The organism is Polaromonas sp. YR568, from assembly GCF_900116715.1.
GTDB lineage: Bacteria > Pseudomonadota > Gammaproteobacteria > Burkholderiales > Burkholderiaceae_C > Polaromonas.
Genome location: NZ_FPBM01000010.1, coordinates 1 through 220,476, shown reverse-complemented (window position 1 = coordinate 220,476; position 220,476 = coordinate 1). Strand labels below are relative to the sequence as shown.

Below are 220,476 nucleotides of genomic sequence, written 5' to 3'. Positions count from 1 at the left end.
GGGACGCAGACAGTAGGGTCGCCTTTTCTTTGCTTACTTTCTTTTGGCGAAGCAAAAGAAAGTGAGTTGCCGCCGGGCAACCCCCGGCCAGCAAGCCTCAAAAGAGCGCACACCGCCGAAGCAAGATCCGAAACCTAAGCCGGCCCCTCATAGCCAAGGGCATTAAGAAACTCCCTCCGCCACCAATGCACATCATGCTCACGAATGTGCTTAAGCAACTTCTGGTGCCGAGCCTGCCGCTCCTCCAGCGGCATCTGCAAAGCCCGCTGTATGGTGTCCGCCGTGCCGTCAATATCGTAGGGGTTCACCAGCAGCGCATCTTCAAGCTGCTCAGCGGCACCAGCAAATCGCGACAGCACCAGCACGCCCGGGTCGGCCGGGTCTTGCGCGGCGATAAATTCTTTGGCCACCAAATTCATGCCGTCACGCAGCGGTGTGACCAGCGCAACCCGCGCCACACGGTACAAACCCGGCAGGCGTTTGCGTGCCACATTGCGGTGGATGTAGCGAATCGGCATCCAGTCGAGCTCACCAAAATTGCCATTCGTGGCGCCGCAAAGGCTTTCCAGCTCCTGCAGCAAATCGGTATACGTGCCCATGTCTTCCCGGCTGGGCGAGGCGATCTGGATCAGGGTGGCGCTGCGTATGTTTTCCGGGTACTTGGTCAGCAGCTTTTCAAACGATTTCAGGCGTTGCGGCAGGCCCTTGGAGTAGTCGAGCCGCTCTACGCCCAGCAGCAGCTTGCGGCGTGAATACTCTTCCTTCATGCGCTCGTACATGTCGCGGGCGTCCTGCGCATGCGTGAGTGCGGCGAACTCGTCCACGTCGATACCGATAGGAAAGGCGCCGGCCCGCACCGTGCGGTGAAAGGCCCGGAAGCGGTTTCCGCCCAGCGCCACGGCGCCGGCTTCGGCCTGCACATAGCGTGAAAAGTGCAGCAAATCGTTTTCACTTTGAAAGCCCACCAGGTCATAGGCAAACAGCGCGCGCATCAGCCACTCGTGCTGCGGAATGGCGGCAAGCACCTGTTGCGGCGGCAGCGGAATGTGCAGGAAAAAACCGATGCGGTTGTTGCAGCCCATGGCGCGCAGCTCAGCCGCCATCGGAATCAGGTGGTAGTCATGAATCCAGATGATGTCGTCAGGCTTGAGCAGCGGCATCAGCTTGTGCGCAAACAGCCGGTTGACGCGCCGGTAGGCTTCGATGAAACCCGCGTCGAAACGCGCCAGGTCCAGCCGGTAGTGAAACACCGGCCAGAGTACGCCGTTGCTGTAACCCAGGTAATAGCCCGCGTGGTCTTCTGTCGAAAGGTCTACCGTGGCCAGCGTGACGTTTCCAGCCTGCTGCACATGCAGCTCGCCTTCGCCGGGCGCGCCACCTTCGACGACCGTGCCGCTCCAGCCGAACCAGAGGCCGCCGGTGGTGCTTAATGCGTCGCCCAGCGCAACGGCCAGCCCTCCGGCCGCAGCTTTACGCGGATCTGCGACGCGATTCGAAACGACGACAAGCCGGCTCATACCCTGCTTTCCCAGGGAGCCGACAAGCGGACGGCGGCGTTAATGATGCCGACCATCGAATACGTCTGCGGAAAATTGCCCCACATCTCGCCGGTCACGGGGTGCGTGTCTTCCGACAGCAGGCCCACATGGTTGCGCGCGGCCAGCATGGTGTTGAAGATCTCGCGGGCCTGCTCCTTGCGGCCAATGCGGGCCAGCGCGTCGATGCGCCAGAAGGTGCAGATATTGAAGGCCGTCTCGGGTTTTCCGAAATCGTCGGGTGCTTCGTAGCGGCGCATGTAGGGGCCGTCACAGAGGTGGGTTTCCAGCGCGTCCACGGTGGCGATAAAACGCGGGTCTTTCGGGTCGATAAAACCCACTTCAATCATCAAAAGCACGCTGGCGTCCAGGTCGCGCCCGCCAAAGCTTTCGGCAAAGGCCTGGCGTTCTTCGCTCCAGGACTCGCGCAGGATGCGCTCCTGCATCACCGCCGCATGGCCGTGCCAGTAGTCGGCCCTGTCCTGCAGTTTGAGCGTCAGCGCTATCTTGGCCAGGCGGTCGCAGGCGGCCCAGCACATCAGGGCTGACGAGGTGTGGATGCGCGCGCGGGTGCGCAGCTCCCACATGCCTGCGTCGGGCTTGTCGTAGTTGCGCACCGCCTGCTCGCCGACGTCTTCAAGCCGCTTGAACTCGGCAGCGCCCGCGCGGTGCAGCAGCCGGTGGTCGTGAAAGGCCTGGGCCGCGCCCAGCACCACATTGCCATACACGTCGTGCTGGAAGTGCTCTTGTGCCTGGTTGCCCACGCGCACCGGGCCCATGCCGCGGTAGCCGCCCAGGTGCACCATGATGGACTCGGGCAGTTCGCGTTCCAGGCCTATGCCGTACAGCGGCTGGATGTGCCCGCCCTTGGATTGCACCACCACATTGGCAAGCCAACGCAGGTAGTCTTCCATGGTGCCGACTTCCGACAGGCTGTTGAGCGCGCGCACCACAAAAAAGGCGTCACGCAGCCAGCAATAGCGGTAGTCCCAGTTGCGCTGGCTGCCCGGCGCTTCCGGAATGCTGGTGGTCATGGCGGCGACGATGGCGCCGGTGTCTTCAAAAAGCGAGAGCTTGAGCGTGATGGCCGCACGTATCACGGCCTCTTGCCACTCCAGCGGAATGTGCAGGCGCTGGCTCCACTTCCTCCAGTAGGAAATGGTTTCCTGCTCAAAGAGGCGCGCTGTGTCGGCAATGCCATCGGGCAGTGATTCGTCGGCGCCCAGCAAAAAATTGTGCTCACGCGTCAGCACAAAGGGCTGCTTTGACAACAGATGCGAAATCGACACATCGGTGTTCAGGCGCAGTGTCAGCTCGTCGCCGACATAGCGCACGTGGTTGCTGCCCTGGGTAATCACCGGCTTGCGCCGGCCCCAGTCAAAGCGCACGTCCAGCACCACACGAACGCGCGGCGCGCCGTGAATGGGCTTGATGCGGCGCACTATCGTCATGGGTCTGAAAAAGCGCGAGCGGCTGAAAAAGCGCGGCGCGAAGTCGGTGATTTCTATGCCCTGGCCGTGCTTGTCAAACAGCTGTGTGCGCAGCACTGCGGTATTGGGTTCGTACCACTGTTTGGCCTCGGCGAAATCCTCGATTTCGATGGCGAAGGCGCTGGACTGCAAATCCTGGGCGCCGGGTATCGTCGCGTCGTCCGGCGCGGATTGCGCAGGTTGAGGCTCCAGCAAGGCATTGAACACCGGGTCGCCGTCAAAGCGCGGCAGGCAGCACCAGACAATGCGGCCGCGTGCGTCGACCAGTGCGCTGAATCCGCAGTTGCCGATCACGCCCATCGCCAAGGATGGCTGGGCGGAGGGCGCGAAGTGAAGGGAGTCGGCGGCGACGCTCATGAGTGGGCTCCGTGTGGGGCGGGTGAAAGGGACTCACTCAAGGCATCACCCAGCCACTGCCGCAGCGCGGCCGGCGAGGCGCAGCGAAAGCGAGCCAGCGTGGCGCCTTCGCCCACCTTGATGCCTTCACCGCCCATGAACTGCACGGCCGAGAACCCGGCCTCGTCGGTGGTGTCGTCACCGGCAAACAGCGGGACGCGGCCGGCGAACGGCGGCTCGGCCATGAAGGCCGCTATCGCCGTGCCTTTGCTGACGCCTGAAGGTTTGACCTCAAACACAAATTTCCCGCGCAGCAATTCCACACCAGGCGTGTTGGCGGCGGCCTCCTGCATGACCTGAAGGCAAAGCGCTTCCAGATCCGGTGCATGGCGGTAGTGCAGCGCGACAGCAGCGGACTTGACTTCCACGCGCAGGCCCGGGTGGTGCACCATCAGCTCGGCGGCGCGGCGCGCCACCTCTTGCAGGTCGGGTGCGGCCAGGCTGACGGCGATGCCTCCTGCCGCGCGGCGTTGCGCGCCGTGCTCGGCCGCCGCGGGAAGCCGCAGCGGCGCGAGAAAGCCGTCAATGTCGGTAAGCGTGCGGCCCGACACGATTGCCAGCGCGCCGCCCAGTTGCGTAGAAAGCCTCGCCAGCGCCGGCACCAGGCCGGCTACCAGTTGTACAGCCTCGGGTTGAGGCGCCAGGTCGACAAGCGTGCCGTCAAAGTCCAGAAAGAGCGCGTTATGTGCTCCGATGGCCGGCAGATCCAGAAGAGGCGTCGAGGCCGGTGTGTTCGCTGAAGCGGCTGCAGCCGCAGGCGGTGCCAAGGGTTGTGATGGGGATGAATGCATCGCTTCTCACCTTAGCAGGGCCTCCTTCAAATGGCTGTAGGCCGGTTTCGCTTTTTCATGGGGCGGTTTGCGGCAATTGCCCTGTGTCGGTGATGGCCGCTTGCACCGCGTTGACGCGCGCCCTGTGAATCGCCTCGCCAATCTGCTGGCCGCCGCGCCCGGCGGCCTGTGCCTCCATCGCCAGCTGATGGGTGTCCACCGCCTGGGCAGCGGCCAGCACCGCCAGCAGGCGGGTGCGCTGGGGGTAGGGCGAATCCTGCAGGCCCAGGCGGCCACGCGCGTCGCACTCACAGGCCAGCAGCACCTCGGCAAAGCGCTGCGGCTTGCGAAAGGCATCGCAGCGCTCGAGCAGGCGCACCAGCGACGCTGCGTTCAGGCTTTCGCTGCGGTGAATGTTGCCGTGCTCGCGCGCCACCACGTCGGCCATTTCGCGGCACTCCACCGGTACGCGCAGGCGTTCGCACACGTCTTTCAGCAATTGGGCGCTGCGCGCTTCATGGCCGATATGCCGCGGCAGCACATCGGCTGCCGTCGCGCCCTTGCCCAGGTCGTGGCACAGGCAGGCAAAGCGCATGGCCAATGAGCCTTCAAGCTGCGCCGACATGTCCAGCACCATCATCAGGTGGACACCGGTATCGACTTCGGGGTGGTGGGCCGCAGGCTGGGGCACGCCCCACAGGCACGCCACTTCAGGCAGCAGTTTTTGCAGCGCGCCGCTTTCGCGCAGCACCTCGAACATGCGTGAGGGGGTGTCCTCCATCAGCCCGCGTGCAAGCTCCTGCCACACGCGCTCGGCCACCAGCGCATCCACTTCACCCTCGGCCACCATCGCCTGCATCAGCGCCATGGTTTCGGGGGCAACGGAAAAATCCGGAAAGCGGGCAGAAAAACGGGCCAGGCGCAGGATGCGCACCGGGTCTTCGCGGAAGGCGCCGGTCACATGGCGAAGCACTTTGTCGCGAAGGTCTTTTTGCCCGTCAAAGGGATCGATCAGGGCGGAAAAATCCGGTTCAAAGGCGGTGTCAAACCCGGTCTTGGCGCTTTGGGTTTTTGAAGGCGCCGCAATCGCGTTGATGGTCAGGTCGCGTCGCGCCAGATCCTGCTCCAGCGTCACGTCGGGCTCGGCATGCACCGCAAAGCCGCGGTAGCCGCGTGCGGTCTTGCGTTCGGTGCGGGCCAGCGCATACTCTTCGCGGGTCTCGGGGTGCAGGAAGACGGGGAAGTCCTTGCCCACAGGCAGGTAGCCCCGGGCGACCAGCGCCTCGGGTGTCGCGCCCACGACCACCCAGTCGTGGTCTTGCACAGGCAAGCCCAGCAAGGCATCGCGCACCGCGCCACCGACCATGAATATTTCCATTCAGGCAGTTTAGCGGCTCGGGCTTTGCCTGTGGATAGGCGGTCCCCTGCAGGAACTCAGGAAAACACGGGCCGGAAGAAGCTGCGCTCGTAGCTGATGATGCAGCCCGTGGTTTCGGCGTACTTGAACGCCGCCAGGCAGTCCTGGTCGGCGAAAGAGTTCTGGCGGTAGGTCTCGTACGCGGCCAGGCTGTCAAAGGTGAACAGGGCCAGCGCAATGTTGTTGGCGCCTTCGCTGGGCATGAAATAACCGTGGTGCGTGCCGCCGAATTTCTCGACCAGGGGGATCCAGAGCTTGCCGTAGTGCTCGAACTCCTTGAGTTTGGCGGTGTTGAGCACGTAGCGCAAGTAGATGGTGACCATGAAAGGGCTCCTGATCAGCGGATCAACGCTTGGTGCGGTAAGGCTCTTCGAACTCGCGGAAGTCGTTTTCCTCCAGCGCGTCGTCGATCCAGGCCTTGACGCCGGGCAGGGCGGCAACGCGCTGGATATAAGCGCTGATTTCTGCCGGCACCGGCAGGGCGTAACGGCTCAGGCGCATGCACACGGGTGCGAAAAAGGCGTCGGCAATGCCGAATTCGCCAAACAGCATGGGGCCTTTGTGCTGGTGCAGCAGCTCGGTCCACATCTCGACCAGACGTTGCACGTCGGCGCGCACAGCCGATTTATCGCGCCAGATCAACTGGCCCATGTCGGAGAGGTCGGCCTCGATGTTCATGGGGCAGGCCGAACGCAGGGCGCTGAACCCGCTGTGCATCTCGGCGCACACGCTGCGCGCCCGGGCACGTGCCTTCACGTCCTGGGGCCAGAGTTTTTTGTCAGGAAAGCGCTCGGCCACGTACTCGGCAATCGCCAGCGTGTCCCACACCACAAAACCGTCGTCGTCCAGCGCCGGCACCCGGCCGGTCGGGTTCACGCTGCCGATTTTTTCCTTGAAGCTCGAATTGGCGTCGAACGAGTCAAAGCGAAGCTTGACCTCTTCAAACGGAATACCGGCCTGCTTGAGTAGCACCCAGGGGCGCATGGACCAGGAAGAGTAGTTTTTATTACCGATGTAGAGCTTGAGCATGGTGTGCCTGTTCTGCTGGTGCTGAGAGAAGAAGTCAAAGTGAAACGACTTGCGATCCTACCGCCGGACGAAATCGGGATTGATGCTTAAAAATCGCAAAATTGATGCTGCGCACAAGGATGGCCGCGAAAACCTGCCGGCTCGATGCGCGTCATTCCTGGCTTGCCCTGAGTGAGCATGATGCTGGATGAGAATCAGGCTACAGTCAATTGCTCATTTGTGCTGTGGCCCCCTTACGATCAATCCGCGAAATTAACCCATGATTCTGACCAAATTACTGCGCTCCCTGGCTGAGGGTTTGTTTCGTGGCCGCCGCTTGAGGGCACAGCCACCGGCGGCCGGTGCGCAGCGGTTTTTGCCGAAACACTCGGCAGCGGAGATGGACCGGACGCCCAATTTTTTCTACCCCGTGTTTTGGGGGACGGATGACAACAATGCCGTTACGGAAAGCCTGGAGTCGGTCACCAAAAGACTGACGCCTGGTTACCACTTTGCGGACAATTTGCTGACCTGGGGGCGCAACTTGTCCATGTTTGACGACGCTCCGTTTGTGGCTGCGTGGAAAGCAAACGCCGAAAGCCCGTCTGACCAGGCCATTGTGTGGCGGCGTTATGTGCTTGCCTGTGCGGCCTATCACTGCATGCAACTGGAAGGCGACTTCGTCGAATGCGGCGCCTACACCGGTGTGGGCATCAAAACAGTCGTTGATTACCTGGGAGGCCAGGCTTTTCCAAAAACCTTTTGGGGTTACGACGTGTTTGAACACGACGACACCATGCTTAACCACGCCGGGCCCGAACACGGCAAAGACCTTTACCAGCGGGTGTGCGAAAAGTTTGCGTCATATCCGCAGATCCGCATCATGAAAGGGCGAATCCCGCAGGTGTTCGCGGACGGCTGCCCGGACCGGATTGCTTACCTGCACGTCGATTTGAACCAGGCGCCTGCGGAGATTGCTTCGCTGGAGTACTTGTTTGACCGGATGGTTCCGGGCGGTATCCTGATACTCGACGACTATGAATGGTCGGGCGTCTACCGGGAGCAGAAACTCGCGGAAGACCTGTGGTTCGAGGACCGCAAATACCGTGTGATGCCGCTTCCCACCGGCCAGGGGCTGGTGATCAAGCGATAGCCGGTCTTTTAAAACCGGCCCGCTGTTTTACGTTTGGCCGTCAGCCCGCTGCGCAAACCCTGCGCCCCCAGGTAGGACGGCCCCACCGCATCCAGCGCGGCAGGGTGAATGCCCAGCGCCTGCAGCCCCGGCAGCTTGCCGGTTGCGACGTTGTCGGTGGCCATGGCGTCCAGGTTGTCGCGGCTGAGCAGGGGCTCGCCGGGGGCCAGCTCCATGAGGCCGGCTTGCAGGCGGGCCAGCGCTGACGGCAGCGCGATCACCGGCCGGCCCTTGCCGCCGTTGATGCCGGCATAACTGCCTGCCAGCGTGACCAGCTGGCGCAGAGTGAAGACGTCGGGTCCGCAGACTTCGTAAATCTGGCCAGAGGTGTCGGCGTCTTGCAGGCAATGGATGATGGCATCGGCCACGTCCTCGACCCACACGGGCTGAAAACGCGCGTCGGCGGCAGCGAGCGGCACCACCGGAAACATCTGCTGCAGGCGCGCAAAGGTATTGAGGAACTTGTCTTCGGCGCCAAAAATCACGCTGGGGCGCAGCACGGTCACATCCAGCCCGGTGCTGAGCAGGACGGCCTCGCCGCGCGCCTTGCTGCGCTGGTACATCGATGCCGAGCTGGTTGAAGCACCCAGTGCGCTGATGTGGACGATGCGCCGCAGGCCGCTGGCTTCGCAGGCACGCGCCAGCGCCAGGGGCAGTTGCACATGGGCTTTTTCAAATTTGGCCTCATTGCCTTGCAGGATGGCAACCAGGTTGACCACGGCGTCGTGGCCGGCCAGCAGCGGCGTCAGCGCGGCGCTGTCGTGGATGTCGGCCTCGATCACGTCGACCAGCGGCAGCATTTGCAGATGCCGGGCGTTGTCGCGCCGGCGGGTGACGACGGTAACGCGGCATTGGAGACGCGCGAGTTTTTCACAGACATGGCGGCCGACAAAGCCGGTGCCGCCCAGGAGAAGGATTTTGTTCATAGACCGCTAATTTAGCGCGCTTCGGCGGCTTTTGCCGTGTTTTACGGCGAGGTTCCTGTCTTGCAGGCCATTTTGGGCTTCTAAGCAAGCAGGGTGGGCGTAAGCAGCTATCAAATAAGTAGCGATCATGAGCGCCGGGCGGGCGCGCGGTTTCGCCTTTGGCCTACACGGCAGCACCGGTTGCATTCCCATAATGAACTTATGAACATCTTTGAAGCATTGCGAACCAGCCACGACACCCAGCGCTCCCTGGCCGACCACCTGATCAAGACACAGGGCGACAGCAAGGAAAGGGACACGCTGTTCAAGGAACTCAAGCGCGAACTGGCAGCCCACGCGGCTGCCGAGGAGCGCTTTTTTTATGTGCCGCTGATCGCGCATGACATGACACAAGAGCCCTCACGGCACGGCATTGCCGAGCACCACCAGATGGACAAGCTGGTTGAAACGCTGGAGGAAACCGATTTCAGCTCACCGGCCTGGCTGGCCGCGGCCAAAGAGCTGCACCACAAGATCCATCACCACCTCAAAGACGAGGAGCAGGGGGTGTTTCAGCTGGCGGGCAAGGTGCTGACTGAAGCCGAGAAGCTGTCGCTGGCCAAGGGTTACGAAGGCGAGTTTGTCTCGCAGCGCACCAAGGACTGAGCCGGCTTAGCGCTTATTGTCCGGTTTGTCGGCGTCCGCCAGCAGCGGCTCGGGCTTTTCCAGAAAACGCACAAGGCGCGGCACCAGAGACAGGATGCCAAGCGCCAGCAGGGTGCTGAGCACCGCAGTGCTTTCACGCCCCATGCCGGCGGCCACGCCAATGGCCGCCGTCAGCCAGATACCGGCAGCGGTGGTCAAGCCCTTGACCTGCTCTTCGTCGGGGTGGCCCTTCATGTGACCTTTGAGGATGGTGCCCGCGCCCAGGAAGCCGATACCGGCAATGACGCCCTGGATCACCCGGCTCAAGTCGGCGGTGATCATGCCGGATTGCTGTGACACCAGCACAAACATCGCGGAGCCCATGGCCACCAGCATGTGCGTGCGCACACCCGCGGCCTTGCCTTTTTGCTCACGCTCTATGCCCAGCAGGCCACCGAGCAAGGCGGCCAGTATCAGGCGAAGCATGACACGGGTGGCCTGCTCGGCATCCGGCAGATCCGAGAACTCCGAAGCGATGGTTTCACCGACTTGCTGCCACCAACTGGACGCCATGCGGACTCCTTTTCACGTGTTCAATTGAATGTACCGTGTTCGGTGTACGGCGTCACTGGAAAGCCCTGTCCGTTTTCAGGGATAGATCTTCTCGCTGCGCTTGAGCATCTCAAAAAACTTTGCCAGCCGGCGCTCGCGTGTTTCGCTCCTCTTGGCGGTTTGCAGCCTGAACAAAATCGCAAAGCGGTTGCGGGAGTCCAGCGACTCGAAGAAGGTTTTGGCCTTGACGCTTTTTTTGAGCAAGGCCGCCAGGTCGTCCGGGACCGTCATCTTGCTCTGTGCGTCATAGGCCGCATCCCAGCGGCCGTCCGCCTTCGCGCGTTCCACTTCGGCCAGGCCTGCCGGTTGCATGTCGCCGGACTCGATCAGCGCCAGCGCCTTGGCGCAGTTGACTTTGGACCAGGTGCTGCGGGCGCGGCGCGGGGTGAACTTCTGCAGAAAGTACTGTTCGTCCATAGAGTTTCTCTGGCCATCTATCCAGCCGTAGCAGAGTGCGGCCTCCAGTGCTTCGGCATGGGTGATGGAGGCCAGGCCTGAATCCTTCTTGGCGATCTGCAGCCAGAGGCCGGCACTGCTCGTGTGGTGCTTGGCCAGCCACTTGGTGAAGGCCTGGGTGTCTTTGCAGCGCACGGTGGGAAGCGCGGGCGCGGGCGTCTTGGTGGCGGTTTTGGCAGAGGTAGGCATGGCGCATTCTGCGTGATGCACGGGACTCACCGCAAGCCATTCCTGGCATAAAAAAACCACCCGAAGGTGGTTTTGGTGAAGGGGCGGTGGCTTGCCTCACTTATTGTGTGATGTAGTCAGACACCACTTTCCAGCGCGCATCCTGCAGCACCGACAGACGCGACTGGTTGTTGCCCAGGCGTTTTTGTGGGCCGAACTTGCCTTCAGAGCTGCCGAAGATGTCGGGCGGGTAGACCATGGTGTCCATGGCTTTGATGAAGCTGTCTGTGGTCAGATTGGCACCGGCTTTCTGCGATGCGCGCAGGAAGCTGTCGATCACCGTGTAGCCGTAGACAGAGAACACCGTCGGGTCTTCATTGAAGGCCGTCTTGTACTTGTTGGCCCAGAAGCGGATGGGCTGCGAGGCCTCGTCCAGATAGGGGTTTTGCACCGTCATGGTGGCGTAGAGCCCGTCCATGGCCTTGCCGCCCAGCTTGTGGATCAGGTCGGTGTACGCCGCGCTGGAGCCCAGGAAGACCGGGTTGTAGCCCAGCTTGCGGGCGGTGCCGATGCCGCCAATGGTTTCGCGGATGATGGTGCCCAGTACCACCAGGTCGCACTCGGAGGCCTTGAGTTTGGCGATCTGCGACGAGAAGTCCGTTGCGCCGCGCTTGAAGGATGTTTTCTCGACCATGGTCATGCCTATGGTCTTGAGGCCGTCATCGGCGCCGCGCTGCACCTCCAGGCCGAACTCGTCGTCCTGGTACATCGAGCAGACCTTCTTGGCGTTCTTTTCTTTCACCAGCTTGGGCACGGCCGATTTCATCTGGTCGTAGTAGGTGGCGGCAAAGGAGTACTTGAGCTTGTGAAAGGGCTCATACATTTCACGCGCGGCCGTCACCGGGAAGAAGTTGATGACGTTTTTCTCGAACTGCACCGGCATGGCGGCCAGGTTTTGCGCCGTGCCCAGGTGGCCGACCATGGCGAAAATCTTGTCCTGGTTCACCAGCTTTTGTGCCGCCAGCACTGCCTTCTTGGGGTCGTAGCCCGAGTCTTCGACGATCAGCTTGACCTTGCGGCCGTTGATGCCGCCCTGCTCATTGAGTTCATTGACGCGCAGCATCATGCCGTTGCGTATCTGCTTGCCGAAGCCCGCGAGCGGGCCCGACAGGTCCTGGATGGAGCCCAGCGTGATCTCGGTTTTGCTGACACCCTGGCTTTGCGCCTGCGCTGTGGCAGCCGACAAGGCGGCTGCGCAGGCCAGCGCGCAAAGGGCGGCGGTTGACTTCAGTTTCATGGTTTTGTCTCCTGTAAAGGTTCTTGGCTCTTATTCACTTGATGCACGGGGCTCAGTACATGGCCTCTATTTGCGGGGCATATTTTTGTTCTACGAGTTTGCGCTTGAGCTTCATGGTCGGCGTGAGCTCTTCGTCTTCCGCCGTGAGCTGCGTGTCGAGCAGGAAGAATTTCTTGATCTGCTCGACCCGCGCAAACTTCTTGTTGACCCGGTCGATCTCCGACTGAATCAATTCTTGCACTTCGGTTGCCCGCGTCAAGCTGGCGTAATTACTGAAGGGTATGTCCGCATCCTGGGCGAATTTCTCGACGTTTTCCTGGTCGATCATGATGATGACCGTGAGGTAGGCACGCCTGTCGCCGATGACCACGGCGTCGGTGATGTAGGGCGAGAACTTGAGCTCGTTTTCCAGCTCGCTGGGCGTCACGTTCTTGCCGCCGGCGGTGATGATGATGTCCTTCATCCGGTCGGTGATACGGAAAAACCCTTGCTCGTCCATCACGCCCACGTCGCCGGTGTGCAGCCAGCCCTCGGCGTCCAATGCTTCGGCGGTTTTCTCAGGCTGGTTCAGGTAGCCCATAAAGACATTGGTGCCGCGCACCAGAATCTCGCCCGTGGCCGGGTCCAGGCGCATCTCGTTGTAGCCGGCCGCCGGGCCGATGGAGCCGGGCCTCATGCAACTGGCCGGCACGCCGCTGGCGGCGCCGCAGGTTTCCGTCATGCCCCAGACCTCCAGCATGGGAACGCCCAGCGCCATGTACCACTTCACCAGGTCCGGAGAAATCGGCGCCGCGCCTGTAACGCAAAAACGCGCCTTGTGAATGCCGATCAGCTTGCGCGTATTGTTCAGTGCCAGCCAGCGCGCCAGCGTGAACTGGGCCTTGAGCGCGCCGTTGACCCGCCGGCCCTCGAGTACGGTGTCGGCGATGCGCATGCCTACGCCTATGCCCCAGGCGTAGGCCACCTGTTGCAGCCAGCTGGCCTCTTTCAGCGCAATCATCACGCCGGAATAAAACTTCTCCCACACGCGAGGCACGGCGGTGAACACCGTGGGCGCAATCTCGCGCACGTTCTCAGGAATGGTCTCGGGGTTCTCGACAAAGTTGAGCTTGGCGCCGGCGTACATCGCAAAATATTCACCGCCCATGCGCTCGGCGATATGGCACAGCGGCAAAAAGCACATGCGCTCGTCATCTTCGTTTTGCGCCACCAGCGTGTTGTAGCCACGCGCGGTAAACACCAGGCCGCGCTGGCTGTGCATCGCGCCCTTGGGTTTGCCGGTGGTGCCTGAGGTGTAGACCAGGATGGCCAGGTCTTCAGGTTTGCACGCGGCTGCGCTGTCTTTCACCGCATCGGGGTGGTCGGCCAGGTAGCTGCGTCCCAGTGCGCGCAGCTCGGCCAGGCCCATCACGCCGGGGTCGTTGAGGTCGCGCAGGCCTTCGGTGTCGAACACAATGATTTTTCGCAGCAGCGGCAACTGCGGTCGCACTTCCAGCGCCTTGTCGAGCTGCTCGTCGTCTTCGGCAAACAGCACGGTGGTGCGCGAGTCTTCGCAGAGATAGTGCACTTGAGATGCGGCATCGGTGGGGTAGATGCCGCTGCAGACGCCGCCGCAGCTCAGCACCGCCAGGTCGGCCAGCACCCACTCGATCACGGTGTTGGAAAGGATGGAGGCGCACTCGCCGCGCGCAAAACCGAGGCTTAGCAGGCCAGCGGCGATCTCGCGCACCGCGTCGCCGGTTTGCGTCCAGGTCCAGCTGCGCCAGATGCCCAGCTTTTTCTGCCGCATCCAGGTTTTATGGCTGCGCTTTTCCACCGCATTCCAGAACACGGCGGGAATGGTGTCGCCCGGCATGACGATGGCATGCTCGGGCTGGATATGAGAAAGATCCCAGAGATTGCTCATACAGTCACCGCCACGTCTTCTTTTTCTTCCACCTGCGTTCGCCGCGCACGCCGTCTTCTTTCATCCCCAGGTAGAACTCCTTGATGTCGTCCTTCTCGCGCAGGCGGGCGCAGGTATCTTCCATCACGATGCGGCCGTTTTCCAGCACATAGCCGTAGTCGGATGCATTGAGCGCCATATTGGCGTTCTGCTCGACCAGCAGGATGGTGGTGCCGCGTTCGCGGTTGATGCGCACCACGATTTCAAAAATCTCTTTGGTGAGTTTGGGCGACAGGCCCAGGCTGGGCTCGTCGAGCAGGATGAGGTCGGGCGAGGCCATGAGCGCACGCGAGATTGCCAGCATCTGCTGCTGCCCACCCGACAGCAGCCCGGCGTCCTGCAAGGCGCGCTCTTTGAGGATGGGGAAGTAGCCGTACACCGCTTCCATATCGAGCGCCACGCCGTCGCGGTCCTTGCGGGTGTAGGCGCCCATCAGCAGGTTGTCGCGCACACTCAGCAGCGGAAACACTTCGCGGCCTTCAGGCACATGGCTCAGGCCCTGCTGCACGATGAGGGCCGGGTCTTGCGCCGTGATGTCCTGGCCCTTGAACTCAATGGAGCCCTTGCGCGGATCGAGGATGCCCGAGATGGTTTTGAGGATGGTGGACTTGCCCGCACCGTTGGAGCCCAGCACGGTGGCGATCTCGCTGCGCCGTACCTGCAGGCTGACACCGCGAATCGCCTTGATCGGGCCGTAGGAGCTCTCGACGTTGAGGAGCTTCAGGACGGGCTGGTCGCTGACGGGTGGTGGGGCGGCGCTCATGCTGCCCTCCGCAAAGAAGTGACCTCATCCACAGAGCCCAGGTAGGCCTCGATCACGCCCGGGTCGTTCTGCACCTCACGCGGCGTGCCCACCGCCAGCACCTCGCCCTGGTTCATGGCCAGCACACGGTCGGACACGCGGGAGACGAGGGACATGTCATGCTCGACCATCAGCACCGTGATGCCGAGCTCGTGCTGGATATCCTGAATCCAGAAAGCCATGTCGCCGGTCTCTTCCACATTGAGGCCTGAAGACGGCTCGTCAAGCAGCAGCAGCTGGGGCTCGGTGCACAGCGCCCGCGCCAGCTCCACCACCTTGCGCACGCCATAGGGCAGGCCGGCCACCATGGAGTCGCGGTGGTGTTGCAGGTCGAGAAAGTCGATTACCTGCTCGGCTTTTTCGCGTGCCAGCAACTCGGCCTCGCGCGCCTTGGCGGTAAAAAACAGGTCGTGCAGCAAGCCGGTCTGCCGGTGCGTATGCCGGCCAATCAGCAGGTTGTGCAGCACGGTGGCGTGCTCAAACAGCTCAATGTTCTGAAAGGTGCGCGCAATGCCTAGCGAGGCGATTTTGTGCGGCGGCTGGTGGGTGAGTTTCTCGCCGCGGTATTCAATCTCGCCGGTGGTAGGTGTGTAGATGCGGCTGATCAGGTTGAACACCGTGGTCTTGCCCGCGCCGTTGGGGCCTATCAGCGTGAAGACTTCGCCCTGCTTGACGTCAAAGCTCACGTTGTTGACCGCCAGCACGCCGCCGAAGCGCACGCTGAGGTTTTTGGCGGAAAGGAGTGTCGTGCTCATTTCAGGCGATCTGACTTCTGGAATGATTTCTGCCGCTTGAACAGGCCCTTGCGATAGAAGGGAAAGAGCTGCAGGTAGGTGCGAATCTTCAGCCAGCGGCCGTAAAGACCCAGCGGCTCAAACAGCACAAAGGCAATCAGGACAATGCCGTAAACCGCCGCCTGCAAACCCGGCGCCTGGCCTATGGTGGCGGGCAGGTAGTCTTTGGTCAGGCCAATGACCTGCGGCATGGAGATCAAAAAGATGGCGCCCAGGAAAGCGCCGTGCACCGAGCCCACGCCGCCGATCACGATCATCAGCAGCAGGTCGATGGACTGCAGGATGTTGAACTGGTCGGGCGAGATGAATTGCAGCTTGTGCGCATAGAGGGCGCCGGCCACACCGGCCAGCGCGGCCGACAGCGCGAACGACAGCGTCTTGTAGCGCGCCAGGTGAATGCCCATGCTCTGCGCCGAAATTTCGGAATCACGAATCGCCACAAAAGCCCGGCCCGTGGGTGAGCGCAGCAGGTTGAGAATGCCCAGCGTGGCCGCCACCGTGATGATGAGGCAAAGGAAATAAAACGACTCGCCGTCGTCCAGCTTCCAGCCGAACATGTCGGGCACCTTGATGTGGATACCGGCGTTGCCGCCGGTGACACTTTCCCAGCGCGCAAACACTTCTTCCACAATGAAACCGAAGGACAGCGTGGCCATGCCGAGGTAAATGCCCTTCACCCGCAGCGCGGGCAGGCCGACGACCAGGCCGACAGCCGCCGACAAGCCGGCTGCGCAGGCGAGGGCGATCGGGAAAGGCAAACCGGCATTAGTGAGTACGGCCTGCGTGTACGCACCCACGCCGAGGAAAGCCGCATGCCCCAAAGAGAAGAGGCCGGTAAAACCTGCCAGCAGCATCAGGCCCAGCCCGGCGATGGAATAAATCATCACAAAGGTGAGTTGCGCCAGCCAGTACTCGGGAAAGATCCAGGGCGCCGCGAGCAGCAACAACATCAGCGCGCCGTACCAGAACACATGGCCTGCATGCTTCGCAAGCTTGATGTCTTGCCCGTAATCAGTTTTAAAAATGAAGCGCATCGCGGCTCAGACCTTTTTGCGCAGTTTTTCGCCGAACAGGCCGCTGGGCTTGACCATCAGCATGATGAGCACCACCACATAGGCGGCGATGTCCTTGAAGCCGTCGGGCAAATAAAAACCCGAGAACGATTCGACAAGGCCGATGATCAGGCCGCCTACAATCGCGCCGGGCAGGCTGCTGAAGCCGCCCACCACCGCAGCCGGAAAAGCCTTGAGCCCGATAAAACCCATGTTGGCGTGCACAAAGGTGATGGGTGCGAGCAGCAGGCCGGCAATTGCCGCCACGGCGGAAGCCAGGCCCCACACCAGGCCGTTGAGCCGCTTGACCGGAATGCCCATGTAGTAAGCAGCCAGCTGGTTCTGCGACGACGCCTGCATGGCGATGCCCAGCTTGCTGTACTTGAACATCGCAAACAGGATGAGGCACAGCACCGCGGTGGTGACGATGATGGCGACCTGCTCGACGTTGATGACCAGCGTGCCCAGGTTCCAGATCTGGTCTTTGTAGGGTACGGGTAGCACATAGGTTTCGGTGCCTATGCCGGGGATCATGGTGATGAGGCCGCGCGCCGTGTAGCCCACGCCGATGGTGAGCATCACGATGGAAAACGCGGGCTGGCCGAGGATGGGGCGTATCACCAGGCGCTCCAGCACCATGCCGAAGAGCGCCATGCCTGCAATCGCGCTGAGCACCGCCAGCCAGAAAGGAAAACCCAGCAAGGTCATGCAGGCCAGGCCGCCGAACGCGCCCAGCATCATCAGCTCGCCCTGCGCGAAACTGACTGTCTCGGTGGCCTTGTAGATGAGCACAAAGCCCAACGCGATCAGCCCGTAGATGCAGCCTTGAGCAATACCGCTGATGAGCAGCTGCAGAAATTGCAAATCGCGTCTCCCTTGTAGTTGGCTTTAGTTATAGCTGTCACCTACAGGTCTGTCGCTAGGGGTTGTTCCGAATACGTGTCGCATTCGCGATCAAGCGTAATCCCTAGATGCAAGGAAATGTTCGTATAGGGGCGGGCCTGGGTTTCTACGGTGACGCGTGGGAGCCTGTGGCCGCGAGCATTGAGCGCGGCGGTGTGCACTACATCGCCAGCGATCATCTTGCCGAATTGACGCTGGCGATCTTGCAGAAGGATCGACAGCGCGATCCTGCACTGGGCTATGCGCGCGACGTGATCCCCATGCTGATGAAGTTGTGGCCGTTGATGCAGGCGCGTGGCGTGAAGTTCATCTGCAACGCGGGCGGGCTCAATCCTGCCGGCGCCGGCGCCGCCTTGCGCGCGGCGTTCGCGGCCAAAGGCTGGAAGGCGCGTATCGCGGTGGTCACTGGTGACGAAATGTTGCCGCAGCTCGCGGCCATCGCACCACCGCATATGTTCAACGGCCAGGCGTTTGAGTCTGTACGTGAGCGTATGGTCTTTGCCAACGCCTATGTGGGCGCGCGGCCCATCGTCTCGGCGTTGCAGCAGGGCGCTGACATTGTGGTGACGGGGCGTGTTGCCGATGCAGCGCTGTTTCTGGCGCCGCTGGTGCATGAGTTCCGCTGGAAGCTGGAAGACGCGCAATCACCGGTAGAACTGGACCGGCTGGCGCAAGGCCTGGGGGTAGGGCATTTGCTTGAATGTTCAGGTCAGGGCAGCGGCGGCAACTTCGGTAGCCAGGAGGCGTGGAAGGCGATTCCTGATCTTGCGCACATCGGCTATCCGATCGCGGAGGTGAGTGAAGACGGCACGGCGCTGATCACGAAGGCGCCTGGCACGGGCGGCCGTATCAACTTTGACACCGTGCGCCAGCAACTTTTATACGAAGTGCACGACCCGATGCACTATGCCTCGCCCGACGTGGTGATGGATCTGTCGGCGGTGCGGCTTGAAGACCTGGGCAACGATGCCGTGCGCATGACAGGCGTACGCGGCCACGCGCGGCCCGCGCAGCTCAAAGTGGTGGGCGGGTTCAGTGACGGCTACAAGGCCGAAGTCACCTGGGGTTTTAGCTGGCCTGATGCACACGCCAAAGCGCTGGCGGCGATAGAGATGGTGAAGGCGCAGCTGGCCGACAAGCGCATGGCGCATGACGAACTGTTCGTCGAATTTCCGGGGCTCAACTCGGCGCACGGCCCGCTCGCGCCGCTGCCAGCACCCGGGGTGCTGGCGGAGCTCAATGAAGTCTGGGTGCGCCTGGTGATCAGGACGCAGGACAAGGCGGTGGCTGACGGCTTCGGCCGGCTCTTTCCGTGGATGGCCCTGAGCGGGCCGGCTTATACCTGCGGCTTTCATGGCCTGAACAACAGCAGCGAGCTGCTGGGCATCTGGCCTGCATTGATAGACCGGCAACCGGTCGAGGCGGCGCTGCGTGTGGAGGTGTTGCAATCATGAAATTGCAACTCGTGAAACTCGCGCATGCGCGCAGCGGCGACAAGGCCGACTGGGTGGACTTCGGCCTCTTTGCCTGGAACGAGGCAGGCTACCGGTTGATTGAGCGCGAGGTGACGGCCGAACGCGTGCAGGCGCACTTTGCGCCCTGGCTGCCTGGCCAGGTCACCTGCTGGCGCCTGCCGAATATTCTGGCGCTCAAGCTCGTGCTGCAGGGCGCGCTGCAAGGTGGCGGTGCGCGCAACCTGCGCATGGACAACCTGGGCAAGGCCATGGCGGCGGCCCTGTTGCGCATGGAGATCGAGGTGAGTGCCGAGGAACTGGCCGAAGCCGTCGCCGCGCCGCGTGTAGGCTGGTGGCCGGCGTAAAGACGCGCATCACATTGGAGATGCCATGACGATTCACATCGACAAAGACCAGCACGTCACGGTGATCACGCTGGACCGGCCCGACGTGCGCAACGCAGTCGACGCCGGTACGGCGAGCGCATTGCACGCCGCTTTCATCGCCTTTGACGACGATCCTGAAGCGCGCGTGGCGGTGTTCCATGGCGCGCATGGCCACTTCTGCGCGGGCTGGGACTTGCAGGCCGGCGCCCGCATGGAGGCCGAAACACCCGGTGGTGGCAGCCAGGTGCTGGGCCAGCTGGATTTCTCACCCACAGACACGAGGCCGCTGGGGCCCATGGGCCCGTCGCGGCTGCTGCTGTCCAAGCCGGTGATCGCGGCCGTCAGCGGCGCGGCGGTGGCTGGCGGCATGGAGTTGGCGCTGTGGTGCGACATGCGTGTGATGGAGGAGGACGCCTACTTCGGCGTCTACTGCCGCCGCTTTGGCGTGCCGCTGATTGATGGCGGCACGGTGCGCCTGCCGCGCCTGGTGGGCATGGGCCACGCGATGGATCTGATTTTGACGGGGCGCAAAGTCGAATCAACTGAGGCGCTGCAGATGGGGCTGGCCAACCGCGTGGTGCCTACTGGTGGTGCGCGTGACGCCGCGGTGGCGCTGGCGCACCAGCTCAGCCGCTTTCCGCAGGCCACCATGCTGGCCGACCGCATGAGTGCCTACCGGCAATGGGATCTGGGGTGGGAGGACGCGCTGCACCAGGAGTGGGAGCGCGGCAAGCAGCGCCTGCCGGATGCTTTTGCCGGTGCGGCGCGCTTTGCGGGCGGGCAGGGCCGCCACGGGGAGTTTTGAGTGAATCCGGCTGTAGCCCAGGAATGATGTGCGCAAGCTGCTACTAAATCAATAGTGAAGCAGCATCGGCATCAAAGTACTCAGTTCTTGGCAATCTTGCGCGGCTTGCCGAAATCGTCGATCGCCACATAGGTCAGGCTGGCTTCGGTCACCTTGATATAGCGGCCCTGCGCGCGAAAGCGTTCGGCATACACCTCGACCTGCACGGTAATCGAGGTGGTGCCAATGCGGGTAAGGCTGGAGAAAAACGAGAGGATGTCGCCGACGCGCACCGGCTGCTTGAAGATGAACTGGTTGACGGCCACCGTGGCCAGACGCCCATCGACATGGCGGGCCGGCACCACGGAGCCGGCCAGATCGACCTGCGCCATGACCCAGCCGCCGAAGATGTCGCCGTTGGCGTTGCAGTCAGCCGGCATGGGGATGACCTTGAGCACCAGCTCCTTGTCGGTGGGCAACTGGACGTTCAGGGCGTCCTCGGCGTGAATGTCCGTATGGGTGCTTGATTCGGTAGACATAGGCACAATCTCAAAAGGTCAGATTACAACAACTCCACGATTGTCCCTCATGCGCTCCCGAGCCTCCGCTGCCGATTCTTCCCTTGCCGTTCCCGCCGCTGTGCCGGTGCCGGGCGCCGGCAAGGCGCCGGCGCTCCAGCGCTCTGACTGGGACACCCTCAAACGCCTGTTTCCCTACCTGTGGGAGTACAAATGGCGTGTGGTGGCGGCGCTGGCCTTCATGGTGGGCGCCAAGATGGCCAACGTGGGCGTGCCACTCCTGCTGAAGAACCTGGTCGACGCCATGAACTTCAAGCCGAGCGATGCACAGGCGGTGCTGGTGGTGCCGGTGGCGCTGCTGCTCGCTTACGGCCTGCTGCGCCTGTCGACCACGCTGTTCGCCGAGTTGCGCGAGCTCGTCTTTGCCAAGGCCACCGAGGGCGCGGCGCGGCGGATTTCGCTGGAGGTGTTTCGCCACCTGCATGCACTCAGCCTGCGTTTTCACCTGGAGCGGCAAACCGGCGGCATGACGCGCGACATCGAGCGCGGCACGCGCGGCGTGCATTCGCTGATCTCGTACTCGCTCTACAGCATCATCCCGACGCTGATCGAGGTGACGCTGGTGCTCACCTTGCTGGCGGTGAAGTTTGACGTCTGGTTTGCCGGCATCACCGGCATCGCACTGGTGTTTTACATCTTCTTCACCGTCACAGTGACGGAATGGCGCACACAGTTTCGCAAGACCATGAACGAGCTGGACTCGTCGGCGCACAGCCGCGCGATCGATTCACTGCTGAACTATGAGACCGTCAAGTACTTCAACAACGAAGAGTTTGAAGCCGCCCGCTACGACGAGAACCTGCTGCGCTACCGCCGCGCCGCCATCAAGAGCCAGAACACGCTGAGCCTGCTCAACACCGGCCAGCAGCTCATCATTGCCGTCGCGCTGGTGGCCATGCTGTGGCGGGCTACGCAGGGCGTGGTTGACGGCCACATGACGCTGGGCGACCTGGTGATGGTCAACGCTTTCATGATCCAGCTCTACATCCCGCTGGGTTTTCTGGGTGTGATCTACCGCGAGATCAAACAAAGCCTGACCGACCTCGAAAAAATGTTCACGCTGATGGAAAAAGAGCGTGAGATTGCCGACCAGCCGGGCGCGCAGCCCATCGTGATTGGCGACTCGCCGGCGGTGCGTTTTGAAAACGTCAACTTCGCCTACGACCCGTCGCGGCCGATTCTGCACAACGTGAGTTTTGAAATCCCGCCGGGCAAGACTGTCGCGGTGGTGGGTTCGTCGGGTGCGGGCAAGTCCACGCTGGCGCGCCTGCTTTACCGTTTTTACGACGTCAGCAACCACGCCGAAGGCGGGCGCATCACCATAGGCGGGCAGGACATCAAGCAGGTGACGCAGTCCAGCGTGCGCCAGTCCATCGGCATCGTGCCGCAAGACACCGTGCTCTTTAACGACACGATTGAATACAACATTGCCTACGGCAAGCCGGGCGCCACGCATGCCGAGGTCGAAGAAGCCGCGCGCTCGGCGCGCATCCACAGCTTTATCGCCTCCACGCCCACGGGCTACCAGACCATGGTGGGCGAGCGCGGCCTGAAGCTCTCGGGCGGCGAAAAGCAGCGCGTGGCAATTGCCCGCACCTTGCTGAAAAACCCGCCGGTGGTGATTTTTGACGAAGCCACCTCGGCGCTGGACTCGGCCAATGAGCGCGCCATCCAGACCGAACTGCGCGCCGCCGCGCAGAACAAGACCACGCTGGTGATCGCGCACCGCCTCTCTACCGTGGTCGATGCGCATGAGATCCTGGTGATGGACGCCGGGCGCATCGTGGAGCGCGGCACGCATGCGCAGTTGCTGGCGATGGAAGGCGCCTATGCGCGCATGTGGGCGCTGCAGCAGAGTTCTGCAGAGGCCTGACAGGGGCACCGCCCGCATCCTGGCGCCAGTGTCCACGCCCGCCAGACTGCGGCGGCCATGGGATTCCCCGTAGGCCAAAAGGCCGCACGGACTCGCATAATCGAGGACCTAGCGGCCACGGTTGACCGCTTGATTGCCTTTTGGAGCCTGCATGAGCATTCACGTCAGTGACTTTGAATACCGCCGCTGCGGAGTTGAAAGCGCTACACGCCCGATTGAGCCGCCCTGGCGTACGCTGGCGGCGTTGCTTCTCCTTGCAGGCAGGTGCCTGCTGCCTCGTCGCGCCTTGCCAGCGCACACCATGACGGCCCACTCGGGCGCGTTCAACCGGGGTCGCTAGGTCATGGAAACCAAATGGCTGGAAGATTTTGTGAGCCTGGCTGAAACCCGCAGTTTCAGTCGCTCCGCCCAATTGCGTCATGTCACCCAGCCGGCGTTCTCCCGGCGCATCCAGGCGCTGGAAGCCTGGGCCGGCACCGATCTGGTGGACCGCAGCTCTTACCCGACGCGCCTGACGCCCGCCGGGGAAACCCTGTACAGCCAGTCGCTGGAGATGTTGCAAGGCCTGCAGTCGACCCGCGCCATGCTGCGCGGCCATACCTCGGCCGGGCAAGACGTTATCGAGTTTGCGGTGCCGCACACGCTGGCCTTTACCTTCTTCCCGGCCTGGGTCAGCAGCCTGCGCGAGAAGTTCGGCCCGATCAAAAGCCGGTTGATTGCCCTCAACGTGCATGACGCGGTGCTGCGTCTTGTCGAGGGCAGCTGCGACCTGCTGATTGCCTATCACCACGACTCCCAGCCCTTCCAGCTGGACCCGGACCGCTATGAAATGGTGTCGCTGGGCCAGGAATTGCTGGCGCCTTTTGTGCGGGCCAATTCCGCGGGCGAGCCCGAGTACATGTTGCCGGGGCGGGCGGGCCAGCCCTTGCCCTATCTGGGCTATGCACCCGGCGCCTACCTGGGCCGCATGGTGGACATGATCCTCAAGCAGTCGAGTACGGCCATCCACCTGGACCGGGTGTACGAAACCGACATGGCCGAGGGCCTCAAAGCCATGGCGCTGGAAGGCCACGGCATTGCGTTTTTACCGCTCAGCGCCGTCAAGAAGGAGTTGCGGGCCAAAAAGCTGGTCAGCGCCGGCGGCAACCTGGAGATGACCATGGACGTGCGCGTGTACCGCGAACGGCCCACCTCCAAAGAGTCTGCCAAGGGTCATGCCCAGGCTTTGTGGACCTACCTGCAGTCGCAGGCAGGCGGCAAGGACAAAGCCGACAAAACCGAAAAAGGCGGCGGGCGCACGGGCCTGCTGGGTAGCGCGCGGTAGGTGTGATGCCGGCGTGAAAGCGGGGCCGGGCGGGGCATTGCGCTGCGGCAGATCGCTTGCTGGTCAGGCCTTTGACAGGGTGACTAGTAGTAACCCTAAGTGGTTATAAGAAAAATGCATAGAAGATCGATGAAACAGCATTGGTGTTTTCAGACCTGCAAACATACAGTTCGTCACATTCAAATTTTGATGGTTGCCTGTGCCCCCTGATTCACCTTCCTCTTCCGGCGCGCCCGCCTCAGCCACTGTGGCGGCAACCCGTACCGAGCACGACTTTCTTGGCGAAAAGCAGATACCCGCCGCGGCGTACTGGGGAGTGCATACGGCGCGGGCGGTGGAGAACTTTCCCATCTCCGGCACCCGCATCTCGGCCATGCCCGATCTCATCCGCGCGCTCGGCTTTGTCAAAAAGGCCGCTGCGCGCGCCAACCAGCAACTGGGCGCGCTGGACGCCAAACGCGCCGCCGTCATCACGGCCGCCTGTGACGACCTGATTGCCGGCAAACACCATGCTGAATTTGTGGTCGACGTGATCCAGGGCGGCGCCGGTACGTCCACCAACATGAATGCCAACGAGGTCATCGCCAACCTCGCACTCGAAAAAATGGGCCTTGAAAAAGGCCGCTACGACGCGCTGCACCCCAACGACCACGTCAACGCCTCGCAAAGCACCAACGATGTCTATCCTACGGCCGTGCGCATCGCCTTGTGGTTTGCCATAGAGCGCCTGCTGGCGTCCATGGCCATCCTGCGCACCGGCTTTGAAGCCAAGGCGCATGAGTTCAGGGACATCCTGAAAATCGGCCGCACGCAGCTGCAGGACGCCGTACCCATGACGCTGGGCCAGGAGTTCCTGACCTATGCGGTGATGATCGGCGAAGACGAAGCCCGCCTGCGTGAAGCGCGCGCGCTGATCCAGGAAATCAACCTGGGCGCCACCGCGATCGGCACCGGCATCAATGCGCCGGCCGACTACGCCGACATGGCCTGCCGCTACCTGGCGGAAGAAAGCGGCATCCCGGTCGAAAAAGCCGTCAACCTGATTGAAGCTACTCAGGACACCGGCGCGTTTGTGCAGCTCTCGGGCGTGCTCAAGCGCGTGGCCACCAAGCTCAGCAAGATCTGCAACGACCTGCGCCTGCTCTCCAGCGGCCCGCAGGCCGGCTTCGGTGATATCCGCCTGCCGCCGCGTCAGGCCGGCTCGTCCATCATGCCCGGCAAGGTGAATCCGGTGATTCCCGAAGTGATGAACCAGGTCGCCTTTGAGGTGATCGGCAACGACATGACCGTGACCATGGCGTCCGAAGCCGGGCAATTGCAGCTCAACGCCTTTGAGCCCATCATGGGATGGAGCCTTTTCAAGAGCATCGAGCACCTGAGCCAGGCGTGCCTGACGCTGCAGGCCAATTGTGTGGCCGGCATCGAGGCCAACCGTGAACTGCTGGCCAAGCGGGTGCGCGAATCGGTCACGCTGGTCACCGCGCTCAACCCCATCATCGGTTACGAAAAAGCGGCGCTGATCGCCAAGACGGCCATTGCCACTGGCGCGCCGATTGCCGAGATCGCCGAATCGCTGGGCATCATGACGCAGGCGGAAGTTGAAGCGCTGCTGGTGCCCGACAAGCTGACGCAGCCCTTGCGGCTGGTGGTGTGATCACTCTTCTGGCACAAAGGCTGCTTACATCCAATCCATTACATCTGCCGTATAGTCTCGGACTTTTATGTGCACCATGTTGGAGAACCCTGAAACCGCAGCACCGCGGCGGTTTTGTCCGGACTCTCCCTTCATGCCGTCCACTTTCAGTTCAATTCCCCGTTTTTAGAGGCCGGGTAAACCTAGGCGTAGCCCGGGTACCATCTCTCTAGAATAGTTTGCTAACCGTTTCATTCATTACAGGAGATTCCATGAAACTCAAGCTTGTCGCTCTGTCCGTCGCTTTGCTCGCCACCGGCGCTGCATTTGCCGATACCCTTTCCAAAGTCAAGGCTTCCGGCGTTGTCACCATGGGCGTTCGCGACTCCTCCGGCGCGCTGTCTTACACCTTGGGTGACGGCAAGTACGCCGGCTACCACGTTGAAATCTGCCAGCGCATTCTGGCCAGCCTCGAGAAGGCCGCCGAGCGCAAGCTGGAAATCAAATACCAGCCCGTGACCTCGCAAAACCGCATTCCCCTCGTGCAAAACGGCACGGTCGACATCGAGTGCGGCTCCACCACCAACAACGCGACCCGCCAGAAGGATGTGGCTTTCGTTGTGACCACCTATGTGGAAGAAATCCGCATGGCTGTGAAGGCTAACTCCGGCATCACCTCCGTGGCCCAGCTCAACGGCAAGACCGTGGCGACCACCACCGGCACCACGTCCGTGCAGCACCTGCGCAAGAACAAGCGCGCCACCGGCATCGAGTTCAAGGAAATCTTCGGCAAGGACCACTCCGACGCCTTCCTGCTGCTCGAATCGGGCCGCGCTGACGCATTCGTCATGGACGGCTCCATCCTGGCCGGCAACATCGCCACCGCCAAGAAGCCTTCGGACTTCAAGATCGTGGGTGAAGTGCTGAACGTCGAACCCATCGCCATCATGATCCGCAAGGACGACCCTCTGATGAAGCGCCTGGCCGATGACACCGTCAAGGGCCTGATCAAGTCCGGCGAGATGAACAAGCTCTGGAACAAGTGGTTCCTGCAGCCCATCCCACCGAAGAACACCAAGGTCGGCCTGGCACTGAGCGCCAGCACCAAAGCCGCCTGGGACGCTCCGAACGACAAGCCTATGGAAGAGTACGTCCAGAAGTAATTCTGGTCCGGTAAAAGTGAAAAACCCCGCCGGCCGCCTTGCTCTGGCGGGGTTTCTCGTTTACCGTGGAATGGGACAACAAGATAACAACCATTTGCTGGAGCCGTGATGACTTGGGATTGGCAGGTATTTTTAAATGATGACGGTAGCGGTCGCACCTACCTGCAGTGGATGTTTGACGCCTGGGGCTGGACGCTGTCCGTCGCAGGCGCGTCATGGGTGATCGCCATGCTGTGCGGCGCGCTCATCGGCACGCTGCGCACCTTGCCCAACAGCCCGTGGCTGGTGCGTTTTGCCAATGCCTGGGTCGAGCTGTTCCGCAACGTTCCCCTGCTGGTCCAGATTTTCATCTGGTACTTTGTGGTCCCCAAGGTTTTCCCCGCCATGAAGGAGCTTCCGAGCTTCATCCTGGTGGTGTTCGCACTCGGCTTCTTTACCTCGGCGCGTATTGCCGAGCAGGTCAGGGCCGGTGTCCAGGCGCTGCCGCGCGGCCAGCGTTATGCCGGCATGGCCATGGGTTTCACCACCCTGCAGACCTACCGCTATGTGATTTTGCCGATGGCTTTTCGCATCATCATTCCACCGCTGACCAGCGAGTCGATGAATCTCTTGAAGAATTCCTCCGTCGCTTTTGCGGTGTCTATCGCCGAGCTCACCATGTTTGCCATGCAGGCGCAGGAAGAGACCTCGCGCGGCATTGAAATTTACCTGGCAGTGACGGCGCTTTATGCGTTGTCCGCCTTCGCGGTCAACCGGGTCATGGCCTTTGTTGAGAAGAAGGTCCAGATCCCCGGCTTCGTTGTAGCCGGCTCAACGGGCGGAGGGCACTGACATGCTTGGACTCGACATGAGCTTCCTGAACTGGGAGATGATTTCCCAGTTCGTGGTCAAGGGCTTTATCTTCAGCATAGAGCTCACCATCATCGCCACCATTGGCGGCATTATTTTCGGCACCATACTGGCGCTGATGCGGCTGTCGGGCAAAAAATTCCTGACGGTTCCCGCGACCATCTACGTCAACGGCATGCGTTCCGTGCCGCTGGTCATGGTGATCCTGTGGTTCTTCCTGCTGGTGCCGGCGTCGTTCTACACGACCTTCGGCAGCTGGGGCGCCAACTACCGCGCGGAGATCTCCGCCATCATCACCTTCGTGGCTTTTGAAGCGGCCTACTTCAGCGAGATCATGCGCGCGGGCATCCAGTCCATCTCGCGCGGCCAGGTCAACGCCGGGCGTGCGCTCGGCATGACCTACTCGCAGAACATGAAGCTGATCATCCTGCCGCAGGCTTTTCGCAACATGGTGCCGATTTTGCTGACCCAGACCATCATCCTGTTTCAGGATACATCGCTGGTTTACGCCATCGGCGCCTATGACCTGCTCAAGGGCTTCAGCACCGCCGGCAAGATTTACGGCCGCCCTGAAGAGGCCTACCTGCTGGCCGCCGTGGTTTATTTCGTGATCTGCTTCGGGCTGTCCTACATGGTCAAGCGCCTGAACACCAGAATCGCCATCATTCGCTGAGGCTGCCGCTTTCAGGGCACACGAATCTCAAAGAGAACACTGGAGAAGAAGATGATTGAGTTGAAAGAAGTTTCCAAATGGTACGGTGAAGTGCAGGTTCTCAATAACTGCACCACCAGCATCAAGAAGGGTGAAGTTGTTGTGGTCTGCGGCCCTTCGGGCTCGGGCAAATCAACCCTCATCAAGACCATCAACGCGCTGGAGCCTTTCCAGAAGGGCCAGATTTTTGTCGACGGCAAGGCCGTGCATGACCCCAAGACCGACCTGCCCAAGCTGCGCAGCCGCGTCGGCATGGTGTTCCAGAATTTCGAGCTGTTCCCGCACCTGAGCGTGACCGAGAACCTGACGCTGGCGCAGGTCAAGGTGCTGAACCGCAAACCTGATGAAGCCAAGAAGCACGGCCTGAAGTACCTGGACCGCGTGGGCCTGATGGCGCACAAGGACAAGTTCCCAGGCCAGCTGTCGGGCGGCCAGCAGCAGCGCGTGGCGATTGCCCGCGCGCTCAGCATGGACCCGATTGCCATGCTGTTTGACGAACCGACTTCCGCGCTCGACCCCGAAATGGTCGGTGAAGTGCTGGACTGCATGATGGGCCTGGCCGTTGAAGGCATGACCATGATGGTGGTGACCCATGAAATGGGCTTTGCCCGCAAGGTCGGCAGCCGCGTAATCTTTATGGACGTCGGCGGCAAGATCCTGGAAGACTGCTCAAAAGACGAGTTCTTCAATCACCCGGAAAACCGCCAGGCGCGTACCAAGGACTTCCTCAACAAGATCCTGTCGCACTGAGCGATGCCGGCTTTAGACCATGAACAGGTTCTTACGGCCGGCGCTCATTGTTCATGCCTGCCACGCTCATGACCACCCTGCACCTCGCAACGCCTCTGGCCACTGCCGTTTACGCAGTGCCGGCGGGCGTGCGGGCCTGTGCAGCCCACCAGGTGGACTATGCGCTTCAGTGGCCGCATCAGCCGGTGGCACATTCCTGAGCCCGGCGATCGCCTTTCCCCTTCTTCTTTCCTAGCGCTACCTCCAGATCGTCGGGCCCCACCACAGCGTGGCTTGCCCGGTAAGCCTGTTCCGGGCATTTGATCCAGGAGTTTTCCATGTTTGCTTTCGCCTCTCAGCCGCGCACGATGACTGAGCTTGACCATGTGCGCATTTCCAAGCTGCTGCGCCGGCCTCCTGCCGGGGTTTCGGTGGAATCCAGCGCCATTGAAGATGTGATCAATGGGGCAGAGCTGGTGTCCTCGCATGAGGTGTCGCCGCAAGTCGTCACCATGTATTCGCAAGTGCTGATTGCCGACACCCGGACCGGCGAGCAACGCAAGCTCATCTTGTGCTACCCGCATGATGCCGAGCCTGCCGCGGGCTCGGTGTCGGTGCTGTCGCCCGTCGGAGCGGCCCTGTTGGGGCTTTCGGTCGGTCAAGTGGCGCACTGGGCGGGTCCCCAGGGGGCCAGGGCATCGGCGCAAATCCGGGCTGTGCTGTTCCAGCCCGAAGAAAGCGGCGATTACCTGCTTTAAGCTGCGCAATTGCCGGCAGAAGCCGCCCGCGCCATGCAAATTGCCGATGTCTGCGGGAGTGCGGCGGGCGTCTTTGCAGGCCCGGGCGGTGCGACAATTCAGGCTATGACTTCAGCCACCAGCACCCCCGCTTCGACCCCGAGCACCACCCTGACGATCACCCGCCCCGACGACTGGCACCTGCATGTGCGCGACGGCGAAGCCCTGCACACCGTCGTGCCCCATACGGCCGCGCAATTCGGCCGGGCCATCATCATGCCCAACCTGCGCCCGCCGGTGACCACCGCCGCTCAGGCTGTCGCCTACCGCGAACGCATCCAGGCCGCTGTGCCGGCCGGCGTGAAATTCGAGCCGCTGATGACGCTCTACCTCACCGACAACCTGCCGCCCGACGAGATTGCCCGCGCCAAAGACGCCGGCGTGGTTGCGGCCAAGCTCTACCCGGCCGGCGCCACCACCAACAGCGACGCCGGCGTGACCGACCTGCGCAAGACCTACAAGACGCTGGAGGCCATGCAAAAAGCTGGCATGCTTTTGCTGGTGCATGGTGAAGTGACTTCATCCGACATCGACCTGTTCGACCGGGAGGCGGTGTTTATCGACACCCAGATGATTCCGCTGCGCCGCGACTTCCCCGAGCTCAAGATCGTCTTCGAGCACATCACCACCCGTGAAGCCGCCCACTACGTGCGTGACGCCGGCAAGTTCACCGGCGCGACCGTCACGGCGCACCATCTGCTCTACAACCGCAACGCAATCTTCACCGGAGGCATCCGCCCGCACTACTACTGCCTGCCGGTGCTCAAGCGCGAAACCCATCGCCTGGCACTCGTTGAAGCCGCCACCAGCGGCAACAACCGCTTCTTCCTCGGCACCGACAGCGCGCCGCACCCGGCCCACCTGAAAGAACACGCCACTGGCTGCGCGGGTTGCTACACCGCACACGCCGCCATGGAGCTCTACGCCGAAGCCTTTGATACGGCAGGCGCGCTGGACAAGCTCGAAGCCTTTGCCAGCTTCAACGGCGCCGACTTTTACGGCCTGCCGCGCAACACCGGCAGCATCACGCTCAAGAAGGAAAGCTGGCATCCACCCGAAAGTTACGCCTTCGGCGAGGCTGAACTCAAGCCGTTGCGCTCGGGTGAAAACCTGCCCTGGAGACTCGTATGAAAGTTGCCAAGCAGGACGAATACAAGATAGCGTTGCTTATTGATGCTGACAATGCACCGGCAGCAAAGATTGAAGCTATTTTGAGTGAACTTTCCACATTGGGAGTAACTCATGTTCGTCGTGCTTACGGCAATTGGACCAAGGAAGGTCTCAAAGGTTGGGCAGACAAGCTGCACGAGCACGCTATTCGGCCAATTCAGCAATTTGATCTCATCAAGAAAAAGAATGCTACGGACATTGCAATGACTGTTGATGCGTTGGAGTTGCTGTATATCGATCAGCCCGACGCGTTCGCAATCGCTTCTTCTGATTGCGACTTCACACCTCTGGTCATGCACCTTCGTGCCAAAGGTGCTGCAGTTTTCGGTTTTGGCAATAAAGATACTCCTCCGCCTTTTGTCAATGCCTGTTCGTTGTTTCTCTACGTTGAAAATCTTGGAGAAGAGGTCGATAGCGCTGCCGAGCCGAACGCAAAGACAGCGGGTCATTTGCGTACTTCTCCTGCGGAACTCAAGCAGAACACTGCGCTTATTTTGCTTCTTAGGAATTCGATCAAGGCTGCGTCAGATGAGGATGGCTGGGCGCGTGTGAGCGAGGTCGGGCATCAGGTTCGGAACCAATCATCGGATCATTTTCGTAACTATGGATATTCAAGCTGGACCAAGCTGTTCAAGGTCATCGACCTATTTGAACTGCAAGGTGAAGGATCCAATAACGTTGCGGTGCGCGATAAGCGCCTGAACAAAGCGGCGCGAGGCTAACCTTGGGTAAAGCGCCTGAAGCCCACCTGCCGCGCATCGATTGGGATCGCCCCTGGCTGCAAGCCTGGCGCGAACCCGGCCAGCGTGTGGCCTGCGCGGTCGGCGCCGGTGTGGCGCTGCACCAGGCCCTCAATGCCGTGCAGCCTGCGCCGGTGTGCTTTGCGCCCCAGTGCAGTTTGCCTTCGGGTGAGGCTTACGAAAGCTTCATCGCCCGAACCCGCCTGTGCCCGACGCGGGAGGGTTCGCATGATTTCTTCAACGGCTTGTGCTGGATGCGTTTTCCGCAAACCAAGTGCAAGCTCAACCAGCTGCAGGATGCCGAAATTGCAGCCGCTGGCATCGCCCCCGTGCGCGGGCCGGTGCGCGACGCGCTGACGGTATTTGACGAAAACGCCGCCTTCCTCTCGGCGCCGCAGCCGCTGTGGGACGCGCTCATCGCCCGCGACTGGCACAGCCTTTTCATCACGCACAGGGCGTTGTGGCAAGAGGCGCAGCTTGTGCTCTTCGGCCACGCCCTGCTTGAAAAGCTGCTTCAACCCCGAAAACCCATCACAGCCCACGTCTACCTTGCGCAACCGGCCATGACTTCAATCGCGGAGCTGGATGCCTGGGTGGCGGCCGATCTGAGCGCTGCCAGGCTGGCTACCAAGCCTTTTGCACCTTTGCCGGTGCTGGGCGTCCCCGGCTGGTGGCCGGAGAACGAGAACTTTTCCTTTTATGATGACTCTCTTGTATTCAGGCCGCCGCAGCTGTCATAAGCTGTCATAAATAACAGATAAAAATCAGCCGCCTGTATTCAAGTCCCGCTTGAACGGGGCCCGAAGGCCCTCATATCCTGCGCAAGGCGGGCTTTTTCACCGACCCCCACGGAGAACCCATGAAACGTATTTTTCTGTTTGTTTTGACCAACATTGCCGTCGTGGCGGTGCTGGGCATCGTTGCCAGCCTGTTTGGCGTCAACCGCTTCCTCACTGCCAATGGGCTGAACCTGACGGCTTTGCTCGGCTTTGCGCTGATCATGGGCTTTGGCGGCGCCATCATCTCGCTGCTGATCAGCAAACCGGTCGCCAAATGGAGCGCCGGCGTTCGCGTCATCAATGAAGCCCAGAACGCCGACGAAGCCTGGATTGTCGAGACCGTGCGCAAGCTGGCCGACAAGGCACAAATCGGTATGCCCGAAGTCGGCATCTTTGAAGGCGCGCCCAATGCGTTTGCCACCGGCGCCTTCAAGAACTCGTCGCTGGTGGCGGTGTCTACCGGCCTGCTGCAAGGCATGACCAAGGAAGAGATCGAGGCCGTACTGGGCCACGAGATCGCCCACATCGCCAACGGCGACATGGTCACCATGACGCTGATCCAGGGTGTGATGAATACCTTTGTGGTCTTCCTCTCGCGTGTGATCGGTTATGCCGTCGACAGCTTCCTGCGCCGCGGCAGCGACAACAACTCCGGCCCCGGCATCGGTTACTACGTCAGCACCATCGTGCTGGACATCGTGCTCGGCTTTGCCGCCGCTATCGTGGTGGCCTGGTTCTCGCGCCAGCGTGAGTTCCGCGCCGACGCGGGCGCTGCCCAGCTGATGGGCCGCCGTCAGCCCATGATGAATGCGCTGGCCCGCCTGGGCGGCATGCAGCCCGGCGAGCTGCCCAAGGCGGTTGAAGCCATGGGCATTACCGGCAGCATCGGCAAGCTGTTTGCCACGCACCCGCCGATTGAAGAGCGCATCGCTGCGCTGCAAAACAGCCAGGCTTAAGCATCCAAGGGCGCCCCGCACGGGGCGCCTTTTTTTTCAGGGTTTCTTCACGGTTTCTTCACAGGAGCGCAGGCATGAAAAGCTGGATCAGGCAGAACCGCAATTTTCTGGTGTTTCTCTTGTTGTTCGGCCTGTTCCGCACCGCCATTGCGGACTGGAATCCCATCCCCTCAGGCTCCATGCGGCCCAACCTGCTCGAAGGTGACGTGGTCTTTGTCAACCGGCTGGCCTACAACGTCAAAATCCCCCTGACCGACACGGTGCTGGCGCGCACCGCTGATCCGCACCGCGGCGACATCGTCACCTTCTCCTCGCCGCTGGATGGCGTGCGCCTTATCAAGCGGCTGGTGGCGCTGCCGGGCGATGTGGTGCAGATGCGGGGCAAGGTGCTCACCATCAACGGGCAGGCCGCGCAGTATGAGGCGCTGGACACGGTGCTGGAGCCGGCCGGCCCGGTGGGCGTGCTGGTGGCTACGCATGTGAAAGAAACCACCGCCCAGGAGCAGCACCAGATCCAGTGGCTGGCGGGCGTAACGGCCAAGGACGACTGGGGTCCGATCACAATTCCCCAGGACCAGTTCCTGATGCTGGGTGACAACCGCGACAACAGCGCCGATTCGCGCTACATAGGGCTGGTGCCGCGTCAGCTGCTGATAGGCCGGGCCGAGCGCATCCTGGTGTCGGCCGACATCCTCGAGAAGTGGCAGCCGCGCTTCGAGCGTTTCGGCCGCTCGCTTTACTGATTTAGCGGGTCTGGCCGGCCCGCTCCAGGGCGCTGGCGACGTCTGCCGGGGCCATGCCGTACATCTCGGCGAACTGCTCTACCGTTTTGCCGCTGGCTTTAAATGCCCGTACCAGCGCTTCGCGTTTGGCGGCTTTTGCGGCCAGTTCGGCAAAGGCCTCATCCAGCAGAGTGGTTGCCACCTCATCCTGCGTGCGGATGCGCTCTGCATAGTCTTCGCGGCTCAGTCCCGACGCTTCGATGGCTTCCATCAGGCGTACACGGACATAGGGGCGCAGATCTTCCTTGGAGCGCGCCTGGCGGCGGCGGAACACTTCCATGATGGCGTGGTGCACATGCTCGGGCGCCACCGGCTCCACCGGTTCACCCTGCAGGTTGTGGCGCGGGTGGCCGGCGGCCACGGATTCAAGGTAGCGTGTCGAGCGCGCATGCAGCCCGAGCGCAACCTTCAGCTCATCCTTTTTGAAAGCTTCGGGGTGCGCCGCCAGCAAATCCTGGAAAGCGCCCAGCTTGAGCGGCAGGAAATGCGCGCCGAACAGCTTTGGGTAAAGCTCAAACAGTTTTTCCAGCACCGGATGCACTTCGCGCGTGCGCTGCGGCTGGCCCTGGGGCCGGTTGCGCTGCGGGTTTCGAGGGCGTTTGGCGGCGGATGCAGGAGCGGATACGGGTGTGGTGGTTTCGGTCATTGTGGGGGGATTGAAATGGTGGGTGTCTTGGGAATTCAGGCGCAACGCACTTGCGCTCAGCGCGGCCTGAACATGCGAAAAAGGTTGTCCGGCGTCACGGCGAAGTAATCGGCCGGGCCGCCGCCGCGAAGAATCGGTTCGGCGGCCGCTGTGTCGTAGATGCCGTCTTTGAGCAAATGCCGGGCGATGTACACGCCGACGACTTCACCGAGTATCAGCCATGTGGGCACTGCCACACCGTCGGCGCCTTGCAGTTGCAGGATCTGCGTCAGCCGGCATTCAAACGACACCGGGCTTTCTTTAACGCGCGGCACGGCGATGCGCTGGGAGGCGACAGGCGTGAGGCCCGCGAGCTCGAATTCGTTGACCTCAGGCGGCACCATCGCGCAAGAGCGGTTCATCGCCTCAGCCAGCGGCCGGGTCGCCAGGTTCCAGCCGAACTCGCCGGTCTCCTGGATGTTGTGCAGGCTGTCTTTGGCGCCAATGCTGGCAAAGCCGATGATGGGCGGCGTGTAGTTAAAGGCGTTGAAAAAACTGTAGGGCGCCAGGTTGAGTTGGCCCTTGGCGTCCTGCGAAGAAATCCAGCCGATAGGCCGCGGCCCCACCATGGCATTGAAGGGATCGTGCGGCAGGCCGTGGCCTTTGGCCGGCTCGTAAAAATGGAAATCCTGGTCCATCACGCGGCCATCCGCTGCGCTTCAGCGCTCTGCAGCACGCTGCGCGCCAGCGCTTCGGCCACCCGGATGCCGTCCACGCCGGCCGACAAAATGCCGCCGGCGTAACTCGCGCCTTCGCCCGCAGGGTAAAGGCCGCGCACATTGATGCTTTGCAGGTCTTCGCCGCGGCTGATCTTGATGGGGGAAGACGTGCGCGTTTCCACGCCGGTCAGCACCGCGTCATGGGTGTCAAAACCCTTGATCTTTTTGCCGAACACCGGAAAGGCTTCGCGCATGGCTTCAATGGCATAAACGGGCAGGGCAGACGACAGATCGCCAATCGCCACGCCAGGCTTGTAGGAGGGCTCTATGCTGCCCAGCGCCGTTGAAGGTCGCCCCGCGACAAAGTCACCCACCAGCTGCGCGGGCGCTTCATAAGTGCTGCCGCCCAGCACAAAGGCATGCGACTCGAGCTGGCGCTGCAAGGCGATGCCGGCAAGCGCGTCGCCTTTGTCATGCCCCGGGTAGTCGCGCGGGTCAATGCCCACCACGATGCCGGCGTTGGCATTGCGTTCGTTGCGTGAGTACTGGCTCATGCCGTTGGTCACCACGCGGCCTGGCTCTGAGGTGGCGGCCACCACCGTGCCGCCCGGGCACATGCAAAAGCTGTAGACCGAGCGGCCGTTGCTCGCGTGGTGCACCAGCTTGTACTCGGCCGCGCCCAGTGAGGGGTGGCCGGCGTGGCGGCCCCAGCGCGCCCGGTCGATGATGCCCTGCGGGTGCTCCACCCGAAAGCCGATGGAAAAGGGTTTTGCCTCGATGTGCACGCCGCGCTCATACAGCATGGCAAAGGTGTCGCGCGAGCTGTGGCCCAGCGCCATCACCACCTGGTCGGCGCGCATTTCGTGGCTCTGGCCTGTGGCCTGGTCCAGCACGGTCAGGCCGCGCAGCTGTTTGCCTTCGGGGCCGTCTTCGATCAGCACGTCGGTCACGCGCTGCTCGAAGCGGATCTCGCCGCCCAGGGCGATGATCTGCTCGCGCATGTTCTCAACCACCTTCACCAGCTTGAAGGTGCCGATGTGCGGATGCGCCTCAAACAGGATGTCGGCGGGCGCGCCGGCTTTGACGAATTCGTTCATCACCTTGCGGCCCAGGTGGCGCGGGTCCTTGATCTGGCTGTAGAGCTTGCCGTCGGAAAAGGTGCCGGCGCCGCCTTCACCGAACTGCACGTTCGACTCGGGGTTGAGCACCTTTTTGCGCCACAGCCCCCAGGTGTCTTTGGTGCGTTCGCGCACGGTCTTGCCACGCTCCAGCACGATGGGCCTGAAACCCATTTGCGCCAGCACCAGCGCCGCAAAAATGCCGCAGGGGCCGAAACCGACCACCACGGGCCGCAGCGGCAGGTTGGTGGGGGCTGTGCCCACCGGGTGGTAGGCCATGTCGGGCGTGGGCAGGATGTGGGGATTGCCGGAAAACTTCGCCAGCAGCGCGTTTTCCTGGCCGGCGTCGGCCAGTGTGACATCGACGATGTAGACCTTGAGCAGGTCCGCCTTGCGGGCGTCGAAGCTGCGTTTGTGGATATGGACGTTCTGCAGGGCGGCCGTGGCGACGCCCAGTGTCTTGGCCACCAGGGCGGGGAGGGCGTCTTCCGCGTGGTCCAGCGGAAGTTTGAGTTCGGTCAGGCGAATCATGGCTAAGGGGGGCTCGTGTTGATCAAGCAGCCTGCATTTTAAAGGGAGCCTCGTCACGGCGAGGTCGTGGCGGATAATAGGCCCCGTGAAGCCTGCCAGACCGCCGCTGGTGCAATCTGGGAAACCAGGCACTGGAGGAACGTCCGGACTGCACAGGACAGCGTAGGAGGTAACACCTCTCCACCGTGAGGTGAGGATCAGAGCAACAGAGACGAGTCGGCCTTGGGGCAACCCCGGGCCGGGTGAAACGGGCAATCTCTACGCGCAGCAATACCAAGTAGGCCAACGTTGATGTGGTTCCGCAGAGTTGGCGGGTAGGTAGCATTGAGCCGTGGGGGCGACCTCCGGCCCAGATTAATGGCGGTCACACGGGTAACCGAAAGGGAGCCCGCGCACAGAATCCGGCTTATCGGCGGGCTTCACACTTTATTTAGCGCTTTTGGCTCAGGCGTGCTTTTGGCGCATTCGTTGCCAGAGTTGCAGGGCCAGAAAGCCCACGATCAGCACATTGGCGAGCAGCACCGCCGCATTGATCAGGGTGGTGCGATGCACCAGATGCGCCACTTCCAGCGGGATATACAAAGCGCCTGACAGTGCGCCCAGCCATTCGGCCCAGGTTTTCCCTCTCCACAAGCCCCAGGCTTCCGCAAAGCGCACGCCGATATAGGCCAGCGCCACTGGCGCGAGCGTGCGCAGGTTGATTGCGCTCAGCAGGTCGGCATAGTGCAGCAGGATGGCCGGGTAGGGCAGGGCCGGGTCGAGGTGAAAGCGCCACAGCAGCGCCACGGCCAGTTGGTGGATGTCGTGGTGCAGCAGGCCCAGCAGCCCAATGCCGGCCGCGAGCGCGGCCAGGCCTTTGATGGCTTCAAAGAGGGCGATGGCGTGCAGGGCGCGGCGGTGGGCGCTGGGCTCACCGCCGGCTGCTTCAGAGGCGCCGCCCGTGTGCGGGGCGGGTTTTACGGGCATGCGGGCGCCGCAGTCAAAAAAGGCCGCGCCGCCCGGTCATGCCGTGTTTACTTCGAGGCAGCAGGTGCGGGGGCAGCAGCGGCGGCTGCCGGCGGTGCGCCGAAGTACTTGGTGTAGATGGTGTTGTAGGTGCCGTCGGTCTTGATGTCGGCCAGGCCCTTGTTCAGTTTTTCCAGCAGCTCGGTGTTGCCCTTCTTCACGGCCAGGCCGTACTGCTCGGAAACAAAGCTGGCGTCGCTGACGGTCTTGAACTTGGCGTCGCTGTTGTTATTGACGTAATGCACCACCACGCCGTTGTCGGCCACCACGGCGTCCACGCCGCCGGCTTCGAGTTCTTTCAGCGCCAGGGGCGTCGACTCAAAGCGCTTGATGTTGGCGCTGTCCTTGCCTTGCAGTTTGGACACCACTTCATCGCCGGTGGTGCCGTTCTGCACGCCGACCTTGAGTTTTTTCAGGTCGTTGAACTTGGCGATTTTCGAGTCCTTCTTCACGGCGATCAGCTGCTGCGCGTCAAAGTAGGGCGTCGAGAAATCCATGGTCTGCTTGCGCTCGCCGGTGATGGTGATGGACGAGACCAGCAGGTCGCGGTCGCCTTGGGCGAGCGTGTTGAAGATGCCTTCCCATGGCGTGTTCACAAACTTCACTTCGATGCCGGCCTTCTGGGCCACGGCCTTCACGACGTCGATGTCAAAGCCGACGATCTCGCCTTTTTCGTTTTGCGATTCAAAAGGTGCGTAAGCGGCGTCGGTGCCCACCAGGTAAACCTTGGCGGCCGGTGCGGGCGCGGAGGCTGCGGGTGCCGGTGCGCTGGCAGCAGGTGCTGGCGGCTCGGTCTTGCTGCAGGCGGCCAGGACGATGCCGGCGACCAGGGTGCCGGCGGTTTGCAGGAAACGTCGCGTGGTGATGGAGTTAAAAGACATGAAGTCCCTCGAAAAAAGGTTGAAATGATGGGTGATGCCCGTCAGGCTGTGCGATCAGGCACGGCCCCCGGCATACGAACAAAAAGTATAAACCTCAGCCCCTGGAGCCGACAGCCCCTTGCAGTAGCCTTGGCGACCGTTGCGGGGCCTTAAGGCCGAAGAAGCAGGTAGATACCCTTACGTACGGTGCAAGGTTTAGCAACTTTCACGCCACAGCGATGGGGCTAATGAGTGCTAATGGGGGACTAACAGGGGGAGCTAATGGGCCAGGCCCAGTTCCCGCACGCGGTCCACATGCGCCAGCAGTGAACGCAAGGCCAGCGGCCAAAGCTGCTGCGGCGTGTCGTCATACGCCAGCGGTAACCAGTCGTTCAGTGAGCCTTCCGGCCGGGCTTTCATGGCTGCCACCACCTTGGCCTCGCGTTTAAGCCGGTGCGCCTTGAGCTGCGCAATCGCGATTTTGGCCTCGCCCAGCACGTAGCCGTGTGCCGGCAGGATGAATTCAATGCCGTGCGCATCGCAGGCGGCCGACAGCGCGTCCAGCGAGTCGAGGTAGGGCGTCATCGCGCCGTCGGGCGGATTCACCACGGTGGTGCTGCCGTTGAGGATGTGGTCGCCGGAGAACAGCAGGCCGTCTTCCAGCAGCACCAGGCACAGATGGTTGGCGGCATGGCCCGGCGTCAGGATCACCATCAAAGTGTGCTGAAGCCCGGATCCGGTGAGCGTCAGCAGCTCCTGATTTGATAGCGAACGGTCCGGCGTGAAAGCGGAGTCGGGCCGCGCCGTGGCGGCCGAAGGCAGGCCCAGGATGGGCGGGCGCTGCGCGCACAGTGCCTGCAGCGGCCTGGCGCCGGGCGAGTGGTCGGGGTGGGAGTGGGTGCAGACGATGGCCTCGATGCGCCCGCCCGTGGCGTCGTAAAGGCGCTGGATATGCGCCGCATCGTCGGGCCCCGGGTCGATCACGATGTAGCCGCTGGTCTCGTCGCCGACGAGGTAGCTGTTGGTGCCCGGCCCGGTCATCATGCCGGGGTTGGGGGCGGTCAGGCGCTTCACGTTTTTGAGCAGTGGCACCGGGTGGGCGGTCTGCCAGTCCAGTGCGTGCACGATCTGCCCGTCGGGGCTGGTCAGCGCCAGTTCGCCATAGGGGGCTTCGTGCTCCATGTAGCGTGCTTCCTCGCCCGCCAGCAGCCCGGTGCGCGGGCAGGACGTCCACAGCGGCACTTCAGACGCGCAGGCCGCCAGCACCGAGTCGACGCTGGGGTAGCGCTGCAGCCGCTCAAGCGTGCGTATGGTGGGGAAGATGATAAAAAAGCCGCCCGCCGCGTGCCGCGCCAGCGCATCGGCCGGCCGCACCCAGACAGGCTCGAACTGCTCGGCCTCGTCAGCCACCGGGCTTTGGCCCTCAGGCATGCGCGCCACCAGAAAGGGCACGTCAAAGCGACGCGACAGGTCGCGATCGGCGATCCAGTGCGCCAGCACAAACACTTCGTCACCCGCCAGGGTGAGGCCGCGTTCCTTGCACTGCGCGGCAAACGGCGCCTTGCGGTCCAGCGAGGCGATGTCGGCGGTGGTGGCATAGCTGCCGTCCGCGTGGCGCGCCAGCAGCACGCCCAGCTCTTCAAAACTCTCGCGGATGGCGGCGATGGCCTGGGTCAGGTGCAAATCGCCTTGCGTGGCGCGCCGGGTCGACTGGCCGTGCGCCAGTGCGTCCGCTGCATCGATGCCGCCGCCGGGGAAGACGTAGGCGCCTGGTGCGAAGCTTGCCGCCGGGGAGCGGCGTGTCATCAGCACTTCAATGCCTTGGGGGCTGTCGCGCAGCAGGAGCACGGTGGCTGCGGGGCGGAGGGGGGCGGGGTCGCGGTGGGGGTGGAGTTGTTGGGAGGGGCGGGGCATTTTTGGATTATGGCTTTTGGGGCCGGGTCTTGCTCCGGCTGGGCGCCTGTGCCCTTTGCTGAGGCGGCTGGCCGGGGTCGCTCGGCGGCAAGTCGATTTTTCTGAGATCGCTGGCCGGGTCTCGCCCCGGCGGGCGAGGCACTTTTCTTTGCTTCGCCAAAGAAAAGTACCCAAAAGAAAGGCGACCCTACTGTCTGCGTCCCTTCGCTTCGCTACGGGCAGCCTGTGGTGCTCGGTCCAGACGGGGTCAAAAACAACTCGCTTCGCTCAAACAAGTTTTTGCCCTTATCCGTCTGGACCTCCGCTCCTCGGCGCAGACAGAAGGGGCAATCGGGGGCGGGAGCGGGAACCTAATACCGAACAGCCGAATGGGGCTGGTAAAGCCCGCCGATAATCCCTTGATGCGAATCCGATTTACCAAAATGCAAGGTGCGGGCAATGACTTTGTCATGCTCGACGAAACCAAAAAATCGCTGGGCCTGACTACCGCGCAATACCGTTTCCTGGCCGACCGCCATTTCGGCGTCGGCGCGGACCAGATCCTCACGGTGCGGCCGGCGCCTGAGGCTGGCATCGACTTTGAGTACGTGATCCACAACGCGGATGGCGGCGAGGTGGAGCAGTGCGGCAATGGCGCGCGCTGTTTTGTGCGTTTTGTGCGGGAGCAGGGGCTCACGACCAAGGATGTGGTGCGTGTCAAGACGCTGAGCGGCGTTATTGAGCCGCGCATGCAGGCCGATGGGCGTGTGACGGTGGATATGGGCGCGCCGGTGTTTGAGCCGGTGCGCATTCCTTTTGACGCTACTGGCCTTGTGCCTGTGAAAGAAGGTCCTTGGGAGAAGTGGCCGCTGGCGCTGGCGGGCCAAGCTGCGGCGCCCTTCATTGCCGCGCTGTCGATGGGCAACCCGCACGCGGTGCAGCTGGTGGCCGATGTGGACACGGCGCCGGTGCTGGAAACCGGCCCGCTGATTGAAAACCATGTGCGCTTTCCGCGCCGGGTAAACGCCGGCTTTATGCAGGTGGTCTCGCGCGGGCAAATCCGCCTTCGGGTGTATGAACGCGGCGTGGGCGAAACCCTGGCCTGCGGCACGGGCGCCTGTGCGGCGGTGGTGGCAGGCATACGCTGGGGCCTGCTGGATGCGCGGGTCGACGTGATGACGCGTGGCGGCCAGCTCACGATTGAATGGCCGGGGCAGCTGGATGCGCCTGTCATGATGACGGGGCCGGCGACCACCGTGTTCGAGTCCGAGATTGAAATTCCAGACACGGTCTAAACGTTTTTCGACGAAAGCGGATGTAACGCGGGCAAAGGATGACTTTGAGCCCGCCACAAAACTAGGGACAATACCGGCATGAACCCAACTGAACATCCCATCACCGAAGACGACATCGCCAATTTCCTGGCCAATACGCCCGACTTCTTCGAGCGCCACGCCGAGCTGCTGGCTTCGGTGCAGCTGTCCAGCGGCCACGGCAACCGCGCCGTCAGCCTTCAGGAGCGCCAGGCGCTCATGCTGCGCGAAAAGATCAAAGGGCTGGAGACGCGGATGGTCGACATGATCCGCCACGGCCAGGACAACGTGGCGATTGCCGACAAGATGCAGCGCTGGACGCGCAAGCTGCTGCAGGCGGCGCAGGCGCGCGACCTGCCGGGCGCCATTGTCGAAGGCATCACCACCGAATTCCTGATCCCGCAGGCTGCCATCAAGGTCTGGGACGTGAACGGCATTTTTTCCGACGAAAGCTTTGCCACCGACGTGAGCGAAGACGCCAAGACCTTTGCGTCTTCGCTGGGTGCGCCTTACTGCGGCGTCAATTCCGGCTTTGAGGCGGTCAACTGGCTGCCTGAGCCTGCTGTCGCGCTGTCGATGGCGCTGATCCCGCTGCGCGGCGCGGAAGGCGCTGAAGTCGGCGGCCTGCTGGTGTTGGCTTCGCCTGACCCCGAACGCTTTCACAGCGGCATGGGCACCGATTTCCTCGAACGCCTGGGCGAGCTGGCCGGCGCGGCGCTGACGCGTCTGCGGCCCCAGCAGGCTACCGCCCGGTAAGTAGCTCTGCCGTCATGACGCAAAAATCGCCTCTTGCGTCCGGACCAGGCGGCGTTGACGCCGCCTCGCCACCCTTGCCGCCTTCCCATCCGCTGGTCGAGCGTTACCTGGAGCATGTGCGCGTCGAAAAGCGCCTGGCCCAGCGCACGGTCGAGCTCTATGCACTCGATTTGCAAAAACTGGAGGCCAACGCGCGCCAGGCGAATGTCGAACTCACGGCGGTGCAAAACATGCACATGCGGCGCTGGGTCGCGCAAATGCACGGCGCCGGCCGCAGCGGGCGCGGCATCGCGCTCATCCTGTCGGGCTGGCGGGGCTTTTACACCTGGCTGGGCCGTGAGGGCCTCGTCAATGGCAACCCGGTGCAGGACGTGCGCGCGCCCAAGGCCGCCAAGCCTTTGCCCAAGGCCTTGAGCGTGGACGAAGCCGTGCAGCTGGCCGCCTACCAGCCCGACGCGGCGCAGGGCGACCCGCTGCTGGCGCTGCGCGACCAGTGCATCACGGAACTGCTGTATGGCTGCGGCCTGCGTATCGGCGAGCTGGTGGGCCTGGATGTGCAGGCCGGCGCCCAGGCGCGCGGCTGGATCGATGTGGATGCGGCTGAGGCCTATGTGCTGGGCAAGGGCTCCAAGCGGCGCAGCGTGCCGGTGGGTGGCGCGGCATTGCGCTCGCTGCAGCAGTGGCTGGCCGCGCGCGCCCAGTGGGCGCGTGAAGACCCGGCGCTCTTTATCAACCAGCGCGGCACGCGCCTGACGCCCCAGCACATCCGCGTGCGGCTGAAGCAGCGCTCACTGCAGGCCGGGCTGGCCACGCCGGTGCATCCGCACATGCTGCGCCATTCATTTGCCAGCCATGTGCTGCAGTCCAGCGGTGACTTGCGCGCCGTGCAGGAGCTGCTGGGCCACGCCAACATCACCACCACACAGGTCTATACGCGGCTGGACTTCCAGCACCTGGCCAAGGTGTATGACGCGGCCCATCCGCGGGCGCTGTCCAAAGCGCCCGCCCGTGCCGCTACGCCGATTACGGTCGAAGCCGAAGCCGAAGCAAAAGCGCCGGCAAAACAAAAAAACTGAATCCGGCTGACCGGTTTTAGAGCGGCCGGGGGCCCAGCCGCGAGCGCCGGGGCGGTCTTGGCGGCGGCGCTTCGCCCAGCATGAATACCGCGCGTTTGCTGTCGGCGGGCGCCGACGCCAGGCGTTCCTCGAGTTGCGTCAGCAACCCTTGCGCATTGGAGCCGTTGTGGGGCACCAGCGCATAGGCCACATGCACCTGCGCCACGCAGTCCACATGCAGGCCCTTGTAGGGCATGAGGCAGCGCGCCACGATGCGCGGCCCGAGCGTGCCGGCGTCTTCGGCGCTGAAAGGGCCTTCCACCAGCATGCCAAAGCGCCGCTCAGAGAGGCGCGCGGCGCTGTCGATCTCCCGTGCGGTCGACAACAGGCGCTCGGCCACGCGCAGCGGCAGCTCGTCGGCGGCCTTGCGCCCGAAGTCGCGCTGGATCTGCTCGGTGTTGACCAGGTCGATGATCATCACCGCGCTTTGGTGGCGCAGCCGTTCGGAGCGCGCGATCATGCGGAACAGGCGCTCGGCGAACACATGGCCGTTGATCAGGCCGGTCGCCGGGTCTACCCGGTCCAGGCCCTGGATACGCCGGGTGTTTTCGCGCCGGTGCTGGCTGCGCAGCATCAGCACCAGCATCACGATAGGCAGGTGCAGCGCCACGGCCAGCTGCATGCCGTGCTGCGTCAGGAAACCGATGGGCACCAGCTCGGCGTTGCGCGCCAGTGTCCAGCCGGCGGCAATCAGCACGGGCACATAAGCCAGCATCAGCCAGGGCGCAAAGCGGTCGCCGCGCCGCCAGGCCCAGCCCAGCACCAGCATGCCGCTGAATTGCAGCAGCAGCATGATGGGGATGAACACGTCCATCCGCGACGCCGCGGGAATCACCGCCAGCACAACGGCGGTGAGGGCACCCAGCACGGCCTGGCCCACCATAAGCCAATGCAGGCGCCGCGAACGCTCGTACAGGGACGTCGCCGCGGAAATAAACAGCAGCGTGGCCGACATCGTCAGCATCGGCAGCACCGAGGTGGAGACGTCGCTCCACTCCGGCCAGGCGGGCCACAGGTGCAGCCCCGCGATGCCGGTGACGGTGGCCTGCGTCAGACCCAGCAAGGTCACGCACAGGGCATAAAAGCCGTAAGCGGTATCACGCAGAGAGACGGCGCCCAGCGCGGAAATCAGCGCGGCCAGGCCGGTCAGGCCGAAGAAGATGCCCAGGATCAGCGAGACGCGCTGCTCCGAATAGCTCAGCCGGCTTTCGCTGATGAACTGCAGCGGGACGCTGAAGGCGTGGCCGTTTTCAAGCCGCAGCAAATATTTGGTCGGCACTTCGGCCGACAGTGCGATGGGCAGCAGGGGGTGGCGGTGCGGCACCGGCCACTTGTTGACCGCGACCAGGTCGCCGGCGCGCTGCTCGTTCCACTGGCCCGCGCCGTCGAGTGTGTACAGCGAGGCCCTGTCGATGGAAGGGTAGGGCACTTCCAGGTACCAGCGCTCGGCGTCAGGCGCGGGTGGCACGTTAAAGCGCACCCACATAGCCTGCCCGCTGGTGACCGGGTAGATGGCTTCACCGCGTGTCGGCTTCCAGGGGATGCTTTCCGTGCCGGCGACCTGCTCGGGCGTGAACCGGCCAGTGTTATCTATCCAGTAGTCGCCCCAGTCCTGCAAGGCTACCGGCTGGATGCGGGTGTCCAGGTCGAGCACAGTGCGCGAGCGTGCATCCAGGCTTGTCACGGCCAGCAGCGAGCCCACCAGCAGGCTCATGGCCAGGCCCAGCAGCAAAGTCCGTGCGGCGGCAGGCCGGCGAATGCCGCTGCCTGCAAGGCGCGCCGTTCGCTGGAATTTCCCCAACTGCCGTGAAATGTACGTAAAAATCATTAACCCACGATTGTCGCAAACTTTCGCAAACATGACATTCCCCAGTTTTGGGGACGTGGCGCAGGTGATTCCGGCCGGGCGGGGCGCTACAGCCCAGCCGCGACAATAGCGCCATGAAAATAATTCGATTGCGGGACGGCAAAGAGCGTTCCTTGCTGCGGCGCCACCCCTGGATTTTTGACGGCGCCATCGCCAAAGGCGGGGGCGATGCCGGCGAAACGGTGCGGGTCGAAAGCCATGCCGGCCAGTTCCTGGGCTGGGCGGCCTTCAGCCCGGCCTCCAAGATCCGGGCGCGGGTGTGGAGCTTTGACGAGGCCCAGCGCATCGACGCGGCCTTCTTTTCGGCGCGCATTGCCCAGGCGCTGAAGGCCCGCGAGCGGTTTGAGATCCAGAGCGACGGCCGGCGGCTGATCCACGGCGAATCCGACGGCCTGCCGGGTCTGGTGGTGGACCAGTACGGCGACACGCTGGTGGCGCAGTTCTCCAGCTGCGGCGCGGAGAAGTGGAAGGGCGTGATCGTCGATGCCTTGCTGGCACAGACCGGCCTCACACGTCTTTATGAGCGCTCCGATGCGAGTTCGCGGGCGCTCGAGGGCCTGCCGGAAGTCACCGGATGGCTTAAAGGTTCGGGCGAGACCGGCATCACCATCACCGAACACGACTGGAAACTCAGCCTGGACATTGCCGAGGGCCATAAAACCGGCTTCTATCTGGACCAGCGCGACAGCCGCGCCCGGTTTGCCGCCTATGCACGGCGCCTGAAGTTCCAGAACGTGCTCAATTGCTATTGCTACACGGGCGGCTTTACCGTGGCGGCGCTGGCCGGCGGGGCGGGGCATGTGACCTCGATCGACTCGTCCGGCCCTGCGATTGAGCGGGCCCGGGCCAATGTGGCACTCAACGGCTTTGACGCCGGCCGCACCACCATGCTGGACGCCGACGTGAATGCCTCGCTGCGCCAGTACCAGAAGGAAGGCCGCAGCTTCGACGCCATCGTGCTGGACCCGCCCAAGTTTGCGCCCACTGTCACGCATGCCGACCGCGCCGCGCGGGCCTACAAGGACATCAATCGCCTGGCGCTGTCCATCCTGTCGCCCGGCGGGGTTTTGTTCACTTATTCGTGCTCGGGCGGCATCAGCGCCGACCTCTTCCACAAGATCGTCGCGTCGGCCGGCATCGATGCCGGTGTGGACGCCTTTATCTCCGAGCGCATGGGCGGCGCGCCCGACCACCCCATGACGGTGGCCTTCCCCGAGGGTGAATACCTCAAGGGGCTGGTGCTGGTGAAGCGGGTAGGCGGCTGAGGCGTCGCGCAGGGGGCTTGACAGCGTCTGTAAAGTGACTGTTGGCTGAATTGGTATTCGCCGGGTCTTGTCCGCAGGGCTTGAAGCCACCGCTAAACTCCCCAGCTTGGGTGCTGGCAGCCCCGCTGCCGGCGCCGCACGCCTTTCCTGCAATTTCCCGTTTTTAGGTAACACCATGAGCTTGATTCCCGTCACCATACTCACCGGCTTTCTGGGCTCCGGCAAGACCACGCTGCTCAAGCGCGTGCTGACTGAAGCCCACGGCCAGAAGATCGCCGTGATCGAAAACGAATTCGGCGAAGAAAACATCGACAACGAAATCCTGGTGAACGACACCGAGGAAAACATCATCCAGATGAACAACGGCTGCATTTGCTGCTCGATCCGCGAGGACCTGCGCGAAACGCTGCAGCTGCTGGCCGCCAAAAAGCGCAAGGGCCTGCTCGACTTCGAGCGCGTGGTGATCGAAACCACCGGCCTGGCCGACCCGGGCCCGGTGGCGCAGACCTTCTTCATGGACGAGGAAATTGCCGAGCAATACCTGCTGGACTCCATCCTGACGCTGGTCGACGCCAAACATGCCGCCAACCAGCTCAACGACCGCCAGGAGGCGCGCCGCCAGGTGGGCTTTGCCGACCAGATCTTCATCAGCAAATCAGACCTGGTGGCCAAGGACGAAGTCGACGCGCTGATGCACCGCCTCAAGCACATGAACCCGCGCGCGCCGCAAAGCACCGTGCACTTCGGCGAAGTCGCCATCAAGGACGTGTTCGACCTGCGCGGCTTCAACCTCAATGCCAAGCTGGACATCGACCCCGATTTCCTCAAGGAAGACGACCACGCCGGGCACGACCATGACCATGTGCACGGCGAGCATTGCGACCACCCCTCACACGCACACGATGCCAAGGATGGGCATGAGGGCCATGGCCACCATCACCACCACGACGATGACGTCAAGAGTTTTGTCTTCAGGTCCGACAAGGCTTTCAGCCCCGCCAAGCTCGAGGATTTCCTGGGCGCGGTGGTCAACATCTACGGCCCGCGCATGCTGCGCTACAAGGGCGTGCTGAACATGGAGGGCACCGACCGCAAGGTGATCTTCCAGGGCGTGCACCAGCTCATGGGCAGCGACCTCGGGCCCGCCTGGGCCGAGGGCGAGAAGAAAAACAGCAAGATGGTCTTCATCGGTATCGATTTGCCCAAAGATATTTTCTTGCAGGGTCTGGAGCAATGCCTGGTTTGAGGTAGGCTGTTCGCCTGTAGCCTATAAAAGGCGGAGGGCCCCATGTTTGTCTCGATTCTCCAACGATTTGTTTGCCGGGTAATACAGCTGGCTGGCGAGCCGCTACAATCGCGCGCCGACCAAAATACCCGAAAAATCGAATCGGGAGACCCGTCCAGCAGAAAACCGGCTAAAAAGCGGTTTATGTCACTTGAAAATCACTTTGTTGGGGTTTTCATGACTGGCGTGCGGCAGACAAACCAGGAAATCTGGCAACAGGAAGGGCCGAACCGTACAGCCGCGGTTTGGCCAGGAAGCCGCCTCAGGGCCCTGAAAGTGGTTCCGGGGCAGCTTTCCAGAGGAGACACATTGTGAAAGCCCAAGCAAAGAAGACCAAGCCGGCCGCCAAGGCCCCCGCCAAACCGGTTGCCAAAGCAGCCGCGAAGGCCAAGCCAGCGCCCAAGGCGGCAGCCAAGACAGTGAAAAAACCTGCCAAACCCGTTGCCAAAGCCAAGCCTGCCGCGAAAGCCGCACCAGCCAAAAAGCCCGCAGCCGCCAAGAAAACCGCTGCCAAGCCAGTGCCGTCAAAAGCCAAGGCCGTCGCCAAACCCGTCAAGCCTGTGCCCAAAACGCCGTCAAAGCCTTCCGCCAAACCCGCAGCAAAAGCTGTTGCCAAGCCAGCCGCCAAGCCCGCTGCCAAAGCACCAGTCAAGGCGCCCGCCAAACCTGTCGTCAAAGTTGCCGCACCTGTGGCCGCTCCGGCGCCGGCGCCCGCCCCCCTCAAGGGCGGACTGGTGGCTCCGCCTCCCCTGAAGCCCGGCCGGCGCAGTTCCGCCCGGGTGGCCACTCAATCACCCCCTCCCGCACCCATGGTGCCAACCCATGCGCCTGACGCAGCCAAAGCCAGTTACTCCACAATGACCGAACGCGTGATCGCGCCGCCACCCCAGGCGGCGGCCAAAAAAGACCCCAAGCTTGCCAACAACTGGAAGACCAAATCCGCCGAGCAGCTCACCGACGACGAAGTCAAGGCCATGCCCGACTCCGAGTACATGAACGAAAAGCAGCTCGCGTTCTTTCGCCACAAGCTGTCGGTGCTCAAGCAGGACATCCACAACAGTGCCGGCGAAACCACCGAACACCTGCGTGAAGACACCGTCGTGGTGCCCGATCCGGCGGACCGCGCCACGATCGAAGAAGAGCACGCCCTTGAACTGCGCACCCGTGACCGGGAACGCAAGCTGCTCAAGAAGATCGAACAGTCGATTGCCCGCATTGATTCCGGCGACTACGGCTACTGCGACGAAACCGGCGAACCCATCGGCGTGGGCCGGCTGATTGCCCGCCCCACGGCCAATTTGTCCCTGGAAGCGCAGCAGCGCCGGGAGCTCAAGCAAAAAATGTTTGGCGATTGACGCCAGGTTTCCGGTTAAAAGAAGTTCAGTCTTAGTCGCGCGCCACCATGTCCAAAGAAGATACCGCTTCAGGCCTGCTCTCCAAGATGGTCAAGTTCGTCCGGAATCCGGCCACGAACTGGGCCGACCTGGACGCTGCGCCCACAGACCGCGACGAAGCCATGAGCAAGCAATTGCTCAAGGAAATGATAGAGCGCAAGCGGCAAAATGATTTTGTGCGCAAGCGTGAATTCGACATGCTGCGCAAGATGCGCAAGCGCGAAGCCATGGTGGGCGTGGGGCAAGACCCCGGCGGCAGGCCTTCTTTCTTCCAGAGCAGCATGCCTTCGAAGCCCGATGACCGGGCCACCACGCTCAAGAAGATCGACGAGATCGAAGCGCAGATGTCCATGCAGTGGTGGAAGACCAAGAATGGCGGCGACGTCGACAGCTCGACCCCGCCCTCCATGCCGCATGGCCGGAGCACCGCTTCGGTCCATGCCCCGTTGCTGGACAACGCGCTGCCGGCCGCATACCGGCCCACAGCGCCGGCAGGGCTGCAATCGGCCGCGGCCAAGGCGGCCCAACCGCCGTCTGCGCCTATGACGCAGAGTGATCCCTTGCCGACTGAGCCGGACTCTTTGTCCATCGCACTGGCGGAAGCCCGGGGCGGCGGCTTTGCGGCCAAACCTCCTGCGCCCCCTGTCAGCAGCCCGCCAAGCGTCCCGTCGGCGCAGGACAGCAGCGCATCCGGCTTTTCCGCCTCCAAATTCAACGCGGTCGACGTCGAAGAAGTTGCGCACGACGCCGAACTGGAAGAAGCCGCCATTCGCTTTGCCAACGGTGATGACGCCGGCGCTGAAGCCGGTTTGCTGGAAATCCTCGCACCGGGCGCTGCACGTACGGACCATGCGGAGACCTGGCTGACGCTCTTTGATCTTTACCGCGCCACCGCCCAGCAAGACAAATTCGAAACCGCCGCCATCCAGTTCGTCGAGCGTTTTGACCGGTCGGCGCCGCAGTGGTTCTCCATGCCCGACATGGTGAAACTGCTCAGCACGCCGGAGGGCAAGGTTGCCGCCGGCAACGGTCCTGCCGCCGACTGGATATGCCCCTCGGTGCTGGGCATCCAGACGGTGGCGGCCCTCAAGGCGGCGATTGCCAAGGCGCCCATGCCCTGGCGCCTGGACTGGAAGAACCTCAAGAGCATTGAGCCGGCCGCCCTCGAGCCGCTGAGCAAGGTATTCAGCGGCTGGGCGGCGCAGCCTGTTCAACTGCGTTTCCTGGGTGATCCGCAACTGCAGAAGGTGCTGGAAACCGCCACGCCGTCGGGCAACCGCGATACCGACCAGAACTGGTGGAAGCTGCGCATGGAAGCCCTGCGCGTGACACACCGCCCTGACGATTTCGAGCTGGCCGCGCTCGACTTTTGTGTGACCTACGAAGTCTCGCCCCCGGCCTGGGACAGCGCGCGCTGCGAATACAAACCGCTGGATGCGCAAGGGGGTGCTGTCTCCGGCCAGACCATCATTGGCGATGTGTATCGCGACTCCACGCCGTCCAGCCTCAGCGCCATCGAGGGCGACACCCAGATGGACGCCATGAGCTCGCAAATGAGCAACATGCTGTCTGTGGAGCTGTCCGGGCAAATCCAGGGCGACGCGATTGCGGTACTCGACAAACTGGAAGTCAAGCTGATGGGCGCCGACATGATGCTCATCTCCTGCTCCAAGCTGATCCGGGTCGATTTTTCCGCCGCAGGAACGCTTTTGAACTGGGTGTCTGCCCGTGAGGCCGAAAACAGGGCCGTCCAGTTCTCCGACGTCAACCGCCTGGTTGCCGCCTTCTTCAATGTGATCGGCATTACCGAACACGCAAGGGTGCTGGTTCGCGTCGACTGAGGTCTGCGCCTTCCTCTCCTCTCCTCTCTTCCTCTTTTCTCTTCTCCCCCTCGCTTCACTTTGACGGCACTGCCGGCCCGGCTCTTCGAGCTGTATCGCCTGCGGTGCCTGTAGCGCCTCCAGCATCCGGATGCAGTCCGCCTCTCGCGGCAGCGCCATTCACCAGCCCCTGTACTGCCTCAGGCTGTTGCTATATTTTTTATAGCCCTCATCCGTTGGATGGCAGCTCATCGTTCGCAACCGCGACGGAAATAGTCACCTCTTTGAAGCAATGCATCGGGCGCTTCACCCTATTGGGTTAAAGCAATACTTTCACTGCATCTGCTAAGTGCTTAATTTAGAACGATATTTAATTATTGGTCTGCATCCACAGACGCTTCTAAGTCCTTGATTTCATTGAAAAAATTTGTTTCAAATCCCTTGTTTGCAAATGGTTTCCTGCTAAAGTGGGAAGAAGTGCAATTTAGTGGTGAAAAGTGTTCTCTAAAGGTTTGTAGCAGTGTTTCAAGGCGCTTCATCGTTAGTTCTCGATACCAAGGGGCGGCTCTCTGTGCCGACCCGGCATCGTGACGTCCTGAGCGCGACGGCTTCCAGCCAACTCACCATCACAAAACATCCACACGGATGCCTCATGATTTTCCCTCGCAACGAGTGGGAGAAATTTCGTGACCGCATCGCCTCGCTGCCGATGCAGGCCCAATGGTGGAAGCGGATTTTCCTGGGCAATGCCATGGACGTGGACATGGATGCCACCGGCCGCGTGCTGGTGTCGCCCGAGCTGCGCGCGGCCGCGGGCATCAGCAAAGAAACGGTGCTGCTGGGCATGGGCAGCTATTTCGAGCTCTGGGATGCCGCCACCTACGCGGCCCAGGAGGCCGAACAGATGAAGGGCGAGATGCCCGATGTCTTCAGAGACTTTTCGTTCTGAAAGAAGACGGTGAACGGCACATGGATACACCGCACCGTCCTGTTGAACGAAGCCATAGAGGCGCTTCTTGTCAACCCGGACGGCCACTACGTCGACGCGACCTTCGGGCGCGGCGGGCATTCGCGCCTTCTGCTGTCGCAGCTGTCGGCCCAGGGGCGCCTGACGGCCTTCGACAAAGACCTGGACGCCATCGCCGAGGCGCAAACCATTACCGACCCGCGGTTTTCCATTCGCCACGAGGGCTTCATGCACCTGGGGCAGTTGCCCGCCGCGAGCGCGGCCGGCGTGCTGATGGACCTGGGCGTGAGTTCGCCGCAGATCGACAACCCGGTGCGCGGTTTTTCTTTTCGGCAAGAGGGGCCTCTGGACATGCGCATGGACACCACGCGTGGCCAGAGCGTGGCCGAGTGGCTGGTGGATGCATCCATAGAAACCATGGCGGAGGTGATTCGTGAATATGGCGAAGAACGGTTTGCTCAACAGATTGCAAAGGCGATTGATCGTCGCCGACAGGAACGGGGCCCTCTTCGAACCACCGCTGAGCTGGCCGAAGTCGTGGCTGGCGCGGTCAAAACCCGCGAGCCGGGCAAGGACCCTGCAACGCGCACATTTCAGGCTCTTCGGATTTTCATCAACGCCGAGCTTGAAGAGTTGCAACAGGCGCTAGCCGCGTCACTGAAAGTTCTCCAACCGGGAGGCCGTCTGGTGGTGATCAGTTTTCATTCGCTCGAAGACCGCATCGTCAAACAATTCATCGCCGCACATTCGCGCGAGGTGTTCGACCGCCGCGCGCCTTTCGCCGAACCCAAGGCCATGCAGCTCAAGGCCCTTGGCCGCACCAAGCCCAGCGAAGAAGAAGTAGACGGCAACCCGCGCTCGCGCAGCGCCGTGATGCGGGTGGCCGAGCGCACAGAGGTGGCTGCATGAGAGCCGGAGCGTCGCCATGGCAAGGCTGAACCTTGTGCTGCTGCTCGCCGTGCTGGCCAGCGCGCTTTACCTCGTGCGCACCCAGTACGAGTCGCGCCGCCTGTACGTCGAGCTTGAAAAAGCGACGGCCGAGGCCCGGAAAATCGAAATGGACAACGAGCGCCTGCAAGTGGAAAAGCGCGCGCAGGCCACGCCCTTGAAGGTCGAAAAGCTGGCCAAAGAAAAACTGCAGATGCGCACGGTGACGCCGGCCATCACGCAATACGTGACCTACAAGGACGAGCCTGCAGCGGCCGCGCCGGCACCCGGAGGCGCCAAGCCATGAGCCGCAGCGTTCTCTACTCGTCCAGCCCTTTGCTGGCCAGCAAGACGCCCGTCTGGCGCAGCAAATTCATCGTGGCGGGCGTGGCGCTGGCTTTTGCCGGGCTGGCCGGCCGCGCGGCCTATATCCAGATCTTTGGCAATGATTTTTTCCAGCGCCAGGGTGAGGTGCGTTTTGCGCGCACGCTGGAGTTGCCCGCCAATCGCGGCCGCATCCTGGACCGCAACGGCCTGATCCTCGCGTCCAGCGTGCCGGCGCCCAGCATCTGGGCCATTCCCGAAGACGTTGAGGCCAGCAAGGCGCAACTGGCCGAGCTGGCCCGGCTGCTGGAAATGCCCCTGGCCGATCTCAACAAAAAACTCGGCGAAGAAGACAAGACCTTTGTCTGGATCAAGCGCCAGGTCGACGAGCCTGTGGCGCAAAAAATCCACGCGCTCGGCATCAAGGGCATCTATCAGCGCAAGGAATACAAACGCCAGTACCCTGAAGGTGAAACGGTGGCCCATGTGGTGGGCTTCACCAATGTCGAGGACCGCGGCCAGGAAGGCATAGAGCTGACCTTTAACAAGGACCTGGCGGGCAAGGCCGGTTCGCGCCGCGTGATCAAGGACCGCCTGGGCCGTGTGGTCGAAGATGTCGGCGAGCAGGTGCATCCTGTCGAAGGCAAAGATATTCAGCTGAGCATCGACAGCAAGGTGCAGTTCTTCGCGTACCAGAAGCTGCGCGACGCGGTCATCGCACGCAAGGCCAAGGCCGGCAGCGTTGTGGTGCTGGACTCCACGACCGGCGAAGTGCTGGCGCTGGTGAACTACCCGAGTTACGTGCCCGACAAGCGGAAAAACCTGACCGGTGAGCAACTGCGCAACCGTGCACTGACCGACACCTTCGAGCCCGGCTCCACGATGAAGCCGATCACGGTCGCCATGGCGCTGGAGGCCGGACGCATCAAGCCGCAAACCATCATCGAAACCGGGCCAGGCCGCTACAACATCGGCGGCTTCACCATCAGCGATACCCATAACTACGGCACGCTGACGGTGGAAGGTGTCATCCAGAAATCCAGCAACGTCGGCGCACTGAAGATTGCGCAAAAGATGAGCCCGCAGGAAATGTGGGAGACCTATATGGCGCTGGGCTACGGGCAGAAACCGCAGATCCAGTTTCCCGGCGCCGTCACCGGGCGCGTCCGGCCATGGAAGACATGGCGTCCCGTTGAGCAGGCGACGATGGCTTACGGCTACGGCTTGTCGGCCTCGCTGTTCCAGATGGCGCACTCCTACACCGCGTTCGCGCATGATGGCCGGATCATCCCCGCCACCATGCTCAAGAGCAGCGAGCCCGCCGTGGGCGTGCAAGTCTTTTCTGCCGAGAACGCGCATGCCGTTCGCAAGATGCTGCAGATGGCGGCGGCTCCGGGCGGCACCGGCCCGCTGGCGCAGACAGTGGGCTACTCGGTAGGCGGCAAGTCGGGCACGGCGCACAAGCAGGTGGGCAAAGGATATGCCACCAACAAATACCGCGCATGGTTTACCGGCATGGCGCCCATCGAGGCGCCGCGCATCATCGTCGGCGTGATGATCGACGAGCCCAGCGACGGCAACTACTTCGGCGGCGTGGCCGCCGCGCCTGTTTTCAGCGAAGTGGTGCAGCAGACCCTGCGCATGATGGGTGTGCAGCCCGACATGAGCGTCAAGCCGCAAATCACCACCAAGGCTGTGGAGGAGTCGTTTTGAGCACGCAACTCCACACCCCTGAGCAAGCTGCCGTCTGGCTGCGCGAGCGCGTGACCGGCGGTCTCTGGACGGACAGCCGCAAAGTGGCAAAGGGCGACGGCTTCATCGCCTGGCCCGGCGCGGCGACGGACGGCCGCAAGTTTGTAGGTACTGCGCTGGCTGCCGGCGCCAAGGCCTGCCTGGTTGAGCAGGACGGTGCGGCGGCCTACGACTTGCGGGACGAGAAAGTCGCCGAATACGCCGGCCTCAAGGCCGCGACCGGGCCTATTGCGGCTGCCTACTTCGAGCAGCCAAGCCGGCAGCTGCGGATTTCCGCCGTCACTGGCACCAATGGCAAAACCTCCACCGCCTGGTGGCTGGCGCAGGCCCTGGGCCGCCTCGGGCGCAAATGCGGACTGATCGGAACCCTGGGCATCGGTGAGCCCGGCGCCATGGTGTCCAACGGCCTGACAACACCCGACCCGGTGCTGTTGCAGCAGGAGTTGCGGCGCTTTGCCGACGAAGGTTTTGCCGCCTGTGCGCTGGAGGCTTCGTCCATCGGCGTAGTGGAGCATCGCCTGGATGCGACGGCCATTGAAGTCGCCATCTTTACCAATTTCACCCAGGACCATCTCGACTACCACGCCTCCATGGAGGACTACTGGCAGGCCAAGGCGGCGCTGTTTGGCTGGCCCGGCCTCAAGGCTGCGGTCATCAATATCGACGATGCCAAGGGTGCTGAACTGAACGAGTCACTCGCGAATAGCGGGCTGGATCTCTGGACGGTGTCCTGTGTTGAGCCCGCGCGCTTGCAGGCGCGCGACATTGAACACGGCGCAGATGCCGTGAGTTTTGACGTCGTGGAAGGCGCTGAGCGCCACACGGTTCGCGCACAGGTGGTGGGCCAGTACAACGTCTCCAATCTGCTCGGCGTGCTGGCCGCGCTTCGCGCCATGGATGTGCCTCTGGCCGATGCGGTGGGCGCCTGCGCGGGGTTACTCCCGGTTCCGGGCCGCGCCGAGACGCTGGCCGTGCCGGGCCAGCCTCTGGTGGTGATTGACTACGCCCACACACCGGATGCTCTGGAAAAGGTTTTGCTGGCGTTGCGGCCCACGGCGTCGCGGCGCGGCGGCCAGCTCTGGTGCGTATTTGGCTGCGGGGGCGATAGAGACGCGACCAAGCGCCCGCTGATGGCCGCGGTGGCTGAAAAGAATGCCGACCAGGTGGTGGTGACCAGCGACAACCCGCGCAGCGAGAACCCCCTGGCCATCATTTGCCAGGTGTTGCTGGGGCTGAGCCACAGGGATGCCGTCCATGTGCAGGCTGACCGGGCGGCAGCGATTGCGCACGCCTTGAGCCTGGCCCGGCCGGATGACGTGGTCTTGCTCGCGGGCAAGGGCCACGAGAGTTTTCAGGAAGTGGCCGGCGTGAAGCTGCCGTTTTCCGACCATGCCCACGCGCAAGCGGCGCTTGAAGCTGCCGCAGCCGCAGCGGGACAAAGCCCACAAGGGGCCTCGGCATGATGAACCTGCAACAAGCCCTGAATTGGCTGCCCTCTGCCCGCCTGGTGGGCGATGGCAAGGTGAAGGCTTTGCGAGTCAATACCGACACGCGCAGCCTGCAGGCGGGTGATTTGTTTGTGGCGCTCAAGGGTGAGCGCTTCGACGCCCACGAATTTCTGGCGCAGGCCAAGGCGCAGGGCGCCGTGGCGGCCATTGCGCACCATGGGCTGGCTGAGGCCGGCTTGCCGGGCCTGGAAGTGCCCGATACACGCCTGGCGCTGGGGAAACTCGCCGCCGGCTGGCGATCGCAATTTCAACTGCCCCTCGTGGCAGTAACGGGCAGCAACGGAAAAACCACCGTCACCCAGATGATCGCGGCCATCCTGCGCGCCTGGAAAGCCGACAAGGCGTTTTCAACCGAAGGCAACCTCAACAACGACATTGGTGTGCCGTTGACGCTGCTGCGCCTGTCGGCAGCGCATGAGGCCGGTGTCGTTGAGCTTGGCATGAACCATCCCGGCGAGATTGCCTACCTGGCTGAACTTGCGAAACCGACCGTCGCACTGGTGAACAACGCGCAGCGCGAGCACCTGGAGTTCATGGCCACAGTGGAAGCCGTCGCTCGCGAAAACGGTTCGGTGTTCCAGTCGCTGGATGCGGCCGGCACGGCGGTCTTTCCTGCCGACGACGACTACACGCCTCTCTGGCGGAGCCTGGTGGGCTCACGCAAGGTGCTCACATTTGCGCTTGCAGGCCCTGCAGACGTCACCGGCACGGCGCAATGGAGTGATGGCTGCTGGAAGGTAGCGGCTGCCACGCCGGCCGGCGCGACGGAGTTCTCGCTGCACATCGCCGGCCGGCACAACGTCAAAAACGCCTTGGCCGCCACGGCCTGCGCGCTGGCGGCGGGTGTGCCTCTGGCTGCCATTTCTGCGGGCTTGTCGGCTTTTGTGCCGGTCAAAGGCCGTTCGCGCGCCATCGCCGTGGCGCTGCCCGGCCGGGTGCTGACGCTGGTGGACGACACCTACAACGCCAATCCTGACTCCATGCACGCCGCGCTGGAGGTGCTTGCCGAACTGCCCGGGCCGCGCCTGATGGTGATGGGCGACATGGGCGAGGTGGGTGACCAGGGGCCGCAGTTCCATGACGAAGCCGGGCGGCATGCACGCGCCCTGGGCATTGAAAAACTTTTCACCTTGGGTGAACAGTCGAAAAACGCGGCGGCGGGCTTTGGCCAGGCGCAGGTTTTCGGCGACGTGGACGCGCTCATCGCTGCCGCGCTGGCCGAACTCTCCCACACCGGCAGTGTGCTGGTGAAGGGCTCACGCTTCATGAAGATGGAACGTGTGGTGCAAGCCATCACCGCGCACGCGCAAGATCAAACACAACAACATCAAAATCAAAAGGAAGAGCCTCATGCTGCTTAGTCTGGCCCAGTGGCTCCAGTCGATCTCCCCCGAATTCGGTTTCTTTCGGGTGTTCCAGTATTTGACCTTCCGCGCCGTCATGGCCGCGCTGACGGCGCTGCTGATTGGCCTGCTGGCCGGGCCGTTTGTGATTCGCCGGCTCATCTCGCTCAAGATCGGCCAGCCTATCCGCCAATACGCCATGCAAACGCATTTGAGCAAGAGCGGCACGCCCACCATGGGCGGTGTGCTGATTCTGCTGGCCATCGGCATCTCCACGCTGCTGTGGTTTGACCTGTCCAACCGTTTTGTCTGGATTGTGCTGATCGTGACGCTGGGCTTCGGCGCCATCGGCTGGGCGGACGACTGGCGCAAGGTCGTGCTCAAGGATCCGGAAGGCATGCGTTCGCGCGAAAAATATATGTGGCAGTCCATCATCGGCCTGGTCGCGGCGCTCTACCTGGTGTTCAGCATCTCCGAGAGCTCCAACATGCGTGTCCTGGAGCTGTTCTTCAGCTGGGTGCAATCCGGTTTTGACGTGGACTTGCCGCCCAAAGCGGGTTTGCTGGTTCCTTTCGTGAAAGAAGTCAGCTACCCCCTGGGCGTTTTCGGCTTTGTGATCCTGACTTACCTCGTGATCGTGGGCTCCAGCAATGCCGTCAACCTGACGGACGGCCTGGATGGCCTGGCCATCATGCCGGTGGTGATGGTGGGCTCTGCCCTCGGCGTGTTTGCCTATGTCACCGGCAGTTCGGTTTACTCCAAATACCTGCTCTTCCCGCACATTCCCGGCTCGGGCGAGTTGCTGATCTTCTGCTCGGCCATGGCCGGGGCGGGCCTGGCCTTTCTCTGGTTCAACACGCATCCGGCGCAGGTGTTCATGGGCGACGTGGGCGCATTGGCGCTGGGCGCCGCGCTGGGCACCATTGCGGTCATCGTGCGCCAGGAAATCGTGCTGGCCATCATGGGCGGCATCTTTGTCGTCGAGGCACTCTCCGTGATGATGCAGGTGGCCTGGTTCAAGTACACCAAGAAGCGGTTTGGTGAAGGGCGCCGCCTTTTCAAAATGGCGCCGCTGCACCACCATTTTGAGAAAAACGGCTGGAAGGAAACGCAGGTAGTTGTGCGTTTCTGGATCATCACGATGCTGCTTTGCCTTATCGGCCTTTCAACCTTGAAGCTCAGGTAACAAGGCATGCGGCATTTACAAGACCAAACCGTATTGATTCTGGGCCTGGGTGCGTCCGGCCTGGCCATGGCGCGTTGGTGCGTGCGCCACGGCGCTTCAGTCACGGTTGCCGACACGCGTGAGGCGCCTTCGCTGCTTCCCACGCTGCGGCAGGAGCTGCCCGGGGTGACATTCATAGCCGGCGCTTTCACGCCGGAGCTGGTGCAAGGCACGGCGGTGCGCGCTGTTTACCGCTCGCCGGGGCTGGCGCCCGCGGTGATCGCTCCTGTGGTCGATGCCGCGCGCGAGATCGGCTTGCCGGTCGGCGGTGAGCTTGATCTGTTCGCCAGAGCGCTCGCCGATCTTCGCGATGTTTCTGCCGCGGAGGCCGTTGAAGAAGCGCCTGAAACCGGGGCGCCTCTCGCCATCCCCGAAGCCGCGTCTGAGGCACCGCAACCCGATGCACTCGATGCACCCGATGTGCCGGGTGAAACGGAATCATCGGATGCGCTGGCCGCGGCCGAAGCGCTTGAGGATGAAACCAGCGTGCCGGTCAGCGCTTCTGACGATACGCAAGCAGCGCAAGGTGCGGCGGACAACGCCCCAGAGAGCGCGCCAGTTACTCTTGAGGAAGCCGGTGAGGGCGTTGCCACTCCCGAACTGCTCGGTCTTGTGCCGCCCGAAAAACCAGCCGGTTACCGGCCCGAGGTGCTGGCCATCACCGGCACCAACGGCAAAACCACGGTGACCTCGCTGCTGGGCCAACTGGTGCAGCGCGCCGGGAAGACCGTCGCCGTCGCGGGCAACATCGGCCCCACACTGCTGGACACACTGTCGGCCCACATGGACGCCGAAACCCTGCCACAGGTCTGGGTGCTGGAGCTGTCGAGCTTCCAGCTCGCCGACGTGCAGGGCTTTGAACCGACGGCCGCCGTGGTGCTCAACATCACGCAAGACCACCTCGACTGGCACGGCGACATGGATGCCTACGTCGCGGCGAAAGCCAAAGTCTTTGGCAGCAGCACCTTCATGCTGCTCAATCGTGACGATGAGCGTGTGATGGCCATGCTGCCGCCGCCTGTCAAAGTGCGTCTGAAGCCGCCGCAAGTCCGTCCCCACGCCACCTTCGGCGCGGGCGAACCGCAACGCCCCGGCGACTACGGCATTGAAACCGTCAACGGCATGACCTGGCTGGTACGTGCGGCCGAGGCCGATGAAACCATCAAACGCCGCAAGGACGAAGAAGTGGAGCTGCATGTGCAGCGGCTCATGCCTATCGAGGCTTTGCGCATACGCGGGCGGCACAACGCCACCAATGCGCTGGCAGCGCTGGGCCTGGCCGTAGCTGCGGGCTGCAACCTGGCCCCCATGCTGCACGGCCTGCGCGAATACCGCGGCGAGCCGCACCGCGTCGAGTCGGTGGCCATCATCAATGATGTCGAGTACTTCGACGACAGCAAGGGCACCAATGTGGGCGCAACGGTGGCCGCGCTGACGGGGTTGGGCCTGGAGCGCAAGCTGGTGCTCATTCTCGGCGGCGAAGGCAAGGGGCAGGATTTCTCACCGCTGGCCGACCCTGTGCAGCGCCATGTCCGTGCTGTGGTGCTGATAGGGCGTGACGCGCCCCTCATCAAGGAAGCCTTGCCGCGCAATATTCCGATGTTCGATGCGGCATCCATGGAAGAAGCAGTCGCTCTGGCGGCGCAGCAGGCGACCACCGGCGATGCCGTGCTGATGTCGCCAGCCTGCGCCAGCTTTGACATGTTCGACAACTACGAGCACCGCGCCCGTGTCTTTTGTGACGCAGTGCAGGCGCTGGCCCGGGAACAGGGAGCCGTGCTGTGACAGCCGTTGCACGCATCTCTGGCTGGTTCTCCGGCTTCGGCAAGGCCGCGGCGGATGTGCTGCCCGTGCGGCTGGGCGGGCAGAGCGTGTCCCGAACGCTGGCCAAGCCGCCCGTGCGCATGGCCGGTTTTGACCAGGCGCTGCTCTGGGTCACGGTGGCCTTGTTGATGTGGGGCCTGGTGATGGTGTACTCGGCCTCCGTCGCCATGCCCGACAACCCGAAATTCGCGCGCTATGCGCACACGCATTTCCTGATGCGTCACATACTTTCGCTAGTCGTGGCTTTCATCGTCGCGGTTCTGGCGTTTCAGGTGCCGCTGGCCACCTGGGAAAAGCTGGCGCCGTGGCTGTTTGTCATCTCGCTGCTGTTGTTGATCCTCGTGCTGGTGCCCTTTATCGGCAAGGGCGTCAATGGCGCCCGCCGCTGGATATCGCTGGGCATCATGAACTTTCAGCCCTCGGAGCTGGCGAAGTTTGCGGTGCTGCTTTACGCCGCCGACTACATGGTGCGCAAGATGGAAGTGAAGGAACGCTTCTTCCGCGCCGTCATGCCCATGGCGATTGCGATTGCCATCGTGGGTCTCTTGCTGCTGGCCGAGCCCGACATGGGCGCCTTCATGGTGATCTCGGTCATCGCCATGGGCATCCTCTTTCTGGGCGGCGTCAATGCCCGCATGTTTTTTGTGATTGCCACCGTGGTGGTGGTCGCCTTCGGCTTGATGGTGATGCTCAGCGAATGGCGGCGCGAGCGGATCTTTGCTTACCTCGATCCCTGGAGCGACAAATACTCCATGGGCAAGGGTTACCAGCTGTCGCATTCGCTGATCGCTTTCGGGCGCGGCGAAATCTTTGGCGTGGGCCTGGGCGGCAGCATTGAAAAGCTGCACTGGCTGCCTGAAGCGCACACCGATTTCCTGATGGCCGTGATCGGCGAAGAGTTCGGCCTGCTGGGCGTGCTCACGGTGATTGGCCTCTTCATGTGGATGACGCGCCGCATCATGCACATCGGCCGCCAGTCCATCGCGCTGGACCGGCTCTTTGCCGGCCTGGTGGCGCAGGGTGTCGGCATCTGGATGGGTTTCCAGACCTTTATCAACATCGGCGTGAACCTGGGCGCTTTGCCGACCAAGGGGCTGACTTTGCCGCTAATGAGTTACGGCGGTTCGGCCATCTTGATGAACCTGATCGCTTTGGCTGTCGTGCTGCGGATTGACTACGAGAACCGTCTGCTGATGAGAGGGGGGCGCGCATGAGCAAGCAGCACTGCGCTCTCGTGATGGCCGGCGGAACGGGCGGCCACATCTTCCCGGGCCTGGCCGTGGCCGAGGCCCTGCGTGAACGCGGCTGGCGCGTGCACTGGCTGGGCGGGCTTGGCAGCACCCAGCGTCCCAGTATGGAAAGCCAGCTGGTGCCTCCGCGCGGTTTTCCGTTCGAGCACATCGAATTTTCCGGTGTACGCGGCAAGGGCCCAGCCACGCTGGTGTTCCTGCCGCTGCGTCTGCTCAAGGCCTTCTGGCAGAGCATCCAGGTGGTGCGCCGCGTCAAGCCCGACGTGGTGGTGGGCCTGGGCGGCTACATCAGCTTTCCTGCGGGGATGATGAGCGTGCTGCTGGGCAAGCCACTGGTGCTGCATGAACAGAACTCGGTGGCGGGCATGGTCAACAAGGTGCTGGCGGGCGTGGCCGACCGCGTCTTCACCGCTTTCCCGAATGTGTTCCGCAAGGCCGAGTGGGTGGGCAACCCCTTGCGCCCGGCATTCCTGCGCCAGCCCGGCCCTGCTGAACGTTTTGCGGGCCGCACCGGCCCGCTGAAGTTGCTGGTGGTCGGTGGCAGCCTGGGCGCTCGCGGGCTGAACGATCTTGTGCCCAAGGCCCTGGCCTTGATTCCTGAAGGCGAGCGCCCGCAGGTTACTCACCAAAGCGGCGCCCAGCAGATTGACGAGCTGCGCGCCAACTACGCCGCAGCCGGCGTAACGGCCGAACTCACGCCCTTTATTGAAGACACCGCGCAGGCCTTTGCCGATGCCGACATGATCATCTGCCGCGCCGGCGCCAGCACCGTGACTGAAATCGCAGCGGTTGGCGCCGCGGCGCTGTTCGTGCCTTTTCCGGCTGCGGTCGACGATCACCAGACCGCCAATGCGAAGTTCCTGGTGGACCAGGGCGGCGGCTGGCTCATCCAGCAGCGTGACCTGGCGCCTGAACAGCTCGCTTCAATGCTACAAAAAACAGAGCGGCCTGCGCTCATCCAATGCGGTCTGCAGGCCAAAACAATGCAAAAAACAGATGCGACGGCCCGCGTAGTGGCCGCTTGCGAGGAACTGGCGACATGAAACACGCCATCAAAAACATCCACTTCATCGGCCTGGGCGGCTCCGGCATGTCCGGCATTGCCGAGGTGCTGCACAACCTGGGCTACGTGATCTCCGGCTCCGACCTGTCGGACAGCGCCACGCTGCGGCGCCTGGCCAAGCTCGGCATCAAGACCTTCGTCGGCCATGCGGCAAGCAACCTGGCCGCCGTCGATGCGGTGGTGACCTCCACCGCCGTGCAGGCCGATAACCCCGAGGTGCTGGCGGCGCGCGAAAAGCGCATTCCGGTGGTGCCGCGCGCACTGATGCTGGCCGAGCTGATGCGCCTGAAGCAGGGCATTGCCATTGCAGGGACGCACGGCAAGACCACGACGACCAGCCTGGTGGCCAGCGTGCTGGCCGAAGGCGGGCTGGACCCGACCTTTGTGATTGGCGGGCGGCTCAACAGTGCCGGCGCCAACGCCAAGCTGGGCTCGGGTGACTACATCGTGGTGGAAGCCGACGAGTCGGATGCTTCCTTCCTCAATCTTCTGCCCGTGATGGCGGTTGTCACCAATATCGACGCCGACCACATGGAAACCTACGGCCACGACTTCGGCAACCTCAAGAAGGCTTTTGTCGACTTCCTGCACCGCATGCCTTTCTACGGCACAGCCATTCTGTGTACCGACGACCCGGCTGTGCGCGAGATCGTGCCGCAAGTGTCCTGCCCCATCACCAGCTACGGCTTTAACGAAGGCGCGCAGGTGCGCGCCGTCAATGTGCGGCCAGTGGGCGCGCAAATGCATTTCACGGCGCAACGCCGCAATGGCGTCACCTTGCCCGACATGGAAGTGGTGCTCAACCTCGCCGGCGAGCACAACGTGCTCAATGCGCTCTCGGCCATTGCGATTGCCGTCGAACTCAATGTGCCCGACGCCGCGGTGCAAAAAGCCCTGGCCGAATTCCGCGGCGTGGGCCGGCGCTTCCAGAGTTATGGCGACCTGCCGGCCAAAGGCGGCGGTCACTTCACTGTGATCGAAGACTACGGCCACCACCCGGTTGAGATGGCCGCCACCCTGGCAGCCGCGCGCGGCGCATTCCCCGGCCGCCGGCTGGTGCTGGCCTTCCAGCCGCATCGCTACACCCGCACGCGCGACTGCTTTGAAGACTTCGTCAAGGTGATCGGCAACGCCGACGCGGTGCTGCTGTCGGAGGTGTATGCCGCCGGCGAAGCGCCTATCGTGGCTGCCGACGGCCGTTCGCTGGCGCGCGCACTGCGTGTGGCCGGCAAGGTGGAGCCCGTCTTTGTGGACGAAATCGACACCATGCCGCAGGCCATCCTGGACAACGCGCTGGCCGGTGATGTCGTGATGTGCATGGGGGCAGGGTCGATTGGCCAGGTGCCCGCCAGAGTCGTTGAAATGCTGGAGCCCGCAGGGACCCGAACATGAAAGAGAACACCGTGAACTTTGGAAAAGTCGCCGTTCTGATGGGCGGCATGTCGGCCGAGCGCGAGGTCTCGCTGATGTCGGGCAGCGGCGTGCTGAAGGCATTGCGCTCGCGCGGCGTGGACGCCCATGCCTTTGATCCGGCCGAGCGCGACCTGAGCGAGCTGAAAAAAGACGGGTTTGAGCGCTGCTTTATCGCACTGCACGGGCGGTTCGGCGAGGACGGCACGGTGCAGGGCGCGCTCGAGTTGCTGGGCATTCCTTACACCGGCTCGGGCGTCATGGCCTCCAGCATGGCCATCGACAAGGTCATGACCAAACGGGTGATGATTTCCGAAGGCCTGCCGACGCCGCAATACCGCCTGCTGCGCCGCGGTGCTTATGGCGCTGCCGATATCGCGGCTCTGCCGGATGCGCTGGGCCTGCCGCTCATCGTCAAGCCGGCGCGCGAAGGCTCGTCCATCGGGCTGACCAAGGTGACTGAGCGCTCCGGCATGGCCGAAGCCGTGGCGCAGGCCGAAAAGCTCGATGCTGACGTCTTGTGCGAACAATTCATCAGCGGCGACGAGGTGACCTGCCCGGTGCTGGGCACAGGCGCCGAGGCGCGCGCGCTGCCCGTCATCCGCATCGTGGCGCCCGACGGCAACTACGACTACCAGAACAAATACTTCACCGACAGCACGCAGTACCTGGTGCCTTGCGGTTTGCCGGAAGGCGAAGAGGCCGCCATCCAGCAACTGGTGCTTGATACCTTTCGCATCCTCAATTGCCGCGGCTGGGGCCGTGCCGACGTGATGATCGACAAGGTCACGCGCAAGCCCTATCTGCTGGAGCTCAACACCTCGCCCGGCATGACCAGCCATTCGCTGGTGCCCATGTCCGCCCGCGCGGCCGGCATCTCGTATGAAGACCTTTGTGTGCAGGTGTTGCAGACGGCTTCGCTGGATCACCAGAAGCACGGAGGAGGCGCCACTTGAGCCGAACCATGCCCCTGTCAACGCCCATGCCGCTGGACGTCAAGCTCATGAACACCTTCTCGGTGGTTCTGGGCCTGGCGTTTGCCGCCATGCTCGTGGCCCTGGGCGTGGCATGGCTGATGCGGCAGTCCCTGTTCAACCTGAGCGCGATCCGCGTGCAGGGCGACCTGATTCACAACAACGCGGTGACCTTGCGCGCCAACGTGGCGCCCCGGCTGGCGGGCAACTTCTTCACGGTCGACCTGGCCGCCACGCGCGCGGTGTTCGAGTCGGTGCCCTGGGTGCGCCGGGCGCTGGTGCAGCGCGAATTCCCCAACCGCCTCAAGGTCGTGCTGCAGGAGCACAAGCCGGTGGCCTTCTGGGGCTCCGAAGGCGATGCCCGGCTGGTCAACAGCTTTGGCGAGGTGTTCGAAGCCAATCAGGGTGATGTGGAAGCCGAAGACCTGCCAATGCTCAATGGCCCGCCCGGTCAGGCGCCGCTGGTGCTGCAGGCCTACCAGGTGCTCTCGCCGCTGTTTGACGAGACGGATTCGACACTGGTGCAGCTTCAGTTGAGCGGCCAGGGCAGCTGGCGCGCCCAGCTGGACAGCGGCGCCCTGCTTGAACTGGGGCATGGCTCCGTCGATGAAATACAGACGCGCACGCGCCGCTTTCTTGCCACGCTGACGCAGGTGTCGGCCCGGTATGGGCGCGAGCTGGAGTCAGCCGACCTGCGTTACGGCAACGGGTATGCAGTCAAGCTCAAGGGCGTCACCACGGGAAATCCCGCTGACAAAGACGACGGAAAGAAAAAAAGGTAAATAGATATGGCCAAGGAATACAAAGATCTGGTGGTCGGGCTGGACATCGGAACCAGCAAGGTCATGGCGGTGGTGGCCGAGGTCATGCCGGGCGGCGAGCTCAAGCTGGCAGGCCTGGGCATTGCGGCGAGCAACGGCTTGAAGCGCGGCGTGGTCGTCAACATCGACGCCACGGTGCAAAGCATCCAGCAGGCCCTGAAAGAGGCCGAGCTGATGGCCGACTGCAAGATCGCCCGTGTCTACACCGGCATCACCGGCAGCCACATCCGCGGCATCAACTCCAGCGGCATGGTGGCGGTGAAAGACAAGGAAGTCACGCAAGCCGACGTGGCGCGGGTCATCGAAACCGCCAAGGCCATCAATATCTCGACCGACCAGCGTCTCTTGCTGGTGGAGCCGCAGGAGTTTGTCATCGACGGGCAGGATGTGCGCGAACCCATCGGCATGAGCGGCATCCGCCTGGAAGCCAAGGTGCACATCGTGACCGGGGCACAAAGCGCGGCCGAAAACATCATCAAGTGCGTGCGCCGCTGCGGGCTGGAAGTCGACCAGTTGATGCTGAACCCGCTGGCTTCCAGCCTCTCGGTGCTGACGCAGGACGAGCAGGAGCTCGGTGTGGCGCTGGTGGATATCGGCGCCGGCACCACCGACGTTGCCATCTTCACGGGCGGCGCCATCCGGCACACGGCGGTGATCCCGATTGCCGGCGACCTCATCACCAGCGACATCGCCATGGCGCTGCGCACGCCCACCAAAGACGCCGAAGACATCAAGGTGGAGAGCGGTTATGCCAAGCAGTTGCTGGCCGACCCGGATACCCAGGTGGAAGTCCCGGGCCTGGGTGACCGCGGCCCGCGCATGCTGAGCAAGCAGGCCCTGGCCGGCGTGATCGAACCGCGCATTGAAGAGATTTTCTCGCTGGTCCAGCAGGTGATCCGCGAGTCGGGTTACGAAGAAGTGTTGTCCTCGGGCATCGTCATCACCGGTGGCAGCGCTGTCATGCCGGGCATGGTGGAGCTTGGCGAAGACATCTTCCTCAAACCGGTGCGGCGCGGCATACCGCGTTACTCGAGCGCGCTGTCCGACATGGTGGCCCAGGCGAGAGCCGCCACCGTCATGGGCCTGCTCGAAGAGGCCCGGCTGGCGCGCATGCGGGGCTACAAGGTGTCGCAAAAGGCGGGCAGCGTGCACAACGCATTCGGCCGTGTCAAAGACTGGTTTGTGGGGAACTTCTGATGAAAACCTATTCCACTTTTATCGGCAGGCCTTCGCGTTGCATGCATTCCGGCGGGGCGGATCCCCCTGCATGAGAAAGCCATGTCAACCATAAATACAAATTTCCGATTATTGGCAACTGCAGTTTATTGATTAGGAGGCTCCCAATGAGCATCGAAATGATTGAAATCGAAGAATTCAACCAGGGCACACAGATCAAGGTGATCGGTGTGGGCGGCGGTGGCGGCAACGCCGTCGGGCACATGATCGAATGCGGCGTGCAAGGCGTCGAGTTCATCTGCGCCAACACCGACGCACAGGCGCTCAGCCGCGGCAGCGCGCACAAGACCATCCAGCTGGGCAACAGCGGCCTGGGCGCGGGCAGCAAGCCCGACAAGGGCCGTGACGCGGCCGAACTGGCGGCGGACGACATTCGCAGCGCCATCGACGGCGCGCACATGCTGTTTATCACCGCCGGCATGGGCGGCGGCACGGGCACCGGTGCTGCGCCTGTGATCGCGCGCATCGCCAAAGAGATGGGCATCCTGACGGTCGGCGTGGTGACCAAGCCTTTCGAGTTCGAAGGCGGCCGCCGCATGACCAACGCCGACCTGGGCCTGGCCGAGCTCGAAGCCAACGTCGACTCGCTGATCGTGGTGCTGAACGAGAAGCTGCTCGAAGTGCTGGGCGACGACGTCACGCAGGACGAAGCTTTCGCGCATGCCAACGACGTGCTGAAAAACGCCGTGGGCGGCATTGCCGAAATCATCAATGTTCCCGGCCATGTGAACGTCGACTTTGAAGACGTGCGCACCGTGATGGGTGAACCCGGCAAGGCCATGATGGGCACGGCCAAGGCCAACGGCCCTGACCGCGCGCGCATCGCCGCTGAGCAGGCCGTGGCCTGCCCGCTGCTGGAAGGCATCGACCTGTCAGGCGCCAAGGGCGTGCTGGTGCTGATCTCGGCAGCCAAGGGTTCGCTCAAGCTGAGCGAATCCAAGCTGGCGATGAACACCATCCGCGCTTATGCATCGCCTGATGCGCATGTGATCTACGGCACGGCCTATGACGACGAGCTGGGCGACGACATCCGCGTGACCGTGGTTGCGACCGGTCTGTCCCGCCAGGGCGTGCGCCGCCATGCGCCGCCGCTGCAGGTGCTGCGCACCGGTACTGACAACGTGCCGTTTAATGTGCCTACGCTGAATGCAACGGCCGGTGCTACGGGTGCGACACAGATGAGCACGGGCTCGGCGCAGCCGGATTATGGAAATATGGCAGTGCCTAGTGTTTGGCGTACGAACCGGACGCAGGCGGCTGCGAAGGTGGATGCGCTTGCGTCGGGAGGAATGGACGACTTTGAGATACCAGCATTCCTCCGCAAACAAGCCGACTAACGATTAATGGGTGTAAAGCTACTGCGCGACCCGATCTTGCGTTTGCGGTGCTCGCCGTACCTTAGTACGGCTCCGCTCCTCGACGCAACCTCGGGGCGCTCGCTACGCTTTCCATCCCATTAATCGCGTTTGGGTAGTGGGCCGGGCGCTCGTTGCTGGTGCCCCAATGCACTCTGCCTATGCCCGGCATTGCTATCCCCTACCCTTGAAATGGCCTTGCGCCGCCTAAAATAGACACCATGCTTGCCCAAAGAACGCTTAAATCACTGACCAAGGCCGTGGGCGTGGGCCTGCACAGTGGGCAGCGGGTGGAGTTGACTTTGCGGCCTGCTGCGCCGGACACGGGGATTGTGTTTCGCCGTGTGGATTTGCCGCAGCCGGTGGATATCGTGATCTCTGCGCAGGCGGTGACGGATACGCGGCTGGCGTCGACGATTTCCAGCGGCAGTGCCAAGGTGCATACCGTTGAGCATCTGATGTCGGCCTGTGCGGGCCTGGGCATCGACAACCTGTATGTCGACATCACGGCCGAAGAAGTGCCGATTCTGGATGGTTCGGCTTCGTCGTTTGTGTTTTTGCTGCAGTCGGCAGGCATTGCGCTGCAGGTTGCGCCCAAGCGTTTTATCCGGGTGATCAAGCCGGTGGAAGTGCGCGAAGGCGAGGGCGCCAACACCAAGTGGGCTCGCTTGAGTCCTTACGAAGGCTACAAGCTCAGCTTTGAAATTGATTTCGACCACCCGGCAGTGGACTCCACCGGCCAGCGTGTGGAGTTCGACATGGGCTCGGGCGCCTATACGCGTGACATCGCGCGGGCCCGTACCTTCGGCTTCACCAAAGACGTGGAAATGATGCGCGCCAACGGCCTGGCCCTGGGCGGCGGGCTGGACAACGCTATCGTGATGGACGACTACAAGGTGCTCAACAGCGACGGCCTGCGCTACAACGACGAGTTCGTGAAGCACAAGATCCTCGACGCCATGGGCGACCTGTATTTGATCGGCAAGCCGCTGCTGGCCGCGTACGGCGCATTCCGCTCCGGCCACGCGATGAACAACAAGCTGCTGCGCGAACTGCTGGCGCACAAGGACGCCTACGAGGTCGTCACTTTTGAAGACGAGAAAAAAGCGCCACAGGGCTTTGCCACTCTGGCGCGCGCCTGGTAGCCGGGCAGGCTTCTTCAATGCTGCTGTTTCGCTGGCTCATCCTGCTTTTCCTGCTGGCGGCCGTGGTGTCGTTCATGTTTTACGCCGGCACCGGCCAGGTGCGCTTCAAACGCTACGGACTCACCATCCTCAAGTGGACGCTGATCGCGGCGTTTGGATTTTTCGCGGTGCTGATTCTCGAGCGCATTGCCTAGCGGCTGCGCCCACCCCGGTAATTTCCCGTTATCTGCGCACCCGTGCCACTGGCCTGCGCCAGCCGCGCCATGGCGCTGCCTACATGGGCGTGGGTAATGGCCAGCCCTAGCGCGTCGGCCGCATCCTTGCCGGGCAGTGACGGCAACTTCAACAGCCGCATCACCATTTCCTGCACCTCGGCCTTGCCGGCCTTGCCGTAGCCAGCCACGGCCTTCTTGAGCTGCAGGGCGGTGTATTCAGCCACCGACAGTTCGCGTGAAACCAGTGCGGTGATGCAAGCCCCGCGCGCCTGACCCAGCAGCAAAGTGGCTTGCGGGTTGACGTTGACAAATATGATCTCGACCGAGGCCGCATCGGGCTGGTAGCGTTCGACCACCTCGCACACACCTTCAAAAAGCACCTTGAGCCGGCCGGGCAGGTCGGCGCGTTCCAGGTGCGTGGTCTTGATGGTGCCGCTGGCCACGTAACGAAGGTGCTGGCCGTCCACATCTACCACGCCGAAGCCGGAAGTCTGCAGGCCGGGGTCTATGCCTAGGATGCGCATGGCAATAGGGACGGAAGAGGCCTAAAGGCCGAAGTACCAGCGGACCGAATGGAAGAAGATCGGTGCGCCGAAGCACAGCGCGTCCACCCGGTCCAGCAGCCCGCTGGCGCCGGTGACGCCCACGCCGCGTTTGCCCCAGTTGGGAATGCCGCGGTCGCGCTTGAGTGCCTTCATCACCAGGTGGCCCAGCGAGCCCGACACGCAGGCGATAAAGGCCATGGCCACTGCCTGCGCGGGCTTGAAGGGCGTCAGGCCCGCCAGCAGGCCGCCCAGCAGGCTGGCCACCACCACGGCAATCAGCCAGCTGGTCCAGTTAAAGCTCTTGCTCACATTGGGCGCACTCGGCGGGCGCTGCAGCTTGCGGCCCACCAGGTACTCCACAATCATGCAGCTTTGCACCACAAACACCAGAAAGAACACCAAAAAGGCGTTCTTGCCCTCGTAGTTGGGAAATTTCAGCAGCATCAGCGCGGGCACATGGCTCATGCCGTAGACGCAGACCATGATGCCCCACTGCAGCTTGGCGTTGCGCTCCAGAAAGCGCTGCGGGTCGTCGGCCAGCGCGCTGACCACCGGGATCGCCAGGAACACATACACCGGGATGAACACGGTGATGAGGTCAAAGCGCCGCGTGATGACCAGCGCGAACTGCACCGGCAGCACCACAAAGAAGGCCAGCACCAGACTGCGGTGGTCGCCCTGTCGTGTGGGTGAGAGCGTGATGAACTCGCGCAGCGCAAAAAACGCCACCAGTCCGAACAGCACCGTGGCCACGGTTTCGCCCAGCGTCCAGCCGATCCAGAACACGGTGGACATCAGCCACGAGGTGCGCAGCAGGCCGTTGAACTCCTTGAGTTTCTGGGTGTGCAGGTCGTCCTCGTGCGTGTCTTTGAGCGACATCACAAAGGCGGCCACGCTGATGAGCGTCAGCACGCCGAACACCAGCACAAAGAGCAGGCCGACCTGCTGCGAGGGGGAAAGGTTGCGCAAAAAGGTGTTCATCAGGATTCCCGCAGCTCCATCACCGCCTGGCGCGCGCGCGTCAGGAATTCGCCCCGGTCTTCACCGGGGGCCAGCGAAATCGGCGCACCGAAGGTGACTGAGCACAGGATGGGCACCGGCACGACTTCGCCCTTGGGCATGACGCGCTGCACGTTGTTGATCCAGGCCGGCACCAGCACCACATGCGGAAACTTGAGCGCCAGGTTGTAAAGGCCGGCCTTGAACTTTTGCGGCTCTTCCTGGTTGCCGCGCGTGCCTTCCGGGAACAGGATGATGGAGTCGCCGTTGGTCAGTGCCTCGATCAGCGGCTCCAGCGGGTCCTGGTCGCCGGTCTTGGCGCGGTCCACATAGATGGCGTTGAAGACCGCCGTGGTGATCCACTGCTTGAACGGCGTCTTGGTCCAATAATCCTTGGCCGCGATGGGGCGGGTGATGCTGCGCAACTCTTCAGGCAGCGCCGCCCACATCAGCACCAGGTCGGCATGGCTTTGGTGGTTGGCGAAGTAGATGCGCTGCTCGGCTTTGGGCGGGCAACCCTGCCAGCGGGCCTGGGCGCCGGTCAGTGTCCGGATCAGCCCCAGCAGGAAAAGGCTCATTATTTTGGCAAGCATGGCGCCGATGATACGTTCCCGCCGTGACTGTCTGGCGCGAATCGAGCTATTCTGGTACACAGCAAGGTACGCCTGTCTTTAATACTTCTGTTTGTTGTTCATGCTGAAATTTCATACCTCCACTTTTTCTGCCATGTCCCCGCGTGGGGCGTCTTTGTCCCGCTGGCTGGCCGGCGGTGCATGTCTGGTGCTTTCATGCGCCGCCTGGGGCCAGTTCCAGGTCCACGGGCGTTTCTCGGCCTCCACACTGGACCCAGGCTGGACGCCGGGCGGGGCAGTGGCGCTGACAGCGCCTGTTGCCGATGCCGAAGGCGCCGGCTGGCTCCGGCTTACGGGCAATGTCGGCCGTGCGCAGGGCAATGTGCGGTACACCGCCGCCAGTTTCAGCGCGCAGGGCGGCGTGACACTCGCTTTCAGCTATGCCTCATGGGGCGGCGGTGCGCCGGGCGCCGACGGCATCACGGTGTTTCTGTATGACGCCACGCAAAACATGGCGGGTGCGCTGCCGGGCGGCGGCCTGGGTTACTGCAAGGGCGCGGGCGGCTACCTGGCGCTGGCGCTGGACGAGTACGGCAATTTCTCCAGCCCGGCAGACAACTGCGCGGGCGGCGGCGGCCCCGGCGGCGCGCCGCAGGCGCTGGTGCTGCGCGGCCCGGTGGCTGCCGGCAACCCCTTCATTGCCCATGTAGCCGTGCCCGGCAATGTCGACCAGGCCACAGCCACCGCGCGCCCGGTGGCGCGCCAGGTCGTGATGACCCTCTCGCCCAAGGCGGCGGGCCCGGGCTACACCATCAATGTTGATATGCGTGACGGCGCGGCCGGCCCTTACCGGCGCCTGGTGACCAATGCAGACTTTCCCTATGCCGCGCCTGCCGCGTTGAGTGTGGGCGTGGCCGGCAGCACCGGCGGCGCCAAGAATGTGCATGAGGTGCGGGATCTGATGGTGACCGGCAACGCGGCGAACCCGCCTGTGGTCAACCAGGTATTCACGCCGGCGGCGGTTGCGCCCGGCGCACCCAGCGCGCTGGAGATGCATTTTGGCGCCACCGGCGCTCGCGGCGCCATCTTGAGCGCACCGTTCACGCAAACCTTGCCAGCAGGCCTTGTGGTCGCCACGCCGCTCAGCCTGAGTGGCAGTTGCCTGGGCGCCGTCAATGCGGCGCCGGGCGGCAACACGGTGACTGTCGATGCCGGCATGGCCATACGCAATGGCGGGTGCTCGGTGATCGTCAAGGTCCGCGCGGCGCAGGCCGGCAACTACACCACCGCCGCGCCGCCGGGCAGCCTGCAAACCGACATCGGCCGCAATACGGTGCCGGGGTCGGCTTCGCTGGTGGTCAAGCGCTAAGGGAGCTCTACGCCGCCCATGCGGGCCACGATGGTGCTGGCGCGCGAGGCCAGGTAGCCTGAGCCGGGCCGCGTTTCAAAGTACTTGGGCCGGGGCAACATCACGGCCAGGCGCGCGGCCTCATAGGCGCTGAGCTTGGCCGCGGGCTTGCGGTAGTAGTGCTGGGCCGCGGCCTCCGCGCCGAAGATGCCTTCGCCCCATTCCACGCTGTTGAGGTAAATCTCCAGGATGCGTTCCTTGCTCAGCAGGGCTTCCAGCAGCAGGGTCAGCACCAGCTCCTGGCCTTTGCGCAGCAAGGTGCGCTCGCCCGACAAGAAAAGGTTTTTGGCCAGCTGCTGCGTGATGGTGGAGCCGCCCACGATCTTTACCGGCTTGGCCGGCGCTGCCGCCGCTTTGGCCGGGGCCAGCCGGCTGGCCGACTGCGCGGCGCGTTGCTCGGCCTTGGCGTTTTTGTCCCAGGCTTTTTCCAGCGCTTCCATGTCCACGCCGTCATGCTCGGCAAAGCTGGCGTCTTCAGATGCGATGACGGCGCGCTTGAGGTAGGCCGGCAGCTCGCTGTAAGGCACCCACTGCTGACGCCATTTCAGCGAGCCGGTGTTGCGCGTGATCAGGTAGGCCTCAGAACGCTGGAAGGCGGTGGACTCCGGGTTCACCACGGCCATCATGGCGATGCGCGCCACAAAAAACAGTTGCAGCGCCAGGCCCGCGATCAGCCCGAGGCCCAGCAAGCGGAGCAGTGCTTTCATGATGCGCGCACCTTCATTCGCTTATCGGCCTTACCCGAACTGCGCCCGCATTTCCCGCAGCACCTGCGCCGAAGGCGGGCGCACCTTGCGCCACAGCTCAAAGGCCTCGGCGGCTTGTTCCACCAGCATGCCCAGGCCGTCGCGCGGCGTGGCGCCGTGGTCTTTGGCCCAGGCCATAAAGCCGGCTGCGGCAGGGCCGTACATCATGTCGCAGGCCAGGGCGCCGGGCTTGAGCACGCTGGCCGCCACCGGCACATCGGCGCCCGCCAGGCTGCTGGCGCTGGCGTTTATGACGACATCAAAATTGCCCTGTAGCCCTTGTAAATCGTGTGTAAGCAGCTCTGTTTTTTGTAGCAAGGCCTGCATGGATGGATGCGCCTTGTGGCTGTCGGCCAGCGCGTCGGCCTTGGCCCGCGTGCGGTTGACGAGCACCAGCCGGCGCGGCCCGGCCGCCAGCAGCGGCCCCAGGGCGCCTGCGCCCGCGCCGCCCGCGCCTATCAGCAGCACATCGCGCCCGGCCAGGGCGACGCCGGCATTGTGCTGGATGTCGTTCACCAGGCCCACGCCGTCGGTGTTGTCGGCATGGACGATGCCGCCGTCCAGCCGCAGCGTGTTGACGGCCCGGGCCAGTTGCGCCCGGTCGGTCAGGGTCGTTGCAGCCTCAAAGGCGTCAAGCTTGAAAGGCACGGTGACGTTGCAGCCTTTAACGCCGTCTTGCACCAGCCGTGCCAGGGTGGCAGCAAAGGCCTCCAGCGGCACCAGCAGGCGCTCGTACTGCAGCGGCTGGCCGGTCAGCTCGGCAAAGCGCGCGTGGATGAATGGTGACTTGCTGTGCGCAATCGGGTTGCCCAGGACGTAATACTGATCCATGGCAATGTCAGCGGCTGGTGAGTTTGGTCTCAAGCGTGTCGTCGCGCGTGAACTTGAAGCGCGACACAACAACAATCTGGTCGGCCCGGCGGCGCATGGCATCGTTGAACTTGCCGAAAGGCCCGGTGCCGCGCACGATGCTTTGCGCGCGCCGGTCCAGCGTCAGGTTGCCCGAGGTCTGCACGACCTCGGTGTCGATCACGCTGCCGTCGAAATTCACGGTGACGACCATGGTCAGCTCGCCATACAGTTTTTTGCCGGCCTGCTCGGGGAAGTTCACCGTGCCCTTGTCTTCGATCTTGCGGCGCAGCTCGTCGTAGTAGACCGCGTAGACCTCTTCGCGCGTGGCCGGGCTGATGTAGCGCTTCTTGGGGCGCGCATTTTCTTCGTTGATGCGGCGCTCGATCTCGGCCAGGATCTTGATCAGCTGCTTGCGCTTTTCTTCACGCTCGGCCTGCGCCGGGTTGTTGGCGGGTTGTGTCAGGTCGGGCGGCGGCATGGAGGCCAGCTGCTTTTTGATGCTGGCCAGCAGCTGGGTTTGCTGCTCCTGCAGCGACTCGACTTTGCGCTGTGCGTCTTCGGTGGCGTCGCCCAGCTCCATCAGGGCCGATGGCGGCAGAGGCGAGGTGGCCCGGCCTTTTTCCGCCTCACCGCCGCCGGCGAGGGACGCCTGTGCGATGGCCTTGGCGAAGTCGGGCTTTTCGTTGGATTTGGCGTTGACCAGGATCACTTCCAGCGGCGTGTCCTGGAACACGCGGTTAAAACGCTCCGGGTCGACAAAACGCACCGTCAGCAACACCACATGAAAGGCGATGGAAGCGCCGAGAGCGATTTGCAGTGTGCTGGGTGATTTCACAGAAGGAGATTATCGGCGTTTCTGCATGCGTTTCGGTGTCAACCCGCCACCGGAGCCGCCGCAGCGGCGTCGGTTTGTGGCTCGTTAACATCGACTGCAATCGAGATCGGCCCTGCGGCCATCTCGGATTCGCCGTCTTCTTCGCCCAACGGGTCGGGCGACTCATCGATTTCCACATCCAGCCGATCGATCACCGTGCCCGAAATATCCAGCGTGATCTCGTCGATCTCGCCCAGCTTCACACGCACTTTCGCGCCGCGCGGCAGGCCTTGCGCGCCCACGGCCGGCAGCACCAGCGGCAGCTCGTCGGCGCGCACCAGGTTGTCCTTGAAGGACGTGGCCGTGAGTTCGGTGATGTTGTTTTGCTGCAGGTATTTCAGCGTCCAGTAGCGCTCTATGCCGGCCTGAAAACCGTTGTAGGCGCTGTAGGCCGCATCAAAGCCCGAGATGATGGAAAACAGCTCGGCGTCTTTGGGCTTGAAAGGGGCGGCCAGCGCGGCCGTGCGGCCGTGGCGGGCGCAGGCAATGATCTGCCACTGGTTGACCAGGTCGGTGTAGCGGCGCAGCGGCGAGGTGCTCCAGGCGTAACTTTTCACGCCTATGCCTGCATGCGGCAGGGCCTTGGTGCCCATGCGCACCTTCACGCCGGGCGCCAGGCTCGCCTGGCTGCGGTAAATGCCGGGCACACCGTGCTCGGCCAGCCACTGGCCCCAGGTGCTGTTGGCCAGAATCATGGCCTCGGCCACGATCAAATCCAGCGGCGCACCGCGCTGGCGGGTGCTGATGCTGACCGTCTCGTTGCCCTGGGGCTCGCCGCCCGTGGGGTTATCGAGGCGGAAGTTGTAGTCGGGCCGGTTGAAATTCTCGGGTTTGCCGCGCACGATTTCGCGCTGTGCCTTCAGATGTTTGGCCAGCCGGTGCAAGAAGGTCAGCTCCACGCCCCATTGCACGTCGGTGGGCGGGCTGCTCTGTGCGGCTTCAAAGAAGGCTTCGGTGAAGGTGCTGTCCAGCACATCGTGGCGCAGGTTGCTCACGATGGGCACCTGCTCCAGCCGGGTCACGCTTTCCTTGATCTCCAGCGTGGCTTCGTCCAGCGTGAGGTAGAGCGACAGGGCGGGGCAGTTGCGGCCTTCCTGCAGCGTGTAGCTTTTGACGATGTCGTCCGGCAGCATGGTCAGCTTGTAGCCGGGCATATAGACGGTGGAAAGCCGCGCGCGGCCCACGGTGTCAATCGGGCTGCCGGGCAGTACGGCCAGGCCCGGCGCGGCGATGTGGATGCCCAGGGTGATGGTGCCACTGCCCAAACCTTGCACGGAGAGTGCATCGTCGATTTCGGTGGTGGCCGAGTCGTCGATGGAAAACGCTTTCACATCGGCCAGCGGCAACTCGTCTTTGACTTCAGGCGCCTGCAAGGCCGGAAAGCCCGTGCCCTTGGGGAAGTTCTCAAACAAAAAGCGCTTCCAGTGAAACTGGTAGGGCGAAGCAATGGCGCCGGCTTTTTGCAGCAAGTCCAGCGGCGCGGTGTGCGTGGCGCGCGAGGCCTCGACCACGGCCTTGTACTCGGCGCTGTTCTTGTCGGGCTTGAAGAGGATTTTGTAAAGCTGCTCGCGCACCGGCGCCGGGCATTCGCCGCGGCCCAGTTCTTCGGCCCAGGCGGTGATCTGCGCCGCGATCTGTTTTTTCTTCTCGATGGCGGCCAGCGCCTGCTGCAGGATTTCGGCCGGCGCCTTTTTGAAGCGGCCCTTGCCGGCGCGGCGGAAATAATGCGGCGCGTCGTACAGGCGAAAGAGGGCGGCGGCCTGCTGTTCCAGCGAGGCAGCCTTGCCGTCGGCGCTGAAATAGTCGCGCGCCAGGTCGGCAAAACCGAATTCCTCTTCGCTGGCAAATTCCCAGGCCAGGTCCAGCTCGATGTCCTGGCTCAGTTTTTGGCCCGCAGCCACCATGTCGGCGGGCGAGGGTTTTTCAAATCTCAGCAGGGCGTTGACGCCCTTGACCTTCACGCGCTTGCCCGAGTCGAGCTCGACCTGCAGCGATGCGTCGCTCTCGGACAAAATGCGGCCGGCCAGGAACTTGCCGGCTTCTTCAAACAATACAAACAAAACGGGATCCCTTTGGCGTCTTTGATGACTTGGGACTAGTGTAATCAGCCCCGGTTTCGGGGGAGGCTTCAGGCCAAAGCGAGAAAGTCCAGGATTTCAGGCACGTGGGTATCAAAGTCGCTCAGCGCATGGTCGCCGCCTTCCAGCAGCCGGATGCGGGCGCCCGCATAACGTGCCGTCATTTCCCGCCAGTCCAGCACTTCGTCGCCCTTGGCGATGACGGCCAGGTAATTGCCGGGTGTTTTCAGTGGCCCGGCGTGCTGTGACCTGAGCTCGTCGACAAAGCGCGGTTCAAAGAAAAAATGCTCGCTCGGGTTGTGCCAGGCGGTTTGTTCGCCAATGTACTTCGCCAGGTCGCGCGCCGGTTCCACCGCCGGGTTGAGCAGCACCGCCTTGCAACCGGTGCGCTCGGCCACCGCGGTGGCGTAAAAGCCGCCCAGAGACGAGCCGATCACCGCCATGCTTTGGTAGCCGGCCTGCTGCGGCCAGCCCGCGATCCCATCAAAGACCATTTCCAGCGCGGCCTGGGGTGATGCCGGCAGTTGCGGACACCACCATTGCACGGCGGGGTGGCGCTCTTGCACCAGGGCCGCCATCTTGCGGGACTTGACGGATTGGGGTGAAGACCGGAAGCCGTGCAGGTAAAGCAGGTGGGTGGTGCGCATGGCGTCATGTTAGACGGGTGGACCCTGCCCCCTGCCAGCCGGGCTGTCGGATAATCAGGCCATGTCCGCCGTTTTCGACAAACCTTCCCTCTACCAGCGCACGCTGCCCATGCTGCAGGGTTTTGACGGGCTGCTGGCGTTTGCCGTCTTCCTGCTGGCTTGCGCGGGCCTCCTGATCATGTATTCGTCCGGCTATGACCACGGCACCCGTTTTGTCGACCACGGCCGCAACATGCTGATCGCCGGGGCCATCATGTTTGTGGTGGCGCAGGTCCCGCCGCAGCGCCTGATGGCCTTTGCCGTGCCGCTGTATATCGCCGGCGTCACCTTGCTGGTCGCGGTGGCGGTTTTCGGCATCACCAAAAAGGGCGCAAAGCGCTGGCTGAATGTGGGCGTGGTCATCCAGCCCAGCGAAATCCTCAAGATCGCCATGCCGCTGATGCTGGCCTGGTGGTTCCAGAAACGCGAAGGCCAGCTGCGCCCGCTGGACTTTCTGGCTGCCGGCTTGCTGCTCATCATCCCGGTCGGGTTGATCATGAAGCAGCCTGATCTCGGCACCTCCTTGCTGGTGCTGGCCGCGGGCCTGGCGGTGATCTTTTTTGCCGGCCTGAGCTGGAAGCTGATCCTGCCGCCCGCCTTGCTGGGGCTGATCGGTGTGTTCCTGATCGTCTGGTATGAGCCGCTGCTGTGCGCCGACGGTATGCGCTGGCCAGTCTTGCACGACTACCAGCAGCAGCGCATCTGCACGCTGCTCGACCCGTCGCGCGACCCGCTGGGCAAGGGTTTTCACATCATCCAGGGCATGATCGCCATCGGCTCGGGCGGTATTACCGGCAAGGGCTTTATGGCCGGCACCCAGACGCACCTGGAGTTCATCCCCGAGCGCACCACCGACTTCATCTTCGCGGCCTATTCCGAAGAGTTCGGCCTCTTGGGCAATCTGCTGCTGATCGCCGGTTTCATCTTCCTCATCCTGCGCGGGCTGGCGATTGCGCTGGAGGCTTCGACGCTGTTTGCGCGCCTGCTGGCCGGCGCGCTGACCATGATTTTTTTCACCTACGCCTTTGTCAATATGGGCATGGTCAGCGGCATCCTGCCGGTGGTGGGCGTGCCCCTGCCTTTCATCAGCTACGGCGGCACCGCCATGGTCACACTGGGGCTGGCCATAGGCATGCTGATGTCGATCGCCAAGGCCAAGCGGCTGGTGCAGTCCTGAACGGAACCTTGGCGTGAACCCCCAGCTCGTGACAGTCATTGGGGCGGGCAATATGGGCGGCGGCATGGCCGCCAACTTGTTGAGCCAGGGCTGGGCGGTACAGGTCTGCGATATCGATGCGGACAAGGTCGCCGACATGGTGGCGCTGGGCGCTACGGCCATCGACTCCCCGGCCGAAGCTGCCGCCGATTCGCTGGCTTTCATCATCTGCGTGGTGGACGCCGTGCAAACCGAAGATGTGCTGTTTGACGGCCAGGGCCTGACCCGCATGCTGCAACCCGGCCATGCCGTGATGCTGTGCCCCACGATTTCCCCGCAAGACGTCGAATCTTTCGCCAGCCGCCTGGCTGCGCGCGGTGTGCACACGCTGGACGCGCCTATGTCGGGCGGGCCTGCGCGGGCCCGCGACGGCTCCATGAGCCTGATGCTGGCTTGCGCGGACGAGGTGTATGCGCAGCAGGCAGCACTGCTGCAGGCCCTGTCAGTCAAGGTCTTCCGCATCAGCCAGAAGCCCGGGGACGGCGCCCGCACCAAGCTGGTCAACAACCTGCTGGCCGGCATCAACCTGGTGGGCGCCGCCGAGGCACTGGCGCTGGCCGGGCGGCTGGGGCTGGACCTCAGCACCACGCTGGACGTGATCGAGCAGTCCAGCGGGCAAAGCTGGATAGGCTCGGACCGCCTGCGCCGCGCAATTGCCGGCGACTACGCCCCGCGCGCGCATGTGACCCTGCTCGAAAAAGACACCCGGCTGGCCATGGAGGCGGCCCGCGCAGCGGGGTTTGACGGCCCGCTGGGCCTGCGCGCCAGCCAGGTGTTTGCCGACGCGCACCAGGCCGGGCTGGCCGGTGAGGATGACGCGGCCCTCTTTAAGCATCTCAAGCACCTGGCCGGTAAATCCTGAGCCTGGCCGGCAATGCCCATGGGGCATGTCAGGCGGCGCAGACTGCCTACAATGGCCCAATGACCTCACTTCGCTCCACCCCCGCCTCCGCCTCCAACAAGTCCACGGCCTCATCGACGGCCAAGCCGACGGCGGCGTCCACATCCGGGCGGCTGGAGATCGCTGAAAAGCTGCTGCTGGCGCCGTTTGGCCTCACGCAGGCGCATTTGGGCCGTGCATTGGGCGAAATCACCTCGCACGGCGCCGATGACGCCGACCTTTACTTCCAGTACACCCGCAGCGAAGGCTGGAGCCTGGAAGAGGGCATCGTGAAAACCGGCTCCTTCAGCATCGACCAGGGTGTGGGTGTGCGCGCCGTGAGCGGCGAAAAAACCGCCTTTGCCTATTCCGACGACATTTCCGAAGCCTCGCTGCTCGACGCGGCGCGCACTGTGCGCAGCATTGCTGCCGGCGGCAAGTCGGCCCGCGTGAAGACGCCGGCCCGCAAGATTGCCGGCAGCCGTTCGCTCTACGAGGGGCTGGACCCGATCGCCACGCTGGACAGCACCGCCAAAGTCAAGCTGCTCGAAAAAGTTGAAAAACTCGCCAAGGCCAAAGACCCGCGCATCGTGCAAGTGATGGCCGGGCTGGCCAGTGAGTACGACGTGGTGATGGTGGTGCGCGCCGACGGCACGCTGGCCGCCGATGTGCGCCCGCTGGTGCGCCTGAGCGTGACGGTGATTGCCGAGCAAAAGGGCCGCCGTGAAGTCGGCTCGGGCGGCGGCGGCGGACGTTTTGGCCTGGCCTACTTTGACGACGCGCAGATCGCCGAATATGTGAACGACGCGGTGAAAGCCGCGCTGACCAACCTGGACGCGCGCCCCGCACCGGCCGGCGAAATGACGGTGGTGCTGGGTTCGGGCTGGCCCGGCATCTTGCTGCACGAAGCCATCGGCCACGGCCTGGAAGGCGACTTCAACCGCAAAGGCTCCAGCGCGTTCTCCGGCAAGATCGGCCAGCGCGTCGCAGCCAAGGGCGTGACGGTGCTGGACGACGGCACGATTGCCGACCGCCGCGGCTCGCTCAATGTGGACGACGAGGGCCACGCCAGCCAGCGCAATGTGCTGATTGAAGACGGCATTCTGAAAGGCTATATCCAGGATTCGCTCAATGCGCGCCTGATGAAGGTCAAGCCCACCGGCAACGGCCGCCGCGAAAGCTACGCCCATGTGCCCATGCCGCGCATGACCAACACCTATATGCTGGGCGGCGACAAGCAGCCTGAAGAAATCGTGGCCAGCATCAAAAAGGGCCTGTACGCCACCAACTTCGGCGGCGGCCAGGTCGACATTACTTCCGGCAAGTTCGTGTTCTCGGCCAGCGAGGCCTTTTGGGTTGAAAACGGCAAGATCCTGTACCCCGTCAAGGGCGCGACGATTGTCGGCAACGGCCCCGACGCGCTGACCCGCGTCACCATGATGGGCAATGACATGGCGCTGGACAGCGGCGTGGGCACCTGCGGCAAGGAAGGCCAGAGCGTGCCGGTGGGCGTCGGCCAGCCGACGCTGCGCATCGACGGCCTGACGGTGGGCGGAACGGCCTGATCCGGGTCTGAATTGCCTACTTTTTGACCTGTGCTACATTTCAGCTTATGAATTCCGCCAAGTTTTATTTTGGTTACTTTTGGTTCTCAAGCGCTTCCGGCGGTAGAGAGATCAAGGCGTGACCCGATAAAACGCACCGATTCTCCAAAAACCGCCGGCCCTCCGGCGGTTTTTTTTTGCGTGTCCCGATTGTTGATGTTTGAACGAATCCTGAATTGAACGATATCTAGAAAAGGAAACCAGCGATGAATGCCAAAGCCACCTCCGCCAGCGACAACTGGTATGCGACCGTCGAAAAGACCAGCCAGACCGACGACGAACGCATCAAGGACATCACCGTGCTACCCCCTCCCGAGCATCTCATCCGCTTTTTCCCGATCCGCGGCACCGCCGTCGAGACGCTGATCAGCAAAACCCGCAAGGGCATCCACAACATCATCCAGGGCAAAGACGACCGCCTGCTCGTCGTCATCGGCCCGTGCTCCATCCATGACCCGATGGCCGCGCTGGAATACGCACGCAAACTGGTCGACCAGCGCAAGAAGTACGAAGGCACGCTGGAAATCGTGATGCGCGTCTACTTCGAAAAGCCCCGCACCACCGTCGGCTGGAAAGGCCTGATCAACGACCCCTACCTCGATGAAACCTTCCGCATCGACGAAGGCCTGCGCATTGCGCGCCAGCTGCTGATCGACATCAACCGCCTGGGCCTGCCCGCCGGCAGCGAGTTCCTTGACGTGATTTCGCCGCAGTACATCGGCGACCTGATTTCCTGGGGCGCCATCGGCGCGCGCACGACCGAAAGCCAGGTGCACCGCGAGTTGGCTTCGGGCCTGTCGGCGCCCATCGGCTTCAAGAACGGCACCGACGGCAACATCCGCATCGCGACTGACGCCATCCAGGCGGCGGCGCGCGGCCACCATTTTTTGTCGGTGCACAAAAACGGCCAGGTCGCCATCGTGCAGACCAACGGCAACAAGGACTGCCACGTCATTCTGCGCGGCGGCAAGGCGCCCAACTACGACGCGGCCAGCGTCGCGGCGGCCTGCAAGGAGCTCGAGGCCTCCAAGCTGCCGGCCACGCTGATGGTGGACTGCAGCCACGCCAACAGCTCCAAGCAGCATGAAAAGCAGGTTGAAGTGGCCCGCGATATCGCCGGTCAGGTGGCGGGCGGCTCGCGCCATGTATTCGGCCTGATGGTGGAAAGCCACCTCAACCCCGGCGCGCAGAAATTCACCCCCGGCAAGGACGACTCGAAAGCGCTGGAATACGGCAAAAGCATCACCGACGCCTGCCTGGGCTGGAACGACTCGCTGGATGTGCTGGAAATTCTGTCGGCTGCCGTGCTCAAGCGCCGCGCCGCCAAATAAGAAAAAAGAAAAGAACCGTCAGCCGCTTGCGGGTTTGTGCGAATAGCCGCCAGACCCGCAAGTCGCCGACCATGGGCTCTTGACCAGGAGCCCATCATGCGCAGCGAAGTCAGTGTGACCTTCAAGGGCATCGCGCCCATCCGCCTGGACCTCAACGAAGTGCAACCCATGCCGCACGATGTGGCACGCTGGTGGCTGGACGACCAGTTCACCCAAATGGGTTGCGAGCCGCTGCGGCCCACTGGCAAGTTGCTGACTGCCGACAAGGTGGTCGTGGTGGCCCAGGCAGCCGGCCCGGCGAAGTTTGCCGAGGCCAAATGGGCTCAGGAGTTTGCCCGGGCGTCCAGCGCTGCGCTGGGTAAGCCTGTGGTGCATGTGGATGTCACAACGCTCAGCATCAGTTTCTGAATCGCAGTTTTTGCAAGCCATTAAGGCCTGCAAGCCGCGTGGGTAGAGCGTAAGCAGCTCCTGAATTAATAGCGGGCCAATTACCGACCAGCCGGGGCTTCCCCTCAGGACTTCAGCGCCGCAAGCAACTTCGCGTGAATTCCGCCAAAGCCGCCATTGCTCATGCACAGCAAATGATCGCCCGGCCGCGCCGCGGCCAGCACCTGCTCAATCAGCTGCTCGATGGTGCCGGCCACCTGCGCCCGGTCACCCATGGGCGCCAGCGCGGCGCGCGCATCCCAGTCCAGCCCGCCGGCGTGGCAAAAGGCCAGGTCGGCCTGCTCCAGGCTCCAGGGCAACTGGGCCGTCATGGCGCCCAGTTTCATGGTGTTGCTGCGCGGCTCGAAGATCGCCAGGATGCGTTCGCTACCCTTGCCGGCGGCGGTGAGCTGCCGGCGCAGGCCGTCCACCGTGGTGTGGATGGCCGTCGGGTGATGGGCGAAATCGTCATACACCGTGATGTTGCCGCTGGCGCGCGCCACCACGCCGCGCACTTCCATGCGGCGCTTGACGTTCTGGAACGAGGCCAGCGCCTGGGCGGCGGCTTCGGGCGCGACGCCCACATGTTCGGCCGCGGCAATGGCGGCCAGCGCATTGAGCTGGTTGTGCACGCCGCTGATACCCCACTGCACATGGGCCACGGCCTGCCCGGCCTTGAGCACCTGGAAGTCGTGTGGCTCGCCCTGGGCGGTAAAGCCGTCTTTATTCAGCAGGCCGCCGCCAAAAAGCATCTGCTCACTCCAGCAGCCCTTGGCCAGCACGCGCTGCAGGCTGGCTTCGGCCGCGTTGACGACCACGCGGCCGTGTGAGGGCACAGTGCGCACCAGGTGATGGAACTGCCGCTCTATGGCCGCCAGGTCGTCAAAGATGTCGGCGTGGTCGAATTCGAGGTTGTTCAGGATGGCGGTGCGCGGGCGGTAGTGCACAAACTTGCTGCGCTTGTCGAAAAACGCGGTGTCGTACTCGTCGGCCTCAATCACAAAGGTGTTGCCGTCGCCCAGCCGGGCCGACACGCCGAAGTTCAGCGGCACACCGCCGACCAGAAAACCCGGCTTGAGCCCCGCATGCTCCAGGATCCAGGTCAGCATGGCGGTGGTGGTGGTTTTGCCGTGCGTGCCAGCCACGGCCAGTACATGGCGCGGGCCGGTGGCGTGGTGCGTCGGGTGGTGCAACACATGGCCCGACAGCCATTGCGGGCCGCTGGTGTAGGGCTTGCCGCTGTTGAGGATGGCTTCCATCAGCGGGTATCTTGGGCTGCCGTCCGGCTGGCGGGCGCGGGACACCACATTGCCGACCACAAACGCATCGGGCTCAAACGCCATCTGGTCGGCGCCGTAACCCTCTATCAGCTCAATTCCCAGGCCGCGGAGCTGGTCGCTCATGGGCGGGTAGACGCCGGTGTCGCAACCCGTGACTTTGTGTCCCGCCTCCCGCGCCAGGGCGGCCAGGCCACCCATGAAAGTGCCGCAGATTCCCAGAATATGTATGTGCATGGGCCTGTATTCTAGGCAGGGCTTTTTGGCGGCCAGCCGCCACCGGGATGGCCGGTGCGGGCCGTCGGTGAACTTTCAGGGCCTGCGCGACCCTAACCGGGGCACAATCGCTTCGCCTCCCCCGTATATCTTCTGGCCCCCGGGGCCTGCCGACCTTGACCCCTCACACACTCAAATCCGAAATCGCCGCCACGGCCGCCGCAATGGTCGTGGAAGAAGGGCTGGAATACGGCCCGGCCAAGCGCCGCGCCGTCAAGCAGATGGCGCTGCCCGCGCGTACCGAGCTGCCCGGCAATGACGAGTTGGAAGACGCCGTGCGTGAATACATCGCGCTGTTTTGCGCCGACACCCAGCCGGCCGAGCTGGCCGCCCTGCGCGAGCTGGCGCTGGTCTGGATGGAGCGGCTGGCGCAGTTTCGGCCCTATCTGGGCGGGGCGGTCTGGCACGGCACGGCCACCCGGCTGTCCGATATCTATATCCAGCTCTTTTGCGACGACCCCAAATCGGCCGAAATCGCGCTGATTGAACACAATGTGGACTACGAGCCGCGCACCGTCACTGGTTTTACCGGCGACAGCGTGGAAGCGCTCAGTTTGCGAAGTGTGTGCAAACCTCTGAACGAAACCGTTGGCGTGCACCTGATGGTTTACGACCACGACGACCTGCGCGGCGCCCTCAAGCCCGACGCCAAGGGGCGCAGCCCCCGAGGCGATCTGGCTGCCGTGCAAAAATTGCTGTCCACCCAACCCGGAGCTTGAGAACACGTGAACCGCAGAAACATGATTTATGGCGGAGCAGCCGCTTTGGCGGGCCTGGCCGGCGCCGGCGCTGCCTGGTGGAAATTCCAGCCCCATCAGGTAGATGAGAAGATCGTGGCGCCGGCCCCCGGCGCTGCAACTGGCAACGCGACCGACGCGTTCTGGAGCCTGAACTTCGACACGCCGGACGGCAAAAACCTGTCCATGAGCAGCTTTCGCGGCAAGCTCCTGCTGGTCAATTTCTGGGCGACCTGGTGCCCGCCCTGCGTCGAAGAGCTGCCTTTGCTGGATTACTTCTTCCAGGAAAACCGCGACAAAAACATCCAGGTTGTGGGCTTGGCGGTCGATCAGCCCAGCAAAGTGCGTGAGTGGCTGCAGACCAAGCCGCTGCATTTCCCGGTCGGCATGGCCGGCCTGGGCGGCACGGAGCTCAGCAAGTCGCTGGGCAACCTGGCCGGCAGCCTGCCTTTTACAGCGGTGTTCAGCGCCACCGGCGAGCTGCTTCACCGCAAGATCGGCCAGGTCAAACCTGAAGAGCTGGCGCTTTGGGCCAAGCTCAAGTAGGGTTTGATTCTGTTTTGATCTAAATGACGGGAACGCGCGTCGACTTGCATCGAACGGCCGTGGTATGTTCGTTTATTGATGGGCAAGCAGGTCGCCGGTAGGGGCTTGGGGAGGCCTCCGGCTTGATGTACACTCTGCGCTCTCACAGGCTCAGCCGCCCCGGTTGACGCCTGCAGTAATTAACTGATACGTGCTTTAGGGCACAAAAGCAGGAAGTAAATGAAAAAAGAAGGGAGATCGGTACAGGCAATGCGCTCGGCCGGTTTTCAGGCTTTTATTCAGACGCTGCGCTGAAATCCTCGCGCCAGCATCTACCGTCGTTGGAGAGAACCCATGGATTTAAGAAAACTCAAGACCCTGATCGACCTCGTTTCGGAGTCCAACGTGTCTGAACTGGAGATCACCGAAGCCGAAGGCAAGGTGCGTATCGTCAAATCCAGCGGCGCCCCGCTCGTGATGCAGCAGCCGGTTGCCATGGTAGCAGCTCCCGCTGCGGCCCCTGCGGCCGGCGCCCCCGCCGCCCCGGTGGCCGAGGCAGCCCCCGCCGCACCGGCCGGTCACTCCGTCAAGTCGCCCATGGTGGGCACCTTCTACCGCTCCGCCAGCCCCGGCGCCAAGCCTTTTGTCGAGCTGGGCAGCGTCGTCAAGGAAGGCGAGACCATCTGCATCATTGAGGCCATGAAGATCCTCAACGAGATCGAAGCCGACAAATCCGGCACGGTCACCAAGATTCTTTCGGAAAACGGCCAGGCTGTTGAATACGGCCAACCCCTCTTCATCATTGAGTAAGCGGGCGCTTCGCCCCCTTGTTCAAACCAGGCTTACCGACGCATGTTCAAGAAAATACTGATCGCCAACCGCGGAGAGATCGCCTTGCGCATCCAGCGCGCCTGCCGCGAGCTCGGCGTCAAGGCCGTGATGGTCTATTCCGAGGCTGACCGCGAAGCGAAATACATCAAGCTGGCCGACGAGTCGGTCTGCATCGGCCCCGCGCCCTCCAAAGACAGCTACCTCAACATGCCGGCCATCATCTCGGCGGCCGAGGTGACCGACGCGGAAGCAATCCACCCCGGCTACGGCTTCCTGAGCGAAAACGCCGACTTTGCCGAGCGGGTGGAAAAAAGCGGCTTCAAGTTCATCGGCCCCACGCCCGAATCCATCCGCATCATGGGCGACAAGGTTTCGGCCAAGCAGACCATGATCAAGGCCGGCGTGCCCTGCGTGCCCGGCTCGGAAGGCGCGCTACCTGACGACCCGGTCTTCATCAAGCGCACCGCCAAGCAGATCGGCTACCCCGTCATCATCAAGGCGGCCGGCGGCGGCGGCGGGCGCGGCATGCGCGTGGTGCACACCGAGGCGGCCCTGCTGCATGCGGTGCAGACCACCAAGGCTGAAGCCGGCGCGGCTTTCGGCAACCCCGAGGTCTACATGGAGAAATTCCTGCAGAACCCGCGGCACATTGAAATCCAGATCCTGGCCGACCAGCATAAAAATGCGGTCTGGCTGGGCGAGCGCGACTGCTCCATGCAGCGGCGCCACCAGAAAGTCATTGAAGAAGCGCCGGCGCCCGGCATTCCGCGCAAGTTGATCGAGCGCATCGGCGAGCGCTGCGTGGCCGCCGTCAAGAAGATCGGCTACCGCGGTGCGGGCACCTTTGAGTTTCTCTATGAAAACGGCGAGTTCTACTTCATCGAGATGAACACCCGCGTGCAGGTGGAGCACCCCGTCACCGAGTGGATTACCGGCGTGGACATCGTGCGCACCCAGATCATGGTGGCGGCGGGTGAAAAGCTGCCTTTCGCCCAGCGTGACATCGAGCTCAAGGGCCATTCCATCGAATGCCGCATCAACGCGGAAGACCCCTACAAGTTCGTTCCCTCGCCGGGCCGCATCACGACCTGGCACACGCCGGGCGGGCCGGGTGTGCGGGTGGACTCGCACATTTACGCCAATTACTTTGTGCCGCCCAACTACGACTCCATGATCGGCAAGATCATCGTGCACGGCGATACGCGTGAGCAAGCGCTGGCCCGCATGAGCACGGCGCTGGCCGAGACGGTGGTTGAAGGCATCAACACCAACATCCCGCTGCACCGCGAGCTCATGGTGGATGCCAAGTTCATGGATGGCGGGACGAATATTCATTACCTCGAAGAGTGGCTGTCAAAGCGTGAACGCTGAGCGGTCCCTGGGCGCGCGATGAGTATGTTTGAACTGATCCTGCTGGCCCCCGTCGACGAAGTCGAAATCCTGAGCGAGGCGCTGGATGCGCTGGATGCGCTCAGCGTGTCGGTGGAAGACGCCGATGCACAGACGCCGGCCGAGCAGGCGCTGTTTGGCGAGCCGGACATGCCGCCGCCCAAGGCAGGCTGGGAGCGTTCTCGCATCGTGTCGCTGTTTGCCACTGAAGCCCTGGCGCGTGACGCGGCTGGAGTGCTGGCGGCGCAAGACTTTTTCGCGGGCTGCCGGGTGGTGGCGATTCAGCCGGTGCCTGAGCAGGACTGGGTGCGCCTGACGCAATCGCAGTTCGAGCCGGTCGAGATCACCCCTGAATTCTGGATCGTGCCGACCTGGCATGAGCCGCCCGCTGAGGCCAAACAACTGATCCGGCTGGACCCGGGCCTCGCGTTTGGCACGGGCACGCACCCGACCACGCGCATGTGCCTTCGCTGGATTGCCGGCCAGGGCAGTGCCGGTAAAAGCCTGGGCCGTGTCCTGGACTACGGCTGCGGCTCGGGCATCCTGGCCATTGGTGCGGCGAAGTTTGGCGCGCTGGACATCGATGCTGTCGATATTGACCCGGCGGCCGTCGAATCGACACGCGCCAATGCCGAAGCCAATCATGTGGCCCTCAAGGCCGGCCTGCCCGAGAAGGCCGCCGGCAAGTACCAGACGGTACTCGCCAACATCCTGGCCACGCCGCTGAAAGTGCTGGCGCCGCTGCTGTGCGCGCATGTCGAAAAAGGCGGGCACCTGGTGCTGGCCGGCATTCTTGAGCGCCAGGCTGAAGAGCTCAAGGAGGCCTATGCGCCGTACTGCCAGCTTACGGTGCATGACGCGCAAGAGGGCTGGATCCTGATGACCGCCCGGTTCTGAGCCGGCACCGGCCGTCGCGCATGACGGTCCTTGGGCCGCCGGCAGCGGTTGCGGCCCCTACAATACAGCGCTAAATGAGCCTGATTACGCGCTGCCCCGCTTGCGGCACGATGTTCAAAGTCGTGACCGATCAACTCAAAGTCTCGCAGGGCTGGGTGCGATGCGGGCATTGCGCCGAAGTCTTCGACGCCTCGGTCCATTTGCTGCCGCGCGACATGTCGGCTATGGCCGCTTCACTTCCTTCGATTGCCGACACGCAACCGCAGCCGCTGCCGGAGCCCGAGCTTCCTGCCGCCAGACAAGCCACCGCCGATACGGAACCGGCAAGTCTCCACCCCGATGACTGGGCGCCCGCCCGCTCATTTGCCGACAGGGCGCCGCTGCGGCCGTCCAGGCCCGGGCCCGCAGAAGCCCAGGACAGCGCCGCCGACTTTGACCCCGGCCGCTGGAAGCGGGCGCAACAGGAGCGCCAGCTGGACCCGGCGGAGCTGGATGATGATGACGACTCGTTGCCCCCGATGCCACCGCCCCGGCAGCCGGTCGTGGTGCGCCCCGCCATCGAAGACGATTCCAGTTTCCTTTTTTCAGATGTGGACTCCGGCATGCCGGACTCGCGGGTGGAGCACGATGTCTCTTTTGTGCGGGACGCGCGGCGCAAGGCGTTCTGGAAGAAGCCGGCGACACGCTGGTCGCTGGCCTTGCTGTCTTTGCTGCTGTTGGCCGCCCTGGTGGTGCAATGGGGCGTTCAGCAAAGGGACACCCTCGCTGCGCTGGAGCCGCGCCTGGTGCCGGCGCTTCAGGCGATTTGCGGCCCGCTGAAATGCGAGATACGCGCGCCCCGGCATATCGAATCGCTGGTGATCGACAGCTCCACCTTCAACCGGCTCGGGCCCGACGCCTACCGGCTCAGTTTTACCCTCAAGAACACCGGCGTGGTCGTTCTGGAAATGCCCTCGCTGGAAGTCACATTGACCGACACCCAGGATCAGGCCGTGGTGCGCCGCATCCTCACGCCGGCGCAGTTTGGCGCCAAAACCTCCACGCTGGCCGCGCAGTCGGAGCTGGCAGGCCTGGTCATCATGAAAGTCTCCGGCGATGCGGGCGCACCGGCGCCTTCCTCGGCCTCTTCTTCTCCTGCCACGCCCGGCGGCTCCCTGCGGGTTGCGGGCTACCGCGTCCTGGCTTTTTATCCCTGATTGAAACGAGAAAACTGAATGTCTGCTGTTATCTGTGGCTCCCTGGCGTTTGACACCATCATGACCTTTGAGGGGCGTTTTTCCGAGCAGATCCTGCCCGACCAGTTGCACATCCTCAATGTGTCTTTTCTCGTGCCCGCCCTGCGCCGCGAATTCGGCGGCTGCGCCGGCAACATCGCCTACAGCCTGCGCCAGCTAGGCGGCCAACCGCTGCCCATGGCCACGGTCGGCACCGACGGCGCCGAATATGTGGAGCGCATGAAGACCCTGGGCGTCAGCACCGAGTTTGTCCACCAGGTGAGCGACACCTACACCGCGCAGGCCATGATCATGACCGACCGCGACAACAACCAGATCACGGCTTTTCACCCCGGCGCGATGATGCAGGCCCACGTGACCCGCATCGAGGCGCGCAGCGACATCAAGCTGGGCATCATTGCCCCCGACGGGCGCGATGCGATGCTGCAGCATGCCGAGCAGTTCAAGGCGGCCGGCATTCCTTTCGTGTTCGATCCGGGCCAGGGCCTGCCCATGTTTGACGGCAAGGACCTGGCGCATTTTGTCGAGCTGGCGACCTGGGTGACCGTCAATGACTACGAAGCCAAGATGCTCTGCGAGCGCACGGGGCTGTCTTGCGCCGAGCTGTCGCGCAAGGTCGAGGGTCTGGTGGTGACGCTGGGCGCCGAGGGCTGCGAAGTCTGGGTGGGTGGCGAGAAAACCCTGGTGCCGCCTGTGAAGGCCACAGAGGTGGTCGACCCGACCGGTTGCGGCGACGCCTTTCGCGGTGCGCTGCTGTTCGGCCTGGAGCAGGGCTGGTCGCTGGAACGTTGCGCCGCGCTGGGCAACCGGGTGGGCGCACTGAAGATCGCCACGCGCGGTGGCCAGAATTACACGCTGACGGCCGCGCAAATCGCGGGCTAAGCGCCACTTCGCTACTCGCCGCTTGTCAGTCAGGTGGGCAGGTCGTCCTTGCCCGCTGCTGCCCTCACCAATTCATCCCAACTGGCCCGGCTCGCTGCGGCTGCTGCCACACGCAGCTGCTTGCGCCTGGAGGTTTCCCCGCGCGCCAGCGTGACGGCTTGCTGTGGAATACCCAGACAGCCGGCCAGCCATTTCACCAGCGCCTGGTTGGCCTTGCCGTCCACCGGCGGTGCCTGCAGCCGCAAGCGCAACGCCAGCTCGCCGGTTTCGCCATGCAGGCCCACGGCCTGGGTTTTGGCCGCGTTCGGCACCACGTGTATGTCCAGCAGGACGTCGCCGTTCTTGTCCAGCCGCATGAAGGGCAGGGCGGGCAGCTCTGGGGGCGTGTTCATGGCGGCGGCAAGCGGTTGAGGGGAAGGGGATAAGGATGGTCGGCCGGATACCGGAAACGGAACAGGCATGAAAAAAGCCCGACACCTTTCGATATCGGGCTCCAAGCAGAAATACCTTACTGCTTACGGCTTGCTGGCTGTTGGAAACGGCCAGGCAGCTTGCGGGTTCAGAGTTGTCTGAGCCGCAGGGGCAGCCGCTACAGCGGGTGCTTTGGCAGCAGGTTTTTTCGCGGCTTTCTTCGCAGCGGGCTTTTTCGCTGCTTTCTTGGCGGCAGGCTTTTTCGCAGCGGCTTTCTTGGCCGCTGGTTTCTTCGCTACCTTTTTCGCGGCCTTCTTGGCTGCTGGCTTCTTAGCTGCGGCTTTCTTCGCCGCTGGCTTCTTGGCCGCTACCTTCTTGGCTGCTGGCTTTTTCGCTGGCGATTTTTTCGCAGCTGGCTTCTTAGCCGCTACTTTTTTCGCTGGAGCTTTTTTAGCCGGAGCTTTTTTCGCTGCTGCTTTTTTCGCAGGAGCCTTCTTGGCCGCTACCTTCTTGGCAGGGGCCTTCTTTGGAGCAGCTTTTTTAGCCGCAGTTTTTTTCGCAGTTGCCATAGTTTTCTCCTTGATCACGTTGCAAAGAGCACTTCACGGTTGGAGTACGTAAAGCGATTCACGGCGTTGGGCCCCGGATAAACCGGTCCCAGCGCCGCGAACACAGGAGCAAAGCCCAACGCGCACTTCTGTGGTGCTGTCATTGGTCATTGCAATTCTTAAAATCATTGTTCGGGCGTTTTTCAATCAATCCCAGGAAAGGGCACCACCGGACTGGTACTCGATCACACGGGTTTCAAAGAAGTTGCGCTCTTTCTTCAGGTCGATCATTTCGCTCATCCACGGGAACGGATTCTCCTCGTTGGGGAAGAGAGTTTCAAGTCCGATCTGCGTGGCGCGGCGATTGGCAATGTAGCGGAGGTAGCCTTTGAACATGGAGGCATTGAGGCCGAGCACGCCGCGCGGCATGGTGTCTTCGGCGTAGCGGTATTCCAGTTCGACGGCTTTCATGAACAAGGCCTTGATCTCGGCCTTGAACTCTGCGGTCCAGAGATGGGGGTTTTCCAGCTTCAGCTGGTTGATCAGGTCGATGCCGAAATTGCAGTGCATCGACTCGTCGCGCAGGATGTACTGGTATTGCTCGGCGGCGCCGGTCATCTTGTTCTGGCGGCCCAGGGCAAGAATTTGCGTGAAGCCCACATAGAAGAACAAGCCCTCCATCAGGCAGGCGAACACGATCAGCGACTTGAGCAGGGTCTGGTCGGCTTCGGGCGTACCGGTCTTGAAGTGGGGGTTGGAGATGACTTCAATGAAAGGGATCAGGAACTGGTCCTTGTCCTTGATGGACTGGACTTCGTTGTAGGCGTTGAAGATCTCGGCTTCGTCCAGGCCCAGCGACTCGGTGATGTACTGATAGGCGTGGGTGTGGATGGCTTCTTCAAAAGCCTGGCGCAGCAGGAACTGGCGGCACTCGGGCGCCGTGATGTGGCGGTAAGTGCCCAGCACGATGTTGTTGGCGGCCAGCGAATCGGCCGTCACAAAGAAACCTAGGTTGCGCTTGACCAGGCGGCGCTCGTCTTCGGTCAGGCCGTTGGGGTCTTTCCAGAGCGCGATGTCGCGCGTCATGTTCACTTCCTGCGGCATCCAGTGGTTGGCGCAGGTGGCGAGGTATTTCTCCCAGGCCCATTTGTATTTGAAGGGCACCAGCTGGTTGACGTCGGTCTGGCCGTTGATGATGCGCTTGTCGGAGGCCTTGACGCGTTGCGCCTTGGCGGGCTCTGCTGCAGCAGAAGGGGTAGAAGAGATTGCAGCGGGTGCAGGTGTGAACGCGCCGTCGTTGAGCATGCGCACTTGCGCTTGGGGTTGCTCGGCAGTGTTCAAAGAAAGAGGCGGAAGTTCCATCGAGCGGCCTTCGGGCGTGCCGCTGTTATGAGATGTTTGCAACGATGGTTTGACTTCTTCGTCCCAGGTCAACATAGAGGTTTCCAATACTTTGGGATTATGAAAGCAGCGATACAAAATGAAAAGTGTTCATTCACATCGCTACAAAATTGTGTTGCTCATATACATCGAATCGCGCGGCCGGGTGACCGCGCGACCCGGTGTTTTTTTATTGGCAAGCCTCGCATCCCGGGTCATCGATCGCGCAGAACTTGATGTCGGTCGCAGGCGTTGCATTCATCTGCGCTTGCGCCGCGGCAGCTGCCGCTTCGAGTGCGCTCATGCCGCTGCTTGCCGGTGCGGGGCCCGATGAAACCGAGTTCATCTTGCCGGCGGTCACGGTCGATTTCTCGGCGTGCGTCGCGCTCTGCGTGCGCAGGTAGTAGGTGGTCTTCAGGCCGCGCAACCAGGCCAGCTTGTAGGTGTCGTCAAGCTTCTTGCCCGAGGCGCCTGCCATATAGATATTGAGCGACTGTGCCTGGTCGATCCACTTCTGGCGTCGCGCCGCGGCTTCGACAATCCAGGAAGTCTCAATCTCAAACGCCGTGGCGTACAGCGCCTTGACGTCTTGCGGCACACGATCGATGGGGCGCAGCGATCCGTCGAAGTGCTTCAGGTCCACCACCATCACGTCGTCCCACAGGTTCAGGCGCTTGAGGTCGCGTACCAGGTAGTGGTTGATGACCGTGAATTCGCCGGACAGGTTGGACTTGACCGAGAGGTTGCCGAAGCAGGGCTCGATGCAGGCGTCCACGCCGATGATGTTGGAAATGGTGGCCGTTGGGGCGATGGCGACGCAGTTGGAGTTGCGCATGCCGTCCTGGGCGATCTTCTTGCGCAGGGCTTCCCAATCCAGCGTGGCGGAACGGTCGACTTCGACGTAGCCGCCGCGCTGCTCGGCCAGCATGTCCAGCGTGTCCAGGGGCAGGACGCCCTTGTCCCAGAGCGAGCCCTTGTAGCTGGCGTACTTGCCGCGCTCTTTGGCCAGCTCGGTGGAGGCCCAGTAGGCGTGGTAGCAGACGGCTTCCATGGACTTGTCGGCGAACTCGACGGCTTCCTGCGATGCGTAGGGCACGCGCAGCTCATACAGGCAGTCCTGGAAGCCCATGATGCCCAGGCCCACGGGGCGATGGCGCATGTTGGAGTCGCGGGCCTTCTTGACGGCGTAGTAGTTGATGTCGATCACGTTGTCCAGCATGCGCATGGCCGTGGTGATGGTTTTCTTGAGCTTCTCGTGGTCGACCGCACCGTCCTTCAAATGCTGGACGAGGTTGACCGAGCCGAGGTTGCAGACGGCAGTTTCGGTGTCGCTGGTGTTGAGCGTGATCTCGGTGCACAGGTTGGACGAGTGCACAACGCCGGTGTGCTGCTGCGGCGAGCGCACGTTGCAGGCATCCTTGAAGGTGATCCAGGGATGGCCGGTTTCAAACAGCATCGACAGCATCTTGCGCCACATATCGGTGGCCTGCAGCTTGCGGGACGGCTTGATCTCGCCGCGCTCGGCCTTGGCTTCGTAGGCGGTGTAGATCTTTTCGAAGTCCTTGCCGAACTTGTCGTGCAGGTCCGGGGTGTCTGAAGGCGAGAACAGCGTCCAGGTGCCCTTTTCCATCACGCGGCGCATGAAGAGGTCGGGGATCCAGTTGGCGGTGTTCATGTCGTGCGTGCGGCGGCGGTCGTCGCCGGTGTTCTTGCGCAGTTCCAGGAACTCTTCAATATCCAGGTGCCAGGTTTCCAGGTAGGCGCAGACGGCGCCCTTGCGCTTGCCGCCCTGGTTGACCGCCACTGCCGTGTCGTTGACGACTTTGAGGAAAGGCACGACGCCTTGCGATTCGCCGTTGGTGCCCTTGATATGGGCGCCCAGGGCGCGCACGGGCGTCCAGTCATTGCCCAGGCCGCCGGCAAATTTGGACAGCAGGGCGTTTTCCTTGATGGCGTCGTAGATGCCGCCCAGGTCGTCGGCGACGGTGGTCAGGTAGCAGGACGACAGCTGCGAGCGCAGCGTGCCGGCGTTGAACAGGGTGGGCGTGCTCGACATGAAGTCGAAGGACGACAGGATTTCGTAGAACTCGATCGCGCGCTCTTCGCGGTTGATTTCGTTGAGCGACAGGCCCATGGCCACGCGCATGAAGAAAGCCTGTGGCAGCTCGATGCGCTGCTTGCGCACGTGCAGGAAGTAGCGGTCAAACAGGGTCTGCAGGCCGAGGTAGTCGAACTTCAGGTCGCGCTCGGGCTTGAGCGCGGCGCCCAGGCGGGCCAGGTCGAACTGCTGCAGCTTTTCGTCCAGCAGCTCGTTTTGCACGCCCTTGGCGATGAACTGGGGGAAGTATTCGGCATAGCGGACGGCCATGTCGGCCTGGTTGACTTCTTCACCCAGCACTTCGCGGCGGATGGTGTGCATCAGCAGGCGCGCGGTGGCGTAGGTGTAGTCGGGGTCTTTTTCGATCAGCGTGCGCGCTGCCAGGATGGACGCCTTGTAGACCTCGTCGATGGGAACGCCGTCGTACAGGTTGCGCATGGTTTCGGCAACGATGGGGTCGGGTTTGACGTCGGCGCCCAGGTTGGCGCAGGACGCTTCAATCAGGGCCTGCAGGTTGCGCACGTCGAGCGCGACGCGGTTGCCGCGGTCGGTCACATGGATCAGGGGCGCTGCGGGCGTGGCGGTTTGCGGCTGGCGTGCGCGCTCTTGCGTGCGCTTTTCGCGGTACAGCACGTAGGCGCGGGCGATTTCGTGGTGGCCGCCGCGCATCAGGCCGAGTTCGACCTGGTCCTGCACGTCTTCTATATGAAAGGTGCCGCCGCCTGGGCGCGAACGCATCAGGGCGCGGATGACCGCCTGGGTCAGGCCGTCCACCGTTTCGCGGACGCTGGCCGATGCGGCGCCTTGCGTGCCGTGAACGGCCAGGAAGGCCTTCATCATGGCCACGGCAATCTTGTTGGGCTCAAAGGGCACCACGCCGCCATTGCGGCGAATGATCTGGTAATGGGCGAGGGGGTTGGATTGCGCGTTGGTGTCGACTGCTGCGGGATTGCCTGCCAGAACGCCGGACGTTGCTGGCACCGCGTGTTGTGCTGTTTGCATGAGTTCCTCTTTGTTTTATGACTGTCTGACGTGCTGTCCGGGGCATCCCTGTCTGCCGGGGTTGTTCAAGGGCAATGAACGGTTCCCTGCGGCGCGGAGCCCGAATTACGTCAAAACTGAATTAGGGCTTAGACACTATACCTAGGGTACTAAGGGAATACAAGCCACTACAGGTAGTGTATCGCTCTCTGAATTCGCTGTTACGTTTTGTGGCTTTTTCTGCCGCATTTTGCGCACCCGGATTGAGCATAGGACGACGCGTTGATCTTCGCCAAATGCCTCGTGAAATCACGCTTGCGCACCATGGGCAAAGCACTGGCGCGGCTTGGCGCAGGCTTTGGGCCGGCGGCACCGGCAGGTATTGGTGCGGTAAAAATTCCCAAAATTTTTGCGCCGCAAAACGCACCTCGATGGTGTGGCGCGCGGCAGTGGGCCGCTCAAATCATTTCGGGAAAACACCTAGCGGCGAAGCAAGCGCGTCTTGCAGCAAAGGCCAATCGAAGCCCGGGCCCGGATCCAGCTTGCGGCCCGGTGCAATGTGCTCATGCCCCGCAATGTGCGCGATGGGGTAGGCCTGAAAAAGCGAGGCGCACAGCCCGGTCAGGGTTTCGTATTGGGCTGCTTCAAAGAGGCCTCCTTCGAGGCCTTCGAGCTCAATGCCGATTGAGTCGTCATTGCAATTGCTGCGCCCGCGGTAGCTGGACTCACCGGCATGCCATGCCCGGTCATCGCAGCCCACAAACTGCCACAAGGCGCCGGTGCGGGCGATGAAGAAATGCGACGAAACCTGCAGGCCCCGAATGCCCTGGAAGTAGCTATGCGCGTCCCAATCGAGTTCATTGGTAAAGAGTCGCTGGACATTGCCGTTGCCGAATTCACCGGGCGGCAGGCTGATGGAGTGGATGACGACCAGATCGATTTGCGCGCCTTCGGGGCGTGGGCCGAAGTTGGGCGAGGCCAGTGCCCGGGCATAGCGGTACCAGCCCTTGTGCCACAAAGGCTGGGAGGGCGGGGAGGCGGGCGCGCCGCCGGCGTCAGGCCGCGTCATCGGCGGCGCCCTGTCCATCGTCAGCGTCGTCGCTGCCCGGGGTCGCGATGTTCAGGCGTGCAATCCGGTAGCGTATCTGGCGAAGGCTCAGGCCCAGCCTGGAGGCCGCCGCAGTGCGGTTGAAGCCGGTTTCCAGCAACACCTTGGTGAGGATGCTGCGTTCCTGCCTGTCCAGGTAATCCTGCAGGTTCTCCGGAACCGCGACGTCCTCCTCAACCGGCGCATCGAAGTGCAATTCACTGCCGTCGCCCAGCGCCACGGCCCGGTGCAGGGTGTTTTCGAGCTCGCGCACATTGCCGTTGAAGGGCCGGGCGCGCAACTGCTCCATCACGGCGTCGGTCAGCTCGGGCATGGCAAAGCCGGACTCCTGGCAGATTCTGGACAGCAGGGCGTTGCACAGCGCGGGGAGGTCTTCGCGCCGTTCGCGCAGCGGCGGCACGAGAATTTCGATCACGTTGAGCCGGTAATACAAATCCTGGCGGAAGGTCCCTTGCGCCACTTCGGTGGCCAGGTCCTTGTGGGTCGCGCTGACGATGCGCACGTCGACGGCATCTTCCTGGGGTGACCCGAGCGGGCGCACCGTGCGCTCCTGGATGGCCCGCAGCAACTTCGATTGCATGGCCAGCGGCAGGTCGCCGATCTCATCGAGAAACAGGGTGCCGCCCTTGGCGGCCTGGAAGTAGCCCTGCCGGTCTTGTGACGAGCCGGTGTAGGCACCTTTGCGTGCGCCGAAAAATTCTGCTTCGAGAAGATTTTCCGGAATCGCACTGCAGTTGACCGCCACAAAGGGGCCTGCCGCCCGGTGGCTGCAGCCGTGCACCGCGCGCGCGACCAGTTCCTTGCCGGTGCCAGACTCTCCCTGAATCAGGATAGGCGCCATGCTGCCGGCCACTTTGACGATGCGCGATTTCACCGCACGCATGACCGGCGACTCGCCGACCAGCTTTTTCAGAATCAAAGGGGCGTCAGCAGCCACGGGCAGGGGGATCGCCAGGGGCGCAATGCCCGAGTCCGGCGGCGGGCTGCGGTCTGCCTTGGCAGCCGGCACGGGGTGTTTTGTGCCCTGTATGGCCGATGCGACCACGCTGCGGAATTGCTTGAGGTCCACCGGCTTGGTGAGGTAGTCAAAGGCGCCGGCTTTGAGGGCTTCCACCGCATTTTCGGCAGAACCATGTGCAGTGATGACTACGCAGCGCTCCGGCCTTTGCTGGGCCACCAGGTCACGCAGCAATTCAAGTCCCAGGCCGTCCGGCAGCCGCATGTCGGTGATGACTGCGTCGAAGCGGTTCTCGCTGAGCTGTTGGCGGGCCTGCAGCAGGTCACCGGCGGCCTCCACCCGGTAGCCTTCCCTGAGCAGGGTCAGCTCATACAGCGTCCGCAGGTCCGGTTCGTCGTCAATGACGAGGATGCGGGCTTGCTGGGGGGCAGGGGTTTGCGTGCTCATGTCAGGTGGGCATTGTGGCAAAAGACGGCGAGCGCGTGCTGGAGGCCTGCGCCGTGGGCTTGAACATCACAAAAAACTCGTTGCCGTCGATGCCCGCGCGCTGCACGCGCTGGTAGCCGATCAGCGCGCCGTAGCGCTCGCACAGTTCCCTGCATATATAGAGGCCCAGCCCGCTGGAGCGGCTTTCCGACGAGAAAAACGGCTCGAACAAATGCGTCTGCACGGTCTGCTCCAGCGGTTGCCCGTCGCTCCAGACCGAGAGGAAAGCCTGCCCGGCGGGCACGAACTGCGTACTCACTTCAATCGCCCGGGGGGACGCCGTGGCATAGCGCAAGGCGTTGTCCAGCAAATTGATCATCAGGCGCCGCAAGTGCTCGGGCTCAAAGCACACGACCGCATTGCCCGAGCCCACCGCGATGCCCAGGCGGTTGGAGGCCGCGGTTTGCGTGGCCCAGTCAGCGGCGATTTTCTGGACGGTTTCATCCAGCGCCAGGGTGGTCGTTTCCGTCAAGGGCAGCTGCGCCTGCGCCCTGGAGATATTGAGCACCTCGTCGACAATCCTGGCCAGGCGCTGTGCGTTTTGGCTGACCATGGCCGTGAGCTGGCGGTGGGCCGGATCCTGCAGGTCTTCTTCGAGGAGCGCGTTGGCCTGCGAGATGGCCGCCAGCGGATTGCGGATCTCATGGGCCACGGCCGCCGACATGCGGCCCATGGCGGCCATCTTCTCGGTCCGCACCCGCGCTTCCATTTCGCGCAGGTCTTCAAGAAACATCACGCACAGGCTCTCGTGTGTGCCGTTTTGCGAGGCGGCCAGCCGTGTGCGCACATGCAGCCGCCGCGGCGGGCTGTCCGGATATTCCAGGCTGACTTCGGCTTCCTGGGGCAACTGCGCACTGAAAGTGCGGTGCGTCAATTCGGCCAGGGGCTGCCATGCGGACTCGGTCGCCAGGATAAAAGGCGCGGTGCGCGAGGATTCACCGGCGGTCAGCAGCCGCCTGGAGGCCGGGTTGGCCGAGCGGACGATGCCATTGATATCAACCACCAGCACACCGTCGGCCAATGCCTCGATGACCAGCTCATTGACCTGCGTCTGCATGCGCGCAGCCGACTGGCTGCGTTTTGCCGATTGCTCTTCCCGCGCCAGGCGCAGGGCAAGGTGATTGGCCAGCAGGGCCACCAGGAAGAAACCGGAGCCACTGAGCCCCGCCTGCAAAAAGCGCGCGCTGGCGTCGCCCGCCTGCTGCAGCGAGCTCGACCATGCGTCGGCCAGCAGCAGCAGCGTCACGCTGGCTGCGGTTCCGAAAGCCAGCAAAATCGGCCCGAGGATGGACGACAGCAGCACCGGCAGCGCAAACAGCGGGGTGTAGTTGATGCCGCTCGACTGCAGGACATTGAGCATCGAGAACGTGACAACGTCCACGCCGATGGTCAGCACCCATTGCGCGTCGAAGGTGCTGCCCGGCGGCCGGGGTCTGGCCCACAGCCGCACGCTCAGTGTGGCGCACAGGTAGGCAACGCAGATCCCGATAGACCAGCCGTGGGTGATGTTGCCCAGCACGTAGATGACGGCTTGCAGGCTCAGCAGCACCGCTGCAATCGCAACACGCGCCGTCATGAACACATGCCACAGGCGGCCGAAAGCGCCCGGTTCGGCGATGAGGTCCCAGCCGCCCGGGCCTTTGTCGGTGCCCGCCTCAAACCAGTGGGATGGCGTACTCATTCAGTGGCCTGGCGGCGGTGGGCGTGGCTGCAATAAATGCCCTTATCGCCGATCAGCGCTTCGGATTTCGGCAGATGCAGGCCGCAGACCGCGCAGGCCACCATTTCGGTGACGGCGCTTGCGGATTTGGGCGGCGCCGGCGCACGTGCGGGCGCGGCGTCGTTTCTTTCCTTCTCGCGGTTGTGCCGCCAGAGCCAGAACACCACCAGCACCAGGGCCGCGACCAGGAGGTACTTCATGCCCGCCTCAAGATGACTTCAAGCACGAAGCGCGAACCCGCATAGCCCAGCAGCAAGAGGCCGGAGCCCAGGTACAGCACGTTCACCGCCTTGCGGCCGCGCCAGCCCAGGCGCGCGCGGCCTATCAGCAGGCCGGCGAAGGTCAGCCAGGCCAGCACCGAGAACACGGTTTTGTGGTTCCACTTCCAGGCCAGCCCCGGTCCATACAGTGTTTCGGCGAACAGCCAGCCCACAAACAGCGTGGCCGACAGCAATACAAACCCGGCTTCCACGAAACGGAAGGTGAGGCGCTCCAGCGTGAGCAGCGGCACGCCGGCATCGGTTTGCGCGGCCTGGCGTATGGCGCGCTCCGAGCGCGTCATCAGCCAGCCGTGCACGACTGCCGCGGCAAAAAGGCCGTAAGAGGCGATGCCCAGGGCCCAGTGCAGGGGCAGCCAGGGTGATGCAATGGCATGGTAGGTCGTGCCCGGGAAGATGGCTGCCAGGATGACTGCGGCGCTGCCCAGCCCGGCCAGCGCCCAGTGGGCCTGGAGCTGCGGAAAGAGGCGGCTTTCGATGGCATAGACCGTCAGCACCAGCCAGACGGTCATGGAAAGGGCCGGCGCAAAGCCGAAGCGGGGCGGCTCGCCCAGCAGGCCGTCGGCCAGCGCCAGCGCGTGCAGCAGCCAGGCGGCCAGCAGCACGGCGCGTGTGGTGCCGGCGCTCAGACGCGGCGTGGCCAGCGCCAGCACGGCATAGGCGATGGCGGCGCCTGCCGCAGCCGCAAGACCCCACCAGTCGCTCAAAGCTAAAATCATGGCTAGAGTTTAGCCTTTACTGTCTTTTCCGCCGCCTTCCTGACAGCCTGGCGCTTTCACTTCCCACCTAACTGCCCCACGCCCGTGGCGCCTTCCCATGGCCTCAGCTCTTACCGACAAGTTATCCCGCCTCGTCAAGGAAATGCGAGGCCAGGCCCGCATCACCGAATCCAATGTGCAGGACATGCTGCGCGAGGTGCGCATGGCGCTGCTGGAGGCCGACGTGGCCCTGCCGGTGGTGCGCGACTTCGTCGCCCGGGTCAAGGAAAAAGCGCTGGGCCAGGAAGTGATGGGCTCGCTCTCGCCGGGGCAGGCGCTGGTCGGCATCGTCAACAAGGAACTCGCCGCCACCATGGGCGAGGGCGTCAGCGACATCAACCTGGCGGCCCAGCCGCCCGCCGTCATCCTGATGGCCGGCCTGCAGGGCGCGGGTAAAACCACCACCACCGCCAAGCTGGCCAAGCACCTGATTGAAAAGCGCAAGAAAAAAGTGCTGACGGTCTCGGGCGACGTCTACCGCCCGGCCGCCATCGAGCAGCTCAAGACGGTGACCAAACAGGCCGGCGCCGAGTGGTTTCCCAGCACGCCCGAGCAGAAGCCGGCCGATATCGCCCGCGCCGCCATCGACTACGCGCGCAAGCATTTCTTTGACGTGCTGCTGGTCGACACGGCCGGCCGGCTGGCCATTGACGAAGCCCTGATGGCCGAAATCAAGGAGCTGCATGCCATCCTGAACCCGGTTGAAACCCTGTTTGTGGTCGATGCGATGCAGGGTCAGGATGCGGTCAACACCGCCAAGGCCTTTAAAGAAGCCTTGCCGCTCACCGGCATCATCCTGACCAAAACCGACGGCGACTCGCGCGGTGGTGCGGCGCTGAGCGTGCGGCAGGTCACCGGCGCGCCCATCAAGTTCTCCGGCACCAGCGAGAAGATCGACGGCCTGGAAGTGTTTGACGCCGAGCGCCACGCCGGCCGCATCCTGGGCATGGGCGACATCGTCGCGCTGGTCGAGCAGGTGGCCGCCGGGGTGGACATGGCCTCGGCCCAGAAGCTGGCCGCCAAGATCAAGTCCGGCGACGGCTTTGACCTCAACGATTTCCTGAGCCAGCTGCAGCAGATGAAAAACATGGGCGGGCTCTCGAGCCTGCTCGACAAGCTGCCCGCGCAGATGGCCGCCAAAGCCGGCCAGGTCGACATGGACAAGGCCGAAAAAGACATCAAGCGCAAGGAAGGCATCATCCAGAGCATGACGCCGCTGGAGCGCCGCAAGCCCGAACTCATCAAGGCCACCCGCAAGCGCCGCATCGCCGCCGGCTCCGGCGTACACGTTCAGGAGGTCAACCGCCTGCTCAACGAATTCGAGCAGATGCAGGGCATGATGAAAAAGATGAAGGGCAGCGGCATGATGAAAATGATGAAGCGCATGGGCGGCATGAAGGGCATGCCGAAGTTCTGAGGCGTCGGAGCCATCAAAAAAAAGCCGCTTGATCAAGCGGCTTTTTTTATTGGAGGAAGGGGTTTCAGGCCGCTTTCAGCAGCGGCTTGGCCAGCCGGCTCGCATGCAGCCAGGCGCGGCGCAGCACCGCCGGCGAGCGGGTCTCTTCCGGAATCAGCAAATAGTTTTGCGCGCGCAGCGCCGTGCCCACACCGACCTTGCTGGTGAGCACCGTCATCGGGATTGCCAGCAGCAGCGGCAGGCCCACCGGGATCAGCCAGATCAGTGCGCGCGCATCGATCACCGCAATGCCGACGGCCAGCAGCACGATCACGCCCGACATGGGCGCCAGCTGCGCCAGCGCATGGCGCCAGGGCACAGCGGCCGCTTCGCGCGGAGGCGACTTCCATTCGAGCTTCAGGCCGGTGAGGGCCACCACCACAAACAGCGAGTGCGCCAGCATGCGGATGGGCGCCTGCAGCAGCGCGATCAGGGTTTCGAGCAAGGCGCTGCGCAGCAGGCTGGCGGTGCCGCCATAAGAAGCCTGCTGGCGGTTGACCAGCACGGCCACGATGCCCAGGATGCGCGGCAAGAAGAGCATGCATAGCGTCCAGCCCCAGAGCGCCATCAGCTCGCCCGGCAGCAGCGTCCAGTCGGCAATCATGGGCGAGCCCGACAGCCACAGTGCCGTGCCCAGCGTCAGGAAGCACAGCCACAGTGGCGCCGACAGATAAGCCATGGCGCCCGTGCCGAACATGGAGCGGTGCACCGGGTGGATGCCCGGCTCGGCGATCAGGCGGGAGTTTTGCAGATTGCCCTGGCACCAGCGGCGGTCGCGCTGCAGCTCGGCCAGCAAATCGGGCGGCTGCTGCTCGTAGCTGCCCACCAGGTCGCCTACCAGCCACACGTGGTAACCGGCGCGGCGCATCAGTGCGGCTTCAACAAAGTCGTGCGACATGATGCTGCCGGCCATGCCGCCCGTACCCTTGATATGCGCCAGCGCGCAGTGCTTCATGAAGGGTTCAATGCGGATGATGGCGTTGTGGCCCCAGTAATGCGACTCGCCCATCTGCCAGAACTGCATGCCCAGCGTGAAGAGTCGGCCCGTCACGCGCGAGGCGAACTGCTGCGCGCGCGCATGCAGCGTCACATGGCCGATGGCCTGTGTCGCGGTCTGGATGATGCCGGCCTTGGGGTTGGCTTCCATCAGCTTGACCATGGAGACCAGGCAGTCGCCGCTCATCACGCTGTCGGCATCCAGCACCACCATGTAGCGGTAGTCCTTGCCCCAGCGGCGGCAGAAGTCCGCCACGTTGCCGGCCTTGCGGTCGGTGCGGCGTTTGCGCAGGCGGTAATAGACCTCGATCTGCGGCTGGTCAGGGTGGCCGGCCAGCTGGGTGCGCAGGTCTTCCCATGCGGCACGCTCGGCTTTGATGATGGCCGGGTTGTTGCTGTCCGACAGCACGAACACGTCAAAGCTCTGCACATGGCCGGTCATTGCGACCGACTCGCAGGTGGCGCGCAGGCCGGCGAACACGGTGCGCACGTCCTCATTGCAGATCGGCATGATGATGGCCGTGCGTGTGGACGCGTCCAGCGGAACATGCTGGACCTTTTTGGCCGACAGCGCGTGTTTGTCGCCGAAGATCGTCACGTAAAAACCCATCATCGCGGTCATGAAACCGGTCACCACCCAGGCCGATAGCAGCGCAAACAGGGTGATCTGGCCGTATTGCAGCCAGGCGTTGTCGTAATCGGGCTGCATGTCGGCAAAGATGCTGGTCGCCAGCACCGTGCTGACCAGCGTCAGCAGCAGAAAAACTGCGCGGCGGCGTCTGGCCGCGCGCTGCCAGGGCTCGGGCCGCGGTGAAGGCAGCGGGCGCAGGGCGGCCGGGTCGGCGGCCTTGAACAAGGCGAGCATGGGCAGCAGCACGGCGGTTGCCATGCTGTTCCAGAAGCCGCGCCAGGGGCGCGGCGCCATCGAGCCGCGGTTCAGCGGCGGCGCCGTGACCGAATTCGGATGACGTTCCTCACGCAGGGGGCTGCGCGCGGCAGCGGTGCTCAGGGTGTAATCAGGTTGGTCCATGTTTCGCTTACGGTGTGGTTGTCGTGTTTGAGGAAGGCGCGCAGCTCAACAGGCTGGGCCGCGTTCAGCCGCTGCACGCGCAGCGTCATGCGCCAGGCGCCGGTGGCGGGGTTTTTGTAGGCCAGGCTTTCGAGCACGCGGCCGTTGGCATTGGCCGTGGAAATCGCTTCGACCTTCGCGTCCTCGGGCAGCGCGTCCAGCGCCGGGCCGGCAAAGTCGATGACGTACTGGACCTGGTCTTTCAGGTCGGTGCCGGCCTTGGCGTAGCCAAAGCCGCGCCGTGACTGCGTTACCCAGCCGTTGGGCGGCAGTTGCTGGTTTTTGCCCTGCCAGCTGATTTGCCAGGCGATGTCGAGCGATTGGCCGGGGGCCGGCAGTTTTTCAGGCACCCAGTAGGCGGCCACGTTGTCGTGTGTTTCATCTGGCGTGGCAAATTGCAGCAGCTCGACACGGCCGGCGCCCCAGTCGCCCACGGGCGTAACCCAGGCGCTGGGCCGCATTTCATAGCGGGCCTCGGTGTCTTCATAGTTGGCAAAGGTGCGGTCGCGCTGCATCAGGCCAAAGCCCTTGAGCGACTTCATGGCGAAAGACGTGACCAGCGGGGATGAGGGGTTTTGCAAGGGGCGCCACAGCCATTCACCCTCGCCGGTGGCCATCATCAGGCCGTCGGAGTCGTGCACCTCGGGCCGGAAATCGCCCGGGCGGGGCTGATTCTCACCAAAGAAAAACATGCTCGTCAGCGGCGCGATGCCCAGTGAGGTCACAGGCGCGCTGTTGCCGCTGGTTGCGGCTGGGCGCATGAAAATGCGCGCCTGCACATTTGTGGTGGTCTGCTCACCGGGCTGGATGTCAAAGCGGTAGGCGCCCGTCATGCGCTCCGAATCCATCACCGCAAATACCGTCAGCTGCTTGCTGTCGGCCATGGGCTTTTGCAGCCAGAAATCCGTGAAGCGGGGAAACTCTTCCTTGGCCCCGCCCGCACCGCCTGCGGTGTCGACGGCCAGGCCGCGTGCCGAGAGGCCATAACGCTGGCCCGAGCCCAGCGCGCGGAAGTAGGTGGCGCCGGTGAAGACGACCAGCTCGTCCTTGTAAGTGGGCGAGTTGAGGTTGCTGAAAAAGCGCACGCCGCCGTGGCCCAGGTCGCCCCAGGTTTCGGGTGACAGTTTGTTTTTTCCGAAATTGAAAGTAGCGGGGTCGTAAGGCAGGCGCTTCACGCCGCTTGTCGTGATTTCGTGAATGCGGACTGAATCGCCGTGGCGGCCGACGTGGAAAAAGTTCGCTTCAAAGGGCAGTTTGTCGGCGCGCCACAGCGTGCTGGCGGCGTTGAAACGGATGTCGCGGTAGTCGTCGTACTCCATTTTTGCCAGCTCAGTGGGCACGGCATGGGAGGCTTCACGCCAGGGCGCTTGCGAGCGCTGGCGCGCGATAGCGGCCACATCGTCCAGGTCAAAAGCATGTGCCTGGCCGGCTGCGAGCGTCAGTACCGCCAGGCTGGCGCAGGCCGCGATCCGGGCCCGCTGGAGAAAGTGGGCGCCGCGTTTGAGGCCAACAGAGGCATCAAAAAAAGGCAGGAAAAAAGCTGGCATGCCATGACTAGGGCAAACCCTGTGCCAGTTTCGAAAAACTGTTTTAAATCAACAGCTTGGGCGTGATACCTGACTTAACCAAATGTAATCAGGCCCAGGAGCGCCCAGAATCGCTGTTTTTGTCGCCAATCAGCGACAGTTTATCGAGGTGCTTGAATTAAATCGTTTTAAATCAAGGGCTTAAGCCTGTCGCCTGACAGCGACGGCACCCGGTGGGGCGGCGACAAACTCAGGACAAACTAAGCCTTGAAGTGGCCCGGTGTCAGCCCGTGCTTTTGCATAAGGCGGTAAAACTCGGTCCGGTTGCGGTCGGCCAGCCGCGCCGCATCGGCCACATTACCGTCGGTCAATTTAAGCAAGCCCACCAGGTAGTCGCGCTCAAAGTGCTGCTTGGCTTCGGCAAATGTGAGCACCTGCACACTCGGTGAGCGCAGCGCCCGCTGCACCAGCGCCAGCGGCACCAGCGGCGTGGTTGATAGCGCGCAGACCTGCTCCACCACGTTGTAGAGCTGGCGCACATTGCCCGGCCAGGCCGCGGTGGTCAAGGCTTTGAGGGCTTCGGGCGCAAAGCCGCTCAGGCGCTTGTCGTACTTGGCCGCCAGCTTCAGGAGGAAGTGATTGGCCAGCAGCGGAATGTCTTCGCGCCGCTCCGACAGCGGCGGCAGGGTCAGCGTGACCACATTGAGCCGGTAATAGAGGTCGGCGCGGAACTGGCCCTCGGCCATGGCGGCATCCAGGTCGCGGTGCGTGGCCGAGATGATGCGTACGTCCACCGGGATCGACTGGCTGGAGCCCAGCGGCCGCACCACGCGCTCCTGCAGCACGCGCAGCAGTTTGACCTGCAGGGCGGGCGGCATGTCACCGATCTCGTCGAGCAGTAAGGTGCCGCCGTCGGCCGCCTGGAACAGTCCTTTGTGATTGGCTACCGCATCGGTGAAGGCGCCCTTGACGTGGCCGAACAGCTCGGACTCGAGCAAGGCTTCGGGAATGGCGCCGCAGTTGACCGCGATAAAGGGTTTGCTGGCGCGCGCGCCGGCCTGGTGGATGGCCTGGGCCAGTAACTCCTTGCCGGTGCCGCTTTCACCGCGCAGCAGTACGCTGGCGTCTGATTGCGCCACCATGCGCGCTTCGGCCAGCGCCTCGGCCATGCGGCTGGAGCGGCTGATGATCTGGTTTTGCCAGGCCTCGGGGCTGCCCCGCCTGGCCGGGTTGGCGGGCGCGCTCAGCGCCAGCGCCTGGGCGATCTTGTCGAGCAGGCCTTTTCCGTCAAACGGCTTGGTGAGGTAAGTGAACACACCGCGCTCGGTGGCTTCCACCGCGTCGGGGATTGTGCCGTGCGCGGTCAGCAAAATCACCGGCAGCGAAGGGTGCTGCTGGCGGATATCGTCAAAAAGCGCCAGGCCGTCGCGGCCGGGCAGGCGTACATCGCTGAGCACCAACTGCGGCCGCTCGATATGCAATTGTGTGAGCGCGGCTTCGGCTGAAGTGACAGCCGTGACGCGGTAACCCGCCGCCGTCAGCCGCATGGTGAGCAGGCGCAGCATGTCCGCATCGTCGTCGACAACGAGCAGGTGGGGCGAGATGGTGCTGTCGTTCATGGCGCGCTCAGGGTGCGGCCGGCCGGGCCCGGTTGTTCGAAGGCGCCGAGGCCGGCGCGGCGGGCTGGCGGCTGGTCAGGCTGCGTTCAATCGCCTTGAGCGCCTCCAGGCGTTCGTTGGTCTGATCCAGGCGGCGTTGCACGTCGCGCAATTGCTGGTTCTGCTTGTCCAGTGTTTCTTCCAGGCGGCGCTGCTCGGCGTAGCGCGATGCCAGCAAACGGGCCAGCGGGTGCAGGGGCTGGGCGTCGGCATTGCCCAGCACGCGGGCGAGCAGTTCCTGCGCGCGTATCAGCTCGGGCAACTGGCGCAACTGGCTCAGCACCAGCGAGAGCTGAACCTGCGCCTCCGGGCTGGCGGCATCGCCGAGCCGCGCGGTTTCCTGCGTGAGTTCGGCCGGCGGCATGACGCGCACGCGCTCAGCATAGGCCAGCATGCGCAGCGTCATGCCGCTGGCAAACACCACCGACTCCGGCAGTGCCGCGGGCTGGCTGGGGGCGGGCCGCGCGGCTTCAGCGGCAGAGGCCGCGGCGCGGGCTGCCTGGGCGGCTGCTGCATCGGTGTTGCGCTCAGGGGCAGGGCCGCTGCTGCACGCAGCAAGCAAGGCCGCCGCCATCAAGGCGGGCAGCGCACTGAGGCGAAGGAAAAAATCAGTACTTGGAGGCATGGGGTAACTCTATTCTGAAGTGTGCACCAGGCTGGTCCGGCATCAGGGAGATGCTTCCGCCGTGCGCGGCAATGTATTCATGGACGATGGACAGGCCAATCCCGCTGCCGCGCACCACGTCGGTGGGCTGGCGTTCGCCGCGGTAAAAGGGCTCAAAAATCCGCTCCCGGTCGCCTTCGGCCACACCCACCCCCTGGTCGTGGATGTCTATGCGGGCAAAGCCGCGCTGGTGGCTGAGCTCCAGCCGGATCAGGCCTTTGGCCGGCGAATAGCGGATGGCGTTGGACAGCAGATTGGCCAGCGCCGTGCCGATTTTTTCGGTGTCGATTTCCATCACCAGCGGCTCGCCGACGACGGTGACGGTCAGCTCGCGCGCGCGCCATTGCAGGCGCTGCGCATAGACCTGCTCTTCCAGCACCTGCAGCAGGTCGACGCTTTGCCGGCGCAGCTGGCGCGCCTCGAAGGCCGCGGTGTTAAAGCGCAGCAGGTCTTCGATCTGGCTTTGCAGCACGCCGGTGTTGTGTTTGAGGATTTGCGCGATCTCGCGCTGGTCGCTGGTCAGCGTGCCGGCCACGCCGTCTTCCAGCAGCGACACGCCTTCGCGCAGCGAGGCCAGCGGCGTTTTGAGCTCATGCGAAATGTGGCGCAGAAAACGCGACTTGTCGGCGTCCAGCTCCACCAGCCGCAGGCGCAGCCAGTTCAGCCGCTGCCCGACCAGCGCCAGGTCGGCCGGCCCCTGGATGGCAATGACCTGGTCAAGCCGGTTTTCACCCAGGCCGACGATGGCGTTTTCCAGCCGCCGCAGCGGCAGCGTGAACCACACGCCGAAGGCCAGCGCCATGGCGACCGCCAGCACGATGGCCCAGGTGACTTGCTGCGCTAACTGTTGGCGGCTGGCTTCGAGCTTGCCTTCCAGTGACTTGTTGCGCTGCTGGATGGCCTGCTGCACCTGCACCGCGATAGCAGCGTTGATGCCCTCCAGCTCGCGAAACTCCTGCGCGAGCTGGCGTTCGCGGTCCAGTGCGGTGTCGGGCGGGCCGGTCAGCAGGCCGGCAATGGCTTGCAGATGTGAGCGCCACTGCCGGGCCCGCGCCATGGGGATGTCTTCGCGGGCCAGGCCGTCCAGGATTTCGGTGGTCTCACGCACTTCGTCGCCAAAGCGTTCCCGCAGCACCCGGTCGTCCAGCACGACGGACTGGCGCGAGGTGCGTTCCATCGACAGGCTGCGCTCGCTGAGCGACTGCGCCGCGCCGCTCAGTTCCAGCGCGCGGGCGGCATTGCTGCGGCTTTGCTTGGTCAGGTCTTCCAGGGTGAACAGGGCGCGCAGCGAGGCCGCGCCCAGCAGGGCCGCAATCAGCAGGAAGGCGATGACCAGCAGTTGCCGGAACGAGAATCTCTGCAGCATGCGCGTGGGGTGCGTCAGCAACAGGCCGGGGCGTCAGGCCGCAACGGCGACGTCCCGCGTGAGGACTTCACCGCGCAGCGAGCGCTGCGTGGCCTGGGTGATGGTGATGTCCAGCATCTGGCCGATCAGGCGCGGCTGGCCCTTGAAGTTGACCACGCGGTTGCATTCGGTGCGGCCCATGAGTTCGGTCGGGTCCTTGCGCGAAGCGCCTTCCACCAGGATGCGCTGCACCGTGCCCTGGCGGCTGGCGCTGATGGCGCGCACGTTGTCGTCAATCGTGGCCTGCAAATGCTGCAGGCGCTTGAGTTTGACTTCGTGCGGCGTGTCGTCCTGCAATGCGGCGGCGGGTGTGCCGGGGCGCGGGCTGTAGATAAAGCTGAACGAGGTGTCGTAGCCGATCTCGTCGATCAGCTTCATCATCTTGCCGAAGTCGTCTTCCGTCTCGCCGGGAAAGCCGACGATGAAATCGCTGCTCATGGCCAGGTCGGGGCGAATGGCGCGCAGCTTGCGCACGGTGCTTTTGTATTCCATGGCGGTGTAGCCGCGCTTCATCGCCATCAGGATGCGGTCCGAGCCGTGCTGCACCGGCAGGTGCAGGTGGTTCACCAGCTTGGGTAGTTTGGCGTAGGCGTCGATCAGGCGCTGCGTGAACTCGTTGGGGTGGCTGGTGATGTAGCGGATGCGTTCAATGCCGGGGATGTCGGAGACATATTCGAGCAGCGTGGCGAAGTCGGCGATTTCAGTTGTGCCACCCATGGTGCCGCGGTAGGCGTTGACGTTCTGGCCCAGCAGGGTGACTTCCTTGACGCCCTGGTCGGCCAGGCCGGCGACTTCGACCAGCACGTCTTCAAACGGCCGCGAGACCTCTTCGCCGCGGGTGTAGGGCACCACACAATAGCTGCAGTATTTGGAGCAGCCTTCCATAATGCTGACAAAGGCGCTGGCGCCTTCGACGCGGGCCGGCGGCAGGTGGTCGAATTTTTCGATCTCGGGAAAGCTGATGTCCACCTGCGGCTTGCCCAGCCGTGCGCGGCTGGCCAGCATTTGCGGCAGGCGGTGCAGCGTCTGCGGGCCGAAGACCACGTCGACGTAGGGCGCGCGCTGGATGATGGCCGCGCCTTCCTGGCTGGCCACGCAGCCGCCCACGCCGATCAGCACACCTTTTTCTTTAAGGTGCTTGACGCGGCCCAGGTCGCTGAACACTTTCTCTTGCGCTTTTTCACGCACCGAGCAGGTGTTGAAGAGGATCAGGTCGGCTTGCTCCATGTCCTGCGTGGGCTCGTAGCCCTCTGCGGCATGGAGCACGTCGGACATCTTGTCCGAGTCGTACTCGTTCATCTGGCAGCCGAAGGTTTTGATAAAGACTTTTTTGCTCATGATGTGCTGTCGGGGCTGGATATCGGGGGCAGTGGCGCCGGAAAGGTCAACCGGTCTGCTATTTAATTGGGAGCTGCTTGCGCCCATTTGAAAGGGCTGGGAGCTGGTTTTGTGCCTGATCGCTGTGGGTGCGATACAAGTCAGGCCAAGTCCAGCGGATTACTGCTTGTAGGCCGGCAGCTGGTCGTACGGCGTCTTGCCGTTGTCCACAGGCGTGGTGGTGTCGGAGCCGGTGGTGATGTTGAAGATCGTGCCGCCGTTGTTCCCGGCACGTTTTTCCTTGGCTTCCTCGGCATTGAGGATCCAGATGTCCTGAATCAGGCCGCCGGGGTTGCGCACGTAGTTCACCACCAGTTTCTGGTTGCGCAAGGGGCCGGACAGCACAAAATGGTTGTTGACGTCGCGGATGCGCGCGCCCACCGAGAGGCGGTCCTGCTTGCCGTCCAGCGAGATCACCGGCGGCACCAGTACGACCAGTTCACCGCGAAGCGCTTTGGCGGGGAATTGACGCACATTGGGTTTGACGGGCACTTCTGTCGCTGCCGATGCTGCTGCCGACGTTACCGTCACTGCCGCTTCGGTTTGCGCCAGCGCGGGCAGGCCCAGCAGGCCGGCAGAGGCGGCCAGTGCCGCCAGGAAGGGAGTCAGACTACTGTTGCAGCGGTTCATGGTATGTGTCCAGAGGCTGTTGAATATCAAAAGGATAGCAAAGAATGCCGTGGGAGCGCCATAAAAGCCCCCGAAAACTGAAGAACACAAAGAACAAAGCCCCAGGGGAGGGGACCCTCTGGGGCTTTGAAAAGTATTCCTGGTGGTCGTAGGTGGACTTGAACCACCGACATCAGCATTATGAATGCTGCGCTCTAACCAACTGAGCTATACGACCGACAGCCGACGATTATAGCCAAAACTTGAGCGGTTTATGCCCACCCCCGTCCAAACTCACTGCGTGTAACTTGTTCCCCCCTCTAGGGGGCGGTGCCCGCGGTCTGGCAAAGCCAGTCCCGCGTCCCCCGCTCGGTTTTAGCGGTGTTTGAAGACGGGTTTGCGCTTGTTCACGAAGGCATCCATGCCCTCTTTCTGATCGTCGGTGGAAAACAACGAGTGAAACAGACGCCGCTCGAACATCACGCCGTCGCTCAGGCCGCTTTCGAAGGCGCGGTTGATGGCTTCTTTGGCGGCCATGACGCTGGTGCGGCCGAAGCCGCAGATCAGCAGCGCGGCGCCCAGGGCTTCGTCCATCAGTTTTTCCAGCGGCACCACGCGGCTTACCAGGCCGGATCGTTCGGCTTCTTGCGCATCCATCATGCGGCCGGTCAAGGCCATGTCCATGGCTTTGGATTTGCCCACAGCGCGGGGCAGGCGCTGCGTGCCGCCGGCGCCGGGGATGATGCCCAGCTTGATTTCCGGCTGGCCGAAGCGGGCGTTGTCGGCGGCGATGATGAAGTCGCACATCATGGCTAGCTCACAGCCGCCGCCCAGGGCAAAGCCGCTCACCGCCGCGATCACCGGCTTGCGCACGCTGCGGATTTGTTCCCAGTTGCGGGTGATGTAGTCCTTGTTATAGACATCGGCAAAGGTGTAGGTCGCCATGGCGCCGATGTCGGCGCCGGCGGCAAAGGCCTTTTCGCTGCCGGTCAGGATGATGCAGCCTATGCCGTCGTCGGCGTCAAAGCCTTTGAGGGCGTCGCCCAGTTCGTCCATGAGCTGGTCGTTCAGCGCATTGAGCTGCTTGGGCCGGTTCAGGGTGACGATGCCCACTTTGAGGCCTTCAGGGCCTTCGGTGCGGGTTTCAATGGTTTCGTAGGTCGTGGAAGGCATGTGAGAAGTCCTTTGAACTGAAATGCATCTCCAATGATGCCATGCGCCCGGCCGCCGCAACCCTGTCTGCAATGCTAGATTCGGGAGAGGAGACCTCTCATGACCGCATCTGATTCCACCCCTGCCAACGCCGCCGCCGACCCCACGGTTTTGTACACCACCGAGGGCGCTGCCGCCATCGTCACGCTCAACCGCCCGCAGGCGCTCAACAGTTTCACCCGGCAAATGCACCGCGAGCTGTGGGCCGCGCTGGACAAGGCCGAGGCGGACCCAAAGATACGCGCGCTCGTGATCACCGGCGCGGGCCGCGGCTTTTGCGCGGGGGCGGATCTGGCCGAGTTCGATTTCTCGCCCGGCCCCAATCGCATAGCACGCGCCGACCCCGGGCCGCTGATCGACCAGGCTTTCAACCCCACGGCACGCCGCCTGCTGGGCCTGCGCATGCCTACGGTAGCGGCTGTCAACGGCGTGGCGGCAGGTGCGGGCGCTTCGCTGGCCATGACCTGCGACATGGCGGTGGCCGCGCCCGGCGCCAGCTTTATTCAGGCCTTTAGCAAGATCGGTCTGGTGCCCGACGCCGGCAGCAGCTGGTTTCTGGTGCAAAAGCTGGGGCTGGCCCGCGCGATGGCGCTGGCCTTCACCGGTGACAAACTGCCGGCCGCGCAGGCCAAAGAGTGGGGATTGATCTGGGACGTGGCGCAAGACCCGCTGGCCGCCGCCACGGCAATGGCGCAGCGCCTGGCGGCCCTGCCCACCCGCGCGCTGGTGGCGACGCGCCAGCTCATGCGCGAGGGCGTGACCCGCACCCTGAACCAGCAGCTCGATGCCGAGCGCGACATGCAGTCGGCCCTGGGCCATACACACGATTACTTTGAGGGTGTGGCGGCTTTTCTGGAAAAGCGGCCGGCGGTGTTCAAGGGCGAATAAAGTTGTTCTCGAGCCCCCGGCGTTCAAGCCTTGGGCGCCAGCCACTGGTCCATCAGTGCCGCATCTTTCACGGCCAGGCGCCAGGTGGTGAGCGCGGGCGGCATGGCCAGCTCCAGCCGCATCAGGCGCTTGTCGCGCGAGATGAGGGCGATCACTTTTTTGGCATTGCCGGCGTAGTGCGGCAGGTCGTCGAGCCGGCTCATGCGCCAGCCGCCGTCGGCCGCGCGGCTGCCCGCTTTGGCCACGGGCTCCACGCCCAGCCATTCGTCGCCCGCTGCAAAGCCGGCGCGCTCGGCCACACCGCCGCGCAGCACCGTCTTGACCTGCACCACGCCCTGGTTCTCGGTGGCCCTGAGGCCCAGCCGCTGGGCGAGCTGCGCCGGTTCTTCCGTGACCGCCACGCCGTGCTGCTGCAGCAAATCCTTGAGCGGCAATTCGCTGCGGCCATGCACCCAGCGCAACAGCTCGCCCGCGTAAGAGCGGTGGCCGGCCGCGGCCAGCTCATCCGCAAAGTCGGCCTCGCGCATGGCGCCGGCCTTGCAGCGCAGCCATAGCGCCCGCATCACGTCGTCCAGCGTGGCGGCTTTGGCGCCGCGGTGCTCCTTGGCTTCGCCGCGCAGCGTGAGGTCAAAGCACAGCGCCACCAGCGCGCCCTTGGTGTAGTAGCTCACCGTGGCGTTGGGCGTGTTTTCGTCCTGGCGGTAGTACTTCACCCAGGCGTCAAAGCTGGCCTCGGCCACCGACTGCACCAGCCGGCCCGGCGTCTGCATGACCTGGTTGATGGTCTTGTTGAGCACCTTGAGGTAGCCCGCGTTGTCCAGCAGGCCGGCGCGGCGCAGAAAGAGGTCGTCGTAGTAGCTGGTAAAGCCCTCAAAAAACCACAGCAGGCTGGTGTAGTTTTCGCCGGCGTAGTTGTAGTGTTCAAACTCGGCCGGGCGCAGGCGCTTGACGTTCCAGGTGTGAAAGTACTCGTGGCTGATCAGGCCGCGCAGCGTGGTGTAGCCCTCGGAGGTGCGCGGCTCGCCCGTGCGGGGCAGGTCCTGGCGCTTGCAGATCAGCGCGGTGGAGTTGCGGTGCTCCAGCCCGCCGTAGCCGTCGTCCACCGCATTGACCATGAAGAGGTAATTCTGAAAGGGCGGCTTTTTCGCGCCATGCCAAAAGCGGATTTCGGCTTCGCAAATCTTCTGCGTGTCGGCCAGCAGCCGGGCGCCATCAAAGCTGGGTGTGGCCCCCGCCACCACCACGCGGTGGGGCACCCCGCGCGCGCTGAAAGTGCCGCTCCAGAACGCGCCCATCTCCACCGGGCAATCGGCCAGCTCGTCGTAGTCGGCTGCCTCATAGCTGCCGAAGCCCTGCTTGTTGACATCGCGCGCTGTGAGACCCGTGGCCAGCGACCAGCCTGAAACCGCTTTGGGCGCCGGGACTTCCAGCACATGCACTGCGGCTTCCTGGCCCTGCACCTTCAGGCACAGGCTGGTGCCATTGAAGAAACCGCGGTGGGCGTCCAGCCACGCGGTGCGTACCGAGTTGTCGTTGGCGTAAACCTCATAACGCAGCACCAGCGGCTTGGCGGGCGAACAGGCGACCTGCCAGGTGCATTTGTCCAGTTGCTCCACCTGCAGCGTGCGGCTGGTTTGCCGGGCCTCCAGGTGCTGAAGGTTTTTTGCGAACTCCCGCACCAGGTAGCTGCCCGGAATCCACACCGGTAGCGAAACGCGCTGCAGCGCCTCGGGCCGTGCGATGGTGAGCGTGACGCGAAAGAGATGGGCGTGGAGGTCGCCTATTTCGACGCGGTAGTGAAGGGGAGTGGGGGGATTTTTGGGGGTGCCTGGCATCTTGGGTAAAGAATACTCCACCTATAAGCCGATTGGAGGAGACCGAAAACGTCCAGGACGGCAAAAATTCCCAAATACCGTTGAAAGGGCTTTCCGGGTCCTCAAGGCTTTTTGGCGGCAACCAGCATTTTTTCGACTTCCTGCGCGCTGACGGCGCCGGGGGCGCGCGAGCCGTCGGCAAAGATCAGGGTAGGCGTTCCGGTGATGTTGTACTTCTGGCCGAATTCGCGGTTGCGCTTGAGGGCCGCGACATCGCACTCGGCGTTGGCCGGCGTGGTGTTGCGCAGCATCCAGTCGTTCCAGGCCTTGGCCTTGTCCTTGGCGCACCAGATGTTGCGCGACTTGGTCACGGAGTCCGGCCCCAGCACTGGGTACAGAAACAGATAAACGGTGACGTTGTCGACGTTGGTCAGGTCGCGCTCAAAACGTTTGCAGTAACCGCAGTTGGGGTCTTCAAACACCGCCAGCTTGCGTTTGCCGTCGCCGCGCACGATCTTGAAGGCGTCGGTCAGGGGCAGTTTGTCGAAATCCACCGCGCTGAGTTTTTCAACGCGCTCTTCAGTGAGGTTGCGCCGGTTTTTGACGTCGAGCAGGTTGCCCTGCAGCAGGTATTCGCCCTGCTCGTCGGTGTAGAAGATGTCAAAGCCAACACGCACTTCATAAAGCCCGCTCATCGGGGTTTTGGTTACTTCATCAATTTTTGCGAAAGCGGGGAATTTCTCCGCCAGGTTTTTGCGGATGACGGCTTCCTGGGCGAATGCCGTGGCAAGGCTCGCGGCCAGCAGGCCGAATACGGCGAGTGATTTCAAAAATTTCATCGGTGTTCCAGTAGGTATCGCTGTCTCTGACGTCTCTATAAACCCGCCGCCTGCCGCGTCAGCCAGTGCTTGAGGAAGCCGCTGCGCTCAAAACCCTTCATGCCCCAGTTGCGCAACGCCTGCCAGCGCGCGTCGGTCTGCGCAAAAATCCCGTGCAGTCCGTCGGTCACCGCGCCCATCGCCGCCACATCGGCCTTGCGCGCCCTTTCGTAGCGGCGCAGCAGCTTTTCGTCGCCCAGCCCGCGCCAATACTCACGCTTGGCAATCACACCGGCCAGGCAGGCCGCATCGGCCAGGCCCAGGTTCAGCCCCTGGCCGGCCAGCGGGTGCACCGTGTGCGCCGCGTCCCCCGCCAGAGCCCAGCCGGGGCCGACCCAATGGCCGGCGCTAGCCAGCGCCAGCGGCCAGCTTGCGCGCTCGCTGGTCAAGTGCAGCGGGCCGGTTTCCTGGCCGCACACGGCTTCCAGCGCCTGGCAAAATTCTTCCGGTGGCATTTTCTCCAGCACGGCTGCGCGCTCCACAGAGACTGACCACACCAGCGCCGCCAAGTTCCCCTGTTCGGCGGATAAAGGCAAAAGCGCCAGCACCTGGCCGCCGCTAAACCACTGGCGGGCCACGCCGCCGTGCGGTTTGGCCAGCTCAAGCCGGGCGGCGATGGCTTTTTGCGGATAAGGCTTTACGGTCCAGTTGACGGACCGAGTCAGGCCGAATTCGTCGCGGCTGGCGCTTTTCTGGCCTTCGCAGATCACGTTGAGCGCGGCTTTGGCTGGCGTGGTCACGGTTTCAATTTGCGGCTGGTAGCGCACCGCCTGGATCAACTGCTCCTCGAGCGCCGGCACATCGACGATCCAGGCGAGGGCGTCCTGGCCCACGCTGTGGGCGGTGAAGTCGAGCTTGCCGCCGTTGTCGCCCCAGACCTGCATCTCCAGCACCGGCGTGGCAAAGCGGGCTTCAGGCCAGGCACGCAGGCCTTCCAGCACGCCGCGCGAGGCGCTGTTGAGCGCATAGGCGCGCACATCGGCAACGGGGTGTGCCCCTGCGGGCTTTTCAGGCCGGGTGACCAGCGCCACGCGCAGGCGCTCACGCGCCAGCAACAGCGCCAGGGTGCGGCCCACCACGCCGTCGCCGCGAATACAGACATCAAAGGTCTTGGTCATGCCTCATTTTAGAAGGCAGTGCAAAATTGCTCCTTTGCGGCCGGCAATAGCCGCCTGATCTCCCATCGAATCTGCATTCATAAAGATAAAGGCCTGGAAGACGTGAGCGATACATCCAATAACACCGCGGCGGCCGCTGGCCAGATGCCATCCGACATCTCGGCCGTGATTTCACGCCTTTATGTCTACCCGGTGAAATCCTGCGCCGGCGTGCAGGTGCAAGACGTCATCCTGACAGAGACCGGCCTGGAATTTGACCGCGCCTGGATGGTGGTGGACGACAAAGGCCACTTCCTCACTCAGCGCGAATTGCCGCGCATGGCGCTCATCAAGCCGCAACTGAGGCACAGCGACATGGTGCTGCGCGCACCCGGCATGCTGGCGCTGCACATTGCGCTGGACCAGGTTGAGGAGCCGGTGCGCGTGCAGGTGTGGAAGGACGAAGTGCAGGCCTATGACATGGGCGCCATCGCGGCCCAGTGGTTCACCGATTTCCTCGGCCAGCCGGCGCGCCTGGTGCGCTTTGACCCCGAACACAAGCGTGTCTGCAGCCTGCAGTGGACGGGCGGCGTCGAGGCGCTCAACCAGTTCAGCGACGGCTATCCGCTGCTGGTCATCAGCGAGGCGTCGCTTGCGCAGTTCAATGAAAAGATGGTGGCCGCGGGTTCTGCGCCGGTCGGCATGGAACGTTTTCGGCCCAACATCGTGCTGGGCGATGCGCCCGGCGACCAGGAGCTGGCGCCGCATGACGAAGACCGCATCGAGCTGCTGCAGATCGCCACGGAGCAGGGCGTTGTCGAGCTCAAGCCGGTCAAACCCTGCCCGCGCTGCCCGATTCCCAATATCGACCCGGCCACCGCCACCAGCAGCCCGGAAGTGGGCGACATGCTGCAAACCTACCGCCAGGACGCCCGCGTCAATGGCGCGCTGACTTTCGGCATGAACCTCATCGTGCTGGCGGGTGTGGACCACCAGCTCAAGGTGGGCCAGGCGGCGGGCGCGAGTTACCTGTTCGAGTGACTCTTGACGGCCCGCAGCGGTGTCGGCGCGCGGCCGCCGTGCTCTGCGACTGGCGGTTTGGAGTCGCGAGGCGGCCGGGACACCCGGGGCCCGGAGTCGGCGCCGTCAAAGCCTGAATCAGCGGCAGCTCCCAGCGGCATGGGGTGCGTGAGCTCCGGCTCCAGAAAGCGGATGGGGCGGCGCGTGCGGGCGCCCATGCTGTGCAGCAAGTCGGCCAGCGCCTGCGCAATGGCTTCGTGGCTGCCCAGGCGCTCGCTCAGCAGCACACCCGCCACATGAAACTGCAGCACCACTTCCGGCTTGAGGCCTTTGAGCGGCATCAGGCCGGCGGCAATCAGGCGCGCCGAGAGTTCGGTGACCGGCGTGCGCGAGGCCACACCTTCGAGGATCAGGCCGAAGCGGGCTTCGTCGACGCGGCCCACCGTGTTGACGTCGCGCAGGATGCGGCGCAGCTTGATGACGCTGCGCAGCAGGCTTTGCTCGGCCACCGCCGTGCCCCAGGTTTTTTTGATGTAGCGGTAGTTGACCAGCTCGATGTAGACCACAGCGGCCGGCTCCTGGTAGCGCTTGGCGCGCTCTACCACCTGCATGAAGCGGTCGTGAAACAGGTGGGCCGCCAGAAGGCCCGTGAGCGCATCCTGGCTGGACATGGCCTGCTCGCGCGCTTCGACCGCATGGCGTTCGCGCGAGCGCAGGTTCAGCGCGACCAGCAGCATGGGCACTTCAATCGTGAGGCCGGCCATCAGGCCGTATTGCGACAGCCATGATGCGGAGATCAGGCCCAGGATGCTGACGACGATGAGAAGCGTCGCCAGCGCCAGCGGGGTGAAAGCCGCCAGCACCCAGAAGCCGACGATGTCCTTGCGCTGCCAGGTCAGGTAGGCCCGGCCCACACCCATCACAACGATCAGGATGAGGTAAATGCCGATCATGCGCACGCCGGACCCCCGGTCCAGCACGGTATAGACCAGGGCCAGCGGCAGGCCGGCCACGCCGACCCAGTAAGTCACCCGCTCAAAGCCCTTGTGGCGCGTCCCTATGCCGCACAGGTGGTGCACAACCAGCAGGGCCGCACCGCCGCCCAGCAGGCCCAGACAGCCTTGCGCCAGGTTGTTCCAGGCGCTGAAGTCGCTCCACAGCAAATGGCCCGCCACGCCCGTCCAGGAGGCCACCACCAGCGCCATGACGGAGGCGTAAACGGCATACCAGCCGTAGGCCTTGTCGCGGTACACCCAGCTTTGCACCGCGCAGGCCACGATCAGCAGCACCAGCGCGCCGAACACCACGCCGATGGCCAGGTATTCCAGTTGAAGCCGTTGCGCCTGCTGGCTGCGGGTGCTGACGCGGATCGGAATGCCGACTTCCGTCAGGTGCTGGATGCGCACGTAGACGTCATGCACGCCGTTGTCCCGCAGGTTCAGCTGGAACTGGCCATAGCGGCCGGGTTCTGGCCAGCTGGAGACGGCCACGGTGTCGCCGGCCGACTGGGAAGTCCAGCTTCCGCCCTGGCTGCGCTGGTAGACGGTTGCCAGGTCCAGCAGGGGCAGGGGGAATTCAAGCAGCCAGTCCTGGCGTGAGCTGGATGATTTGGTGAAGCGGTAGTGCAGCCAGAGCGCCGCCTTGGGGCCCAGCGAATAAACAGTGTCGGCTTTGGCTGGCGTGAAGGCCACGCCCGGGCGTTCGCTGGTCAGTTGCTCGATGGCGGCCGTGCCTTCCGCATCGATCCACATGAGGGCGTCGGCGCGCACGTCCATCACGGGCACGGCGTCGTTCAAGGTGAGGACGGGCTGGGCCTGCAGCGGGCCTGCCTGCAGCAAAGACCCGGCGAGCAAAAGGGTAGTAAATAGGGTGGCAAATGGGGTGGCGATTGCCTGCCATAAAGCGGCCCAACCCCGGCGGGCCGCGCATCGCATACACTTCTCAGCCTGTTTTTGAAGGTTTGTCATGAGTTTGAAGTGCGGCATTGTAGGCTTGCCTAACGTCGGAAAATCCACCCTGTTCAATGCGTTGACCAAAGCGGGGATTGCGGCTGAAAACTACCCCTTTTGCACGATTGAGCCGAATGTCGGCGTTGTCGAAGTGCCCGATCCGAGATTGGCCCAATTGGCCGAAATCGTCAAGCCCGAACGCATTGTTCCGGCCATCGTCGAGTTTGTGGACATTGCCGGCCTGGTGGCGGGCGCCAGCACGGGCGAGGGCCTGGGCAACAAATTCCTGGCCCATATCCGCGAAACCGACGCCACCATCAATGTGGTGCGCTGCTTTGAAGACGACAACGTGATTCACGTCGCCGGCAAGGTCGACCCGATTTCCGACATCGAAGTCATCCAGACCGAGCTATGCCTCGCCGACCTCGCCGCCGTTGAAAAAGCCCTGCAGCGCGTGACCAAGGTCGCGCGTTCCGGCGACAAGGAGTCCGCCAAGCTCGTCGTCATCCTCGAAAAATGCCAGGCTGCGCTCAATGAAGGCAAACCGGTGCGCACCCTGGATTTCAGCAAGGAAGACCTGCCGCTGCTCAAGCAGTTTTTCCTGATCACGGCCAAGCCGGCCATGTTTGTGGCCAACGTGGCCGAAGACGGGTTTGACAACAACCCGCTGCTGGACCGCCTCAAAGCCTATGCCGACGCCCAGAAGGCGCCTGTGGTGGCGATCTGCGCCAAGATGGAGGCCGAAATGGCCGACATGGACGAAGAAGATAAAAAGATGTTCCTCGCCGAAATCGGCCAGGACGAGCCGGGCCTTAATCGCCTGATCATCGCGGCCTACAAGCTGCTGGGCCTGCAAACCTACTTCACAGCCGGTGTGAAAGAAGTGCGCGCCTGGACCATTCATGTGGGCGACACCGGCCCGCAGGCGGCCGGCGTGATCCACACCGATTTCGAAAAAGGCTATATCCGCGCGCAGACCATCGCGTTTGGCGACTACATCAGCTTCAAGGGCGAGCAGGGCGCCAAGGATGCGGGCAAGATGCGCAGTGAAGGCAAGGAATACGTCGTCAAGGATGGCGACGTCATGAACTTCCTGTTCAGCAGCTGAATGGGGACACCCCTGTCTGGGCTCACTGCGTGTAGCCCATTCTCCCCTTGCAGGGGACGCCGCTTGTCGCCCGGCTTAGCCGGTTCGACGGCGGCACTTGATAGGACCGTGTAGATTGCACGATCGAACCTGTAAGCTTGGCCAAACGGCTTGCCAAGGCAGGCCATCCCCTTGAAACACTCGCTTTGAAAGAGCACACCATGTCCATCCAGCGCATTGAAACCGGCCCGCGCATGTCCCAGGCCGTTGTTCACAACAAAACCGTTTACCTCGCAGGCCAGGTGGCCGGTGACGATGCCGGCCCCGGCGTGTACGAACAGACCCGCAGCATCCTGGCCAATATCGACCGCCTGCTGGCGGCGGCCGGCAGCGACAAGTCGCGTCTGCTGAGCGCCACCATCTGGCTGACCGACATGGATACCTTCGGCGAAATGAACCGCGCCTGGGAAGCCTGGGTGGTGCCCGGCGCCACGCCCGCGCGTGCCACGGTCATGAGCCCGCGCCTGGCGGCGGCCAAGTACCACGTCGAAATCGGCGTGGTTGCGGCGCAAGACTAGTCGGCCCTGAAGACCCCGCCGCGATGACAGAACCTGTGCGCCTGGCCAAACGCCTGGCCGAAATGCTGTCCTGTTCACGCCGCGAGGCCGAGCAGTACATCGAAGGCGGCTGGGTCACGGTCGACGGCGTCACGGTGGAAGAGCCGCAGTTCCGCGTGCTGGACCAGGCCATAGCGCTCGACAAAAACGCCAGCCTGCTGGCGCTGACGCCGGTGACCTTGCTGCTGCACAAACCCGCGGGTTATGTGGCGGGGGCTGACGGCGCGGCCGAATCGCTGGCGCCCTTGCTGTCAGCCGCTACGCAGTCGCCTGACGACCGCTCGGGTATCCGGCCGCTCAAAAAACATTTCTCGACTGTCGAGTTGGTGACACCCCTGGCCACACCGGCCAGTGGCCTGGTCGTGCTGACGCAGGACTGGCGCGTAACACGCAAGCTGCGCGAAGACGCCCGTGTGATGGAGCATGAAGTGGTTGTCGATGTCAGCGGCGCCATCAAGCCCGGCGGCCTGGACCGGTTGAACCGCGTGGACCACGGCTTCACCTACCAGGGCGCGTTGCTGCCGCCGGCCAAGGTCAGCTGGCAAAACGAAACCCGCCTGCGGTTTGCCCTCAAGGGCGAGGTGCCGGGCCAGATCGCCTACATGTGCGAGAGCGTGGGTTTACAGGTGAACGGCATGAAGCGCTTGCGCATTGGGCGTGTGGCGATGAGCCAGCTGCCGCCGGGGCAGTGGCGCTATTTGCTGCCGCACGAACGCTTCTGATCTTGATGCGGGCTTATCCGGTGACGACACCCGGAAAGGCCCAGATCAGGCTCCCCGTCATCAGAAAGTAGCGCAGAAATTTCCCGATCGCCATGTAAGCCAGGCAAGGCCAGAACGGAAACTTGAGCCAGCCCGCTACCGCGCACAGGGGATCACCCACTATCGGCAACCAGGCCAGCAGGCAGGCTTTGGGGCCTAGCTTTTCCAGCCAGCGGATGGCGTGGCCATGGTGTGACGAATGCTGGTATTTGTCGACCACCTTGTGGGCGCCGTAGCCCATCCACCAGTCCAGCGCGCCGCCCAGCGTGTTGCCGGCCGTAGCCACCAGCACAGCCGGCCAGAACATCGCAGGGTTGAGTTTGACAAGGCCAAAGACCACGGGCTCCGAGCCCAGCGGCAGCAGCGTGGCCGAAATGAAGGACACCACAAAGACCGTGCTCAGGCCGTATTCGGGCAGGGCCAAAATTTCGATCAGGTGTTGAATCCAGGCTGGCATATATGCATTCGAGTATAGGCAGGCCGGGGCGGCTGTTGTGTCAGGAAGACGCTTACAACTCCGTGTGCAATTTTCAATTGCTGAAATTTTCAGCAGGTACAATCGTGCCTCCTTTTTCAGCAACCGGCAGCACTCCCTTTTCCATGAACATCGGCCCCTACGCTTTGGCAAACAACCTGTTTGTCGCGCCCATGGCCGGCGTGACAGACCGGCCGTTTCGCCAGCTCAGCAAAAAACTGGGCGCGGGTTATGCGGTCAGCGAGATGGTGACATCGCGCCGCGATTTGTGGGACAGCCTGAAGACTTCGCGCCGCGCTAACCATGAAGGCGAGGACGCGCCGATTGCCGTGCAGATCGCCGGCACCGATGCGCAGATGATGGCCGACGCCGCGGCCTACAACATTGACCGCGGCGCGCAGATCATCGACATCAACATGGGCTGCCCGGCCAAGAAGGTTTGCAACAAATGGGCCGGCTCGGCGCTGATGCAGGACGAAACCCTGGCGCTGCAGATCGTGGAAGCCGTGGTGGCCGCTTGTGCACCGCACAAGGTTCCCGTCACGCTCAAGATGCGCACCGGCTGGTGCCAGGCTGAAAAGAACGCACTGACGATTGCCCGCGCTGCCGAAAGCGCCGGCGTGCAAATGATTACCGTGCACGGCCGCACGCGCGAGCAGGGCTACAAGGGCGCGGCCGAGTACGACACGATTGCCGCCGTCAAGGCCGCGCTGCGTATTCCGGTGGTGGCCAACGGCGACATCAGCAGCCCAGAAAGGGCCCGTGACGTGCTGGCTTACACCGGCGCCGACGCCGTGATGATTGGCCGCGCGGCGCAAGGCCGGCCCTGGATATTTCGTGAGGTCGCGCATTTCCTGGCCACCGGCGCGCACCTGGCGCCGCCGCTGGTGGCTGAAGTTGAGCGGCTGCTGGTCGACCATTTGCGCGACCACTACACGCTCTACGGTGAATTCACCGGCGTGCGCACGGCGCGCAAGCACATCGGCTGGTACGTCAAAACACTGCCCGGTGGCGAAGCCTTTCGCGCGCGTATGAATCTGCTGGAAGACTGCGATGCGCAACTGCAGGCGGTGAGCGCGTTTTTTCAGGAATTGGGCGAGCATATGGACCGCATACCGGCCGGTGCTGAAGAGACGGGCGGCGAAAACAGCCCGGCAAAAAAGAACAGCTATAAAAACGAGGAGGAAGCTGCTGCATGAGCAAGAAACATATTGAAGAGTGCGTACGCGCCAGTCTGGAGAGTTATTTCAAGGACCTGCGTGGCATTGAGCCTGATGGCATGTACGACATGATGGTCCGGGTGGTGGAAAAACCTTTGCTCGAAGTGGTCATGCAGCACGCCGAAAACAACCAGTCGCGCGCCGCCGAATGGCTGGGCCTGAACCGCAACACCCTGCGCAAGAAGCTGGTTGAGCACAAGCTCATCAAATAACAGCCGTCAGAAAACAGGCGCCAGAGTTTCCCCTCGTTCGGCCTCATCCCATTCGGCCCGAACCGACATCCTTTTGAGAAGACCACCATGAATGCATTGATCTCCGTTTCCGACAAAACCGGCATCCTCGAATTTGCACAGGCACTGCACGCCCTGGGCATCAAGCTGCTTTCCACCGGCGGCACCGCCAAGCTGCTGGCCGATGCGGGCCTGCCCGTAACCGAAGTCGCCGACCACACCGGCTTTCCGGAAATGCTGGACGGCCGCGTCAAGACCCTGCACCCCAAGATCCACGGCGGCCTGCTGGCCCGCCGCGATTTTCCGGAACACATGGCGGCGATCAAAGAACACGACATCGCCACCATCGATTTGCTGGTCGTCAATCTCTACCCGTTTGAGGCGACCGTGGCCAAGCCCGGCTGCACGCTGGAAGATGCGATTGAAAACATCGACATCGGCGGACCGGCCATGGTGCGCTCTGCCGCCAAGAACTGGAAAGACGTGGGCGTGCTGACCGACGCATCGCAATACGAAGGTGTGCTGGCCGAACTCAAGGCCGGCGGCAAGCTGACCGACAAGACCAAATTTGCGCTGTCAGTGGCGGCGTTTAACCGCATCAGCCAGTACGACGGCGCGATCAGCGACTACCTTTCCGGCATCCAGGCCGACGGCAGCCATGGCATGTTCCCCGGCCAGGCCAATGGCCGCTTCATCAAGGTGCAAGACCTGCGCTACGGCGAAAACTCGCATCAGCAGGCCGCGCTGTACCGCGACCTGTACCCCGCGCCCGGCTCGCTGGTCACGGCCAAACAGTTGCAGGGCAAAGAGCTTTCGTACAACAACATCGCCGATGCCGATGCTGCCTGGGAATGCGTCAAGAGCTTTGACCTCATCAAGGACGGCGCCGCCTGCGTGATCGTCAAGCACGCCAACCCCTGCGGCGTGGCTGTGGGCAAGGACGGCCTGGAGGCCTACAGCAAGGCCTTCAAGACCGACCCGACCTCGGCTTTCGGCGGCATCATCGCCCTTAACTGCCCGCTGGACGAACGTGCCGCGCAGCAGATTTCAAAGCAGTTTGTCGAAGTGCTGATGGCCCCGGCCTTCACGCCTGAAGCGCTGGAAGTCTTCAAGAGCAAGGTCAATGTGCGCATCCTGCAGATCGACCTGCCGCCCGGCGGCGACACTGCCTGGAAGCAAGGCCGCAACCTGATGGACGTCAAGCGCGTGGGTTCGGGCCTCTTGATGCAAACCGCCGATAACCATGAACTCTCTATTGGTGACCTGAAAGTCGTCAGCAAGCTGCAACCCACCCAAGAGCAGCTTCACGACATGCTGTTTGCCTGGAAGGTCGCCAAATACGTCAAGTCCAACGCCATCGTGTTCTGCGCCGACGGCATGACGCAGGGCGTAGGCGCCGGCCAGATGAGCCGCATCGACTCCGCCCGCATCGCCTCCATCAAGGCGGCCAATGCGGGGCTGACATTGCAGGGCTCGGTGGTGGCGAGCGACGCCTTCTTCCCGTTCCGTGACGGGCTCGACGTGGTGGTGGATGCAGGGGCCTCTTGCGTGATCCAGCCTGGCGGCAGCATGCGGGACGACGAAGTCATCGCCGCTGCGAATGAACGCGAAGTGGTGATGGTGTTGACCGGGGTGCGCCACTTCCGGCACTGAGTTGTGAGAAGGCCCGGTTTTCCATCCGGGCCTTGTCTTCGCCCGCCAAGGGCTGGGCGGCCGACTCAGGCCGCGGCGAAAAACTTTGCTGCCGCGTCTACTGTGGTTTCAATGTCCGCCGCCGTGTGCGCCGAGCTGACGAAGGCTGCTTCATACAGCGCGGGCGCGTAGTACACGCCGCTGTCCAGCATCGCGTGAAAGAAGCGGTTGAACGCCGGGCTATCAGTGGTCATCACGGTGGCGTAGTTCTGCGGCAACTGCCCGAGCAGGAAAAAGCCAAACATGCCGCCTTCGCTGTCACCGCAAAACGGAACGCCCGCTTTGTTGGCTGCCTGCGTAAGGCCTGCGACCAGGCTGCGCGTGCGTTCGCCCAGCGCTTCGTAGAAACCGGGTTTGGCGATTTCCCGCAGGGTGGCCAGCCCGCAAGCCGTGGCCACCGGGTTGCCTGACAGCGTGCCGGCCTGGTAGACCGGGCCCAGTGGCGCCAGTTGCTCCATCACGGCGCGTGTGCCGCCAAAGGCCGCCAGCGGCATGCCGCCGCCAATCACTTTGCCCATGACCGTCATGTCGGGCTTGAAACCCGGGATGCTGCGGGCATAAACGCTTTGCGCGCCGCCCAGGGCCACGCGGAACCCCGTCATCACTTCGTCAAACACCAGCAAAGCGCCATGCTGCGTGCACAGCTCGCGGCAGCGTTTCATGAAAGGCACACTTGCCCGCACAAAATTCATGTTGCCGGCGATCGGCTCGATCATCAGGCAGGCGATGTCTTTGCCGTGCAACGCAAAGGCCTCTTCGAGCTGGGCAAGATGGTTGTATTCGAGCACCAGGGTGTGCTGCACCACCTCGGGCGGCACGCCGGCGCTGGTCGGGTTGCCGAAGGTGGCCAGGCCAGAGCCGGCTTTGACAAGCAGGGCGTCGGCATGGCCGTGGTAGCAGCCTTCAAATTTGATGATCTTGCTGCGCCCGGTGGCGCCGCGCGCCAGACGGATCGCGCTCATGGCCGCTTCCGTGCCGGAGCTGACCAGGCGCACCATCTCAAGCGAAGGCACCAGGCGCACGATTTCTTCGGCCAGTTCGACTTCGCGTTCGGTAGGTGCTCCGTAGGAAAAACCTTCCAGGGCGGCTTTTTGCACGGCCTCGAGCACCGCAGGATGACCGTGACCCAGGATCATGGGGCCCCAGGAGCCGATGTAGTCGATGTAACGTTTGCCGTCGGCGTCCCAGAAGTAGGCGCCCTGGGCGCGCTGCACGAAGCGTGGGGTGCCGCCGACGGCCTTGAAGGCCCGGACCGGGGAGTTGACACCGCCGGGGATCAGTTTTTTGGCGCGTTCAAAGAGGGCGTCGTTGCGGGAGGCTGTCTGCGGGGTAGCGGGCTTAGTGTTTGGTTGTTCCATTGGGGGGCAGGTCAAGGGTGGATGTGGACGTCAGGTCGATGTCGTCGCTGGCATCGCCCGCATCTTCCCCGGTTTCATCTTCAGGGTCGACGTCGGCCTGCGCCCAGAACAGGCGGTCGGGCACGATGTTGCCCATGCCGGGGTGAAAGCCGGCATCCAGACTGTGATCCAGGAAGGTCAGGGCTTCAGCGGTGGCCGCCTGCAAGTCGTGGCCGTTGGCCAGCAAAGCGCATAGCGCGGCGGACAAGGTGTCGCCGGCGCCCGCGAACACGGCCTCAAAGCGTTCAAATTTCTCGCTGTAAAGCACCGCTTGCGGGGTGGCCAGCACGTTGTCGATGAACTGGTCGGGCATGGGGATGCCGGTCACCAGGGTGTAAGGCACGCCCAGGTCGGCTGCGGCCTTGGCGATGTCGCGGGCTGAGGGGTTTCGCTCGCCCGGCCAGTCCGGCAGGAGCCAGCGCCACAGGCTGCTGTGGTTGCCGACCAACACCGTGGTCTGGGGCAGCATCAATTCGCGAAAGGCGTCCAGGTAACTGTCGATTTCGCTTTCTTCCCACCATGCGAGATTGGGCATGTAAGCGATCAGCGGAACATCGGCATAATCCGAGGCGATTTCGGCGATGGTGGAGATGTTCTCGGGGCTGCCGACAAACCCGACCTTGATGGCGGCAACGGGCATGTCTTCCAGCGCCGAACGGGCCTGGTCTGTTACAGCTTCTTCATCGAAGGCAAAGTGGTCGAAAATCTCGGCCGTATCGCGAACATAAGCGCCTGTTACAACCGCCAGCGGATGCGCGCCCGCAGACGTGATGGATGCAATATCGGCTGTCAAGCCACCGGCTCCGCTGGGGTCGTTGGCATTGAATGTCATCACGCAGGCTGGTGATGCGTCCGTGTCCTCGATTTGGAGCTGTCGGCTGTCCAGTTGAGGGGTTTTGGGGTTTGCCATAGGCTGCGATTTTGCCTTGTACGCGAATAAGCAACGCCGCCTCGATACAATTGTTGCATTCTATTCGAAGGCAACTTAAGCTGTGACTCAATCAATGACGTGGATGTGTTTAATTTGTGGGTGGATTTACGACGAAGCTGCCGGCGCTCCGGAACATGGGATTGCCGCCGGGACGCCCTGGGCCCAAGTGCCAATGAACTGGACCTGCCCCGAATGCGGTGCACGCAAAGAAGATTTTGAAATGGTTCAGATATAAACAAGCGTTTTGGGCACTAGCCTGAACAATCGCAGGGCGGCCTGTTCGGCCGGGGCCTGCAACATGAGGAGCATAGGCAGTGAGCATTCCCAGTTCCGGACTGAAGGTTTTGGTCATCGATGACAGCAACACCATCCGGCGTAGCGCCGAGATATTCCTGAAACAGGGTGGCCATGAAGTATTGCTGGCCGAAGACGGCTTTGACGCCCTGTCCAAGGTCAATGACTACGAACCCAATCTGATTTTCTGCGACATTTTGATGCCCCGTCTGGATGGCTATCAAACGTGTGCGATTATCAAGCGCAATGTGAAGTTTTCCGCCGTTCCCATTGTGATGCTGTCCTCCAAGGACGGCGTTTTCGACAAGGCGCGAGGTCGTATGGTGGGTTCACAGGACTACCTGACCAAGCCCTTTACCAAAGATCAGCTGCTGCAGACCGTTCAGGAACTGGGCAGCGCTAAACAAGGAGTAGTGTGATGGCAATCAAGAAAATACTGGTGGTGGACGACTCCAAAACCGAACTGATGTTTCTGACAGATCTGCTGGTCAAAAATGGTTTTACCGTTAAAACCGCTGAAAACGCAGAAGATGCATTTCGCCGCCTGGCGGAAGACAAACCCGAACTGATCCTGATGGACGTGGTGATGCCCGGCCAAAACGGCTTTCAGCTGACCCGGGCCATCACGCGTGACCCGCTCTATTCGGATATCCCCATCATGATGTGCACCAGCAAAAACCAGGAAACCGACCGGGTCTGGGGCATGCGTCAGGGTGCCCGTGACTACATCACCAAACCGGTGGATGCAGACGAGCTGATGGCCAAAATCAAGGCCCTCGGCTGATCGTTAAGGCGTAAAACCACAGCATGGCGAATAGACAAGCCCTTAGAGAACTCCAAACCCGGCTGGCCGACAGGCTGCAGATTGCGCGGACGCAAGGTGTTGCTGCATCCTGGCTGGCTGTGGAAGCCGGCGGGAAGAAGTACCTGTTTCCCCTGAGTCAGTCCGGTGAAATTTTCCCATGGGTGAGTACGCAGCCTGTGCCGTACACACAGGCCTGGTTCGCCGGTGTCGCCAATCTGCGGGGCGGCCTGTTCGGCGTGGTCGATCTGGCGAGCTACGTCAGCGGCAAGGCGCCCCCACCCAAAAATGAGTTGGCACGTACAGACTCCAGGCTTGTTGCGCTCAACAGCGCCCTGGAGGTCAATTGCGCATTGTTGATCGACAAACTTTCCGGGCTTCGCAACCAGGAAGCGTTCAGCGACTTCTCCGAAAAAGCGCCCGACGCCCCCGATTTCTTTGGCAACCAGTATGTGGACCTCAATGGCGCCACCTGGCAGGAAATCAACCTTCAGTTACTTGCCCAGCAAGCCCATTTTTTGACGATAGGCGCATAGCGCACACTGTTTCTCCCCGGAAGGCTCACCATGTCTGTTATTGAAAATATCCAGAAGCTGTTTAAAACCAAATCCGTCCAACCTGAAGACAGCATGGACATGGCTTCCGTCGGCACGCCAGATCCTCTTGCAACCGGTGCCATGGATGAGGCCTCCCTGCAGACTGCGGCGGTACGCCAGGCAGGCGGCAACGACGACGCTTTTCCGGCCAGCCGCATCGCCACGGCTGAAGATGCGCCACCCGCCGAAGCCGCCGATCTGCTGTTTCTGCCCGTGCTGGGCCGCCGGACCATGGGTCAGCACCAGCGCATTTTGGTGTTCCTGCTGGCTATTTTCGTGGCGGTTCTGGGTACGGTGACCTTCCTGGCACTGAATCAGGCTGACAAAGTCGCTCAACAGGTGGCTGCAACCGGTCAGTCCCTGATGCAGTCGCAGCGACTGGCGAAATCCGTGTCGCAGGCGCTGGTGGGCAGTGCCCAGGCTTTCCCTGACGTGCGCGAAAGCTCTGAAGTTCTGTCCAAAACCGTGCGCGGCCTGAAGTCCGGCGAAGACAGCCTGCGTCTGGCCCCGGTGGGCGAAGAATTGCAAGGTGACGTGGAAAAAGTCACCCCCTTCATGGAGCGCGCTGAAAAGAACGCCAAGACCGTGATGGGTCAACAGAACATTCTGACGCAGGTGGGTAACGCTCTGCGCACCATTAACCGCCAGTCTTCGGACTTGCTGGAAATCGCGGAAACCGTGTCGTCGCTCAAGCTCCAGCAGAATGCGGCGCCGGCGGAAATCTCGGCCTCCGGCCAGCTGGTGATGTTGACCCAGCGTATCGGTAAGTCTGCCAATGAGTTCTTGACGATGGAGGGTGTGAGCCCCGAAGCCGTGTTCTTGCTGGGTAAGGACTTGAATTCGTTCAAGGAAATTGCTCAAGGCCTGCAAGAAGGCAGCCCCGAACTGCGTCTCGCCGGCTCCAAGGACCCGCAGACCCGCGAACGCCTGGAAGCCCTGATGGCGCTTTATGAACAAACGCGCGTGCAAGCCGGCGCCATTCTGGGTAACTTGCAGGGCCTGGTGTCCGCCCGTGAAGCGCAGTCTTCGATTATTGCGGACAGCGAACCCCTTCGCCGTGGTCTGGAAGACCTGCAGGGCAAGCTGTCGTCGCAAACGGGTTTGAGCGTGGTTTCACTGGCCATCCTCGCAGGTGCCGCTTTCCTTGCGCTGTTGTGCGCAGCCGGTTTGGCCCGTTTGCAGGTGCAGGACAGTCAACAGCGTCAGGCAGTTGCTGAAACCCAGCGTCAGGAAGCCAAGGGGCAGGAGCAGGACGCCAAGCGCGTCAATGACGCCAACCAGGCCGCCATTTTGCGATTGATGAATGAGTTGCAGACAGTGGCTGAAGGTGACTTGACGCAGGAAGCAACCGTGACCGAAGACATTACCGGCGCTATCGCCGACTCGGTGAACTACACGGTGGAAGAGTTGCGGCAGCTGGTAGGTAACGTACAGAACACGGCTACCCGCGTTGCACAGACGACGGCGCAGGTGGAAAGCACGTCCACCGAACTGCTGGCGGCTTCGACCGAGCAGCTGCGCGAAATTCGCGAAACCGGCCAGTCGGTGCTTGATATGGCGTCCCGAATTAATGAAGTGTCCACACAGGCGCAGGAATCTTCCCAGGTGGCGCGCCAATCGCTGACTGCCGCCGAGTCCGGCCTGCAGGCTGTGCAAAACGCCATCGGTGGTATGAACTCCATCCGTGACCAGATCCAGGAAACCTCCAAGCGGATCAAGCGACTCGGTGAGTCGTCACAGGAGATTGGTGAAATTACCGAACTGATTTCCGACATTACCGAACAGACCAACGTGCTGGCGCTGAATGCAGCTATTCAGGCCGCGTCAGCCGGTGAAGCCGGACGAGGCTTCTCGGTGGTTGCGGAAGAAGTGCAGCGACTGGCTGAACGTTCCGCAGATGCTACGCGTCAGATTTCGGCCCTGGTGAAAGCCATTCAGACCGACACCCAGGATGCTGTGGCCGCTATGGAACGCTCCACGCAGGGTGTGGTTGAAGGGGCCAAACTGTCCGATAACGCGGGTACCGCACTGACCGAGATTGACCAGGTGTCACGCCGGCTTGCTGACCTGATTGAGCAGATTTCGAATTCCGCCTCCCGCGAAGCCGCATCGGCCAACGTGGTGGCCGGTAACATCCAGCACATTTTTGCGGTGACGGAGCAAACGGGAGAAGGTACCCGCTCCACGGCGCAGCAGGTGCGAGATCTTTCCCGCATGGCTGAAGAGCTGCGCCAGTCGGTGTCCCGATTCAAGATCGCCTGATGCCCGCCTGTTGTGCGCTGACCGCGAACTCCGATTCCTGAACCGGCCCGTTATCTATGCAATCCAACGTCTCGAATTCAACAGCTGTTGAACCCGATCTTGCCCTGAATGATCTGGGCCCTCTCGCATGGGTGCTCGACGAGCTTCGCAAGTCGCTGGACGGCGCGGCCAAGGCCCTCAAGCGTTTTGTGCGCGACGCGGAAGCCGCGCGTGGGTCCGATCTTGCCGCCCTTGATGCCAGCCAGTTGCGGATCGCTCGCCAGCAGCTGCATCAGGCAGTCGGTGCGCTGGAAATGGTGGGCCTTGCCGGGCCTGCGCTGGTACTGCGCTCAATGGAGGCGGCCGTACAAAAATTTGTGCAGCAACCTGAGCAGTGCAACCAGGATGCAGCAGGAAAAATCGAACGCGCCAGTTACGCCCTGACGGAATATCTTGAAGGCGTGCTGGCCGATAAACCCGTCTCGGCGGTTTCCCTGTTCCCGCAATACCGTGATGTGCAGGAGCTGGTGAAGGCAGACCGTATCCACCCGGCCGACCTGTGGCCGTTTGAATGGCGCTGGCTTGAGGCGGAGCTGACCGAGAAGTCGGAGCCGCGGAATTACGACGACAGCGCGCGTGCAGTGCTGGACCAGTCGGTGCTTCAGCTGATGAAGGGCAAGGCGCCGCAAGCGGCAAAAAACCTGAGAGAACTCAGCCTGGGATTTGCTACGCGGCAGGCTGACCGCCAACCCCGGATTTTCTGGAAGATAGCTGCAGCTTACTTCGAGGCTGTCGCCAACGATCTGCTCGGCTCGGATATCTATGTCCGCCGCGCCGCCTCCCGGATTTTGATGCAGTACGCCTTGCTGGCCAAGGGCGATCCGGCCGTGTCGGAGCGCCTGGCCCAGGACCTGCTCTTTTTCTGTTCCCAGGCAGTTTCTGCACGGGCCAGCGACACCCCGGTTCTCTCGGCGGTGCGTTCAGCCTATGGGCTTAACCGATTCAAGCCCGTGGACTATGAACTGGTTCAGTTCGGGCGTTTTGACCCCGCCTTGCTGGCGCAGGCGCGCAAACGGATTACGTCGGCCAAAGAAACCTGGTCGTCACTTTCCGCCGGGGACGCCAACAAATTCAAAACGGTATCCGACCAGTTCAGCCTGGTGACCGACTCCCTGCTCAAGTTGCACCCGCCCAGCGAGCCGCTGGCGCAAGCTTTGACCCACGCCGTCGAGACCACTGTGCGCTCCGGTCAGGCACCCGGCATTGAGCTGGCCATGGAAGTGGCGACCTCGGTGCTGTACCTTGAAGCTGCCTTTGATGACCTGGATCCCAACGATCCGCAATTGGCGGTGCGAACCGCGAACCTGGCCTCACGTCTTGAAGGCGTCAGGGCAGGTGGTCAGCCTCAGCCACTCGAAGGCTGGATGGAAGAGCTTTACCGCCGCGTCAGCGACAAGCAGACCATGGGCAGCGTGGTCGGTGAGTTGCGCGTGTCCCTGGGCGAACTTGAAAAATCGCTGGACATTTTCTTCCGCAATCCACAAGACAAGGTGGCACTGCAGTCGGTTCCCGGCCAGTTGTCGCAGATGCGCGGCGTGCTGTCGGTGCTGGGGCTTGACCAGGCATCTCATGCCGTCTTGCGCATGCGCGACAGCGTCGAGCAGATGCTGGTCACCGAAATCGATGAACAGATGGCGCGCGCTGCCGGGACCTTCGAGCACCTCGGTAACAACCTGGGCGCCTTGAGTTTCCTGATCGACATGCTGAACTACCAGCCCGCGCTGGCGAAGAAGCTTTTTGTTTATGACGAAGAAAAGGGCGAACTCAAACCCCTGATGGGCCGTGCCCAGAGCGTCTCAACGGAGGCGGCTGCCTCTGTGACCGTCAACAGCGACATGCTGTCCCAGGAAGTTATCTCCGTGGTACAGGATGCCGGCCTTGGCGAGAAAAGCGAAAACCTCACCATCAAGTTGGATGCGCTGGCAACCCACGCCGCGCTTGCCGAACAGCCAACGCTGGCCAAGACGGCGCGCGATGCCTCCGCCGCCGTGTCGGGCAGCAATGCCGATGCAGCCGCCACCGCGCTGACGACCCTGGCCTTTGCCGTGACGCCGGCCTCTGTCGCGGCCGAGAGCCAGGACAATGCGGCCGATTTTGAAGAAGACGATCTGCGTGACATCTTCCTGGAAGAAGCGCGTGAAGTGGTGGGCAACGGCCTCGAGGCTTTGGCCGCGCTGGCCAGCGATCCGGCCGACGTGTCGCAACTCACGGTCCTGCGGCGTGCCTTCCATACGCTCAAGGGCAGCTCACGGATGGTGGGGCTCAACGAATTTGGTGAAGCCGCCTGGTCGCTGGAGCAAATGCTCAACAGCTGGCTGGCCGACCAGAAGACAGCGACTGATGAATTCCGTGCGCTGTCTTCCGAGGCGATGAATGGTTTCGCCGGCTGGATTGCAGACATTGCCGCGAACCAGGACGGCAGCTGGTCGGCGTCGGTTTTCCGCACGAGTGCGGATGCGATGCGGACCGAAAGTCGTTATGTTGCGTTGGACCTTGCCGCCAAACCGGCACCGGTACCTGCAGCGGCGCAGCCTTCTGCTCCTGCCGACGAGCCTGTTGCGGCCGACGCCTTTTCCCTTCCCGACGACCTGGAACTGGACGCCGGCGTTCCCGCCACCGCCAGCGCGGACCTGCCCGCGAGCCCGGCACCGGCAGATGACCTGGACTTTGACCTTGTTTTTGAAGACGCGGCAGCGCCCGCCGCTGTGGCCACCCCGGCTGCGGTGAGCGAGCCCGTCGCCGAGATCGAAGGCATTGACTTTGACAGCCTGTCTGCGATTTCCGGCAGCGTCGATGTTCCTGTAGCCCCGGCGACGGCAGAACAGTCCGTTCCAACAGTTCCGGATGCGGCCGAAGCCATCGAGTTGTCCGACGCCGATTTCGAGAAGCATTTCCACACTGAGCCTGGAAAACTCGAAGAAACGACCGTCGTATTCGATTTCTCGTCTGCCTCGCCGGCTGCGCAGCCGGTAGCCGCAGCGCCCACCTTGCCCGAAACCTTTGAATTCGCCGAGCCTGTGCAACTACTTGAAGAAGCGCCCGTGATTGAAGCTGTGGCTGCCGAGGCGACTGACAGTGTGCTTCCTGCGGATGGTAACGGCGACGAACAGGTCAAGGTTATCGGTTCCCTGCGCATCGGCATCCCGCTGTACAACGTCTATTTGAACGAAGCTGACGAATGGTCGCGCAGGCTGGTGACCGAAGTCGCCGAATGGTCGCTGGAGCGCAATCTGCCCGTGAGCGACTCCACTGTCGCGCTGGCTCACTCTCTTGCCGGCAGCTCCGCCACCGTGGGGTTCGATGCCCTGTCTGAAATGGCTCGCGCCTTTGAGCAGGCGCTGCAGCAATCCAGGGCGCACCACAGCAATGGCGCTGCCAGGTACGGGCAGGTTTTTGTAGATGCGGCAGAAGACATTCGCCGGCTTTTGCACCAGTTTGCCGCCGGTTTCCTCAAGGAGCCGGATGCCGGCATCCTTGACAGCCTGAGAGAGCTTGATTTCTCTGATTCGATTCTGGCTCCCGGCAGCGACTCCGATTTCGATTTCTCCGGTGACGCGGTGGCCGCAGAAGCGGTTGTGGATTCCGTGCTTCCGCCTGAACTGGAGGCTGAACTCCAGCGTCAGGCCCAGTCCGAGGCTGCACCTGCACCTGCCCCCGAGCCTGAAGTCATCAAGGCCGAAGTACCCGAGGCGCCAGCGCCTGTGCGTGCCGCATCCGTGCCACCGCCGGTCGCCGTGGTCGCGCCGCCAGTGCGCCTGGTCACACCGGTAGCAGCGCCGGCCGCTTCACAGTTTGACGACGGTGAAGACGATGAAATCGATGCGGTTGACGCGATTGACCCCGACCTCTTTCCGATCTTCGAAGAAGAGGCAGCCGAACTCATGCCCCAGCTGGGTGGTGCGCTGCGGCAGTGGTCCGCGCGTCCCGACAACCAGGGCGCGCGCATGGAAGTGCTGCGTGCATTGCATACGCTCAAGGGTAGCGCGCGCCTCGCAGGCGCCTTGCGCATGGGTGAAATGGCCCACCGGATTGAATCCGAGATTGAATTTCTCGGCTCCGATGCGGCTGCCTCGCAGGACTTCGACCCTCTGCTGACGCGTTTTGACGCGATGGAAGCCACGTTTGAGGCCTTGCGCCACGCCGACGCGGCCGCGGCTGCCGCACCCGTGGTGCTGGCGCCTATCGCCGCGGCCGAGCCAGCGCCAAAATCCGAGCCCGTACAAGACGCCGCACCTGAGGTGCAGGAAGCCCCCGCACAGGCAGCAGCCACGGGCGCCGAAAGCGGCTCTCGCAAGCTCTCGGTGCCGGCGCCACAGGCCATGGCCATGCAGCCGCTGCGGCAAGCGGCCTCTGCGTCGATCCGTGTGCGCTCGCAGCTGCTTGACCGCATGGTTAACCAGGCTGGTGAGGTCATGATCACGCGTTCCCGCCTGGAGGCTGAACTCAGCCAGCTCCGCGGCTCACTGAACGACATGAGCGGTAACTTGAACCGCTTGCGCCAGCAGCTGCGGGACATCGAGCTGCAGGCTGAAACCCAGATGCAGTCGCGATTGGCCCAGGCCAAAGAAGCCCAGGCAGGGTTTGACCCGCTGGAGTTTGACCGCTTTACCCGCGTGCAGGAATTGACCCGCATGATGGCCGAGTCCGTGAATGACGTGGCAACCGTGCAGCGCACCTTGCAGCGCACGGTGGAAGCCACCGAAGACGACTTGATCGCCCAGGCCCGCCAGACCCGCGAACTGCAGCGTGACCTGCTCCGCACCCGCATGGTGGAGTTTGAAGGTATTTCCGAGCGCCTGTACCGCGTGGTGCGCCAGGCTTCCAAGGAAACCGGCAAGCAGGTCCGGCTGGACTTGCTGGGCGGCACCATGGAGATGGACCGCGGCATGCTGGACCGTATGACGCCCGCCTTCGAGCACTTGCTGCGCAATTGCGTAGCCCACGGCATTGAAAGCACGCAGGTTCGAACCGATGCGGGTAAAGACCCGGTTGGCCTGATCACCATCCATCTTCGCCAGGAAGGTAACGACGTTTCCGTCGACTTCTCCGATGACGGCGCCGGTCTGAACCTCGCTCGCATTCGTGAAAAAGCCATCAGCCTCGGCATGGTGACGGCCGACCAGGCGCTCACCGATCAGGACGCCGCCAACCTGATTTTCATGCCCGGGTTCTCCACGGCTGCGCAGGTGACCGAGCTGGCAGGTCGCGGTATCGGCATGGACGTGGTCCGCTCTGAAGTTAACGCGCTCGGTGGTCGTATCGAAACCTCCACGGTCGCGGGCAAGGGTACCCACTTCAAGCTGGTGCTTCCTCTGACGACGGCTGTGACGCAGGTGGTGATGATTCGCTCGGGCAACCTGTCCGTCGGTGTGCCTGCCAACGTGGTGGAAACCGTCAGGCGCGCTTCGGCCAAAGAGCTGCAGCAGGCCTATAACACCGGCGTGCTTGAGGTTGCCGGTGAATCGATGCCTTTCTTCTGGTCCGGCGCCTTGCTGCAGGCCTCGCACCACAGCACTGAAACGCAGAGCAAGACAACGCCGGTTGTGATCTTCCGAAGCGCCGCGCAGCGCATTGCCCTGCACGTCGATGAAGTTTTGGGTAACCAGGAAGTTGTGGTCAAGAACTTGGGGCCCCAGCTGTCCCGCCTGCCCGGCCTGGCCGGTATGTCGGTGCTGGCTTCAGGTGCGGTTGTGCTGATTTACAACCCGGTGGCGCTGGCTTCCGTATACGGCCAGCAGGCACGTGCCTGGAGTTCGGACCGCGCCGAGCCGCATATGCTCGAAGGGTCTGGCGACGCAGCCGCCGGTACCGCCGGGGTGACCGACGTTGTGGTGAAAGTGCCCGCTGCCAAGCCTGCAACGCCGCAGATTCCGCTGATTCTGGTGGTCGATGACTCCATCACGGTCCGCCGCGTCACGCAGCGCCTGCTTCAGCGTGAAGGCTACCGTGTTTCGCTGGCGGCCGATGGCCTGCAAGCGCTGGAGCGGCTCCAGGAAGAGCGGCCGGCCGTGGTGCTGTCAGACATCGAAATGCCGCGCATGGACGGCTTCGACCTGGCGCGCAACATCCGCGGGGATGTGCGCCTGAACAACCTGCCCATCATCATGATCACGTCCCGCATCGCCGAGAAGCACCGTGAACATGCCAAGGAGCTCGGCGTTGACCACTACCTGGGCAAGCCGTTCTCTGAAGAAGAGTTGATGAGCCTGGTGCGGCACTACTGCGCCGCCGAGACCGCCGCTTCCGCCTGAGGCAAAAAACAGCCCAACCAGGCTGTAGCCCAGGTGGGCTGTGCGCAATCTGCTCCTAAAGCAATAGCAAGGCCTGAGAGTCCCTCTCAGGCCTTTTTCACGACCGCATAGCGCAGCAGCGTCAGCGCTCGCGCCTCGTCGTGCTGCACGATGGGCAGTGGGTAGTTTTTGCCCAGCACCACGCCCGCGCCGGCCAGCTCCAGCGGTTTCGCCAGCCAGGGGCTGTGCAGCGCCTTGTTGGGTAGCTGCGCCAATACCGGCACGTATTTGCGGATGAACTTTCCGTCAGCATCAAACTTCTCGCTCTGGCTCACCGGGTTGAAGATGCGGAAATACGGCTGCGCATCACAACCGGTGCTCGCCGCCCACTGCCAGCCGCCGTTGTTGGCCGACAGGTCAAAGTCATTGAGCTTTTCGGCGAAATAACGTTCACCCCAGCGCCAGTCGATACCCAGGTCCTTCACCAGAAAACTGGCGGTCACCATGCGCAGGCGGTTGTGCATATAACCCGTCTGGTTGATCTGCGCCATGGCCGCATCCACCAGTGGGTAGCCCGTGCGGCCATCACACCAGGCCTGAAACAGCGCTTGGGCTTTCTCGCCGCTTTCCCACTCAATCGCGTCATAGTCCGGCTTGAACGCACTGCCGACGGCATGCGGGAAGTTGGCCAGAATCTGCGCATAAAAATCCCGCCAGATCAGCTCGCTGAGCCAGGTGGCTGCACCCTCATTTTGGGAGGGCTGCCGGAAGGCCACCGAAGCCATCTGCCGTATCGACACCGTGCCGAACCGGAGGTGTACGCCCAGGTAACTCGGGCCTTTGACGGCCGGAAAGTCCCGTGCCTCTTTGTAGTGCGTCATGCGGCCGATGAAGTCCTCAAAAAGCTGGGCGCCGCCTTCGCTGCCCATTGGAATCTTCAGCGACGACAGGTTGCTGGCCTCAAATCCCAGTTCGTTCAGCGACGGGACAGGGCGCCGGCTGGCCGAAACGGTTGCCAGGGCCGCAGCATATTTTTCAACGGGATAGGGCTTGAGGTAAAAGTCGTCCACCTTATTCAGCCAGGCATTTTTGTAGGGCGTGAACACGGTGTAGGGCTTGCCCGCCAGGGTCAGCACCTCCTGGCGCTCAAAGATGACGTGATCCTTGAAGCTGTGAAAAGCCTTGCCCCCGGCTTCGAGCGCGGCCTGCACCGCGGCGTCGCGTGCCAGTGACTGGGGCTCGTCATCGTGATTGGTAAAGACGGCATTTGCGCCCAGTTCCGCCGCCAGCCGCACCACCGCCTCCACGGCGCCGTGATGCGCCGTCAGCAGGCAGGCGCCGGGCTTGCCGGCCGCAGCGCTCATCTGCTGGAGCTGCCCATCCAGGCTCAGCACCGATTCCCGGATGAACTCCACCCGGCGGTCGACCCGGGGCAGGCTGTCCAGAATATCCCGGTCAAAAACAAAGGCGCAATACACCTGCTTACAAGACTTCAGCGCGTGGTACAGCGCCGCATTGTCCTGAACCCGCAGGTCGCGCCGGAACCACATCAACCCGGTCTCATACTTCTTTTGCATCGGACCATGGTACCGAAAAGCGGCTCTGCGGCCTTTCAAACCCTGCGGATAGGCAGGTTGCCGGGCAGTGCGGCTATCCCGCGCCGCGCCGTCCGGCGTAAAATCCTCCCATGGCCACGGATTCCGCATCGATCAACCTCACGCATCACTTCCTCATCGCCATGCCCGGGATGGATGACGAAGCTTTTGCCAAAAGCGTGGTCTATATGTGCGAACACAGCGACAGGGGCGCCCTGGGCCTGATCATCAACAAGCCCAGCGACATCAACCTGAAGAACCTCTTCGACAAGGTCGAGTTGCCGCTGCGACGCGACGACCTCTCGCAAGCCCTCGTGTTCCAGGGCGGCCCGGTTCAGACCGAGCGGGGTTTTGTGCTCCACGAATCCATGATGCCCGGCAACGAATCGGTCTATGCCTCGACCATGACCATTCCCGGCGGCCTGGAGATGACCACCTCCAAAGACGTGCTGGAAGCGCTCTCCACCGGCGCCGGCCCGCGCAAGGTGTTTGTCTCGCTCGGCTACTCGGCCTGGGGCGAAGGCCAGCTTGAATCCGAAATCTCCGACAACAGCTGGCTCACCGTCGCCGCCGACGTGGACGTGATTTTCGACACGCCGGTCGAGCAGCGCTACGACAAGGCCCTCATGTTGCTGGGCCTGCAAAGCTGGATGCTTTCACCCGAGGCCGGCCACGCATGAGCCTTGCGGCCATGCCTTCCATCCGGCCCGCTGGCCTTAATACTTTTCTTGCTTTTGACTTCGGTCTCAAGCGCACAGGCGTTGCCACCGGCAACGTCCTCACCCGCACCGCCACACCCCAGCCCACCATTGCCGCTGAAGGCAGTGACGCGCGCCTCAAAGCCGTCGAAGCGCGCATTAAGGAGTGGCAGCCCGACGCTTTGGTCGTCGGCGTGCCCTTTCACCCCGACGGCGCAAGCCACGACAATACCGTGCGGGCGCAAAAGTTTGCCCGCCAGCTTCGCGGGCGCTTCGGCCTTCAGGTCTTTGAGGTGGATGAGCGCTACAGCACCACCGAGGCGCTCGCCGGCGGCGCGCTTGACGCCGACGCGGCGTCGGCCTGCATCATCCTCGAGCAGTTTTTAAGGAGTTTTCCATGAGCAGTCTGATCCTGGACGCCGAGGCGCTGTACAGCGACCTGTTGCGCGGCATGCGCCAGCAACTGGCGTCCTACCCCCTGCCGCCCAAGCTGGTCGGTGTGGCCTCCGGCGGCGCCTGGCTGGCGCAGCGCCTGCAAAAAGACTTGGGCCTGGAAGGCGAGGCCGGTGTGCTGTCCTCCTCCATGCACCGCGACGACTTCTCGCAGCGCGGCCTGGCCTCCAGCGGCCAGACTCTGCTGCCCTTTGATGTGAACGGCGCGCACCTGGTCGTGGTCGACGATGTGCTCTACACCGGCCGCACCATCCGTGCAGTGCTCAATGAGCTGTTTGACTACGGCCGTCCCGCCAGCGTCAAGCTGGTCGTGCTGGTAGACCGCGGCGGGCGCGAGTTGCCGGTGCAGCCCGACCTGGCTGTGGCGCGCGTGGCCTTGCCCGCCTCACAGTCGCTGGAGCTGGCTCGTGCGGAAGACGGCAAATTCAGCTTCCAGGTTCAGGGCTGAACGCACCGTCAAACCATACTCAAAAAATCAAGAGACCCCAAGGAGTCCATCACATGCTGTACCGACGAAATCCGCAACTCAACAAAAACGGCGAGCTGATCCACCTGCTGTCGATCGAAGGCCTGCCCAAAGCCACTCTGACGCAGATCCTCGACACCGCCGCCAACTTCGTCAGCGTCAACAACCGCGAAGTCAAAAAAGTCCCGCTGCTGCGCGGCAAGAGCGTTTTCAACCTCTTCTTTGAAAACTCCACCCGAACCCGAACCACTTTTGAGATCGCCGCCACGCGGCTGTCGGCCGACGTTATCAACCTGGACATCGCGCGCTCCTCGGCCTCCAAGGGCGAGTCGCTGCTCGACACCATCGCCAACCTGAGCGCCATGGCCGCTGACCTCTTTGTCGTGCGCCACAGCGAATCGGGCGCGCCCTACCTGATCGCCCAGCACGTCGCGCCGCACGTGCACGTGATTAACGCCGGCGACGGCCGTCATGCGCACCCCACGCAAGGCCTGCTCGACATGTACACCATCCGGCACTACAAGAAGGACTTCAGCAAACTCACCGTCGCCATCGTCGGCGACGTGCTGCACTCGCGCGTGGCGCGCTCCGACATCCATGCGCTCACCACGCTGGGTTGCCCCGAAGTGCGTGTGGTCGGCCCCAAAACCCTGGTGCCCGCCGACATGGCGCAGATGGGCGTGCGGGTCTGCAACACGCTCGAAGAGGGCATCAAGGGCGCCGATGTGATCATCATGCTCAGGCTGCAAAACGAGCGCATGTCCGGCGCGCTGCTGCCCAGCAGCCAGGAATTTTTCAAGAGCTTTGGCCTCACCACCGAAAAGCTGCAACTGGCCAAACCCGACGCCATCGTCATGCACCCGGGCCCCATCAACCGCGGCGTGGAGATCGACTCCGCCGTGGTTGACGGCACGCAGAGCGTGATCCTTCCGCAGGTCACCTTCGGCATCGCCGTCCGCATGGCGGTGATGAGCATAGTCGCCGGAAACGAAGCCTGAACGCGGAGAAAAAAGAATGAAGATACTCATCAAAAATGGCCGCGTCATTGACCCGGGCTCCAGGTTCGACGAAGTTTGCGACGTGGCGATCGCCGCTGGCCGCATCGTCTCGCTCAAAAGCACGCCTGCCGATTTCGCACCCAACAAAACCATCGACGCCACCGGCTGCATCGTCGCGCCCGGCCTGATCGATCTGTCGGCCCGTCTGCGCGAGCCCGGGCATGAGCACGAAGGCATGCTCGAAAGCGAATTGGCTGCGGCCGTCGCCGGCGGTGTCACCAGCCTGGTCTGCCCGCCCGACACCGACCCGGTGCTCGACGAGCCCGGCCTCGTCGAGATGCTCAAGTTCCGCGCTGAGAAACTGCACCAGTCGCGCGTGTTCCCGCTGGGCGCGCTCACGCGGGCGCTCAAGGGCGAGACGCTGACCGAGATGGTCGAGTTGACCGAAGCCGGCTGTGTGGGCTTCAGCCAGGCCGAGGTGCCACTGGCCAACACACAAGTCATGATGCGTGCCCTGCAATACGCCTCCACCTTCGGTTACACCGTCTGGCTGCGCCCGCAAGAGATGTATTTGGGCAGCGGCGTCGCCGCCAGCGGCGCGCTGGCCACGCGCCTGGGCCTGAGCGGTGTCTCCGTCGCCGCCGAAACCATCGCGCTGCACACCATCTTTGAACTGGTGCGTGCCACCGGCGCGCGCGTTCATCTTTGCCGCATCAGCAGCGCCGCGGGCGTGGCACTGGTCGCCAAGGCAAAAGCCGAGGGCCTGGCCGTGACCTGCGATGTCAGCATCAACAGCCTGCACCTCACCGACGTGGACATCGGCTACTTCGACAGCCGCATGCGGCTGGACCCGCCGCTGCGCCAGCAGCGCGACCGCGACGCCATCCGCCAGGGCCTGGCCGACGGCACCATCGACGCGCTGGTGTCAGACCACACGCCCGTCGACGAGGACGCCAAGACCTTGCCCTTTGCCGAAGCCGAGCCGGGCGCCACCGGGCTCGAACTGCTGCTGGGCCTGGCCTGCAAATGGGGTGCCGACAGCGAAGCCGGTTTGCAGCGCGCGCTGGCCGTGCTTACCAGTGAGCCCGCACGGGTGCTGGGCAATTCGCTCGGCACGCTGCAAGCGAGCGCGGGTCAGCTCGTCAAGGGCGGCGTGGCCGACATCTGCGTGTTCGACCCGGCCGGCGAATGGACCGTCGAGCCCACCGCCTTGCGCAGCCAGGGTAAACACACGCCGTTCTCGGGCCACCAGATGCCTGCGCGCGTGCGCTGGACCATCGTGGGTGGGCAGCTTGCCTATGAAGCGCCTGAAGCCTCGCACTGACGTGCGCGTTGTGGGATGAGATGCGTATGAGGTGGCTTCGTTTCTGCTGGACCCTGCTGCGTGCCGTTGTGCACGCGGTGCAGGGCTTCTGGACTATCAAGACGGTTTTCCCCAGCCTGCCCCAGGCTGAGCAAGAGGCGCGCGTGCAGGTGTGGGCCGAGGCCATGTTGCGCATCGTCGGCATTGAGCTGGTGGTCAACGGCACACGCCCTCCCGCCGGCCCGATACTGCTGGTAGCCAACCATATTTCGTGGCTCGACATCCTGGTGATGCACGCCGCGCGCCATTGCCGTTTTGTCTCCAAGGCCGACGTGAGAAGCTGGCCTTTTGTGCGCACGCTGGCCGATGGCGCCGGCACGCTGTATATCGAGCGCGAGTCACGCCGCGACGCCCACCGCGTCGTCACGCAAATGGCCGACAGCCTTCGTGCGGGTGACATCCTGGCCGTGTTTCCTGAAGGCACGACGGGCGACGGCATCACCCTCAAACACTTTCACGCCAACCTGATCCAGGCAGCGATTGAGGCGTCTGTGCCGGTGCAGCCGGTGGCACTGAAGTTCATTGACGCCGCCAGCGGCGAAACCAGCTTCGCCCCCAGCTATGTCGACGACGAAACCCTGGTCGGCTCAATCTGGCGCACCCTGACCGCACCGCCGCTCAAGGCGGTCGTTAGCTATGGCGAGCCGCAGGCGCCGCAAGGCCAGACACGGCGGGTGTGGGCGGAAACACTGCGGGAAGATATTGAGCGCCTGAGGCAGACGCAGGGACGCTGAAAGCTCAGGCCGGTGTCGTAGCCGGCGCCATATCGGCTTCGCGTGGGAAGGTCACCACATGGTCGACTTCAGCGCGAATCCCAATCCACTCGCCCAGCGCATGGTTGTGGTGTGACGGCACATGCGCCAGCACCGTTTCACCCGTCTGCAGCTTGAGCGTGTACAAAAACTCCGAGCCGCGAAATGCCTTGCGCACGATTTGCGCCTTCACCGGCGCGTTGTCGTCATGCACGATGTCGTCGGCGCGCAGCAGCACATCGCACAAGCCGCCGGCGTACGCGCCGGGCAGGGGGCATTCAAGCATGTCGGTGAGGTCGCCGAGGGCGGTGTGCACCACCACGTCGTCGCCGCGCTGCTCGATATGCGCCGGCGTAAACACGCCATGGCCGATGAAGTCCGCCACAAAGCGCGTGGCAGGGCGGTGGTAGAGCGCGTAGGCCTCATCCCACTGATGCAACTTGCCTTGGTGCATCACGCCGATGCGGTCGCCGATGGCAAAGGCTTCCAGCTGGTCGTGCGTGACAAACAGCGCCGTCGCGCCAGCCGCCTTCAGGATGCCGCGCACCTCGTGGGCCAGGCGCTCCCGCAGGTCCACGTCCAGGTTGGAAAAAGGTTCGTCCAGCAGCAGCAGGCGCGGCTGCGGCGCCAGCGCGCGCGCCAGTGCCACACGTTGCTGCTGGCCGCCTGAAAGCTCATGCGGAAAGCGTTTGTGCACATTGCCCAGGCCAACCAGCTCCAGCACTTCACTGACGCGCTGGTCGCGCTGGGCCGGCGTCAGATGGGTGAGGCCGAAGGCGACGTTGTGCGCCGCATCAAGGTGCGGAAACAGTGCGTAGTCCTGAAACACCATGCCGATGCGGCGTGATTCGGCGGGTACATGCAAATTGCTGCTGCTCACGACATCCTGCGCCAGCGTGATGCTGCCGGTGTTGGCCCGCTCCAGGCCGGCGACGGCGCGCAGCAAGGTGGTTTTACCGCAGCCCGAGGGCCCGATCAGGACGCCGATTTCCCCTGCCTGGAGGCTGAACGACACGTCGTCCACGGCAGGCTTGGTGCGGCCGGCGTAGTGCACGCCCAGCTGGGAGATATCCAGAAACATGGGTTCGATTGTAGGGCCGTAGATGCTTACAATTCTCATTTGCAGTGACTGACTGCAGACCATGGCGAACGCAGGCGGGGGCAAACCCCTTCCCGCGAGAGGCCTTTTTGCTGAGGCTCCATGTTTCGCCGATTTTTTCCTCCTGCTCTGCTGTTTGTGTTGGTCGGCCTGCTGACGCTGCCGGTGCTGGCCGTGGCCTTGTCCTGGTTGCAGTTCAACAGCGAGGCGCAGTCCATCCTTCTGCAGATGCTGCAGACCGTGTTGCCCGACTACACACGCACGTCCTTGCTGTTGTGCCTGTGCGTGGCCTTTGGCGTGACGGTGGTGGGCATGGCCACGGCCAGCGCCGTCACCTTGTTTGACTTTCCGGGGCGCCGGGTGTTTGAGTGGGCCTTGCTGCTGCCGCTGGCCATGCCGGCCTATGTGCTGGCCTATGCATACACCGACTTCCTGCAATACGCCGGCCCGTTGCAGACCTGGCTGCGCGCCAGCTTCGGCTTGCAGGGCCGGTTGCTGCCCGAGGTGCGCAGCCTGGGCGGCGCGGTGCTGGTGTTCACCGTCGCGCTCTATCCTTATGTGTACCTGCTGGCACGCACGGCTTTGTCAGAACGCGCCGTGCACCTGATGGAAGCCGCGCGCCTGCTGGGCGCGCCGCTGTCGCGCCGCATTCGGGGTGTGGCGCTGCCATTGGCGCGGCCCGCAGTGGCAGCGGGCGTGGCGCTGGCCCTGATGGAAACGCTGGCCGACTTCGGCGTCTCCAGCTACTTCGGCATCCAGACTTTCACCGCCGGCATCTACAAGGCGTGGCTGTCCATGGACAACCGCATCGCCGCCGCGCAGCTCGCCACCGTGCTGCTCTTTTTCGTCGCGCTGCTGCTGTGGATAGAGCACAGCGCGCAAAAGCGCATGCGCTTTGCCACCGGCCGCGGCGCGCGTGCCGGCGCGCAGGACGCCGCGCCTGTGCAATTGCGCGGCCTGCGCGCCGTGGCGGCCTGGCTGGTGTGTGCCGTGCCCATCGCGCTCGGCTTTGTGCTGCCGGTGCTCTTTATGCTGCGCCCGCTGGTGCTGGGCTGGGATAACCTGCTCTGGGACAAATTCCTCAGCTGGACGCTCAGCAGCATCGGCCTGGCGGGCTTGAGCGCGTTGCTGGCCACCGCGCTCGCTGTCGGCCTGGCCTTTGCCGTGCGCCGCCAGCCGGGCTGGCTCACCCGCGCAGCTGTGCAATTGGCGGGCCTGGGCTACGCGGTGCCCGGCGCGGTGATCGTGGTGGGACTCTTGCTGCCCGTCGGCTGGCTGCAGGCCGCCGCACCGCAGACCAGCGCGGGTTACTGGGTTACCGCCACCATCCTCGGCGTGGTCTGGGCCTACCTGGTGCGCTTCAGCGCCGTGGCGCTGCAAAGCCTGCAAAGCGGCTACTCGCGCATTCCGGCCAGCTTTGATGACAGCGCACGCATGCTGGGCACCGGCGGCTTCGGCATCCTCAGCCGTGTGCACTGGCCGCTGCTCAAGCGCTCAGTCGCCGCGGCCGGCCTGCTGGTGTTTGTCGATGTGATGAAGGAACTGCCCGCCACGCTGGTCTTGCGGCCCTTTAACAGCGACACGCTGGCCGTCATCACCTACCAGCTCGCGCGAGATGAGCGGCTGGGTGAAGCCGCCTTGCCCGCGTTGGCGCTGGTGTTGGTGGGCTTGTTACCCGTCGCGCTGCTCAGCCGCACGTTGCGATCAAAGTAGCGCAACGAACTTCTGCCATCAGGCCTTGGCCTTGATGTAGCGGTACTCCTGCGTCAGGCCGCCAAAGCCGTAGGCCTCGGCGCGCACGTCGTGCACATAGATATAACTTTCTTCGTGCACATTGCCCAGCAGCTTGCTGAAGGCCGCAAAGGACTCGGCCACGTACTGCGCCTTTTCATCTTTGGTGTTGGTGCCGTCCACCACCTTGATGTCGAAATAAAAACTGTTTTTGCCCTGGCTGGCCAGCGTGCTGCCGCCGACGATCCAGTGCTCGGGCGGCACAAAGTCGATCGCGATCGCGGTGAGCTCGCGCTTTTTGCGCAAGATGCGGGTGGTCAGCTCCAGCAGGGTTTCGGCGATGTTGTGGGTCAGCTCGGCGCTGGCGGGTTGGCTGACTTTGACGTTGAGGATAGGCATGAGATTTCTCCAGTAGTGATGAAGGGTCGGATGAAAATATAGTTAGCTATGCAACTATATGGGTAAAAAAAGGACAAATGAAAGTGGAAAAGTGGTTCATTTCAGGGCGGAAGACACGCTCCTGACGCGGGCTACGGTCTCATCGAAGTTCTCCTTTCCGATCTGTTGCTGAATGCGGCGCGTAACGTCACCGCTGGCTTTGTTGATACCGGCATGCATCGCCTCGGCTTCAGCCGTGGGGAAGACGGCCCAGTGCCGGCCGTCGGATTCCAGGCTGCGGCGCTCCACCAGGCCCAGGGCCTGCAGGCCGTCCAGCAGCCGCGTCGCAGTGGGGCGCGAGATCGTCAGTTCGTCGGCGATCTCGTGCTGCGGCATGCCGGGCTGCTTGAGCACCAGGCGCAGCATGAAGCCCTGTGAGGGCGTGACGCCAAAGGGTTTGAAAGCCTGCGTCCACTCTTTGTCGACCAGGCGGGCCAGCGCGGTGGTATTGAAATAGAGGCAGTGATCAAACATGGAAGCCATCGTAGCAGAAATTAATTAGCTATGCAACTAGTTGAGTGAACCCGGAATAGACCCCCACGCAACCGTTACAGATTGCCGATGTTTTTACGCGATGCCGCTCTCCCGCCGGGCGCCGCAAGGGCTGTAAGCATGTGCCTACGCCCATCGAATACAGGGGCCTACGGTAGGCGCCAGAGATCGAACGTAAGGTGCATTCATGCCGCCCCGGTGTTACGCACCGCGGGCAAGTCCATCAACCATTTCTGGAGAACACCATGAACAAAGACCGCATGGAAGGCAATTGGCGCCAGCTCAAGGGCAAGGTCAAAGAGCAGTGGGGCAAGCTCACCGACGATGACCTTGATGTGATCGCCGGCAAGCGCGACCAGCTGCTGGGCCGCATTCAGGAGCGCCACGGCCTCAGCAAGGAAGAAGCTGAAAAGCAGGTTGTGGCCTGGAAAGACCGCAACCCGACGGACTTCTTTGAGCGTTCCTGAACGCCGGACAAGCCATCCACCCATTCATTATCACTCCAACTCCAACTCCAACTCCAACTCCAACTCACCCAAAGGAACACCCATGAAAACCAAACTCCTGATGCTCACCGCCGTGATGTCCTGTGCTTTTGCCGGTCAGGCCATGGCTCTTACCAAAGAAGAGTACAAAGCCCAGGGCGACCGCATCTCGGCCGACTACAAGGCCGGCCGCGACAAGTGCGCCACGCTGAAAGACAACGCCAAGGACATTTGCGTGTCCGAAGCCAAGGGCGCTGAAAAAGTCGCCAAGGCTGAGCTGGAAGCCCAGTACAAGCCCAGCCCAAGCCACACCGAAAAAGTGGCCCTGGCCAAGGCCGACGCTGCCTATGACGTAGCCAAGGAAAAGTGCGACGACCAGGCCGGCAATGCCAAGGACGTCTGCATCAAGGACGCCAAGGCCGTGCACGTGAAAGCCAAGGAAGACGCCAAGGTCGCCAAGACCGCGGCCGACACCAGCAAGAACAAGACCGAAAAAGTGGCCGAAGCCAAGAAAGACGCCAACGCCGAAAAGCGTGAAGCCGACTACAAGGCCGCCAAAGAGCGTTGCGACGCTCTCACCGGCGCCGCCAAGGATGGTTGCCAGAACGACGCCAAGGCCAAGTTCGGCATGAAGTAAGCAGCGCAAGCTGTAGCCTGCGGCGCTCGCACGGTCCCACAAGATCTGCGAGCGCCGCAGTCACATCCGCCGCGTAGGAGAGGCCCAGGTATGCCTGACCACCCAATCCAGAAAATGCGCCTGTCCAGCGGCATCGACGTCGCTTACAGGCTGGCCGGTGACAGCCGTAAAACCGCACTCGTGCTGCTGCACGGCATGCCCAATTCGTCCAACGGTTTTCGCGACGTGATCGGCCCGCTGTCGCGCGCCGCCTATGTCGTGGCGCCCGATCTGCCCGGCCTGGGCGCTTCAGACCCCTTGCCCCAGGCTACCTTCGCAGGCTTTGCCGACTGCATGGAGGAGTTGCTCTCGCGGCTGGGCGTGCAGCAGCGCTTCCTCTATGTACATGACTACGGTGCGCCCGTCGCCTTTGAGTTGGCCATGCGCGCGCCGCAGCTGGTGCGCGGCCTCATCATCCAGAACGCCAACGCGCACGAGTCCGGCATGGGCCCGCAGTGGGCCGCGACGCGCCAGTTCTGGGCCGACCCGACCCCCGAGAACGAAGCCGCCACCACCCAACACCTCTCCCTGGAAGGCACGCGCGACCAGTACATCGCCGGCGTGCCGGCAGACATCACCGCGCGGATTGATCCGCAGAACTGGCTGGAAGACTGGCGCGTGATGTGCCTGCCGGGCCGGATGGAGACCCAGCGCGCCCTGGTCAGGGACTACGGCCGCTACGCGGCGCAGTTCAGCGAGATCGCCGCCTGGCTGAAGGCGCATCAGCCACCCGCATTGATGGTGTGGGGTCGGCACGATATCTACTTCGACATCGCGGAAATCCCGTCCTGGCTGGCAGACCTGCCGCGCATGGAGGCGCACATCCTGGACGGCGGGCACCTGCTGCTGGAAACGCATGCGGAGAGGGCGGCGGAGCTGATGCTGGCGTTTCTAGAGCGCTCGACCGCGGCGTAGGCGGGGCGGCGGCCCAGGCATTCCTTTGTCCAAGGAGCGCACTGGGGCAAGCCGGCGGCCGCAGCGGTGTTTGGGGCAGCGCTCTTAAAATAAGCGCTCACGCGGCAGGGGCTTACCCGCCGCCCGCCCCAACCAAAGGTCTCAATGCTTGTTCAGGATGGTTTGCCCGCACGCGAGCGTCTGGCGGCGCTGCTGGTCATCATCCTCGGCATCGTCATGGCGGTGCTCGACGGCACCATCGTCAACCTGGCGCTGCCCGACATCACCCGCGAGCTCAACGCCACGCCCGCCCAGTCCATCTGGGTCATCAACGCCTACCAGGTCGCCACGCTGGCACTGCTGCTGCCGCTGGCCACGCTGGGCGACATCATCGGCTACCGCCGTGTCTACCTGGCCGGCATGGCGGTGTTCACGCTGGCTTCGCTGCTCTGCGCGCTGGCTGATTCACTGACGACCCTGGCGCTGGCCCGCGTGCTGCAAGGCCTGGGCGCGGCCGGCCTGATGAGCGTCAACACCGCGCTGGTGCGGCTCATCTACCCCAAACACCTGCTGGGCCGGGGCATTGCCATCAACTCATTGGTGGTGGCCGTGGCTTCCGTTGCCGGGCCGTCGATTGCGGCCGGCATTTTGTCGGTCGGCTCCTGGCCCTGGCTGTTTGCGCTCAACGTGCCCTTCGGTTTGATGTCGCTGTGGTGGGGCCGCAAGACCCTGCCTGAAAACACCGCCAAGGCAGAGGGCCTCAAGCTCTCGCCGGTTGATGTAGTACTCAACGCGCTGATGTTCGGCCTGGTGTTCCTGGGCGTCGATGGCCTGGGCGTGCGTGTCGAAGCTGTGCCCGGCGGCGCGGCGGCATCGTCCCTGTGGCTGCCGCTGGCCGAGCTGGCCGCCGGCATCGTCATCGGCGTGGTCTATGTGCGCCGCCAGCTGGCCATGCCCGTGCCGCTCTTTCCTCTCGATCTACTGCGCATCCCCGTGTTTGCGCTTTCCATGGGCACGTCGATAGGCGCCTTCTGCGCGCAGACACTGGCTTATATCTGCCTGCCATTCCTGCTGCTGGGCAGCTACGGCTTCAGCCATCTTGAGGCGGGCTTGTTACTCACCGCCTGGCCGTTGGCGATTGTGGTGACCTCGCCGCTGGTGGGGCGTCTCATAGGGCGTTATTCAGGCGGCCTGCTGGGCGGCGTGGGCATGGCCATGCTCTGCCTAGGCCTGATTTTGCTGGCCGTGCTGCCCGCGCACCCGGCCCAGCTGGACATCGTCTGGCGCATGGCGCTGTGCGGCATAGGCTACGGCCTCTTCCAGTCGCCCAACAACCACACCATCATCACCTCGGCGCCGGCCCACCGCAGTGGCGGCGCCAGCGGCATGCTGGGCACGGCGCGGCTGACGGGGCAGACGCTGGGCGCGGTCCTGCTCGCGATGATTTTTGCAGTCGCCGATCCGCACCATGGCCAGGGCTCGTTCGTGGCCCTATGGATTGCGGCGGGGTTTGCGGCGCTCGCGGGAATCTGCAGCGCCCTGCGGCTGCGCCAGGCTTAAGACGAGCGCGCCACCGCTGCTGCCTGCTGAATCGTCTGCAGCGTGACGCGGCCCAGAGGCCTGCATTCAGCATCCACAATGCCGGCTTCGTTAGTACCGGCGTCCAGCATGGCCGACAGCGCATCGCGCAGTGGCGTGGTGGCCGGCAAATGCGGCGCGCCAGCCGCGGGCGTACCGCTTTCCACATAGGGCCCGGCCGTCAGCAAGGCCAGCCGCTTGAGCGAGCGGTCACCGCCCACAAAAGCTTCCACAAAGGCATCGGCCGGGTGCGCCAGGATGCGCTCGGGCGTGTCGTACTGCACCACCTTGCCGTTGCGCAAGATGGCGATGCGCGAGCCCATGCGGATGGCCTCGTCGATATCGTGCGTGACAAACACAATCGTCTTGCCCAGCTCGCGCAGTATGCGCAAAAACTCGTCCTGCAGGCGTGCACGTGTGATGGGATCGATGGCGCCGAAGGGTTCGTCCATCAGCATCACCGGCGGGTCGGCCGCCAGTGCGCGTGCCACGCCGATGCGCTGCTTTTGCCCACCCGACAGCTCACGCGGGAAACGGTCGCGGTAAATCGAGGGGTCCATGTGCACCATGGCCAGCAACTCGTCTACACGCTTGGCGATGCGGGCAGCATCCCAGCCCAGCATCTTGGGCACTGTGGCCACGTTCTCGGCCAGGGTCATGTGCGGGAAGAGGCCGACCTGCTGGATCACGTAGCCGATGGAGCGGCGCAGTTCCACCGGGTCCATCTTGGTCACGTCGCGCCCGCCCACTTCAATGCGGCCCGAGTCAGGCTCGACCATGCGGTTGATCATGCGCATGGTGGTGGTCTTGCCGCAGCCCGAGGGACCGATCAGCACGCAGATCTCGCCGGTGTTGATGGTGAGCGAGAGCCCGTCGACGGCGGACTGAGCGCTGCCGCCGAAGGACTTGGTGAGGCGGTCAAGTGTGATCATGCGCGAAGCCCTTGCGGAGTCATGCGGCGCTGCAGCGCGCCAAAAAGAAAATCAGTGCCTAGCGCCAGCAGCGCCACCGGGATGGCGCCCACCAGCAACTGCGGCACCGCCATCATCGCGATACCGGCGGTGATGAAGTCACCCAGCCCGCCGCCGCCGATAAAGGCCGCCAGCACGGCACCCGAGATGATCTGCACCGCCGCCGTGCGCAGGCCGGCAAAGATGATCGGCATGGCCATGGGCAGCTCCACCTGCCACAGCAGGGCGGCGCGTGTCATGCCCATACCGATGGCGGCATCCACTGCATCGGCATCAACACTGCGCATGCCGACGATGGTGTGGGTCACGATAGGCGGCAGCGCGATCAGTGTGAGGGCAAAAAGCGCGGGCGTAAAACCGGTTCCGAGTATCGGCATCACCAGCGCCAGCACGGCCAGTGAAGGCAGGGTGCGCCCAACGTTGGCGACATTCACCACCGCCAGCGAAAGGCCGTGTTTACGCGCAACGGCAATACCGGCCGGAATACAGATCAGCGCGGCGATCAGCAGTGCCGAGGCCGACAGCGCAACGTGCACACCCAGCGCGCGGTAAAACTGCGCGGGGTGCGTCAGGACATAGTTCCAGGCATCGGCAAGCATCAGGGCCTCTTGGGTTTCAGGCGGCGCGCCGGTTTTTCAGCCGCCGCTCCAGCAGGGCCAGGCCCATGTCAACGATGACGGACAGCAGGCAAACGGTGAGCGCGCCGGTCCAGATCTTGGCCGGGTGGTCGCTGGCAATGCCGTTGAAGATCAGCGTGCCCAGCCCGCCCGCATTCACATACGCGGCCACCACCGTTACGCTGATCACGGTGACAGCCGAGACGCGCAGGCCTGCCACGATGAGCGGCAGAGCCAGCGGCAGCTCGATGCGGCGCATGATCTGCGCCTGGTTCATGCCCATGCCGCGCGCCGCGTCAATGATGTCGGCCGGCACCTCGCGAATGCCGGTGGCCACGCTGCGGATCAGGATCATCAGCGAGAAGGCCACCATGGTGATGATGGCGTTGGTGCGGCCCAGGCCGACCACGGGAATCAAAAAAGCAAGGAAAGCCAGCGTCGGGATGGTGTACAGCAGGCCCGAGATGGTCATGACCGCGCCGTAGAGCTTTTCGCGCCGCGCCGCCACGATGCCGATGACCAGCGAGATCGCGAAGGCAATAACCAGCGCGGTTAAGGAAATCGCGATGTGCTCCCACAGCGAGCGCAGCACGTCGGGCCAGTTGCGCAGAAACCAGGTCATGCGGCGCCCTTTGCCTCAAGGTCAAACACGCCGGCGGCGATGGCGCTCTGGATGCGGTCGATGTCCGGGCCCAGCGGGCGGTCTTCGTCCAGCATGGGCACCAGCTTGCGCACCTGCGCAAAGGTGCGGCGTGTGCCTTCACCCATCTGGGCGGTGTCCAGCTCGCGCAAATCCACCGCCTGCGCGGAGACCAGCAATTCGATGGCGATCAGGTAGCGCACGCGCTCCACCAGCTCGCCGAGTTTTTCGGCCACGCCCAGCGCCATGCAGGCATGGTCTTCCAGCGCTTCAGACACCGGCAGGTAGTCCAGCGAGCCGGGGTTGGCGCGCTGGCGCACCTCGGCCCAGAGTGCAGTCAGGGTCTTTTGCACCGTCGCGAAACCCGAATGGGCCGGGCCGTGGCGCGTGAGCTGCAGCGGCAGGCCGGTGAGCGACGGCGACATAAAGCGCTGGCTGCGAGACACCGACATGCTGGCCGCCTGCGCCAGCGCAATGGCTGAGGCGTCCAGCGCCAGGGCCAATGCCGGCACATGGAAGTTGCCGTTGGACAGCATCAACCCATCTTCAGCCAGCACCAGCGGGCTGTCGGCCGCGCTGTTGAGTTCGATCTCGACCTGCGCGCAGGCGGCATCCACCATGTCGCGCGCGGCGCCGTGCACCTGCGGCACAACGCGTGTCGACACCGGGTCTTGCACGCGGCGCGCGGCGCCTGGTTCAAGCAGGGCGCTGCCTTTGAGCAACTCGCGCAGCTGGCGCGCTACCTCAACCTGGCCGGCGGCGGGCCGTGCGGCCACCGCACCGGGGTGCAGCGGCGAGAGGTTGGCCCTGAAGCCTTCATAACCCAGCGCCACAGCGGCCAGCCAGGCGTCAAGCGCCACATTCACGTCATGCAATACGAGTGCGGCGCGCGCCGTGGTGGCCGCGTTGGAGCTGATCAACGCCAGGCCGTCCTTGGCGCCCAAGGTGACGGGCTCAAGCCCGGCGCGCTCAAGCGCTGCGCTGCCGCTTAAAACTTCGCCACGCACTTCGGCCAGGCCTTCGCCGAACAGCGGTAAGGCCAGGTGCGAAAGCTGCGGCAAGTCAGCCACGCCGATGGAGCCAAAACGCGGCACGACAGGGTGCACCTGGAAGTTCAGCAAATTGATGCAGGCGTCGAGCACGCCGGGCGAGATGCCCGAGCCGCCGCGCGAAAAGCCGGCGATGCGCGCAAACTGCATCGCGCGCACAGAAGTTTTGTCATAAGCCGGGCCCACGGCCACAGCCCGGGCGCGCACGGCGCGGCGCTGGTAGCCCTCCAGGTCGCCTTCGGCCAGCACGGCGCCAGTGTTGGCGCCCAGTGCGGAGTTGAGGCCGTAAATCGGCTGGCCCGAGGTGGCCAGCTTCATCACCAGCTCGCGCGCGGCGATGACGCGCTCACGTGCGGCGGGCGCCAGCGATACGGATTCGCCGGCGCGCGCCACGCGCACCAGGTCGTTGATGCCCAGCCATTGCTCCCCGACCTCTAACGTCATGGCGTGCCAGCTTTCACGGTGATAAGGCGAAACAGAAAGGGAGGGAGTGAAGAGGAACTTGTTTACTTGACCAGGCCCTTGGCCTTGAGGAAGTCGCGCGCCACGTCTTTGGGTTCGAGCTTGTCGCCGTCGACCTGGTAGTTCATCTGGGCCATGGTGGCTTCGTCGAGCAGGGCGCTCACGCGGTTGAGCACTTCACCGACCTTGGGGTTGGCGTCCAGCACTTCCTTGCGGATCACGGGCACCACGAAGTAGGGCGGCCACAGGCTCTTGTCGTCACGCAGGCGTTTGAGTTTGAGCGCGCTGATCATGCCGTCGGTAGAGTAGCCGTTGACGACCTGGATCTGGTCGTTGCGCAGCGCCTGGTAGCGCAGGCCGATGGCCATTTGCAGGTCTTCGCCGAAGACGATGTCGTACTTGGCTTTGAGGCCTGGCAGGCCGTCCTTGCGGTCGCGGAATTCAGGCCCGGCGCCGACCTTCAGGTCTTTGGCGACCTTGGCCAGGTCCGACAGGGTTTCAAGTTTGAGCTTTTGCGCCGTGTCGGCACGCACCACCATCACATAACCGTTGTTCAGGTTGGACTGGTTGAGCACCACAAAGCCCATCTTGGCGTAGCCTTCCTTGACCTTGTCGTACACGGCCTTGGCGTCGGTCATGGGCTCTTGCTTCAGCACGGCCAGCAGCATGGTGCCGGTGTACTCGGGGTAGAAGTCGATCTGCTTTTCTTCCATCGCCTTCTGGGCAATCAGCGTGCCGCCCAGGTTGAGCTTTTTCTCGGTCTTGATGCCGGCGGCTTCGAGAGCCTGGGCATAGATCTCGGCCAGTACAAACTGCTCGGTGAAATTTTTGGAGCCGACGCGCACGGCCTGCTGGGCCTGGGTGGCGAGTGGAGCGACGGCGGCCAGCGCGAGAGCGGACAGGGCCAGAAGTTTGCGAATTTTCATGATGATCTCCGATGAGGGCTGCGCAGCGGCTGCGGCAGGGAAACTGAAACGACGTTTTCTGGCTTGATGCATGCACATCCCGTGCCGGAAATTGACCCCTGATCGGCCTTGTGGGCGCCTTCCGAAAGATCCATCCTGGTGCTTTTGTGAAGCGCCTGATGCACCAACTTGTATATACAACCTAATAATAGTAGCATATGGAAATAGCGTGTGCAAGACGGAAAATCACCCGGCGATACCTGTTTTTCGCATAATCAAAACCCTTCCGGAGGCCTTGCCGCCGGTGCCTATTCGCCGGTCTTTCCGGTCCTGATCCGCAGTGTCCTTTCTCCCTTCTGTTTCCGTTCTGAAAGCCAGCGTGCCCGGCGCCATGGTGTGTGTGGTTATCGCCCTGGCAGCGACCTTCTTGTCGGAGCACTACGGCGGGCCCCAGCTGCTGTACGCCTTGCTGATCGGCCTGGCCTTTCACTTCCTCAACAGCAACCCCAAGGTCAAACCCGGGGTGGATTTTTGCGGCCGCGTCCTGCTGCGTGTGGGCGTGGCGCTGCTGGGCGCGCGCATCACGCTGACGCAGGTCGCGAAACTTGGCGTCGAGACGGCGCTGGTGATCGTGGTCGCGGTGGCGCTCACCATCGTGTTTGGCCTGCTGCTGGCGAAGTGGCTCAAGCGCCCGCGGGAAGAGGGTGTGCTGTCGGGCGGCGCAGTGGCGATTTGCGGTGCGTCGGCCGCGCTGGCGATTTCATCCGTGTTGCCGCAGACCAAAGAGAACGAGCGATTCACCTTGCTGGCTGTGGTGGGCGTCACGGTGCTCTCCACGCTGAGCATGATTCTTTATCCATTCGCCCTCAAGCTGATCGGCCTGGAGCCGGCGCAGGGCGGCATCTTTCTGGGCGGCACGATTCACGATGTGGCGCAAGTGGTGGCAGCCGGCATGATGCTGGGCCCCGAGGTGGGCGACACCGCCACCGTGGTCAAGCTGTTTCGTGTGATGCTGCTGATGCCCATCGTGCTGCTGATCGCCGTCAGCTACCGCAACCATCCCGATGCCAAAACGGTGGACGAAGAAGTTCCGCTGGTGCCCGGCTTCCTTTTGGCCTTTATCGTGCTGGTGCTGCTGGCCACCATTGGCGCTTTCACGCCCGCCATGGTCCAGATAGCCAGTGACACCTCACGCTGGCTGCTGGTGACGGCGATTGCAGCCGCCGGCATCAAGACCAGTTTTGAAGACCTGATGAAGCTGGGCTGGCAACCGGTGGCCATGCTGGTGGGCGAGACGGTTTTTATCGCCTCGCTGGTGCTGGCGGCCGTGATGGTTTTGAAGCTGGGGCTTTAGAGCCGTGATTCAGGCGGCCGGGGCTTGCAGGCCCGCCGCCTTGTGCACTTCGAGGCGAATCTCTTCGGTCAATCGCGCCTTGAGCTCGGTGAACACCGGCGTCGTCTTGACCGAGTAGTGGCGCGGATGCGCCAGCGGCACCGGGATGTCGCACTTGATGCGGCCCGGCCGCGCGCTCATCACCACCACACGGTTGCCCATAAAGATGGCTTCGTCGATATCGTGCGTCACAAAGAGCACGGTCTTTTGCTCGGCTTCCCAGATGCCTTGCAGCAATTCCTGCATCAGCTCGCGCGTTTGATGGTCCAGCGCGCCGAAGGGCTCGTCCATCAGCAGGATGCGCGGGTCATTGGCCAGCGCGCGCGCCAGCGCGGTGCGCTGCTGCATGCCGCCGGAGAGCTGCTTGGGAAAGTGATTCTCAAACCCCTGTAAGCCCACCTTCTTGATGAACTGATGGGCAATATCCAGCTGCGCGTCCAGCGCCATGCCTTTTTCGCGCAAGCCAAAGCAGACGTTTTGCAGAATGGTGAGCCAGGGGAAAAGCGTGTAGCTCTGGAACACCATGCCGCGGTCTGCGCCCGGGCCGGTGATGGGTTTGCCGTCCAGCACGATGGTGCCGCTGGTGGGCGTATCCAGCCCGGCCACCATGCGCAGCAGGGTGGACTTGCCGCAGCCCGAGGGGCCGAGGATGGTGATGAAGTCGTTTTCCGCGACACTCAGGTCGGTGGCTTGCAGGGCCACCGTGCCTGGCCCCTTGTTGGCGGCGAAGGTTTTCGACAGCTGGGTGACGGTCAGGATTGGGTTAATAGAAGAAGTCATCGGCCTAACTGAGCCCAGGGGAAAAGTTTGCGATTGAGTGCTTTGAAGGCCAAGTCCGTCACGAGACCGAAAACGCCAATCACGATGATGCCGAAGATGATCTGGTCGGTTGCCAGCAGCGCCTGACTGTCGGTGATCATGTGACCGATGCCGCTCGATGCGCCAATCAGCTCGGCGACGATCACATAAGTCCAGGCCCAGCCCAACACCATGCGCAGGGTTTCGGCAATCTCGGGCGCGGCACTGGGCAGCAGCACACGAATGACAATGCCGCGGTCGGCCGCGCCCAGTGTGTAGGCCGCCTCGACCAGGTCGCGCCGGGTGTTGCCCACACTCACCGCAATCATCAGCACCAGCTGGAAGAAGGAGCCGATAAAAATCACGGCCAGTTTTTGTGCTTCGCCAATCCCGGCCCACAGAATCAGCAGCGGGATGAACGCCGAGGCCGGCAGGTAGCGCGCAAAACTGACAAAGGGCTCAAAGAAGGCTTCGACCGGTTTGTAGGCGCCCATCATCACGCCCAGCGGCACGGCCAGCAAAGCGGCAATCGCAAAGCCGCCCAGCACCCGCCACACCGTCATGCCGATGTCCTTGATAAAGCCCTGGTTGGCCAGCAGGTCGTAGCCCGACTTCACCATGGTGATCGGATCGGCCAGGAATGTCTTGGAGACATAGCCGCCCAGCGTGAAGATGGCCCACACCACAAAGAAGAGGATAAAAAAGCTCACACCCAGCGCGATGCGTGCGCCAGGGGATACGGGTTGCAATGGCCGCATGCGTTTACTGGCTTACTTCAGGAATCGCGTGTCGGCGAGCTTGGTCATGTCCGGCAACGACTTGATGATGCCGGCTTCCATCAGCAGGTCAGCCGCTTCCTTGCTGAAGGCGGCATGTTCGCCGGCAAAGAATTTCTGGTTGGCCGCGCGGTCTTGCCAGCGCAGGTATTTGGACGAGGCTTCAAAGGCTTCGCCGGTCTGCTTCACATCGGCGCCCATGATCTCGAAGCTTTTCTTGGGTTCTTTCTGGATCATCTCGACAGCGTCGAAGTAGCTGTCGGCCAGGGCCTTGGCGGCCTTCGGGTTTTCGCTCAGGAACTTGGGCGTGCAGCCGAAGGTGTCCATCACCATGGGGTAGTCCAGCGTGGTGGCGATGATCTTGCCGGCCTCTGGCTTGGCACGCACCGCGCCCAGGTAAGGCTCATAGGTCATGGCGGCATCCACGCCATCGGTGCCCGCAATCATGGCGTTGGCCGCAGCTTGCGGTTCAAGGTTGACGACCTTCACATCCTTGGTGCTCATGCCGTTTTTCTTCAGCATCCAGGCCAGGGCGAAGTAAGGCGAAGTACCGGGCGCGCTTGCGGCTACCGTCTTGCCTTTGAGGTCGGTGATTTTGGTGATGGCGGGTTTCACCACCATGCCATCGGCGCCATAGCTCTTGTCGAGCTGGAAGATTTGCGTGGTGGCCACGCCGTTGGCATTCCACACCACCCAGGTTTCGACCGTGGTGGCGGCGCACTGCACGTCACCCGAGGCGATCGCCAGGTGGCGGTCTTTTTGCGGAATCTTCTTGATGGAGACATCGAGCCCGTTTTTCTTGAAGATGCCGGCTTCCTTGGCCAGGGTCAGCGGGGCAAAACCCGTCCAGCCGGAGATGCCGACGGCGACCTTGGTCTCTTGTGCGTGGGCACCCATGGTGAGAGCGGACGCGGCGGCCAGCAGGGAGATGGCAAGTGATGACTTCATGAAGATGCTCCTGTAGGGATAGCGGTTTGGATACCGCTAATGTATGCAGGCTTCATGCCAGCCGCAAGGCGGTTAACTCGGTGATTTGTGCTTCTCCGGCCAGGCCAATACGCCCACCCGCCACCAATTGGTGCACCTTCTCCATGTCGGGCGCCAGGCTGCGGTCATGCATCATGGCCGGCGAGGCCTGGCGCACCAGTTGCAACACGCCTTCCAGCACGGCAGAGCTCTTGAGCGGCCGCAAAAATTCAATGCCCTGCGCGGCGGCCAGCAGCTCAATCGCCACGATGTATTCGGTGTTGCGCAGCATGGGCTGCAGTCGGCGTGCCGCGAAGGTGGCCATGCTCACATGATCTTCCTGGTTGGCCGAGGTCGGCAGACTGTCCACACTGGCCGGGTGGGCCAGCGATTTGTTTTCAGAGGCCAGCGCGGCGGCCGTGACGTGCACGATCATGAAGCCGGAGTTCAGGCCCGGCTCGGGTGTGAGGAAAGCCGGCAGGCGCGAGGCCACGGTGTCGACCAGCATGGCGATGCGGCGCTCGGTGATCGCACCGATCTCGGCAATGGCCACGGCCAGTGCATCGCAAGCCAGCGCAACGGGCTCTGCGTGGAAGTTGCCTCCCGACAGCAGCGTTGCGTCATCGGCAAACACCAACGGGTTGTCGGTCACGGCATTGGCTTCACGCATCAACACCTGCGTGGCGTAACGCATCTGGTCCAGGCAGGCGCCCATGACCTGAGGCTGGCAGCGCAGGCAGTAGGGGTCCTGCACACGGTCGTCGCCTTCCAGGTGCGAGCGGCGGATTTCGCTGCCCACCATGATGGCGCGGTAAGCGGCGGCGCAATCGATCTGACCGGGCTGGCCGCGCACCGCATGGATGCGCGGATCGAACGGGCCGTCGCTGCCGCGCGCGGCGTCCAGCGTGACGGCGCCCGAGATCACGGCCGCTTCAAACAGGCGGTCGGTGGCGAGCAAAGCGTCCAGCGCCAGCGCTGTCGAGACCTGCGTGCCGTTGATCAGCGCCAGGCCTTCCTTGGCCGACAGCTTCACCGGTGTGATGGAAGCTTGCTTGAGCGCATAGTCCGCGGCCATGCGTTTGCCCTGGTAGAAGACCTCGCCTTCGCCAATCATCGGCAGGCACAGATGGGCCAGCGGCGCGAGGTCACCCGACGCGCCCACCGAACCCTGGCAAGGGATCACCGGTGTGAGGCCTTTGTTGTAAAGCGCCATCAGCGTGTCGATGACAACTTCACGCACGCCCGAGAAGCCGCGCGCCAGGCTCGCCGCCTTGAGCAGCAGCACCAGGCGCACCACGCGCTCGGGCATGGGCTCGCCCACGCCCACGGCGTGCGAGCGCAGCAGGTTCAGTTGCAGCGTTTCAAGGTCGGCCTGCGCGATGCGCTGGTTGGCCAACTTGCCGAAGCCGGTGTTGACGCCATACACGGCGTCTCCGCCCTGCGCGGCCTTTTGCACCAGGGCGGCGCTGGCGCGTATGCCGGCAGTGGCCGATGGGTCGATGGCCAGCGTTTTGTGGCTGGTGTGGATGTCGCGCAGCTGAGCCAGGGTGAGCTGGCCGGGTTGGATGGTGAGGGTCATGGTGGTTGTCTGAAGAAAAAGATCGCTATGGATGAGCGTTGTTATTCGGGTTTGATGTTTTTCTGCCGGATCACGTCGGTCCAGCGCTGGGTGTCCGCCTGGATGGCTGCAGCCAGCTCCGAGGGTCTGCCGGTCGCGGCGTCCATGCCGAGTGCGGCCAGCTTTTCCTTGAGGGCGGGTGTTGCGAAGAGCTTGCCGGTCTCCGCGTTGAGTTTGTCGACGACCGCGCGCGGCGTGCCGGCCGGCACCATCAGCGCATACCAGGACACGGCCTCGAAGCGGGGCAGGCCCTGCTCGGCAATGGTGGGCGTGTCGGGCATGACGGGCGAACGCTTGAGGCTGGCCACGCCGAGTGCGCGCAGCTTGCCGCTCTTGATATGGGGCAACACCGAAGACATCTGCGCAAACATCATGCTGACCTGGCCGCCCAGCAAATCATTGAGCGCCGGGCCTATGCCCTTGTAAGGCACGTGCAGCAGCTGCACGCCGCCATTGAGGCCCATCAACTCGCCGGCCAGGTGCGCCTGGCTGCCCGCGCCCGGGGAGGCAAAACTGATGCTGCCGGGCTTTTGTGCGGCCAGCGCCAGCAGTTCCTTGACGGAGCGGGCCGGCACGGCGGCATTCACCACCAGCACGTTTTCAACCGTGGCCAGCATGGTGACCGGTGCGAGGTCTGAAGTCTTGTAGGGCAGGTTGGGGTAGAGGGCCGGGTTGACCGCGATATTGCCCAGCGGAACGATGGCCATCGTGTAGCCGTCGGGTGCGGCTTTGGCCGCTTGTTCAATGCCGATGTTGCCGGCGGCACCCACCTTGTTCTCGACGATGGCGGGCTGGCCCATGGCGTCTGACAGGCCTTGCGCCAGCACACGGCCCAGCACGTCGACAGGCCCGCCGGGCGGGAAAGGCGCGATGACGTGCAGGGGTTTGGTCGGGTAAGTCTGTGCGGCGACGTCGAATGAAGCGGCAGCGAGCAGCAAGACCAGAAACGCAGACCGTGAGAACAGCAGCTTCATCAGATGTCATCCAGTGCAGGTGCAGGCCCGCCATCCATCGCGGCCAGCGGCAGGTAGGTCGCAGGGTCGGGAAAAGCAAAGCCCGCGAGCAGCAAGCGCTGCATCAACGGCACCAACTCGGGTGCGGTGGCGGTTGCCAGCAGTGCGGCACGCACGCGCGTCAACACTTCGTGAGGCAGATCAGCCGTGGCCACCAGCGGCGGAATCGGCAATGCTGCGGTGCTGGCAATGGTGCGCACCTGCGCGGCAAAGGCCGGGTCATGCGCTTTCAGCAAGTCGTGGTAATAGCTGTCCAGCGGGCCGGCATCGATACGGCCATCGGCCAGGGCGGTGATCACACCGCGTGCATTGATGAGTTCGCCCACGGCCTTGCGGTACAGACGAGAGCCTTTCGCCTGGCGATAAGGCGCCAGGTGATGGCGCAGCGCGACGCCGCCCGACATGGAGTCGGCCAGTGTGTAGCCGATCACGCCGCCAAAAGTGTCTTCCAGCGTGCGGTATGGCGCGTCGCTGCGCACCACGATGTCAGTGAAGTACACCGGTTTGCCGCCGTAGCGGGCCGGCGAAGGTATCGGCGCGGCGACCAGCGTGGGCTGCACACCGCGCTGTGCAAACGGCAGGCCGCACATCATCGCCAGGCCCAGGTCATTGCGTGCCCACAGCACCGACAGCGGCGCGGGTGCGTCGTAGTCGATCAGGTCCCAGGGCAAGCCGGCACGCGCCAGCACCCAGGCCAGCAAGGCCTTCCAGTCGGCCTTGACCGAGGGCGTGGCCGAGTACATGCGGGCATTAGCGACCAGCGCCTGCGCAGCTTGTGGCGAATTCACGGCGTGCACCATTTTGGCCTGTCTTAGCGGAAGCGCAGCTTTTGACCCAGGCCCATGCGTTTGGCTTTCTCCAGCATGAAGGCGCCCAGCGCGATGTCTGACAGCGAGAGGCCGCGGTGCCAGAACAGATTGGTCTCGTCATCGCTTTCACGCCCGGGCTTGAGGCCCGCGACGATCTGGCCGAGTTCGGCGTGCAGCGTGGCTTCCGACAGCTTGCCGGCATCCACATGGGCGCGCAGCGCACCCAGCGGGCCGGCCTTGGCCTGGCCCCAGTCGTCCATCACCATCTTGTCCATGATGTCGGTGAGCGAAAGCTCCACCGCGCTCATGGTGCCGTAGGGAATCACGCATGCGCCTTTTTTGATCCACTCGGTCTTGAGCATGGGCGTGGGTTTTTCCAGGCGCGAGGCTTCGACCACAATGTCGGCGCCGCGCACGCAGGATTCCCAGTCTTCGGTGACCGTAATTTTTTTCCCCAGGTCTTTTTCAAGTTTGGCGGCAAAGGCGTTGCGGCTTTCAGGCCGGCGTGAATGCACGCGGATCTCGTCGAAGTTGTAGATCGAGTCGAGCAGGCGCACGTTCCAGTACGAGGTGCCGCGCGCGCCGATGTGGCCCAGGATCTTCGAGTTCTTGCGCGCCAGGTGCTTGGCGCCCAGCGCGGTGATGGCGCCGGTGCGCATGTCGGTGATGTCCGAAGCGTCGATGATGGCGATCGGTGAGCCGTTCTTGGGGTCAAACAGATTGAGTACGGCCAGTTCCGAAGGCAGGCCCTGCTCGTAGTTCTTGTAGAAGTCGCCCACCACCTTCACGCCGGCCAGGCCCAGCGGCCGGATGTAGCCGCGCAGCACATTGAAATGGCCGGGGTAGTCTTTTTCCGGCACCAGGTGCATGCGCGGCTCGATGGTGGTCTGCTTGTTGCCCTGCGCATGCAGGGCCTGCTCGACGGCGGCGATGATCTCGGCGTCAGTCAGGGCCAGCGCCTGCACATCGGGGTGGTTCAGGTAGGTGAGATGGATCTCGGCGGTGCTATTGCTATCGGACATGTGTTTCAGCTTCCCATCATGGGCAGGTTCAGCCCGTTGTCTTTGGCGCTTTGTTTGGCGATGTCATAACCCGCATCGGCATGACGCATCACGCCGGTGGCCGGGTCGTTAAAGAGCACGCGGCCCAGCTTGTCCGCTGCATCGGCGGTGCCGTCACACACGATGACGACGCCCGAATGTTGCGAGTAACCCATGCCGACGCCGCCACCGTGGTGCAGGCTGACCCAGGTTGCGCCGCTGGCGGTGTTGAGCAGTGCGTTGAGCAGCGGCCAGTCGCTCACGGCATCGCTGCCGTCTTTCATCGCTTCGGTTTCGCGGTTGGGCGAGGCGACGGAGCCGCTGTCCAGGTGGTCGCGGCCGATCACGATGGGGCCCTTGAGTTCGCCGTTCTTGACCATTTCGTTGAAGGCCAGGCCCGCCAGGTGGCGCTCGCCCAGGCCTATCCAGCAGATGCGTGCGGGCAGGCCCTGGAAGGCGATGCGCTCTTCGGCCATGTCCAGCCAGCGGTGCAGGTGCTTGTTGTCCGGGAAGAGCTCTTTCATCTTCGCGTCAGTCTTTTTGATGTCTTCCGGGTCGCCCGAAAGCGCCACCCAGCGGAAGGGGCCCACGCCGCGGCAGAACAGCGGCCGGATATAAGCCGGTACAAAACCGGGGTAGTCAAAAGCGTTGTCGACACCGAAATCCTTGGCAACCTGGCGCAGGTTGTTGCCGTAGTCCACCGTGGGGATGCCCATTTCATGGAAGGCCAGCATGGCTTTGACGTGGGCCACGCAGGATTCGCCGGCGGCTTTTGTCAGCGCGGCGTGCTGGGCCGGGTCTTTTTGCGCGGCCTTCCATTGGTCGACGGACCAGCCCGCAGGAAGGTAGCCATTGATGATGTCGTGGGCCGAGGTCTGGTCGGTCACGATGTCGGGGCGAATGCCGCCGGCCTTGGCGCGCTTGACCAGCTCGGGGACGATTTCGGCCGCGTTGCCACACAAGGCAATGGACACAGCCTCTTTGCGCGAAGTGTGGTGCTTGATCATCTCCAGCGCCTCGTCAAGGTTCTTGGCCTGCTTGTCGACGTAGCGCGTGCGCAGCCGGAAGTCGATGCTGGACTGCTGGCATTCGATATTGAGCGAGCAGGCGCCGGCAAAAGTAGCGGCCAATGGCTGTGCGCCGCCCATGCCGCCCAGGCCGGCGGTCAATACCCAGCGGCCCGAGAGGTCGCCGTTGTAATGCTGGCGGCCTGCTTCCACAAAGGTTTCGTAGGTGCCTTGCACGATGCCCTGGGTGCCGATGTAGATCCAGCTGCCGGCCGTCATCTGGCCGTACATCATCAGGCCGGCGCGGTCCAGTTCATTGAAATGTTCCCAGGTCGCCCACTTGGGCACCAGGTTGGAGTTGGCGATCAGCACGCGCGGCGCGCCCGTATGGGTGCGGAACACGCCCACCGGCTTGCCCGACTGCACCAGCAGGGTTTCGTCGGCCTTGAGCTTGCGCAGGGAGTCGAGGATGGCGTCAAACGCCGGCCAGTTGCGGGCGGCTTTGCCGATGCCGCCGTAGACCACGAGCTCGTCGGGGTTTTCGGCGACTTCCGGGTCCAGGTTGTTCTGGATCATGCGGTAGGCTGCCTCGATCTGCCAGTTGGCGCAGGTGAGGGTACTGCCGCGCGGCGCGCGCACGGGGCGGGCTTTGCTGTCTAGAAAAGGGGTTTGGGAAAGATCGGACATGAGGCTGCTCCGGAAGTGGGCGGTAATTCACAAGAGGTCAAACAACGCCGAAAAAAAGAATGAACCGGCGATGGGGATAAATCGTAGTTGTCTATACAACTTGTGTCAACTGCGGTAATCTATGGTTTGTACGCAGAAGCCAGCCAATTCACTGATCGCCTGTCGATGGTTCAGGCTTGCCAGGCCGGCTTTTGCGGTGACAATGTTTTTTTCTTACACACGCGGACACTGCGCTGAACCATGGCCACCACACCACTGCCTGCCTACGGTCAAGTCAAGGCATTCATCAAGAAACGCATCAGCGCCGGCACCTGGAAGCCCGGCGACCCGGTGCCCAGTGAAGCCGTGCTGATGGAGCAGTTCGGTGTCAGCCGCATGACCGCCAACCGGGCATTGCGTGAGCTGATGGACGAGGGCATGGTCACACGCGTGCAGGGCTCCGGCACCTTTGTGGCGGAGCTGCACCGCATTTCGTCCACACTTACCATTCGTGACATTCATGAGGAAGTGGCCGAGCGCGGGCATGTGCATACCTCGCGTGTGCTGCTAGCCGAATCTGAAAAAGCCAGCGCCGACCTGGCGCGCACCCTGGGCCTGCGGCCCGGCGGGCGGGTGTTTCACACCATCTTGATTCATCTGGAAAACGGCGTGCCGATTCAGTATGAAGACCGCTATGTGAACCCGGCAGCCGCCCCCGACTACCTGAAAATCGATTTCACACAGACCACCCCCACCCACCATTTGCTGGAACAGGCGCCGCTGACCGAGGCCAGCTATTCGATTGAGGCCTGCCTGCCTTCCGCGCTGGAAGCCAAGCACCTGGACATCAAACCCACGGAAGCTTGCCTGGCCATGATGCGGCGCACGGTGAGCGGCAGCAACATCGCCAGCGTGGCGCGCCTGGTGTACCCGGGCTCCCGCTACAGCTTTGCCGGAAAGTTTCAGGCATGACGTCTTCAAACAGCTCCGGCTGGAATGTCGTGCGTCTGGCCGACGTCCCCGCAACGCCCTGGCGCAACGGCGGCGGGGTGACGCGTGAGCTGGCCATGTGGCCGGATGCGGGCGACTGGGCCTGGCGCATGTCGGTGGCCGATGTGGACAAGAGCGGGCCTTTCTCGAAGTTCGAAGGCATAGAGCGCTGGTTTGCCGTGCTGGAAGGCGCTGGCGTGCAGCTGGATGTGGCGGGTGTGCCGCACCGCGTGACGGCCGGCGATGCGCCGCTGTATTTCGATGGCGCCGCCACCACCGACTGCGAGTTGATCGACGGCAAGACGCGCGATTTCAACCTGATGGTGCGCCGGGGCAAAGAGCCTTCGCGCATGCTGCGTGTGGAGGGGAAATTCTCGGAAACCCTGCATGCCGTGAAAACAATAGCCGTCTATGCCCATCAGTCGGGAGCGACCGTGCTGTTTGATGAAGAAGTTTTGACGCTGGAGCCCGCCTGCCTGGCCTGGCGCACGGTGACGGGCGGCGCCGCGGTGCGCGTCGCCGCGCACGGCGCCCTCTGGATGGAGATACCTGCATGAGTCTGCAACTGTGGAGCAACTGCCGTGCGGCCACGATGCAGGCCGGCGCCGCACAGCCTTATGGGCTGATTGAAGACGCTGCGCTGATAGTGGAGGGTGAGTTCATCGTCTGGGTGGGTTCGCGTGCCGATGCGCCCGCAGACCTTCTGGCCCGGTGCACCGCGCGGCATGATGCGGGCGGAGCGTTGATTACGCCCGGCTTGATCGATTGCCACACCCATCTTGTGTATGGCGGCGACCGCGCCCATGAATTCGAATTGCGGCTCAACGGCGCGACTTATGAAGAGATCGCCCGTGCCGGCGGCGGCATCGCCTCGACCGTGAAGGCGACCCGCTCTGCCACTGCGCAGCAACTACAGACGCAAAGCGCAGCCCGGTTGCAGCGCCTGATCGCGGAAGGCGTGACCACGCTCGAGATCAAGTCCGGTTACGGTCTGGCGCTGGAGCATGAACGCAAGACGCTGTCGGTGGCGCGCAAGCTGGGGCAAAGCCATGCTGTGGACATTCGCACTACCTTTTTGGGCGCGCATGCCGTGCCGGCCGAATTTGCCGGCCGCACCGATGCGTATGTGGATGCCGTACTGGAGATGATGCCGGTGCTGCATGCCGAAGGGCTGGTTGATGCCGTCGATGCCTTCTGCGAGCGCATTGCCTTCAGCACCGCGCAGACCGAACGCGTTTTCGCCGCGGCCAAGGCTTTGGGCATTCCGGTCAAGCTGCATGCCGAGCAGCTCAGCGACAGCGGCGGTGCACAGCTGGCGGCGCGTTATGGCGCGCTCAGCTGCGACCACCTGGAGTGGCTGTCGGCCGAAGGTGCACAAGCCATGGCGGCGGCTGGGTCGGTGGCAGTGTTGCTGCCAGGCGCGTTTTATTTTTTGCGCGAAACCAAATTGCCACCCATGGCACTGCTGCGTGAACACGGCGTGCCGATGGCAATCTCCACCGACTGCAATCCGGGGAGTTCGCCCTGTACCTCCCTGTTGCTGATGCTCAACATGGCGTGCACGCTGTTTCGTTTGACGCCGGAAGAGGCGCTGGCCGGTGTCACGCGCCATGCGGCTACGGCGCTGGGCCTGCGCGACCGCGGTGTGCTGGCCGCCGGCATGCGGGCTGACTTTGTGCTGTGGGGCGTGGAGCGACCGGCGGAGCTGAGCTACGCCATTGGCGCAAACCCGCGCCTCCAAACTGTTTTCAAGGGCCAGATCACATGAGTGATATCAACGAAGTTTTCACCCTGCACAAGGGAGCGGTGCCGCTGCTGGTCAGCATGCCGCACATCGGCACAGAGATTCCGGCCAAACTCAAAGATGGCTACACGGACGAAGCCCTGCGGGTTGAAGACACCGACTGGCATCTGCACCTGCTCTACAACTTTTTGCCCGCATTGGGCGCCAGCGTGTTGCGGCCACGTTATTCGCGTTATGTGATCGATCTGAACCGCCCACCCGACGATGCGCCTATGTACCCGGGTGCGTCCAACACCGAGCTGTGCCCTACGCGCTTCTTCAGCGGCGAACCGCTCTACAAGGCAGGCCATGAGCCCGCTCCCGAAGAGCGTGCACGGCGCCGCGAGGCTTACTGGCAGCCTTATCACTCGGCGCTGGCCGGTGAGCTTGCGCGGCTCAAAGCACAGCACGGCTTTGCCTTGCTGTGGGACGCACACAGCATCCGTTCACAAATCCCCTGGTTGTTTGAAGGCAAGCTGCCCGATCTCAATATCGGCACCGCCAGCGGTGCGAGCGCGAATGAAGCCATCACCGCCGCCGTGGTGCAGGCCTGCGCCACCGCACCTCACATCACCACCGCCGTCAATGGCCGCTTCAAGGGCGGCTACATCACACGCCACTACGGCCAGCCGGCCAGCCATGTGCATGCGATCCAGCTGGAGATGTGCCAGAGCCTTTACATGCAGGAAGTGCAGCCTTATGCGTATGACGAGGCGCTGGCGGCCAAGGTGCAGCCTTTGCTGGAGAAAATGGTCTCCGATGCGCTACAAGCGTGCGTGAGCAGCTATGAAAAGTGAAGCAAAGAAATTTTTCGCGGAAGCGGCCTGGGTGCAGGGCGCTTGGGCCAAAGACGTCCTGCTGACAGTCGCCGGCAATGGCGCCTGGCACAGCGTGGAGCCCAACGCCACCGCGCAGCAGCAGGAAGGCGCCACTCGCTTGTCCGGTCCGGTGCTGCCCGGCCTGGTCAATGCGCACAGCCATGCTTTTCAGCGCGCCATGGCGGGTTTGACGGAGCGCCGCAGCGCTGGCGCGCATGCGTCCGACGATTTCTGGAGCTGGCGCGACCGCATGTACACCGCGGCCAACCGCATCACACCCGAACAGCTTGAGGCGATTGCCGGCCAGCTCTATGCCGAGCTGCTGGCCGGCGGCTACACGCAGGTTTGCGATTTCCACTACTTGCACAACGACATCAGCGGCGCACCCTACGCCAACCCGATCGAGATGTCGCTGGCCCTGGTGCGCGCGGCGCAGCGCACCGGCATCGGCCTCACCCTGCTGCCCACGCTCTATATGCGATCGGGCTTCAAGGCCACCGGCCTGCGTGAAGACCAGCGCCGATTTTCGTCCACGCCAGAGAGTGTGATGCGCATGGTCGAAGATATCCAACGCCAAACCAGGGGCGATGCGCGCATTAACGCCGGCGTGGCCGTGCATTCACTGCGCGCCGCCAGCCCGGCTGCGATCCACGAACTCACAGGCGCCGCCAAGGCGGCCGGCCTGCCGGTGCACATCCACATCGCAGAGCAGACGCAGGAAGTCGACGATTGCCTGGCGCACACCGGCCAGCGCCCGATTGAATGGCTGCTGAACCATGCCGACGTCGATGCCCGCTGGAACCTGGTGCACGCCACCCATGCCACGCCGGCCGAGCTGCAAGGTGTGCAGGGCAAGGGTGCATCCATCGTGATCTGCCCCGCGACAGAAGCGAATCTGGGCGACGGCGTGTTTGACTTGCCAGCCTACGCGGCTGCAGGCGGCAAGTGGTCCATAGGCTCAGACAGCCACGTCACCCGTAGCTGGCCCGAAGAGCTGCGCCTGCTGGAATACTCACAACGCCTCACGCTGCGCCAGCGCAACATCGCGGCGCGCATCCTGGAGCAAGAGAGCAGCGCCGCAGGCTTGTTCGAGGCCGCGCTGGCAGGCGGCCTCCCGGCCACCGGCCAGATGCAAGGCGGCCTGGTGCCCGGCCATCGCGCGGATTTTGTGACAGTGGATATGGAATCGCCCGCGCTGCTGGGTGTGCCGCCAGGGCATGCGCTGGACGCGCTGGTGTTTTCCAGCCCGGGTGTGGCGTTTGGCGAGGTGTTTGTGGCGGGGGATCAGGCGATGGCTCCAGAGCTGGCAGAGGTATTTCGCCGGGCCATGCGGGAGTTGTGGTTGAACTAACAAGGCTTGATCGCCGAGGCATGTTCTTCGGCATCAGAAGCTGTCTTGGGTGCGTTTGAGTTTCGAGCGAGGCTTTGTGTCGGAGTGGAGAGTCCAGCAACTAACGATTGGTCGGTGAAATTATCAGTGGATGACCTCGGTTCGAAGATTCAACTATGTTGAGCTCAGGGAGTGAAATGAAGTCAGGACTGATTAAAACAAGACACGCTAAATCGAATAATTCGCTTAGAGGATTGACCCCAGTCCTCACCAAGTGGGGGGAAATGGTCGCTAGGTTCTGTGACCACGATCCAAGCGACGCTTGTTACTGGTACAACGAACGCGCGTCGCTGAGCGTGCTGGCAGCCGCAGCTTGGGCTACGTCCGGCTGGATCGCTTTGGAGGAGTTTTCGACGAATAAGACCGGCGACGTAACAGATCCAGATACAGGAAAGATTACGCATAGGTCAGGCAGATGTGACCTTTACATAGCAAGCCGGAACGGGAAAGCGCAATTTGCCATAGAGGCCAAGCAAGCATGGCAACCTTTGGGATACCGGGTTAGTGATGACTTGGCCAATGTCAGGAAAGGTGCTCTCGGAGCTTGGCGGGATGCAGGGAGCCTAGTCAAAAGCGAGGCTAATCACCGTCTGGCGCTAACAATCTGTGTTCCCTCAATAAACTCATTAACCCTGTCGGAGCACCTCAAGCGAGGCGAAAATCTGGACATGATTCTGCAGCGTTGGATTGCACGAATTCAGAAGGAAATTCGACCGGCTGCAATTGCGTACGCTTTTCCGAGAAAGCGCGCTCGTTGAAAAGCCTATACAACGAGCGGACCTATCCCGGAGTGGTGTTGATACTGAAAAAACGCACAAGAAGCCTTTCCGCTATCAGCAGCGGCTGATAAAAATTTCCCGGATAAGGCTATTCAAGCGGTGCTCCGTGAGGTTCTAGAGCGTATTCACCTCTGAATCCGTTCGCTTTGAGGACGCGTCATCACAAAAGCACTATTTTTTGGATATGGGCCGGAATTTTATTGACGTGGTTTGAGAAACCACTGATTTTGTGCGCGGCCTCTGATTCTGGTCGAGGATGGTTAAATGTTGGGTGATTGCCTGCGGAAAAGAAGGCTATTCCGTTTGCTTGCGATGGAGGTACGTCGTAGCTGCTTTCCTTGTCGCCGTGATGAGGCACTACAACAGCCTTATAGACGTTGGAGGGAAGATTGCTCACCCCTGGGTCGAGGTCTTTTCGCATCTCCTTGTACGTGCAATCTCCGGGAAGAATGGCTTTTTCCCCGTCCCTCTCAAAAACAGCAATGAGACCATCGTTGTTGGACGTCTTCTGCGGTGGTCGGGTTCTGTATACGCTTAAATAGGTTTGAGGCGCAAGTTGCCATTTCGGCAAATGGCTGGAGAGTTCACGGACGCGCGGTTTCACTTTGACGTCAAAAAAGGCAATGGATTTCATCCCGCTCGGTACGACAAAGATGGATATTTTGTTTATCAACCGGTCATCCCATGCCAGCATTCTCCAATGATCCTGGTCGCCGTGGGACAAGAAAAACTCAACGGCTTCAGGTAGTCGCTGTATTTGGTCATGGAGGTCATGTCGCATGAAGCCACTGACGTACTTGGCCTTAGTGATTGGCGTACCAGCGCCAGCATCAAAAATATAGCCATCAACGTCGCTACAGATAAGGTTGCACATGCCCTGGCCCACCTCAAATGCAAGCAGGGAGTATGTACGTTGCAAGGCTGAGTCAGGCCGACGCGTATAGGGGCGAAACGGCGCTGGGGTAGGACCTGGAAGAGAGGAGATCGCAAGAACCTGGATGCTCTGTGTCGTGCCCGCCGTCGCTCCGAAGGTGGCGTAAGTTGAGCTGGATCCTCGCGGGTCAATGTTATAGGTTATTTTGTACCAGAGCCCGCTCGCTTCTGTACATGTCTTGCAATCTTCTGGCGTCTCGCAGAACTTATTCCAGTCGATTTGAAGCAAATCAGAGTTTGGGTTGCTTTGCCCTCGGCTCGGTTCCGTACTTTCCGGCGCCTTGGAAGTTGAAGCGTCCACGTCCACGACGAACGTCGCAACGCCGTCTGATCCTTGCGTGAAAGACTGCTCGTTAAAGTCTTCGTCTCTGACTCCTATAAATCGAATGCAAGGTGTGGGTTCTTCAAAATCGGTGAATGCAAATAGCTGTTCCAATTTGCAATACAGGGCGAGCTCTTCTTTTTTGGGGGGCATTCTGGAACTCTCGTTGTAGTTCATATGGCGGACTTGATCTCAATTGGCATTGTGAAGATATCGGGGTATCTCATCAACCCCTAAAGAGAGGACCTGATCACATGCAAAAAACAACGGCACTGATCCTTCGATTTTGCCGGCCTGATAGAGAGCGAAAAATTTGGCGCTTAGGCGAAATCAGACTTAGGCAAGGGGTGCGCATACTTACCATCTGAGCTTACGAGGGAGCTCTAGGCGTTACTGGCTACGGCCCCACTTCGCGTTGACGTCGTGCTGTTCGGAAACTGCATCAGTCAGTTAAACGAAGAACACAAGACCGCGAAGGCTTACGTGTGGGCGCAAGAGCCTGAACGTCATGATTTCCGCCGCGGTATTGTCGGCCTACCGCTCCGAAGCTCGAAAGGAGCAGAGGAGTTCGTGCTTAAACCTGTGCGGTATCCGTCTCCTGCGGGGCAGTAGCCATGAAGCTACGGGTATCAGAGCGGAAGAAGTGAAATTGGGACTCATTAGCCCAATATCTGGTACCACCAACAGGAATCGAACCTGTATCTAGCGCTTAGGAGGCACTCGTTCTATCCATTGAACTATGGCGGCACGTCTCTAGGAGAAGCTGCAATTGTATTCGGTGGCGAATGACACTTTTGAGCTAAGGCGGCGCCTCAGTCGTAGGGCACGGTGAAGATCAGGTCGACCGCGCTTTGCTGGCCGGCCTGGGCGCGCACGGTAAAACGTTGCGAGAGGTCGTAGAACACATAGAGCGTGCCTAGTGCACCGGATACCGTCCGCTCATAGGCCGCATAAAAGTTGCGCGAAAAGCGTTTGCCCAGGGTGACGGCGCCTTCAGTAGTGGTGCCGTCGGTGTTGCTCGACGCGCCGCGGTATGACAGCTCGTCCAGGCCCAGCGAAGCGGCCAGGCCGCCCGACAGGCCGCCGCCTTTGCTGCCGAGCAATGCCAGCGCGGCCTGCTGCAGCAATGCGGCCTCGGCGCCGCCCGAGGCAGACGAGCGGCCCACCACCAGCCAGGAGAGTTTTTCGGCATCGGGCAACTCGGGCTGCGCGTAGAGGCGCACGCGGGGCAGCAAGGCGGTGCCGGTGATCTGCACGCCCACGCGCTGAGTGAGGTTGGGGCGAATGGCCAGGATGTCGAGCGAGGGGTTGTCGATGGCGCCGGTAAAACGCAGCACGCCCTGCTCCACGTCCAGGCGCTGGCCGTAGGCGCGGTACTGGCCGCCGGCCGTGTTGATGGTGCCGGTGAGCCGCGGGTCGCGCAATGTTTCGCCGCTCAGGGCCAGCGTGCCGCGCACCCGGGTGTCTATGCCTTTGCCCTGGATGCGGAAGTCGCGGCCGAGGTCGAGCTGCACATTCAGCTTCACCGGGCGTGAGTCCTTGTCTGCCACTTCGCCGCTGGTTTGCGCCGGCGCCTTCTGGCCGGCCGCTGCGCCGCTGGTGGTGCGCACCACCACGTCGTCGCCCAGTTGCGGTGTGCCTTCATCGGGCAGGATGATGCGGGCCTGGTCGACCAGCAGCTTACCGGTGAGTTCGGTCTGCTTGCCTTTGAGGCTGGCCTGCACATCGCCCGAGACCGTCAGTTGCCGGTCGGTGCGGATGCTGGCGCGCAGGCGTTCGAGCTTGGCGGAGAGTTCTACCTGCGGCTTGCCCTCTACCCAGCCGGCTTCGCCCTGCGCGGTGAGAACGCCGCCCGTGCCTTTGTCGCCCGCGCCTTGCAGCGTGAACTCGTTGATGCGCATGCGGGTGCCGTCGAGTTTGGCGCGCAGGCGGCCGTTGCCGAATTCGATGCCGTCGACGACGGATCGCAACGCCAGGTCGTTGGCTTGCAGGTCGCCGGCCAGTTGCGGCGCGTTGCGGGTGCCGCTGATGGCGACATCGGCGCCCAGCGAGCCGCGCAGCCGCCAGCCCGGCGGCGCCAGCACCGACCACACGCCGATGCGCGGCAGCTGCGCGCGGAGCTGGCCGGCGAGCGGCGCATCGGCCGGCCAGAGCCAGCCGCCGCCGGCCGTGGCGGGTGCGCGTGCCAGGCGCGTGCGAAGCTGGCCGTCGGCGCTGCCCGCGCGTTCGCTGTCCCAGCGCAACGCGAGCGCAAGGGCTTCGCCTTCGCTGGTCAGCGAGAGGCGTGCTTCCTTGACGCCAGCCGCCACGCGCGCCGACATGCCTTGCCCTGTCTCGGCCTGCACGCTGATGTCGCCGCTGCTGCGCGCAAGGCTCGCCTTCAGGCGCAGGGTATCGCCCAGCGTGGCGTCCCATTCACCGTCGAGCAGCAGGTTGCCGCCCAGGCCGGCGCCGGCCATTTGCGGGCCGGCGAAGAGTTCGATCCAGGCCATCGGCAGGCCGGTGAGTTTGCCGGCGGTGACCAGTTCACGGTCAGGCCGCCAGCGCACGGGCTGCCAGGCCAGCACGGCTTGTGAAGGTGTGCCTGCTGACGTGCCGGAAGGTGGTGCGATGAGCAGGGCTTCACCGGCGCCGCTTTCAAATACATCGCCGTTGCGGCCCGGCGTCCACTTCAGCGGGACGGCGCTGCGGGTCTTGAGTTGCCAGGCGCCTTTACCCAACGCGGGGTCTTCCACACTCAGGTTGAGTTGCTTGACCAGACCTTGCCATGCGGATTCGGCGAGCGGGGCGTTGCGCGCGACGCCGGTGGCAAGGCGCCCGCCTTCTGCCGCGAGCTGCAGGGTGTAGCGGCGGGAGCCGGCTTCCATGCGGCCCTGCGTGGCCAGCTGCGCCTGGCTTAAGCGCCCGGAGAGCGTGGCCTGGAAGCCGCGGATTTTCAGCGCCTCTGCGGTGGCGGGTGGCGTGGTGCCAGCCGCCGTGGCCGCTGCGGGCACAGGTGCAGGCGCCGCCATGCGCCAGTCGAGCGAAGGCAAATCCAGCCGAGCCTGCAAGGCCGGGTCTTGCCAGCCGCCTTGCCAGCTGGCTTGCAGCTCGGCGCTGCCGCTGGCTGATGCATTTTTCAGCGAGGCGGGCAGGCCCGGGAGTTTTTGCAGCCAGCGCAGGGCTTGCGCCATGTCGCGGCCGCGCAGGCTCGCATCGCCTTTGCCGCTGGTTTGCCGCAGCTCGCCTTGCAGTTGCGCGTCCAGCCCCGGGGCCGTGAGCGTGAGTTTTCCTTTGCCGCCTTTTGCGGCGGGCTGTGCTTCGAGCTGGCCGGCCAGCTCGGCATCGTCGGTGCGTACCCGCAGGGCCGACAGCACCAGTGTGCCGCCCGCTTGCGCTGCATTCCAGCTGCCCGTGGCGCTGGCATCGCGCAAGCGCAGGGCGCCCAGGGGATTGTTTTTGGCACCGGTGTCGTTGCGCGCCGCCTGCACGTTTGCATCAAAGGCAATATCCGTGCCCTGGCTGCGAACATCCGCCTTGCCGTCCAGCGGCAGCGGCGCCAGCTGGCTGTGCAAGAGGGCCGGGTTGATGTGCTGGAGCGTGGCCTGCAACTTCCAGGCGGGTGCCGCAGATGGCGCGGCGGCGGTGGCAGGCGCATCGGCCCATTCGCCGCTGGCCAGCAGTTCGCCGCCGCCCAGTTGCGCCTTGAGCGTGCGGACCATGGCCGTACCGCTGCGCCATTCGCCTTGTGTTTCCAGCTTTTCCAGCGGCAGCTTTTGCTGGTCCCAGGGGCCGGGCAGGGCATTGCTGAGTTGCAGTTGCAGCAGCCAGGCAGAAGTGCTTGTGGCCGGCGCGGCAGCGGTTGGCGCCGGCCGCACGGTGGCGTTGCCCGTCAGCAGGGTTTGCGGGCCTTCCGGCCAGAATGCGGCCACGTCCAGGTCGCGGAAATTCGCATCGGCCTGCGGCAAGGGTTGCGGGGCCCACGGCATTACACGCGCTGTGGCGGTGGCCTGGGGTTGCGGCTGGTTTTTGCGCGGCGATGCGGTGGAGGGTTGGGCGCTCATTTGCAGCTCGGCCTTCACCAGCAGCTCGGTGAGAGGCCCGCGCGCGGTGGCGTTGAAGGCCAGCGGCACCGGTGTCTTGTTACCGGGTATCAGGGTGTCGAGCGCGCCCGACAAGCTGGCATCGAGGTTTAAAGGGCTGCGCGACGACAGAGTGGCGCGCCCCTTGTAGCGGCCGCGCGCCACCTGGGCACTGAGCAGCTCCAGCTGGTGATCCAGGCCCTTGAATGCATAGTTGCCGGTGATGCCGGAGGCGGCAAACGCCGCACCACCTGTCCATTGAAATTCGCCGATCGAAAACCCGTCAAGCACCACCGGCAGCGGCAAACCCAATGCGGAAGGCGGCACCGACGGCGTAGTGGAGGGCGCGCGTTGATCGTCGACATGCACGCTGGCCGCCGCCAGCCGGTTGACCTCCAGCGTGCCGTGCAACAAGGACCATGGCTGCCAGGCCAGGGTGACGTCCCTCACGTCCACGCGCAGGCCGTCTTGCTGCCAGACCAATTGATCGACATGCCCGCCTTTGCGCAATGAGCCCGTCACGCGATCGGCGCTCAGCGGCTGCGTCCGGCCTATCCAGTTCAGTGCGGTGGCCAGTGAGCCGTCGGTGCCGGCCCACCACCAGGCGGCTGTGGTGGCGCCCGTGGCCAGCACCACCACGCTGCCGGCGGCCCAGGCGGTGGCGCGCAGCCAGCGGCGTGGCGGGCGCACCGGCCTGGGTGCGCCGCCGGAAGCGGGGGCGGCGGGGGCGGCGGGGGCCGCAGGGGTGTTAGGCGTGTCCATCAGAAAACAAATCCCACGCTGACGTGCAGGCGCAGTTGTTTGGCTTTTTCACCGTAGGCCAGGTCAATCTGCAGCGGCCCGATGGGGCTCCTCCAGCGCACACCGGTGCCTATGCCGACAGAGGGTTTCATGTCTTTGGGGTTGTCGGCGACGGAGCCTGCGTCAATGAAGAAAGTGTTCTCCCATTCGCTGGGCCGGCCGTCGATCATCATGGGGCGCTGGTATTCAACGCTGCCCACGGCCATGTAGCGGCCCGGCCCGATGACGCCGTTGTCCAGCTTGATGCCGATGTCGCGGTAGCCGTAGCCGCGCACGGTGGTGTCGCCGCCGGTGCGAAACAGTTGTGCGCTGGGAATGCGGGCGGAATCTTTGGCCAGCACGGCGCCGCCTTCGGCGCGCATGGCGATGCGGCCGCGATCAAGCGGCACAATGCCCAGCCACCGGCCCACGGCGCGGGTGAAAGGCTGGCGGTCCGTGCCCAGCGTGCTGCCGCCGCCCAGCTCAAAGCCCAGGCCGTAGCCTTTGTTGGGGAAAGGGATGCTGTCGAAATAGCGCCCCGTCCAGACATAGTTGACCGACAGGGCAGAGCCGTCGCCGGTGTCCGCGGCGGTGTTGCCGAGCAGGCCGCTGCCGCTCACGCTGGCCCTGTCGTACTGGACATAGATGTTGCGGTCTATCCGCTCGCCGGCTTGCGTGCGGCCAAAACGCAGGCGGTCGGACCGCGTGATGAGTTCGTCGTCATCCACACGTTCGGTGCGCGCCAGCGCCACCCAGCGCCAGTTGGACTCGTCGGGAATGGAGGTCCATTCGGTTTGCGCGAAAGGCGATTTCTTTTCAAGCTGCAGCTTGGTGACGGCGCGCCAGTTGGTGCCCGGCACGCGCAGGTGCGTGTGCTCGACCGAGGCACGCGGGCCGCTGTCGGTGGTGACGCCCACGCCGAGGATGACTTTTTGCAGCTTGGCCTCGCGCACCTGCACTTGCACCGGCGCGGCCTGCGGGTCGCTTTCAGGGTCGACAAAGATATAGGCCGAATCAAAGTAACCGCTGGAGGCCAGCCGCTGCTGCGCTTCGACCAGCTGGTTCTGGTCGTAGACGGCGCCTGTGGTCAGGCGCGCCAGGCGCGGTACCAGCACAGGGTCGTAGCGCTCAACGCCGGTGACCTGCATGGGGCCCAGGCGATACAGCGGCCCCGAGTCGAGCTTGAGGGCCAGGCCCGCGGTGCGCGCCGGTGCATCCACATCGGCCAGGCTGTCGGCCAGCTTGCCGGCTGGGTAGCGGCGCGCGACCAGATCACGCAGAGCTTGTGTCTTGGCGCTGTCCCAGGCGTCTTGCGTAAAGCGCTGTCCGGTGGGCAGCCGCCAGTCGCGCTGGATCTGGGCGCGCTGGCTGAGGGCGTCGGGATCGCTGGACTCGGCAATGTCGCCCGTGAAGGTGATGGCCACCGGGCCGATCGCCGTGGGCTCGCCGGGGTCTACCGCCACCACGATGGTGGGGTGCTGGTTGGCGGCGCCTTCCTTGGTGATGGCGATGGTGGGGCTGAAATAACCCAGCGTGCCGACCAGGTTGCGCACATTGCGCTCGGCCAGCACGATCAGGCGGGCCAGCTCGGCTTCGTCCAGGTCGGTCACGGCGCGGTAGCGCTGCAGCTCCAGGTGCTTTTCGAGCAGCTCTTTGATGTCCTGCGGCGCGCGCACCGCGATGTCGAAGGCGGTGACTTCGGGCTCGGCGCTGGTCGGGCCGGTGGAGCCTTGCGGCGTGGGCTCGGGCGTGACTTTTTCAGGAGGGGCTGGCGGGGCGGGTGCGGTCTGCGTGACGCCGGAGGGCGGTGTGGCCGTGCTGTCCATGGGCGCGGCTGTTTGCGCGGCGGCCAGCGGCGCGAAGAACATCGCAAAGAGGGCGAAAGCAGGGATGAAGCCGGCGGTGGTCGTCAATCCTGCCGGGGTGGCCGTCCGTGCGCAGTGGGTACTGTGGGTACTGGGATGGGTCACAGGGGCAGTTTACTTGAGCGCACTGAGCCCCTGCGTAGGAGGCGGGCGCATAGCGCCGCTCCTGCTGCCCCTACCGGCCCTGCCGCTCCTATTTGGACAGCAGGCGCATCGCTTCTTCAAGGCCCTTGATGGTCAGCGGGTACATGCGCTGATTCACCAGCTGCTGGATCACGCTGATGCTCTGGCGGTATTGCCAGACGCCTTGAGGCTCCGGGTTGATCCATGCGAATTTGGGAAAGGCGTTGGTCAGGCGCTGCATCCATTCGGCGCCGGCTTCTTCGTTGTTGTATTCCACGCTGCCGCCGGGCTGCAGGATTTCGTAAGGGCTCATGGTCGCGTCGCCGACGAAGATGAGTTTGTAGTCCTTGTTGTACTTGCGGATGATGTCCCAGGTCGGGAATTTCTCGCTGAAGCGGCGGCGGTTGTTCTTCCACATGAAGTCATAGACGCAGTTGTGGAAGTAATAAAACTCCAGGTGCTTGAACTCGGCTTTCACGGCCGAGAACATCTCCTCGACACGGTGGATATGCTCGTCCATGGTGCCACCCACGTCCATCATCAGCAGCACCTTCACATTGTTGTGGCGCTCGGGCACCATCTTGATGTCCAGCCAGCCGGCATTGGCCGCAGTGGAGCGTATGGTGTCGTCCAGGTCCAGCTCTTCCACATTGCCCTGGCGCGCGAACTTGCGCAGGCGCCGCAGCGCGACCTTGATGTTGCGCGTGCCCAGCTCCTGCGTGTCGTCGTAGTCCTTGTAGGCGCGCTGGTCCCAGACTTTCACCGCGCTCTTGTTGCGGCTTTTTTCCTGGCCTATGCGAATGCCTTGCGGGTTGAAGCCGTTGGCGCCGAAGGGCGAGGTGCCGCCCGTGCCTATCCATTTGCTGCCGCCTTCGTGACGTTCTTTCTGCTCTTCAAACCGCTTTTTCAGCGTTTCCATGAGCTCGTCCCAGCCCATTTTTTCGATTTTGGCTTTTTCCTCGGGGCTCAGTTCGAGCTCCAGGTTTTTGCGCAGCCATTCGAGCGGGATGTCTTTGGTGAAGTCGGCCAGCATCTCCACGCCCTTGAAATAGGCGGCAAAGGCGCGGTCGAATTTGTCGTAGTTTTTTTCGTCCTTCACCAGCACCGTGCGGCTGAGGTAATAGAAGTCGTCGATCTTCCACGCGCCTTCGCCCTCATGCGCCTCCAGCTTGTCGCTGTTCGGGCCCACGACGCCCGCCTGCAGCGCCTCGAGCAGCATCAGGTATTCCTTGACGGAGACCGGCAGCTTGGCCGAGCGCAGGGTGTAGAAGAAATCGATCAGCATGGAGAACTCCTTGGCGGCGGGCGCTTCAGGTTCGAGGTTTGTCCAGCAGGTACAGCAGTTGCGCTTTCACTTCCGGCCATTCGCCGGCGGCCAGGCTGTACATCACGGTGTCACGTATGGTGCCGTCGCGGCGCAGCGCATGGCCGCGCAGCACGCCGTCCTTGCGGGCGCCCAGGCGTTCGATGGCGCGCTGGGAGGTGTGGTTGAAATTGTCGGTGCGCCAGCCCACAACATTGCAGTCCAGCGTGTCGAAGGCGTGACTCAGCATCAGCAGTTTGCAGGTGGTGTTGACATGGGTGCGCTGGCAGCGCGCGGCGTACCAGGTGTAGCCAATCTCGACGCGTTTGAGGTTGGGCACGATGTCGTGAAAACTCGTGGTGCCCAGCACTTCGCCGCTGGCCGCGTCGGTCACTGCGAAAGCGAAGCGGTTGGCGGTGACCAGCGCGGTTTCAATGTAGCCGCGCGTTTCGTGGGGCTCGGGTACCGAGGTGACGCGCAGATTCCAGAGTTCGCCGTCGGCGGCCGCGGCTTTCAGCCCAGCTTCGTGCGCCAGCGCCAGGGGTACGAGGCGAACGCCTCTTGCTTCCAGGGTCACGGGTTCGACAAACGCCATGCTCAGTTCTCTCCTCCGGATTTTTGCCGGTTCCTCCAGCGTCTGGCCACTTGCAGGCCCAGGCCACCGCCCAGGCCCACCAGCACGATGCCGGCGATGGCGCTGTTGCCGTAGCCGGCTTCAAAAATATCGAAGCCGAGCAGATGGCCGGCCCAAAAGCCGAGGAGCGCGCCGCCGACAAAGCCGACCGCGTCCGACAGGCCTTCGATCAGCATGGATTTTTGATTCATGTGTTAACCCCGTGTTCAGCGATTGTTGCGCTGCATGAAAACCAGCTTCTCGAACAGGGTCACGTCCTGCTCGTTCTTGAGCAGCGCGCCCACCAGCGGCGGCACGGCGACCTTGTCGTCCTTGCTTTGCAGGGCATCGAGCGGAATGTCTTCGGCGACCAGCAGCTTGAGCCAGTCCAGCAGCTCGGAGGTCGACGGTTTCTTCTTGAGGCCGGGCAGGTTGCGCACGTCGTAGAAGGTTTTCATGGCCGCGGTCAACAGCTCTTTCTTCAAATCGGGGAAGTGCACGTCCACGATCTGCTTCATGGTGTCGGCGTCGGGGAACTTGATGTAGTGAAAGAAGCAGCGGCGCAAAAAGGCGTCGGGTAGTTCTTTTTCGTTGTTGGAGGTGATGAACACCAGCGGCCTGTGCTTGGCCTTGATGAGCTCGCGCGTTTCGTACACGTAGAACTCCATGCGGTCGATTTCGCGCAGCAGGTCGTTCGGGAATTCGATGTCGGCCTTGTCGATCTCGTCGATCAGCAGGGCGACCGGCTGGTCGGCGGTGAAAGCCTGCCAGAGCACGCCCTTGACGATGTAGTTGTGGATGTCCTTGACCTTCTCGTCTCCCAGTTGCGAATCGCGCAGGCGGGAGACGGCGTCATATTCATACAGGCCCTGCTGGGCCTTGGTGGTCGATTTGATGTGCCATTGCAACAGTGGCAGATTCAGCGCCTGGGCCACTTCCTCGGCCAGCATGGTCTTGCCGGTGCCGGGTTCGCCCTTGACCAGCAGCGGCTTTTTCAGGGCGGCCGAGGCGTTTACGGCGAGCATCAGGTCCTGGGTGGCGACGTAGTTCTTGGATCCTTGAAATTTCATGGTCTGTCGTCAATGTGAGCGGGTTTGAGGGGCGATTGCCTTTGTTTGAAAGCAGCCGGTGCCTTGGGGCAACAGGCCCAGATATAATCCGGGGTTGTTTATAAGATGAATTCCCACCTGATTGTGCGCGCAAAATGAATAAGCTGTTCACCACGATATTCGCCGTTGCTGTCTCTTGTGCGACGGCAGCCAGCCTGGCCCAGGAAATCAAGGGCGACGCCAAGGCCGGCGAAACCAAGAATGCCATGTGCATCGGTTGCCACGGCATCCAGGGCTACCAGGCCTCCTTCCCCGAGGTCTACAAGGTCCCGATGATTTCGGGCCAGAGCGCCAAATACATCGTCGCCGCACTCAACGAATACAAAAAAGGCGACCGCAAGCACCCCACCATGCGCGCCATTGCCGACTCCCTGTCGGACCAGGACATCGCCGACCTGGCTGCCCACTACAGCGCTGACGGCGCAGCCACCGTCGCTGCCGGCCAGCCCACCCCGGTCAAGGCCGTCAAGGAACCCAGCGCCGAAGTCAAGGCCCTGCTGAACAAGGCCAACTGCGCGTCCTGCCATGGCGCCACCTTCAGCAACCCGATTGACCCGAGCTACCCCAAGATTGGCGGCCAGCATGCCGACTACCTCTTTGTGGCTCTGAAGGCCTACAAGGTTGACAACAATCCCAAGGTCGGCCGCAGCAACGCCATCATGGCCGGCATGGCCAAGCAGTACACCAACCCTGAGTTGAAGCTGCTGGCCAATTACCTGTCGTCGGTGGATGGCGACCTGAAGACCATTCCGCAAAAGAAATTCCGCTGATCCGGAAATTTGCCGCCCACAAAAGAGCCGCTGTCTCAGCGGCTTTTTTTATGGTCTGGCCCATCCCCGCTTTCACCAGCATGAGCCCCGGAACCGGCTTTGCCGGGCCGGAGGGCGGGCGGCCCCCTCGGGGGGCAGAGAGCCACACGCAGTGGGCGAGCGTGGGGGCTCAGTCTATTGGTTCAGTCTTTTGTGGCGCGGCGCTGCACGCAATCTATATAAGCAGCACCATCCGGCGGCCGCCCGGCTCGCTGGCTCTCCCAGACCATCTGCCCCAGGCAGTCCATGGTCTCGTGGTGCGCGTCGTGCAGGGAGTTGCGCCTGGCCGTCAGCAGTTCCACGGCCTGGCGTATGCCGCGGGGCTGGTCGATGGAGCATTGCTCACTGATCGACAGGTGCATGGACAGGTGCAGGAAAGGGTTGGTCTTGCCGGCTTCCACGTCGTACATTTTTTCGAGCGCGGCATCGGCGTCGGCAAAGTCCGCGTGGTATTCGGGGTGCTCTTCAATCCACTGGCTTGCTATGGTTTCAATAGCTTCCATCGGCTGCCCGGCGCGGGCCTTGGCATAAACAGAGCAGAAAAACCGGCGTACGTCGGCTTGCGAGGGCGTGAACATGCACAAAGGTTATCACGCAGGCGTTTTCCGCTGCCGGCGTGGTGGTTTGCTTATCAGCGCTTGGGCCACAGCCTGCACCGGCTGCGTCCTACAGACAGCTTTTGCACCTCTGCCTACATTACGAAGCACAGTGGCGCAGTTCCGGGGCAAGGCTACTTCACAACCATCAACAAGCCCGGCGAGGAGATTTAAGATGAACGCAGCACGCATCACAGGCATCGTCCTGATCGTTTTGGGCCTGGCCGGCTTCTTCACCGGCGGCTTCAGCTTCACCAAGGACACGACCGCTGCCAAACTCGGCCCCATCCAGCTGACGGTGAAAGAGAAAGAGTCGGTCAACATTCCCCAGTGGCTCAGCCTGGGCGCGGTTGTTTTGGGCGCCGTCGTACTGGTTGTAGGTTTTAAGAAGTCCTGAACCGACTCGGCCTCAATTGCCTTGAACACTGAGCATGCGCGAGATCGCATGCGCAGCTTCTAAAAGCTGAGGCAGCATAGTCTCCTGCATCGCCTTGGCGCTGGTGCGGTTGGCCTGGCCGCTGATGTTGAGCGCGGCCACTGTCTGGCCGGCGCGGTTGGTGATCGGCGCCGCCATCGACACCAGCCCCTCTTCCAGTTCCTGATTCACCAGGCACCACCCCTGCTTGCGCGCCTGCGCTATTTTGGCCATCAGTTCCTTCACATCGGTCACGGTGTATTTGGTGCGGGCCGTCAGTTCCGAGGCCTGCAGGCATTTCAGGATCTCGGCTTCCGGCAGGGCCGACAGCAGCATCCGCCCCATCGACGTGCAGTAAGCCGGCAGGCGTGAGCCCACGCCCAGGCTGATGCTCATGATCTTGTGGGTGGGCACGCGCAGCACGTAGACGATGTCCGTGCCGTCCAGCGCTGCGGCTGAGCACGACTCCTTGACTTCGGCGACCAGCGCTTCCATCACCGGCTCGGCCAGGTTCCAGATCGGCATGGAAGACAAATAGGCAAAACCCAGATCCAGGATGCGCGGCGTGAGGCTGAAGAGTTTGCCGTCGTTGTGCACATACCCCAGCGTCTCCAGCGTCAGCAAGATGCGGCGCGCGCCGGCGCGGCTCAGGCCGCTGCGCCCGGCCACCTCGGTCAATGTCTGCCGTGGCGCCTCGGTGCTGAATGAGCGTATGACCTCCAGCCCGCGCGCAAAGGACTGGACGTAGCCGTCGCCGGGTTTGTGGCCGGTAATGAGCGTGGATGCAGCGTTTGCCATGGTGTGGAAAATCTCCTAAAATTCATTATACGAACTCTTGTTCTTATATCGAACAAATTTTGAGACATTTTTGCAATGTTTTTGCAATGGCTTGATGATTTCGGCAAGCCATCCGCAGCTGGAGACTTTTGAATGATCAACAAAATTGCCGCCTCCGTCGCCGACGCGCTGGCGGATGTGAAAGACGGCGCTACCGTGCTGATTGGCGGCTTCGGCACCGCCGGCATCCCCAACGAGCTGATCGATGGCCTGATAGAGCAGGGCGCCAAAAACCTGACGGTCGTCAACAACAACGCCGGCAATGCCGAGACGGGGCTGGCGGCGCTGCTCAAGGCCGGCCGCGTGCGCAAGATCATCTGCAGCTTTCCGCGCCAGGCCGACAGCCAGGTGTTTGACGGCCTCTACCGCAGCGGCAAGCTGGAGCTGGAGCTGGTGCCGCAGGGCAACCTGGCCGAGCGCATACGCGCCGCCGGCGCCGGTATAGGCGCTTTCTTCTGCCCCACGGGCTACGGCACCGAGCTGGCGCGCAACGCCGACGGCAGCGCCAAAGAGACCCGCGAAATCAACGGCAAGCAGTACGTGCTCGAGATGCCGATTTACGGTGACGTGGCTTTGATCAAGGCCGAGCGCGGCGACCGCTGGGGCAACCTGACCTACCGCATGGCCGCGCGTAACTTCGGCCCGGTGATGGCGACGGCGTCAAAGAAGACGGTCGCCACCGTGCATGACATCGTCGAGCTCGGAGACCTGGACCCTGAAGCCATCGTGACCCCGGGCATCTTTGTGCACCACATCGTCAAAATCCCCCGCGTCGCCACACAGGCGGGCGGTTTTAAAAAGGCGGCATGACCATGACTTACCAACGCCGCACCAAAGACCAGCTCGCAGCCCGCGTCGCGCAAGACATTTTTGACGGCGCCGTCGTCAACCTCGGCATCGGCCAGCCCACGCTGGTGGCCAACCATTTACCGGCAGGGCGCGAGGTCATTTTGCAAAGCGAGAACGGCATCCTCGGCATGGGCCCGGCGCCCGCCGAGGGCGACGAAGACTTCGACCTCATCAACGCCGGCAAGCAGCCGGTGACGCTGCTCAAGGGCGGCGCCTTCTTTCACCATGCCGACAGCTTCGCGATGATGCGTGGCGGTCATCTCGATATTTGTGTGCTGGGCGCCTTCCAGGTGTCGGCCACGGGCGACCTGGCCAACTGGAGCACCGGCGAGCCCGGCGCCATCCCCGCGGTCGGCGGCGCGATGGACCTGGCGATAGGCGCGCGGCAAACCTGGGTGATGATGGATTTGCTGACCAAACAGGGCGTGAGCAAGCTGGTGGCGCAGTGCACCTATCCGCTCACAGGCATTGCCTGCGTCAAGCGTGTGTATTCCGACATCGCCACACTTGAATGCACGCCGCAGGGCCTGAAGCTGATCGACACCGTCGACGGACTTACGCATGCCGAACTCGAAAAACTGGTAGGCCTGCCGATTGCGGCCGCCTGATCATTGACCTCATTCTTTTCAAAGCACACACACCATGACCCAAGCCTTTATCTGCGACGCCATCCGCACCCCCTTCGGCCGCTACGGCGGCGCCTTGAGCAGCGTGCGCACCGACGACCTGGGCGCGATCCCGCTCAAGGCCCTGATGGCGCGCAACCCCAAGGTCGACTGGCAGGCCGTCACCGACGTGCTCTATGGCTGCGCCAACCAGGCCGGTGAAGACAACCGCAATGTGGCGCACATGGCCTCCCTGCTGGCGGGCTTGCCGATGGATGTGCCCGGCGTGACCCTCAACCGCCTGTGCGGCTCGGGTCTGGATGCCCTGGGCAGCGCCGCGCGCGCCATCAAGTCGGGCGAGGCCACATTGATGATTGCCGGCGGCGTGGAAAGCATGAGCCGCGCGCCCTTTGTGATGCCCAAAGCCGAGAGCGCTTTCAGCCGCGCCAATGCGGTGTATGACACCACCATCGGCTGGCGCTTCATCAACAAGCTGATGAAAGAGCAGTACGGCGTCGACGCCATGCCCGAGACCGCCGAGAACGTGGCGACCGACTACAAGATCAGCCGCGAAGACCAGGACAAGATGGCGCTGGCCAGTCAGATGAAAGCCGTGGCTGCACAAAAGGCCGGCTACTTCGACGCGGAAATCACGCCGGTGACGATTGCCCAGAAAAAGGGCGACCCCATCGTTGTCACCAAGGACGAGCATCCGCGCGAGACCTCGCTCGAAGCGCTGGCCAAACTCAAAGGCGTGGTGCGGCCCGACGGCACCGTCACCGCCGGCAATGCCAGCGGCGTGAACGACGGCGCTTGCGCGCTGCTGCTGGCCGATGAAGCCACCGCCGCAAAAAACGGCCTCACGCCCAGGGCGCGTGTGGTCGGCATGGCCACAGCCGGCGTGGCGCCGCGCATCATGGGCATTGGCCCCGCGCCCGCCACGCAAAAAGTGCTGGCGCTCACCGGCCTCACCATCGAACAGATGGACGTGATCGAGCTCAACGAAGCCTTTGCCGCGCAAGGCCTGGCCGTGTTGCGCATGCTGGGTGTGCGCGACGACGACCCGCGCGTCAACCCCAACGGCGGCGCGATCGCGCTGGGCCATCCGCTGGGCGCATCGGGCGCACGCCTGGCCACCACGGCCGTCAACCAACTGCACAAGGGTGGCGGCCGCTATGCGCTGGCCACCATGTGCATTGGCGTGGGGCAAGGTATTGCGGTGATTCTCGAGCGCGTCTGAGCGGCGGCCCGGTTCCATGAACACCTTCCCCCTGAAACGCCGCGCGCTCGTGCTGGCGTCGCTGGCCTCGGCTGGCCTGCCGGCATTTGCCCAGGATGGCAAGGCGATCAGGATCGTCGTGCCCTTTGCGCCCGGTGGCGGCAACGACGTGTTCGCGCGCCAGATGGCCAAGAGCCTGGGCGAGCTGCGCAGGCAGAGCGTCATCGTCGAAAACAAGCCCGGCGCCGGCGGCAACCTGGGCACCGAGCAGGTGGTGCGCAGCGCACCGGACGGCGCCACGCTGCTGCTAGGTCACTCGGGCACGGTGTCCATCAACCCGGCGCTCTACAAGCAGCTCAAATTCGACCCGCAGAAGGATCTGGCGCCGGTCGCCATGTTTGCTTCGTCGGCGCTGGTGCTGGTGGTGCCGGCCTCGTCGCCGGTGAAAACCGTGGCAGACCTGGTGGCCCTGGCCAGGTCGCAGCCGGGCAGCCTCAACTACGCCTCCAGCGGCAGCGGAACGGGTGGCCACCTGACGGGCGAGCTGTTCGAGCAGAAAAGCGGCGTGAAGATAGGCCACATCCCGTACAAGGGCACAGCGCCCGGCCTCACCGACCTGGTCGGCGGACAGGTGCAGATGATGTTCAGCGTGATCCCGCCGGCACTGGCACTGGTCAAGAGCGGCCGCCTGCGCGCCGTGGCTGTCACCGGCAGCCAGCGCCTGCCTTCGCTGCCGGACGTGCCCACTGTCGCCGAATCGGGTGGGGCGGGCTTCGCCGGTTTCGAGAGCACGCTGACCTACGGCATCCTTGCGCCGCGCAACACGCCGGCCGCCGTGGTCAAGGAGCTGGCCGAGCAGATGCTCAAGGTCGCGGCAACGCCGGATTTCCAGTCCCGGCTGGGTGTGGAAGGCGCGGTGCCCCTGCTGGGTGGGCCGGCCGAGTACGCCGCGCTGATTCGCAAGGAAAGCGCCCAGTGGGCGGCCATCGTGAAAATTTCGGGCGCCACGGTGGAGTAGGCTGCCGGATAACATGGCGCCTCCCGTCCCTTGCGCCTGCACGCCACGGCGTTGACAAACTGAAAGACCCGTCGTGAGCTTCCCGCTGATCACCGATCCCTTCTTCTACGCCGTGGCCGTGCCAGCCGTGCTGATGATGGGCATCAGCAAAAGCGGCTTCGGCGCGGGCTTTGGGTCGCTGGCGGTGCCTGTCATGGCGATGGCGGTCACGGTGCCGCAGGCCGCCGCCATCCTGATGCCGGTGCTGCTGCTGATGGACTTGCTGGGACTGGCGGCTTTTCGCCGCGACTTCGATTTCAAGTTCCTGAAGTTCCTCATTCCCTTCGGCCTGGCGGGCACGGTGGTGGGCGCTTTGCTCTTCAAGGTGCTGGACGCCAAGGTCGTGGCGGCCCTGGTGGGAATATTCACGCTGTTGTTTTTGGCGCAGCGCCTGCTCTTCCCACCCCGGCCCGACAGCCCGCCGCCGCCCAAATGGCTGGGGGCGATCCTCACCGTGACATCAGGGTTTACCAGCTTTGTGTCGCATGCCGGCGGGCCGCCCTTGAGTGCTTACGTGATCCCGATGCGGCTGAGCCCCGTCAAATTCACTGCCACCATGGCGGCCTTCTTTTTTGTCATCAATCTGTCGAAATGGATTCCTTACGCCTGGCTGGGCCTGCTCGACATGCGCAATATGGCGACCTCGCTGGCCCTGCTGCCCTTGGCGCCCTTCGGTGTGTGGATAGGCGTGCGCATGGCCCGCAGCATCAGCCCGGTGCTGTTTTACCGGCTGCTGTATGTCGGCATGCTGCTCACGGGCTGCAAGCTGGTTTGGGACGGTTTTCGTTGACGGCACGCGCTTAACGGGAATTGCCGGCTTCGTCCAGCACGGCCCCGTGGCTGGCTGGGGATTTGGCCGGCACCCGGATTTTTACCAGCCTGCGTTCCGCGAATTTCTGTGAGAATTGCGGGCATGAGAACAATATGCTTACAACGCGGCTGACCTCACTTTCATGACCACTGTTGTTTTCGCCGATCTTGTAGGCAGCACCAGCATGTTTGAACGGCTGGGCGATGAGACCGCGTCGCGTTTTGTGACGCAGTTGATTGGCGTGCTCAGCCAGGTCTTCGAGCAGCACCAGGGCCGTGTCGTCAAGCTGCTGGGCGATGGTCTCTTTGTGGTCTTTCCCAATGAGGGCGATGCGCTCTCCGCCTGTATCAGCATCCAAAAACGCCTTCAGGACAACCCCATCAAGCCCGGCGGCAGCGGCGCGCCGGTGCAAATGCAGATGGGCATCGAGTCGGGCGAGGTCGTCGAGATCGACGGCGACTGCTTCGGCGATACCGTCAATTCCGCCGCCCGCCTGGCAGACCTGGCCGGCGCTGCGCAAATCCTCACCACCGAAAACGTCTGGGCCGCCTTGCTGCCGGCGCACAAGGCGTCGCTGCGCAGCATGGGCCCCATGTACCTGCGGGGCCGGGCCGGCGCCAGCCATGTCTACCGCGTCGAATGGCAGACCGGGCGCGACGAAGACGCCACCATGGCCGGGCGTTCCATGTTTGCCTCGCCGAGCCAGGCCTTCCTGGAGCTCAGCTTTGCAGGGCAAACCGTGCGGCTGGACGCCAAAAGCAGCAAACTGGCCCTGGGCCGGGCGGCTGACGCCGCGCTCACGCTGAACGACCCGCGTGTCTCGCGCATGCACGCCACGCTGGAGTGGCGCGGCGGGCATTTTGTGCTGACCGACGCCTCCAGCTACGGCACCTGGGTGTACCTGGGCAACCAGAGCGAAGCCGTGGTGCTGCGCCGCACCGAGTGTTACCTGGTCGGCAACGGCCATATCGTGCCGGGCTGCGACCGCACGGACGACAACGCGCCGCTGATCGGGTTTTCCATCCGCAACTGATACCGCTGGGCGCGGGCAGGCGGGGCCGGGCGCCGCGAGCCGTCGCGCAGGCAGGCTAGAATTGTTTTGTTTCAAGACGTAGTTGGGCTCCCGGGCAGCCCGTAGGCCATTTCGCCTCAGTTGCCCGTTCCGTCCATTTCGCTCATTTCGCCCACCTCGCCCAATCCCACCTCTCATGAGTCTCAAGAAGCTTGGCCGATACGATCTCATCCGCGTGCTGGGCAAGGGCGCGATGGGCCTGGTGTATGAGGGGCGCGATCCCAACCTTGACCGGCGCGTGGCGATCAAGACCATCAAGGTGGAAAACCTCTCCGAAGAGGCGGCGGCGGAATACGAAGTGCGTTTTCGCACCGAGGCCCGTTCGGCGGCGCGCCTGCAGCACCCGCACATCGTCAGCGTTTACGACTCCGACCGCGACGGCGACATTGCCTTCCTGGTCATGGAATTCATCGCGGGCGACGACCTCAAGCACCACCTCGACAAGGGCGACCTCTATACGCTGGAGCAGACGCTGGGCATCATGGGCGATCTGCTCTCGGCGCTGGACTACGCGCACCGCCAGAGCATCGTCCACCGCGACATCAAGCCCGCCAACCTGCTGATCGAAACCACCGGCCGCGTCAAGCTCACCGACTTCGGCGTCGCACGCATCCAGGATTCAGGCGAAGCCACCCGCACCCAGGGCTCCATGGTGGGAACGCTCAAATACATGTCGCCCGAGCAAGTGCAGGGCCGGCCTATCGACGCCCGCGCAGACCTGTTTGCCGCCGGCATCGTGCTCTACCAGCTGCTCACCGGCAAGAGGCCGTTTGACGGCGACACCGATTTCGCCACCATCCAGCAGATCGTGGGCCACACGCCCGCTGCGCCCAGCGCATTCAATCCCAAGCTGCCCGCCGCGATCGATGCCGTGGTGGCCAGGGCGCTCGCCAAGTCGCGCGACCAGCGCTACGCCAGCGCGCAGGAGTTCATTACAGCGCTGCAGGCCGCAACCCGTGAAGCCACTGACACCACGGTGCTGCCGCCCGCCATTGCGCCCGGGCCGGGCAGCAACGCGACCTGGACGTCCACCATGCTGGCCGGTGAAGCCCTGGTGGACCAGCCGTCAGGCACCAGCGCCAATATTTCGGTGGTGACGCAAGAGCTTGAGCTTGTCTACTGGAAAGACATCAAAGAGTCGATGGATGTGGAAGACTTTCAGAGTTTTCTGGCCAAGTTTCCTTCAGGCATTTATGCCGATCTGGCCCGCCGCCGCCTGAAAAAAATGGGTGCATCCGGCGGGGAAGATTCCGACATCGGTTCGCGCCTGGGAACGGGAACGCTGGTCGTACCGCGTCCGGGCGGCCAGAATGCGGGCTCTACACAGGGCACGGCAGGCGCCGGTCAGGGCAGTAATACCGATACCGCGTGGAAAGCGCTGGAAGAAGCCGCCGCGCAAGTACCGGTGCCGGCCTTTGTGCCGCCAACGCCTGCGGCAGACGACCCGGACGCCACGCGACTGGGCGCGCCCATACCTGTGATGCCGGCGGCAGCCCAGCCTGCGGCAAAAGCGCCAGTGCAGGAAGAACCGTCTCAAGCCTCGGAATGGCCCGAAACCGTGTTCAGCGACGCAGCCACCGGCCTTGCAGAGCCTGAAGTCAAAGCTCCAGTTGCTGACGCGGCCAGCGCCAAATCGGCCAAGCCGCTCAAAACAGCGAAGGCTGCCAAGCCGCTGAAGACGGCCGACGCCACAAAGACCGACGCTGCGAAGACTGACGTCACGAAGACCGATACCGCAAAGGCCGAGCTGGCAAAAAGCGATCGCTCCGGCTCCGCGTCCAAATCTGCCGCCAAAACCACCGGTACGGCAAAACCCGCGATGCCACGCCACCTGGTGTGGGGCGGGGCGGGGCTGGTGGCGCTGGCGTGCATAGGCATCGGATTCAAACTGATGTCGGGCTCCGGCAAACCGGCTGAGCCGCCCGCGGTGCAGGCTGCGCAAGCTGTAGACAGCGGCGCGGCTGCGCCGGCTGCGTCTGCGGCCTCCGATGCTGTGGCGCCTGTTACACCTGTCGCGGCGCAGGCGTCCGCATCGCCGGCGCCGGCGGCCTCCCAGGCGGCAGCGCCACTGTCGCCGGCCTCCAGGGCCGCCCTGGCGCTGGCGGCGGCCAATAAAAAAGCCGCCCTCGAGAAGGAACGGCTGGCCAAGCAGGGTACGCAGGCCAAACCAGGCACAACGACACCCGCGGCCGTAGCGACCGAACATTCGGCCACTACTACGGCAGCTCCTGCAACCACCGCCGCCACCGGCCCGCGGCAGGCCTGTGAGAACCGCATGCTGATCGGCTTTCAGATCTGCATGACGGAGCAATGCGCCAAGCCGGCTTTCGCCAACCATCCGGTGTGTGTGGAACGCCGGGCGATGGAGCAGCGCCGGCGAGAGGCCGAGCAGTTCACCCGGTAGCTGAAGCTGCCCTTACTGAAAAAACGGCATCAAGGCCGGCAACAGGACTGCTATTAAATCAGTAGCTGCCGACGTCCGTCTTTAAAGGGCTAGATCCCGATTTGACGTCTAAAGCCTAGTCCTGCCAGCCGGCAGGCCGGCGTTGCGCCTGTTGCTGGCGCTCCTGGGCCAGTTGCTCTTCCAGTTGCAGGCGGCCTTGTGTGGCCACGGCAATCACCTTGGTGCGGTCTTTGCGATGCGGGTACATGCGTTCAAACAGCTCCAGGTTGTGCCGGCGAAAGCGCATGGCGGCCTGGCGCGCCTCGTGCGGCGGCTGGCCCAGCAGCTCCAGCACCGTGCGCGCGCTGCGCAGACTGGATTCAAACACTTCGCGTTCCACCTGCATCACGCCGCGGTCGCGCAGTGCGTTCCAGTGCGTTACGTCGCGCGCGCGGGCCACGATCTGCATCTGCGGAAAATGCTCGCGCGCCAGGTCCACGATCTTTAGGGATTGGTCCATGTCGTCGACCGACAGCACCAGGATTTTGGCCGTGGCCGCACCTGCCGTGCGCAGCAGGTCCAGCCGCGTCGCGTCGCCGTAAAACACCCGGTAGCCGAAAGCCCGCACGGTTTCCACCATCTCGGCGTCGTGGTCCAGCACCGTGGCGGGGATGCCCTGGGCCAGCAGCATACGGCCTATGATCTGGCCGTAGCGGCCGAAACCGGCAATGATGATGGGCGCTTCCTGCTGCTCGGAGATTTCTTCGAGCTGCGGCGTGTCGCAACCGGCCCAGCGCGGCAGCAGCAGCTTGTCGACCGCCACCAGCAGCAGCGGGCTGAGCAGCATCGACAGCGCCACCGCGCCTATCAGCAATGACGCCGTCTCCGCGGAAAACACCTTGGCTCCGGCAGCCGCCTGGAACACTACAAAGGCGAACTCACCACCCTGTGCCAGCAGCACCGCGAACACCGGCCGCTCCTGAAAGGGCAGCTTCATCAGCCAGGCCAGGCCGTAGATCACCACCAGCTTCAGTGCCAGAAAGCCCAGCAGGATGGCGGCCATGAGGCCGGGCGACTTCCACAGCACGCCGAAGTCGATGCTCATGCCCACGGCGATGAAAAAGAGCCCCAGCAGCAGGCCCTTGAAGGGTTCGATGTCGGTTTCGAGTTCGCGCCGGTATTCGCTTTCGGCCAGCAGCACGCCGGCCAGAAAGGCGCCCAGCGCCATCGACAGGCCCACAAACTGCATCAGCGCGGCGATGCTCACCACCAGCAGCAGCGACGCAGCCGTGAAGATTTCGGGCGTGCCGCTGTTGGCGATCCAGCGCAGCAGGGGGCGCAGCAAGAGGCGCCCGCCCAGGATGATGCCGGCAATCGCGCCGACGATCTTGAGCGCTTCCAGCGCCCGGCTGCTGTGGCTGACGGCCTCGTTGTCGCCGGCCATGGCGCCCAGCAGGGGCAGCAGCGCCAGGATGGGGATGGCCGCCACGTCCTGGAACAGCAGGATGGAAAAGCCCGCCTGCCCGCTGGACGTGGGCATCAAATGGCGCTCGCCAATGGCCTGCAGGGCAATCGCGGTGGACGACAGCGCCAGGCCCAGGCCCGCGACCAGCGCGATCTGCCAGCTCACGCCGAAGGCCATGGCCACGCCTGTCAGCAGCACGGCGCAGCCCAGCACCTGTGCGCTGCCCCAGCCAAAGATGGGCCGGCGCAAATTCCACAGGCGCTTGGGTTCGAGCTCCAGGCCGACGAGAAAGAGCATCAGCACCACGCCAAATTCGGCAAAGTGGAGGATGTCCTGCACGTTGGTGACCAGGCCCAGGCCCCAGGGGCCGATGGCGATGCCGGCGGCGAGGTAGCCGATGATGGAGCCGAGGCCTAGCTTTTTGGCCAGCGGCACGGCGATGACGGCAGCCGCCAGGTAAATAAAGCTGTTAATCAGCCAGGTGGGGGCGTGCTCCATCATGACGCTCCCATTGGATTCGCATTGGCGGATTCATCAGGCGCCTTGGACCTGTCGCGCATGGGCACCACACAGGCGGCGCATTGCTCCAGGTCTTCCAGCTCGGGCCAGTCGGGGTAGCTTTGCAGGCGCTGGCTGAAGGTTTCGACGTGGCTCACGACGGTCTGGCGGTCGACCGTGTGGGCGCCGTGCAGCACCAGCGGCGGCAAAAACCGCATGCCGCACAGCGCGGCGGTCTGTTCATAGGGCGGCAGGAAGGCGTCAAAGAAATAGCGGTTGTAGCCCTGCGGATGGTAGGACTCCTCAGGGCCGCCGGTGGTGGCCACCAGCCACAGGTCCTTGCCCTCCAGCGCCCGGCCCCGGCCCTCTTCACCTTCGCCGTAGGCCCAGCCGTAGCTGAGCACATCGTCGAGCCAGAGTTTTTGCAGCGGCGGCATGGAGTACCACTGGACGGGGTGCACCAGCACCACCAGCCTGGCGCGTTCCAGCGCGGCCTGCTCCAGTGGAACGTCAATGGCATAGTCGGGGTAGCTGGAGTAAAGGTCTTGCACTTGCGCGCGGGACAAGGCCTTCGCGGCCTCCATCAGGGGGCGGTTGACCCGCGATTCGCGCCATGCCGGATGGGCTGCAATGACATAAATGTCAGGGTTTACCGCGCCATCCGTGGGTTTTTCAGTGGTTGTGAGAAGGCTGTCCATGCCGTTACCATAGCGGAAAAGCAAGATGAGAGCTTCTCAGAGCTTCCCTGAATAACAAGGAGATTCGCATGCCCGTGGTTGTGATCGCCAATCCGAAGGGGGGCGTCGGCAAGACGACGCTGGCCACCAATGTTGCCGGCTACTTCGCCAGCCAGGGCCATTCGGTCATGCTGGGCGACGCCGACCGGCAACAATCTTCAAGGCTGTGGCTGGGCCTGCGCCCGCCGGCCGCAAGGCCTATCACCACCTGGGACGTGAACGCCGACCTGATCGTCAAACCCCCCAAAGGGACCAGCCATGTGGTGCTCGACACACCGGGCGGCCTGCACGGCTGGCGCTTTAACGACGTCCTGAAGCTCGCCGACAAGGTCATCGTGCCGCTGCAGCCCAGCGTCTTTGACATCTTTGCCACGCGCACTTTCCTGGACCAGCTGGCCGAGCACAAGCACGCCGGCAAGATGCAGGTGGGCATCGTCGGCATGCGGGTGGACTCACGCACGATTGCCGCCGACAAGCTGCGCGGTTTTGTGGAGGGCCTGGGCCTGCCGGTGCTGGGCTATCTGCGCGATACGCAAAACTACATCCACCTGGCCGCGCGCGGCCTGACCGTGTTTGACGTGGCGCCCAGCCGGGTCGAAAAAGACATGGAGCAGTGGAAAGGCATCTGCCAGTGGCTGGACCGCTAAGCTCCCTAAGCTCCAATAGCACGGCAGCTTGTCGCTGAGCCGACAAGCCGTGCGCGGGCGTGCCGCTACAGTGGCGCGATGAAGACTTTTCAAACCCTGGCCGAGCTGGCCGCCTGCACCGGGCAGGAAGTCGCCGTCAGCGACTGGATCACCATCACCCAGCAGCAGGTCAACCTGTTTGCCGAGGCCACGGGCGACCACCAATGGATTCATGTCGATGTCGAAAAAGCGGCCGCCGGGCCGTTTGGCGGGCCGATCGCGCATGGTTTTTTGACGCTGTCGCTGCTGCCGCGCTTTTTTGAATCTTCTTTTGAGATCACCGGCTCGCAGATGGGCGTGAACTACGGCCTCAACAAGGTGCGTTTCACGGCGCCCGTGCCGGTGGGCAGCCGCCTGCGGGGGCGCATGAAGCTGCTGGCGGCCGAGGCGATTGCCGGCGACGGGATGCAGATGACCTGGGAAGTGACGGTAGAGCGCGAAGGATCGGCCAAACCGGTGTGCGTGGCCGAGTCGCTGGTGCGGCGCTACCCCTGAGCCGCCGCGCTAGCCAAAAACTAGATGCGCGTGAGCTGGCTGGCGGGCAGCCAGCCCTCAAAAACCCCGATCAGGCTGTTGATGCGGTCGGCCGCTTCGGTCTGGGTGTGGGCCTGCGAAATGCACTGGTGCAGGTCGCTGCGCAGCATCCACAACTCTGAAGGCGTTTGCGCCACATTGATTTTGTAGAGAACGCGTTCGGAGCGCATGTCCTTGCAGTCATGCAGCAAGGCTTGCAGGCTTTCCCGGATCTCCTCGACGGGCAGGCGGCTGATTGTGGAACGGCCGGAATCGGAAAACGCGGGCGCTGCAATACCGAAAATACGCTGAATCACCATGTTCACGGGAAGACTCCTGGGACCAGTCTTGTGAACTGGGACTATGGGAAGGAATACGCGGGGAGGGCGGAAGGTCGCAAGTGGCCGGGGTACCGGCATTCACAGACCTGAAGCTTTAGGCTTGAAGCATTCGATTATAGGGTTTTTACCTAGTCCCTGGCAAGGGGCCTGGGCGCCCACCCGACGGACGGTCAGGCCACCGTGGCGCCGCCGAAGCCGTTCTGACGCCAGGCCTCAAACACCGTAACAGCCACGGAATTGGAGAGGTTCAGGCTGCGCTGGCCGGCCTGCATGGGCAAGCGCAGGCGTTGGCTGGGCGCAAAGGACTCCCGCAGCTCCGGCGCCAGTCCGCGGGTTTCGGCGCCGAATACCAGCCAGTCGCCCGGCTGAAAACGCGCGTCGTAGACACTGCCCGAGCCCCGGGTGGTCATGGCAAACAGCCGGTCTGCGGGTGGTTGCTCACTTTCCAGAAACGCCTGCCAGCTGGCATGCCGCAGCACCTTTGCGTACTCGTGATAGTCCAGCCCGGCGCGGCGCATGTGTTTGTCATCCATCGAAAAACCCAGCGGCTCGACCAGGTGCAAACGGCAGCCGGTGTTGGCCGCCAGCCGGATCACGTTGCCGGTGTTGGGAGGGATTTCGGGTTCGACGAGGACGATATTGAACATGCGGCAGACCGGGTTGCGAGGCGTCGAATGGCGGGAGTAGTGGGAACAGTGAGTAAGGCGGAGCCGGGATTCTAGGCGGGGGCTGTTCTTGCCAATACGACTGCGGTGACGTGCGCGGCGCCCGCGTCCCGCAAAACCTGCGCCGCCGTGTAGATCGAAGCCCCGCTGGTCATCACGTCGTCGACCAGCACCACGCGCCGGCCCCGCAGCTCGGCCACGCGCAGTGGGTCGACCTGAAAGGCGCCTTTTACATTGGCCAGCCGCTCCTTGCGTTTGAGCTGGCTTTGCGGGCGGGTGTGCCGCACGCGCAGCAGCAGCCTGGCGTCGGCGCGGGCCGGTGTGCGCGTCTGCCGCGCCAGTTCCGTGCACAGCTCCCAGGCCTGGTTAAAGCCCCGCGTCTGCAGGCGCTGCGCGGCCAGCGGCATAGGCAAGAAGCAGTCCCCGGGGGCCAGACCGGCAAACACCTCAGCGGTGCCGGGCGACTGGAGCAGCAGGCCGGCGAAAAAACCGGCCCAACCGTGCTGCCCGCCGAATTTGTAGCCTGCGATCAGGGTGGACCAGGGGTAGGCGTAATGCACGCCGGCCACGGCGCTGTCCAGCGGTGGTGGCTGGGTGGCACAGGCGCCGCACAGCTGCGGGCCTGTGCGAAGGCCCATAGAGAGATCGGCCGGCAAGGCGAGGGCGCATCGCCCGCAGCGAGGCGCCGGCGGCGCGAACCGCGCCACGCAAGGCCCGCACACCGGATGCGCCGGCCAGCTGCGGCAAACGGCGCACTGGCTGGCAATGCCTGTTCGAAAACTGGCGCCAAGACCGGCAAGAAAGCCGGAGGGCCGGGGCGGTAATGTGTGGGGTGCAAGCAGGCGGGTGAACACCGTGTCAATATACTCGCGTACTTTTCAGCGAACCGTAGCGCCTTCCTTCATGACCACTTCCCATCAGCGTCCGCCCACGCTAGACCCGCTTGCCGTCGGCCGCTGGGAGCGCACCGCGCCTTTGGCATCGCCATGGCTTCATGAGGAAGTGGCCCGGCGGATGATGGACCGCCTGCAATGGATCAGGCTGCAACCCGCTTCGTGGATCCACTGGGGCGCGCTGCGCGGAGGGCTGGAGGCGCAGGCGCAACTCGCCGGCCGCTATCCCGATTCAAAGTGTTTTGTGGTGGAGGCCAGCGCGGAACGTACGCAGGAAGCTATCAAAAAAATAGTGAGGCCGTGGTGGCACCCTGCGCGGTGGACGGCGCCCGCCGTGCGTTTTGAGGCGCCCGCACCCGGCAGCGCCGACATGCTCTGGGCCAACATGGCGCTGCATGAGTCGGCCGACCCACAGGCCTTGCTGGCGAAGTGGCACCAGGCGCTCAAGGTCAACGGCTTTGTCATGTTTTCGTCCCTGGGGCCCGACACCGCCAAAGAACTGCGCGAGGTGTATGCGCAGCTGGGCTGGCCGCCCGCGGGCCACGAGCTGACCGACATGCACGATTGGGGCGACATGCTGGTGCAAACCGGGTTTGCCGAGCCGGTGATGGACATGGAGCGCATCACCTTGACCTATGCGACACCGCAGCGGCTGTTGCAGGACCTGGCGGAGCTGGGCCGCAACTTCCATCCGGCGCGCTTTCCCGCGCTGCGAGGCAAGGCCTGGAAGGCCAAGCTCGAAGATGCCCTGGCCCGCCACCTGGTGAAGGGCGACGACGGAAGGCTGTCGCTTACTTTCGAAGTCATCTATGGCCATGCCCTGAAGGCGCCGCCCAAAATCAAGGTCAGTGCGCTCAGCGCCGTGTCGGTAGACGACATGCGCAGCATGCTTCACGGCCAGCGGCCGGGCGCCTGAGAACAGCTTCAGAAACCATGTGTTGCGCAGGCGCTCATCCTGCGCGTCCCAATCGGTCTGCGAGGGGCTTTTCAGGGGGCCAACAAGGTAAACCCGGCTACAATTCAAAGCTGGATTTTGGGGATGTTCCCACGCCTTGTGCGGCCGGTGCCCGGCATTGACCGCAGCTTTTTGAGGGTTGCCGCATGTTGCAGCCAACGCCAGCGTTTCGTTTTGCCACCATGCCCGCTCAGGGCGCCCACAGCCATGATGCTGTGTTGTGGCTTCTCAAGCGTCACTGTTCACTCACACCGGCCCAGCTGGGGTGGCTTTACGTGTCGCTGTGCTGCGTTTCGCTGGGGATCGCGGCATTTTTCTGGGCACAGGGCGCCACCATGGTGATGCCTTTTGCCTGGGCTGAGCTGGCGGCAGTGGGAGCGGCCTTTGTGGTGTACGCCCGCCATGCGGGAGACGGTGAAAAAATCGTCCTCGAAGGCGGGCAGCTGGTTGTAGAGCTGGAAACGGCAGGGCGCACCGAGCGGGCCGAGTTCAACCGCGAATGGGTGAGGATTGAGCCCAAGGCGGAAGACGGTTCGCTGATTGAAGTGTCCGGCCAGGGCCGGTCGGTGCGGGTGGGGCGCCATGTGCGGCCGGAGTTGCGTCCGGCGCTGGCGCGCGAGATTCGCATGGCGCTGCGAAGCGCTTGACGAGGCCTGAAAGTCTCGCGTCAGTTCAGGCGGCGGCCGGAGGGTCCGCCGCTAACTTTATAATCAGCCGGTTAATTTGGTCGGTAACGTCGGTAATTGAAGCAGAAAAAGTGATCACGATGAACGTAAGCAACACCATGAGCAAAATGACACGGCTTGGCATGCAGCATGCAGGCGCAATTCTGGTATCTGCGGCCGCCTGGGTCAGCACCGCCGCTTACGCTGTCAATGACCTGAAAGGCGGCCCCGCCGTCAATCAGCTGAACCTGCACCCGGCCGTGACCAAAATTGCCGAAGAGCAGCAATGGCTGCACTGGTTCATGATGGCCATCTGCCTCGTGATCTTCGTGGCGGTGTTCGGGGTGATGTTCTATTCCATCCTCAAGCATCGCAAGTCCCTGGGCCACAAATCGGCCAACTTCCACGAATCCACCGCCGTTGAAATCGCCTGGACGGTTGTTCCCTTCATCATCGTGATCGCCATGGCCCTGCCGGCCACCAAGGTGCTGGTTGCCCAGAAGGACACCACCAGCGCCGACGTCACCATCAAGGCCACCGGCATCCAGTGGAAATGGGGTTACGACTACATCAAGGGCGAAGGCGAAGGCATCGGCTTTGTCTCCACGCTCGACAACACGCACCGCGAAATGTCCAACAACGGCGGCCCCAAAGCCGGCGAAGCACCCGACAACTACCTGCTCAAGGTCGACAATCCGCTGGTTGTCCCCGTCAACAAGAAGATCCGCATCATCACCACCGCCAGCGACGTGATCCACGCCTTTGCGGTGCCGGCTTTCGGCATCAAGCAGGATGCAATCCCCGGTTTTGTGCGCGACACCTGGTTCCGTGCCGAACAAATCGGCGACTTCTACGGCCAGTGCCAGGAACTCTGCGGCAAAGAACACGCTTATATGCCCATCCACGTGAAGGTCGTCTCCGCTGCCGACTACACCGCCTGGGTGGCCGTCAAGGCCAAGGAAGCTGCTGCCAAGCTGGATGATCCTTCCAAGGTCTGGACGCTGGTTGACCTGAAGGCTCGCGGCGAAAAAGTCTACGCCGCCAATTGCGCAGCCTGCCATCAGGCCAACGGCAAGGGCGCAGGCCCGATCAAGCCGCTCGACGGCTCGGCCATCGTGCTGGATGCCGACCACAAGAAACAGATCATGATTGTGCTGAACGGCGCTGCCGGCGGCGCGATGCCTTCATGGAAGGCGTTGAGCGACACCGATCTCGCAGCCGTGATCAGCTACTCCAAGAACAACTGGTCCAACCAGACCGGCCAGATCGTCCAGCCCGCCGAAGTGCAGGCTGCCCGCAAGTAAGCCGATCCGTCCCACGACCAGAATCCGCCGGCGCTGTACCTTTTGTATACGCGCCGGCCGCCAAGATAAAGCTACAGGCCAAAGCCACCAAAGGAAGCCAAGATGAGTGCAGTTCTAGACCATCACGACCACGCGCACGATGACCACCACGACCACGCCCCTGCGGGCTGGCGCCGCTGGGTCTTCGCGACCAACCATAAAGACATCGGAACGCTGTACCTGCTGTTCAGTTTCTTCATGTTGATGTTCGGCGGCGTGCTGGCTCTGCTGATTCGCGCCGAGCTGTTCCAGCCCGGGCTGCAACTGGTCAACCCTGAGCTCTTCAACCAGCTCACCACCATGCACGGCCTGATCATGGTGTTCGGCGCCATCATGCCGGCCTTCGTGGGTTTCGCGAACTGGATGATCCCGCTGCAAATCGGCGCGGCCGACATGGCTTTTGCCCGCATGAACAACTTCAGCTTCTGGCTGATGATCCCCGCCGGCATCATGCTGGCCGGCTCCTTCCTCATGCCCGGCGGCGCACCCGCCGCGGGCTGGACGCTCTACGCGCCGCTGACGCTGCAAATGGGCCCGTCCATGGACGCCGGTATTTTTGCAATGCACATCCTGGGCGCTTCGTCCATCATGGGCTCGATCAACATCATCGTCACCATCCTCAACATGCGCGCCCCCGGCATGACGCTGATGAAGATGCCGATGTTCTGCTGGACCTGGCTGATCACCGCCTACCTGCTGATCGCCGTGATGCCCGTGCTGGCAGGCGCCATCACCATGACGCTGACGGACCGCCACTTCGGCACCAGCTTCTTCAACCCCGCCGGCGGCGGCGACCCGGTGATGTACCAGCACATCTTCTGGTTCTTCGGCCACCCCGAGGTGTACATCATGATCTTGCCGGCCTTCGGCATCATCAGCCAGATCATCCCGGCTTTCTCGCGCAAGCGCCTGTTCGGTTACGCCTCCATGGTGTACGCCACCGGCTCCATCGCCATCCTGAGCTTCGTCGTGTGGGCTCACCACATGTTCACCACCGGCATGCCGGTTACGGGCCAGCTGTTCTTCATGTACTCCACCATGCTGATCGCCGTGCCTACGGGCGTGAAGGTTTTCAACTGGATCGCCACGATGTGGAAGGGTTCCATGACCTTTGAAACCCCCATGCTGTTTGCGGTGGGTTTCATCTTCGTGTTCACCATCGGCGGCCTGACCGGCGTGATTCTCTCGGTCGCACCGATTGATACGCAGCTGCAAGACACCTACTACGTGGTGGCCCACTTCCACTACGTGCTGGTGGCCGGCTCGCTCTATGCCCTCTTTGCCGGCTACTACTACTGGTCGCCCAAATGGACGGGCGTGATGTACAACGAAACCCGCGGCAAGATCCACTTCTGGTGGTCGCTGATTTCCTTCAACGTGACCTTCTTCCCGATGCACTTCCTGGGCCTGGCCGGCATGCCGCGCCGCTACGCCGATTACCCCATGCAGTTCGCCGACTTCAATGCCGTGGCCAGCGTGGGCGCGTTCTTCTTCGGTTTTGCCCAGCTGTACTTCTTCCTGTTCATCGTGGTGCCCACGATGCGCGGCAAGGGCGCACCTGCCAAGCAGAACCCCTGGATGGACGAAGGCGGCAAGGGCGCCGAAGGCCTCGAGTGGGAAGTTCCTTCCCCAGCGCCTTTCCACACCTACGAAACACCGCCCAAGCTGGATGCCTCGGCAACCCGCGTGATCGGCTGATCGGCCGCGACTAAGCAATTGACCCGAACCGGTAAAAAAACATGACACCCGAGCAAAAGAAAAGCAACCTGCGCCTGGCGCTGATCCTCGCTTCGGTCGCGTTCGTCTTTTTTGCCGGCTTCATGGCCAAGATGATTTTCCTGGCCCACTGAGCCGGCCTGACAAATTCCAGGCACAAAGTTCAGGCATAAGGCGGTACCAACGTGATGCGGCTCAAGCGCGAAAACTTCAACATGATGGGCAAACTGGCCGTGATCGTGCTCGGCATGTTTGGCTTCGGTTACGCGCTGGTCCCTATCTACAAGGCGATTTGCGAAATGACCGGCATCAACGTGCTGGCCTTGTCCGACCGCCAGATTCCCGGCGCGACGTCCAGCTCACCCGCCAATACGCAGGTGGACCGCACACGCACCATCACGGTCGAGTTTGATGCGAACTCGCGCGGCCCCTGGCATTTCAAGCCCGCCCAGAACACGCTGCAGGTTCACCCCGGCGAGTTGACCACGGTGATGTACGAGTTCCAGAACGTGCAGAACCGGACCATGTCTGCCCAGGCCATCCCCAGCTACGCCCCCGCTCAGGCCGGCGCGCATTTCAACAAGCTCGAGTGCTTCTGCTTCAGCCAGTACACCCTGGCGCCCGGCGAAAAGAAACAGTGGCCCGTGGCCTTCGTGATCGATCCGAAGCTGTCGAAAGACGTGAGCACGATTACCCTGTCGTACACCTTCTTTGAAGTGGGGGGCAAGACGCCGCCCGCGCCCGTGACGCCGGCAACGACGGCTGCCGTGCCACCTGAAAAACAGGCAGGCGCATGAGCATGGCCGCAACCCCCGGCAAACCTTCTTTTTGGCGCACGGTCAAGGCCGTGGCCTGGTCTTTCGTGGGCCTGCGTGCGCGGGGCGATTACGAAGAAGACGTGAAAAATTTGAACCCCCTCCACATCATTGTGGTCGGGTTGATTGCCGTCGTGGTGTTTGTCGCAGCCCTGGTGCTGCTGGCCAAGTGGATGGTCGCGCACTGAGCGCGGCACCTGCACAAACACCCCACGGCGCAAGTTAAAAGATTATTGGAAATTCGAGAGAAAAACAGGAGTCGAGCGATGTCAACAGCAACCCACGGGTCAACCCCCCACTACTTCATCCCCAGCCCATCGAGCCACCCGGTGATGGCATCCATCGGCCTGTTTTTTGTCATCTTCGGCGCCAGCCAGTGGATCAACGGCCACGGCTGGGGCAAATGGTCTGTGGCCTTCGGCATGGTGTGGTGGCTGGTGACCTTGTTCCGCTGGTTCAGTCAGTCCATCGCTGAAAGCGAAGGCGGCCTGTACGGACGCAAGATCGACCTGTCCTTCCGCTGGAGCATGAGCTGGTTCATTTTCTCGGAAGTGATGTTCTTCGGCGCCTTCTTCACCGCCCTGTGGTGGGCCCGCGCGCACTCGCTGCCTGCACTGGGCAGCCTCGAAAACGCGCTGCTCTGGCCTGACTTCAAGGCCGTCTGGCCCACCCTTGCCGCCGGCGTGACCGCTTCGCCTGCCGACATCATCGAACCCTTCACCGCCATGAAGCCGCTGGCAATTGGCGGCGGCATCTGGGCCAGCATCATGGGCTCCCTGCCCACCGTCAACACGGCCTTGCTGCTGACCTCCGGCGTCACCATCACCATCGCCCACCATGCCCTGATCGAAGGCAAACGTGCCCGCACCATTGCCTTCATGTGGGCAACGGTAGTTCTCGGCCTGGTCTTCCTGTTCGTGCAAGGCTATGAGTACTTCCATGCCTATCACGAGATGAACCTGAAGCTGTCGTCCGGCGTGTATGGCTCGACCTTCTTCCTGCTCACCGGCTTTCACGGCTTCCACGTGTTCGTCGGCATGCTGATGCTGTTCTTCATCACGCTGCGCCTGCAAAAAGGCCACTTCACCCCTGAAAAGCATTTCGGCTTTGAAGGCGCCGCCTGGTACTGGCACTTTGTGGACGTGGTGTGGCTGGGCCTGTACATCCTGGTGTACTGGTTGTAAGGGAACCAACAGCGGCCAAGGCCGCTCAATCAAAGGCCGCTTGATGCGGCCTTTGTTCTTTATTCCGCCACCTGGAGTGGCTTTTTATTTACCAGCGGGAATGCCGGTCGGCTGGATATAACCGAGCTTCCACGCAATCAGAATGCAGATGAACAGCAAAACCGAAAACCCGATACGGAACGCCAGTGCGCGCGCCATGTTGCTGTTTTTGCGTTTGCTGCTTTCGGCGTCTTCGCTACCCTTGCCGCCCCTGAGCATGAAGAACAGTGCGGAGGCCAGGCTGGCAAAAATGGCGATAAACGCCAGTGCGATCAGGTAAGTCATGAACAGGATTATCGGCTCATGACACGCGCTTTGCACTCCCCACGCTTCTGGATACTCACCGTGGCCGCACTGGTGGTGGCCGGCACGACTTTTTCGCTGGGGCAGTGGCAGCTGCGCCGCGCCGCGCAGAAAGAAGCGCTCCAGGCCGCCGTCGATTCCAAGGGCCGGCTACCCGCGCTGGATGCACGCTCGCTGCTCACCGCCCCCAACATCACCGACGACATTCACCGGCCGGCCACGCTCAAAGGCAGCTGGCGCGCCGACCATACGGTCTACCTCGACAACCGGCCCATGAGCGGCAAAACCGGCTTTGTGGTGGTCACGCCGCTGGTGCTGGAGGGCAGCGCACAGGTCATCCTGGTGCAGCGGGGCTGGGTGCCGCGCAATTTCGCCGACCGCACCCGCCTGCCGGACGTTGCAACGCCTGCGGGCGCCGTGACGGTAGAAGGGCGCATAGCCCCGCCGCCCTCAAGGCTCTATGAATTCACAGGGGCCGAGAGCGGCCGGATACGGCAAAATCTCGACTTGCCTGCTTTCCGGACGGAAACCGGTTTGCCTTTGCTGGAAGTCTCACTGCTTCAGACCGGCGCCGCCAGTGAAGGCCTGCTTCGTGAATGGGCAGCGCCCAACCTGGGAGTGGACAAACACTACGGTTATGCCTTCCAGTGGTTCGGGCTGTGCGGCCTGATGATCATTTTGTATGGCTGGTTTCAGCTGGTCCTTCCTCTCCGTAGTCATTTACGTAATTCATCGCGCGGCGAAAAAAGCCGTGACCCACTGCCGTGACAAACGATACGCCTGACACTTCTTCTCTCCGTGCTACCGCCCCGGTCATGCCTGACCAGCCCCTGGGCCTGACGGTGCACGCGATGCCCGTGCTCGACCAGTCCAGCACGCGCGAGCCCAACACCGTTGCGGGCCGCTGGAAAATGCTGGCCGTGCTGCTGGTGTGCGCAGCGCCGGTGCTTGCGTCTTACTTCACCTACTACGTGGTCCGTCCGGAAGGCCGCCGCAACTTTGGCGAACTCATCAACCCGCAGCGGCCTTTGCCGCCACTGGCCACGCGCGCGCTCGACGGCCGCGCCGGCACGCTCACGGCGCTCAAAGATCAATGGCTGCTGGTCAGCGTCTCTGGCGGCGCCTGCGACGCGAAGTGCGAGCAGAACCTGTACTTCCAGCGCCAGCTCCGCGAATCGCTGGGCAAGGAAAAAGACCGCCTGGACCGCGTCTGGCTGGTCGTGGATGACGCACCGGTGCGCGATGCTCTGCTGCCTGCACTGGCTTCGTCGGCCGTGCTGCGTGTAGCGCCTGCCGAGCTCGCCCAGTGGCTGGAGCCCGAGGCCGGCAAGCGCCTTGAAGACCACCTCTATCTGGTCGACCCGATCGGCAACTGGATGATGCGTTTCCCGGCCGACATGGACGCCGCTGCCGCCGCCAAAGCCAAGCGCGACCTGGATCGCCTGCTGCGCGCCTCCAGCAGCTGGGACAAGGAAGGCCGTTGAACCGGTTTTGCCGGTTCAACACCTAAATCTCGCATCACCATGTCAAGCACCTCACTCTACGACCTCAGCCCCGCCCTGCGCCTGATGATCATGGGCCTGGTAGTGGCGATGGGCCCGCTGGCCTGGGTGTGGGTGCACAACAAGAACGCGCCGGTGGCGCAGCGCCTGCGGGTGTTGACGCTGGTGACGCTCTTTCTCACGTTTGACCTGGTGATCTTCGGCGCCTTCACGCGCCTCACTGACTCAGGCCTGGGCTGTCCTGACTGGCCGGGCTGCTACGGCAGCGCCAGCCCGGTGGGCGCGCAAATGCATATCGAGGCCGCGCAGACCGCCATGCCGACAGGGCCCGTCACGCACTCCAAGGCGTGGATTGAAATGATCCATCGCTATCTGGCGACAGGTGTCGGTGTGCTGATCCTGACGCTCGCGGTGACCAGCTGGCTGGAGCGCAAACGCACGCCAGTCTCCTTCTGGTGGCCTGCCGTCACGCTGATCTGGGTGTGCCTGCAGGGCGCATTCGGCGCGCTTACCGTCACCATGAAATTGTTCCCGGCCATCGTCACCATGCACCTGCTGGGCGGCCTTGTGCTGCTCGCGCTGCTGCGTGCGCAGGCAGCGCGCTACGCGCAAGCCCAGGGCACCCACGCCACGCTGCTTTCCGCCGGCCTGCGGCTTGCCGTCATCGCAGCCTTCGCGCTGCTGTGGATCCAGATCACCCTGGGCGGCTGGGTCAGCACCAACTACGCCGTGCTGGCCTGCACCGACTTTCCCGGTTGCCAGGGCTCGCTCTGGCCGGCCATGGACTTTAGCCAAGGCTTTACGCTGTGGCGCGAGCTGGGCGCGGGCCATGACGGCGCCAGCATCAGCTTCCAGGCGCTTACTGCCATTCACTATGTGCACCGCCTGGTGGCTTACCTTGTGTTTGCCGTCTTTCTCGCGCTGGCTTTCCATCTGCACCGTATCCCGGCATTTCGCACGTCGGCGCGCTGGCTGGCGGGGCTCATTGTGTTGCAGGCCGTCACGGGCATCAGCAATGCCGTGCTGGGCTGGCCTTTGCTGGCGGCTGTGACGCACACCGGCGGCGCAGCGGCCCTTGTCATTGTGCTCAGCGGCGTGGTCTTTTCCAGCCGCAGCCAGGCCCCTGTGCCACATGCGTCAAAATTGATGACCGACTCCCCATGAACCCCAGCACCCCGTCCGCCGCACCGGCCCCCGTCACCCCTCACGTTCCGTCAAAGTTCGCGCAGTTCTATGCGCTGACCAAACCGCGTGTGGTGCAGCTCATCGTGTTCTGCGCCTTGATCGGTATGGTGCTGGCCGTTCCCGGCGTACCCACCTGGCCCGATGTACGGCTCGCGCTGATCGCCTGTGCCGGCATCTGGCTGGTGGCCGGCGCAGCGGCAGCCTTCAATTGCCTGGTCGAGCAGCAAATCGACGCGCGCATGCGCCGCACCGCCTGGCGCCCCACCGCCAAGGGCGAGCTCAGCAACCCGCTCACGCTCACCTTCTCGGCCGCGCTGTGCGCGCTGGGCTCGTGGATTTTGTACGTGTGGGTCAATCCGCTCACCATGTGGCTGACCTTCGCCACCTTCATCGGTTATGCGGTGGTCTACACCGTGATCCTCAAACCGATGACGCCGCAGAACATCGTGATCGGCGGCGCTTCAGGCGCCATGCCGCCTGTGCTGGGCTGGGCCGCCATGACGGGCTCGGTCGGCCCCGAAGCGCTGATCCTCTTCCTCATCATCTTCCTCTGGACGCCGCCGCACTTCTGGGCGCTGGCGCTCTACCGCGTTGAGGACTACCGCAAGTCCGGCCTGCCCATGCTGCCCGTCACCCACGGCAACGAGTTCACGCGCCTGCAGGTCTTTCTCTACACGCTGGTGCTGTTTCCCGCCTGCCTGATGCCTTTCATCTTCAAGATGAGCGGCTGGCTTTACCTGGTGGCCGCCGTCGCACTCAGCATCGGCTTCAGCTGGTACGGCTTTCGCCTGTGGCGCAATTACTCTGACGCACTGGCGCGCAAAACCTTCCGCTTTTCGCTGATCCATCTTTCTGTGTTGTTTGCAGCGCTGCTGCTTGACCACTACCTTGTCTGACCTTCTTATGCCTACACCCACAAACTTGCCTACACGCCGCAGCGCCGTCAAAACCCTGGCCGGTGCCGCCGCGCTCATGGCCATGGCGGGCCTGCTGGCCGCCTGCACGCCTGACAAACCCCAGTTCAAGAGCATAGACCTCACCGGCGCCGACTACGCGCAAGGTTTCACGCTCACCGACCACAACGGCCAGGTGCGCACGATCAAGGACTTCGCCGGCAAGGCCGTCGTGGTGTTCTTCGGCTTCACACAATGCCCCGACGTGTGCCCGACCTCCATGGCCGAGCTCGCGCAGGTCAAAAAACTGCTGGGCGCCGACGGCGACAAGCTGCAAGCCATTTTCATCACCGTTGACCCTGAGCGCGACACACCCGAAGTGCTCAAGGCCTACATGGGCAATTTCGACCCGGCCTTCCTCGCGCTGCGGCCCACCATGGCTCAGTTGCCTGAAGTCGCCAAAGACTTCAAGGTGTATTACAAAAAGGTCGACGGCAAAACGCCCGGCAGCTACACCATGGACCATTCCGCCGGCAGCTACGTCTTTGACGGCAAGGGCCGCATCCGCTTGTACAACCGCTACGGCAGCGGCGCCGAATCGCTGGCGTCCGACATCGGCTTGCTGCTCAAGGGCATGTAATTAGCCGCGTGACCTGGCGCTTGATCAGTTGCGTAAGCCGCGACTGATCAGAAATTCACCGTCTTGATCGACTTGCGCGTATTCGCAGGCATCTCGCGCAGCGAAGCCAGCAGGTAGTGCAAATGCTCGCTGGCATCCAGGTGCTGGCTGGTGCAGGTGGCATCGGGCACCAGTGCAATCGCCACATGCAGCTTCAGGTGCGAGCCAACCGGCAGCAAGTCTGAAGGCTGCAGCGCCCGCGCCACCAGCTGCGTGGCCGCCGCCACGGCTTGCGCGGCCGTCACCGGGCCCTCAATCAACAACGCGAATTCACTGTCGCCCACACGCGCCGCAATGTCGATGTCGCGCGCCAGTTTGCGCAGGCACGAGCCCGTCAGCACCAGCGCATAGTCGGCGATCTGCCGGCCGTGCTCCTTGGCAAACCAGCCGTGGTTGGACAAATCCACCAGCAGCAGCGCCGAGAGGTGTTTGTAGCGGTTGGACCGCAGCAGCGCGTCATGCAGCCGCTCCTCAAAGGTGTGCAGGTTGGTCAGACCCGTCAGCGGCTCGGTCTGCGTCAGCGCAGCGGCGCGCGCGCGGGCCTCGCGCCGCTGGGCGGCCCGCCGCAGCAGGCCGTAAAACAGCAGCGGCGTCTCCAGCGCTGCGCCCAGCGTCAGACCGTATTGCGTCAAAAAGCTGATCGGTATCAGCCCCAGGTTGCGCAAGATAGGAAATGGCGCCGTCAGGATGACCGGCACAAAACCCAGCGCGATCCAGCGCATCGTCACATCACCCCTTTGCCAGGCAATGAACACCATCACGCAGACAACCGCCATCGCCACGACGATGAGCAGCGTGACGGCGAGAAAACTCGCGCGTGTCGGCAAGAACACATCCACCACCGCCAGCAGCGCCAGCGCCACCATCAGCTTCATCGACAGCCAGTCCAGCACCGCCGAGAACTGCCGCGGCCGCGTCACCACCCGCGCAAACCAGATGCCGCTGCAAGCGGCCAGCACCGGCAGCAAAAACGACGACAGGTTGTTCCATCCCGCAAAGTCGGGCCAGAGGTATTGCCCGCCAATGCCCAGCAGCCCGGCTTGCGCGGCGGCCAGTGCCGCGATGTAGACGGCATAGGACGCAAAGCTGCGGTCGCGGAAAGCCACCGCATAGGCCGCAGCCACCAGCGCCATCAGCACCGTCAGGCCGAAGTAGGCGCCCAGCAGAAACTGCTCCTGCATGCGCTGCGCCAGCAGGGCAGGGTGGCTGTAGATAAAGAGAGGCGCTGAAAACGGCGTGCGCGCATGCTCGATGCGGATGAAATACGTGACGGGTCGCGTCTGCTCCGTGTCCAGTTCAAAAACCGGAAAGCGGTCGGGCCGCGGCCAGCGGCTCACCGGAATGCTGTCGCCCGCCTTTTGCTCGACCCAGTTGCCGATCGCGTCGCGGTAATGCAGGCTCACAGCGTCAACGCCGGCGCTGCTCACCTCCAGCGCCCAGCGCTGCGACAAATCCAGCTGCATGGCGTTAAAGCGTATCCACATCACCTGGCCGTCCAGCAGCGCGGTGTGGCCGGCCGGCCGCCTGGCAAAGGGCAGGTCGTATTCCCAGGCTTCGACTTGCTCCACAACGGCCGTGCCGGTGGTGTCTATCCAGTACTGGCTGTGTTCGGCCAGCTCGATCTGGCCGTCAGGCGCGTTGAGCTGCAGCACCGGCAGGCGGGCGTCGGCGCTGTGCTGCGCCCAGCCCGGCATGGCCGCACCCAGCAGGTACGCCGCCAGCAATCCCCTGAAATAACCCGCGAAGAAGAGAGGGAAGACAGAGAAGAGGGCGCGCATGAACCGCTGAACACGCCTGGGCAGGCCTGAAAGCGCGTTAAGGATCAGCACAAATTCATTGTGCGACTATGCGTAACGAATTGCGTTTTAAATTTGCGTTGGTGCGTGGGAGCAACTGCAATTTAGTGCAGCAAATCACGCCGCAAGCCGTATCGGCGGCGCCGAAATTGTTTTCAGGCAACACGCACCTGAACACACGCCCACAAAAAAGCCCGCACGTTTGACGGTACGGGCTTTTTGAAGAAGCCGGGCTTGATGCCCGGAGGCGCTTTAAGCGTAAGCCGCCAGCACCTTCTTCATTTTCTTCATGGCCGCCACTTCAATCTGGCGGATGCGCTCGGCGCTCACCTTGTACTCGGCCGCCAGGTCATGCAGCGTCATGCCGCCTGAACCGTCGTCGTTCACCTTGAGCCAGCGCTCTTCCACGATGCGTCGTGCGCGCGGGTCCAGCTCTTCCAGAGCGGCGGTGATGCCGCTAGAGGCGAGGTTGTCACGCTGGCGCGACTCCATCAGCGCGGTCGGTTCCTGCGTGGCGTCGGCCAGGTAGGCGATAGGGCCGAAGGCGTCTTCACCGTCGTCGCCCGGGGTCGGGTCCAGCAACACGTCGCCGCCTGACATGCGCTGCTCCATCTCGATGACTTCCTCGCGCTTGACGTTCAGCGTCTTCGCCATGGAATCGATCTGGCCTTCGGTCAGCGTGTCGCGGTGCGTCGCCACATCGGCGTCGTCCTTGAAGCCTTGCTTCATCGAGCGCAGGTTGAAAAACAGCTTGCGCTGGGCCTTGGTCGTGGCGACCTTGACCATGCGCCAGTTTTTCAGGATGTACTCATGAATCTCGGCCTTGATCCAGTGCATGGCGTAGCTCACCAGGCGAACATTCTGGTCCGGGTCAAAGCGTTTGACCGCCTTCATCAGGCCGATATTGCCTTCCTGGATCAGGTCGCCGTGGGGCAGGCCGTAACCCAGGTATTTGCGCGAAATCGACACCACCAGGCGTAAGTGAGAGAGCACTAACTTACCGGCTGCATCAAGATCGTTGTTTTCCTTGAGGTTTTTGGCAAATTCCTGCTCCTGCTCCAAAGTAAGCATGGGGAGGCGGTTGACGGCGGAAATGTAAGCGTCCAGGTTGCCCAGCGGGGGAACCAGCGACCAAGGGTTGACGGCTGCCACGGCGCCGGCTTGGGGCGCGGCGACGGCAGAGGTCAGCGATTGGGGGGAAAGAGCATATGACACTGCAGAACTCCTTTTCTCTAGTGCTAAATATTAGCACTCTGTTAGAGCGAGTGCTAAACAATAGGTTCAATGGCACGGATAGCGCAGGGCTAAGAGGCAATTTTGGGCAATTGGGGGCTTTTTGCCCCCGCCAGCTTGGTGTTAACCCTTGGTTTTCAGTATGACCGGGGTATGACGGCTTTGGTTCTCGCGCTTTGGTATCCGGGATGTAAATGCGGGTAATTCTTTGGCATCCCGGCTGGATAGTGGCGCATGCGGGCGTCACCGCTGCCGGCGGCCTTGCGGCGGGCGCGCGGCGCGGCAGTCCGGGTTTGAAGCTTTTCGCGGCCTGATGCCGGGTTTGGCGATTCGCCTCGCCGGAACTCAACAAGCCGTGTTGGTCATTTCAGCGTCTTCAAGTCAAGGTTCAGTAACTGGGCCGTCTCGCGGATGATGTTGTAGTCGGCATCCGTGGTCGGCTTGAAGCCGTTGAGCATGCCGTGAACATGCCAGGTAATGTCTTTGGCCTCGAGAAAGGCGGCCCGGATGCGCTTCTTGAGATCGGCAGGCAAGTCCTTGCGCCATACCATGGGGGATCCGGGAATCGGATCAGATTGCCAGATCACGGTGATGTCCTCACGCCTGACAAGCCCCCTGGCAATGACGCCGTCCAGGAGGCGGTCACCAGTCGCGGCAGCATCCACTTTTTTGTTCTGCACGGCAATAGCGTTGGCGTCGTGCGAGCCGGAGTAGATGACGCGGCCGAAATCATTGTCGGGGTCAAAGCCCAGTTTTATCAGGCCGGCCTTGGGGAGCAGATGGCCTGACGCCGAGCTGGGGTCGACATAGGCAAAGCTCTTGCCCTTGAGGTCGTTAATGGTTTTGATTCCGCTGTTTTTGTGCGTAATGATCTGGCTGCGATAGAAGATTCGGCCGTTCGCCTTGATCTCAGCAAACACAAACGCTTCAATGTCGACCAGGGTCTTGCCCAGCACATACGCGAAAGGGCCCAGGTAAGCCAGGTCAATACGTTTGAGGCGTAGCGCCTCGATCAAGCCGTTGTAGTCGGCCGCCACAAAGGGCTTGACCGGCATATTCACCGCTTTGGACAACTTGTCCAGCATGCCCTGGCTGTTGGCGATCACGGCGCGGGGATCTGCTGACGGGTTAAAGCCAAAGGTCAGCACCTGCTGCTGCGCTGTTACGGGCAGTGCCATGGCGCCGGCTGCAGTGGCCGCAGTGCTGATCAGCACCTTTCTGCGACTCATCATGTCTTTGCCCCGTTGTGCAGATGGTTCATAACATACTCCTTTTTTTTAAACGAAACTGCCCGTGAGGAGCTTTCACGGTCAGTAGAAACGCTGAGTGTTGGGTGTTGGGTTGCGCTGAAGCCCGGCCTGGGCGGCGGTTCAGCATCTGGAACCGGCCAGGAGCCGGCTAACAAGCCGCATGCATCGCATGCTCATCCACAAGTTCGGTCATCGTGAGTGAAAGGTTTGGCAACTGGTGCAGGCGGCGCGCCAATGCGTTGGCCCTGAGTTGCACGGCGTCCCACCGGATATAAAAATTCTGCCATTTCTCGGCGGTGTCATGGCTGCTAGACCATGCGCGAGCAAGGCCCGCCACGCTCTGAAGCGCCGCTTCGCCGTCCGAATCACAGAGCAAGCCCATGGCGTGGCGCACCGCCTTGCCGTCAGTCACGCGAGGCTGTCCTACCAGGGGCGTCACAACGGGCACACCGCTGAGCATGGCGCGCATTGCGATGTCTTCATGGCGGCTCATGACAAGGTCTGACGTCCGGATGACCTCGTCCATTTCTGCCCATGACATCTGTGGCAGCAGCGTGTGTTGAATTGCGCTGAAGTCTGACCCGAGTTTTCCATCGAATCTTGACCCACACTCTTTGTGAGCAGAACGTGCTCACGATGTGGATAAGTTCTTGATGTTCTCCTTTTTTGGCTGGGTGTGTGGATCTGCCTCAAAGTGCGCCGCTGTTTCCGCGATTTTGTTGCCTCAATTCCCAGCCATGTGGCCAGCTTCTCGGCATAGGGATCGAGCTTGCTTGAGCTGACCCGCCTTGGATACTTGGGCTCGCTCTCTTCTGATCGCAGGTGCTTCTTCACTGTGTTGCGAGCCAGGCCTGTACGCCTTGAGATCTCGCGGATGGACATCTGATCTCGCAATGCCCAACGTCT

The 220,476-nt window shown here is 63.2% G+C and carries 205 protein-coding genes, 2 tRNA genes, 1 other RNA gene and 1 pseudogene; 114 read left to right on the top strand and 95 right to left on the bottom strand.

All coding sequences use genetic code 11. The features are described from left to right. Positions 1–134: 134 nt before the first annotated feature. From otsA to BM408_RS19485, 6 genes are read right to left on the bottom strand one after another with little or no spacing between them, the layout of a single operon-like run. Complete coding sequence (gene otsA, locus BM408_RS19510) at positions 135–1,517, bottom strand: alpha,alpha-trehalose-phosphate synthase (UDP-forming) (protein WP_092132027.1); 1,383 nt, start codon at positions 1,515–1,517, stop codon at positions 135–137. After that, positions 1,514–3,382 carry a glycoside hydrolase family 15 protein gene (locus BM408_RS19505; protein ID WP_092132026.1) on the bottom strand — a complete coding sequence of 623 codons (1,869 nt, stop codon included), beginning with the start codon at positions 3,380–3,382 and terminating at the stop codon, positions 1,514–1,516. Before BM408_RS19505 ends, otsA begins: the two co-directional genes overlap by 4 nt. Beyond that, positions 3,379–4,212, bottom strand: coding sequence for a trehalose-phosphatase (otsB, locus tag BM408_RS19500; protein ID WP_092132024.1), 834 nt, complete (start codon positions 4,210–4,212; stop codon positions 3,379–3,381). Before otsB ends, BM408_RS19505 begins: the two co-directional genes overlap by 4 nt. Before the next feature lie 55 nt (positions 4,213–4,267). Beyond that, positions 4,268–5,569: a multifunctional CCA addition/repair protein gene (locus tag BM408_RS19495; protein WP_092132023.1), complete on the bottom strand. Its 1,302-nt coding sequence runs from the start codon at positions 5,567–5,569 to the stop codon at positions 4,268–4,270. Positions 5,570–5,625: 56 nt separating this feature from the next. Beyond that, on the bottom strand, positions 5,626–5,931 hold the full coding sequence (locus BM408_RS19490; RefSeq protein ID WP_092132021.1) for an NIPSNAP family protein: 306 nt from the start codon (positions 5,929–5,931) through the stop codon (positions 5,626–5,628). A gap of 22 nt (positions 5,932–5,953) precedes the next feature. Then, positions 5,954–6,637 (bottom strand): glutathione S-transferase family protein, encoded by a 684-nt coding sequence (locus BM408_RS19485; RefSeq protein ID WP_092132020.1) that lies wholly within the window; start codon positions 6,635–6,637, stop codon positions 5,954–5,956. A 259-nt stretch (positions 6,638–6,896) separates the two neighbouring features. Here BM408_RS19485 and BM408_RS19480 point away from each other — a divergent pair, with 259 nt between their 5' ends. Continuing rightward, on the top strand, positions 6,897–7,769 hold the full coding sequence (locus BM408_RS19480; RefSeq protein ID WP_092132018.1) for a TylF/MycF/NovP-related O-methyltransferase: 873 nt from the start codon (positions 6,897–6,899) through the stop codon (positions 7,767–7,769). Between the two features lie 8 nt (positions 7,770–7,777). Here BM408_RS19480 and BM408_RS19475 read toward each other — a convergent pair whose 3' ends face one another. Continuing rightward, a complete protein-coding gene (locus BM408_RS19475) occupies positions 7,778–8,734 on the bottom strand; it encodes a complex I NDUFA9 subunit family protein (RefSeq protein ID WP_092132017.1) in 957 nt (318 codons plus the stop codon). Positions 8,735–8,935: 201 nt separating this feature from the next. Here BM408_RS19475 and BM408_RS19470 point away from each other — a divergent pair, with 201 nt between their 5' ends. Continuing rightward, on the top strand, positions 8,936–9,379 hold the full coding sequence (locus BM408_RS19470) for a hemerythrin domain-containing protein (protein WP_092132015.1): 444 nt from the start codon (positions 8,936–8,938) through the stop codon (positions 9,377–9,379). A gap of 6 nt (positions 9,380–9,385) precedes the next feature. On the opposite strand, the gene BM408_RS19465 is transcribed toward BM408_RS19470, so the two are convergent. The 8 genes from BM408_RS19465 to BM408_RS19430 form a co-directional block, all read right to left on the bottom strand. Next, positions 9,386–9,931: an MgtC/SapB family protein gene (locus BM408_RS19465; protein ID WP_092132014.1), complete on the bottom strand. Its 546-nt coding sequence runs from the start codon at positions 9,929–9,931 to the stop codon at positions 9,386–9,388. A 75-nt stretch (positions 9,932–10,006) separates the two neighbouring features. Further along, on the bottom strand, positions 10,007–10,615 hold the full coding sequence (locus tag BM408_RS19460) for a YdeI/OmpD-associated family protein (protein ID WP_092132012.1): 609 nt from the start codon (positions 10,613–10,615) through the stop codon (positions 10,007–10,009). A 100-nt stretch (positions 10,616–10,715) separates the two neighbouring features. Continuing rightward, complete coding sequence (locus tag BM408_RS19455) at positions 10,716–11,891, bottom strand: ABC transporter substrate-binding protein (protein WP_175541847.1); 1,176 nt, start codon at positions 11,889–11,891, stop codon at positions 10,716–10,718. A 52-nt stretch (positions 11,892–11,943) separates the two neighbouring features. After that, the gene (locus tag BM408_RS19450; RefSeq protein WP_092132011.1) at positions 11,944–13,797 is read right to left on the bottom strand and encodes an AMP-dependent synthetase/ligase; all 1,854 of its coding nucleotides are present in this window, start codon (positions 13,795–13,797) and stop codon (positions 11,944–11,946) included. A gap of 4 nt (positions 13,798–13,801) precedes the next feature. After that, positions 13,802–14,599: an ABC transporter ATP-binding protein gene (locus BM408_RS19445; RefSeq protein ID WP_092132009.1), complete on the bottom strand. Its 798-nt coding sequence runs from the start codon at positions 14,597–14,599 to the stop codon at positions 13,802–13,804. Then, on the bottom strand, positions 14,596–15,393 hold the full coding sequence (locus BM408_RS19440) for an ABC transporter ATP-binding protein (RefSeq protein ID WP_092132007.1): 798 nt from the start codon (positions 15,391–15,393) through the stop codon (positions 14,596–14,598). Before BM408_RS19440 ends, BM408_RS19445 begins: the two co-directional genes overlap by 4 nt. Next, on the bottom strand, positions 15,390–16,466 hold the full coding sequence (locus tag BM408_RS19435; protein WP_092132006.1) for a branched-chain amino acid ABC transporter permease: 1,077 nt from the start codon (positions 16,464–16,466) through the stop codon (positions 15,390–15,392). Before BM408_RS19435 ends, BM408_RS19440 begins: the two co-directional genes overlap by 4 nt. Before the next feature lie 6 nt (positions 16,467–16,472). Beyond that, on the bottom strand, positions 16,473–17,348 hold the full coding sequence (locus BM408_RS19430; protein WP_092132004.1) for a branched-chain amino acid ABC transporter permease: 876 nt from the start codon (positions 17,346–17,348) through the stop codon (positions 16,473–16,475). A 107-nt stretch (positions 17,349–17,455) separates the two neighbouring features. Between BM408_RS19430 and BM408_RS19425 the strand changes: the two genes are divergently transcribed. The 3 genes from BM408_RS19425 to BM408_RS19415 are packed head-to-tail and all read left to right on the top strand — an operon-like array spanning position 17,456 to position 20,032. Further along, the gene (locus BM408_RS19425; RefSeq protein ID WP_092132002.1) at positions 17,456–18,841 is read left to right on the top strand and encodes an acyclic terpene utilization AtuA family protein; all 1,386 of its coding nucleotides are present in this window, start codon (positions 17,456–17,458) and stop codon (positions 18,839–18,841) included. Then, on the top strand, positions 18,838–19,206 hold the full coding sequence (locus BM408_RS19420) for an AtuA-related protein (RefSeq protein WP_092132000.1): 369 nt from the start codon (positions 18,838–18,840) through the stop codon (positions 19,204–19,206). Before BM408_RS19425 ends, BM408_RS19420 begins: the two co-directional genes overlap by 4 nt. Before the next feature lie 25 nt (positions 19,207–19,231). Beyond that, the gene (locus BM408_RS19415) at positions 19,232–20,032 is read left to right on the top strand and encodes a crotonase/enoyl-CoA hydratase family protein (protein ID WP_092131998.1); all 801 of its coding nucleotides are present in this window, start codon (positions 19,232–19,234) and stop codon (positions 20,030–20,032) included. A gap of 80 nt (positions 20,033–20,112) precedes the next feature. Here the strand turns inward: BM408_RS19415 and BM408_RS19410 are convergent, their stop codons facing one another. Continuing rightward, positions 20,113–20,550 (bottom strand): acyl-CoA thioesterase, encoded by a 438-nt coding sequence (locus BM408_RS19410; RefSeq protein WP_092131996.1) that lies wholly within the window; start codon positions 20,548–20,550, stop codon positions 20,113–20,115. Positions 20,551–20,599: 49 nt separating this feature from the next. On the opposite strand from BM408_RS19410, the gene BM408_RS19405 reads away from it, so the two are divergent. From BM408_RS19405 to lepB, 14 genes are all read left to right on the top strand, one after another. Next, a complete protein-coding gene (locus BM408_RS19405) occupies positions 20,600–22,462 on the top strand; it encodes an ABCB family ABC transporter ATP-binding protein/permease (RefSeq protein ID WP_092131995.1) in 1,863 nt (620 codons plus the stop codon). 343 nt (positions 22,463–22,805) lie between these two features. After that, positions 22,806–23,786 carry a LysR substrate-binding domain-containing protein gene (locus tag BM408_RS19400; RefSeq protein WP_092131994.1) on the top strand — a complete coding sequence of 327 codons (981 nt, stop codon included), beginning with the start codon at positions 22,806–22,808 and terminating at the stop codon, positions 23,784–23,786. Between the two features lie 247 nt (positions 23,787–24,033). Further along, complete coding sequence (locus BM408_RS19395; RefSeq protein ID WP_092131993.1) at positions 24,034–25,440, top strand: aspartate ammonia-lyase; 1,407 nt, start codon at positions 24,034–24,036, stop codon at positions 25,438–25,440. 251 nt (positions 25,441–25,691) lie between these two features. Further along, complete coding sequence (locus BM408_RS19390) at positions 25,692–26,582, top strand: transporter substrate-binding domain-containing protein (protein ID WP_092131991.1); 891 nt, start codon at positions 25,692–25,694, stop codon at positions 26,580–26,582. 108 nt (positions 26,583–26,690) lie between these two features. After that, positions 26,691–27,413, top strand: a complete 723-nt coding sequence (locus BM408_RS19385; protein WP_092131989.1) for an amino acid ABC transporter permease — start codon at positions 26,691–26,693, stop codon at positions 27,411–27,413. Position 27,414: 1 nt separating this feature from the next. After that, positions 27,415–28,104: an amino acid ABC transporter permease gene (locus tag BM408_RS19380; protein ID WP_092131988.1), complete on the top strand. Its 690-nt coding sequence runs from the start codon at positions 27,415–27,417 to the stop codon at positions 28,102–28,104. A 51-nt stretch (positions 28,105–28,155) separates the two neighbouring features. Then, on the top strand, positions 28,156–28,893 hold the full coding sequence (locus BM408_RS19375; protein WP_092131985.1) for an amino acid ABC transporter ATP-binding protein: 738 nt from the start codon (positions 28,156–28,158) through the stop codon (positions 28,891–28,893). Positions 28,894–28,961: 68 nt separating this feature from the next. Continuing rightward, positions 28,962–29,093, top strand: a complete 132-nt coding sequence (locus BM408_RS23225; RefSeq protein ID WP_256375263.1) for a hypothetical protein — start codon at positions 28,962–28,964, stop codon at positions 29,091–29,093. Positions 29,094–29,210: 117 nt separating this feature from the next. Then, positions 29,211–29,630, top strand: a complete 420-nt coding sequence (locus BM408_RS19370; RefSeq protein ID WP_092131983.1) for a GreA/GreB family elongation factor — start codon at positions 29,211–29,213, stop codon at positions 29,628–29,630. A 105-nt stretch (positions 29,631–29,735) separates the two neighbouring features. Next, complete coding sequence (gene pyrC / locus BM408_RS19365) at positions 29,736–30,800, top strand: dihydroorotase (RefSeq protein WP_092132053.1); 1,065 nt, start codon at positions 29,736–29,738, stop codon at positions 30,798–30,800. Next, the gene (locus BM408_RS19360) at positions 30,797–31,561 is read left to right on the top strand and encodes an NYN domain-containing protein (protein ID WP_092131981.1); all 765 of its coding nucleotides are present in this window, start codon (positions 30,797–30,799) and stop codon (positions 31,559–31,561) included. Before pyrC ends, BM408_RS19360 begins: the two co-directional genes overlap by 4 nt. A 2-nt stretch (positions 31,562–31,563) precedes the next feature. Continuing rightward, positions 31,564–32,319 (top strand): DUF3025 domain-containing protein, encoded by a 756-nt coding sequence (locus BM408_RS19355; RefSeq protein WP_254774886.1) that lies wholly within the window; start codon positions 31,564–31,566, stop codon positions 32,317–32,319. Between the two features lie 119 nt (positions 32,320–32,438). Beyond that, entirely contained in the window at positions 32,439–33,314 is an 876-nt protein-coding gene (gene htpX, locus BM408_RS19350; RefSeq protein WP_092131980.1) for a protease HtpX, read from the top strand. A gap of 74 nt (positions 33,315–33,388) precedes the next feature. Continuing rightward, on the top strand, positions 33,389–34,057 hold the full coding sequence (gene lepB, locus BM408_RS19345) for a signal peptidase I (RefSeq protein ID WP_092131978.1): 669 nt from the start codon (positions 33,389–33,391) through the stop codon (positions 34,055–34,057). A 1-nt stretch (position 34,058) separates the two neighbouring features. Here the strand turns inward: lepB and BM408_RS19340 are convergent, their stop codons facing one another. Genes BM408_RS19340 through BM408_RS19330 form a run of 3 tightly spaced genes read right to left on the bottom strand, consistent with a single transcriptional unit; the run spans position 34,059 to position 37,089 of the window. After that, complete coding sequence (locus tag BM408_RS19340) at positions 34,059–34,742, bottom strand: ProQ/FINO family protein (RefSeq protein ID WP_092131977.1); 684 nt, start codon at positions 34,740–34,742, stop codon at positions 34,059–34,061. A gap of 56 nt (positions 34,743–34,798) precedes the next feature. Next, positions 34,799–35,419, bottom strand: a complete 621-nt coding sequence (locus BM408_RS19335) for a flavin reductase family protein (protein WP_092131975.1) — start codon at positions 35,417–35,419, stop codon at positions 34,799–34,801. Next, positions 35,419–37,089: an NAD(P)/FAD-dependent oxidoreductase gene (locus tag BM408_RS19330; RefSeq protein WP_092131973.1), complete on the bottom strand. Its 1,671-nt coding sequence runs from the start codon at positions 37,087–37,089 to the stop codon at positions 35,419–35,421. The genes BM408_RS19335 and BM408_RS19330 overlap by 1 nt, the downstream gene beginning before the upstream one ends. An 87-nt stretch (positions 37,090–37,176) precedes the next feature. Between BM408_RS19330 and rnpB the strand changes: the two genes are divergently transcribed. After that, positions 37,177–37,514, top strand: an RNA gene (gene rnpB / locus BM408_RS19325) — RNase P RNA component class A. A 19-nt stretch (positions 37,515–37,533) separates the two neighbouring features. Here the strand turns inward: rnpB and BM408_RS19320 are convergent. The 3 genes from BM408_RS19320 to BM408_RS19310 form a co-directional block, all read right to left on the bottom strand. Further along, positions 37,534–38,055, bottom strand: coding sequence for a DUF2127 domain-containing protein (locus BM408_RS19320; RefSeq protein WP_092131972.1), 522 nt, complete (start codon positions 38,053–38,055; stop codon positions 37,534–37,536). A gap of 47 nt (positions 38,056–38,102) precedes the next feature. After that, the gene (locus BM408_RS19315) at positions 38,103–38,975 is read right to left on the bottom strand and encodes a basic amino acid ABC transporter substrate-binding protein (RefSeq protein WP_092131970.1); all 873 of its coding nucleotides are present in this window, start codon (positions 38,973–38,975) and stop codon (positions 38,103–38,105) included. Between the two features lie 258 nt (positions 38,976–39,233). Further along, entirely contained in the window at positions 39,234–40,868 is a 1,635-nt protein-coding gene (locus tag BM408_RS19310) for an MBL fold metallo-hydrolase (RefSeq protein ID WP_092131969.1), read from the bottom strand. A 401-nt stretch (positions 40,869–41,269) separates the two neighbouring features. On the opposite strand from BM408_RS19310, the gene dapF reads away from it, so the two are divergent. The 3 genes from dapF (at position 41,270) to BM408_RS19295 (ending at position 43,992) form a co-directional block, all read left to right on the top strand. Further along, positions 41,270–42,142 (top strand): diaminopimelate epimerase, encoded by an 873-nt coding sequence (gene dapF / locus BM408_RS19305; protein WP_092131967.1) that lies wholly within the window; start codon positions 41,270–41,272, stop codon positions 42,140–42,142. A gap of 78 nt (positions 42,143–42,220) precedes the next feature. Beyond that, positions 42,221–42,916, top strand: coding sequence for a DUF484 family protein (locus BM408_RS19300; RefSeq protein ID WP_092131966.1), 696 nt, complete (start codon positions 42,221–42,223; stop codon positions 42,914–42,916). A gap of 14 nt (positions 42,917–42,930) precedes the next feature. Continuing rightward, positions 42,931–43,992, top strand: a complete 1,062-nt coding sequence (locus BM408_RS19295; RefSeq protein WP_254774885.1) for a tyrosine recombinase XerC — start codon at positions 42,931–42,933, stop codon at positions 43,990–43,992. Positions 43,993–44,008: 16 nt separating this feature from the next. Here the strand turns inward: BM408_RS19295 and BM408_RS19290 are convergent, their stop codons facing one another. Beyond that, entirely contained in the window at positions 44,009–45,859 is a 1,851-nt protein-coding gene (locus BM408_RS19290) for a sensor domain-containing diguanylate cyclase (RefSeq protein WP_092131964.1), read from the bottom strand. A 113-nt stretch (positions 45,860–45,972) separates the two neighbouring features. On the opposite strand from BM408_RS19290, the gene BM408_RS19285 reads away from it, so the two are divergent. The 22 genes from BM408_RS19285 (at position 45,973) to BM408_RS23000 (ending at position 70,980) form a co-directional block, all read left to right on the top strand. After that, positions 45,973–47,163 carry a class I SAM-dependent rRNA methyltransferase gene (locus BM408_RS19285; protein WP_092131963.1) on the top strand — a complete coding sequence of 397 codons (1,191 nt, stop codon included), beginning with the start codon at positions 45,973–45,975 and terminating at the stop codon, positions 47,161–47,163. A 175-nt stretch (positions 47,164–47,338) separates the two neighbouring features. After that, positions 47,339–48,409, top strand: a complete 1,071-nt coding sequence (locus BM408_RS19280; RefSeq protein WP_092131961.1) for a CobW family GTP-binding protein — start codon at positions 47,339–47,341, stop codon at positions 48,407–48,409. Between the two features lie 42 nt (positions 48,410–48,451). Beyond that, complete coding sequence (locus BM408_RS22830) at positions 48,452–48,763, top strand: hypothetical protein (RefSeq protein ID WP_139237383.1); 312 nt, start codon at positions 48,452–48,454, stop codon at positions 48,761–48,763. Next, positions 48,760–49,803, top strand: a complete 1,044-nt coding sequence (gene dksA, locus BM408_RS19275; RefSeq protein WP_092131959.1) for an RNA polymerase-binding protein DksA — start codon at positions 48,760–48,762, stop codon at positions 49,801–49,803. The genes BM408_RS22830 and dksA overlap by 4 nt, the downstream gene beginning before the upstream one ends. Positions 49,804–49,850: 47 nt before the next feature. Further along, positions 49,851–51,683: an STAS domain-containing protein gene (locus tag BM408_RS19270; protein WP_092131958.1), complete on the top strand. Its 1,833-nt coding sequence runs from the start codon at positions 49,851–49,853 to the stop codon at positions 51,681–51,683. 499 nt (positions 51,684–52,182) lie between these two features. Further along, positions 52,183–52,611 (top strand): division/cell wall cluster transcriptional repressor MraZ, encoded by a 429-nt coding sequence (mraZ, locus tag BM408_RS19265; RefSeq protein WP_092131956.1) that lies wholly within the window; start codon positions 52,183–52,185, stop codon positions 52,609–52,611. 9 nt (positions 52,612–52,620) lie between these two features. Next, positions 52,621–53,538 (top strand): 16S rRNA (cytosine(1402)-N(4))-methyltransferase RsmH, encoded by a 918-nt coding sequence (gene rsmH / locus BM408_RS19260; RefSeq protein ID WP_092131955.1) that lies wholly within the window; start codon positions 52,621–52,623, stop codon positions 53,536–53,538. A 16-nt stretch (positions 53,539–53,554) separates the two neighbouring features. After that, entirely contained in the window at positions 53,555–53,863 is a 309-nt protein-coding gene (gene ftsL, locus BM408_RS19255) for a cell division protein FtsL (RefSeq protein ID WP_092131953.1), read from the top strand. After that, positions 53,860–55,593, top strand: coding sequence for a peptidoglycan D,D-transpeptidase FtsI family protein (locus BM408_RS19250; RefSeq protein WP_092131951.1), 1,734 nt, complete (start codon positions 53,860–53,862; stop codon positions 55,591–55,593). Before ftsL ends, BM408_RS19250 begins: the two co-directional genes overlap by 4 nt. Next, positions 55,590–57,095, top strand: a complete 1,506-nt coding sequence (locus BM408_RS19245) for a UDP-N-acetylmuramoyl-L-alanyl-D-glutamate--2,6-diaminopimelate ligase (RefSeq protein WP_092131949.1) — start codon at positions 55,590–55,592, stop codon at positions 57,093–57,095. Before BM408_RS19250 ends, BM408_RS19245 begins: the two co-directional genes overlap by 4 nt. Beyond that, positions 57,092–58,501, top strand: a complete 1,410-nt coding sequence (murF, locus tag BM408_RS19240; protein ID WP_092131948.1) for a UDP-N-acetylmuramoyl-tripeptide--D-alanyl-D-alanine ligase — start codon at positions 57,092–57,094, stop codon at positions 58,499–58,501. Before BM408_RS19245 ends, murF begins: the two co-directional genes overlap by 4 nt. After that, entirely contained in the window at positions 58,491–59,669 is a 1,179-nt protein-coding gene (gene mraY / locus BM408_RS19235; RefSeq protein ID WP_092131946.1) for a phospho-N-acetylmuramoyl-pentapeptide-transferase, read from the top strand. Before murF ends, mraY begins: the two co-directional genes overlap by 11 nt. 6 nt (positions 59,670–59,675) lie before the next feature. After that, a complete protein-coding gene (gene murD / locus BM408_RS19230; RefSeq protein WP_092131944.1) occupies positions 59,676–61,493 on the top strand; it encodes a UDP-N-acetylmuramoyl-L-alanine--D-glutamate ligase in 1,818 nt (605 codons plus the stop codon). Beyond that, a complete protein-coding gene (gene ftsW, locus BM408_RS19225; protein ID WP_092131943.1) occupies positions 61,490–62,746 on the top strand; it encodes a putative lipid II flippase FtsW in 1,257 nt (418 codons plus the stop codon). Before murD ends, ftsW begins: the two co-directional genes overlap by 4 nt. After that, entirely contained in the window at positions 62,743–63,825 is a 1,083-nt protein-coding gene (gene murG, locus BM408_RS19220; RefSeq protein WP_092131941.1) for an undecaprenyldiphospho-muramoylpentapeptide beta-N-acetylglucosaminyltransferase, read from the top strand. Before ftsW ends, murG begins: the two co-directional genes overlap by 4 nt. Further along, the gene (gene murC / locus BM408_RS19215) at positions 63,822–65,237 is read left to right on the top strand and encodes a UDP-N-acetylmuramate--L-alanine ligase (RefSeq protein ID WP_092131940.1); all 1,416 of its coding nucleotides are present in this window, start codon (positions 63,822–63,824) and stop codon (positions 65,235–65,237) included. The genes murG and murC overlap by 4 nt, the downstream gene beginning before the upstream one ends. Further along, positions 65,234–66,211 (top strand): D-alanine--D-alanine ligase, encoded by a 978-nt coding sequence (locus tag BM408_RS19210; protein ID WP_092131938.1) that lies wholly within the window; start codon positions 65,234–65,236, stop codon positions 66,209–66,211. Before murC ends, BM408_RS19210 begins: the two co-directional genes overlap by 4 nt. An 8-nt stretch (positions 66,212–66,219) precedes the next feature. After that, positions 66,220–67,011, top strand: coding sequence for a cell division protein FtsQ/DivIB (locus BM408_RS19205; RefSeq protein WP_092131937.1), 792 nt, complete (start codon positions 66,220–66,222; stop codon positions 67,009–67,011). Between the two features lie 6 nt (positions 67,012–67,017). Beyond that, positions 67,018–68,247 (top strand): cell division protein FtsA, encoded by a 1,230-nt coding sequence (gene ftsA, locus BM408_RS19200; protein ID WP_092131935.1) that lies wholly within the window; start codon positions 67,018–67,020, stop codon positions 68,245–68,247. A 146-nt stretch (positions 68,248–68,393) separates the two neighbouring features. Next, entirely contained in the window at positions 68,394–69,623 is a 1,230-nt protein-coding gene (ftsZ, locus tag BM408_RS19195) for a cell division protein FtsZ (protein WP_092131934.1), read from the top strand. Positions 69,624–69,862: 239 nt separating this feature from the next. Further along, entirely contained in the window at positions 69,863–70,786 is a 924-nt protein-coding gene (gene lpxC, locus BM408_RS19190; protein WP_092131932.1) for a UDP-3-O-acyl-N-acetylglucosamine deacetylase, read from the top strand. Between the two features lie 17 nt (positions 70,787–70,803). Further along, a complete protein-coding gene (locus tag BM408_RS23000) occupies positions 70,804–70,980 on the top strand; it encodes a hypothetical protein (protein ID WP_175541846.1) in 177 nt (58 codons plus the stop codon). Here BM408_RS23000 and ruvC read toward each other — a convergent pair. Genes ruvC through BM408_RS19175 form a run of 3 tightly spaced genes read right to left on the bottom strand, consistent with a single transcriptional unit; the run spans position 70,977 to position 73,138 of the window. Then, entirely contained in the window at positions 70,977–71,525 is a 549-nt protein-coding gene (ruvC, locus tag BM408_RS19185) for a crossover junction endodeoxyribonuclease RuvC (protein ID WP_092131931.1), read from the bottom strand. The genes BM408_RS23000 and ruvC overlap by 4 nt on opposite strands. Positions 71,526–71,546: 21 nt before the next feature. Then, positions 71,547–72,527, bottom strand: coding sequence for a phosphatidate cytidylyltransferase (locus BM408_RS19180; RefSeq protein ID WP_092131929.1), 981 nt, complete (start codon positions 72,525–72,527; stop codon positions 71,547–71,549). Continuing rightward, on the bottom strand, positions 72,527–73,138 hold the full coding sequence (locus BM408_RS19175) for a lysophospholipid acyltransferase family protein (protein WP_092131928.1): 612 nt from the start codon (positions 73,136–73,138) through the stop codon (positions 72,527–72,529). Before BM408_RS19175 ends, BM408_RS19180 begins: the two co-directional genes overlap by 1 nt. A gap of 133 nt (positions 73,139–73,271) precedes the next feature. On the opposite strand from BM408_RS19175, the gene BM408_RS19170 reads away from it, so the two are divergent. Beyond that, positions 73,272–74,486 (top strand): DUF7933 domain-containing protein, encoded by a 1,215-nt coding sequence (locus BM408_RS19170; RefSeq protein ID WP_175541845.1) that lies wholly within the window; start codon positions 73,272–73,274, stop codon positions 74,484–74,486. Here the strand turns inward: BM408_RS19170 and BM408_RS19165 are convergent. The 5 genes from BM408_RS19165 to BM408_RS19145 all read right to left on the bottom strand — a co-directional run bounded on the left by BM408_RS19165 (position 74,483) and on the right by BM408_RS19145 (position 79,722). Beyond that, positions 74,483–75,232 carry a transglycosylase domain-containing protein gene (locus tag BM408_RS19165; RefSeq protein WP_092131925.1) on the bottom strand — a complete coding sequence of 250 codons (750 nt, stop codon included), beginning with the start codon at positions 75,230–75,232 and terminating at the stop codon, positions 74,483–74,485. The genes BM408_RS19170 and BM408_RS19165 overlap by 4 nt on opposite strands. Before the next feature lie 30 nt (positions 75,233–75,262). After that, positions 75,263–76,102, bottom strand: a complete 840-nt coding sequence (gene aroE / locus BM408_RS19160) for a shikimate dehydrogenase (protein WP_092131923.1) — start codon at positions 76,100–76,102, stop codon at positions 75,263–75,265. Between the two features lie 7 nt (positions 76,103–76,109). Further along, entirely contained in the window at positions 76,110–76,958 is an 849-nt protein-coding gene (locus BM408_RS19155) for an energy transducer TonB (RefSeq protein ID WP_092131922.1), read from the bottom strand. A gap of 38 nt (positions 76,959–76,996) precedes the next feature. Next, a complete protein-coding gene (locus tag BM408_RS19150) occupies positions 76,997–79,057 on the bottom strand; it encodes a ribonuclease catalytic domain-containing protein (RefSeq protein WP_092131920.1) in 2,061 nt (686 codons plus the stop codon). Positions 79,058–79,125: 68 nt separating this feature from the next. Continuing rightward, positions 79,126–79,722 (bottom strand): YqiA/YcfP family alpha/beta fold hydrolase, encoded by a 597-nt coding sequence (locus tag BM408_RS19145; protein WP_092131919.1) that lies wholly within the window; start codon positions 79,720–79,722, stop codon positions 79,126–79,128. Positions 79,723–79,783: 61 nt separating this feature from the next. On the opposite strand from BM408_RS19145, the gene rodA reads away from it, so the two are divergent. The 5 genes from rodA to BM408_RS19120 all read left to right on the top strand — a co-directional run bounded on the left by rodA (position 79,784) and on the right by BM408_RS19120 (position 85,200). Then, positions 79,784–80,938, top strand: coding sequence for a rod shape-determining protein RodA (gene rodA / locus BM408_RS19140; protein ID WP_092131917.1), 1,155 nt, complete (start codon positions 79,784–79,786; stop codon positions 80,936–80,938). 13 nt (positions 80,939–80,951) lie between these two features. Continuing rightward, positions 80,952–81,839 carry an NAD(P)-dependent oxidoreductase gene (locus BM408_RS19135; protein ID WP_254774884.1) on the top strand — a complete coding sequence of 296 codons (888 nt, stop codon included), beginning with the start codon at positions 80,952–80,954 and terminating at the stop codon, positions 81,837–81,839. A gap of 59 nt (positions 81,840–81,898) precedes the next feature. Continuing rightward, positions 81,899–83,422: a metalloprotease TldD gene (gene tldD, locus BM408_RS19130; RefSeq protein WP_254774883.1), complete on the top strand. Its 1,524-nt coding sequence runs from the start codon at positions 81,899–81,901 to the stop codon at positions 83,420–83,422. Positions 83,423–83,667: 245 nt separating this feature from the next. Then, entirely contained in the window at positions 83,668–84,792 is a 1,125-nt protein-coding gene (locus BM408_RS19125; protein WP_092131916.1) for a 3-deoxy-7-phosphoheptulonate synthase, read from the top strand. Positions 84,793–84,888: 96 nt separating this feature from the next. After that, on the top strand, positions 84,889–85,200 hold the full coding sequence (locus BM408_RS19120; RefSeq protein WP_092131914.1) for a hypothetical protein: 312 nt from the start codon (positions 84,889–84,891) through the stop codon (positions 85,198–85,200). 104 nt (positions 85,201–85,304) lie between these two features. On the opposite strand, the gene mpl is transcribed toward BM408_RS19120, so the two are convergent. After that, positions 85,305–86,732, bottom strand: coding sequence for a UDP-N-acetylmuramate:L-alanyl-gamma-D-glutamyl-meso-diaminopimelate ligase (gene mpl / locus BM408_RS19115; RefSeq protein WP_092131913.1), 1,428 nt, complete (start codon positions 86,730–86,732; stop codon positions 85,305–85,307). A gap of 203 nt (positions 86,733–86,935) precedes the next feature. On the opposite strand from mpl, the gene BM408_RS19110 reads away from it, so the two are divergent. From BM408_RS19110 to BM408_RS19080, 7 genes are all read left to right on the top strand, one after another. Then, positions 86,936–87,490, top strand: coding sequence for a hypothetical protein (locus BM408_RS19110; RefSeq protein WP_092131911.1), 555 nt, complete (start codon positions 86,936–86,938; stop codon positions 87,488–87,490). Positions 87,491–87,496: 6 nt separating this feature from the next. Continuing rightward, on the top strand, positions 87,497–88,054 hold the full coding sequence (locus BM408_RS19105; protein ID WP_254774882.1) for a TlpA disulfide reductase family protein: 558 nt from the start codon (positions 87,497–87,499) through the stop codon (positions 88,052–88,054). A gap of 333 nt (positions 88,055–88,387) precedes the next feature. Continuing rightward, complete coding sequence (accB, locus tag BM408_RS19100; protein ID WP_092131908.1) at positions 88,388–88,843, top strand: acetyl-CoA carboxylase biotin carboxyl carrier protein; 456 nt, start codon at positions 88,388–88,390, stop codon at positions 88,841–88,843. A gap of 42 nt (positions 88,844–88,885) precedes the next feature. Further along, the gene (accC, locus tag BM408_RS19095) at positions 88,886–90,235 is read left to right on the top strand and encodes an acetyl-CoA carboxylase biotin carboxylase subunit (RefSeq protein WP_092131907.1); all 1,350 of its coding nucleotides are present in this window, start codon (positions 88,886–88,888) and stop codon (positions 90,233–90,235) included. 24 nt (positions 90,236–90,259) lie between these two features. Then, positions 90,260–91,150 carry a 50S ribosomal protein L11 methyltransferase gene (prmA, locus tag BM408_RS19090; RefSeq protein WP_092131905.1) on the top strand — a complete coding sequence of 297 codons (891 nt, stop codon included), beginning with the start codon at positions 90,260–90,262 and terminating at the stop codon, positions 91,148–91,150. A gap of 74 nt (positions 91,151–91,224) precedes the next feature. Beyond that, on the top strand, positions 91,225–92,346 hold the full coding sequence (locus BM408_RS19085) for a DUF3426 domain-containing protein (protein WP_092131904.1): 1,122 nt from the start codon (positions 91,225–91,227) through the stop codon (positions 92,344–92,346). Between the two features lie 18 nt (positions 92,347–92,364). After that, positions 92,365–93,267: a carbohydrate kinase family protein gene (locus BM408_RS19080; RefSeq protein ID WP_092131902.1), complete on the top strand. Its 903-nt coding sequence runs from the start codon at positions 92,365–92,367 to the stop codon at positions 93,265–93,267. Positions 93,268–93,296: 29 nt separating this feature from the next. Here the strand turns inward: BM408_RS19080 and BM408_RS19075 are convergent, their stop codons facing one another. The 9 genes from BM408_RS19075 to BM408_RS19035 form a co-directional block, all read right to left on the bottom strand. After that, complete coding sequence (locus BM408_RS19075) at positions 93,297–93,659, bottom strand: DUF167 domain-containing protein (RefSeq protein WP_092131901.1); 363 nt, start codon at positions 93,657–93,659, stop codon at positions 93,297–93,299. A gap of 123 nt (positions 93,660–93,782) precedes the next feature. After that, positions 93,783–94,247: a histone H1-like DNA-binding protein gene (locus BM408_RS19070; RefSeq protein ID WP_092131899.1), complete on the bottom strand. Its 465-nt coding sequence runs from the start codon at positions 94,245–94,247 to the stop codon at positions 93,783–93,785. Between the two features lie 186 nt (positions 94,248–94,433). Further along, positions 94,434–95,663 carry a ribonucleotide-diphosphate reductase subunit beta gene (locus tag BM408_RS19065; RefSeq protein WP_092131897.1) on the bottom strand — a complete coding sequence of 410 codons (1,230 nt, stop codon included), beginning with the start codon at positions 95,661–95,663 and terminating at the stop codon, positions 94,434–94,436. Between the two features lie 133 nt (positions 95,664–95,796). Continuing rightward, the gene (locus BM408_RS19060; RefSeq protein WP_092131896.1) at positions 95,797–98,706 is read right to left on the bottom strand and encodes a ribonucleoside-diphosphate reductase subunit alpha; all 2,910 of its coding nucleotides are present in this window, start codon (positions 98,704–98,706) and stop codon (positions 95,797–95,799) included. A gap of 442 nt (positions 98,707–99,148) precedes the next feature. Next, positions 99,149–99,754 (bottom strand): 1,6-anhydro-N-acetylmuramyl-L-alanine amidase AmpD, encoded by a 606-nt coding sequence (gene ampD, locus BM408_RS19055; protein WP_092132047.1) that lies wholly within the window; start codon positions 99,752–99,754, stop codon positions 99,149–99,151. Continuing rightward, a complete protein-coding gene (locus tag BM408_RS19050; RefSeq protein ID WP_092131894.1) occupies positions 99,741–101,198 on the bottom strand; it encodes a sigma-54-dependent transcriptional regulator in 1,458 nt (485 codons plus the stop codon). The genes ampD and BM408_RS19050 overlap by 14 nt, the downstream gene beginning before the upstream one ends. Position 101,199: 1 nt before the next feature. Continuing rightward, positions 101,200–102,918 (bottom strand): sensor histidine kinase, encoded by a 1,719-nt coding sequence (locus tag BM408_RS19045; protein WP_092131893.1) that lies wholly within the window; start codon positions 102,916–102,918, stop codon positions 101,200–101,202. Continuing rightward, positions 102,915–103,157: a PP0621 family protein gene (locus BM408_RS19040; protein WP_092131891.1), complete on the bottom strand. Its 243-nt coding sequence runs from the start codon at positions 103,155–103,157 to the stop codon at positions 102,915–102,917. Before BM408_RS19040 ends, BM408_RS19045 begins: the two co-directional genes overlap by 4 nt. Continuing rightward, complete coding sequence (locus BM408_RS19035; RefSeq protein WP_092131890.1) at positions 103,154–103,954, bottom strand: cytochrome C assembly family protein; 801 nt, start codon at positions 103,952–103,954, stop codon at positions 103,154–103,156. Before BM408_RS19035 ends, BM408_RS19040 begins: the two co-directional genes overlap by 4 nt. A 97-nt stretch (positions 103,955–104,051) precedes the next feature. Between BM408_RS19035 and ffh the strand changes: the two genes are divergently transcribed. Beyond that, positions 104,052–105,410 carry a signal recognition particle protein gene (ffh, locus tag BM408_RS19030; RefSeq protein WP_092131888.1) on the top strand — a complete coding sequence of 453 codons (1,359 nt, stop codon included), beginning with the start codon at positions 104,052–104,054 and terminating at the stop codon, positions 105,408–105,410. Between the two features lie 64 nt (positions 105,411–105,474). On the opposite strand, the gene mdoH is transcribed toward ffh, so the two are convergent. The 9 genes from mdoH to BM408_RS18985 form a co-directional block, all read right to left on the bottom strand. Then, positions 105,475–107,475 (bottom strand): glucans biosynthesis glucosyltransferase MdoH, encoded by a 2,001-nt coding sequence (gene mdoH, locus BM408_RS19025; protein ID WP_092131887.1) that lies wholly within the window; start codon positions 107,473–107,475, stop codon positions 105,475–105,477. Continuing rightward, positions 107,451–109,061, bottom strand: a complete 1,611-nt coding sequence (locus tag BM408_RS19020) for a glucan biosynthesis protein G (RefSeq protein WP_092131885.1) — start codon at positions 109,059–109,061, stop codon at positions 107,451–107,453. Before BM408_RS19020 ends, mdoH begins: the two co-directional genes overlap by 25 nt. A gap of 239 nt (positions 109,062–109,300) precedes the next feature. Then, positions 109,301–110,659, bottom strand: coding sequence for a sigma 54-interacting transcriptional regulator (locus tag BM408_RS19015; RefSeq protein ID WP_092131882.1), 1,359 nt, complete (start codon positions 110,657–110,659; stop codon positions 109,301–109,303). Positions 110,660–110,666: 7 nt separating this feature from the next. Beyond that, complete coding sequence (locus tag BM408_RS19010) at positions 110,667–111,323, bottom strand: hypothetical protein (protein ID WP_092131881.1); 657 nt, start codon at positions 111,321–111,323, stop codon at positions 110,667–110,669. After that, positions 111,307–112,728: a sensor histidine kinase gene (locus BM408_RS19005; protein ID WP_175541844.1), complete on the bottom strand. Its 1,422-nt coding sequence runs from the start codon at positions 112,726–112,728 to the stop codon at positions 111,307–111,309. Before BM408_RS19005 ends, BM408_RS19010 begins: the two co-directional genes overlap by 17 nt. Before the next feature lie 33 nt (positions 112,729–112,761). Next, positions 112,762–114,105 (bottom strand): tRNA (N6-isopentenyl adenosine(37)-C2)-methylthiotransferase MiaB, encoded by a 1,344-nt coding sequence (gene miaB / locus BM408_RS19000; protein WP_092131878.1) that lies wholly within the window; start codon positions 114,103–114,105, stop codon positions 112,762–112,764. Positions 114,106–114,264: 159 nt separating this feature from the next. Then, entirely contained in the window at positions 114,265–114,774 is a 510-nt protein-coding gene (locus tag BM408_RS18995; RefSeq protein ID WP_092131876.1) for a hypothetical protein, read from the bottom strand. A 140-nt stretch (positions 114,775–114,914) separates the two neighbouring features. Next, positions 114,915–114,991: transfer RNA gene (locus BM408_RS18990), tRNA-Met, on the bottom strand. Between the two features lie 137 nt (positions 114,992–115,128). Then, entirely contained in the window at positions 115,129–115,926 is a 798-nt protein-coding gene (locus tag BM408_RS18985) for an enoyl-CoA hydratase (protein ID WP_092131875.1), read from the bottom strand. Positions 115,927–116,025: 99 nt separating this feature from the next. On the opposite strand from BM408_RS18985, the gene BM408_RS18980 reads away from it, so the two are divergent. Beyond that, the gene (locus BM408_RS18980) at positions 116,026–116,853 is read left to right on the top strand and encodes an enoyl-CoA hydratase-related protein (protein WP_254774881.1); all 828 of its coding nucleotides are present in this window, start codon (positions 116,026–116,028) and stop codon (positions 116,851–116,853) included. Between the two features lie 23 nt (positions 116,854–116,876). On the opposite strand, the gene BM408_RS18975 is transcribed toward BM408_RS18980, so the two are convergent. From BM408_RS18975 to BM408_RS18965, 3 genes are all read right to left on the bottom strand, one after another. Next, positions 116,877–118,688, bottom strand: a complete 1,812-nt coding sequence (locus BM408_RS18975) for a M61 family metallopeptidase (RefSeq protein WP_092131873.1) — start codon at positions 118,686–118,688, stop codon at positions 116,877–116,879. Positions 118,689–118,789: 101 nt separating this feature from the next. After that, entirely contained in the window at positions 118,790–119,506 is a 717-nt protein-coding gene (locus tag BM408_RS18970; protein WP_092131872.1) for a DsbC family protein, read from the bottom strand. 35 nt (positions 119,507–119,541) lie between these two features. Continuing rightward, positions 119,542–120,663 (bottom strand): FAD-dependent monooxygenase, encoded by a 1,122-nt coding sequence (locus tag BM408_RS18965; RefSeq protein WP_092131870.1) that lies wholly within the window; start codon positions 120,661–120,663, stop codon positions 119,542–119,544. A gap of 144 nt (positions 120,664–120,807) precedes the next feature. Here BM408_RS18965 and BM408_RS18960 point away from each other — a divergent pair, with 144 nt between their 5' ends. Next, complete coding sequence (locus BM408_RS18960; RefSeq protein ID WP_092132044.1) at positions 120,808–121,683, top strand: MOSC domain-containing protein; 876 nt, start codon at positions 120,808–120,810, stop codon at positions 121,681–121,683. On the opposite strand, the gene BM408_RS18955 is transcribed toward BM408_RS18960, so the two are convergent. Beyond that, entirely contained in the window at positions 121,668–123,515 is a 1,848-nt protein-coding gene (locus tag BM408_RS18955) for a sensor domain-containing diguanylate cyclase (RefSeq protein ID WP_175541843.1), read from the bottom strand. The genes BM408_RS18960 and BM408_RS18955 overlap by 16 nt on opposite strands. Before the next feature lie 112 nt (positions 123,516–123,627). Here BM408_RS18955 and ychF point away from each other — a divergent pair, with 112 nt between their 5' ends. The 3 genes from ychF (at position 123,628) to BM408_RS18940 (ending at position 126,037) form a co-directional block, all read left to right on the top strand. Beyond that, positions 123,628–124,719, top strand: coding sequence for a redox-regulated ATPase YchF (gene ychF / locus BM408_RS18950; RefSeq protein WP_092131867.1), 1,092 nt, complete (start codon positions 123,628–123,630; stop codon positions 124,717–124,719). Positions 124,720–124,919: 200 nt separating this feature from the next. Further along, positions 124,920–125,276 (top strand): RidA family protein, encoded by a 357-nt coding sequence (locus BM408_RS18945; RefSeq protein ID WP_092131866.1) that lies wholly within the window; start codon positions 124,920–124,922, stop codon positions 125,274–125,276. A gap of 23 nt (positions 125,277–125,299) precedes the next feature. Further along, positions 125,300–126,037, top strand: coding sequence for an rRNA pseudouridine synthase (locus tag BM408_RS18940; RefSeq protein ID WP_092131864.1), 738 nt, complete (start codon positions 125,300–125,302; stop codon positions 126,035–126,037). A 13-nt stretch (positions 126,038–126,050) separates the two neighbouring features. Here BM408_RS18940 and BM408_RS18935 read toward each other — a convergent pair whose 3' ends face one another. Further along, positions 126,051–126,533, bottom strand: a complete 483-nt coding sequence (locus BM408_RS18935) for a YqaA family protein (RefSeq protein WP_092131863.1) — start codon at positions 126,531–126,533, stop codon at positions 126,051–126,053. A gap of 143 nt (positions 126,534–126,676) precedes the next feature. Between BM408_RS18935 and dusB the strand changes: the two genes are divergently transcribed. From dusB to purH, 3 genes are all read left to right on the top strand, one after another. Then, the gene (dusB, locus tag BM408_RS18930; RefSeq protein WP_092131861.1) at positions 126,677–127,750 is read left to right on the top strand and encodes a tRNA dihydrouridine synthase DusB; all 1,074 of its coding nucleotides are present in this window, start codon (positions 126,677–126,679) and stop codon (positions 127,748–127,750) included. Continuing rightward, positions 127,747–127,983 (top strand): Fis family transcriptional regulator, encoded by a 237-nt coding sequence (locus BM408_RS18925; RefSeq protein WP_092131860.1) that lies wholly within the window; start codon positions 127,747–127,749, stop codon positions 127,981–127,983. Before dusB ends, BM408_RS18925 begins: the two co-directional genes overlap by 4 nt. Positions 127,984–128,070: 87 nt before the next feature. Continuing rightward, a complete protein-coding gene (purH, locus tag BM408_RS18920) occupies positions 128,071–129,654 on the top strand; it encodes a bifunctional phosphoribosylaminoimidazolecarboxamide formyltransferase/IMP cyclohydrolase (protein WP_092131858.1) in 1,584 nt (527 codons plus the stop codon). Positions 129,655–129,719: 65 nt separating this feature from the next. Here purH and hemL read toward each other — a convergent pair whose 3' ends face one another. Together hemL and BM408_RS18910 are read right to left on the bottom strand one after the other, a co-directional pair. Then, positions 129,720–131,051, bottom strand: a complete 1,332-nt coding sequence (hemL, locus tag BM408_RS18915) for a glutamate-1-semialdehyde 2,1-aminomutase (protein WP_092131856.1) — start codon at positions 131,049–131,051, stop codon at positions 129,720–129,722. Then, entirely contained in the window at positions 131,032–132,000 is a 969-nt protein-coding gene (locus tag BM408_RS18910; protein WP_092131855.1) for a bifunctional hydroxymethylpyrimidine kinase/phosphomethylpyrimidine kinase, read from the bottom strand. The genes hemL and BM408_RS18910 overlap by 20 nt, the downstream gene beginning before the upstream one ends. An 82-nt stretch (positions 132,001–132,082) precedes the next feature. Between BM408_RS18910 and BM408_RS18905 the strand changes: the two genes are divergently transcribed. The 6 genes from BM408_RS18905 (at position 132,083) to BM408_RS18880 (ending at position 142,265) form a co-directional block, all read left to right on the top strand. Next, complete coding sequence (locus BM408_RS18905) at positions 132,083–132,256, top strand: rubredoxin (RefSeq protein ID WP_092131853.1); 174 nt, start codon at positions 132,083–132,085, stop codon at positions 132,254–132,256. Between the two features lie 79 nt (positions 132,257–132,335). Beyond that, positions 132,336–132,734: a response regulator gene (locus BM408_RS18900; RefSeq protein WP_092131852.1), complete on the top strand. Its 399-nt coding sequence runs from the start codon at positions 132,336–132,338 to the stop codon at positions 132,732–132,734. Continuing rightward, positions 132,734–133,099, top strand: a complete 366-nt coding sequence (locus BM408_RS18895) for a response regulator transcription factor (RefSeq protein ID WP_007864987.1) — start codon at positions 132,734–132,736, stop codon at positions 133,097–133,099. Before BM408_RS18900 ends, BM408_RS18895 begins: the two co-directional genes overlap by 1 nt. 23 nt (positions 133,100–133,122) lie before the next feature. After that, entirely contained in the window at positions 133,123–133,653 is a 531-nt protein-coding gene (locus BM408_RS18890; RefSeq protein WP_092131850.1) for a chemotaxis protein CheW, read from the top strand. Between the two features lie 30 nt (positions 133,654–133,683). Next, complete coding sequence (locus BM408_RS18885) at positions 133,684–135,975, top strand: methyl-accepting chemotaxis protein (protein ID WP_092131848.1); 2,292 nt, start codon at positions 133,684–133,686, stop codon at positions 135,973–135,975. A 56-nt stretch (positions 135,976–136,031) separates the two neighbouring features. Next, a complete protein-coding gene (locus BM408_RS18880) occupies positions 136,032–142,265 on the top strand; it encodes a hybrid sensor histidine kinase/response regulator (RefSeq protein WP_092131847.1) in 6,234 nt (2,077 codons plus the stop codon). Between the two features lie 86 nt (positions 142,266–142,351). Here the strand turns inward: BM408_RS18880 and BM408_RS18875 are convergent, their stop codons facing one another. Further along, entirely contained in the window at positions 142,352–143,821 is a 1,470-nt protein-coding gene (locus BM408_RS18875; protein ID WP_092131845.1) for a cryptochrome/photolyase family protein, read from the bottom strand. Between the two features lie 110 nt (positions 143,822–143,931). On the opposite strand from BM408_RS18875, the gene BM408_RS18870 reads away from it, so the two are divergent. Genes BM408_RS18870 through BM408_RS18845 form a run of 6 tightly spaced genes read left to right on the top strand, consistent with a single transcriptional unit; the run spans position 143,932 to position 148,551 of the window. Further along, positions 143,932–144,519, top strand: coding sequence for a YqgE/AlgH family protein (locus BM408_RS18870; protein WP_092131844.1), 588 nt, complete (start codon positions 143,932–143,934; stop codon positions 144,517–144,519). Next, positions 144,516–144,938: a Holliday junction resolvase RuvX gene (ruvX, locus tag BM408_RS18865; protein ID WP_092131842.1), complete on the top strand. Its 423-nt coding sequence runs from the start codon at positions 144,516–144,518 to the stop codon at positions 144,936–144,938. Before BM408_RS18870 ends, ruvX begins: the two co-directional genes overlap by 4 nt. Beyond that, positions 144,935–145,438 carry a bifunctional pyr operon transcriptional regulator/uracil phosphoribosyltransferase PyrR gene (gene pyrR, locus BM408_RS18860; RefSeq protein ID WP_092131841.1) on the top strand — a complete coding sequence of 168 codons (504 nt, stop codon included), beginning with the start codon at positions 144,935–144,937 and terminating at the stop codon, positions 145,436–145,438. Before ruvX ends, pyrR begins: the two co-directional genes overlap by 4 nt. 53 nt (positions 145,439–145,491) lie before the next feature. Continuing rightward, on the top strand, positions 145,492–146,454 hold the full coding sequence (locus BM408_RS18855) for an aspartate carbamoyltransferase catalytic subunit (RefSeq protein WP_092131839.1): 963 nt from the start codon (positions 145,492–145,494) through the stop codon (positions 146,452–146,454). 16 nt (positions 146,455–146,470) lie between these two features. Continuing rightward, positions 146,471–147,778, top strand: a complete 1,308-nt coding sequence (locus BM408_RS18850) for a dihydroorotase (protein ID WP_092131838.1) — start codon at positions 146,471–146,473, stop codon at positions 147,776–147,778. Positions 147,779–147,804: 26 nt separating this feature from the next. Next, positions 147,805–148,551, top strand: coding sequence for a lysophospholipid acyltransferase family protein (locus tag BM408_RS18845; RefSeq protein ID WP_092131836.1), 747 nt, complete (start codon positions 147,805–147,807; stop codon positions 148,549–148,551). 4 nt (positions 148,552–148,555) lie between these two features. Here the strand turns inward: BM408_RS18845 and BM408_RS18840 are convergent, their stop codons facing one another. Beyond that, the gene (locus tag BM408_RS18840; protein ID WP_092131835.1) at positions 148,556–149,650 is read right to left on the bottom strand and encodes an ABC transporter ATP-binding protein; all 1,095 of its coding nucleotides are present in this window, start codon (positions 149,648–149,650) and stop codon (positions 148,556–148,558) included. A gap of 120 nt (positions 149,651–149,770) precedes the next feature. On the opposite strand from BM408_RS18840, the gene BM408_RS18835 reads away from it, so the two are divergent. Further along, positions 149,771–151,381 (top strand): ABC transporter permease, encoded by a 1,611-nt coding sequence (locus BM408_RS18835; RefSeq protein WP_092131833.1) that lies wholly within the window; start codon positions 149,771–149,773, stop codon positions 151,379–151,381. 18 nt (positions 151,382–151,399) lie between these two features. Here BM408_RS18835 and BM408_RS18830 read toward each other — a convergent pair whose 3' ends face one another. After that, positions 151,400–151,798, bottom strand: coding sequence for a tautomerase family protein (locus tag BM408_RS18830; RefSeq protein WP_092131832.1), 399 nt, complete (start codon positions 151,796–151,798; stop codon positions 151,400–151,402). Between the two features lie 96 nt (positions 151,799–151,894). Then, on the bottom strand, positions 151,895–152,311 hold the full coding sequence (locus BM408_RS18825; protein WP_092132042.1) for a MarR family winged helix-turn-helix transcriptional regulator: 417 nt from the start codon (positions 152,309–152,311) through the stop codon (positions 151,895–151,897). Positions 152,312–152,574: 263 nt separating this feature from the next. On the opposite strand from BM408_RS18825, the gene BM408_RS18820 reads away from it, so the two are divergent. The 4 genes from BM408_RS18820 to BM408_RS18805 all read left to right on the top strand — a co-directional run bounded on the left by BM408_RS18820 (position 152,575) and on the right by BM408_RS18805 (position 155,944). After that, positions 152,575–152,796, top strand: coding sequence for a CsbD family protein (locus tag BM408_RS18820; protein WP_092131830.1), 222 nt, complete (start codon positions 152,575–152,577; stop codon positions 152,794–152,796). An 82-nt stretch (positions 152,797–152,878) separates the two neighbouring features. Then, complete coding sequence (locus BM408_RS18815; RefSeq protein WP_092131828.1) at positions 152,879–153,451, top strand: hypothetical protein; 573 nt, start codon at positions 152,879–152,881, stop codon at positions 153,449–153,451. Between the two features lie 90 nt (positions 153,452–153,541). After that, positions 153,542–154,405 (top strand): alpha/beta fold hydrolase, encoded by an 864-nt coding sequence (locus BM408_RS18810; RefSeq protein ID WP_092131827.1) that lies wholly within the window; start codon positions 153,542–153,544, stop codon positions 154,403–154,405. A 144-nt stretch (positions 154,406–154,549) separates the two neighbouring features. Then, positions 154,550–155,944: an MFS transporter gene (locus BM408_RS18805; protein WP_092131825.1), complete on the top strand. Its 1,395-nt coding sequence runs from the start codon at positions 154,550–154,552 to the stop codon at positions 155,942–155,944. On the opposite strand, the gene BM408_RS18800 is transcribed toward BM408_RS18805, so the two are convergent. From BM408_RS18800 to BM408_RS18780, 5 genes are all read right to left on the bottom strand, one after another. Then, positions 155,941–156,894: an ABC transporter ATP-binding protein gene (locus tag BM408_RS18800; protein WP_092131823.1), complete on the bottom strand. Its 954-nt coding sequence runs from the start codon at positions 156,892–156,894 to the stop codon at positions 155,941–155,943. The two genes, BM408_RS18805 and BM408_RS18800, sit on opposite strands and share 4 nt — an antisense overlap. Next, entirely contained in the window at positions 156,891–157,532 is a 642-nt protein-coding gene (locus BM408_RS18795; protein WP_092131822.1) for an ABC transporter permease, read from the bottom strand. Before BM408_RS18795 ends, BM408_RS18800 begins: the two co-directional genes overlap by 4 nt. A 16-nt stretch (positions 157,533–157,548) precedes the next feature. Further along, positions 157,549–158,172, bottom strand: a complete 624-nt coding sequence (locus tag BM408_RS18790) for an ABC transporter permease (protein ID WP_092131820.1) — start codon at positions 158,170–158,172, stop codon at positions 157,549–157,551. Next, on the bottom strand, positions 158,169–159,683 hold the full coding sequence (gene hutH, locus BM408_RS18785; RefSeq protein WP_092131819.1) for an HAL/PAL/TAL family ammonia-lyase: 1,515 nt from the start codon (positions 159,681–159,683) through the stop codon (positions 158,169–158,171). The genes BM408_RS18790 and hutH (BM408_RS18785) overlap by 4 nt, the downstream gene beginning before the upstream one ends. Positions 159,684–159,745: 62 nt before the next feature. Then, a complete protein-coding gene (locus BM408_RS18780) occupies positions 159,746–160,627 on the bottom strand; it encodes a glycine betaine ABC transporter substrate-binding protein (RefSeq protein WP_092132041.1) in 882 nt (293 codons plus the stop codon). Between the two features lie 370 nt (positions 160,628–160,997). On the opposite strand from BM408_RS18780, the gene BM408_RS18775 reads away from it, so the two are divergent. Beyond that, positions 160,998–161,960, top strand: coding sequence for a YeiH family protein (locus tag BM408_RS18775; protein WP_092132039.1), 963 nt, complete (start codon positions 160,998–161,000; stop codon positions 161,958–161,960). Between the two features lie 9 nt (positions 161,961–161,969). Here BM408_RS18775 and BM408_RS18770 read toward each other — a convergent pair whose 3' ends face one another. Genes BM408_RS18770 through hutU form a run of 8 tightly spaced genes read right to left on the bottom strand, consistent with a single transcriptional unit; the run spans position 161,970 to position 170,713 of the window. Further along, positions 161,970–162,779: an ABC transporter ATP-binding protein gene (locus BM408_RS18770; protein ID WP_092131817.1), complete on the bottom strand. Its 810-nt coding sequence runs from the start codon at positions 162,777–162,779 to the stop codon at positions 161,970–161,972. Next, entirely contained in the window at positions 162,776–163,555 is a 780-nt protein-coding gene (locus tag BM408_RS18765; protein ID WP_092131816.1) for an ABC transporter permease, read from the bottom strand. Before BM408_RS18765 ends, BM408_RS18770 begins: the two co-directional genes overlap by 4 nt. Positions 163,556–163,567: 12 nt before the next feature. After that, positions 163,568–164,521 (bottom strand): ABC transporter substrate-binding protein, encoded by a 954-nt coding sequence (locus BM408_RS18760; RefSeq protein ID WP_092131814.1) that lies wholly within the window; start codon positions 164,519–164,521, stop codon positions 163,568–163,570. Between the two features lie 52 nt (positions 164,522–164,573). Next, positions 164,574–166,118 carry a histidine ammonia-lyase gene (hutH, locus tag BM408_RS18755; protein ID WP_092131812.1) on the bottom strand — a complete coding sequence of 515 codons (1,545 nt, stop codon included), beginning with the start codon at positions 166,116–166,118 and terminating at the stop codon, positions 164,574–164,576. 41 nt (positions 166,119–166,159) lie between these two features. Beyond that, on the bottom strand, positions 166,160–167,131 hold the full coding sequence (locus BM408_RS18750) for a Bug family tripartite tricarboxylate transporter substrate binding protein (protein ID WP_092131810.1): 972 nt from the start codon (positions 167,129–167,131) through the stop codon (positions 166,160–166,162). After that, a complete protein-coding gene (locus BM408_RS18745; protein WP_254774880.1) occupies positions 167,131–167,958 on the bottom strand; it encodes a phosphate/phosphite/phosphonate ABC transporter substrate-binding protein in 828 nt (275 codons plus the stop codon). The genes BM408_RS18750 and BM408_RS18745 overlap by 1 nt, the downstream gene beginning before the upstream one ends. 23 nt (positions 167,959–167,981) lie before the next feature. Then, positions 167,982–169,001: an ornithine cyclodeaminase family protein gene (locus BM408_RS18740; RefSeq protein ID WP_092131807.1), complete on the bottom strand. Its 1,020-nt coding sequence runs from the start codon at positions 168,999–169,001 to the stop codon at positions 167,982–167,984. A gap of 5 nt (positions 169,002–169,006) precedes the next feature. Further along, on the bottom strand, positions 169,007–170,713 hold the full coding sequence (hutU, locus tag BM408_RS18735; RefSeq protein WP_092131806.1) for a urocanate hydratase: 1,707 nt from the start codon (positions 170,711–170,713) through the stop codon (positions 169,007–169,009). 240 nt (positions 170,714–170,953) lie between these two features. Between hutU and hutC the strand changes: the two genes are divergently transcribed. Genes hutC through BM408_RS18710 form a run of 5 tightly spaced genes read left to right on the top strand, consistent with a single transcriptional unit; the run spans position 170,954 to position 175,634 of the window. Further along, a complete protein-coding gene (hutC, locus tag BM408_RS18730; protein WP_092131804.1) occupies positions 170,954–171,664 on the top strand; it encodes a histidine utilization repressor in 711 nt (236 codons plus the stop codon). Beyond that, on the top strand, positions 171,661–172,239 hold the full coding sequence (locus tag BM408_RS18725; protein WP_092131803.1) for a HutD/Ves family protein: 579 nt from the start codon (positions 171,661–171,663) through the stop codon (positions 172,237–172,239). The genes hutC and BM408_RS18725 overlap by 4 nt, the downstream gene beginning before the upstream one ends. Next, positions 172,236–173,450 carry an imidazolonepropionase gene (gene hutI / locus BM408_RS18720; protein ID WP_092131801.1) on the top strand — a complete coding sequence of 405 codons (1,215 nt, stop codon included), beginning with the start codon at positions 172,236–172,238 and terminating at the stop codon, positions 173,448–173,450. The genes BM408_RS18725 and hutI overlap by 4 nt, the downstream gene beginning before the upstream one ends. Then, a complete protein-coding gene (gene hutG / locus BM408_RS18715) occupies positions 173,447–174,262 on the top strand; it encodes an N-formylglutamate deformylase (RefSeq protein WP_092131799.1) in 816 nt (271 codons plus the stop codon). Before hutI ends, hutG begins: the two co-directional genes overlap by 4 nt. After that, complete coding sequence (locus BM408_RS18710) at positions 174,252–175,634, top strand: formimidoylglutamate deiminase (RefSeq protein ID WP_092131798.1); 1,383 nt, start codon at positions 174,252–174,254, stop codon at positions 175,632–175,634. The genes hutG and BM408_RS18710 overlap by 11 nt, the downstream gene beginning before the upstream one ends. A gap of 978 nt (positions 175,635–176,612) precedes the next feature. Here the strand turns inward: BM408_RS18710 and BM408_RS18705 are convergent. From BM408_RS18705 to BM408_RS18670, 8 genes are all read right to left on the bottom strand, one after another. Next, positions 176,613–177,884 (bottom strand): ComEC/Rec2 family competence protein, encoded by a 1,272-nt coding sequence (locus tag BM408_RS18705; RefSeq protein ID WP_092131796.1) that lies wholly within the window; start codon positions 177,882–177,884, stop codon positions 176,613–176,615. A 495-nt stretch (positions 177,885–178,379) separates the two neighbouring features. Then, positions 178,380–178,454: transfer RNA gene (locus BM408_RS18700), tRNA-Arg, on the bottom strand. 65 nt (positions 178,455–178,519) lie between these two features. Beyond that, complete coding sequence (locus tag BM408_RS18695) at positions 178,520–182,530, bottom strand: translocation/assembly module TamB domain-containing protein (protein ID WP_092131795.1); 4,011 nt, start codon at positions 182,528–182,530, stop codon at positions 178,520–178,522. After that, positions 182,530–184,518 (bottom strand): autotransporter assembly complex protein TamA, encoded by a 1,989-nt coding sequence (locus tag BM408_RS18690; protein ID WP_254774879.1) that lies wholly within the window; start codon positions 184,516–184,518, stop codon positions 182,530–182,532. Before BM408_RS18690 ends, BM408_RS18695 begins: the two co-directional genes overlap by 1 nt. Positions 184,519–184,606: 88 nt before the next feature. Continuing rightward, complete coding sequence (locus BM408_RS18685) at positions 184,607–185,821, bottom strand: vWA domain-containing protein (RefSeq protein WP_092131793.1); 1,215 nt, start codon at positions 185,819–185,821, stop codon at positions 184,607–184,609. 25 nt (positions 185,822–185,846) lie between these two features. Then, a complete protein-coding gene (locus BM408_RS18680) occupies positions 185,847–186,434 on the bottom strand; it encodes a GNAT family N-acetyltransferase (RefSeq protein WP_092131792.1) in 588 nt (195 codons plus the stop codon). A 2-nt stretch (positions 186,435–186,436) separates the two neighbouring features. Beyond that, a complete protein-coding gene (locus BM408_RS18675) occupies positions 186,437–186,664 on the bottom strand; it encodes a hypothetical protein (RefSeq protein WP_092131790.1) in 228 nt (75 codons plus the stop codon). A gap of 15 nt (positions 186,665–186,679) precedes the next feature. Next, positions 186,680–187,522 (bottom strand): AAA family ATPase, encoded by an 843-nt coding sequence (locus BM408_RS18670; RefSeq protein ID WP_092131788.1) that lies wholly within the window; start codon positions 187,520–187,522, stop codon positions 186,680–186,682. Between the two features lie 134 nt (positions 187,523–187,656). Here BM408_RS18670 and BM408_RS18665 point away from each other — a divergent pair, with 134 nt between their 5' ends. After that, positions 187,657–188,331: a c-type cytochrome gene (locus tag BM408_RS18665; RefSeq protein ID WP_092131787.1), complete on the top strand. Its 675-nt coding sequence runs from the start codon at positions 187,657–187,659 to the stop codon at positions 188,329–188,331. A gap of 182 nt (positions 188,332–188,513) precedes the next feature. Here BM408_RS18665 and BM408_RS18660 read toward each other — a convergent pair whose 3' ends face one another. Further along, positions 188,514–188,948, bottom strand: a complete 435-nt coding sequence (locus tag BM408_RS18660; RefSeq protein WP_092131785.1) for a DUF1841 family protein — start codon at positions 188,946–188,948, stop codon at positions 188,514–188,516. A gap of 193 nt (positions 188,949–189,141) precedes the next feature. On the opposite strand from BM408_RS18660, the gene BM408_RS18655 reads away from it, so the two are divergent. Then, the gene (locus BM408_RS18655; protein ID WP_092131784.1) at positions 189,142–189,363 is read left to right on the top strand and encodes a hypothetical protein; all 222 of its coding nucleotides are present in this window, start codon (positions 189,142–189,144) and stop codon (positions 189,361–189,363) included. 12 nt (positions 189,364–189,375) lie between these two features. On the opposite strand, the gene BM408_RS18650 is transcribed toward BM408_RS18655, so the two are convergent. Next, positions 189,376–190,179, bottom strand: a complete 804-nt coding sequence (locus BM408_RS18650) for an IclR family transcriptional regulator (protein WP_092131782.1) — start codon at positions 190,177–190,179, stop codon at positions 189,376–189,378. Positions 190,180–190,311: 132 nt separating this feature from the next. On the opposite strand from BM408_RS18650, the gene BM408_RS18645 reads away from it, so the two are divergent. From BM408_RS18645 to BM408_RS18615, 7 genes are all read left to right on the top strand, one after another. Continuing rightward, positions 190,312–191,028, top strand: coding sequence for a 3-oxoacid CoA-transferase subunit A (locus tag BM408_RS18645; protein ID WP_092131781.1), 717 nt, complete (start codon positions 190,312–190,314; stop codon positions 191,026–191,028). After that, entirely contained in the window at positions 191,025–191,675 is a 651-nt protein-coding gene (locus BM408_RS18640; protein ID WP_092131779.1) for a 3-oxoacid CoA-transferase subunit B, read from the top strand. The genes BM408_RS18645 and BM408_RS18640 overlap by 4 nt, the downstream gene beginning before the upstream one ends. A 34-nt stretch (positions 191,676–191,709) precedes the next feature. Further along, positions 191,710–192,912: a 3-oxoadipyl-CoA thiolase gene (gene pcaF, locus BM408_RS18635; RefSeq protein WP_092131778.1), complete on the top strand. Its 1,203-nt coding sequence runs from the start codon at positions 191,710–191,712 to the stop codon at positions 192,910–192,912. Positions 192,913–192,928: 16 nt separating this feature from the next. Then, the gene (locus BM408_RS18630; protein ID WP_092131776.1) at positions 192,929–193,909 is read left to right on the top strand and encodes a Bug family tripartite tricarboxylate transporter substrate binding protein; all 981 of its coding nucleotides are present in this window, start codon (positions 192,929–192,931) and stop codon (positions 193,907–193,909) included. A 73-nt stretch (positions 193,910–193,982) separates the two neighbouring features. Beyond that, positions 193,983–194,738, top strand: a complete 756-nt coding sequence (locus tag BM408_RS18625; protein ID WP_092131774.1) for a sulfite exporter TauE/SafE family protein — start codon at positions 193,983–193,985, stop codon at positions 194,736–194,738. Between the two features lie 163 nt (positions 194,739–194,901). Further along, positions 194,902–195,792 carry an adenylate/guanylate cyclase domain-containing protein gene (locus tag BM408_RS18620; RefSeq protein ID WP_092131773.1) on the top strand — a complete coding sequence of 297 codons (891 nt, stop codon included), beginning with the start codon at positions 194,902–194,904 and terminating at the stop codon, positions 195,790–195,792. A gap of 175 nt (positions 195,793–195,967) precedes the next feature. Next, the gene (locus tag BM408_RS18615; RefSeq protein ID WP_092131771.1) at positions 195,968–198,235 is read left to right on the top strand and encodes a serine/threonine-protein kinase; all 2,268 of its coding nucleotides are present in this window, start codon (positions 195,968–195,970) and stop codon (positions 198,233–198,235) included. A gap of 115 nt (positions 198,236–198,350) precedes the next feature. Here the strand turns inward: BM408_RS18615 and kefC are convergent, their stop codons facing one another. Both kefC and BM408_RS18605 read right to left on the bottom strand, forming a co-directional pair. Next, positions 198,351–200,177: a glutathione-regulated potassium-efflux system protein KefC gene (kefC, locus tag BM408_RS18610; RefSeq protein WP_092131769.1), complete on the bottom strand. Its 1,827-nt coding sequence runs from the start codon at positions 200,175–200,177 to the stop codon at positions 198,351–198,353. After that, positions 200,177–200,875, bottom strand: coding sequence for a glutathione-regulated potassium-efflux system oxidoreductase KefF (locus tag BM408_RS18605; RefSeq protein WP_092131768.1), 699 nt, complete (start codon positions 200,873–200,875; stop codon positions 200,177–200,179). The genes kefC and BM408_RS18605 overlap by 1 nt, the downstream gene beginning before the upstream one ends. A 68-nt stretch (positions 200,876–200,943) precedes the next feature. Between BM408_RS18605 and BM408_RS18600 the strand changes: the two genes are divergently transcribed. After that, positions 200,944–201,561: a ParA family protein gene (locus tag BM408_RS18600; protein ID WP_092131766.1), complete on the top strand. Its 618-nt coding sequence runs from the start codon at positions 200,944–200,946 to the stop codon at positions 201,559–201,561. A gap of 78 nt (positions 201,562–201,639) precedes the next feature. Continuing rightward, a complete protein-coding gene (locus BM408_RS18595; RefSeq protein WP_092131765.1) occupies positions 201,640–202,095 on the top strand; it encodes a MaoC family dehydratase in 456 nt (151 codons plus the stop codon). 20 nt (positions 202,096–202,115) lie between these two features. Here BM408_RS18595 and BM408_RS18590 read toward each other — a convergent pair whose 3' ends face one another. The 3 genes from BM408_RS18590 to BM408_RS18580 form a co-directional block, all read right to left on the bottom strand. Beyond that, on the bottom strand, positions 202,116–202,439 hold the full coding sequence (locus tag BM408_RS18590) for a hypothetical protein (RefSeq protein ID WP_092131763.1): 324 nt from the start codon (positions 202,437–202,439) through the stop codon (positions 202,116–202,118). A gap of 185 nt (positions 202,440–202,624) precedes the next feature. Next, complete coding sequence (trmL, locus tag BM408_RS18585) at positions 202,625–203,101, bottom strand: tRNA (uridine(34)/cytosine(34)/5-carboxymethylaminomethyluridine(34)-2'-O)-methyltransferase TrmL (RefSeq protein ID WP_092131761.1); 477 nt, start codon at positions 203,099–203,101, stop codon at positions 202,625–202,627. A 71-nt stretch (positions 203,102–203,172) separates the two neighbouring features. Beyond that, positions 203,173–203,757: a ComF family protein gene (locus BM408_RS18580; protein WP_371327033.1), complete on the bottom strand. Its 585-nt coding sequence runs from the start codon at positions 203,755–203,757 to the stop codon at positions 203,173–203,175. Between the two features lie 265 nt (positions 203,758–204,022). Here BM408_RS18580 and BM408_RS18575 point away from each other — a divergent pair, with 265 nt between their 5' ends. The 8 genes from BM408_RS18575 to BM408_RS18545 all read left to right on the top strand — a co-directional run bounded on the left by BM408_RS18575 (position 204,023) and on the right by BM408_RS18545 (position 210,690). Beyond that, the gene (locus tag BM408_RS18575; protein ID WP_092132035.1) at positions 204,023–204,928 is read left to right on the top strand and encodes a methyltransferase domain-containing protein; all 906 of its coding nucleotides are present in this window, start codon (positions 204,023–204,025) and stop codon (positions 204,926–204,928) included. A 185-nt stretch (positions 204,929–205,113) separates the two neighbouring features. Continuing rightward, positions 205,114–205,614, top strand: a complete 501-nt coding sequence (locus tag BM408_RS18570; protein WP_371327032.1) for a DUF2244 domain-containing protein — start codon at positions 205,114–205,116, stop codon at positions 205,612–205,614. A gap of 146 nt (positions 205,615–205,760) precedes the next feature. Then, entirely contained in the window at positions 205,761–206,936 is a 1,176-nt protein-coding gene (gene coxB, locus BM408_RS18565) for a cytochrome c oxidase subunit II (RefSeq protein ID WP_092131759.1), read from the top strand. Between the two features lie 102 nt (positions 206,937–207,038). After that, a complete protein-coding gene (gene ctaD, locus BM408_RS18560; RefSeq protein ID WP_092131758.1) occupies positions 207,039–208,673 on the top strand; it encodes a cytochrome c oxidase subunit I in 1,635 nt (544 codons plus the stop codon). A 41-nt stretch (positions 208,674–208,714) separates the two neighbouring features. After that, positions 208,715–208,825 carry a cytochrome oxidase small assembly protein gene (locus BM408_RS23080; RefSeq protein ID WP_217649447.1) on the top strand — a complete coding sequence of 37 codons (111 nt, stop codon included), beginning with the start codon at positions 208,715–208,717 and terminating at the stop codon, positions 208,823–208,825. Between the two features lie 54 nt (positions 208,826–208,879). Beyond that, positions 208,880–209,488: a cytochrome c oxidase assembly protein gene (locus BM408_RS18555; protein ID WP_092131756.1), complete on the top strand. Its 609-nt coding sequence runs from the start codon at positions 208,880–208,882 to the stop codon at positions 209,486–209,488. Beyond that, positions 209,485–209,694: a DUF2970 domain-containing protein gene (locus BM408_RS18550; protein WP_092131754.1), complete on the top strand. Its 210-nt coding sequence runs from the start codon at positions 209,485–209,487 to the stop codon at positions 209,692–209,694. The genes BM408_RS18555 and BM408_RS18550 overlap by 4 nt, the downstream gene beginning before the upstream one ends. A 78-nt stretch (positions 209,695–209,772) precedes the next feature. Further along, the gene (locus BM408_RS18545) at positions 209,773–210,690 is read left to right on the top strand and encodes a cytochrome c oxidase subunit 3 (RefSeq protein WP_092131753.1); all 918 of its coding nucleotides are present in this window, start codon (positions 209,773–209,775) and stop codon (positions 210,688–210,690) included. Between the two features lie 84 nt (positions 210,691–210,774). Here BM408_RS18545 and BM408_RS18540 read toward each other — a convergent pair whose 3' ends face one another. Beyond that, positions 210,775–211,014, bottom strand: a complete 240-nt coding sequence (locus BM408_RS18540) for a twin transmembrane helix small protein (RefSeq protein ID WP_092131751.1) — start codon at positions 211,012–211,014, stop codon at positions 210,775–210,777. A gap of 18 nt (positions 211,015–211,032) precedes the next feature. Here BM408_RS18540 and BM408_RS18535 point away from each other — a divergent pair, with 18 nt between their 5' ends. The 5 genes from BM408_RS18535 to BM408_RS18515 are packed head-to-tail and all read left to right on the top strand — an operon-like array spanning position 211,033 to position 215,252. After that, positions 211,033–211,800: an SURF1 family protein gene (locus BM408_RS18535; RefSeq protein ID WP_092131750.1), complete on the top strand. Its 768-nt coding sequence runs from the start codon at positions 211,033–211,035 to the stop codon at positions 211,798–211,800. 47 nt (positions 211,801–211,847) lie between these two features. Beyond that, positions 211,848–212,516: a thioredoxin domain-containing protein gene (locus BM408_RS18530; protein ID WP_092131748.1), complete on the top strand. Its 669-nt coding sequence runs from the start codon at positions 211,848–211,850 to the stop codon at positions 212,514–212,516. 39 nt (positions 212,517–212,555) lie between these two features. Beyond that, positions 212,556–213,698, top strand: coding sequence for a COX15/CtaA family protein (locus tag BM408_RS18525; RefSeq protein WP_092131746.1), 1,143 nt, complete (start codon positions 212,556–212,558; stop codon positions 213,696–213,698). Next, the gene (gene cyoE / locus BM408_RS18520) at positions 213,695–214,615 is read left to right on the top strand and encodes a heme o synthase (protein WP_092131745.1); all 921 of its coding nucleotides are present in this window, start codon (positions 213,695–213,697) and stop codon (positions 214,613–214,615) included. Before BM408_RS18525 ends, cyoE begins: the two co-directional genes overlap by 4 nt. 7 nt (positions 214,616–214,622) lie before the next feature. Next, complete coding sequence (locus BM408_RS18515; protein WP_175541841.1) at positions 214,623–215,252, top strand: SCO family protein; 630 nt, start codon at positions 214,623–214,625, stop codon at positions 215,250–215,252. Positions 215,253–215,299: 47 nt separating this feature from the next. Here the strand turns inward: BM408_RS18515 and BM408_RS18510 are convergent, their stop codons facing one another. From BM408_RS18510 to BM408_RS18490, 5 genes and pseudogenes are all read right to left on the bottom strand, one after another. Then, positions 215,300–217,069 (bottom strand): 7TM diverse intracellular signaling domain-containing protein, encoded by a 1,770-nt coding sequence (locus BM408_RS18510; RefSeq protein WP_092131744.1) that lies wholly within the window; start codon positions 217,067–217,069, stop codon positions 215,300–215,302. A gap of 270 nt (positions 217,070–217,339) precedes the next feature. After that, positions 217,340–218,275 carry an RNA polymerase sigma factor RpoH gene (rpoH, locus tag BM408_RS18505; RefSeq protein ID WP_175541848.1) on the bottom strand — a complete coding sequence of 312 codons (936 nt, stop codon included), beginning with the start codon at positions 218,273–218,275 and terminating at the stop codon, positions 217,340–217,342. A 407-nt stretch (positions 218,276–218,682) separates the two neighbouring features. Continuing rightward, positions 218,683–219,552 (bottom strand): phosphate/phosphite/phosphonate ABC transporter substrate-binding protein, encoded by an 870-nt coding sequence (locus BM408_RS18500; RefSeq protein WP_254774878.1) that lies wholly within the window; start codon positions 219,550–219,552, stop codon positions 218,683–218,685. Positions 219,553–219,718: 166 nt separating this feature from the next. Further along, positions 219,719–220,135, bottom strand: coding sequence for an elongation factor P maturation arginine rhamnosyltransferase EarP (gene earP, locus BM408_RS18495; RefSeq protein ID WP_256375264.1), 417 nt, complete (start codon positions 220,133–220,135; stop codon positions 219,719–219,721). Between the two features lie 113 nt (positions 220,136–220,248). Continuing rightward, positions 220,249–220,476, bottom strand: a pseudogene (locus tag BM408_RS18490) (IS21 family transposase); the annotation flags it as partial.

Bases quoted from the DNA above. Each gene is read 5' to 3' on its own strand.
- otsA (WP_092132027.1), bottom strand. From the start codon at position 1,517: ATGAGCCGGCTTGTCGTCGTTTCGAATCGCGTCGCAGATCCGCGTAAA.
- BM408_RS19505 (WP_092132026.1), bottom strand. From the start codon at position 3,382: ATGAGCGTCGCCGCCGACTCCCTTCACTTCGCGCCCTCCGCCCAGCCA.
- otsB (WP_092132024.1), bottom strand. From the start codon at position 4,212: ATGCATTCATCCCCATCACAACCCTTGGCACCGCCTGCGGCTGCAGCC.
- BM408_RS19495 (WP_092132023.1), bottom strand. From the start codon at position 5,569: ATGGAAATATTCATGGTCGGTGGCGCGGTGCGCGATGCCTTGCTGGGC.
- BM408_RS19490 (WP_092132021.1), bottom strand. From the start codon at position 5,931: ATGGTCACCATCTACTTGCGCTACGTGCTCAACACCGCCAAACTCAAG.
- BM408_RS19485 (WP_092132020.1), bottom strand. From the start codon at position 6,637: ATGCTCAAGCTCTACATCGGTAATAAAAACTACTCTTCCTGGTCCATG.
- BM408_RS19480 (WP_092132018.1), top strand. From the start codon at position 6,897: ATGATTCTGACCAAATTACTGCGCTCCCTGGCTGAGGGTTTGTTTCGT.
- BM408_RS19475 (WP_092132017.1), bottom strand. From the start codon at position 8,734: ATGAACAAAATCCTTCTCCTGGGCGGCACCGGCTTTGTCGGCCGCCAT.
- BM408_RS19470 (WP_092132015.1), top strand. From the start codon at position 8,936: ATGAACATCTTTGAAGCATTGCGAACCAGCCACGACACCCAGCGCTCC.
- BM408_RS19465 (WP_092132014.1), bottom strand. From the start codon at position 9,931: ATGGCGTCCAGTTGGTGGCAGCAAGTCGGTGAAACCATCGCTTCGGAG.
- BM408_RS19460 (WP_092132012.1), bottom strand. From the start codon at position 10,615: ATGCCTACCTCTGCCAAAACCGCCACCAAGACGCCCGCGCCCGCGCTT.
- BM408_RS19455 (WP_175541847.1), bottom strand. From the start codon at position 11,891: ATGAAACTGAAGTCAACCGCCGCCCTTTGCGCGCTGGCCTGCGCAGCC.
- BM408_RS19450 (WP_092132011.1), bottom strand. From the start codon at position 13,797: ATGAGCAATCTCTGGGATCTTTCTCATATCCAGCCCGAGCATGCCATC.
- BM408_RS19445 (WP_092132009.1), bottom strand. From the start codon at position 14,599: ATGAGCGCCGCCCCACCACCCGTCAGCGACCAGCCCGTCCTGAAGCTC.
- BM408_RS19440 (WP_092132007.1), bottom strand. From the start codon at position 15,393: ATGAGCACGACACTCCTTTCCGCCAAAAACCTCAGCGTGCGCTTCGGC.
- BM408_RS19435 (WP_092132006.1), bottom strand. From the start codon at position 16,466: ATGCGCTTCATTTTTAAAACTGATTACGGGCAAGACATCAAGCTTGCG.
- BM408_RS19425 (WP_092132002.1), top strand. From the start codon at position 17,456: ATGCAAGGAAATGTTCGTATAGGGGCGGGCCTGGGTTTCTACGGTGAC.
- BM408_RS19420 (WP_092132000.1), top strand. From the start codon at position 18,838: ATGAAATTGCAACTCGTGAAACTCGCGCATGCGCGCAGCGGCGACAAG.
- BM408_RS19415 (WP_092131998.1), top strand. From the start codon at position 19,232: ATGACGATTCACATCGACAAAGACCAGCACGTCACGGTGATCACGCTG.
- BM408_RS19410 (WP_092131996.1), bottom strand. From the start codon at position 20,550: ATGTCTACCGAATCAAGCACCCATACGGACATTCACGCCGAGGACGCC.
- BM408_RS19405 (WP_092131995.1), top strand. From the start codon at position 20,600: ATGCGCTCCCGAGCCTCCGCTGCCGATTCTTCCCTTGCCGTTCCCGCC.
- BM408_RS19400 (WP_092131994.1), top strand. From the start codon at position 22,806: ATGGAAACCAAATGGCTGGAAGATTTTGTGAGCCTGGCTGAAACCCGC.
- BM408_RS19390 (WP_092131991.1), top strand. From the start codon at position 25,692: ATGAAACTCAAGCTTGTCGCTCTGTCCGTCGCTTTGCTCGCCACCGGC.
- BM408_RS19385 (WP_092131989.1), top strand. From the start codon at position 26,691: ATGACTTGGGATTGGCAGGTATTTTTAAATGATGACGGTAGCGGTCGC.
- BM408_RS19380 (WP_092131988.1), top strand. From the start codon at position 27,415: ATGCTTGGACTCGACATGAGCTTCCTGAACTGGGAGATGATTTCCCAG.
- BM408_RS19375 (WP_092131985.1), top strand. From the start codon at position 28,156: ATGATTGAGTTGAAAGAAGTTTCCAAATGGTACGGTGAAGTGCAGGTT.
- BM408_RS23225 (WP_256375263.1), top strand. From the start codon at position 28,962: ATGACCACCCTGCACCTCGCAACGCCTCTGGCCACTGCCGTTTACGCA.
- BM408_RS19370 (WP_092131983.1), top strand. From the start codon at position 29,211: ATGTTTGCTTTCGCCTCTCAGCCGCGCACGATGACTGAGCTTGACCAT.
- pyrC (WP_092132053.1), top strand. From the start codon at position 29,736: ATGACTTCAGCCACCAGCACCCCCGCTTCGACCCCGAGCACCACCCTG.
- BM408_RS19360 (WP_092131981.1), top strand. From the start codon at position 30,797: ATGAAAGTTGCCAAGCAGGACGAATACAAGATAGCGTTGCTTATTGAT.
- htpX (WP_092131980.1), top strand. From the start codon at position 32,439: ATGAAACGTATTTTTCTGTTTGTTTTGACCAACATTGCCGTCGTGGCG.
- lepB (WP_092131978.1), top strand. From the start codon at position 33,389: ATGAAAAGCTGGATCAGGCAGAACCGCAATTTTCTGGTGTTTCTCTTG.
- BM408_RS19340 (WP_092131977.1), bottom strand. From the start codon at position 34,742: ATGACCGAAACCACCACACCCGTATCCGCTCCTGCATCCGCCGCCAAA.
- BM408_RS19335 (WP_092131975.1), bottom strand. From the start codon at position 35,419: ATGGACCAGGATTTCCATTTTTACGAGCCGGCCAAAGGCCACGGCCTG.
- BM408_RS19330 (WP_092131973.1), bottom strand. From the start codon at position 37,089: ATGATTCGCCTGACCGAACTCAAACTTCCGCTGGACCACGCGGAAGAC.
- BM408_RS19320 (WP_092131972.1), bottom strand. From the start codon at position 38,055: ATGCCCGTAAAACCCGCCCCGCACACGGGCGGCGCCTCTGAAGCAGCC.
- BM408_RS19315 (WP_092131970.1), bottom strand. From the start codon at position 38,975: ATGTCTTTTAACTCCATCACCACGCGACGTTTCCTGCAAACCGCCGGC.
- BM408_RS19310 (WP_092131969.1), bottom strand. From the start codon at position 40,868: ATGCCCCGCCCCTCCCAACAACTCCACCCCCACCGCGACCCCGCCCCC.
- dapF (WP_092131967.1), top strand. From the start codon at position 41,270: ATGCGAATCCGATTTACCAAAATGCAAGGTGCGGGCAATGACTTTGTC.
- BM408_RS19300 (WP_092131966.1), top strand. From the start codon at position 42,221: ATGAACCCAACTGAACATCCCATCACCGAAGACGACATCGCCAATTTC.
- BM408_RS19295 (WP_254774885.1), top strand. From the start codon at position 42,931: ATGACGCAAAAATCGCCTCTTGCGTCCGGACCAGGCGGCGTTGACGCC.
- BM408_RS19290 (WP_092131964.1), bottom strand. From the start codon at position 45,859: ATGATTTTTACGTACATTTCACGGCAGTTGGGGAAATTCCAGCGAACG.
- BM408_RS19285 (WP_092131963.1), top strand. From the start codon at position 45,973: ATGAAAATAATTCGATTGCGGGACGGCAAAGAGCGTTCCTTGCTGCGG.
- BM408_RS19280 (WP_092131961.1), top strand. From the start codon at position 47,339: ATGAGCTTGATTCCCGTCACCATACTCACCGGCTTTCTGGGCTCCGGC.
- BM408_RS22830 (WP_139237383.1), top strand. From the start codon at position 48,452: ATGTTTGTCTCGATTCTCCAACGATTTGTTTGCCGGGTAATACAGCTG.
- BM408_RS19270 (WP_092131958.1), top strand. From the start codon at position 49,851: ATGTCCAAAGAAGATACCGCTTCAGGCCTGCTCTCCAAGATGGTCAAG.
- ftsL (WP_092131953.1), top strand. From the start codon at position 53,555: ATGGCAAGGCTGAACCTTGTGCTGCTGCTCGCCGTGCTGGCCAGCGCG.
- BM408_RS19250 (WP_092131951.1), top strand. From the start codon at position 53,860: ATGAGCCGCAGCGTTCTCTACTCGTCCAGCCCTTTGCTGGCCAGCAAG.
- murF (WP_092131948.1), top strand. From the start codon at position 57,092: ATGATGAACCTGCAACAAGCCCTGAATTGGCTGCCCTCTGCCCGCCTG.
- mraY (WP_092131946.1), top strand. From the start codon at position 58,491: ATGCTGCTTAGTCTGGCCCAGTGGCTCCAGTCGATCTCCCCCGAATTC.
- murD (WP_092131944.1), top strand. From the start codon at position 59,676: ATGCGGCATTTACAAGACCAAACCGTATTGATTCTGGGCCTGGGTGCG.
- murG (WP_092131941.1), top strand. From the start codon at position 62,743: ATGAGCAAGCAGCACTGCGCTCTCGTGATGGCCGGCGGAACGGGCGGC.
- murC (WP_092131940.1), top strand. From the start codon at position 63,822: ATGAAACACGCCATCAAAAACATCCACTTCATCGGCCTGGGCGGCTCC.
- BM408_RS19210 (WP_092131938.1), top strand. From the start codon at position 65,234: ATGAAAGAGAACACCGTGAACTTTGGAAAAGTCGCCGTTCTGATGGGC.
- BM408_RS19205 (WP_092131937.1), top strand. From the start codon at position 66,220: ATGCCCCTGTCAACGCCCATGCCGCTGGACGTCAAGCTCATGAACACC.
- ftsA (WP_092131935.1), top strand. From the start codon at position 67,018: ATGGCCAAGGAATACAAAGATCTGGTGGTCGGGCTGGACATCGGAACC.
- ftsZ (WP_092131934.1), top strand. From the start codon at position 68,394: ATGAGCATCGAAATGATTGAAATCGAAGAATTCAACCAGGGCACACAG.
- lpxC (WP_092131932.1), top strand. From the start codon at position 69,863: ATGCTTGCCCAAAGAACGCTTAAATCACTGACCAAGGCCGTGGGCGTG.
- BM408_RS23000 (WP_175541846.1), top strand. From the start codon at position 70,804: ATGCTGCTGTTTCGCTGGCTCATCCTGCTTTTCCTGCTGGCGGCCGTG.
- ruvC (WP_092131931.1), bottom strand. From the start codon at position 71,525: ATGCGCATCCTAGGCATAGACCCCGGCCTGCAGACTTCCGGCTTCGGC.
- BM408_RS19180 (WP_092131929.1), bottom strand. From the start codon at position 72,527: ATGAACACCTTTTTGCGCAACCTTTCCCCCTCGCAGCAGGTCGGCCTG.
- BM408_RS19175 (WP_092131928.1), bottom strand. From the start codon at position 73,138: ATGCTTGCCAAAATAATGAGCCTTTTCCTGCTGGGGCTGATCCGGACA.
- BM408_RS19170 (WP_175541845.1), top strand. From the start codon at position 73,272: ATGTCCCCGCGTGGGGCGTCTTTGTCCCGCTGGCTGGCCGGCGGTGCA.
- BM408_RS19165 (WP_092131925.1), bottom strand. From the start codon at position 75,232: ATGAAAGCACTGCTCCGCTTGCTGGGCCTCGGGCTGATCGCGGGCCTG.
- aroE (WP_092131923.1), bottom strand. From the start codon at position 76,102: ATGGATCAGTATTACGTCCTGGGCAACCCGATTGCGCACAGCAAGTCA.
- BM408_RS19145 (WP_092131919.1), bottom strand. From the start codon at position 79,722: ATGCGCACCACCCACCTGCTTTACCTGCACGGCTTCCGGTCTTCACCC.
- rodA (WP_092131917.1), top strand. From the start codon at position 79,784: ATGTCCGCCGTTTTCGACAAACCTTCCCTCTACCAGCGCACGCTGCCC.
- tldD (WP_254774883.1), top strand. From the start codon at position 81,899: ATGACCTCACTTCGCTCCACCCCCGCCTCCGCCTCCAACAAGTCCACG.
- BM408_RS19125 (WP_092131916.1), top strand. From the start codon at position 83,668: ATGAATGCCAAAGCCACCTCCGCCAGCGACAACTGGTATGCGACCGTC.
- BM408_RS19120 (WP_092131914.1), top strand. From the start codon at position 84,889: ATGCGCAGCGAAGTCAGTGTGACCTTCAAGGGCATCGCGCCCATCCGC.
- mpl (WP_092131913.1), bottom strand. From the start codon at position 86,732: ATGCACATACATATTCTGGGAATCTGCGGCACTTTCATGGGTGGCCTG.
- BM408_RS19110 (WP_092131911.1), top strand. From the start codon at position 86,936: ATGGTCGTGGAAGAAGGGCTGGAATACGGCCCGGCCAAGCGCCGCGCC.
- accB (WP_092131908.1), top strand. From the start codon at position 88,388: ATGGATTTAAGAAAACTCAAGACCCTGATCGACCTCGTTTCGGAGTCC.
- accC (WP_092131907.1), top strand. From the start codon at position 88,886: ATGTTCAAGAAAATACTGATCGCCAACCGCGGAGAGATCGCCTTGCGC.
- prmA (WP_092131905.1), top strand. From the start codon at position 90,260: ATGTTTGAACTGATCCTGCTGGCCCCCGTCGACGAAGTCGAAATCCTG.
- BM408_RS19085 (WP_092131904.1), top strand. From the start codon at position 91,225: ATGAGCCTGATTACGCGCTGCCCCGCTTGCGGCACGATGTTCAAAGTC.
- BM408_RS19080 (WP_092131902.1), top strand. From the start codon at position 92,365: ATGTCTGCTGTTATCTGTGGCTCCCTGGCGTTTGACACCATCATGACC.
- BM408_RS19075 (WP_092131901.1), bottom strand. From the start codon at position 93,659: ATGAACACGCCCCCAGAGCTGCCCGCCCTGCCCTTCATGCGGCTGGAC.
- BM408_RS19070 (WP_092131899.1), bottom strand. From the start codon at position 94,247: ATGGCAACTGCGAAAAAAACTGCGGCTAAAAAAGCTGCTCCAAAGAAG.
- BM408_RS19065 (WP_092131897.1), bottom strand. From the start codon at position 95,663: ATGTTGACCTGGGACGAAGAAGTCAAACCATCGTTGCAAACATCTCAT.
- BM408_RS19060 (WP_092131896.1), bottom strand. From the start codon at position 98,706: ATGCAAACAGCACAACACGCGGTGCCAGCAACGTCCGGCGTTCTGGCA.
- ampD (WP_092132047.1), bottom strand. From the start codon at position 99,754: ATGACGCGGCCTGACGCCGGCGGCGCGCCCGCCTCCCCGCCCTCCCAG.
- BM408_RS19050 (WP_092131894.1), bottom strand. From the start codon at position 101,198: ATGAGCACGCAAACCCCTGCCCCCCAGCAAGCCCGCATCCTCGTCATT.
- BM408_RS19045 (WP_092131893.1), bottom strand. From the start codon at position 102,918: ATGAGTACGCCATCCCACTGGTTTGAGGCGGGCACCGACAAAGGCCCG.
- BM408_RS19040 (WP_092131891.1), bottom strand. From the start codon at position 103,157: ATGAAGTACCTCCTGGTCGCGGCCCTGGTGCTGGTGGTGTTCTGGCTC.
- BM408_RS19035 (WP_092131890.1), bottom strand. From the start codon at position 103,954: ATGATTTTAGCTTTGAGCGACTGGTGGGGTCTTGCGGCTGCGGCAGGC.
- ffh (WP_092131888.1), top strand. From the start codon at position 104,052: ATGGCCTCAGCTCTTACCGACAAGTTATCCCGCCTCGTCAAGGAAATG.
- mdoH (WP_092131887.1), bottom strand. From the start codon at position 107,475: ATGGACCAACCTGATTACACCCTGAGCACCGCTGCCGCGCGCAGCCCC.
- BM408_RS19020 (WP_092131885.1), bottom strand. From the start codon at position 109,061: ATGCCAGCTTTTTTCCTGCCTTTTTTTGATGCCTCTGTTGGCCTCAAA.
- BM408_RS19015 (WP_092131882.1), bottom strand. From the start codon at position 110,659: ATGAACGACAGCACCATCTCGCCCCACCTGCTCGTTGTCGACGACGAT.
- BM408_RS19010 (WP_092131881.1), bottom strand. From the start codon at position 111,323: ATGCCTCCAAGTACTGATTTTTTCCTTCGCCTCAGTGCGCTGCCCGCC.
- BM408_RS19005 (WP_175541844.1), bottom strand. From the start codon at position 112,728: ATGCTGCAGAGATTCTCGTTCCGGCAACTGCTGGTCATCGCCTTCCTG.
- miaB (WP_092131878.1), bottom strand. From the start codon at position 114,105: ATGAGCAAAAAAGTCTTTATCAAAACCTTCGGCTGCCAGATGAACGAG.
- BM408_RS18995 (WP_092131876.1), bottom strand. From the start codon at position 114,774: ATGAACCGCTGCAACAGTAGTCTGACTCCCTTCCTGGCGGCACTGGCC.
- BM408_RS18985 (WP_092131875.1), bottom strand. From the start codon at position 115,926: ATGCCTTCCACGACCTACGAAACCATTGAAACCCGCACCGAAGGCCCT.
- BM408_RS18980 (WP_254774881.1), top strand. From the start codon at position 116,026: ATGACCGCATCTGATTCCACCCCTGCCAACGCCGCCGCCGACCCCACG.
- BM408_RS18975 (WP_092131873.1), bottom strand. From the start codon at position 118,688: ATGCCAGGCACCCCCAAAAATCCCCCCACTCCCCTTCACTACCGCGTC.
- BM408_RS18970 (WP_092131872.1), bottom strand. From the start codon at position 119,506: ATGAAATTTTTGAAATCACTCGCCGTATTCGGCCTGCTGGCCGCGAGC.
- BM408_RS18965 (WP_092131870.1), bottom strand. From the start codon at position 120,663: ATGACCAAGACCTTTGATGTCTGTATTCGCGGCGACGGCGTGGTGGGC.
- BM408_RS18960 (WP_092132044.1), top strand. From the start codon at position 120,808: ATGCCATCCGACATCTCGGCCGTGATTTCACGCCTTTATGTCTACCCG.
- ychF (WP_092131867.1), top strand. From the start codon at position 123,628: ATGAGTTTGAAGTGCGGCATTGTAGGCTTGCCTAACGTCGGAAAATCC.
- BM408_RS18945 (WP_092131866.1), top strand. From the start codon at position 124,920: ATGTCCATCCAGCGCATTGAAACCGGCCCGCGCATGTCCCAGGCCGTT.
- BM408_RS18940 (WP_092131864.1), top strand. From the start codon at position 125,300: ATGACAGAACCTGTGCGCCTGGCCAAACGCCTGGCCGAAATGCTGTCC.
- BM408_RS18935 (WP_092131863.1), bottom strand. From the start codon at position 126,533: ATGCCAGCCTGGATTCAACACCTGATCGAAATTTTGGCCCTGCCCGAA.
- dusB (WP_092131861.1), top strand. From the start codon at position 126,677: ATGAACATCGGCCCCTACGCTTTGGCAAACAACCTGTTTGTCGCGCCC.
- BM408_RS18925 (WP_092131860.1), top strand. From the start codon at position 127,747: ATGAGCAAGAAACATATTGAAGAGTGCGTACGCGCCAGTCTGGAGAGT.
- purH (WP_092131858.1), top strand. From the start codon at position 128,071: ATGAATGCATTGATCTCCGTTTCCGACAAAACCGGCATCCTCGAATTT.
- hemL (WP_092131856.1), bottom strand. From the start codon at position 131,051: ATGGAACAACCAAACACTAAGCCCGCTACCCCGCAGACAGCCTCCCGC.
- BM408_RS18910 (WP_092131855.1), bottom strand. From the start codon at position 132,000: ATGGCAAACCCCAAAACCCCTCAACTGGACAGCCGACAGCTCCAAATC.
- BM408_RS18895 (WP_007864987.1), top strand. From the start codon at position 132,734: ATGGCAATCAAGAAAATACTGGTGGTGGACGACTCCAAAACCGAACTG.
- BM408_RS18890 (WP_092131850.1), top strand. From the start codon at position 133,123: ATGGCGAATAGACAAGCCCTTAGAGAACTCCAAACCCGGCTGGCCGAC.
- BM408_RS18885 (WP_092131848.1), top strand. From the start codon at position 133,684: ATGTCTGTTATTGAAAATATCCAGAAGCTGTTTAAAACCAAATCCGTC.
- BM408_RS18880 (WP_092131847.1), top strand. From the start codon at position 136,032: ATGCAATCCAACGTCTCGAATTCAACAGCTGTTGAACCCGATCTTGCC.
- BM408_RS18875 (WP_092131845.1), bottom strand. From the start codon at position 143,821: ATGCAAAAGAAGTATGAGACCGGGTTGATGTGGTTCCGGCGCGACCTG.
- BM408_RS18870 (WP_092131844.1), top strand. From the start codon at position 143,932: ATGGCCACGGATTCCGCATCGATCAACCTCACGCATCACTTCCTCATC.
- ruvX (WP_092131842.1), top strand. From the start codon at position 144,516: ATGAGCCTTGCGGCCATGCCTTCCATCCGGCCCGCTGGCCTTAATACT.
- pyrR (WP_092131841.1), top strand. From the start codon at position 144,935: ATGAGCAGTCTGATCCTGGACGCCGAGGCGCTGTACAGCGACCTGTTG.
- BM408_RS18855 (WP_092131839.1), top strand. From the start codon at position 145,492: ATGCTGTACCGACGAAATCCGCAACTCAACAAAAACGGCGAGCTGATC.
- BM408_RS18850 (WP_092131838.1), top strand. From the start codon at position 146,471: ATGAAGATACTCATCAAAAATGGCCGCGTCATTGACCCGGGCTCCAGG.
- BM408_RS18845 (WP_092131836.1), top strand. From the start codon at position 147,805: ATGAGGTGGCTTCGTTTCTGCTGGACCCTGCTGCGTGCCGTTGTGCAC.
- BM408_RS18840 (WP_092131835.1), bottom strand. From the start codon at position 149,650: ATGTTTCTGGATATCTCCCAGCTGGGCGTGCACTACGCCGGCCGCACC.
- BM408_RS18835 (WP_092131833.1), top strand. From the start codon at position 149,771: ATGTTTCGCCGATTTTTTCCTCCTGCTCTGCTGTTTGTGTTGGTCGGC.
- BM408_RS18830 (WP_092131832.1), bottom strand. From the start codon at position 151,798: ATGCCTATCCTCAACGTCAAAGTCAGCCAACCCGCCAGCGCCGAGCTG.
- BM408_RS18825 (WP_092132042.1), bottom strand. From the start codon at position 152,311: ATGTTTGATCACTGCCTCTATTTCAATACCACCGCGCTGGCCCGCCTG.
- BM408_RS18820 (WP_092131830.1), top strand. From the start codon at position 152,575: ATGAACAAAGACCGCATGGAAGGCAATTGGCGCCAGCTCAAGGGCAAG.
- BM408_RS18815 (WP_092131828.1), top strand. From the start codon at position 152,879: ATGAAAACCAAACTCCTGATGCTCACCGCCGTGATGTCCTGTGCTTTT.
- BM408_RS18810 (WP_092131827.1), top strand. From the start codon at position 153,542: ATGCCTGACCACCCAATCCAGAAAATGCGCCTGTCCAGCGGCATCGAC.
- BM408_RS18805 (WP_092131825.1), top strand. From the start codon at position 154,550: ATGCTTGTTCAGGATGGTTTGCCCGCACGCGAGCGTCTGGCGGCGCTG.
- BM408_RS18800 (WP_092131823.1), bottom strand. From the start codon at position 156,894: ATGATCACACTTGACCGCCTCACCAAGTCCTTCGGCGGCAGCGCTCAG.
- BM408_RS18795 (WP_092131822.1), bottom strand. From the start codon at position 157,532: ATGCTTGCCGATGCCTGGAACTATGTCCTGACGCACCCCGCGCAGTTT.
- BM408_RS18790 (WP_092131820.1), bottom strand. From the start codon at position 158,172: ATGACCTGGTTTCTGCGCAACTGGCCCGACGTGCTGCGCTCGCTGTGG.
- hutH (WP_092131819.1), bottom strand. From the start codon at position 159,683: ATGACGTTAGAGGTCGGGGAGCAATGGCTGGGCATCAACGACCTGGTG.
- BM408_RS18780 (WP_092132041.1), bottom strand. From the start codon at position 160,627: ATGAAAATTCGCAAACTTCTGGCCCTGTCCGCTCTCGCGCTGGCCGCC.
- BM408_RS18775 (WP_092132039.1), top strand. From the start codon at position 160,998: ATGGTGTGTGTGGTTATCGCCCTGGCAGCGACCTTCTTGTCGGAGCAC.
- BM408_RS18770 (WP_092131817.1), bottom strand. From the start codon at position 162,779: ATGACTTCTTCTATTAACCCAATCCTGACCGTCACCCAGCTGTCGAAA.
- BM408_RS18765 (WP_092131816.1), bottom strand. From the start codon at position 163,555: ATGCGGCCATTGCAACCCGTATCCCCTGGCGCACGCATCGCGCTGGGT.
- BM408_RS18760 (WP_092131814.1), bottom strand. From the start codon at position 164,521: ATGAAGTCATCACTTGCCATCTCCCTGCTGGCCGCCGCGTCCGCTCTC.
- hutH (WP_092131812.1), bottom strand. From the start codon at position 166,118: ATGACCCTCACCATCCAACCCGGCCAGCTCACCCTGGCTCAGCTGCGC.
- BM408_RS18750 (WP_092131810.1), bottom strand. From the start codon at position 167,131: ATGAAGCTGCTGTTCTCACGGTCTGCGTTTCTGGTCTTGCTGCTCGCT.
- BM408_RS18740 (WP_092131807.1), bottom strand. From the start codon at position 169,001: ATGTCCGATAGCAATAGCACCGCCGAGATCCATCTCACCTACCTGAAC.
- hutU (WP_092131806.1), bottom strand. From the start codon at position 170,713: ATGTCCGATCTTTCCCAAACCCCTTTTCTAGACAGCAAAGCCCGCCCC.
- hutC (WP_092131804.1), top strand. From the start codon at position 170,954: ATGGCCACCACACCACTGCCTGCCTACGGTCAAGTCAAGGCATTCATC.
- BM408_RS18725 (WP_092131803.1), top strand. From the start codon at position 171,661: ATGACGTCTTCAAACAGCTCCGGCTGGAATGTCGTGCGTCTGGCCGAC.
- hutI (WP_092131801.1), top strand. From the start codon at position 172,236: ATGAGTCTGCAACTGTGGAGCAACTGCCGTGCGGCCACGATGCAGGCC.
- hutG (WP_092131799.1), top strand. From the start codon at position 173,447: ATGAGTGATATCAACGAAGTTTTCACCCTGCACAAGGGAGCGGTGCCG.
- BM408_RS18710 (WP_092131798.1), top strand. From the start codon at position 174,252: ATGAAAAGTGAAGCAAAGAAATTTTTCGCGGAAGCGGCCTGGGTGCAG.
- BM408_RS18705 (WP_092131796.1), bottom strand. From the start codon at position 177,884: ATGAACTACAACGAGAGTTCCAGAATGCCCCCCAAAAAAGAAGAGCTC.
- BM408_RS18695 (WP_092131795.1), bottom strand. From the start codon at position 182,530: ATGGACACGCCTAACACCCCTGCGGCCCCCGCCGCCCCCGCCGCCCCC.
- BM408_RS18685 (WP_092131793.1), bottom strand. From the start codon at position 185,821: ATGCTGATCGATTTCTTCTACACCCTGCGCTCGGCCAAGCTGCCGGTC.
- BM408_RS18680 (WP_092131792.1), bottom strand. From the start codon at position 186,434: ATGGCGTTTGTCGAACCCGTGACCCTGGAAGCAAGAGGCGTTCGCCTC.
- BM408_RS18675 (WP_092131790.1), bottom strand. From the start codon at position 186,664: ATGAATCAAAAATCCATGCTGATCGAAGGCCTGTCGGACGCGGTCGGC.
- BM408_RS18670 (WP_092131788.1), bottom strand. From the start codon at position 187,522: ATGAAATTTCAAGGATCCAAGAACTACGTCGCCACCCAGGACCTGATG.
- BM408_RS18665 (WP_092131787.1), top strand. From the start codon at position 187,657: ATGAATAAGCTGTTCACCACGATATTCGCCGTTGCTGTCTCTTGTGCG.
- BM408_RS18660 (WP_092131785.1), bottom strand. From the start codon at position 188,948: ATGTTCACGCCCTCGCAAGCCGACGTACGCCGGTTTTTCTGCTCTGTT.
- BM408_RS18655 (WP_092131784.1), top strand. From the start codon at position 189,142: ATGAACGCAGCACGCATCACAGGCATCGTCCTGATCGTTTTGGGCCTG.
- BM408_RS18650 (WP_092131782.1), bottom strand. From the start codon at position 190,179: ATGGCAAACGCTGCATCCACGCTCATTACCGGCCACAAACCCGGCGAC.
- BM408_RS18645 (WP_092131781.1), top strand. From the start codon at position 190,312: ATGATCAACAAAATTGCCGCCTCCGTCGCCGACGCGCTGGCGGATGTG.
- BM408_RS18640 (WP_092131779.1), top strand. From the start codon at position 191,025: ATGACCATGACTTACCAACGCCGCACCAAAGACCAGCTCGCAGCCCGC.
- pcaF (WP_092131778.1), top strand. From the start codon at position 191,710: ATGACCCAAGCCTTTATCTGCGACGCCATCCGCACCCCCTTCGGCCGC.
- BM408_RS18630 (WP_092131776.1), top strand. From the start codon at position 192,929: ATGAACACCTTCCCCCTGAAACGCCGCGCGCTCGTGCTGGCGTCGCTG.
- BM408_RS18620 (WP_092131773.1), top strand. From the start codon at position 194,902: ATGACCACTGTTGTTTTCGCCGATCTTGTAGGCAGCACCAGCATGTTT.
- BM408_RS18615 (WP_092131771.1), top strand. From the start codon at position 195,968: ATGAGTCTCAAGAAGCTTGGCCGATACGATCTCATCCGCGTGCTGGGC.
- kefC (WP_092131769.1), bottom strand. From the start codon at position 200,177: ATGGAGCACGCCCCCACCTGGCTGATTAACAGCTTTATTTACCTGGCG.
- BM408_RS18605 (WP_092131768.1), bottom strand. From the start codon at position 200,875: ATGGACAGCCTTCTCACAACCACTGAAAAACCCACGGATGGCGCGGTA.
- BM408_RS18600 (WP_092131766.1), top strand. From the start codon at position 200,944: ATGCCCGTGGTTGTGATCGCCAATCCGAAGGGGGGCGTCGGCAAGACG.
- BM408_RS18595 (WP_092131765.1), top strand. From the start codon at position 201,640: ATGAAGACTTTTCAAACCCTGGCCGAGCTGGCCGCCTGCACCGGGCAG.
- trmL (WP_092131761.1), bottom strand. From the start codon at position 203,101: ATGTTCAATATCGTCCTCGTCGAACCCGAAATCCCTCCCAACACCGGC.
- BM408_RS18580 (WP_371327033.1), bottom strand. From the start codon at position 203,757: ATGGGCCTTCGCACAGGCCCGCAGCTGTGCGGCGCCTGTGCCACCCAG.
- BM408_RS18575 (WP_092132035.1), top strand. From the start codon at position 204,023: ATGACCACTTCCCATCAGCGTCCGCCCACGCTAGACCCGCTTGCCGTC.
- BM408_RS18570 (WP_371327032.1), top strand. From the start codon at position 205,114: ATGTTGCAGCCAACGCCAGCGTTTCGTTTTGCCACCATGCCCGCTCAG.
- coxB (WP_092131759.1), top strand. From the start codon at position 205,761: ATGACACGGCTTGGCATGCAGCATGCAGGCGCAATTCTGGTATCTGCG.
- ctaD (WP_092131758.1), top strand. From the start codon at position 207,039: ATGAGTGCAGTTCTAGACCATCACGACCACGCGCACGATGACCACCAC.
- BM408_RS23080 (WP_217649447.1), top strand. From the start codon at position 208,715: ATGACACCCGAGCAAAAGAAAAGCAACCTGCGCCTGGCGCTGATCCTC.
- BM408_RS18555 (WP_092131756.1), top strand. From the start codon at position 208,880: ATGCGGCTCAAGCGCGAAAACTTCAACATGATGGGCAAACTGGCCGTG.
- BM408_RS18550 (WP_092131754.1), top strand. From the start codon at position 209,485: ATGAGCATGGCCGCAACCCCCGGCAAACCTTCTTTTTGGCGCACGGTC.
- BM408_RS18545 (WP_092131753.1), top strand. From the start codon at position 209,773: ATGTCAACAGCAACCCACGGGTCAACCCCCCACTACTTCATCCCCAGC.
- BM408_RS18540 (WP_092131751.1), bottom strand. From the start codon at position 211,014: ATGACTTACCTGATCGCACTGGCGTTTATCGCCATTTTTGCCAGCCTG.
- BM408_RS18535 (WP_092131750.1), top strand. From the start codon at position 211,033: ATGACACGCGCTTTGCACTCCCCACGCTTCTGGATACTCACCGTGGCC.
- BM408_RS18530 (WP_092131748.1), top strand. From the start codon at position 211,848: ATGCCTGACCAGCCCCTGGGCCTGACGGTGCACGCGATGCCCGTGCTC.
- BM408_RS18525 (WP_092131746.1), top strand. From the start codon at position 212,556: ATGTCAAGCACCTCACTCTACGACCTCAGCCCCGCCCTGCGCCTGATG.
- cyoE (WP_092131745.1), top strand. From the start codon at position 213,695: ATGAACCCCAGCACCCCGTCCGCCGCACCGGCCCCCGTCACCCCTCAC.
- BM408_RS18515 (WP_175541841.1), top strand. From the start codon at position 214,623: ATGCCTACACCCACAAACTTGCCTACACGCCGCAGCGCCGTCAAAACC.
- BM408_RS18510 (WP_092131744.1), bottom strand. From the start codon at position 217,069: ATGCGCGCCCTCTTCTCTGTCTTCCCTCTCTTCTTCGCGGGTTATTTC.
- BM408_RS18500 (WP_254774878.1), bottom strand. From the start codon at position 219,552: ATGATGAGTCGCAGAAAGGTGCTGATCAGCACTGCGGCCACTGCAGCC.